This is a genomic window from Yersinia sp. 22-579 (assembly GCF_030433455.1).
GTDB lineage: Bacteria > Pseudomonadota > Gammaproteobacteria > Enterobacterales > Enterobacteriaceae > Yersinia > Yersinia enterocolitica.
This window is the reverse complement of record NZ_JAUJTZ010000001.1, coordinates 283,782-504,024: the sequence shown is the minus strand read 5'-3', so window position 1 is coordinate 504,024 and position 220,243 is coordinate 283,782. Positions and strand designations below refer to the sequence as shown.

The window sequence follows — 220,243 nt, the reverse complement described above, 5'->3', positions numbered from 1 at the left end:
AGGATCAGCCCCCTGCAGTTTATGAAAGTGCCTGGTTCATGAGGCACAGAACCGTCTAGGGAACTAGGGTCTATTCAGCATACCGGTTCTCTTAAATGCGTTAATACTGACTACAACCAAAGTTACGCTGTCGGTCAGTACCTATTTTGCTGTGCTCTTTGGCCAAGTAAATTATTCGGTCCATAACTGCACAATAATCAGTATTGAAACTTTGGTTATTGGTATTCAGATGGTAATAGCATTCGCTAGGGAAATGTACCAACGAGTAATGCTGCTGATAATTGACTTGTGTATGAAGGTTTAAAGTCCTTACCCATGCTTCCATTATCATCAATGATAAATTATGCACATAGCCATCTTCTTTACAGTAGTAACTGCCCGGATAAGCATAAGTATCTTTATTGAAGAGTAATACCAGATGGTAATGCTTCTTGCCATCCGGGTTAAACTCTCTGGCCCACATGTGTCGTATTCTGCAAGGGTGTACTCGTTTCCCTGCACAGACCTTTCTCTGTAAATCTGCTTCAACCTGTGCTTTCAGAGAAATGATAAAGCGGGTTATAAGCGTGGAGTCGGCATTATGGTTATTTATATTATCTGCTGGTAAGTGGAGGTCTATTCTCAAACACATTGTTCTGGGATATTCATTCACTGACTTGTTTAGGGTGTCTTGAATACGATTAATATGGTTGAAGTTTAAAGGACCATAGCTTTCGATATTGATACTCATTATTTATTGCCTCTTATTATTAACTATCGTTATATTAATATAATCTTACAAGTGGGTATTATATATAATACATTATAAATATTAGTGGGATACGTCATTTACTTTTATCAAATAGGTAGCATGATTACTGATTACATTTCCATGCGTTATCTGTAGGATAATAAAACCCCTTCTTTATAGTTATATTACCAATCCGACACAATAATACAGACTAAAACCACAAAATGCATATATAAGAAGAAAGTATATATATTATCCATATTGTTCTCATTAAATAGTAATTATCTACTCTCAAGTTAACATAATATAGGCAGCAAAATCATCAGATAGAAAATATCATTAAAGTTGGGTTATTAAGCACGTCATTAATAGTGAACGAAAATATAAAACAATAATAAATAACATTAACTACTGACTATCAATTTTTTTAATTAACCTATTCCGTACCTGTCCCATATTCTGTGTAAACGCCCGTTTATAAATACTCAGCCAACCGCTCCGGGTATTCAATCATAAAGTGGTTTAATGCCTGCAGCCAGTTCTGGACTGATATTTGAAGCAGGCCGAGGCAGGAACGTCCGTTTCTGAACTGTGCCGTGAACATGGCATGAGTAATGCTAGTTTCTCCAAGTGGGCTCCCGCTTTGAGCGAGAGGCGGACCTTGAGCCAAAAAGGCCTTTCGGTTTTAAAGCGAAGGGTGAGAGTTTTTATCGGGCTGACAGGCTCTAGCAGTGAAGCTGGTATGCAGAATGGTCCTTTCAACATGCAATTAGCCAACTATCTGAACGTTAATCGGCTGTCCTTCGCGTTTTTATCCAAAAGGAAGTGCTATGCCAAGTAAGCCAGTTACGTTCAGCGAAACCGTAGCACTCTGACGGTAAGTCATGTCGATTCCCTGCTCTTCGATCAAGACCTAGCTCTCAACGAGTTTATTCACAGGAGTTGGACGTGCATGTGCAATAAGTGCATCATAAAATAAAGTATTCTGCATAACCGCCATGCAATTTTTAGCTGCCAGCTCAAATATCTGAAAAGCGTGATCCTGACTCAAAATTACGCCTATTCAGAAACAGGATCAGGCCAGTCATCGAGAGCAGTGGTAAAGCATTCTGATCACAGGTGGCCCATTAATGTCTGAAGAAATTAAAAATACTGCGATCACTGCTGCAGGCTATGTCTATCAGAACAGGCAGGGGCTGAAACTGCTGTGTGACTGGCTAGATGCGCCGACACGCTATACCCGAGTGAAGTTTGAGTGCGACGACGAGGCTGTTGCTCCGACCGGGCTGGATGACATCGTCGCCGAGCGCCCTAACCATCTCGTTGACCTCCAGCAGGTGAAATATACTCCTAATCCTGCCGAGCACACCCTGAATTGGGCGTGGATGTTGGAGAGGACCGGGAAGACAGCACGATCGAGGTCGATGTTGCGTAAGTGGTTTGATGCTTTTGTTAAATTGGATTCTGCTCGCGTCGGAGAGCTATCGTTGAAGACCAATCGCCGACCAGATGCCGACATTGAGTCTTGCCTGACTGATGGAAAAATCGATTTATCCAAAGTTCCAGAGCCACGGCGATTAGAGGTTATCGCCGAACTCGGCGACGAAAAGAAATGCGAATTATTTTTCAAGCAGTTGCAGATTGTTCACAGCGATAAGAGTTTCGAATCACTTGAACACGAGATCGATGCGCGATTGCGCTTGCACGGCACACAAGAGGGAGTTGCGAACTTAAAAAACGTCGCCTTGAACTGGTCTATTCAGAAAAACTTTCCGCCGCCAGAAGGGTGGATTTCTCTGGAGCAAGTCCGCACTATTCTGCGGGCAATACCGCCGGCCCCCCTGCCGGAAGATTTTGTTGTGCCTCTCGGATATGAGGTGCCTGACGAGACGTTCCACAGTGAATTCGTACGTGACACGATTGCCGGGGCCGGGCAGACAATCGTGCTCACAGGGCCGCCTGGTCGTGGGAAGAGCACATACTTGAGCGCGATGTGCGAAGTACTTGCTGAATCAGGGGTTCCCACGGTACGGCACCACTACTTCCTCTCGACGACCGAGCGGGGACGAGACCGTGTGAACAGCTACGTGGTTGAGCAATCGATCGAGGCGCAAGTCAAACGGTTACATCCGGAAGTTGATGCGCCTGGTAATGACCTGCGGGGCCTCCTCGAAGCATGCGCAACCTACTACAAGACTAAGGACAAGCCGTTCGTACTGGTTCTGGACGGCCTGGACCATGTCTGGCGCATTAACAACGCTGACAAACGGCCGCTGGACGATGTGTTCTCCCAGATTATTCCCTGCCCGGATAACATGGTTCTGTTGGTAGGCACACAGCCGGTCGACGACACTCAACTGCCCAGGGACCTCTTGTCAGTTGCACCTAAGGCTAGTTGGCGAACATTGCCGGCGATGTCCGAGAACGCCATCCTGTCCTACCTTCACAAGGCGGTTGACGAAGGCAGGCTCTTGATCCGGTTCAACGATGAAGATCAGATAGAACACCAGCTACAGGAAGCTGCGACCGCACTTCGCAATAAGACCAACGGCCACCCGCTGCACGTCATCTATGCCACGGCTGAGCTTGAGCACGCAAGACGAGACCTGGATAGCTGGAATATTGAGCGGCTACAGGGTGACATGACCAAAGAGGCAAAGTTCTACTACGCATCGTTGTGGGAAGAGCTGCCACCAAGTCTCAAAGACACGCTGCGATTGGTATGTGCGTTTCCCTTCTTTTGGCCCAAAGCCGCTTTTCTGGAGATCTCCGCTAAGCAGGGCGCTGCGCCGCCAGATGTCGCCAGGGTGGAACATCTGCTGCACTCATCGGCTGCTGGTCTGAAGGTCTTCCATGAGAGTCTGGCGGTTTTTGTACGCTCGACCTCTGACTACGGCGAGCGTATCAAGAACCTGATGCCAGCGGTGGCGATCTGGCTGGAAACTGAGGCGCCACCTTCTCTTCGCGTTAACTGGCTCTGGACGGTCCAGGCAAGGTTGGGTAATCCTGAAAATCTCATTACTGGGCTAACTCGTGACTGGATCATGCTTCGTTTAGAGGAAGGCTATCCAGAATCGCTCTTTGACACGCTGCTATCCGAGGCACTGGTCGCAGCTCTGGAGACCAACGCATTTGCGGACGCATATCGGCTCGCACACCTGCAGTCCCGGATGGTTGGCGGCAGCGAATTTCAGATGCAGAGCGACGACATAGCCCGGCTTGTGTCATTTACCCTGACGCTGACAGCCAATGAGGGGGTTGTTCAAGAGGCTATAGCCTCGCGGCACGAGACAGATATTTTGGACGTGGCAGCTCTCGGCTTAGCCTTGCAAGCACGTGGACAAACTGTACTGGCCGAGACCTGCGGTGAGGAGACCCTGCGTCGTTTTAGAGGCCTTAGCCGCTTCTCCAATCGGTATTCAACCAACGCGGGGGCTGACGAGTTCCAGTTTCTGGTCGATGCGTTCACACGCCTTGGTGCCATTGGGGCGCCCCCAGAGGCTTTTACCCAGTTAGTTCGAGAAAGCAGCCAAATAGTATGGATGCCCAGAGCCCGAATGCTGGTTCAGGATGGTTATCTGGATGACTTGATGGAAGCGGCTGTTTCGCTTCTACCTGATTCGGACACGAGTGTTCTAAGTGATTTCTGCGTTCGCGCGGCCGCAACGGCCGGAGTAAGCATCGTCGACCACGATGACTTCAGCAAGCTGACGCGAACCCCCTTTGTTGCAGCGGTGGAAGCGGCCTGTAAGCGGACTTCGAAGCCACTAAATGAGCCTATTCCGGTCGAGTGGCTCAAAGGAAACTACTACGAGCATAAAGACAATCTAAACACGCTGGTACACCATTGGTTCTTCAGCGGTGTGCACCTGAGCCTGTGCATGAAAGCTGAGAATCAAATCGCCTTCGAGTTCGTACGAGCACCCAGTTACGAGGAAAGGGAGAACATCAGTCACTTCCTTGATGCTCTCTCAGAGATTGCAGCCCAGGTTGCAGAGCGTTGGTGGCAAGGGGAATTTGTGGATTTTCATGAGCTATTCAATCTCCTCAAACCGGTCAAGTTCCAACATTTCAGGCAGGATCACCATATGAGTTCAGCGGCAGAGGACTTCCGGGCAGGATTGCATCGTGTTGCCTGCGACATTCGGCTTGGAAGCTGCTTGCTCTTCAATAGTGACGATGTGGTTCTTACTGAGTCAACCTTGGCAGCGGCAGCCACATCTGAGTGGTTTGACAGTGCATCTTTCCGCACTCAGTACGCAACAGGATTGCTGACAAGGATGAGTGATGAGGCGGCTGCAGCTTTCGTCCATTCTCAACGCGTCATGCTGGATGCAGATATCCGCGAGGAGACCAGCGTGCATTTACAGACGCCTCTGCAGTTATGTGGCATCACTTTGGCCCATGGATTAAACGTCAACGCACAAGAGCTCTGCAAACAGGTCTGGGAGCTAACGACCGGCTATGGACATCGTAAAGATCCCACGTTGAGTAACACGGTCGATGCTATTGGCTACCTGGTGGATGCCTCACCAGATGACGCTCGACGGCTACTCAGTCTGCTTTCGCCCCAGATCCATCACGTGCTGGACTACACAGACGGAAAAGGCACTAGGCACCTGCTTGAAGTTGCAGACCACCTGCTGGCAAAACTCAGCCCGATGGCTTTGGTCGTAAAATACGAGGAACACACGCACGCAGGTGAATGGTCGCATGCGGAGAACAGTTTGCGGGTATATGTGCAACAGGGCGTCAGAGACGGCTGGCCGCTGGATGCACTCATGCGTACGGGAGTTCATCCCGACGTTCAGGACGAGTTAATACAGCTTGAACGCGATGGTCAGGATGGTGCCGCAGAACAGCTACGTGTTCTTAGGGAGCATGCCGGCTGGGACATTGGTGTGCTGCAGGGCACTGGTTCGCCCAGCAGCGATAACGACAGCAATCCGTATACTGGCGATATTACCAACTTTGCCCCGGAGCAACTCGATGAGCTGCTGGTAAGTTTGTCAACTAGCAACAACGACAAGAAGAGACTGCTTCGGGCCTGGTATGAGCACTGGGATCGCTCCGGGCAGGGGAAACGCTTACTCGCGGCTCTGGATGGTTTGCTGCAGTCAGACGAGGGGCGGCAAAAGGGCATCTTCGATCTGTCTGACCTTGCCTTTGATACCAAACGCAGGTTGAGCGGCTCGAAAGCTGCGTGGAAATATCTTGTCCAGGCGCAGATTCGAAATGGCGGGTGGATGAGTTTTGTGGAGAGAGAGGAAGATACATGTAAGAGGTTTGACATGGTAGTGAAGTACTTCCCGAGCCGTTGCGATGAGTTTGTTGATGCGACTACCTACAGCTGGTTCGGAGAGCCCGAGCTGCAGCGTGTAGCGCCGACCGAGCTGCTGGTCTATTTCTATGTGCAACAAAAGCGCGTAGCAGATGCCGTGAAGTTTGCCGAAATGATGGTCAACTGCGTGCGTGAAGATACCCGAACCCTGCCTCTGGAACGCCCACATTGGGCAACAGAACTTGATGCTTCGATGACAATGGGAAAATGATGGACGACCTAAGTATTCTAATCGCCAGACTCGGCTGGCCATCAACCGCTACAAGATGGTGGACCATGCAGGAACTTGCCGCCCGGTTGGGTGAATCAGCATCGAAAGCTACAACGGAGGCTGCGTTACTTAGGTTTCTGAGCTCGCGTAAGCTTGAGGCCGAAGTGGTGGAGGCACTTTGCGTCTTCTGGATAGCGGTGCAGATGCATCGTTACAAGGCGAGCCAGAAATTGGCGCAAAACATTCCTAGACCGTCCATCCTCTCTGATCTATTGCTGGAAAGCCTTGGTCTACAGACTGAGACCCCTATAACCGGTCTGGAAGAGGTGACTGAGAGCTTCGCTATTCCACAGGATTTTAACGGTGTTCAAGGAACAGATCTTCCACGGATTTTTCACACTACTATGGTTAACCTTGAGCGTGATAGCGGCTTCCCATTCGTCCGTCAGATGGCGTTCGAGTGGTCAGTAAACAGCAATGTCTATCCAGATGCTCCTTTTCAGGGGGACCACTGGCATTTTGTGAGGCCACTTGGCGACGGGTTCATCGGTCAGATCTCTTCCAGGGCTGCCATACGGATGATCTCCGCCTATCTCCGCACATTGTCGGTTGCTGAAGAGCTCTGGAGCATGCCTTTAGAATTGGCGGAAAAAATGACTCTGCTGGCATTGCCTGTACACCCAACGCTTGCGTTGCTCAGACCTCGACGTCCGTCTTGGTTTCCCTGCGTAACTGATTTCGATGGTGGCCACGAGGCAATAGGTGCAGCTGTACGCAGTCTAATTGGACAAGCCTCAATCGAAAGTCCCGGAGACGAGCTGATAGCCTTCACGTCGCCCATCGTAATTTCAACTGAGCGCTGTGTAGAAGTATCGGTCGTCCGCTGGGAGCAGATAACAGATGGCTGCATCGAGGATGATAACTTGGCCGAGCACCTAAAAGACTTTTGGAGTAGCGGACAAATGCTTCACGGTTATGCTCCGGAGCCACTGAGTACGACGACTGTCTTGATGTCGCCCACCCTTTACTCTGTCGTGGACAATAGGAGTAGAGCCTTACCTATGGCCATGCCGATCGGTATGGCCCGTTTGGGCTACCTGCAACATGATCTGTACCCGGGACGACTTTTATTGCCCACTATGCCTGGCCATGAACTGATCGAGATCGTTCCTCGTAACGGGCAATTGGAGGTGAAATCAGGTAATGAGGTTGTCGCCCACCTTTATTACTGGAATGCGGGTTGGGGACCAGTTCGCCCAATGCAGTTTGATGGAAACTGCGGTACAGCTCTTGTTTCTAAAGGTAAAGTCTATCGGGAACTACCAGATGTGGCAGTCCAAGATATGCGATCGTTTTACTTCTGGCGTGTACGAACACTTCACAGAAAGGGCTCTTTTGACAGTTTCGACGAGGCGATGGACTTTGGAGTCGTGTTTGTGTGATGAAATTAATTATAGCCATTTAATTCAATGGATTGATGACTATAGCAGTAAACTAACTCGGAATGATATGTGAGAAGTATTGGTGGCTCTCATCGCTGTTAAATGGAACCGCGCCTATATAATTTCCTATCATTTAATGGAGCGTTATGGATTTTCTAGCATCTGCTGTTGGCACAGAGCAGACAAAAAGCAAGGTCATAAGGTTCGCTATGAGCGAAGAACGGACATATACCTGAGTAGCGATTGCATGATATGTATATTATAGAAAACGCAAAATGATCAGATATGATAAGGATAATCTATGAAAGGCATTAATTTTCCTCCGTTTGTTGGGGATAAGTACTATGACAGCTGTTACGGAATACGCGTAATGGTGCTGGGAGAATCACATTACGGAGACGGCTCAGATTCAGCCTGCGATTTCACGCAACAAGTGGTTAAAAAACATGCTCTAAAAGCTGGTCAGGCATTCTTTAGCAAGCTGACTAATTTACTCAGGGGCCATATTGATTACCCTACAGAAGAAGAGCGGATAGAGATTTGGAAGCATGTTGCTTTTTACAACTACATACAGGAGTTTGTAGGCGAAGGAGCTCGAATAGCACCTACACCGGAAATGTGGAAAGCGGCATACGTTCCATTCCTTGAAGTTGTGAAGCAACTGGAGCCGAATGTTATTCTGGTACTTGGCAGCAGGCTTTGGGATGAAGTGCCTGAACTACCGCCCGCATACCCTGTTGAGTGGTGCGGCATTATACATCCCAGCAGTCGTATGGCATATGAACCATCAATCGCCGCCTTGGCTGAATCTATTAAGAAAGCTGGCGGTATTTATCCAAAAAAGGACTGAAGTGGGATACTTGACCTGTCGTTGTTTCGTATCATCTGCAGTTTTGCTTCTTTGATTAGCCGTAATGTGGCGGTCAGTTTGAAGGGATGTCGTTTTACCTCGTTTCCGCTGAGGTAGTCATATACAATCCGTGATTTAGCGACAAAGGATATTTCGTGAAAACCCTATTGAAAGTAGCCGTCATTTTTCTGATTAGTGCAGCATTATACGGGTGCGTTGCGCCAACGGATTGGATTGCCAAAGAAGAAACCTTCAACACTGAAATTACCTATTATCAGGTAAACAATGATGAGGGAAAAGTGAAATTGACGACGGCGCCATCATCACTAAATGAAAACCACCTCAGACGTCTGGACGGTAGCGAGCAAACCTTTTTTCAGTTGTATTATGGTGGGTATTTTTCTGTGTTCGCTATTCAGAATCCGGCTGAATTTGACACAAAAATAAATCTACTTAACGATTTCATCCATTGGTCCAGGAAAGCCAGTAGTGAGCGGCAGCCACAATTGAATATAGCTAAAATATTCACTGGCTCTGATGAAGGGCACTACTCCTTTATTGACGTTGATGGAGAACCTTATCTTCAGGCAGTCTGGGGAAATGGCAGCAACTCCTATTTCCCGACGCACAACTTCAATATTGCTCTGGACACTCGCAATGTAAAATTGTTACTCAAACAGGTCGAACTGGCCCGCAATTTCACGTTCAGATAGGAGAGAAAGGGTATCGCACAGCAGCGTTTTAGATGAATAGCTGTTGCGGGTACTCGATCCTGATTTTGGGATATTTTTCTCGCACCTGAGGAGGTCTGTCAGCTCTGCATCAAGTGCCGTTTCAACGGTAAGCTTCGTCAGTATGCGAGAAAATGCATTTAGTTCGGCTTCGGTTTTAAGGCCTTAGCCAATTCAGTTGCAAGAGATTTAAGTTTCTTTTGCTCATAACTTACCTATCACTGTTATTGAAAGAAACATATCAAAAACTGGTAATTACACATTTTTATTACAGCCTCGGCTTTGCATAAATTCAAAATTTTTAATGGTAACCATATTACATTCACTTCTCTTATTGAGAGAGAAAAAATAATATAATTAATACCGTGGGATATATTACCCCTCCCCCATCGGCCTCTGCCAGAGGAGGTGGGATATATATTACTCTTGTAAGTAAACATCATTTGAATTAATGCTTTGATACCACTTAATAGCTTTAGTGTAATCTTGCGGCACTCCTTTGCCGTAATAATAAAGGTTACCAATATTTTTTTTAGCATTGGCATTACCATTACTGGCCGCTTTTAGATACCATTCCATCGCTTTAGTATAGTCTTGTGGTACACCTTTTGCTTTTTCATACATCACGCCAACATTATTTTGAGCTTCACCGTGATTTTGCTTTGCAGCCTTTAAATACCACGCCATAGCTTTTGAATAATCTTTTTCAACTCCTTGTCCTGAAACATAACAAAAAGCCACATTATTTTGAGCTTGAGGATCATTTTGAATAGCTGCTTTCATATAAAATTCAAAGGCTTTATGATAATTCTGCGTAACACCTAATCCTTTAGCGTACATAATTCCCATTCTATTTTGCATTTCAGAAGTTATATCCTTGGGCTTGTCCGGCTGAATAGAATTAGATGTGCAAGCAGTTAATGCTAGAGTTAAAAAACAACAGATAAGATAAATTCTTTTCACTTTTCATCCTTGATAAATAATTACAATAACTCAATAAAATAATTTTTTCATAATCACTACACCCCTAATCAAATTCATCAATCACACTAGTTACTAAATTATATTCGTGATTATTCAATCTGAATTTAACTTGTTTCATATTTTCCCCATCAAATCGACTGCAGGAACAGACAAAACGATAGTTTTAGATATTTATGGTAAATTGTACCAATTTGGCAATGGATGTCTATCCTGTATTGTTATTTGTACTTTCTTATGGGTTAATCAACTTTTTAGCTCTCGCAATATCAAGCGTCTGTTTTGAACTCTTCGGTATAGCGTTTACTGCTCGTGGGCAACTTTCTTTTCAGCTATCTTAAATGACTCAGAAACTGAAATTTTCGTTCTGTGTTCGCGATGATTTTTGTACGGACTTGTTATCAGACGCTGCACTGAGTGGCAACATACCCTTCATCCATCCAGACGCTGTAGACGAAATATAGGTTCACCCATCAAAGCGATGAACCTGCTTGCTCATCAACATATTACGCTAACATTCTCCAGCTTCACCTGACTTTCAGGCTTATCATTTATCTGATGGGCAACCGGGACAAATACGTTTATATCTTTCGGCCAGGCTTCTTTGCTACTGCTATCTGGCTGATTTTTCTGTGTTTGAGTACATTCAACTAACAGATATTGCCCGCTAAACTCAGGGAAAGGTTATGAGCATCTCCCTCTCCTGTTACCTCGCAACGTAAGATTCCTGAAGAAGATACTTGTTTATTGGAATCAATATCGTCCCTGTGTGTCTGAAAATGTTGACCCATTACCAGCGGGAAATGCAAATCAGTCTGCAACTGGCCAAGCAGTCTCGCTTCACTAGTGATGGACATGGCGAACTTTAGCTGTAGCAGATTAGCCAGCGTTAAACGCTGAACCTTCCAGATACCATATTCTTCCAGTTTACGCACATAGCCATCCGGCTGAGCCTCTAATTGAACATTAACCTTACCAAGTGCGCTTATCCGTCACCGCGCTGGAGACGCTGAAACATATAAGTCCTCAATTTCGCGGCTGATATCGGTTTAGCTCATCCCCAGCGCGGACATCCGAATGATTTTCTGTTCAATCTCATCGAAGAGCGTGGTCTGGTGTTTTTTCACTAATTGCGGTTCGAAAGTGCTGTTGTGGTCGCGAGGTGTAGCGAGTTCAAAGCTGCCAGTCGGCGTTTGGATGGTTTTTTTGCCAGCGTCGTTCCTACGATTAACGTCAGTATCACTGGCCAGATGAGAGTCCAGCGTCGCCGCTAATGCAGCTTCAGTTAACTGTTTGATTAACGAAGTTAAGATGTCATCTTTACCGGTCAACGCTTGACCTGATTGCAAGGCTTTTAGAGCTTTTTCAAAATCGAAAGGTTGAGTCATGTGTCATTCCTTTTTTTAAATACTTTAGCAGAATGACATAGAATTTCTAATACTCCCTACTTAGTCGCGCGCCCACTATTCGCGGTTAGGATCATGTATCTATTACTTTTTTATTCAGTTTCTTCAATGCACTTCTCTGCTCTGGATATATTTTCTTCTTTTAACCTATCCCATTAATTTTCAGACCTATATCACTAAGTTGAAAGTATTCCTCTTAGATATTTCACATCATCATTCTGAAACTATTGATCTGCCACACCGATCGAAACACCCCAATTAATAGATATTAACAATCAATAAAAATAAATCGATCGTTAATATCGATAGGTTGTAACGATCGGTTTCAGCTTATTGATCTGTACTAACGATTATCCCATCTCCCGAAAAATGAATACGATTGCACAGAAGCATTCTCTGTCTATATCAAAAGAATACTCTGATTTTCATTACATTAGGCCATCGAGCCTATCGACAACATGTCCCTATTAACGGGGTTTAAGGAGACTCAATGACTAAAACTATACGCGCAGGGCTGCTACTGGCAGGGATGATGCTCTTTAGCGCAACAACACAGGCCGTCGTCGGGGAGCAGCAGTGGGGGAAATGGTACGGCAATATCGATGCCATGGAGTTTGCGTTGAACACGAACAATAAAGCAGGAGAAACCCTGACGCTGCGTTGCAGTGATAGTCAATTGGCAGTGACTTATGAAGATACGAAAGGACATTACCGTGTCAATAGCGAAGGCCTTAATGATGTCCAATTGCTAATAGGCAAGAAGGCATACAGCCTAAACAGTTCAGCCTTTTCCGCACTCAAATACAGCAGTGCAAAAGACAATATCACTTTCTCCTCGCGTCAGAGTGGGGAATCAGCCCCCTTCAGTGCTCAGGGCCTGAAAGAGGCTCTGCAGGACATCACCTGGCAGGATTGCACCAGCCATTAATTAATTGAAAGGATATCTCATGCGTAGATTCATTATGTTATCACTCAGCAGCGTAACGTTGCTTATTCCCGCCGTATCTTCAGCGCTGGATGTCTATGGAGAAATTCATCCTGAACGCTATACCTTTTTTCTCAATGATAAAGGCGGTGACAATTTAAAGCGTTTAAATAATAAGATGGTCAGCGCTATTGGCAAGGTTCGTCCTGGTAATATGCATGATGCCCTGAACATGAGTAATTTGCAGAAAGAAGGATATGACTCGGTCGGAATTGCATCTTTTGTCCCTGAGAGTATCCAGAAATCGACGGTACGTGACGACGATCAACCTGTAAAAGCTGTGACTTGCCTGATGTCCACTGTCACGGTCCCACACGCTAGCCGTCATATCACAATGGAAAGAACCTGGTGCAAGGATGAAGTGGGTGCCGAATACATTGGCTTCAACGGGTGGCCGTTGCGCAGTGCAATAGCCAAGTCTTGCCGTGTGGGTGACAATGATTGCCCTGTCTATCTGACTCTGCAGAACGACGATCCCACTGTGCGGGATGATTCTGTTAATTTCGTTCCAGTACATCCGCCAAAACCACAAGCTCTTCCCGAACCGGCACCAAAGGAAACTGATCCGGCAATTGTGAGCAAAGTCGTTGCCGACCTGAAAGCCAATGGCTGCGCAATCATCAACAAATATAAGCAATCTCCTCCTCAATGTGGCTCAGTGATTGAAGTGGTTACAGGGAAAGGTATGGATCGCGAGGGTATCAGATCTTATGAAATTGATTATGCGGAAGCAGGTACTGGCTGGCGAGTGCAATGGCCTGCCAAGCTGACCTATCGCGGTACGACTTTAATTCGTTTTAAAGGTGGCGATAGTTTTGATGCCGTGGACATTGAGGATCCCACTAATAATCAGCCTTCCATCACATCGACACAAAGTAGTGCCTGGAAAATGGCCCGCAATGAAAGCTCAATAATATTCACGACAGAAAATGAATCCGGTACACAACTTGAATTAGCCTGTGGTGAAAATGGTGATTTTGCAGTCCGATACGGAACAGAAGGTCACTGGACGTCTTCAGGTCCTATGTCACCGCTGAGTCTGAAGGTCGGAGCAGATGAATTTAGCCCGGACCAGATATTCTTTGAATCACTCAGCCACCTTCCACCCAGCAGTAAAATCGTTGTATTACAAATGGGTCATGAATACGGGAGTTTTTCCAGTCATGGCTTATCTGAACTGTTAAAGGGGATCTCCTGGAAACAATGCCTCAATCCGCAGAGCAGTATATAGAAAGGAACTCTTTATGCCGAAAGACACCTGCAAACCTGAAATGCCGGATGTTACCTGGCCTGTTGTGTTGGTCGTTACAGGGATCACTTTAATGCGCAGCGACTCTATAACAATCAAAAGTATGGGGGCAGCGCTCACGACGTTACACCTAATCCGGATTGTCAAAAAACTCGCCATATTGGCCTGAACACCCGACCTGCTGGCCTGGAGGATAATAGTCATATGCCTGAAAATACCAAAGGGAAATTCGGCAGGCTGAAAGATAAATTAAGCTTTGCCCGAAAGGCGTCTCCTGTCGATATACCAATTGAAACCGTTGAAGAGCCTGAACTGGGCAGCCCTGTTGAACCGTCGGTTTCTCGCTTATCAAAATATAAACCGTTGCTTGAAAATATCGTTATCAATGGGCTGTTGAATATTGCTGAAGATAAATTAAACGACGATATTTTTGTTGAATCTGTCTTCAGCAAAGCCTATGAGCTTTTACCTGCACCAGTAAGAATGGTGGTAAAGCGGGAATGGTGTTTGAGCTACCTGCAGTCGCGTAAGACACCGCTTCTGGTGAAACTGCAGCTTTATCGGGATGAAAGAAGCCGTGCTGAAGAGCCCGCAGCATTGCCTGATAAGGAACACATTGCCCAACCGGTTTTGCCCCCCGTGACACCGTAAACAATCTTGCCACTCAATCAGGGCCATCCTTCGGGGTGGCTTTTTTATGCCCACTTTTTGTTAAGGAATGAATCATGACCCGTTTAGCCTCCCGCTTTGGCCGGGTGAACTCTGTTCGCCGCGACCGCCCCCTGACCCATGATGAACTGGCCTACTATGTCCCCAGTGTATTTGGCGAAGACAAACATGCCTCCCGCAGTGCGCGGTATACCTATATTCCCACTATTACCTTGTTGGATAAATTGCGCGAAGAAGGATTTGTGCCGTTCTTTGCCTGCCAGACTCGAGTACGAGACCTGGGTAAACGTGAGCATACCAAGCATATGGTGCGGTTACGCCGAACAGGGCAAATCACGCAGAGAGAAGTGCAGGAGATTGTTCTGCTCAACAGCCATGATGGCTCCAGCAGCTATCAAATGCTGCCGGGTATGTTCCGTGAAATTTGTAGCAACGGACTGGTTTGTGGTCAGAGTTTTGGCGAAATTCGTGTACCGCATAAAGGGGATGTGGTGGAAAAGGTGATTGAAGGGGCCTATGAAGTGTTGGGGATATTTGACCAGATAGAAGAAAGTCGTGAAAGCATGCAGTCATTGACGCTATCAGCGGAGCACCAACATGCACTGGCCCATGCTGCATTGACCTACCGTTACGGTGAGGAGCACCATCCGGTCACGGAGTCGCAAATCCTGATGCCTCGTCGTTGGGAAGATAAGAAAGATGACCTCTGGACAACATTTCAGCGTGTGCAGGAGAATCTGACCAAAGGCGGGATATCAGGTAAGAGCACTGGAGGAAAACGTGCCAGAACCCGTGCTATCAGTGGTATCGATGGTGACATCAAACTCAATCGTGCACTGTGGGTCATGGCTGAACAGCTTAAGCAGGCTGTGCTCTGATGTTGTTTCACACCTCCAGTGACGATCGATTTCAACGATCGGTTTCGCGTTATTGATCTGCACAACCCATTATCTTTTCTCTTTACCCATCGATAAAATTGATAGGGTTACCTGTCAGCAAAATGTATTCAAAACAGCAGTCAGGGACAGGCGTTATGCCAATATTCAGGGAAAACCACCGCCCGTTATCCCGACGATAACGGGTTTTTAATCTAAGAGGTCCTGCCTCTCCCCGCGTCCTATCTTCACTCACGACTTTAAATATTGAATCAAATTCTTAACCCATTAAATAAACAGGTTCCCCGGTATTCCCGGAGGGCTGTTTTGCTATTTATCTTTATTAAAGAAGGACATTACTCATGAATATCCCAACGACAACTCAGATGGATACACTAACCGCCACGCCGGTTACCGACTCTCAGCGCATTCACTTCTGGCCAGACCATTTTGGTGGGATACCGCAATGGATTTTGATTGAACCACAGGTGTTTGGTTGGCTGGACCGATTGTGTGACGACTATCGCGGCGACTTCTGGGACTACTATACGCTCAGCGACGGCGGCGCATTTATGGTGCCAGGTACGGAGCAAGACTACGCATTGTTTAACGCACTCAATGGCAACGGAGCCACCGTCAGTCGTGAAGCAGCCGGAATCATCGCCTGCCTGATGGCTTACAGTCACCATGCCTGCCGTTCTGAAAATGAGCTTATGACCGAACACTTCTATCGGTTGCGTGCTTACGCGCTGCATCATCCAGAAAGTCATGCCATTTTTGCATTAATCGATTGATATAAGGTGATGTTCCATTCAACCAAACGATTTGGTAACCCTTAGCATCTTCCTGACTTAATCCCAAATTATCCACATTGAGAACATCCCCATGAAACCACACCCCACAACAGCGGGTGCATTGCCCGTGCCTGTTATTTATCAACAACTGCTCGCTTTTCTGCTGGAGCACCACTACGGCCTGAGCCTCAACGATACGCCCTATCACGATGAACAGGTGATTGCACAGCAGATAGAACAAGAGATTTCAGTCGGCGACACCATAAACACACTGGTTGAGAAATATGCCTTAGTGCGAATTGGTCGTAATGGGTTCAGCGCACTGGCGCAAGACCCGATGTTGAGCAAGGGCGATATCGTGCGGGCTCGCCAGGCTGCGGGTCAGTGGCGTGCGCATTTTCCGCCAACGTTGCTGTACCCAACCGAGTCCCTCAATCCTATTCCATAGAGACCGTTAACATGAATAACCACATGACTACTTCCCCAACATGGGGTCTGAAACGTGACATTACGCCACGTTTGGGAGCTAGGCTGGTACAGGAGGGAACACACCTGCACTTTCTGAGTGACAGAGCCAATATTCTCGGCACCTTTTCCCTTGAAGCCACTCAGGCTCTTGATGCAGCGTTTCCCGCACTGATAACCAAACTAGAATCTCAGCTGCTGTCCGGGGCGCTGGATCCACGCCGTCAGCAAGGCATTACGGTTCGGCATGGCGAATTTGTCTGTGACGCCGATACTCTGGGCAGTCACGGTTATGTCTATATCGCGGTGTATCAGGAACTGTCTTGAACGGCAGACACTGGCACCTGAAACATCCCTCTTCCTCGACGCCAACAACAATAGTTGGTGTTTTGCTTTTATGGAGTTCCTACGATGTCTACTTCACTCAGCACAGTTATCGATGAGCCACAGGTTCTAACCGGCCACACCGATGTGATTTGCTCCACCAGTATTGAACGTATCATCACCGTGCGTAACACCGCGCTAGTGCAGATTGAGATGCTAATCCAGCAGCTTGAGGATATTTCAGCCATCACCAACAGCATTGGCGGTGGAATTGCAAAGGATTGGGCCATGCGGCAAGACTTCCGTACTGGCTGCTGGTTCATGGAGAAATCAGAAACGGCGATGAAAGCCATTATCCGCAATCTTGATCGCGGTATATGGCGAGATTTGATGAAAAAATCGGGCATGCTCAGTTTGATGGATGCCCAAGCCCGTGACCAGTGGTACAGAAACCTTGAGGGAGATAATATTCCTGCCGTCAGCGAAGCCAACATACTCAGTACCTTTGAGCAACTCCACCAGCAGAAAGACGAGGTATTTGAACGCGGGGTCATCAATTTATTCAAAGGGTTATCTTGGCACTATAAAACCAATAGCCCATGCCGATTTGGTAAAAAGCTGATCATCAGCAATCTGGTCAGTTGCAACCAATGGGGCTTTACCCTGAACCACAGTTACCGGCGAGACCAGTTGGCGGATTTGGAACGAATGCTTTATCTGCTGGATAGTAAACCTATTCCTGACAACCGTGGCGATGTGACAACTCGGCTTTATGCGCATATCAGTGCCAATCCGCATATAGCGAAAGTTTATGAAGACGATTACTTTTCGATAAAATATTTCATGAAGGGCTCAGCGCATCTGACATTTAGGAAGCCTGAGTTGATTGATAAGATGAATGATATCGTGGCGAAACACTATCCACAGATGCTTTCGACAAAAATTTAGCAGCATCTAAATTCGATACTCTCAGAACCGATTGACCCGATTTCTATCGGGCCGAATTGTGGATACTTATCTTCATCGCAGACTGTATCTATCCTAATCTCAATCAATTTAGTCTAATCACAGCGAATGGGACATGGCATACCCGATGGCATACCAGAAAAAGTCACAAACAAAAAATCCCAACCTTTTCAAGGGATTGGGATTCTAAGATGGCGGAGGAGGAGAGATTCGAACTCTCGAACGGTTACCCGTCGACGGTTTTCAAGACCGTTGCCTTCAGCCACTCGGCCACCCCTCCGCAACGAGCCGAACTATAAACAGAGCTCTGCCGCTTGTAAAGCTTGTTTGTGTCTAATCGGGTAAAAAGCCACCATATGATTATTGAATGATGAATTAATCGTCATGGTGATGATTCACTGTACAACAAGCGAGCCTCCCGGCTCTCAATGACGTTTCTGTCACTTTGCCGAGCGAAAGCATAGACTTCTTTGGGATACAGGCAAATATTTGCTAAATTAGCAGCCGTTTCATTGATGGGATAACTGAGGTTATATGTTGGAGTTTGAAGGACGCACGATTGAGACCGATGCGCAGGGTTACCTGAAAGACAGCGCCGACTGGAGCGAAGCACTGGCCCCAATACTGGCTGAGCAAGAGGGCATCACACTCACCGAACCGCACTGGGAAGTGGTGCGCTTTGTGCGTGCGTTTTATCAGGAATTCAATACGTCACCGGCGATCCGTATGCTGGTCAAAGCCATGGCGCAGAAATACGGTGAAGAAAAAGGCAATAGCCGCTACCTCTATCGTCTCTTCCCCAAAGGGCCGGCAAAGCAAGCCACAAAAATTGCCGGATTGCCAAAGCCGGTGAAATGTATTTAATCCTGACGCAACCTGCTGATTGGCCAGCTAATAGCGAATTTTAAATGTCTCAAATGGAGTGGCTGGATAAGGCTCGGTCAGCAGGCGATCAACCCTCGCCCCGCGTGGCCCGCCCTGCTTAATCCACTCCATCAATTGCTCGACCGCTTGTTGCTCGCCATAAGCCACAACCTCTACACTGCCGTCATCACAATTTCTGGCATACCCTGTGACCCCTAGCGCCAGTGCCTGACGTTGTGTGCTATAGCGAAACCCCACACCTTGAACGACACCATAAACATAAGCAGCAGTGCATACTTTTGCCATATCAGTTCCTCATCTATTGTTACTTTTTCCCATGATGCGCGCTGGTGTTGGCAAAATTACTTTCCGCCGACTCTAACTCTTTGGATAAGAAGTAATTAAGGAATGTTCGTATAACAGCAATAATGGCCAGCTTGATCAATTCCTCCATACTTGGGTTAATAGTGGTAGCCAAGATATCAGCCGCTAATTGGAACTCTAGCGCCAAAGCCAGCCAGGTACCAAAACGCGTTCTCATTAAGTGGAGTATCGACTGATTCTTAAAATTTGTTATTGCAGTGGGCAGCGACTTTACCAGCCCGACAAAAACACAAATAACAGACAAGAACTCCAGGAAAAGCTGTAATGACTGAGAGAGATAAATGATGATTTCTTTTATGTTTTCCAACGAAATTTACCTCTATTTCTCGCCGTTCTTTTGTTTCAAATGGAACGAAAAACGCGACTGGAAATAGGATTTAAGGTGTTCTTCCATCGAATGAATTTTTTGGTCAATGGTGTTACACAGAAACTCATCGCTATTCATGGCGTCAACCCGCTGTAGCGCAATTAAATCAATTTCTTCTTTTTGCTTTTCGGTGAGTTCTAAGTGAGTTTGCTTATTAGTCATATATGCTATTCCTACGATGAAGAAAATTTGAACCAAGGAAGTAATTATAGCTCTATGAATATGTTAGTGAAAAATTTTCGACCTTTCTATTGAATCTGAGAGAGCGGTTGATAACAGGCTAAGTTGCCCAAGTAAGAGCAAGCTATCAAGGCAGTCGTGGTAGTGAGTGGCATGATATTGCTATATCATTGTGACCTTATTTTGATTGATAATGACTTGTCAATTTCAACTATTTGATCTTAAAAGAATATTATAATGCGCCCATCTCTTGTTCTTGCTAAAGGACGTGAAAAATCCTTACTTCGCCGCCATCCATGGATCTTCTCTGGGGCAGTGCTGCGCCTTGAAGGCAAACCCACTGCCGGTGAAACCATCGATATTCTTGATAGCCAGGGAAAATGGCTGGCTCGTGCGGCCTACTCACCTGAGTCACAAATTGTGGCCCGAGTCTGGACGTTCCAACAAGATGAAGTTATCGACAGCGAATTCTTTGTTCGCCGTCTACAGCAGGCGCAAAGTTGGCGCGATTGGTTGGCACAACGTGATGGCTTAAATGGCTACCGTCTTATTGCCGGTGAATCCGACGGCTTGCCGGGTATTACCATTGACCGTTTCCAAAACTTCCTGGTGTTGCAATTGCTCTCGGCAGGTGCTGAACATCAGCGTGCAGCGCTGGTCAGTGCATTACAACAGTGCTATCCAGAATGCTCAATTTATGATCGCTCTGATGTTTCAGTGCGTAAAAAAGAAGGTCTGGAACTGACCCAAGGCACTGTTTGGGGCGAGATGCCTCCGGCACTATTACCTATCACTGAGCACGGTATGAAATTGCTGGTAGATATTCAGCATGGTCATAAGACAGGTTTTTATTTAGACCAGCGAGATAGCCGCCTAGCGGCGCGTAATTATGCCGATGGCCGTCGCGTTCTGAACTGCTTCTCGTATACCGGAGCCTTTGCCGTGGCAGCGCTGATGGGGAATTGCCAACAAGTTATCAGTGTTGATACTTCACAATCCGTGTTGGATATCGCCAAACAAAATATTGAGCTAAATCAGCTAGATCTAAGTAAAGCCGAATTTATTCGTGATGATGTATTCCAATTGCTGCGCAACTATCGCGCGCAAGGAGAAAAGTTTGACATGATCATCATGGATCCACCGAAATTTGTGGAAAATAAAAACCAACTGGCTAGTGCTTGTCGCGGCTATAAAGATATCAATATGTTAGCGATACAGCTGTTACGCCCAGGCGGCATCTTATTAAGTTTCTCTTGTTCTGGTTTGATGCCTACAGATTTATTCCAGAAAATTTTAGCCGATGCTGCGTTAGATGCAGGTCATGATATACAATTTATAGAGCAGTTCCGTCAGGCAGCGGATCACCCGGTTATCGCGACATACCCTGAAGGTTTGTATCTGAAAGGATTTGCGTGTCGGATAATGTGACTTGAAATGCCCTGCGTTGTCCTCATATATAAAGCAGCGTAATAGTTTCCCAGGAGGTTATCATGATCGCGAGCAAATTCGGTATCGGGCAGCAGGTTCGCCACCGCCTCCACGGCTACTTAGGTGTAGTAATTGATATCGATCCTGAATACTCTCTTGAGCCACCAGCACCAGATGAGGTGGCAAACAATGATACGTTGCGTTCGTCACCTTGGTATCACGTGGTGATTGAAGATGATGAAGGGCAACCGGTACATACTTATCTGGCAGAGGCACAGCTGACTTATGAAGATATGGATGCCCATCCTGAGCAACCTTCATTAGATGAACTGGCAGCCTCTATCCGTCATCAGCTACAGGCTCCGCGTCTGCGCAACTAGACGTTAAAATTTCTTGATAAAACCCGGCACTGATTGCCGGGTTTTTTATAGGGGAAATTCAAGGCTATTGATGCCAAAAATATTACTCTTTCTCTAATCCCAATCGCGGAATTTCAATTTTAGGGCAGCGATCCATAACAACCTTTAACCCGGCATCTGCGGCTAATGTTGCAGCCAGCTCATTGATAACACCGATTTGCAGCCACAACACCTTGGCTCCGATAGCAATAGCTTCCTGCGCAACACCATATGCCGCGTCAGCATTGCGAAATACATCTACCATATCAATAGGATAAGGAATATCGGCTAATTCAGCATAAACCTGCTGACCCAATAACGTTTTTCCAGCCAGTTTAGGGCTGACGGGTGTGACCTGATATCCCTGCTCTAACAGATAATTCATCACGCCGTAGCTTGGCCGCGCGGGGTTATCGCTGGCCCCCACTAAAGCAATTGTCTTTACCTGTTGGAGAATGTCAGCAATGTCTTTATCGTGCATGTTTCAGTTCCTCTGATGCGCTAAAAGAATACTCCAATCCATTTGCATCCGGATGGATTTACCAATATTAGGTGACATCTCAGTGTATATCATTCAGAAAACTGCGGATAAATGCTCCCTAATTGATTTGGTTTAATAGTTATAGCAGTAATAGCTGTTAGATTGGCTCTTTTATCTTTAGAATTCATTAAGATAACGACGACATATTTATACCGAATGTTTCAGAAAGTAAATAAATATGGGCAACCGGAAAGACTTTGACACATAATCTAGCGTGTCTGACAATGTAAGTGGATATCACCCTCAGGAGTAGCACATGAAATTTGGTCTGGTGGTCGCAGGGATTTTGGCCGTTTGCTGTAGTACATCAGCTATAGCCACGACCTTAAAACTCGCTCCGGAAATTGACCTGTTGGTGGTCGATGGCAAAAATATGTCAGGTTCTTTACTCAAAGGGGCTGATAGCCTGGAGCTAAATAGCGGTCAGCATCAAATTCTATTCAAAGTTGCCAAACCTCTCCCAACGGATCCCAAAGTCTTGTATTCATCCCCACCATTAGTGGTGGTGTTCAACACCCGCAATGTCCGGTCAGTGGCGATAAAACTACCCGTAATCGAGACCGAGCGAGATGGTAACAAGTTTTCTAAAAACCCGTCATATCAGCTAATTGGCGATAATGGGCGGCCATTATCGGTACGCCACGATGTATTACATCAGGATAATCTTAATACTGCGACAACGCTTGAAACAGCTATGGCAACTTATAACGTCGGGCAATTCGGTGCTTCGGTTCCCTCTTTTGCTACTATCCCCCCCTCGCCAGTGAGCGCAGTTCCGGGCACCACGATTGCAGTTGCAGGAACCAACTCCCCACAAAAAACCACCAATTTGCAGGGTGAAAATGTGGCAGAACAGATGCTGCAATATTGGTTCTTGCAAGCCGACGCAGACACACAGCAACGCTTCTTATTATGGGCTAAAAAGCAGCCACTGAAGTAACCAAATAAGCTCAAGCTCGTTCTTAAACATCAGGTTATGCTTGTTTCCTCGCATTTCTTTGCGTTACTGCTATGAACTAAAACACCATTTCAGTAATCTGTCTGCAAACCGCTGGCACTCATACCCTAAATAATTTGAGTTGCAGGAAGGCAGCCAACGCCCATGCAGCTTGAACTATGACGGGTACATTGAAGGAAAAGTTGATGGAACTCACCACCCGCACCATTGCGGCACGCAAGCATATTGCCCTGGTTTCTCATGACCATTGCAAAAAATCTCTGCTCGAATGGGTCATGCAAAACAGAGACCTTTTGTCACAACACGAACTGTATGCGACTGGCACCACCGGAAACCTGGTACAGAAAGCAACAGGTATTGATGTTCACTGTTTACTCAGTGGCCCTATGGGTGGAGACCAAGAGGTGGGCGCGCTGATATCAGAGAAGAAAATTGATATCTTGATTTTCTTCTGGGACCCACTCAATGCCGTACCACATGACCCTGATGTCAAAGCCCTGCTACGTCTTGCCACAGTCTGGAATATTCCGGTTGCGACTAACCGCTCTACCGCCGACTTCTTAATTGACTCCGCCTTGTTTAGCGGCGAAGTGACTATTGCCATCCCGGATTATGAGCGTTACTTACAGCAACGCCTGAAATAATGATGAAACCCGGAGTGATAACATCTCCGGGTTTCATTTCTCACAAAAACGCCCCATATTGGCTAAGGTTTGCGTTGGATCGGCACCCCTAACTCACTAAGTTGATTAACAAAAACAGAAGGGTTAGCTGTATCTTGCAGCAACCAAACTTGATGTTTTGCTCGCGTCATGGCGACATAAAGTAAGCGCCGTTCTTCCGCATCAGGGAAATCCTCTGGGGGCGGTAGCAGAACATCTTCCAAAATTGACTCGCGCACCACAGCAGGGAAACCATCATTTCCCTCATGTAATCCAGCAATAATCACATAATCAGCCTGCTGCCCTTTACTGGCGTGGATCGTCATGAAATCAATGGTTAATTTCGGCCAGCGCGTGGTTGCTTTTTGCAAAATTTCGGGCCGTAAATGGTGATAACGAGCCAAAATAAGAATGCGCTCATCATCTTTGACAAAACCACTTAACTTATCCAACAGAGATTCAAGTTGTTCACTCGGCAAAATGACAACCGATTTTTTATTCCCCTGACTCAAGCTATTCAGCGGTTTCTTCAGTTGATAGGGATTCTGCTGAATAAACCGGTTAGCAATCTCACCAATCCTGTCATTAAATCGATAGGTAGTATCCAATGCACATTCTGCGCTTTCGCCAAAATTCTGGCTGAAAGCGGTGGTGAGAGAAAGTTCTGCTCCGCTGAAACGGTATATCGCCTGCCAGTCATCACCAACGGCAAACAGGCAGGTCTGCTTATTTTGTTTGCGTAAAGCACTCAGCAGCATGGCACGCTGTGGCGAAATATCCTGAAATTCATCAACCAGAATGTGTTTCCACGGGCTGACAAAACGCCCTTTTTCCAGCAAATTGACGGCTTGATGAATCAGCCCGGAGAAATCAACCGCGCCCTCTTCTTTTAGCGCTGTTTTCCATGCTTTCAATAACGGTGCCATTAGCCGTATACGTTTTTGGAAGAGAGCACGCACTTCTTCATCAGCCTGTTCAATCATTTCAGCCTGACTCCCCCCATGCATGCGCATCAAACCTAACCAGCGCTCAAGTCGCCCGGCTAGCCGGGCTGCGAGCCGCGAATCACGCCAAAATTCGCCATCATCAATATCCCATTCAAGTTCGTCGGTTAACCACTCGCGCCACCCTTTAGCTTGCGCCTTTTTCTCACTGCATTGCTGTTGCCAATGTTTGATAAGCAGTGAGCGCCTGGCCTGGCTGTCTGATTCCAGTTTGCTTATCACCGGAGTTTTACGGCTACCTTGCTGAATAATCTGCAACGCGAGCGCGTGGAAAGTTTTGGCTTGAATATCATCCACGCCAAGGCGTTGTTTGATGCGGCTGTCCATTTCATCCGCGGCCTGACGGCCAAAAGCGAGCAGTAAAATCTGCTCAGGCAGAGCTTCATTGCGCCGTAGTAGCCAACCCGCTCGAGCAACCAATACAGAAGTTTTGCCACTGCCAGCACCGGCCAACACTAATACCGAATCCTCACCGTTGACGACCGCCCTACTTTGCGACTCATTTAGCGGAGAACTTTCAACGCTCTGGAAGAAATCCTGATGCTCCTCTAGCATGCGATGAGTCCATTGCTGATTGCGGCGGTCAACACTTCGGTTACCCTGCTCCAGCCAGCGCAAGCAAAGCTCATAATCTGCGCGGCAAGAGTCAAAGTCGATTAAGCGCTGAACAGGCATCGGCAGTGAGGTAAAAGCCTCACGGATAGATGCTTGTAGCTGACTTAACTCGCTGCGTTTAAACCATTTATCCTGCTGCTCAATTCGCTTAATCAGTTCAACTTGTTTATGCAAAACGTCAACACACACCCGGCTCATCTCCTCACTCCATTGTTGCCAGATGCCCAGTAAATGATGATAGAAACGCTGAGTTTCTTGCCACTCGGTGCCATGTAAACGCACAACTTGCTGATTCGGAAGCTCAAATTCCATCTCGCCCCAAACAATACCGCGTTTACATTGAATGTTAACCAATTGGTTAAAAGGAATCAGGTATTGATGTTTATCACCGCATACTTCGATGCCCGCATTGAGCAAGCGTACCCGGTTATAGGGGTGCTGAGCCAAATGCTTGCCAAAAGATGTCGCTTTAAGTTCCATATCCGCGCGCCATAACTCGTATTAAGTGAATTGAAATAACATGATGGAGTGTAAATAAAATAATTGAGTTTAAACAACAGGTATCCGATAGTTAACAACGGAAACTAACCGGCGCCATACGTATAGAATAGATGGCACCTGTTATCACTCATCCGCATTGCGGTTTTTTTATTCAGCTAGGCAGATTAATCACTATGCGTACTGTACTGAATATTCTTAATTTTGTTTTAGGTGGTTTTTTCACCACATTGGGCTGGTTATTGGCAACTGTGGTCAGCGTCATCCTGATTTTCACCTTACCATTAACGCGCTCTTGCTGGGAGATAACCAAGTTATCATTTCTCCCTTATGGCAATGAGGCGATCCATGTCAATGAATTATACCCAGAAAAAAGTAATCCTCTGCTAACCGCGGGTGGTTCTTTGCTGAATATCGTTTGGTTTATTTTATTTGGTTGGTGGTTATGTTTATCACATATTGCAACCGGAATTGTGCAATGTATCACCATAATTGGGATTCCGGTCGGGATTGCCAATTTTAAGATTGCTGCCATCGCGTTATGGCCTGTGGGTCGCCGTGTCGTTTCTGTTGAAATGGCACAACAGGCAAGAATGGCCAATGCTCAACGCCAGTATCAGCAACGCTGAATTTTCTGTTTTTAGAGGTTTTTTGTGCTCACTTTCGTCACTGGTTTACGCCGTTATATCTACAATAGCAGCCTGCTTTATCATGTTCGTATATTTATCGCGCTGGTGGGTGTAACGGCGGTTCCGTGGTGGATTGATCAGCCAAAGCTGACAATCCCCTTAACACTGGGTGTCGTGGCAGCAGCATTAACTGATCTTGATGACCGCCTGGCTGGGCGGTTACGTAATCTATTCATTACGCTGATTTGTTTTTTTATCGCATCAGCCTCTATTGAGCTGTTATTTCCTTATCCTTGGTTTTTTGCCCTTGGCCTGACCTTTTCAACCTGTGGCTTTATTCTGTTGGGTGCCTTAGGCCAACGTTATGCCACCATCGCCTTTGGCGCATTATTAATTGCCATTTACACCATGTTGGGTACTTCCATGTACCATATTTGGTATCAGCAACCCCTGTTACTGATACTCGGTGCCGTTTGGTATAATGTTCTGACCCTATGTGGACATCTTATTTTCCCTATCCGACCGTTACAGGATAATCTGGCCCGTTGCTATCAACATCTGGCCCAATATCTTGAGGCAAAAGCTAATCTATTTGACCCTGATCTAGAATCTGATGTTAATCAACCACTTATAGATGTAGCAATGGCTAACGGTACATTAGTCTCGACATTGAACCAAGCCAAAACCTCACTTGTGACGCGGCTGAAAGGTGATCGCGGTCAGCGCGAAACCCGGCGCACCCTCCACTATTATTTTGTTGCGCAAGATATTCATGAACGCGCCAGTTCATCACATGTTCAATATCAAGTATTGCGGGAAAAATTTCGCTACAGCGACGTGTTATTCCGCTTTCAACGCCTGCTCAGCATGCAAGCCAGGGCCTGTATGAAGCTGTCGCAATCCATTCTGATGAGGCAAAAATATCAGCATGACCCCCGTTTCGAACGGGCGTTTACTTTTTTAGATGCTGCATTGGCCCGAGAGCTGGCACAGAATGAGAATGTAACGCAAGTTAAAGCACTGTCTCATTTGCTCAAAAACCTGCGCGCCATTGATGCCCAACTGGCTGGCATTGAATCAGAACAAGTATTAGCTGAAGGCCCACAACCTGAAAGTCGCTTATCCGACGATCGCCTCACCGGATGGAGTGATATCAAGCTGCGTATCAGCCGCCATCTGACCCCTCAATCCGCACTCTTCCGACATGCTGTGCGCATGTCCGTGGTGCTCTGCGTGGGCTATGCATTTATTCAACTTACTGGCATGCGTCATGGGTATTGGATCTTGCTGACCAGCCTTTTTGTCTGCCAGCCCAACTACAATGCGACGAGACGCCGCCTCGCGCTGCGCATTATTGGCACCTTGGCAGGTATCCTTATAGGGCTACCCATCCTTTATTTTGTGCCGTCTATTGAGGGTCAGTTAATCCTGATCGTCATTACTGGCGTACTCTTTTTTGCTTTCCGCAATGTTCAGTATGCTCATGCAACGATGTTCATTACTTTGTTGGTTTTGCTCTGTTTTAACTTACTCGGGGAAGGATTTGAGGTTGCCGCGCCGCGGGTGTTTGACACGCTACTTGGTTGCGCTATTGCCTGGGTCGCAGTGAGTTTTATCTGGCCTGACTGGAAATTCCGCCAACTTCCCGCCGTGGTTCACAGAACACTTAATGCAAATTGCCGTTATCTGGATGCTATTTTAGTGCAATATTATCAAGGCAAAGATAACAGCTTGCCCTACCGTGTTGCCCGGCGTGATGCACATAATTGCGATGCTGAATTGGCCTCTGTTATTTCAAATATGTCAGCGGAACCCAAGAACGACAAAGAGACTCAGGAAGCAGCATTTCGTTTACTTTGCCTCAACCACACTATGCTGAGTTATATTTCTGCATTAGGTGCTCACCGTGAAAAACTGACCAATACTGCCACGTTGAATTTACTCGATGATGCTATTTGTTATGTTGAAGGTGCTCTTGAACAAGAACAACCCGACAGTACAAAAATGACACAAGTATTAGCGGGCTTATTAACCCGGCTACAGAGCTGTAATCCTGAGCCGGAGAGCAAAGATCAACTGGTTTTACAACAAATTGGCTTATTGCTCGAATTATTACCTGAGCTTAGTGAACTTAATAAACGCATTGGTCAAGCTGACTAACGAAATCTCGGGCCAGTTTTCATCAATGGCCCTTCTCTATATTATTTCGTATTGCGCGACATCGGCCGGCTGAATGTGCATTTCAAACCATTCAATCAGCTCGCTACGCAACATTAACGGCAACACCGCACAGTGGTGACCACTTATCGCGCCAGCCAGAGCCAATAATACATTGACGCCTAATGTGCGCCGTAACGTGCGTAACTTCAGATAACAACGCTTAGCCCCCTCAAGCTTCAGCTCTGCCGCACTCTGAATACCGACTTTCCATAGTAGTCGTTCAAGGCTGGCACTGAGATTGGGTAAATCCTTCAAACGAACCGGGGGATTTTTTTTACTTAAAACTTCGGTTTTAGCCCCTTGATATGACTGTTTTGCAAAGTGGCGTAATGCAAGATCATCTTCCCACAATGCCGAGTCAACCCAATAATACCGCAGTGAAACAGGAAGACCGCGTTTAGCATAAACAAGATTAACCATCCCTCTGGTGCGGAATAAGTTTTCAACCAAATCATTCGCACGTAGATACAACTCCCCTTCCGAAACGACTGCAAACATAATGTTATTGGCTAACAAGCCATAACCACCAAATTGTGAGCGGACTGTGATTTGGCCCAAAAAATCAAAACGACACCGAGCCTGCATTATCTTGTTCTCTGATACTTTTTTCATCACTACTCCTTTAGTAAAAATCCGATCTAACGTCCCTTTTTAGTTGCAATAAGTGTAAGAGGAACAACTAATTAGAAAATACGCAATATGGATAACTGAGCCAAACACAAAATCAACTTTTGCGTATTTACATCGCAATAATGCGAAGCGTCTTGTAAAAATTTAGTTGATCTTCGAACAAACAGTGACTACTGTATATACATACAGGACACCACAGGCGAGGTTCATCATGCGTACTCAATCACTAAAACCTTATAATGCTAATTATCATTCTCTTATTACCCGTGACGCACAGGAAAGAGTTGATGCACCAACCGATAGTGGCCTTATCAGTGAACTTGTGTACAGTGAAAATCAGCCTGCGGTAGCACAATTACTGCTTCCCTTATTACAACAGCTCGGTAAACAGTCCCGGTGGCTCTTGTGGCTGACCCCAGAACAGAAATTGAGTCGTTTATGGTTACAGCAATCAGGTTTGCCAATGAGTAAAGTCGTTCAGGCGAGGCAGATCAATCCATTATCCACTGTTGATGCCATGGAAAAGGCGTTGTTGACGGGAAATTACAGTGTCGTTCTTGGATGGCTACCTGAATTGTCAGAAAATGACCGCATTAGATTGCGTATGGCAGCAAAGTTAGGAAATGCTTATGGGTTTGTTATGCGTCCTCTGAATGACACAAAACTCGATCAAGGACAGTGCGCAACGTTAAAAATTCATTCTTCTTTGTATCATTAAGTAAATTTAGGATTTATCCCATGAATTATTACAATATTTAGGGCTTACTCCTGCAAAATCAGCATAAAGCGAGTCAGAATGCGGCTTGCGGCGGAAAATAAGGTCTAGGAAATACTACATTTCACTGCTAAATCGTTAAAGATTATGCACTATTTCGCTTTTTTTTCAGCCGGTTTATCACATCACACTTGTAACTTTCTCGCCACGTTGTAGACTTTACATCGCCAAGGTTGCTCTAAAACGCCAAATTATACTGGCAGCGTGATTAACGGGAGCGTTAAAACCTTGACGAAGAATTTTAACCAAGGGCTTAGCTTTTAAAGCTCATTGCCTATTTGGATGATAACGAGGCGTAAAATGAAAAAGACAGCTATCGCATTAGCAGTGGCACTGGCTGGTTTCGCTACAGTAGCGCAAGCCGCACCGAAAGATAACACCTGGTACACCGGTGGTAAACTGGGCTGGTCTCAGTATCAAAATACTGGCACTGGCGGTATCTATGGCGACCAAGGCAATGACGGTCCAACTCATAAAGACCAATTAGGTGCTGGTGCGTTCTTGGGTTACCAAGCAAACCAATACCTGGGCTTTGAAATGGGATACGACTGGCTTGGCCGTATGCCTTACAAAGGCGACGTTCGTAACGGCGACTTTAAAGCACAAGGCGTTCAACTGGCTGCAAAACTGAGCTACCCAATTGCTCAGGATCTGGACCTGTACACCCGTTTAGGTGGTATGGTTTGGCGTGCAGACTCAAGCGCGTTTGACGCAGCTACTGGCGACCGTCAAAACAACCATGATACCGGTGTTTCTCCATTGGTAGCATTGGGTGCTGAATACGCATGGACCAAAAACTGGGCAACCCGTATGGAATACCAATGGGTTAGCAACATCGGTGATAAAGCTACCGTTGGTGCTCGTCCAGACAACGGCATGCTGAGCGTAGGTGTTTCTTACCGTTTCGGTCAGGAAGATGCAGTAGCTCCAATTGCTCCAGCTCCAGCGCCAGCTCCAGTTGTTGATACCAAGCGTTTCACACTGAAATCTGACGTGCTGTTTGCTTTCAACAAAGCAACGTTGAAACCAGAAGGCCAGCAAGCTCTGGACCAACTGTACGCACAACTGAGCTCTATCGATCCTAAAGACGGTTCTGTAGTGGTTCTGGGCTTCGCTGACCGTATCGGTCAACCAGCTCCTAACTTAGCTCTGTCTCAGCGTCGTGCTGACAGCGTGCGTGATTACCTGGTTTCTAAAGGTATCCCTGCTGACAAAATCACCGCTCGCGGTGAAGGCCAAGCTAACCCAGTTACAGGCAACACCTGTGACAACGTGAAACCACGTGCTGCTCTGATTGAGTGCCTGGCACCAGATCGTCGCGTAGAGATCGAAGTTAAAGGCTACAAAGAAGTTGTAACTCAGCCACAGGCTTAAGTTTACTGCTTCCGTAAAAAACCCCGCATTGCGGGGTTTTTTTTATCGTGAAATTAAGAAAATCGAATCAAATCACATTTTCTTAATTTCACTATTTCTGCCGTGTTGATATCGATTCATACCCGTGCAACTCAAACATCTTTACCCAGAATATCTTGTAAGTCCTGCTTCAACGACGACATCTGATTCTGATACTTCTCTTTACGTTCCGCATCTTCAATTAACTGAACAACTGTCTCTGACAGTGTATTACCTCGACGCCTTGCCAAGGCGGCTAAACGCTGCCACACCAGAAACTCCAGATCGATTGATTTCTTGCGAGTATGTTGATGTTCCGCATTAAAATGGCGCTTACGTCTGGCCCGTATAGTCTGCTTCATCCGGGTAGCCAGCTGCATATTCATATGCGTATCAATCCACTCCAACACCTTCACGGGTTCACTTTCCAACTTCATCAGTTGCTCGACAGCATCCTGAGCCGCACTGTTTTCTATATGACGAGTAATGGCTTCACCTTCACGGTGTTTTTTAACCAAATACGCCCATTTCCAACCGCTTTCCAGATTTTCCAGTTGCTGATATTTCATCGTGAGCTCTTTAGTGACCGCGTAACTTAAGTTAAGCATAACAGTTTTACGCAGAATTTCACCCTACTAAAAGTGCATGCTTAGTTTGTTTTTTGTACGGAATACTGTCGATATCTTACTCCTTGCCCCCAACTGCTACTCTACGTATATGAAGTCTGGTTTATTCTTGTATAATCGCTCTTTCCCTTTTTGACGATTGCATCTATCACTTTGACCAATAACAGACTTGAATGGCAGTCACTGCTGCCGAACACAACGCCATATGAAGCGTTATTTGCTACTGCCTCCCAGTTGGAGCCTGTTTCTTTCGCTGCGATTCAACCCCGGCTTGAAAATGGAATGACACTATTTTGTCATCCACAATCACTGCCGCGTTTTATGTTGATCAAAGCACAGGAAAGTACTGAGTATCTGGCACTGATCGCTCAAGCTATTAAAGAGCTTCAGCCTGAGGCCTCAGCCTTGTTTGGCGGAGACTACCTTGTGCATGGGCACCAGGTCAGCTGGCAACCTGCTCAACGCGGTGATGAGCCATTTGCGGCGATTTCGCGCTGCCTCTATCAGGAATGGGTAGAACCAGAACAGCTGTTTGGCTGTGTTAGATGGCATAAAGATCAAATAACTCTCCAGCCCGGCTTGGTTCATCAAGCTAATGGCGGTGTATTGATCCTGTCGGTACGATCATTACAGGCTCAGCCATTGATGTGGCTACGCCTGAAGCAAATGATAGTTCAGCAACGCTTCGACTGGTTGTCACCTGACGAAACTCGTCCTTTACCGGTGCATATTCCCTCAATGCCATTGGATCTGCGTTTGATTCTGATCGGCGATCGTCTTGGCTTGGGTGATTTCCATGATATGGAACCTGAGCTTGGCGAATTGGCTATTTACGGTGAATTCGAAGTTGAACTGCCGCTAGTCGATATTGATGGTATGACGTTGTGGTGCGGCTATATCAATACGCTGTTACAGCAAAAGCAGTTACCTTCGTTATCCGCCGATGCCTGGCCGGTGCTATTCCGTCAGGCGGTGCGTTACAGCGGCGACCAAGGGAGCCTGCCATTATGCCCGCAATGGCTCACTCGCCAGTTAGCTGAAGCTGCACTTTATGCCGAAGAAGACACGATTACCGCCAATGCGCTTGAAGTCGCACTGAATGCCCGCGACTGGCGTAATAGCTATCTTGCTGAACGGATGCAAGATGAAATTGAGTTAGGACAAATTCTGGTTGAGACCGAAGGCCAGGTTGTCGGCCAAATTAATGGCCTGTCCGTATTGGAATATCCGGGGCACCCTTATGCTTTCGGTGAACCCGCACGTATCAGCTGCGTTGTTCATTTAGGCGATGGCGAATTTGTTGACGTAGAGCGTAAAGCTGAATTAGGCGGTAATATTCATGCTAAAGGCATGATGATTATGCAAGCGTTCCTGATTTCAGAACTGGAACTTGATCAGCCACTGCCTTTCTCAGCCTCCATTGTTTTTGAGCAATCCTATGGAGAGGTTGATGGCGACAGTGCATCACTGGCAGAGCTTTGTGCACTAGTCAGTGCCCTATCGCAACAGCCTATCAATCAACAAATCGCCGTGACAGGTTCAGTTGACCAATTTGGCAACGTACAACCTATCGGTGGTGTAAATGAAAAGATTGAAGGCTTCTTCGAAGCTTGCCAACGTCGTGGGCTTACAGGCAGTCAGGGCGTTATTTTACCGGCCACGAATGTCCGTCATTTATGCTTGAATCAGGCGGTGATTGAGGCGGTACAGCAAGGTCAGTTCCATTTGTGGGCTGTAGATACAGTCGCTGAAGCATTACCTTTGCTTACGGGTATGGCTTATGCCGATGAGCAACAACCTAGCTTATTAGGTATAATTCAAGAGCGAATCTCACAAGTAAATCCGCAGGACAGACGCCGTTGGCCTTGGCCATTACGCTGGCTCAACTGGTTCAACCAGGGCTGATCGGACTTGCTCAGCGTACAGCTGTACGCTATTCTGCGCACTTCATCAAAATAAGGCTTACTGAGAACATGGTAGATAAACGCGAATCCTATACAAAAGAAGACCTTGAAGCATCAGGCCGTGGCGAACTGTTTGGCGCTGGCGGGCCACCATTGCCAGCAGGCAATATGTTAATGATGGACCGTGTCGTTAAAATGACAGAAGACGGCGGTACCTATGGCAAAGGTTATGTGGAAGCGGAACTGGATATTAATCCGGATCTATGGTTCTTCGGTTGCCACTTTATCGGCGACCCGGTAATGCCTGGCTGCCTGGGCCTTGATGCCATGTGGCAGTTAGTTGGTTTCTATCTTGGCTGGTTGGGTGGCGAAGGCAAAGGCCGCGCACTCGGCGTCGGTGAAGTTAAATTCACCGGGCAAGTTCTGCCAGATGCTAAGAAAGTGACATACCGTATTAATTTTAAACGCATTATTATGCGTAAATTGATTATGGGTGTAGCTGATGGTGAAGTGCTGGTAGATGGAAAAGTGATTTATACCGCCACCGACTTAAAAGTAGGCCTGTTTAAAGACACCAACGCCTTCTAATATTTAGACCCGTTTTCCCGTGCAGGGGCGGTTACCCCCTGCACATTAACTATGATGCTAATGAACTACGATGCCAATGGCTTTTTTTTTAACATTAGTTACTACAATAAATGTAGTGACTAAATGATATTTAGTTTTGGCACAGCTCGCTCTGCCCACAAAAATCATCCGAGGAGTGGTATGCAAAGAACTCGCCTGCAAGATATGCCCTGCCCGGTGGCCCGTTCTCTTGAACGGGTAGGAGAATGGTGGAGCATACTGATTATCCGTGATGCCTTTCAAGGGCTCACGCGGTTTGATGAATTTCAGCAAAGTTTGCAGCTTTCTCCCACCATCCTCACCCGCCGACTCAAATATTTAGTGGAAAGCGGTATCCTGGAGAAGCAGCTCTATCATGCTCGCCCCGTCCGCTATGAATACCTATTGACGGAGCGCGGCAATGATTTCTTCCCAGTAATTGCAGCCCTGTTTCACTGGGGTAATCAACATTTTGCGCCAGACGGCCCCGCAGTCATACTCACCGATCGCCGTACCGGTACTCCGGTCGATCCAATTTTGCTGAGCAATACCACTCAGCAACCTATTCGCGCAGAGGATGTCACCATCGCGGCAGGCTCGGTCAGGAGCGATATAATTAATAAACGGTTGGCATTGATGCATGAGAAAAATGTAGCCAATGTCAGGCATTCCCCCCATTCAATTGAGTCTTCAAAGGAAAAATAATGAACATGCGTCGTGTAGTAATTACAGGAATGGGTGTGGTTTCCCCATTAGGCTGCGGTATCGATATGGTGTGGCAACGCCTGCTAGCAGGACAATCGGGTATCCGTGTTCTGCCAGATGAAATTGTCGGTGATTTGCCAGCAAAAATTGGAGGACAAGTGCCAACACTCGCAGCAGATCCAGAAGCAGGCTTCGATCCAAATAAAGCTGTTGCGCCAAAAGATCAAAAGAAAATGGATCGCTTTATTGAATTTGCCATGGCCGCAGCAGATGAAGCCATTGCCCATGCTGGCTGGCAAGCCGATAATACCGAGAAACAAGAGCGCACTGCGACCATTATTGGCTCTGGTATTGGTGGTTTCCCATCGATTGCAAATGCGGTACGTACCACGGATAGCCGTGGGCCAAAACGGCTGTCACCTTTTACCGTCCCCTCATTTTTGGTGAATCTGGCCGCGGGTCACGTTTCCATTAAACATCATTTCAAAGGGCCGATTGGCGCGCCGGTGACGGCTTGTGCGGCCGGTGTTCAAGCTATCGGGGATGCAGTTCGTCTTATCCGCAATGATGAAGCTGATATTGCACTGTGTGGCGGCGCTGAAGCTGCAATCGATAAAGTCAGCCTGGCTGGCTTTGCGGCCGCGCGTGCATTATCAACCGTTTCTAATGATGCTCCTGAAAAAGCGTCTCGCCCCTTCGACAGTGCCCGTGATGGCTTTGTGATGGGTGAAGGTGCTGGTTTACTGGTGATTGAAGAACTGGAACATGCTTTGGCGCGTGGCGCAAAACCCTTAGCCGAGATTGTCGGCTACGGTACCAGTGCCGATGCATATCATATGACCTCCGGTGCCGAAGACGGTGATGGAGCATACCGTGCTATGAAGATTGCGCTACGCCAGGCCGGTATTACACCCGCACAGGTTCAGCATCTCAATGCTCATGCGACCTCAACGCCAGTAGGTGATCTCGGCGAAATTAATGCCATTAAACACTTGTTTGGCGAAGGTGATACCTTAGCAGTCACATCGACTAAGTCAGCGACTGGTCACTTGTTGGGGGCTGCTGGCGGATTAGAAACGATTTTCACCGTGCTGGCATTGCGAGATCAAATCGTACCTGCAACATTGAATCTGGAAAACCTGGACCCAGCCGCCACCGGGCTGAATGTAATAGCAGGTAAAGCACAGCCTCATGAAATGACTTATGCACTTTCAAATGGTTTTGGTTTTGGTGGGGTGAATGCGAGTATCTTACTAAAACGTTGGGTTGAATAAAGTAACCAATAACCTCCGCATAAAGCGGAGGTTATCCCTTAGTCTGACAGAGAGCCGCTTAAGCGGTCACAGCCCTGTCCTCCATGGCTTGTCGCCAACCTCCTAACCAATGCGATCTGGCGTCTAAAGCTTGATAGGGGCAAATTTCCCTTGAACGCCCTGAAATACCTGCTTGATAACCACGTGACAACGCTCTTTCCAAGCGATCTCTTTTCTGTCTCTTCATGCCTCGTTTCCCTCATCTTTCGGTCTGGTGGAAAGAAAACAGTGACTACTTTATGTTCAGTCACAGTTAAGTGATAGACCTTAGGAAACAGAAAAGCAATGCGCAAAATTCACGCCAATGTCATATTTGTGAGCTATGCCCGCTGAATTTGCTAAGTGATTGATTTGGGGTGAATGGCATTAACTAATTGATATATAATAAAAATCCTCTTTCACAATAAATTTATAATTATCGATGAAAGAGGATTAGACAGATTTGGAACAAAATATGACTTAAATCACCGTAACTGGGCAGCTATCGACTTGGCCTCTTGCTGCCAACCCTCAGCCAGAGTACGAATCAGTGCATCATAACCATCTTCGCCCTGTTTAAGCTCTAAATCGAACGGCTGTTTAATCAGTTGCCCCTGACGTTTGAGTATCCAAACACCACGGATGATGGCGCGCCCATCATAGCGGCCATGGAACCCGGTGACAGTGACATTCAGGACATCCTGATCGCTATCGAGTGGTTGTGAGGAGACCAGCCAGCCCGGTAGCGCATTGCTCAGATTAGTGACCAAGGTTTGCTGCAACTGTTGATCCAATGGGCTTGCCCAGAGGTTGTTGCTGGCAATCACGTATTGCACATCGTTGGTTTGATATACCACACCGGCCGCCGCCAGATAATCCGCTACGCCAACATGCTCAACCCACAGTTGCCTTGATGCAACACTACTCGTCGCGCCAGCAGGCGCACTGAGAGCTGGCAACTGATAGTACGTTTTGCTGGGTGTGCTGCTGCAAGCACTGAGTAATAGCGCTGCGATAACTGCCATCCATTTCATCATTTTTTGGCCTTCTTAGGCTGAGGATCCTGACTTCCTGCCGCTTCAAATACCAGCGCGTTGCTCTTTTCATTCAGCGTCCGCAACACCGGCTGTAATTCACGCAACACCTGATCTAACCGCTGCATATCACCCACCATTTTATTGTAGGCCGGTGAACCAGGTTGGAAACCTTTCATACTACGATTCAATTCATTCAAGGTTTTTTGCAGATCTTTCGGTAAATCCTGCATTGCCGGGCTGGCAGTGAGTGCCGTCAGTGATTCCAGCGTTTTCTGGGTTTCACGCATGGTTTTCTGACTTTCAACCAGTGTTTTGGTGACTTCTGTGACCATTGGATCCAGCGGCAGATTATTAATCTTATCCAGTGTTTGCATCACTTTTTGCTGAATCTGCGCTAAACCACCGCTGACGGTTGGCAGCAAAGGATAGCCCGCCACTTCCACTGGCCCTTTCCACGGTTTGGCATCTGGGTAAAAATCCAGATCGACAAACAGTGCGCCGGTCAACAAGTTGCCTGATTTCAGCGAGGCACGTAGACCGCGTTCTTTGGCCGTTTTCAGTATTTTTTCAAAATTAGCATCTGGGCCTAAGTCCTCGCGGAAGCGGCCAGGCTCAATACGAATTAGCACCGGAATTCGGAAGTCATTATCAACGCGCTGTCTCATTCCTTCAGCGAAGAAAGGCACATCCCCGACAGTCCCGATACGAATTCCGCGGAATTCAACCGGTGCTCCAGCTTGTAAGCCACGTACGGAGTCGGAGAAGAACAGCAAGAAATCTTCATGTTCGGTATACAGCGAATTTTGAATACTGCTGCGGTTATCAAACAGCTTGAACTCAGCTTTAGACTCGGTAATTTGCTTGCCCGGATCTAAGCCGTCTGGTACATCAAAGCTGACGCCGCCACTGAATAAAGTCGCCAGAGAGGCCATTTCGACGCGCATCCCTTGCGAGGAGAGATCTACCGCCACCCCACTGTCTTTCCAGAAACGCACATTACTGGTGACCAGACTGTCATAAGGCGCGCCAATGAATAGCTGATAACGCATCAGGCGTGATTTCGCATCAAAAGCACTGGTTTCCACTGAGCCTACACGATAGCCACGGAACAACACCGGATCGCCAGCATTCAGCTGCCCGGCTTGCTCGCTGTCAAGTATGATGCGCAGCCCTTTGGCATCCGGTGAGGCAAGGGGCGGGGAATCCAATAATGCGAACTCATTTAATGGCTTACCTTTACCACCAGGTTGCAGTTCAATGTAAGCCCCTGATAGCAAAGTTCCCAAGCCGGAAACACCTTCACGGCCAATCTGCGGCTTGACCACCCAGAAAACGGTATCGCTGTGTAGCAAGGTATTCATGCCGGAATTCAACCGCGCCTTCACAATAACATGGTTGAGATCTTCACTTAACGTGACCTGCTCAACGATGCCAACATCAACACTGCGGCTCTTTATTTTGGTTTTACCCGCTTCAATGCCTTCAGCGTTCAAAGTGGTCATAACCACCTGCGGCCCCTGATGGCTAAAGTGATAAAACAGTATCCATGCGCCAATCAGCGCAGTGACAATCGGGATGATCCACACCGGGGACCAGCGCTTGATTTTTTCAATTTCTGCCACACCCTGGCTGGGATTATTGTCCGTCACCTTGCGGCTCCTTTTGGGTTGTTTCACTTATCCGATCCCAGGTTAAACGCGGATCGAAGGTTAATGCAGCAAACATGGTCAGGATAACCACCATGGCAAATAGCAGGGCACCAATCGCCGGATAGATACTCATCAGTTGCCCAATACGTACCAATGACGACAGCACCGCGATAACAAAAACATCAATCATTGACCAGCGGCCAACAAACTCCACTATTTCATAAATAAAATGCATCCGTTCAGTATCGGTATTACCTTTGCCTTTTGCATCCCAACATAACCAACCTATCGCTAGCATTTTTAATGATGGCACCATAATACTGGCAATAAAAATCACCATTGCCACCGGATAAGAGCCTTCACTCCACAAGAAAATCACCCCAGCCATGATGGTGGAGTTCATCTGATTCCCCAAACTTTCAGTAATCATAATGGGCATCAGGTTGGCTGGGATATATAACATGATTGACGTGACTAATAGTGCCATTGTCCACTGGAGGCTATTGCGCCGACGGATATAGCCATGAGTATGGCAACGAGGGCATTCCACCAGGTCCTGTGGCAAAATGGCCGTACAGCACGCGCAAGAGCGCAGTCCCTGGCGCAAACCGGTTCGGCCTGCAATCAATGGATGAGGTAACGCGGGTGCGGGGGCAATATCCTGCCACATCCAATGGCGGTCGACACATTGAAAAGCACGCACCTGCAATAAACAGAATAAGCAATAAGGGACAAAACTGCTGCCAATGCCGATTTCGCCGTAAGCCATCAGCTTAACAAAACTAACCAGCACACCGGCGAGGAAAATCTCGACCATGCACCAGGTCTTGAATTGGAAAAGTGCTTTTGCTATCAGTGCCTTCCAGCGGTGCGGCATACGCACTCGCAGACAAAGTAAAATAATGGCTACCATGCAGAAAGCTGGAATCAGCTGAACCAAAACCATAAATAACGTTGCCATGCTGGCATAGTCATCTGCCACCATCACTTTGGGTATTTGGATCAGGGTAATTTCGCTGGTAATCCCTGCCACGCGCATATTGACGAAGGGGAACATATTAGCCAGCAACAGCATAAAGAGTGCGCTGATAGCATAACCAACCGGGCGCTTACGTGGTTCGTCCCACCGCGCGGTCAGTGTGGTTTTACAGCGCGGACATACCGCTTTGGTGCCATAAGGCAAGGAGGGTAAGGCCACTGACATATCGCACTGCCGGCACAGGATAACGTTCCCTGACTGCCCTGTGTGCTCGCCGTGCTCAGGCTGAATTACAGAACACAATATCGAATCCCTCACGGCTGCCCCCCTTTTATATAAAGGGGATTGAACACCGTTCTATCAAGTAACTTACTATAACAATAGACATAATATCATCATAAAGTAGGATATCGCGTCACCTGACAGAACAGTGCAAATACGTTTTAGCCGTTTTTCTGAGCTTCCAGCTCTTCCCAACGACTAAACGCCACTTCTAATGCTTGTTCAGCATCGGCTAATGCTTTCAAAACCTGTTGTGTTTCTTCGTGTGGACGGGAGAAGAAATCAGCATGGCTAACCTCAGCCTGTAACTTACTGATTTCATGTTCCAGTTTTTCTAATTGCTGTGGTAACTGATCCAACTCACGTTGCAAGTTATAGCTCAGCTTGCCAGGGCGTTTGGCCGCTGGAGCAGTGCTTTTAACCGGCGCAGCCGCTTTGGTTTCTTCAACTTTTGCTGCCACCTGACGAATAGGTTTCGCCTCGGCGCGCTGCTGATGAGCATCATAATAGCCGCCGACGAAGCTGCTAATTTGACCATTGCCTTCAAAGATCCAGCACTCTGTTACTGAGTTATCAACGAATTGACGGTCATGGCTAACCAACAATACGGTGCCCTGATAGCTATCAACCATTTCTTCCAACAGTTCCAGTGTTTCCACATCCAGATCGTTGGTCGGTTCATCGAGGATCAGCAAGTTACTTGGCTTAAGGAATAATTTAGCCAATAACAGACGGTTACGCTCACCACCAGATAACGCTTTTACCGGGGTCATAGCGCGTTTCGGGTGGAACAAGAAGTCTTGCAGGTAGCCCAGAACATGGCGTGAACGGCCATTGACCATCACTTCCTGCTTACCTTCAGCCAGGTTATCCATCACCGTGCGCTCTGGATCAAGTTCTGCACGATGCTGGTCAAAATAGGCCACTTCCAGTTTGGTGCCGCAATGGACTTTACCGCTATCGGCTTTAAGCTGACCGAGCATCAGTTTCAGCAAGGTGGTTTTACCGCAACCATTCGGCCCCACTAGCGCAATTTTGTCACCGCGCTGTACTTGAGCAGTGAAATCTTTCACCAAAACTTTGCCACCGACCTGATAATTAACATTTTCCAGGTCGAAGACAATTTTGCCTGAACGCACGGTTTCTTCCACTTGCATCTTGGCCGTACCCATCACTTCACGGCGCTGTGAACGCTCCATACGCAGTGCTTTCAGGGCGCGAACACGGCCCTCATTACGGGTGCGTCGTGCTTTGATACCTTGGCGGATCCACACTTCTTCTTGCGCCAGTTTGCGGTCAAATTCAGCGTTTTGCAGTTCTTCGACCCGCAGCGCTTCTTCTTTGCTGGCAAGATACAGTTCGTAATTACCTGGCCATGACACCAATTTACCGCGGTCCAGATCGACAATGCGTGTTGCCATCGCGCGAATAAAGGAACGGTCATGAGAAATAAAGACAATGCTGCCCTGGAATTCTTTCAGGAACCCTTCCAGCCAGTTAATGGTTTCAATATCTAAATGGTTGGTCGGTTCATCCAGTAACAGCACTTTTGGCGAGCTAACCAGTGCGCGACCTAATGCCGCTTTACGCAACCAGCCGCCCGACAGCGAGGAAAGCTCGGCATCTGCATTCAGACCCAACTGTTTCAGCACTTCCTGAATGCGGCTATCTAATTGCCATAAACCCTGGTGATCCAAAATCTCCTGCAATGCCGCCAGCCGATTGAGGTTTTTTTCGCTCGGATCAAGTTCAACCTGATGCAGCGTGGCATGGTAAGCCTTCAAATGCTCGGCTTGTTCCTGAACACCTTCTGCAACAAAGTCAAACACCGTACCGGCCACATTACGCGGTGGATCTTGTTGCAAACGCGCGACAATTAAATCCTGCTCATAAATGAGCCGACCATCATCCAAAGGCACTTCTTTGCTCAGAATTTTCAGCAAGGTGGATTTGCCCGCGCCATTGCGGCCCACCAGACAAACACGTTCGTTTGCCTCAATATGCAATTCAGTATTATCTAATAAAGGTGCATCGCTGAACGACAGCCAGGCACCGGACATGCTAATTAACGACATAGTTTCTACTTTTCCTCGTGGCTGTGAGTCACCAGCCAGCAGTTGTGGATTTGACGATTGCGGGCAAAGTCTTCAGATTGTGTTTGCGCGGTGATCTCTTTCGCTTCCAATCCCAACGCCTTTATCCCGTCCAAATCCATCTGGAAACCGCGCTTATTGTTTGAGAACATGATTGTTCCCTTACGGCGCAGTAACCGTCTAAGTTCTTTCATCAGCACTAAATGATCGCGCTGAACATCAAAGGTGGTCTCCATACGCTTGGAGTTGGAGAACGTCGGTGGATCAATGAAGATCACGTCGAATTGCTCATCGGTGTTACTCAGCCAGGAGAGGCAATCGGCCTGAATCAAGCGGTGCTGCTGGCCAGTTAAACCATTTGCCCGCAGGTTTTTCTCCGCCCATTCCAAATAGGTGCGCGACATATCGACTGTAGTGGTACTGCGTGCGCCCCCCAGCCCTGCATGAACACTGGCAGTACCGGTATAAGCGAACAGATTAAGGAAGTCTTTACCCTGGCTCATTTTGCCCAGCATCTGACGGGCAATACGGTGATCCAGGAACAAGCCGGTATCGAGATAATCGGTCAGGTTAACCCATAACTTGGCATTATATTCACTCACCAGCAGGAACTCGCCTTTCTGGGCCAATTTCTCGTATTGGTTTTTGCCTTTCTGCCGTTCGCGAGTTTTCAATACCAACTGGTTAGAAGGCAAATTCAACACCGCCAAAGTGGCATTAATCACATCAAACAGACGCTGACGCGCTTTTTGTGCATCAATGGTTTTCGGCGGCGCATATTCCTGCACTACCACCTTGCTACCATAACGGTCAACGGCCACGTTATAATCTGGCAAATCAGCATCATACAGGCGGTAACACTCAATGCCCTGTTGCTTAGCCCATTTATCCAGCTTTTTCACATTCTTACGCAGGCGGTTAGCATAATCCTCAGCAACCTGAACACCCGCCGCACCTTGTGGATTTACCGCTAATTGGTAGTTTTTCTGCACGCAATCCAACGGGCCATTTTTAGCTTTGAATTCGCGCTCTGCACGCAATTGCAGGCAGCTCAGCAGGTCCGGCGAGGCACTGAACAAGGATAGACGCCAACCACCAAATGACGTTTTCATAATGCGGCCGAGCATATTATGCAACGCAATCAATGCTGGCTCACTGTCCAACCGCTCACCATAAGGTGGGTTACTGATAACCGTACCTACTGGCCCTTCCGGTAATGGATTTACCAATTTGCTGACATCGTTGGCATTAAAGGTAATCAGTTCTGCTACCCCAGCGCGACGGGCATTGGCTCGAGCCATCTCAATCACACGCCGATCAATATCAGAACCAAAGAAGCGCGAGGTCGTCTCCTGCAAACCACGGCGCGCACGAACTTGCGCTTCGGTGGTTAATTCACGCCACAGCTCTTCGTTAAAAGCACTCCAGGCGGTAAAGCCCCAATGCTCACGATGCAGCCCCGGTGCGCGGTCAGATGCCATCATGGCAGCTTCAATCAGCAATGTACCTGAACCACACATCGGATCGACCATCGGCGTGCCCAACTGCCAGCCAGAACGTTGGATAATCGCCGCAGCCAAATTTTCTTTCAGCGGCGCCTGACCGGTAAGGTCACGATAGCCGCGCTGATGCAAACCTTCGCCACTGAGATCCAGCGCGACACTGGCCATCTCTCGTTGCAGGAAAACATTCACCCGGATATCCGGCTGCTGTTTAGCTACAGTTGGGCGCTGATCCAGCTTACGAGTAAAGCTATCGACGATGGCATCTTTAACTTTTAATGCCCCATACTGGCTATTGCGGATTTCGTCATTCACGCCGCTAAAATGCACGGCAAAGGTTTTATCCACACCAAAAATTGATGGCCAATCAATCGCCTGCACCCCAAGGTACAAATCTAAATCGCTGTAAACTTTAAAATCATTGAGCGGTAACAAAATGCGCGAAGCCAAACGGCTCCACAGCAGGCTTTGGTACATGAGTCGATCGTCGCCCTGAAAATGTACCCCGCCCTGCACTATTTTACAGTCGTGAGCGCCCAACGCTTCGAGTTCGCTTTTTAACAGTTCTTCCAGTCCACGCGCCGTGCTGGCAAACAGAGAGTTCATATCGCACTATCACCAAAAAGAAAATTGTTGCGCATTATAGCTAATCCCAGCAGCTTGTCATAAAGTTGCTCCCTCTTATTTAATACTCGCACGGAGGCAATGGTGATTACCCTCTCCCGACTTTATGTTCATCCGGTAAAATCCATGCGCGGCTTGCAGCTTTCTCATGCACAAGTCAGCAGCAGTGGATTGGCCTTTGACCGCGTATTTATGATTACCGAACCGGATGGCACTTTTATTACTGCGCGCCAATATCCGAAGATGGTGATGTTTACCCCCGCCTTAATGTCAGACGGTTTATATCTCACTGCCCCTGACGGCGAGAGTGCCAGTATCCGCTTTAATGATTTTTTAGCCAATGCCGAACCGACAGAAGTTTGGGGGAATCATTTTACCGCGCTCATTGCCCCTGCTGCTATCAACAACTGGCTCAGTGGTTATTTTCAAAGAGAAGTACAATTACGCTGGCTGGGGCCAGAATTAACTCGGCGGGTAAAACCCATGCCGGAAATCCCGCTGTCATTCGCTGATGGTTTCCCTTATCTGTTAATTAACGAAGCTTCATTTAAAGAGTTGCAACAACGCTGCCCCGGCAGTATTAAGCTAGAACAGTTTCGCCCTAATTTACTGGTGACCGGTGCCAGTGCATTTGCTGAAGACAGTTGGCAAGTTATCCGAGTGGGCGATATTACCTTTGATTTGGTTAAGCCATGTAGCCGCTGCGTATTAACCACGGTCAGTGTTGAGCGCGGTCGCAAGCATCCAACCGGCGAGCCATTACAAACACTACAGACATTCCGAACCGCCGAGAATGGCGATATCGATTTTGGTCAGAATATGGTGGCCAGGAACAGTGGTATTATTCGGGTTGGGGATGAAGTAGAAGTTCTGTCAACTAAGCCACCGCGCCCTTATGGCGCTGGAGCGGTAGTTGAAAGCCTTGCGGCACCAGAGGATAAATCCAAAGCCGTAGCCATTGAGTATAATGGTATTCGCTTTAACGGGAATAATCAGCAGGTATTATTGGAACAGTTGGAGCAACAAAATATCCGCATTCCTTACTCGTGCCGGGCAGGAATATGTGGCAGTTGCAGAATTACGTTAATCAATGGCGAGGTCGCACCGTTAAAACAAAGTGCTATTGGAAATGACGGAACGATTCTTTGTTGCAGTTGCATACCTAAAGGAGATATTACGCTTAGCGGCAAATAAGCTGCAACTGATTAACTAAACCGCCCGGTCAAGATTAAAGGCCGGTGCGGCATAAGGTTTCTCGATAACCAACGGTATTAAGCGGTCATTCATTATCTTTATCGCATCGCCCAATACTAACTGACGCCCGGCTAATACTACCTGGGATTGTGCTAATAAACACAAACTGGCAGTGTCACCAGACTCAACCACTAACAAACTAATATCTTCACCGTTCTCCAATACTTTTACTGTCGCCAGCTCTGCATTCTGTGGCAGCCACGTTTTAGATTGTTGTGCAAAATACCAGCTTTTGGGCATTAATGGTTTAAGAAAACGAAAAGCAACCAACGCATTTAATATCAATTCCGAACGTTGCTCATGCCCCATTTTAATTTGGCGGCATTGATCTTCAAACTCAAAATAAAGCGCGGCATCGTCGACACAAAATGCAGACTCATCAAATGCATCAGGGGTTAACATTTTAGACGGGAAGCGCGAGCGAAATATCATACCATTGGCTAAATCCAACATAAGTCGGTCATGTTCGGTATCAAAATACCAACGCCATTTATCGTCTGGTTTAATCCGCATATTTTACCCTTCCCGCCACGCTCACCAACATTATTGACTCAACAATTTGAGTTATCAACCATCTAATTGCACTTAATCGTATAAGGCTTTTGATGTATATTTAATCCATTGGGGTAAAATATAGACGAGCCGGAGGAATAAATAAACCCCCCGGCCAATAATGAAGATAAATAATTAGATATGAGTAACGATATTCTTAATCAAACCTGGCCCACGGAAGATAAATCCGGAATAAATTTGAATCAATGAAGCTCCCGCAGCCATTTTTTCTCGAGCAGCAGTGACTGAGTCAATTCCACCCACCCCAATAATAGGTAAGCGGCCTTGTAGCTCTTGCGATAAACGGCGAATCACTTCAGTACTACGTAATTGCAATGGACGGCCACTTAACCCACCGGCTTGTTCGCAATAATTTAATCCCTGAATGAGAGAACGATCTAAAGTGGTATTAGTGGCGATAACGCCATCTATATTATGGCGAACCAAACTGTCCGCTATTTGGATCAATTCTTCTTCAGTAAGATCCGGGGCGATCTTTACCGCCACCGGAACATACTTATGATGGCGCTGATGTAATTCAGTTTGTTTATTTTTAATTGCTGCTAATAAATCATCCAGCGCTTCACCATACTGTAAAGATCGTAATCCTGGGGTGTTGGGTGATGAAATATTAATCGCGATATATCCGGCGTAAGGATAAACTTTATCCATACAAATCAAGTAATCTTCTTTGCCTTGTTCTACCGGCGTATCTTTATTCTTGCCAATATTAATACCTAAAATACCGCCAAAATGTGATTTCTTGACGTTTTCAATTAAGTTATCAACCCCATGATTATTAAATCCCATACGATTGATCAAGCCTTCAGCCTCGACGATCCTAAACAATCTTGGTTTATCATTTCCTGACTGTGGCTTTGGTGTTACCGTTCCGACTTCAATAAAACCAAATCCCATCGCGCCAAGAGCATCAATACACTCGCCGTCTTTATCCAAACCCGCAGCCAAACCTAATGGATTCTTGAATGACAGGCCCATACAGCTTACAGGCTTGGTTGGCACTGATTGGCTAACCAAAAATTGAAGCGGTGTGCCGGTAAGACGTTTTAGCTGGCGAAAAGTGAATTCATGGGCACGTTCTGGATCAAGCTGAAATAGTGCTTTTTTAACGAGTGGATAATACATGTGATCTCCTGAGCGAGCGGTGACTAGCCGTTGATGCGGGAATGGTAAATTCATCTCTCAGGAAAGTAAACGTTTGCGACGTAAAGCCATGCAAAGACTGCAGGTATTTCAGGGGATAAAAAACAGAGAGCATCGCTGCCCTCTGTTTATCATGCAAACAACCTATCTATGCGGCCAATGCTTTGGTTATCTTTTCGTATAAATCACCAGATAAATTATCCAATGTTTTCAATTGTTCCAAAGCCTGGCGCATCAACGTTTGGCGACCTGAGTCATAGCGTTTCAAACGAATCAATGGTTCAATCAAACGAGCGGCAACCTGTGGGTTACGGGTATTCAAATCGCTAAGTATTTCTACCAGGAATTGATAACCGCTACCGTCAGTGGCGTGGAATGCGGCCGGATTACCGGAAGCAAAACTACCAATCAACGAACGGGTACGGTTGGGATTACTCAGACTAAATGCAGGATGCTTAAGTAAATCTCGCACCTGTGTCAAAACATCCGCCGCAGGGCTGGTTGCTTGCAGTGCAAACCATTTATCCATCACCAAACCATCATGACTCCAGCGCACATCAAACGCCGCCAGTAATTCATCACGGCAAGGCAACTGGGCAGCAACTGCGGCTGCTAATGCTGCCAGCGAGTCCGTCATGTTGTCAGCTTGATGATATTGAGAACAGACAAGCTTATTTGCAAACTCAGCATCACCAAACGCCAAATAACTCAGACAAGTATTTCGTAATGCCCGCTTAGCAATATCACTGTGTTCAATACGATATTCAGGAGTTATATTCGCCACATAGACGGCCAATAATTCGTCCGATAATTCATTTGCCAGACAGCGGGTAATAGCCTCATGCACCGCACTGATAGCTTGCGGATCAATTGTGGTAAACAGTTCCGCAATTTCATTTTCTGATGGCAATGTCAGGATCTGTGCCGCTAACGCGGGATCAAGATTTTCATCAAGCAATATGGCGCGGAAAGCATCAGCGACGTGATTAGGCAAAGTCAGCGGCTGTTTTTGTTGATATTTAGCAACATTGAGTTTGATATAGGTTGCCAGCAAACTTTGTGCCGCATCCCAACGGGAAAATTCATTGCGCGCATGTTGCATGAGGAACGTGAGTTGCTGATCGCTGTAGGTATAATCCAATTTGACCGGTGCAGAGAATTCCCGTAACAGGGACGGGATCGGAGTGTGCTCTACATTATCAAAGGTAAAGGTCTGTTCAGCCTCTGTCACATTCAGAACATGATGAACTGGTAAACCATTTCGCTGCAATGCAATCACATTGCCTTTACTGTCATATAGCTCAATATCCAATGGGATATGCAATGGCAATTTTTCTGGCTGATCAGCCGTTGGCAACGTTTTCTGACTAACGTGCAGATGATATTGCTGTTTTTCAGCATCATAATCATCACGTACCGTCAGTATTGGTGTACCGGATTGGCTATACCAGCGGCGGAATAAAGACAGATCGACATTAGATGCATCTTCCATTGCCTGCACAAAATCATCACAGGTCGCCGCACTGCCATCATGGCGTTCAAAATAGAGTTGCATGCCAGCCTGGAATTGCTGTTCACCCAGCAAAGTATGCATCATGCGGATAACTTCTGACCCTTTCTCATACACAGTTAAGGTATAGAAGTTGTTCATCTCGATGACTTTATCCGGGCGAATGGCATGAGCCATCGGGCTGGCATCTTCGGCAAACTGCGCTGCACGCATAACTCGTACGTTTTCAATACGATTGACTGAGCGCGAGCCTAAGTCAGAACTAAATTCCTGGTCGCGGAATACCGTTAAACCTTCTTTCAGGCTTAATTGGAACCAATCACGGCAGGTGACTCGGTTACCCGTCCAGTTATGAAAATATTCATGACCAATAACCGCTTCAATGTTCAGATAATCTTTATCTGTCGCCGTTTCTGCTTTTGCCAGAACATATTTTGAATTGAAAACATTCAACCCTTTATTTTCCATGGCCCCCATATTGAAGAAATCAACCGCCACAATCATATAAATGTCGAGGTCATACTCCAGACCAAAACGGGTTTCATCCCACTTCATGGAGTTCTTCAATGAGGTCATCGCCCAGTCGGCGCGATCCAGATTACCGCGGTCAACAAACAACTCCAGCGCAACTTCACGCCCCGAGCGGGTAATGAACTTATCACGCAACACATCAAAATCACCGGCGACCAAAGCAAACAGGTAACAAGGTTTTGGGAACGGGTCTTCCCATTTTACCCAATGGCGGCCATCATCCAGAACTCCCTGCCCCACATGGTTACCGTTGGAGAGTAAATAAGGATAAAGTGCTTTATCAGCGACAATGCGGGTGGTAAAACGCGCCAACACATCAGGGCGATCTAAATAATAGGTAATATGACGGAAACCTTCAGCTTCACATTGGGTACAGAGTGCCTCACCGGAAAGATATAACCCCTCAAGTGCGCTGTTAGTTGCAGGGTGAATATCATTGACGATTGTCAGAGTAAAATGAGCGGGTAATTGCTCAATAACCAGCGAATTATCCTGTAGCTGGTAATGCGGCCATGCTTGCCCGTCAACGCTGATACTCACGAGCGTTAAATCCTCACCATCTAAAACCAACGGTGTCACGTCTGCTGTTTGACGTTTTACCTGACTGATCGCCGTTACTGTGGTTTTTTGTGCATCAAGTGCAAAATCCAGATTGATATCGGTGATAGTGTAATCCGGCGATTTATAATCGTGACGGTATTTAACTTGTGGCTGTTGTGTCATGGAAACCCTTTTGACGTCATCAGTGAATATGATTATCAAGTCTGTATTTATGGTCGTTTTGGCTTAAAACTTTAGCTTCAAAACCTTATCTTCAAAGTACGGCTGCCAGCGACTTCGTCTTAGACTCAGAGAATCTTTTCAATGTATCACAATGCTCAAAAAAACCTAGGTGAGAGGCGGTGTTAATACGGCAAATAGTGCATTGAATGATCTTTTTTCGAGCCGCCTCGCATGCCCGCGACTTTATTACATTTAACTCAAAACCAAACGGAGAGTTGATGTTATCAAGAGAAGAAAGCTTGCCGGATGTTTCACGTTATTTCGAATATACCCGTGGCTATTGTCTATATTCTATTCAGATTAATAACCCTATATATTTTAATACAATTTTCTCCTTATTATCTAAATAGCTAAAAAACTGACCTTAATTGGATTGATCGTTTAGCAAAACAGCTTTTCTATCGCTGATGGCACGTTTAATCCTAGACCTGGGATTAGAATTTATGGTGTGATGAGGCTTCAATAACAGGATAATACCGGTATACTTCTGCGACTTTAGATTATGCCGACTGTGGAAAATGCTCCTACGAGGATGCTGTATAGCGCCATGACCCAAGACGCCTCACCGATTTTGACTTCATTGCTTGATACCGATGCATATAAACTTCATATGCAACAAGCAGTGTTTCATCGTTATCGCCATATTACCGTTGCCGCTGAGTTCCGCTGCCGTGGTGATGAGCTGCTGGGCGAGTATGCCGACGAAATCCGCCACCAGATAACATTGATGAGCCAATTGGCATTGACCGATGATGAGTATCAGTACCTCTCCGGTTTGCCCTTCTTTAAAAATGACTATCTCAATTGGCTACGGGCCTTTCGTTTTAATCCCGAGCAAGTCACTGTATCTGATAATGACGGTGAATTAGATATTCGTATTACTGGGTTATGGTGCGAAACAATTCTGTGGGAAGTGCCACTATTAGCGGTAATCAGTGAAATCGTCCATCGCCGCCGTTCTGCACATGTCACGGCTGATCTGGCTGTTTCACAGCTGCGTAGCAAGCTTCAGCAATTTAACGCGCTCAGTGCTGATATTGATATAACCCACTTCAAGTTAATGGATTTTGGTACGCGTCGCCGTTTCTCACGCGAAATACAACATGCCATTGTCAGTCACTTAAAAGATGAATTCCCCTACCTGGTGGGCACCAGTAATTATGATTTAGCACGGAAATTGTCTTTAGACCCCGTGGGAACCCAAGCTCATGAATGGTTCCAGGCGCATCAACAAATTAGCCCGGTGCTGGCCAATAGCCAACGCGTCGCGTTACAAGCCTGGTTAGATGAGTATCCAAACCAACTTGGTGTGGCGTTAACCGACTGCATTACTATGGATGCATTCCTGCGCGATTTTGATAAAACCTTCGCGGACCGCTATCAGGGATTGCGCCATGACTCGGGTGATCCGGTTGAATGGGGTGAAAAGGCTATCGCCCATTATGAAAAACTGGGCATTGACCCAATGAGCAAAACATTGGTGTTCTCAGATAATCTGGATCTGGAAAAAGCGCTGTCGCTGTACCGCCACTTCTACCAACGGGTTAAATTAGTATTTGGTATTGGTACGCGTTTAACCTGTGATATTCCAGGCGTTAAGCCGCTGAATATCGTGATTAAACTGGTTGAGTGTAATGACAAACCGGTGGCTAAACTGTCTGATAGCCCAGGTAAAACCATTTGTCATGATCCCGCTTTTGTTGATGAATTACGTGAAGCATTCGCTCTGCCGTTGGTTAAAAAGGCCAGCTAATATGCAATTGCCGGGCGGCAGGTGCTTGCCCGGTCCCTCTCTAACTTGAACTTTTTTCCTCGCTTTACTCTTCTATATTCCACTATTCAATCATTTCTCTGTTTGTGTCGTATATTTTTATAACAATGTTGCACTGAACTGATGATTTCTACTTGTGTCCTGCACCGCCGCAAGTAACATAGCAACATCCCCATTTCTTTGGGTTGTTAACTATTTCGATATCAAAATTATCCAAAACTATTAAAGAGAGAAATCTATGAGCGTAGTGCCTGTAGTCGACGTACTGCAAGGCCGTGCTGCGGTTGACAGTGAAGTCACCGTGCGCGGTTGGGTGCGTACCCGGAGAGATTCTAAAGCGGGTATCTCCTTCGTTGCCGTTTATGACGGTTCCTGCTTTGACCCGTTACAGGCCGTCGTAAATAATACTTTGCCTAATTATCAGGACGAAGTATTACATTTAACTACCGGCTGTTCAGTAGAAGTGACTGGCACCGTAGTGGCATCACCGGGTGAAGGGCAGAGTTTTGAAATTCAGGCAACCGCTATCAAAGTGGTCGGTTGGGTTGATGATCCCGATACTTATCCAATGGCGGCAAAACGTCACAGTATCGAATACTTGCGCGAAGTCGCACACTTGCGTCCGCGCACTAACCTGATTGGTGCAGTGGCTCGTGTTCGCCATACTTTGGCACAAGCTATTCACCGTTTCTTCGATGAGAACGGTTACTTTTGGGTTTCAACACCGCTAATCACGGCATCTGATACTGAAGGTGCGGGTGAGATGTTCCGTGTATCGACATTGGATCTGGAAAACCTGCCGCGTACTGATAGCGGCGCGGTCGATTTCAGTGAAGATTTCTTCGGCAAAGAAGCTTTTCTGACGGTATCCGGTCAGCTTAACGGCGAAACTTACGCCTGCGCGTTATCCAAAGTTTACACATTCGGCCCAACTTTCCGTGCTGAGAACTCTAACACCAGCCGCCATTTGGCCGAGTTCTGGATGGTAGAGCCAGAAGTGGCCTTTGCATCATTAGATGATGTCGCCGGTTTAGCTGAGAAAATGTTGAAATACGTCTTCCAGGCGGTGTTGAACGAACGTGCAGATGACATGAAATTCTTTGCCGAACGTGTGGATAAAGATGCGGTTGATCGCTTGCAGCGCTTTGTCACCTCGGACTTTGCTCAGGTTGACTACACTGATGCTATTGAGATCTTGCTGGCATCAGGCCAGAAGTTTGAGAATGATGTCTCCTGGGGCATAGATTTGTCTTCTGAGCATGAGCGCTATTTAGCTGAGCAACACTTTAAAGCGCCAGTAGTGGTTAAAAACTATCCAAAAGATATCAAAGCATTCTATATGCGTATGAATGAAGATGGTAAAACCGTGGCAGCAATGGATGTTCTCGCACCGGGTATTGGCGAAATCATCGGTGGTTCACAACGTGAAGAGCGTTTAGATGTGCTGGATGCACGTTTGGCAGAAATGGGCCTCAATAAAGAAGATTATTGGTGGTATCGTGATCTGCGTCGCTATGGCACGGTGCCACATTCAGGCTTTGGCCTTGGATTTGAGCGGTTGATCTCATATGTAACAGGGGTTCAAAACGTTCGGGATGTCATTCCGTTCCCACGCACACCGAGAAATGCCAGTTTCTAATTTCGTCATTTAGAAAAAAAGTGTGATTTTTTATAAATAAAAGCCAGCCTTGCTGGCTTTTATCATTTTTTAAAGTTCGATCTAAGTCACAAAGTTCCCTGATATTTACATTTTGTAACACATAGTTTCCCAATGAAACATATTCAGGTAATTGGTAGCATTTTCGGTCTGGATTATAACCCTCGTGAATGGAACACTGCGTTCAGACACAGACGACACCAAACTCTCAACAATAGTTCCAAAAAAATTATTGGCGGCAGTGGCAGGTGTCCGAATAACACCAATGAGGGTAATAATAATGATGAAGCGCAATATTCTTGCAGTAGTAATCCCAGCATTGTTAGTAGCTGGTGCAGCTAATGCAGCAGAAATCTACAACAAAGACGGCAACAAACTTGACCTGTACGGTAAAGTTGACGCGCGTCACCAGTTCTCTGACAACGCTGGCCAAGACGGCGACGAATCTTATGTTCGTTTCGGCTTCAAAGGTGAAACCCAAATTACTGACCAACTGACCGGTTACGGCCAGTGGGAATACAACGTTCAGGCTAACCACGCTGAATCCCAAGGCGACAAAGGCAACAAAACCCGTCTGGGCTTTGCTGGTCTGAAATTTGCTGAATTTGGTTCATTCGACTACGGCCGTAACTACGGCGTAATCTATGATGTCAACGCATGGACTGACATGCTGCCAGTGTTCGGTGGTGATTCAATCTCCAACTCTGACAACTACATGACTGGCCGTTCTACTGGCCTGGCTACTTACCGTAACACCAACTTCTTCGGTCTGGTTGATGGTCTGAACTTTGCTCTGCAATATCAAGGCAAAAACGAAAACGATCGCAGCGCTGTTGCAAACGGTGTTTACACTGGTGACAACCTGAAAGATCAGAACGGCGACGGTTTCGGTATCTCTTCTACTTATGATATCGGTTACGGCGTGAACTTCGGTGCTGGTTTCTCTTCTTCAAACCGTACCAACCAACAAAAAGTATTCAGCACTGCTGAAGGCGATAAAGCTCAGGCATGGAACGTTGGTGCTAAATACGACGCAAACAATGTATACCTGGCTGTAATGTATGCTGAAACTCAAAACATGACTCCATATGGCGATGCTTCTGATACTATCGCTAACAAGACTCGTGACATTGAAATCACTGCACAATACCAGTTCGACTTCGGTCTGCGTCCATCTTTAGGCTACGTTCAGTCTAAAGGGAAAGATCTTAACGCGAATGGCGATAACCAAGATCTGTTGAAATATGTTTCTGTAGGTTCTTACTACTACTTCAACAAAAACATGTCTACCTATGTTGATTACAAAATCAACTTACTGGACGAAAATGACTTCACTCGTAACAACGGTCTGAACACAGACGACGTTGTAGGTGTTGGCTTGGTTTACCAGTTCTAAGTTAAACTTAACCCGGCAGTTTATCTGCTGACTTAAGTTAAAAAAGACAGAGCCTCGGCTCTGTCTTTTTGTTTTTATCCTTGGCTAAAATAGGGATATTGCGCTGCCGAATACGCTATTTTGCCGATTTTTCACCCCGAATCCCCTCGCCTCACAACATTCATTTCTTTTTATCGCAAACGGTTGGCAAAGGCCGCAACTGGCGCTACCCTGATGGTTCTGTTTGCTTAACGCTAAGCCATGGAAGCCTCTGACATGTTTGAAAAAATCACTGCTGCACCTGCGGACCCTATTCTGGGCCTGACCGATATTTTCCGCGCGGATGACCGCCCTAATAAAATTAACCTGGGGATCGGTGTCTATAAAGACGAAACCGGGAAAACGCCGGTGCTGACCAGCGTCAAAAAAGCTGAGCAGTATTTGCTGGAAAATGAAGTCACCAAAAACTATCTGGGAATTGAAGGGCTGCCCGATTTCGCCCGTTGTACTCAGGAACTGCTGTTCGGTGCCAATAGTGCGATTATTACTGATAAACGTGCGCGCACCGCTCAAACCCCTGGTGGTACAGGTGGCCTGCGTATCGCGGCTGATTTTATCGCCCATCAGACCAGCGCCAAACGTGTCTGGGTCAGTAATCCAAGCTGGCCAAATCATAAAAACATCTTCGCCGCAGCTGGGTTGGAAGTGGTTGAATATGCCTATTATGATGCCGCTAACCATGCACTAGACTTCGATGGGCTATTAAATAGCCTGTCAGAAGCCCAAGCCGGTGATGTCGTGTTGTTCCACGGCTGCTGCCATAACCCAACTGGGATTGACCCAACAGAAGCTCAGTGGAGCCAATTAGCTGAACTGTCAGTGGCTAAAGGTTGGTTGCCACTGTTTGACTTCGCTTATCAAGGTTTTGCCAAAGGTTTGGAAGAAGATGCTCAAGGCCTGCGTATTTTTGCCGCACAGCATCAAGAACTGATTGTTTGCAGCTCTTACTCCAAAAACTTCGGTCTGTACAATGAACGTGTTGGCGCTTGTACCGTTGTTGCTGCAAGCAGTGAAGTAGCTGATATCGCCTTTAGCCAGGTTAAAGCAGTTATCCGTGCTAACTATTCCAACCCACCTGCCCATGGTGCGTCAGTGGTTGCGACCATACTGAGTGACAAAGCGCTGCGGGCAATTTGGGAGCAAGAACTGACTGATATGCGTCAGCGCATTCATCGTATGCGTCAGTTGTTTGTTAACACCTTGCAAGAAAAAGGTGCTAAGCAAGATTTCAGCTTTATCATTAACCAGAATGGCATGTTCTCGTTCAGCGGCCTGACCAAAGAGCAAGTGCTGCGTCTGCGCAATGAGTTCGCGGTTTATGCCGTAAATTCTGGCCGTGTTAACGTGGCCGGTATGACGCCAGATAATATGGCGCCATTGTGTGAAGCTATTGTTGCGGTGCTCTAATTAAGTCACTGTGATTAATCTGTAAAAAGGGTGCCCCAGGCACCCTTCAGATTGCTGACAAACCTCGACGACTCGATCTCAGGTGGTGAGGACAGGTAGAAGAGTAAAGCGTCCGCGCCAGGGATGGCGCGGCTCGAGCCATCAGGGACGATTTACGGCGTCTTTACGATCTGCCTGTTTTTACCACTGCGAGCACTTTGTCAATAAACTCAAAGGGTGCCCAGGCACCCTTTATTTTATCTATCAGGCCAAAATTTTAATGAAATAAATACCTGGCAAATTCGTTCATCGGCATAGGTCGCCCATACATATAACCTTGCAGGTAATCCACATTGTGGGCCTGTAAATAACGCATTTGAGTCTCGTTTTCGACACCCTCGGCAATAGTTTGCAGCCCCAACCGAGTGGCCAGGTCAATCACATTTCCCACGATGTGGCTCGACAAAGCATCTGAACCAATCATGCCAACAAAACTTTGGTCAATCTTGAGAAAATCAACTTTAAACTTCTGCAAATAAGTCAGACTCGAATGACCTGTGCCAAAGTCGTCAATAGCAATAAAAACGCCTAGCGCATGAAGCTCAGCAAATAATTTATCTGTAGTCGCATCGGCAACAATTAATTTCCGTTCAGTTAATTCCAGCGTGATATTTATTTTATTGCCACCGAAGGCCTGGATAAAATTACGACAATCATCTACCAGACTGAGATCACGGCAATGATTGGCACTGATATTAAAACCGAAGTGGAAGCCTTCAGGTAATTGATTTACGTAAGGTGAAAATTTGGCACTAACTTGTTGCATAATAGCACGAGTCATCGGCACGATAAGTTCACTGTCCTCTGCCATCGGAATAAATTGATTCGGTTGAATTAGCCCCTGCCCCGGATGTTGCCAACGCATTAAGACTTCACAACCAATCCAGCATTGTTCTTTGCCACTGACAATAGGTTGTAGGTAAGGAATAAATTCGTTATTTTCTAACGCGTGTTTTAATACCTGGGTAGGTGATGCCGCCCTTCCCGATAACCAGAAGACAAGTGCAGCTGACCCAACACTCATTAAGATAAAGAAAATTAAGCTGCCACGGGCATATTGCCAAGCGTAAGCCAAATATTGTTGATTAGACAGTGTGGTGCTTAATGCATAAGCATACTTTTCTGAAGATAAATATAGCGGCTCCCCTCCATTCGGCGGATTATCAGAATGTACAATTCCAGCCGCATCCATCCATTTATCGCCAACTCTCAGTTGTAACTCTATATCGCTACTCAATAAATTAAGAATGCTACGCAGATAATAGCCATCAACTGCAACCAGAATGCCGTAATTACCTCTCGCCTGGCGGTAAACCATCAAAGCGCGATCAGGTGTCACATCATTACCTTGCATTAATTCTAATTGCCCACCAACAAATACATCTAAATCGAAAGGGGTAGAAAGTGGGCCATATATTGAGGAACAATAAATGTTACTGCCTTTGGTTAAAGAGACAGAGCGAACATCAGGAATCAACACCACCTGATCGCGTAAATTCTGTACTACTTGCAAGCAAGGTTTTCCAAGCCCCGTTTCTACCTGGATAGCCGCATGCTGCAAATTATTAAATATCTGGTCGAAGCGCACCCTGGCCTGTAATAACTTAGCTTCGGCATTCTGATGCATATTGCTTTTTGTTTGCGTATAAATCACTACTGCGCCCAATAACAGAAACAGCAATAACACCATAGAAGAAAAAACTAGCCGGGACAGGAACTTATTCAGTCTGAAACGACGAAATGGCATAGTGGATTCCATTGAAAGACGCTCGTTAATACTACGAACTCAAACGGCAGAAAAATGACTGCCGAGTCAATATCAGTTATATCTTTCAGCCATGCTACGCCTTATGGATATCTCAGAGGTAATGCTTACTTGATGAACACCATAATTATCTTCATAGTTCGCATAAATAGCTGATTATGACTTCACAAAATGCTTTAACAGCTCATTAAATATAATATAAAAAAGGCACCGAATGGCGCCTTTCTTGTTATTCCATGCTGTCACTCTGCTAAGCGTTTATGACACTAAGCAGTTGCTGTTACCAAACAGCAGGTTCTTCGCGTATAAACGGATTAGTCTGCCGTTCATGCCCGAGCGTCGACATTGGGCCATGACCTGGAATAAATGTCATGTCATCCCCCAAAGGTAACAGTTTAGTTCGGATGGAATTAATCAGCTGCTGATGGTCACCACGCGGGAAATCACTGCGCCCAACCCCACCATTAAAAATAACATCCCCAACTAACGCCAAACGATCTTTTTGATCAATAAAGACGATATGCCCCGGCGTATGTCCTGGGCAATGTAAAACTGAGAGCTCGATTGCACCCACAGTAATTTTATCGCCCTCCTCCAGCCAACGCGTTGGCGTAAAGGCCTCACATTCGCTCAACCCGAACATTCTACTTTGAGCGGGTAGTCCTTCTAGCCAGAAGGTATCTTCTTTTTCTGGCCCATAAATCGGCACCTGAAAATGTGCAGCTAATTCAGCGGCAGCACCCACGTGATCCAGATGGCCGTGGGTCAATAAAATCTGGCTAATCTTAATATCGTGACGAGCAACTTCTGCAATGATCTTGGCAGCTTCACCACCTGGGTCAACAAGGGCGGCCTGCCCTGTTTCTTCACACCAGATAAGTGTGCAATTTTGGCTAAAGGCCGTCACTGGAATAATTTGATATTTCATAAAGCTCCAACCCCAGTGCCTTGGGTATAGATTCAAAGCACTGGCATAAAAATACGCGTTACCAGGATCGTGTTGGCCCAGTATCAATATGCACAAAGTTACTGCGAGGATAATATCCTACACCACCAGCGCGCATTTTTAATGCTGCTTTACGGATATTACTCAATTGAATGCCTTCAATATGGAAATCCATCGCCCGGCCTTGTGTGTGGAAGCTGTGTTTGGCTACACCACGACTCCGTTCACGTAGCTCATTATTAGTATCAAGCGAGCGGTAACCTGAAATCAGCTGCACCGGTTTAGTTGTACCAAGAAGGCCTTGCAGACGGTATAGCTGATCGAAGAGACGAGGATCGATGGTTTTTACTTTATTGGCCCGATAATCGCGGAGTAAATGATTCAAACGGGAAAGTTCATCTTTGTTATAGCTTCTACCGTCAAAAAACTCGGCTTTTATGGACTCACCTGTATTCAGGTTATTCAGGGTCAAGATACGTGGGCGAGGAGTAGAAAGGGTAGCAAATGCCTGCCCTGGGAGCAGCGACATCCCGAGTGCTACCCCGCCTAACGCTAGCCATTTACGGCGATAATTATCAATTTTATCCATGATCTCTGTTAATACCTGGCAAGAATGTCAAAAGTAAGCACTGCCCCTTATTACTTGAAGCCGCAACTGTATTGGCTGCAACCCAATTGCTTTGGGTATCTATGTGCCGTCCCGAACCATAACCGCCTACGGAAAACCAGTCAACCCGCATTCAGCACGCATTCACTGTGCGTTTAGTCCAGGTTTATAGGGTGCCCGCAGAGGAGCCCCATAAGACAACCCGATATTGAGACCATTAGTTATTGAGTTTTACTGCATTTATTGCAGCAAAAGTTCGGCTTGATGGGAGATTTGTGAACCTGATCTCACCGTCATATCATAATTGTAAATATCTGTTCTAAACTGCGGTTTACCGTCATCAGCCACCCACGCCGTCAGATAATAGAGTTGTACCGGCACGCGTTGGCGGATGTTGACATAAGTAGTATCGCCTTGTTTCAAGGTCGAGGATACCCGAGCATCATTCCAGCCTGCATCCTGCAACAGCATATTGGCTAAATCAGAGGCTTTATTCACCCGAACACAACCAGAGCTTAGCGCGCGGATATCTTTCTGGAACAAGCCATGGTTCGGCGTGTCATGCAGATAGATTGCATCTGAGCTTGGCATATTGAATTTGAACCGCCCCAAGGAGTTGCTGGCACCTGGTGCCTGGCGCAAGCGGTACGGGAAATTGTTCGGTGAAATCATGCTCCAGTCAATCATCGAAGGATCGACGACTTCGGCATCATTACTCCAACCGGACAAGACGGTATAGCCATGACGCTGGAAATAGCTGGAATCGTAACGTGCTTTCGGCACGATATCCTGACGCACCAGAGAAGTCGGCACGTTCCACGGCGGGTTTACCACTACATTATTCAGCGCACTACTCATTAATGGTGTTTTACGGCTTGGGCGACCCACAATCACACGGGATGAAAGCACCTGTGTGCCATTCTTATAATAATTCAGCGAATAGTTTGGAATGTTAACCATGATGCCGTTATCCACCCGCCCCGGCAAAATACGCAAACGCTGAATATTCAATGCTAACAATGTCGCCCTTGTCTGCGGAGAAACATTCAACCACTCGCGCGTCCGGGCTCCGATAACGCCATCATCACTCAGACCATGCCAGCGTTGAAAACGTTTGACTGCCTCCATTAGCTCTGGCGTATAGACATTGTCGGTCACTGTCGCCGTCACAGGCGCAGAAGATGGAGCAACCACGCCACTGGTCACAGGCGTATCTGCAACAGGTGCTGCTGATGGACTAACCACCAGGCTGTGGGCCTGGGCACGGCTTTTCTCTTCATCAACAGAGAGGTCATCATTCACCACCGCCACCGCCGGATTATCAACCGGAATGACTTCCGGAGTTTGTACCGGTGCTGACACAACCGGATGCAACATGCCGGTTCTGTCGAGAATCTCCCGTAAAGCAGGTATATCGTCGCTTAGCTGACCTGGGCGTAAACTCGATCCATTGGCCATTTGTGGCCACGGGCGGCGGTCGGCTAGCATCTCTTTCAGCGCCTGATGCATTTTTTCATATTGAGGATGCTGCGGTGCCAGGGACGCCAGATATGGAGCAGTAGTACCCTCATGCACCGCCTGCTGCCAACGATTTAAAATCGTTGCAGGTGGCATCGCCATCTTGTACGGCACATTGCTGTACAACCAGACACTGCCATTCGCGCCAACACCTGAGATAAAGTGTAAATAGCCCAGCATCGCGTCGGACAAAATAACGTCGCGCGCCAAACCGGTAATGGTCGGATCACTCAGCCATTTCACCCATTGCATAAATTGTGGTTGGATACCGGAGAGTGCTAATTCCGCTAATTGTTGCTGGAAATGCTGAACAGCGGCCCGGTCTTGCCACATTGGCTGCATATGGTTTGCAGCATAAAGCACAGCCAACTCAGAAGAATAGAACGGCGTAACATTTTTCGGTAATACCGCCAATAATTGGGAACGGCTTTGTGCCACCGACATGCTTTGCGATGCAGGTGAGCGCGCCGACGATGAATCTACAGGCATGATAGGTGCTGTGGCCGATGCGGTAAATGTAGGCATCAGGCTACAAATTAAAGCGCAATATAACGCGAATGCGCGTTGCGGATTTCTTTTCTCTACCGACATTCTATGCCCCCGGTATGCTTATCTAAGTACGTCATAGTTTGTCGTAACCCTTCTTCCTTGAAGTCGCAGCATGTTAGCGGCTCAGCACGATTCTTTCGTTAACTGCAACACCACTTTCGTTGGGTATTAATATTATTATACAAACAGAAATACCACTAAGTAGCCAATAATATAAATTTAACCATTTATGTACGCTAACAGATTTCCCTTGCTTATAAAATATAACCCTCAGATGTGGCAACAAATAAAAATGGCCGCTAGGCGGCCATTTACGAGAATTAATTATTATTACGTTCTTATTGAACAATAATTAACCATTAGGTCATTGCTCAACGGGTATCGATGGCAATGTTGGTATTTCATTTGCAAAACCGCGCAAGCCAACCACGTGTACATGTTCATGGTTTTGGAAGACTTTTCGTACCAGCTTATAGGTAGTCCCTTTTTCTGGGCTGATATTTTCTGGCGCAGCAATAATTAATTGCATTTCTAACCGCTCACACAATTCAAATAATGTCGCGATAGATTTTGCATCCAAGCGCGCTGCTTCATCGAGGAACAGTAAGCGGCACGGCGAAATATCTTTACCGCGTAAACGGCGCGATTCTTCTTCCCAACTCTGTACCACCATCACCAGAATAGACATACCGGTACCGATAGCCTCACCGGTAGACAGTGCGCCACTCTCGGCACGTAGCCAGCCATCAGCACCACGGTTAACTTCAACTTCCAGCTCTAAATAGTTACGGTAATCAAGTAACTCTTCGCCGATGGTTTGCGGTAAGCGCTGGCCCATATCCATTTGTGGGTTCAGGCGCTGATACAGTTTTGCCAGTGCTTCAGAGAAGGTCAGACGGTTACTGTTGAACAAGTCCTGATGTTGCTCTTGTTGTTCAGACAGCACATCCAGCAAGGTCGCATGAGCTTCGCGCACATTCACATTCAGCCGCACACTCTTAACCTGGCCGAATGATACCGCTTGCAAGCCCTGGTTCAGCATGCGAATCCGGTTCTGCTCGCGCTGAATGGTTTTACGAATGATATTCGACACACTTTTCGAGCTGATAGCCAGTTTCTGTTCGCGGGCGGTCAATTCTTCGGTCAAACGGCCCAGTTCAATCTCCATTTGCTCAATGGCTTCGACTGGGTCATCAGTGCGGATAATATCCTGACGGATACGCTCACGCAGATGCTGATACACCGCAATATAGAACTGGATTTTGCGCTCAGGCCGTTTGGGATCTTCAGACATACGCAGCACATCGCGCAAATGCTCATTATCCGCTACCGCCAGACGCAATGCCCCCAGCGCCTTATCCGACATAGAACGCAGCTCATCACCATCCATATAGGCCAGCTCTCGGCGATGTAAACGGCGCTCAACACCATTATCTTTCACCATGCGCATCACCGCACACCAACCCGCTTTCGCATTAACTACCTGCTCGCGAATCTGATGATAATCCCGCTCCAGTTTACGCAGTTTCTTCTGCAAACTGTCCATCTCGGCTTCACAGAAGGTCAGTTGTTTTTCCAACTGATTACGGCGCGAACGGTTAGTACTTAGTGCGGCATGCAGTTCATCACGACGGGTACGGGCGCGGGCTTCAGCATCGGCATCGGCCTGAACGCCAATATCCACCAGCTCCTGACTCAACTCTTTGAGCATGTCACGTTTGGCATCATATGAACTTTTCAATGACGCCAGCACTTGATTGTATTGGGTAAACTGCGCCTGATATTGACGTAATTGCTCACGGGCGCGAGTACGCTCCGCTTCTGCCTGTTCCAGGCGCTGACGCAGTTTATCATTGAGGTCAGAGTTTTCGGTCAACATCCCCGCAGAGTCGGTATAACCAAAGTGCGCACGGCGCTGCACCACTTCAACTAAAGCAAATGCTTGCTGCTTGGCCTGACGCTGACTGTTCTGTGCCTGCGTATAGTTCTCTTTTAACTGCTCGTGTTGCTGCGGATCGCTTTGCAGCACCGCCAACAGCGGTTCAAGTTTAGTCAGGGACGCGCCGTGTTTCTGAATATGGCGTGCCGCTTCTTGTGCTTCTGTCAGCTCTTCCGTAATTTCTTCAACACGGTCAGCCAGAGTATCGTCAAGCAGCAATGAAACTAGCGGGATCAAACGATTAAGGGCTGAAATGCCCTCTTTGGCTTGTTCGAATTGCTGACGTTGTTGCTGATTTCTTTCTTCATGCGCGTTCAGAGCGCGTTCGATTTCGCCACGGCGGGTATTCAGCAACCGAATCTCTGCTTCCGGATCTGAGTCGAATGCCACCCCCAGATGAGAACCAATAAACCGGCTGAATGCCTGATGCAACCGTTGCGTTTTTTGCACATCAAATGACAGCGTCGCATAGCGCTCTGCCAGGCTATCACGTTCTTGATACAGCGCTTCTAGCCGATTTTCACGAGCCGCACGGCCAAACAATGGCACTTCGGGATAGCGGGAGTAACGCCATTGGCGATCGGCAATTTTCACCACTACCGCTTTTTCAAGCTCTTCGACAGCAAAGACGCTGTCATCAAATGACTGCGGGTCCCCTTCGATGAGATACAAATCTTCCGGGCAATCTTCCAACCCTGCCAATTGGTCGCGCACCAATGACAAATCAGGCACCACAATACCGTGGCGAGACGGGCCATACAGCGCAGAGAAGTATGGCGCATCATCAAGAGTCACATCGTCGTAAATCTCGGATAACAGCACGCCACCAAAACGCTCGGCCAACGCAATCATCCGTGAATCTTCAGCACCACTTGGCTGGCTCAAGCGCTCAATTTGAGCATCAATAGCCCGTTTAGTTGCCGCCACTTCGTCACGCTCGACGGTGGTTTCGCGCTCGCGCTCCAGCAACTGCTGCATATATTCCGTCACTTGACGGCTGTCTTCCAGCGCTTCACCGCTCTGCTCACTCAGTTGGCTCAGGGCATCTTGTGCCGCCAGCCAAACCGGAGCCCGCGCCGTCAATTCCTGAATTTTGAGCTTAATTTGCTCGAGTTCCTGACGCATTTCCATGCGCCGCTCACCGGCATCACTGACATTGAGAGAAAGCTCTTCAACCGTTGATTCCAACTCACGTTGCAGCTCTTCCAGCTCTTCCGGTTGATAGGCTTGCCCCTGACGTTTACAGAACTCTTGCAACAAGCGCTCGGCATCTTGCTGGGCGCGTAAACGCTGCTCCAGCTCGGACAAACGCATACGCAATGGCTGAACGCGTTCGGCCAAATGTTGCTGCGACGGCCAATCACGCAATAATTCGCGGGCAGTTTGCCAGGCCTCGCTGCGGCTAACCTGACCGGCGATGCTCACCACTAACTGATAGGCTTGCTCAAATTGACTGTGTGCGGCGTCAGCGACACTCAGCTTTTGCTCAAGTTGCAATAGCGCCTCGGTGGCTTCCTGCTCTTTGGCCTGGAAAGTTTCCAGCCAATCTTCAGCGTTATCCGCCGTTAATTCAGGTAACTGGCACAGCGCACGGGCACGTTCCAATGCTTGTAATGCCTGTTGATACTGAATGGCACGGGTCTGCTGAACATCCAGCGCTTGCTGATAATCAGCCAACTGGCTTTTCAGTTCATCCACTTCCAACTCAGCGGCTTCGGCACGAGCTTCGTTATCAGCCTGCTGTTCGCTGGCCTCAGCGACAACTTCATTTTGCTCTTCCAACCGGTAAGTCAGCTCTTCCAAATCACTTTGGTAGCGCTCGATTTTTTCTTGCTGGCGCATCGCGGTTTGCACCAGGCTCAAGTGGTCGCTGGCGGCCTGATAATCAGTTTCGAGATCAGACTCAGCCCCACTTTGCTCAGCCAGCTCACGAGACATCTCGACATGGCGATACTGCTCGGTCACCAGTTGTTTGCGGCTGGCCAGCAACTCACGACGCAATACCAAAGCGCCGTCAAGATGAATGCGCCGCTCATTGGCATGGCGCATATAATCAGCGGCAACGTAGGAGGTCGCTTCGGAAATCAGATGCTTAAACAGGTCACGGTCGGACTGGGTAACACGTATAGCCTCAAGGGTCATACGGTTTTCGCGTAACGCCGCTTCCATATCCTGGAAAGCTTTACGTACCCCGCTGTTTTCTGGCAATAAATAATCACGCAGCGAGCGAGTAATCGCGCTGGAAATACCGCCGTACAATGAGGCTTCAATCAAACGATAGAATTTGCTGCGGTCAGCAGAAGAGCGCAGACGTTTGGGAATCACACCCAAATCAAACATCAATGAGTGGTAATCGGTGATGGAGTTAAATTGCTTAAACTGCACCCCTTCCATTGCTTCAACACTTTCTTTCAACTCTTGCAATGACAACACGCGCGCCTGGCGCTCACCGACAACTTCAGTGAGGATCTGTGTTGGTTGAATCGCCGTCGGAAGGCCTTGAATAGTGAACGGCTTGATATCAACTTTGCGGTCACGCCCTGCGACTTGTTGCAGGCGTACCCCGACAATCACCCGCTGATGGCGGGAGTTGACCACATCTAACGTGGAGTAACACACGCCAGCGCGCAATTTACCGTGCAAACCTTTATCACGAGAGCCGCTGGTAGCACCCGCTTCGGTGGTGTTACGAAAGTGCAGCAAGGTCAAGTCTGGGATCAATGCAGTGACGAAAGCCGCCATAGTGGTGGATTTACCCGCACCATTCCCTCCTGATAAGGTGGTGACCAGTTCATCAAGATCGAAGGTTCGGGCGAAGAAACCATTCCAGTTAACCAAGGTCAGTGAGCGAAATTTACCGCGTTCAATCATTCCTGTTCATCCTCTGCACTGTCCGTTGCATTTCTCATGGTGATGTCGCTGTCATCGCTTTCATCATGGAGTGACAGACTGTTCTCTACTGCCATAGCTTCGCCATCGCGGATCATACGCAACTGAGCTTCACGTGGGTCATCGCCACTGCGCACATCAGCACCGAAACGGAATACCGCCTCAGTGATACGGAACTTGCTGCTGTCATTGCCCATAAAGTAAATCATGCCCAAACGGCGCAGTCGGTTGAGCGAGGTGCGTACTTTTTCCTGCAACTTCTGCTTATCTAAATCCGAGCCGGTTGAGCGCTGGTTAACGAACTTCAGCAATTTGCTCTCATCGGCCAGGCTCAGCAGCTCTTCGTACAACTCGTGTTGGGCGAAAATACCTTCATGAGCCAGACGTTCCGGGCTGAGATACAGATAACAAAGAATTTTGCCCACCATCATATCCAGCTCAGATAACACTGAGCGCGGGATAAGAGTGGTAGAACGTGGCCGCAGATAGAAGAAACCTTCCGGTGCGCGAATTAACTCCACGTTATAGCGGGTATAGAACTCTTCCAGTTGCTCCTGAAAATCCATCAGGAAAGCATGATTATCCAGCTCATCAATCCCGATATGACGGCCAGCACGCAACTGGCTATCCAGTGCCGGAAACAATGAGTTGGCCAATGCCTGAGCCAGCTTAACCGGCATTACTACTTCAATATTTGTTGATGACATGTGCCTGCACCTTGGCTCCGTAATCATTGATTGCCAGCCATTCAGCTGGTAACCCTGAGAAATCGGCTTCGGCCACACCAAGGCGAACTGCCTGGTCGACCAGGATACGAGCCACGTCAAAATGACGAGCACGCGGATATTGCGCGAGATAATCGCGCATAACTTCCCCCAGATTGAGCGGCAGTTTTTGCTGTTGATACACCAGCAGTGCCTGTTCAATCATGGCGGCCAACTGCTCACGAATGGCATTAAATTCTTCAAATTCCAGATCCGGTGGCAGTTCCCCAGTGACCTCTTCACTACGCAGCGACAACTCTTCATCGCGCATATCCAGCAAGCGATCTGCATTGGCGTAGGTTAAGGCCCAAGGGCTATCAAAATAATTTTGCACTGACTGGCGCAAGCGCTGAGCGAATACCCGGTTTTTATCCATATCAATCGCAGTACGGATAAACTTATGCACATGACGGTCATAGCCAATCCACAGATCAATCGCCTGCTGGCCCCAACTGATAATACGGTCAAGTTTACTCTGTAAATCAAAGACTAACTTATCAACCAGATCCAAGCCCGCATTACCGATAGTCGCTTCTTGAATACGCAATAAATTCGCCTGAAGCTTATCACCTGCCGCTTCCAGCGTATCTTGCAACTCACGCAGTGTGCCGGAGGTTTCTGACAACAGCATTTCACAGCTGGCGATGGCGGCACGCCAATCTTGATTCAGCAGCGCCGCAATATCTTCTTTGACGCTATGCTGCTGCTCATCCATCAAGCGCTGTGTCATATCGATGCTGTCAAAGATTTCAGCAACTGAATATTTAAGTGGGGCAAAGACGTTACGATGCCAGTGGAATTCGTCACCGCCCTCTTCTGCTGCTTCTGCTGCCCGTTGCAGCTCTTGTGCCACAATCGATAACTGCATCGACAACCGCAGAGTGGAAAACTCACGTTGGCGGATATAGTAATCGGTGATACCAATGCCCAATGGGGTCAGGCGATAAATAGCATTGCCATCAGCCATTTCGCTGGTAAAGCGGTTAAGCAAACGCTGGCGCACCATATCATTGATGGCGTTATTAGCGCGCACTGCCACGGTTTCTGTGGTCTGTTCAAAACCTTTGCTGACGTGACGAAATGCATCAACCAACTCGCCTTCGCTCATTTCACCGTCCAGCCGCTCACCGTTTAAGGTAGCAATAGCCATAAGAAAGGCCAGACGCTCTGTTGGCAGAGTAATCGAAAAATCATTTTTCCGCGCCCAGGCGACCAGTTCGGGTACTGTCTGGGAAAATTCACTCATAATGGGTCCTTCAGATTCGGCTTAAACGCCATGACATGCACGTAGCGCCCCAAACTGATAAAGGGCTCCTGCCGGCAATAGCGCTGTTCCAACGCCAATAATTCAGCAAACTCATCAACTTGTTGCTGTTTATTTTTCATGTAATCGTGAAACACCCGCACTCCCGTCTTACCGCTAATGGATAAACCCATTTGCTCAAGCCAACCATATACCGTCGGGGGATCTAAAGGGTATTGCGGCGACAACGAGCGCTGCCGACGTCTTTTAACGCCCGGTATCGCCAATTGAAAGTTTCCTAATACCGCATTACGCATCACCAACCCATTGGCATTGAAAAACATCAACGATAGCGCGCCACCTGGGTTTAGCGCATCAAAAAGTACTTGCAGAACTTGTTGTTGCTCTGCAACCCATTCTAAAACCGCATGGAACAATATCAGATCAACGGGCTGTGCTAAATGTTGGGTGATGTCCTGAGCCGCACTTTGTACAAATTGCATGTTGTGGCTCACACCTTTTTCTTCAGCCGCAACTTTTGCACGCTGGATCATCTCGGCAGACAGGTCACATAATAGAACCTGATGGCCCAATGCCGCCAATTGGCAAGCCATATGCCCTTCACCACCACCTGCATCTAAAATCCGTAACGGGCGTTGCGGTAACTGCGCTAACAGCCCGGTGATATCCTGCCACACCACCGCCTGACGGATCATTCCCTTCGTCGTACCGTAGATATTGCGCGAGAACTTCTCGGCAATATCATCGAAATTGCGATCCTGCATGGACACTTGCTCCGCTATCACTATTGATTTGCCGCCCTTGCTTGATAGAAACTCGCAAATCAATGGCTACAGCAAAAAGAATGACTACCAACCTGCTATTTTGGCACAGCCTGACTTAGAATAAATCTTCTTGACCCGTAATCATCACCAAATGCCGTTTTTTCAGCCAAAAGGTCCCCATTTTTATGCTTTTTACCCTAAAAAAGTTTGTTGGCGGCTTATTAATGCCATTGCCCTTTCTGCTTATCGTTATGGGGCTGGCGTTAATCCTATTGTGGTTTACCCGCTGGCAAAAAAGCGGCAAAACGCTTTTTACACTAAGTTGGCTGGCATTATTGCTTATTAGCCTGCAACCGGTCGCCGATCGCCTATTATTGCCGCTGGAAAAACAATACGCCACCTATCAGGGAAATGACCAAGTAGATTACATTGTTGTCCTCGGTGGCGGCTACACGTTTAATCCGAATTGGGCGCCAAGTGCTAATTTATTCGCAAATAGTTTGCCGAGGGTAACGGAGGGGATCCGGCTATATCGTGCCCATCCCAACGCCAAAATGGTATTTACTGGTAGCGCCGGGCCGAACAGCCAAAGCAGTGCGAAAACGGCGGCACAGGTAGCGGAAAGTTTAGGGGTTCCAGCGGAAGATATTATTGCCTTGGAGCAGCCCAAAGATACGGTTGAAGAAGCGGCAGCAGTGGCAACCTTGGTGGGTGATAAACCTTTTTTGTTGGTGACGTCGGCCAGCCATTTACCTCGAGCAATTAAATTTTTCACCACCAAGGGGCTGCATCCTATTCCTGCCCCAGCCAATCAGTTAGCCATTACTACCCCATTACATAGCTGGGAGCGCACTATTCCGGCAGCCGCCTATTTAGGCCATTCCGAGCGCGCCTGGTATGAAACATTAGGGCTACTGTGGCAAAAGTTAACCGGCAACAAAAATGATGAATAAAGCTATTCTAACCAAGGTAAAAGTTGCTGAGCGGCATTATTAAATAAAGTGCGGTCCAGATTACCGGTATGAATAAAACGGGAAACCAGTTCCCAAAGAGTATAGAGCCAGCGGCGCGCCACAAAAGATTCAGAAACCGGCGCTTTGCTAAGGTAGCGATAAAATAGCTGGCTTGGCATCCCCTCTTCACTGAGGCGGAATAAATCATACTCACGCGGTGCCCATAGCATTGGGCCAGGATTGAGCATAGCCAACAGTTGGTCACTGCGGGGATCTTTGAGCATACTGCGCAAAGTCAAATTGCCGTGAACCAGTACCGAACTGTCGTCAAAACCGGCGAAAAGTCTATTTAGTGATGCCCGAGCACGATAAAGCACCGCCCGGTCTTCCAAAGTCATTAGCGGTGAATTCATATTAGACAGCGTGGCCCACAGCACTTCAACTCGTTGCTGATACCAACTAAACCAATCATTCTCTTGTGTGCTGTCAACATTGCCGACACAGCCATGGCTATCAATCCGGTGCCAGGCTAATACTCCTTCAACTATCTGATCCATCAGCGCATTCCAGCGCTCCCCTGTTCGAGTGGGCGCCTCTACCGAAACGCCACGTAAGCGTTCCATCAGCAGAATTTCTTTATAAGGGGATTGATGGGTCATGACTAAACCGTACACTGTCGGCAAGCGAATATCACCTTCACGTGAGAGCATTGAAAGTTTATAGGCCTCTTGCTGCGCAATCCCCTGACAGACATAACTCTTTGCCAACAATGGGATAGCCTGCCCCTGCTGATTATACATCGCATACAAGTGGGCATATGGCTGCTCGCTGATGCGTTCAAGGCGGGTAATAGACTCCCCGAGCACGACACTTAACTCAGCTTTCAGTTGTTCCATAAGGCGTTGTCCGATTATCTGACGAAATAGATAATTCATAATGAGATGATGGGCTGAATATTTCCAGAATGCAGATCAAATAACATCCACAATAAAAATCAAACCAGCAGGATCGGAATAGAATGGGATAAAAAGACAGGAATAATAACGCCAGACCCTATAAGCCTGGCGTAGAAATCTGAACAATAATTATTTATTGAGCATAATGGCTCTAACTCTATCCAAATCTTCTTGAGTATCAACGCCAACTGCGGGTACTGCTTTTGCCACAGCAACGTGAATTTTTTCACCGTACCACAACACTCGCAATTGCTCTAACAGCTCGATTTGCTCAAGTTGACTCGGTGCCCAATTAACATAACGGCGCACAAAACCGGCGCGATAAGCATAAATGCCAATATGGCGTAAGAAACAATCACCGATGGTTTCTTTAGACTGCGCAAAGCGCTCTCTTTCCCACGGAATAGCCGCGCGCGAGAAATACAGCGCATAGCCTTGTGCATCCATCACCACTTTCACGGCATTAGGGTTAAAGGCCTCTTCACTGCTTTCAATCGGCACAGCCAATGTTGCCATACCGGCACTGGAGGCTGCCAAATTCTCAGCAACCTGGCGAATGATCGCTGGTGGCACCAGTGGCTCATCCCCTTGCACATTGACGATAATTTGATCATCGGCAAAGCCATAACGCTCAATAACTTCCGCTAAGCGCTCGGTACCGGATTGATGATCGGCCCGGGTTAGGCACACTTCACCACCCGCCGCTTCAACTGCCGTCACCACTTCCGGATGGTCTGTTGCCACAATCACCCGGGAAGCCCCTGACTCCTTCGCTCGCTCCATCACATGTACCACCATCGGTTTACCAGCGATATCCGCCAATGGCTTGCCGGGTAGACGGGTTGAAGCATAACGGGCGGGAATTATAGCAATGAAACTCATGCGTGTTTCTCATCAATTGACAGTGGGCGAGCTTCATTTTCTAACAATACCGGAATGCCATCACGCACCGGGTAAGCCAGATTGTCAGCTTTGCATACCAATTCAAGGTTTTCTTTATTGAAGTACAACTTACCGTTGCAGACAGGACAAGCAACGATTTCGAGTAAACGGTGGTCCATACAACCTCCAAAATGGAGTTTAGCCAGCAGGAAAGTGGTCGAGGATACCATATCCGCCGATGCAGGTTAACTGTGTCGATACCATCACGCACATCAGGTATTGATAACAAAGAGTTATGTTAATCAATCTCAAGATAAGTAAATACAACCCACGGTCGGGATAATAAATGTTGGTTTTGTTATTGATATGTTGAATTGCGAGGAGTAATATTTTGTGACTGACATCACACAATTATGTACATCGAGTAAGAAATGAAAGTATTCCATAAAATCATTGCGCTGTTTGCTAACTTCAGCAACTAAACCGCAAAAACAAATAGAAGCACCTGCAAAAAGGCCCGGCGACAGAAAAAACTGTCGAACAGAGACCAAAAAACTAACGGCTACCCTTGGGTAGCCGTTTCTTTAGAAGCGATTATTTCACCGCTTACTTAGAAAGCAATCACATCTGCTGCTGACGGCCCGTGAATACTACGATAAGTAGAGAATTCAACGTCCTGCCCTTCACTCAGTGATTTGTTTTTGGTGTTGGCAATGGCTGTCTTACTGACATACACATCCAAACTACCGTCGTGTGGTGAAATGAAGCCGTAGCCTTCGGATTGATTGAACCATTTCACGCGACCCATTTTTAACGTCATAATAAATTTCCTTTTACTGGGCATCCTAACAACTCATTTTTATTTATTGTTTAGATGCAGTTGCCCATCCTAAAGTTTTCTGATTAAACCTCTATGAGCTTGATTATATGAAAAAACCCGCATAAACGCGGGCTTTAGAATTTTGCTATCCGGAGAGATGATTAACACATCAGCATCATCAATTTCCTGGATCATTCAAACATTATATTTCTGTATTACAGAGCAACAACGTTTGCAGCAGCCGGCCCGCGCGGGCTGTCTTGGATGGTGTACTCAACACGTTGGCCTTCAGCCAAAGTCTTGAAACCATCAGTTGCGATTGCGGAGAAGTGAACAAACACATCTTTGCCGCCATCATGCTGTTCAATAAAACCAAAACCTTTAGCTTCGTTGAACCACTTAACCTGACCAGTTTTCTTAGACATAATTCTTACCTTTACTATCAAATACAAATACTAATAAATCTGCCATAAGGCACTCGACGCCATTGGAATAGCGGGTCTGCAACAGGAACATTACTTATGGGAGTTACTTATCGGAGATACTAGGAGGTTCGTCTTTGAAGCGGCATCAAAAGATAACGTCTTGGGAGGAACTGCTTTGCTTTACTCTCGTACACTCTTACACATAAATAGGTCTGTAACACAGGCCAGCGGCTATTTACTCACAAAACAAATCACCATGCAACTTATTTTATCTGGGAACATGTTTTTATCTGGGAATAGGTAGCAAACAGTAGCATCAATGAGATGCCACGCATAAAAAACCAATATTATCCGCGAGATCCCCGCAATTTACCGATATCAACCTAAAATAAAAACTGAACATCTACGCCATTATTTGGCAATTTTGTGCCTTAGCTGGCCCAAAGGAGCAACCTGATTATGATCCATCAGCCATTTGTCCCACCTGACGAGATTCGCGCCAAATTCTCCAGTGCAATGTCGGATATGTATCAGGTTGAAGTTCCGTTATACGGGGCTTTATTGCAATTAGTCGCCGAAACGAATCGCCACACTATGGAGCAACAGCCAGAGCTGAGTCGCCATTTACGTCAAACCGGTGAAATTGAACGATTAAATCTGGAGCGGCATGGCGCAATCCGGGTGGGAACCGCCGCCGAACTGGCTACCTTGCGCCGTTTGTTTGCAGTTATGGGTATGTTTCCAGTTGGCTATTATGACCTGGCCCCTGCTGGGGTCCCGGTTCACTCTACGGCATTTCGTGCGGTGCATGAAGCTTCACTACAAGCCAGCCCATTCAGAATTTTTACTTCTTTACTGCGTTTGGAATTGATTGAACAACCGCAATTACGGCAACGGGCTGCGGATATTCTTGCTAAAAGAAACATTTTCACGCCACGTGCTATTGAATTGATTGTTAAGCATGAAACCGCCGGAGGGCTGACCAGCCAGGAGGCAGATGATTTTATTATTCAGTCACTAGAAACATTCCGCTGGCATAATCAGGCAACTGTCAGTGCAGAGGTTTATCAGCAACTACATGATCAACATCGATTAATTGCAGATGTCGTAGCTTTTAAGGGGCCGCACATTAACCACTTAACCCCAAGAACACTGAATATAGACGCCGTGCAAGTTGCCATGCCACAGCACAACATTACCCCTAAAGCAGTAATCGAAGGGCCACCTCCACGCCATTGCCCAATACTGCTGCGACAAACCAGTTTCAAAGCCATGGAGGAAAAAGTCGCTTTTATCTCGCCCGATGGCGAAATTATTCAGGGGCATCATACTGCCCGTTTTGGTGAAATAGAGCAGCGCGGTGCGGCACTGACGGCGAAAGGCCGCCATCTCTATGACCATTTGCTGCAAGCAGCACAAGATCAACTGCAAGTTCCGGCGAATGAGAAAAATGCGGCGCAATATATGGCTATTCTTAGCGAGCAGTTTAGCCAATTTCCGGATGATTACCCGACAATACGCGCTGAGAAACTGGCTTTCTTCCGCTATTTCCCAACAGAGAAAAGCCTTAAAGCCCCAGCAGACCTAATGCAAGGTTTAACCTTAGATGAGTTAATTGATGCCGGATTCATCCAATTCGAGCCTTTGGTTTATGAAGATTTTCTGCCAGTCAGTGCCGCCGGTATTTTCCAATCAAATTTAGGCGATAAAGAGAAAAGTCATTTTACGGGGCACTCTAGCAAGCAGAATTTCCAACACCACTTGGGGGCTGAAGTTATCGATGAACTGCAATTATATGAAGAAACTCAGCAACGTTCGCTCACTGCATGCGCAGCGGCTCTGAAGCTCGCATCCCTGAGTCTCTAACTGAGATTAAGCAGAACGGCGAGATAGTGCCTGGATCTTCAGCAGTAATTGTTCAGCTTGATCAGGAGGTAACTGCGCATCTACCGGCAAATACCACCAGTTGGGCTGAGCAAAAACCCGGCACTTCACGGCATCTTTTTCAGTCATCAGCAAAATTTGTGGCCCGGAAGTCAGCGAACTCAGTTGGGCTAATGAATAATCCTGATGGTCGGCGAAGGCATATTCCTTTTTGGGGGCAATACCAAGCAGATTCAATGTGGCGAAAAAACGTGGGGGATGACCGATACCGGCCATGGCAACAACATGCTGTAGTTGTTGTACAGGACAACGTTCCCCCGTCACCAAATTGACAGCTTCCCGTGCAACCAGTTGCATCGGTATCTCGCCAGTTGCAGCGATACCACCATTGGTTATCACTGCATCGACTGAGCGCAATCGCCCAGCTCGTTCGCGCATCGGGCCAGCCGGTAGCCACCAGCCATTACCAAAGCGGCGTACCCCGTCAATCACCACCAGCTCGAAATCTCGCTGTAACGCATAATGCTGTAAACCATCATCGGTGATAATGAAATCCAGATCATGAGATTTCAGTAATGCTTGGACTGCATCAGAACGCTTTGGCGAGACAGCAACTGGGGCTGTGGTGCGCTGATAAATCAAAACTGGCTCATCGCCAGCTTGAGACGTTGTGGTGCTGTTAGAGAGCAGTAATGGATACACATCTGATTTGCCACCGTAACCACGGGACACAACCCCAACGCGATAACCCCGCTGTTTAAGCTGTTCTACCAACCAAATAACTACCGGCGTTTTGCCATTGCCGCCCGCAGTTAGGTTACCCACAATGATAACCGGCACTGGGGCGCGCCATGCTGAGCGCAGCCCCAGAGTATAACTGATGCGGATAAGCCAAGTGATGGCACCATATAGCCAGGACAGCGGCAGCAGGAGCAAATACAGCCAAGACTTTCCCGACCAGATACGCTCAATCATTGGCCAAACTGCATACGGTTAAGCTGAGCATAAACGCCCTTTTTCGCTAGCAATTCAGCATGCATGCCACGTTCCACAATGCGCCCATCCTCAATCACCAAGATCTCATCGGCTTTTTCAATAGTCGACAAGCGGTGGGCGATGACCAGCGAAGTCCGGTTTTTCTGCAACTCATCCAATGCAGCTTGAATTGCTCGCTCAGATTCAGTATCCAGCGCCGAGGTAGCTTCATCCAAAATCAATATTGGGCAATCACGTAACAGCGCTCGTGCAATTGCAATGCGCTGGCGTTGACCACCGGAGAGCATGACACCATTTTCACCAATAACAGTGTCCAGGCCATTCTCCATTTTATTGATAAAGTCCATCGCATAGGCCATGCGGGCAGCTTCTTCAATTTCAGCACGGCTGTATTGCTCATCACGAGCATAGGCAATGTTATTAGCAACCGTATCATTGAATAGATGAACATTTTGCGACACCAATGCTACCTGGTTGCGTAATGCCCCTAATCGGTAATCACGTAAATCATGACCATCCAACAGTATACTGCCCTCGCTGACATCATAGAAACGGGTCATTAAATTGGCGATGGTTGACTTACCCGAGCCTGAGCGCCCCACCAATGCAACCGTTTTACCGGCTTCAATATGCATATTGATGTCATTCAGTGCTGGAGTATCTTTGCCCGGATAGTAGAACGTCACATGGCGGAATTCTATTTCGCCTTTAGCACGATCAACTTCCAGTTTACCCTCATCTTTTTCCTGCTCCATATCCAGAATGGTGAACAATGTCTGACAAGCGGCCATCCCACGTTGAAATTGAGCATTCACATTGGTCAATGACTTCAGCGGGCGCATCAGCGCAATCATAGCTGAGAACACCACGGTAATTGTACCGGCGGTCAGAGTTTCCATCACACTTGGGAAGCTTGCGGCATACAATACAAATGCCAGAGCAAAAGAGGCAATCAACTGAATGATCGGGTCTGAAATGGAAGACGCCGAAACCAGTTTCATCCCTTGCTGGCGCATACGGTTACTCACCGCTTCAAAGCGCTCGGTTTCAACTTTTTGGCCGCCGAAGATCAAGACTTCTTTATGCCCTTTCAGCATTTGCTCTGCACTGGTGGTGACTTCCCCCATAGTGCTTTGCATATTTTTGCTGATATTACGAAAACGCTTAGAAACCAATCGAATAGAAACCGACACGATCGGTGCAATGACGATTAAAATCAGCGACAACTGCCAGCTGTAATAAAACATCATAATAAACAAGCCGATAATAGAGGCCCCTTCCCGCACCACTGTAACCAGTGCGCCAGAAGAAGATGCAGCTACCTGCTCGGAATCATAAGTAATACGCGATAACAGCGTACCAGTTGATTGCTGGTCAAAAAAGGAAACCGGCATACCCATCATATGGCTGAATAAGCGGCGACGGATATGCATCACCACTTTGCCAGATACCCATGAGATGCAATAGCTGGAAACAAAACCGGTTACGCCACGAACCACCATCAAGCCAATAACAGCCAGAGGCATCCATTTTAATATTGAGCTGTTAGCCTTACCAAAACCATCGTCGAGCAAGGGTTTCAGTAATGACAGCATAAAGGTGTCACTGGCAGCATTAAGAATTAATGCTATCGCCGCAACAACAAGACCGGTCTTATAAGGAGAGATCAATGGCCAGAGGCGACGAAACGTCTGCCAAGTGGATAGATCTTTATCATTCATCATGCAAATACCAGCACCAGAAGAAATAGCGGCCCATTCTACTCATTATGGCCTCCAACGCCAAATTGCTGGTGATACCAGCGAGGCATTAATTGTTCCCTATAACCATTAATTTGCCAACCATCGCTGTAAAAATAAACACTTAGTTGCCCGGACACCGAAGTATCACGCCAGATAATGTTATTTTTTTGATAGCGTTGTGTCACTTTTCTCGCCGGGAGATGCCATTGGTTATAGCGTGCAACAGAAGCAAACGCCAATTCCGGCTTTACAGCCCGCAGAAAAGGGGGAGTTGAGGATGTATTGCTCCCATGATGAGGAACTTGTAGCAATGTTGAGGCTAATTTAGTTCGCGAATCTTTAATCAACGCTTTTTCACCTCGCATCTCAAGGTCACCAGTCAATAATAAACTGTGTTTTCCATCATCAATACGGATAACACACGAATCATCATTCTGAGCATTAATAATCTGCTCACGAGGCCATAAAACTTCAAAATTCAAACCTTGCCATTGCCATACCAAGCCTTGCTTACAAGGCAAAACATTTGGCGCGTATTTTAAGGGAAAAGGAGCACGAACCGTAGCCATGGGAAAAGCGGCCTGAATTTCAGCTACCCCTCCGGTATGATCCTGATGATCATGGCTGAGAATAATTTGCTCAATAGTAATACCCCGCCAGCGTAAATAGGGCAAAATCACTTTGGACGCCATGCTGCCGGTTCCCCAGCGATTACCGGTATCAAAGATAATTGCCTTCCCCTCTCGTTCAATTACCACTGCCAGGCCATGTCCGATATCCAGCATATCAACACGCCATTGATATTCATCACGACGCTGGGTGAATAATACTAAATTCACACAAAGCACCATGACCCCGATGGAATAGTTACGCCACCATGCAAAACGCCAGATAAGCATGGCCAGCCACCCACCGAATCCGATAGCAACTGATGCCGAGCCAGTATAAAACCAACCTGTTCTCATCGGATTCAGCGGCAAAAGCACCGCAGTTAACGATAAATCAGCCAACCACCAGAACACCCCCGCGACCGAGGGAAGTAGAGTAAAAACCAGTGCCAGCAAAACACAAGGAACAGTGATTAGGGAGACAAGAGGTACTGCCCACAGGTTTGCAGGTATCGAAAATAAACTAATGCCATGAAACAAAACTATTTGTAGTGGCATTAACAGCAACATCATACCTAATTGTAAATGCAGCCCGCGAATAACCAGCCCCTGCCAACCCGTTCTAAAACGCGGGGCAAGCGGGACCCAGTAAAACCAACATATCAAGCTAAATACCGCCAGACAGGAGAGCCAGAAACTGTCCGAAAGTATCGCGAGAGGATCACTAAGCAAAATTAGCGCTAATGCCCATAGCCATATTTGCCATGCACTACAGGAGACACAAAACAACCTAAGCAGCAGCCATAGTGTTAATGCCATCGTCGCTCTCACAGCCGGCGGATTCGCTCCCGCTAACCAAGCGTAAATGACAGCAACAAGCCAACTGGTGATGAGCGGAAACAGGGGCCCAATACGGCAGACAGGAAGTAAACACTGAACTCCTCGGGCCAACATGCCACCGAATAACGCCGCCATAGCAATGTGTAAACCTGAAATTGCCATCAAATGGGCCGTACCGGTATCACGCAACAGCATCCAATACTGGGGATCCAGTTGGCTTCTTTCACCAAAAGCCAATGCCAGCAAGATCTGCCGCTGTCTATAGGGTTCAAGTTGTTGTTCAACAATACGGATAGTTTGCTGGCGAGCATTACAGGACGCATCCAGTAATTCAGCCCGAATGATTCGCCCCTGCAATGGGCGGCGGTTTGTTATCGCCCAGCGCTGGCTATCAAAACCACCTTCATTGAGTAAACTATGCACCCCTCGCATTCGCAACCAAAGTTTCCATTGCTGCCCGGCGCAGTAATTTAGGCCCTTTTGCCATGCTACAGTGACCTTTATCGTAGGGAATACCCTCTTCCCATTGACCTGTTGGATATCTAATAAAACCCTATTACCCTCCACCCATGCCAAGTGTGAGGTATTTATTGTGGCGACGACTTGCTGTTCTCTGTGAGTGAGTTGATCAATCTGCATCAACAGGTTATCCCCCTGACAGCATCCCCATACAAAGCTCACCAGAGCCAATGTCAGCCACTGACAATAGACATTGCCGCTAACCCATAGCAGTGCCCCCAATATTAGCAATATGCTAATAATCCTAACGCCAGGCAGTTGAGGGAGCACAATAAGGGGCAAAAGTCCGGCAATAATAGCGAGTGCTGCATGATCAATTGATAAAGTGATAAACAACCGTCCGTTTTATGACTCTCGAATAGCCTCATTGCCATCCGTTCACCCTATGGGTAACAAACTGATTTTCGCAATGGAAGGGTTATAGAGCCAGTGTCAATGACAGGAGTTCCGAGCAGGCTCGCTAACAGTTTTAGCTTGTTACAGCATCAGCAGTAGAAATGCGGGATGTATCTAAAATAAGCGAGAATATGCAGGAGTGTTATTGAGGAGAGACTTGTTTTATGACGAACAAATTAGGAGGGATAAAGAATGAAACGCCAAAATAAAAACGGTGCCCTTAGAGGCACCGTTTCGTATCAGCTTTACATAATAACGCGATTAGTTGTAAACAACTTAACCGTAGATATTCGCGCGATCACGTAACTCTTTACCTGGCTTAAAGTGTGGAACGTACTTACCTTCCAACTCAACTTTAGCGCCGGTCTTTGGATTACGGCCAACACGCGGAGCACGGTAGTGAAGAGAAAAACTGCCAAATCCGCGGATCTCAATGCGCTCACCTTCAGCTAGTGTTCCAGCCATATGTTCAAGCATTTCTTTCACTGCATCCTCAACGACTTTAGTCGGTACATGAGATTGCTGGCCAGCAAGTCTTTCAATAAGTTCAGACTTGGTCATATTACCTCCAAGCTTTGCAGCTAAACTACCGTATAGGGGCGGACAAAACCGCCCCCGTTATTATTACTCGCCTTTTGCAGCTTTGAACGCTTCTGCCATTGCGCTAGAGAAGTTGCCTTCTTCTGGCTTGTTGTTAACTGTAGCAATAGCATCTTTCTCATCAGCTTCGTCTTTAGCACGAACAGACAGGCTGATTACGCGGTTTTTGCGGTCAACGCCAGTATATTTGGCTTCAACTTCATCACCGACGTTCAGAACCAGCGTCGCATCTTCAACGCGGTCGCGAGTTGCTTCGGAAGCACGCAGATAACCTTCTACGCCGCCTGCCAATTCAACTGTAGCACCTTTAGCGTCAACTGCAGTTACTTTACCAGTAACAATAGCACCTTTCTTGTTAACAGACAGGTAGTTATTGAACGGGTCTTCTGCAAGTTGTTTCACGCCCAGGGAGATACGCTCACGTTCTGCGTCAACTTGCAGAACCACAGCTGCGATTTCGTCGCCTTTCTTATATTCACGAACTGCTTCTTCGCCTGCAACGTTCCAGGAGATGTCAGACAGGTGAACCAGGCCGTCGATGCCGCCGTCCAGGCCGATGAAGATACCGAAGTCAGTGATAGACTTGATTTTACCTTCAACGCGGTCGTTTTTGTTGTGGGTTTCTGCAAACAGCTGCCATGGGTTAGATTTGCACTGTTTCAGGCCCAGAGAAATACGACGACGTTCTTCATCGATGTCCAGAACCATAACTTCCACTACGTCGCCAACGTTAACAACTTTAGACGGGTGAATGTTTTTGTTGGTCCAATCCATTTCTGAAACGTGTACCAGACCTTCAACGCCTTCTTCGATTTCTACGAAGCAGCCGTAATCAGTCAGGTTAGTTACACGACCAGTCAGCTTGGTGCTTTCTGGGTAACGTTTAGCGATAGCAACCCATGGATCTTCGCCCAGCTGTTTCAAGCCAAGGGATACACGAGTACGTTCGCGGTCGAATTTCAGAACTTTAACAGTGATTTCGTCGCCCACATTGACGATTTCGCTTGGGTGTTTAACACGTTTCCAAGCCATGTCAGTAATGTGCAGCAAGCCATCAACGCCACCCAGATCAACGAATGCACCGTAGTCAGTCAGGTTCTTAACGATACCCTTAACTTCCATGCCTTCTTGCAGGTTTTCCAGCAATTGATCACGCTCAGCGCTGTTCTCAGATTCGATAACTGCACGACGAGAAACAACGACGTTGTTGCGTTTCTGATCCAGCTTGATGACTTTGAACTCAAGCTCTTTGCCTTCCAGATGCAGAGTATCGCGAACTGGGCGCACATCAACCAGTGAACCAGGCAGGAACGCACGGATGCCGTTCAGTTCGACTGTAAAGCCGCCCTTCACTTTGCCGTTGATCACACCAGTAACGGTTGCAGCTTCTTCGTAAGCCTTTTCCAGCATCAGCCATGCTTCGTGACGCTTAGCTTTCTCACGGGACAGCAGAGTTTCACCGAAGCCGTCTTCAACAGCGTCCAGTGCAACGTCAACTTCGTCGCCGACTTGAATTTCCAGTTCACCTTGCGCGTTCTTGAACTGTTCTGCTGGAATTGCTGACTCAGATTTCAGACCGGCGTCAACCAGTACGATATCTTTATCGATAGAAACAACAACACCACGGACGATAGAGCCCGGACGTGTTTCAATTGTTTTCAGGGATTCTTCAAAGAGTTGAGCAAAAGATTCTGTCATGTTTATAATCTTCAGGATTCTTAAGTTTAACGTCCATCTAGCATCCCGCCGGATGGGGTTGTTTCACATGCCTCGCCACACATCCTTGCAGCAAGGTTAAAGTGCTCATCAAAAATAATTTTATTTAAAAAATAAATCGTTGAGAGCTCAGAACTGACCGCATTGTCGTTATTTTTTTAACGGCAACGCCAGAATTCGTTGGGCATACGCCAGCGCCTGTTCGATCACCTGCTCGATGGACATACTGGTTGAATCCAGTACCAACGCATCTGTAGCAGGGACTAAAGGTGCAATAGCCCGATTACGATCGCGATCATCTCGCTCCTGTATCTCGGACAAAAGACGTTCAAAGTTAACATTAAACCCCTTTTCCTGCAACTGTAGCATACGTCTGTGTGCTCGTTCTTGCGAACTTGCATCAAGAAATATTTTCACCGGCGCGTCTGGAAACACCACGGTTCCCATATCACGGCCATCAGCAATCAGGCCGGGCGGTTCACGGAAAGCCCGCTGGCGGCGCAATAGTGCTTCACGCACCCGAGGAAACGCTGCCGCCTGAGATGCCGTATTCCCCACAGTTTCGGTGCGGATCTCATTACTGACGTCCTCACCTTCTAAAATCACTTTTAACTGCCCATTCTGTGAGACAAAACGAACATCGAGATGTGCGGCAAGTGGAACTAATGCCTCTTCGGTGCTGATATCAACTTGATGATGCAGCGCTGCCAAAGCTAAAACACGGTAAATCGCACCAGAATCCAGCAAACGCCAGTCCAACGATTCAGCCAATGCTTTGCAAAGCGTACCTTTACCTGCACCACTTGGTCCATCAACGGTTATCACCGGGGCTGACGCCGTCATTTCTCTCTCCTTTCGGTAGGCAAAAACCTCTTGTCCACCCAGCAGGGCAAACACAGGAGCCATATTATACGCTGCATCGGAGTGAACTGTTACCCTGCGGTGTTTAGTTGCTGAAAATAAAACCATCGGCGGTAGCAGAAGTGTAGAAGAGATAAGAAAGATAGACAGGAAATATTTATTTTCTAGCCGATATAACCGATAAGAAATGGGTGTCGAGCGACACCCATCTTAAGCTGATAATTAGGCCATCTGGCTCAATCGGGCCAGTTGTTCAAAGTAGTCAGGAAATGTTTTCGCAGTACATTTCGGATCAAGAATAGTGACCGGCGTGTCAGATAAAGCCACCAGCGAGAAACACATCGCCATGCGGTGGTCATTATAAGTCCCTATTTCGGCTGCAATTAGCTGCGCAGGGGGCACCACCCGAATGTAGTCTTGCCCCTCTTCCACTTCCGCGCCCACTTTTCTCAACTCTGTCGCCATCGCGGATAAGCGGTCGGTTTCCTTCACTCGCCAGTTATAGATATTACGAATAACAGTCGGGCCGTCGGCAAACAGTGCGGTGGTAGCAATGGTCATCGCAGCATCAGGAATATGGTTCATATCCATATCGATACCCTGTAATTCACCACGGCTGCACTCGATATAATCATCACCCCAACTGATTTTAGCGCCCATTTTCTCTAGCACATCAGCAAACTTGGTATCACCTTGCACACTTTTTTTACCAATACCGGTTACGCGTACTGTTCCACCTTTGATAGCAGCAGCGGCGAGGAAATAAGAGGCAGAAGACGCATCACCTTCAACCAGATAGGTACCTGGCGAGTGGTAAGTCTGCCCGCCTTTAATATGAAAAATCTGATAATTTTCATGTATGACATCCACACCGAAGGCTTGCATCAGATGCAACGTAATGTCGATATAAGGCTTAGACACCAACTCCCCTTGGATCTGAATTTCAGTATCTTGTTCAGCTAAGGGAGCGGTCATCAAAAGTGCCGTGAGGAATTGACTGGAAACACTGCCGTCTACGGTGAGTTTACCGCCACGAAAGCCCCCGCGTATGCGTAACGGCGGGTAGTTTTCTTGCTCCAGATAATCAATCTGTGCTCCGCCCTGGCGCAATGCATCAACCAAATGACCAATTGGCCGTTCTTTCATGCGTGGTTCGCCGGTCAATACAATGTCATTTTTTCCCAGGCACAGTGCCGCAGCCAATGGGCGCATGGCCGTGCCTGCATTACCCAAAAACAATTCTAATGGCTGTTCAGCAACCAACTTGCCGCCCAATCCATCAACCTCACAGCGGGTACGATCAGCAGATAGGCGATATTTCACCCCCAATGCCTGTAGAGCATTGAGCATATGGCGAATGTCATCACTGTCTAACAAGTTATTCAGCTGAGTTGTCCCCTCGGCCAGCGCTGCCAGAAGAAGTGCACGGTTAGAAACACTTTTAGAACCGGGTAAATTAACGGTGCCATTAATCAGGGCAATGGGGTGTAAAGTCAGGGATTCCAGCATGGGAAAAGCACTCTCCAGTCTTTTATGAGCAACAGCCCCGCACAGGACGGGGCTGTTGTTATTCCAAATAAATACATTTAAATCATTATGATAAATAAAGCTGAACAGATAGATATCTACTCAGAGCAATCAACCGTGGCGACGCTCAAAGTCAGCCATAAAATCGGTTAATGCTTTTACGCCTTCAATTGGCATCGCGTTATAGATAGAGGCACGCATTCCCCCGGCAACACGGTGGCCTTTTAAGGCTTGCAGACCTTGGGCCTCTGCTTCACTCAAGAACAATTTGTCCAGTGAAGGATCAATCATTTGGAACGGTACATTCATCCAGGAACGATTCGCAGTCGCGACCTGATTGCGATAGAAATCAGTGCGATCGATAGCGCCATACAGTAATTCAGCTTTCGCCTGATTACGTTTCCCCATTTCGCCTAAACCGCCCTGTTCTTTCAGCCATTTAAATACCAGGCCGGACAGATACCAGGCGAAAGTCGGCGGCGTGTTGAACATAGAGTCGTTCTCTGCCAAAACCTTATAATCAAGGATAGATGGCAGCTCAGTGCGCGCTTTACCAAGCAAATCTTCGCGCACGATAACCACTGTCAGACCAGCTGGGCCTATATTCTTTTGGGCACCGGCATAAATGACACCATAGCGGCTGACATCAATCGGCCGAGAGAGGATGGATGAGGAGTAATCGGCAACCACAACTTTGTTACCAAAGTCAGGTTCTTCGTTGATAGCCAGCCCGTCAATGGTTTCATTCGGGCAATAATGCATATAGGCGGCATTATCACTCAATTTCCATTGTTTCATCGGAGCAATGCCTGTCACGCCGTTATCATGTGTCGTCACATCAATCACATTCGGCGTGCAATATTTCTGAGCTTCTTTGACCGCACTGTGCGCCCAATAGCCACCGTCAATGTAATCAGCGCTGCGGCTGTCACCCAGTAAATTCAGTGGCACTGCGGCAAACTGCGCACGTGCTCCGCCATGGCAAAATAACACTTTATAATTGGCCGGGATCTGCATCAGATCGCGCAGATCTTTTTCTGCCTCTTCAGCTACCTGCATAAATTCTTTACTGCGATGGCTGATCTCCATGACCGACGTACCCAGACCATGCCAGTTACGTAATTCCTGTTCCGCACGACGTAAAACTTCGACCGGCAGCATTGCAGGCCCTGCGCTAAAATTATAAACCTGTGTCATTTCCCCTCACCGCACTCAACTGAGATTGCCATCGTTATAAATCCTCACTCGGTTTTATCATTCGACTCCGCCTGCTGCAACGGTTATTCGCCAGCGAGGGAGAAACACTTGGCCGCTACAACAGCAGTCTGTGCGCTAAGCTGCCATTAATTTGAAGTTATTCACCAAAAATCGCGCAGCCATGACCTTGTTGCATGATAGATAACTCATTTTTCCCGTTGATGACGCAACGCCTCGACCCAGTGGTGGTGACCACAGCGTTGACAAGTCGCACTGGAATTATTGGATAACGTGATAATCAGGCTACATTGGCTACAGGCGTATTCACCCGGTTTTTCTATATTAACTAATGGCTTAACACAGCATTTAGGGAGTACAGGCAGACCAGGCTTAACTTTATCTTTGCTAAAGAAAAAGACACTGATAGCGCCATTGACCTCCAGAATAGCCAGCCGCACTTGGCCAAGATGCTCGACGTCTTGTTGGCGTAACTCCATAAAAAACTCATCGTGCGTAATATTTTCCTGCTGCATGGTTTCCCAAACAAATATCCCATCACTAATAATGATGAGCGGCTTCCCTTCCATCCACTGCTGGATTTTCTCACTGCGCGACATGAGAAAAGTGGATAAGCGATACAAAAACATAATACTGACAAATACCATGACCACCGGCAGCATCGGCACGTCTTCATAAAAAGTGACATCACCGGCGGCTGAGCCAAGAGTCAGAATGATAACCACTTCAAATAGCGACATCTGCCGCACACCACGGCGACCACTCAGTTTGAGAAATAAAAAGACCAATACAAAGGTGAATAAACACCGGATACCCACCTCAGCTAAAAATTCGATAGGGAATTTATCCAGTGCCATACGGTTGAAATCGAAAGTTTTCATTTATTGTTATCCTGCCATCTAAAAAGAGACAAAGCATTGCCGCACTCCCATTAAAGGTAGCTGGTTGATGGAGTTAGCATTTTTATTTCAGATTACCGGTAATAAATAGATACGGAGGCCGAAGCCTCCGTCAAAGATTGGATCTATCAATACGCGTGGAACAACTTTTGAATTTCTTGTGGTTTTTGCGTTTGGGTTAATGCCAATTGCAACAGCACCCGTGCTTTTTGTGGATTAAGTGAGCCAGAAGCAACAAAGCCATATTTGGTATCATCAACTTCAGCATCTTCAGTAGTAGAGCCTGTGGGGACGCGGGACGAACGCACTACTGCGACGCCATTGTGTGCCGCCGTTGCCAGCGTATCGAATACTGTTTTATACAGGTTACCGTTACCCACACCAGCGCTGACAATCCCTTTATAACCATCTTCAATCAATGCCTTAGCGGGTAAGTCAGAGGCATTGGCATAGTTATAAATAATACCCACTTTCGGTAGCTCATTTAGCTTGCTGATATCAAAGGCTGGCTGGCGTGGTGCAGGCTGATGAAGATAGTTCACTTTACCATCATAGATATAGCCCAGTGGGCCAGTATTAGGTGATTGGAAAGTTTGCACCGAAGTGGTGTTGGTTTTCATAACATCACGGCCGGTTAACACCGTATCATTCATCGCCACCAGCACGCCGCGTTTAGCGGAGTTAGGGTCACTGGCAACCACCACGGCGTTGTAGAGATTCAGCGGCCCGTCTGCCCCCAGAGCTGTGGCCGGGCGCATTGCCCCAACCATCACCACAGGCTTATCACAATTAACAGTTAAATCGAGGAAATAGGCGGTTTCCTCCAATGTATCAGTCCCATGAGTGATGACGAATCCGTCGGTTTTGGCACAATCAGCATTAATTTTTTTCGCTAATTTCAGCCAAACTTCATCATTCATATCCTGAGAACCGATATTGACCACTTGCTCACCCTGAATATTGGCGAGTTTTTTCATTTCTGGCACGGCGTTAACCAGAGCATCGACTCCTAGTTTGCCCGCAGTATAGTTAGATTTAGTGGCTGAATCACCGCCACCGGCGATAGTTCCCCCGGTCGCCAATAAGGTAATATTGGGCAGAGCAAAGGCCGAACCGCTGATCCCTGCTAAGATTCCGGCTAAGACAGTTAGCTTTATATATTTCATATTATGACTCCATTATTTATAAGCTAGTGAATTATCCGGAATATCCATACGAAAACTGTGACATTTACTGTGCTTTAGGAATACATGGAGCTATTAACTAAAAACCCGTATGATTGCGCGTTTTTAGTACCGCCAAAAAGTGAAGACCATGACCCAAACCTTTATTCCCGGCAAAGACGCCGCGCTGGAAGACTCTATCTCCCGCTTTCAGCAAAAACTGAGCGACCTCGGTTTTAATATTGAAGAAGCCTCCTGGCTGAACCCAGTTCCTCACGTTTGGTCGGTACATATCCGCGATCGTGACTGCCCGCTGTGCTTTACCAACGGTAAAGGTGCCAGCAAGAAAGCCGCACTGGCGTCGGCCTTGGGTGAATATTTCGAGCGTTTATCCACTAACTATTTCTTTGCCGACTTCTATCTGGGTAAAGCTATTGCTGAGGGTGATTTCGTTCACTACCCAAATGAGAAATGGTTCCCAATTCCTGAAGATGATTTATTGCCGGAAGGTATTCTGGATGAGCGCTTGCTGGCGTTTTACGATCCAGAAAACGAACTGGTCGCCAGTGACCTGGTGGATTTGCAGTCAGGGAATGCGGCGCGCGGTATTTGTTCTCTGCCATTCACCCGCCAGTCAGATTTAGAAACCGTCTATATTCCAATGAATATTATCGGCAATCTGTATGTTTCAAACGGCATGTCTGCAGGTAATACCGCCAATGAAGCTCGCGTACAGGCATTGTCTGAAGTGTTTGAACGTTCAGTGAAGAATCGCATTATCGCAGAATCTATCAGCTTGCCGGAAATCCCGGCCGAGGTGTTAAACCGCTATCCAGGCGTGGTGGAAGCTATCGCAAAACTGGAAGAGGAAGGTTTCCCGATCCTGTCATACGATGCCTCTTTAGGTGGCAAATACCCAGTAATTTGTGTGGTGTTGTTTAACCCGTCAAACGGAACATGTTTTGCTTCATTCGGCGCACATCCAGACTTCGGTGTGGCCCTTGAGCGTACCGTCACTGAGCTGTTGCAAGGCCGTAGCCTCAAAGACTTAGATGTATTCACCGCGCCAACCTTTGATGAAGAAGAAGTAGCCGAGCATACCAATCTGGAAACACACTTTATCGATTCAAGCGGTCTAATCAGCTGGGATATGTTTAAACAACAGGCTGATTATCCCTTCGTGGATTGGAGCTTTAAAGGTACGACAGAAGAAGAGTTTGCCACCTTAATGACTATCTTCAAGCAAGAAGACGCCGAAGTGTACATCGCCGATTATGAACACTTAGGAGTGTATGCTTGCCGAATTTTGGTGCCGGGGATGTCTGATATTTATCCAGCTGAAGATCTGCTGATGGCGAACAACACCATGGGTGTGCACCTGCGTGATACCTTGCTAGCGCTGCCAGGCAGTGATTGGCAACCAGAGCAGTATCTGGAACTCATTCAAACCCTGGATGATGAAGGGTTGGATGATTTCGCCCGCGTGCGCGAGCTGCTGGGTATTGCCTCTGGTAAAGATAACGGCTGGTACACACTGCGGGTGGGTGAGTTGAAATCTATGCTGGCGCTGGCTGGCGGTGATTTGGAGCAAGCACTGATTTGGGTGGAATGGACACAAGACTTCAACTCTTCGGTCTTTACCGCAAAACAGGCAAACTACTATCGTTGCCTACAAACTCTGTTGCTGTTGACCCAAGAGCCAGATCGCGACCCTGCTCAATATTACAATGCATTCGTGAAAATGTATGGTCAGGAAGCTGTAGAGGCTGCATCCGCAGCCATCGCCGGTGAAGAGCGCTTCAATGGCCTGTTCAGTGTGGATGAAGATCTCAAAGCCCTGCCAGCACACCAAGCGCTGCTGGGTGCTTACGCTAAATTGCAGACGGCGAAACGCCGTTATTGGGCAAAAAGCGAGTAAGCGGCATTTCGCCGCTTCAGACTGCTGATAAAACCCGATAACTCGATCTTGCAAGGTGAAAGCAGGTGCGTCCGCGCCAGGGAGGGCGCGGCTCGAGCCCCCAGGGAAGGCTTGTTTTAACAAAAGAAGTGTGGCGTCTTTACGATCTGCCTGCTTTCACCGTTACGAGCACTTTGTCATTAACCTCAAGCGGCATTTCGCCGCTTTTTATCGCATATTTTCCAGCTATTAATTTCTGCAATTATTCCTAACCAAAATAAATACCAATGACACCAGCTAGCAATTGTTTTTGTCATAAAAAAACGTTATTTTCTGACGCCGCTTAGGGTAAAAACAGCACCTTTAAGCAAACATTATTTACCAATCATGGAAAGCAGACAAATAGGTAAATAAATAGTTAATTTTTAATGACGACGGTGAATTAAAATAGCTACAAATGCTGCTTTTAGTTAACGTTCTCAACGGCTTTAAAACAGTGTAATCAAAATTTTTTGTAAATCTTAAAATATTTTTTTATTTTAAAAATCAAAAACTTAACCTCATTAAGCACACATTTAGTAGTGTTTTAAAGCGAACTAAACTCTCGCAATATGATCCACATCAATTTTCACGCTATACTGCTTTGCTAGTATCTCGTTGTGCTTTATTAACCCTTAAGAGAGAGTTAGTGTGAAAGCTGACAACCCCTTCGATGCATTATTACCTGCGGCAATGGCTAAAGTAGCCGAAGATGCCGGTGTCTATAAAGCCACCAAGCATCCGCTAAAAACTTTTTATTTAGCGATTACTGCTGGTGTGTTTATTTCAATTGCGTTTGTTTTTTATATTACAGCGACTACCGGTACTGCTGGCGTGCCTTTCGGTTTTGCCAAGTTGGTAGGTGGTATTTGTTTCTCCCTGGGGCTAATGTTAGTGGTGGTATGTGGTGGTGATCTTTTCACTTCTACTGTTCTGACTACGGTGGCCAAAGCCAGTGGCCGTATTACCTGGCGTCAACTGGGATGCAACTGGGTTAATGTCTATATTGGGAACCTGTGCGGTGCGCTATTCTTCGTGTGCCTTATTTGGTTCGCGGGCCAATATACTGTGGCAAATGGTCAATGGGGCTTGAATGTTTTACAAACAGCCGACCACAAATTGCACCATACTTTTGTTGAAGCAGTATGTTTGGGTATTTTGGCCAACTTAATGGTCTGCCTGGCGGTTTGGATGAGTTACTCCGGCCGTACCATAATGGACAAAATGTTTGCGATGATTTTACCGGTGGGCATGTTTGTTGCCAGCGGCTTTGAGCATAGCATCGCAAATATGTTTATGATTCCTATGGGTATTGTGATTAAAAACTTTGCTTCGCCTGAGTTCTGGCAATCCATAGGAGCAGCACCTGAGCAATTTGCTAACTTAACCGTAAGTAACTTTATTATTGATAACCTGATCCCAGTCACTATCGGCAACATCATTGGTGGCGGATTATTGGTAGGTTTGACTTACTGGGTAATTTATCTGCGCGGTGACCAGCAACACTAAGTGTGGCCGCACACGGTTTTCGAAGAAATTCACATTAAAAGGTAGATGCATTATGACCGAACTTAATGAAAAATTGGCCAAAGCATGGCAAGGTTTTACCCAAGGTGACTGGCAAAAAGAAGTCAATGTTCGTGACTTCATCCAGAAAAACTACACCCCTTATGAAGGCGATGAGTCCTTCCTTGCCGGCTCTACCGAAGCGACCGACAAGTTGTGGGCGCAAGTTATGGAAGGTATCAAACTGGAAAACCGCACTCATGCGCCAGTTGATTTCGATACCGACGTAGCAGCGACCATCATTTCACACGATGCTGGCTACATTAATAAAGATCTGGAAACCATCGTTGGTTTGCAGACTGAAAAACCATTGAAACGTGCCCTGATCCCATTCGGCGGCATCAAAATGGTAGAAGGCTCTTGCAAAGTTTACGGTCGCGAACTTGACCCGCAACTGAAAAAAGTCTTCACCGAATACCGTAAAACACATAACCAAGGTGTGTTTGACGTTTATACCAAAGACATCCTGAACTGCCGTAAATCTGGTGTACTGACTGGTTTGCCAGATGCTTATGGCCGTGGCCGTATCATCGGTGACTATCGTCGTGTAGCCGTTTACGGTATCGACTTCCTGATGAAAGACAAACTGGCTCAGTTCAACTCTTTGCAGGATGACCTGGAAAACGGTAAAGACCTGGAAATGACCATTCAGCTGCGCGAAGAAATTGCTGAACAGCATCGCGCTCTGGGTCAAATCAAAGAAATGGCAGCCAAATATGGTTGTGATATTTCTGGTCCAGCAACTAACGCTAAAGAAGCAGTACAGTGGACTTACTTCGGCTACCTGGCTGCGGTTAAATCTCAGAACGGCGCTGCAATGTCCTTCGGCCGTGTTTCTACCTTCCTCGACGTTTATATCGAACGTGATATGAAAGAAGGTAAACTGACTGAAATCGAAGCGCAGGAACTGATTGACCATTTGGTAATGAAACTGCGTATGGTTCGCTTCCTGCGTACCCCTGAGTATGATGAGCTGTTCTCTGGTGACCCAATCTGGGCAACTGAGTCTCTGGCTGGTATGGGCGTTGATGGCCGTACTCTGGTGACTAAAACCAGCTTCCGCTTCTTGAACACCCTGTACACCATGGGGCCGTCTCCAGAACCGAACATGACCATCCTGTGGTCTGAAAAGCTGCCACTGAACTTCAAAAAATATGCAGCTAAAGTGTCTATCGATACTTCATCTGTACAGTATGAAAATGATGACCTGATGCGTCCTGACTTCAACAACGATGACTACGCCATCGCATGTTGTGTTAGCCCGATGATTGTCGGTAAACAAATGCAGTTCTTCGGCGCGCGTGCCAACCTGGCGAAAACCATGTTGTATGCAATTAACGGCGGCGTCGATGAAAAAATGAAGATCCAGGTTGGCCCGAAAGAAGCGCCAATGATGGATGAAGTGCTGGACTATGACAAAGTCATGGAACGCATGGATCACTTTATGGATTGGCTGGCTAAACAATACGTTACTGCGCTGAATATCATCCATTACATGCATGACAAGTACAGCTACGAAGCTGCACTGATGGCCCTGCATGACCGTGATGTTTACCGTACTATGGCGTGTGGTATCGCAGGTCTGTCTGTTGCTGCTGACTCCCTGTCTGCTATCAAATATGCCAAAGTAAGCACCATTCGTGATGCTGATGGTCTGGCTATCGACTTCAATATCGAAGGCGAATATCCACAGTTTGGTAACAACGACTCACGCGTTGATGACATCGCTTGTGACCTGGTTGAGCGCTTCATGAAGAAAATTCAGAAGCTGCGTACTTACCGTGGTGCAGTCGCAACTCAGTCTGTGCTGACCATCACCTCTAACGTGGTTTATGGTAAGAAAACAGGTAACACCCCAGATGGCCGCCGCGCTGGCGCTCCATTCGGTCCAGGTGCTAACCCAATGCACGGTCGTGACCAGAAAGGTGCTGTTGCCTCTCTGACTTCTGTTGCTAAACTGCCGTTTGCTTACGCGAAAGATGGTATTTCTTACACCTTCTCTATCGTGCCAAACGCACTGGGTAAAGACGACGAAGTTCGTAAAGCTAACCTGGCAGGTCTGATGGATGGTTACTTCCATCACGAGGCGTCCATCGAAGGTGGTCAACACCTGAACGTGAACGTAATGAATCGCGAAATGCTGTTAGATGCGATGGAAAATCCGGAAAAATATCCGCAATTGACCATCCGTGTATCAGGCTACGCTGTTCGTTTCAACTCGCTGACTAAAGAACAGCAGCAGGATGTGATTACACGTACATTCACACAGTCAATATAAGTTCTAACTAAAATAGATTAGACTAAAAGGCTCCACCTTCGTGGGGCCTTTATTTATCCAGTATTGGAGTAACCTGCAATGTCCGTACTTGGCCGCATTCACTCATTTGAATCCTGTGGCACCGTTGACGGCCCTGGTATTCGATTTATCGTATTCTTCCAGGGTTGCCTCATGCGCTGCCTGTATTGCCATAACCGTGATACCTGGGACACCCATGGCGGTAAGGAAGTTACCGTTGAAGAATTGGTCAAAGAAGCCGTTACCTATCGCCATTTTATGAATGCTTCTGGTGGCGGTGTTACTGCCTCCGGTGGCGAAGCCATCTTACAGGCTGAGTTTGTCCGTGATTGGTTCCGCGCCTGTCACGAAGAAGGTATTCACACTTGTCTGGATACCAATGGTTTTGTGCGCCGTTATGATCCGGTGATTGATGAATTACTGGATGCCACCGATTTAGTGATGCTGGATTTAAAACAGATGGATGACAGCGTGCATCAGAATCTGGTCGGCGTATCCAATCACCGAACCTTGGAATTTGCTCGTTACCTGGCAAAACGCAATCAAAAAACCTGGATCCGTTATGTGGTTGTGCCAGGTTGGTCAGATGATGACAAATCCGCTCATATGCTGGGTGAATTCACTCAGAACATGACCAATATCGAGAAAATCGAATTGTTGCCTTACCATGAGCTCGGTAAGCACAAATGGATTGCCATGGGCGAAGAATACAAACTGGATGGGGTGAAGCCCCCTACCGCGGAGATTATGGACCGCGTGAAAGGTATTCTTGAAAGCTATGGTCACAAAGTGATCTACTAATAATCATCAGAACATTAGCTGACTTTCAATCAATACCGCCATGCAAGATCTCCTCGCTGGCGGTATTTTTTTGGCGGTTACACCGCAGCGAATGGTGTTTTTTGTTGATCGGGTTTGCGCAGCAACATCATTAAATACACCAAAGCCACACCCGCAATCATGATAAACAATAGATTGTCTGAATAGCGCTGCATCAATAATGAAGTCATGGTCGGGCCGGTCAGGCTACCGATGGTATAACTCATCAATAGCGCCTGATTCATTGCGACCAATTCATCGGCACTCGCCTTTTCACATGCCCACGCCATGGCGACAGGATAAAGGGTAAAACCGGCGCACCCCAAAATAAACAGTGCCGGCGCCAGCGCATAGTTACCCAGAATCGCTATACTACCGAGAATCACTACAAACACCTGAATCCGCAGCACCAGCAAACGACCATAGCGGTCGGCCATTTTGCCTATTGGCCACTGACCAATAATCCCTGAACTGACCAGCAATGCCATCCACCATCCAACACTGGCGTCACTCATTCCTTGATGCGATAAATACAACGGCAGCAGACCATAGAGCGAACCTAACAACACACCGGAGATAATGCAGCCATTAATCCCCAAACGCGCACTACGACGCTTCAGCATCGGCCAAACGGCGATATGGGGTACATCACTGCTATCTTGATGAGAAAAATGTGCAAATAACAGCGGTAACATCGCGGTAATGACCAAAGCACTGACCCACGGAATAACACTCAGTAGTTGAGTCGAAACCACGCCCAAGAGTAATTGCCCAGTGACCGTGCCCAGATAGTAAACCATCATATAGGCCGCCAGCAGTTGCCCTCGGTTGGTTACTGTACCACTGCGCAATAATGCGCTTTCGACAATAACCCAAATTAACGCGCAGGCCACACCAGCGAAAAAGCGCCACCCTAACCAGCTCCAAAAATCAACCGACAGCATTAACCCGCACGTCGCTAGCGCGAATAAAATACAGGAATAATGGTAGCTGCGATTAAAACCGAGTTGTTGGATAATCCGCCCGGCAATCAATGTCCCAACCAGATTCCCGCTAAAATACGATGAACTTACCATCCCAACTTGCCAGGTCGGCAATTGTTGATGAGAAAGCCATAAGGGAACCAATGTATTTAAAACCGCGATAGAAATCGTAAACAGCAAAAGCCCACAGAGCAAAAGCAGCACCGGGCGAGAATATGCGGACATAATAAGATTGAAGCCGTCGGAACAAGAAAAGTGAGCGCATCATGCCACTGGTGATAAAAAAGTCAATTACATCACGAGAGTCGATAGCACAATATGTTGTTGGATAAATCTCTGCGCGTTGAATTCTGTGTATTCGCCATAACCCAAAAAAGAAAAAGCGCCCGAGGGCGCTTTATAACTATTTGATAATCAAGCGAGGCATATTGACTCGTGACTAACCAATAAATTCCAAACCACCCATATAAGGGCGCAAAACTTCTGGTACCTGGATACGGCCATCAGCCTGCTGGTAATTTTCCAGCACTGCAACCAAAGTACGCCCAACCGCCAGACCAGAACCATTCAGGGTATGAACCAAACGGGTTTTTCTGTCAGTTTTGTTACGGCAACGTGCTTGCATACGGCGAGCCTGGAAATCCCACATGTTTGAACATGAAGAAATTTCTCGATAAGTATTCTGCGCTGGCAGCCACACTTCCAAGTCGTAAGTTTTGCTCGAACCAAAGCCCATATCACCAGTACACAGCAGCATTTTGCGATATGGCAATTCCAGCAATTGCAGCACTTTCTCTGCGTGGCCGGTCAGCTCTTCCAGTGCCGCCATAGAATCTTCTGGGCGGGTTATCTGCACCATCTCAACTTTGTCGAATTGATGCATACGGATCAAGCCACGGGTATCACGGCCATAGGAACCCGCTTCAGAACGGAAGCAAGGTGTATGTGCCGTCATTTTCAATGGCAGAGACTCTTCTTCCAGAATCTCATCACGCACCAGATTGGTCACCGGCACTTCTGCCGTTGGAATCAATGCATAGTTGCTGCTGTCAGATTCTTCTTCCAGTGGTTTGGTATGGAAAAGATCACCACCAAATTTAGGCAACTGGCCGGTACCGTACAGAGTCGCATGGTTAACTAAATAAGGAACATAAGTTTCCAGATAACCGTGTTTTTCAGTATGAAGATCCAGCATGAACTGTGCCAATGCGCGGTGCATACGAGCAATTTGCCCTTTCATCACCACAAAACGCGCACCAGTCAGTTTCACCGCAGCGGCAAAATCAAGCCCACCAGCCATTTCACCCAAAGAAACGTGATCTCTCACCTCAAAGTCATACTGCCGTGGTTCGCCCCAACGGCTGACTTCAAGATTATCGTTTTCATCTTTACCCACTGGAACCGAATCATCCGGCAGATTAGGAATCGACAATGCCAGATCGCGGATTTCGTTTTGCAACTTGTCCAGCTCTGCCTTGGCTGCATCCAGCTTTTCACCCAACTCGTTGACTTCAAGACGTAATGGTTCGATATCTTCGCCACGCGCCTTAGCCGCACCAATCAGTTTCGATCGGGAGTTACGTTCTGCTTGCAGACTTTCTGTTTCAACCTGTAAAACTTTGCGGCGCTCTTCTTGTTGGCGCAACATCTCAACATCAAGTTTAAAACCTCTGCGAGCCAGTTTTTCGGCAACTGCGTCTAGCTCATTGCGCAGCATATTGGGATCGAGCATGCTAGTCCTGTGCTTGTAGTTATGGTTACACCCTTGAACTGGAATTGCCGTGTTGTTAGCAACGCCATGATTTGGGGTATAAAGGGTTATTGAAAAGAATTTAACCGCGTAAGCAGCATAAACAGCCGCTTAGCAGTTCTATATAGCGCTAACCTTACCGCAACAGCAAGGCTAGCGGTAGCGTTTTATCGGGCTATTTTGATCCTGCTCAGCCAGCCATGCCAGCTTTTCACCAATTTTGCCTTCCAGACCTCGGGATGACGGTAAATAGTAGCGGGTCGAGGCCATTTCTGGTGGAAAATAGTTCTCACCGGCAGCATAAGCATGTTGTTCATCATGGGCATAACGGTATTCAGCCCCCAAACCCATTTCTTTCATGAGTTTAGTTGGTGCATTACGCAGATGTTCCGGCACATCAAAGTCTGGTTTATCACGCGCATCTTGCATTGCTGCTTTAAACGCCGAGTAAACCGCATTACTTTTCGGCGCACAGGCTAGATAAACAATAGCCTGAGCAATCGCTCGCTCACCTTCAGCTGGGCCAACACGGGTAAAACAATCCCACGCTGATATCGCCACTTGCATCGCGCGAGGATCGGCATTGCCAATATCTTCTGACGCAATAGCCAGTAAACGTCGGGCAACATAAAGTGGATCACCGCCCGCCGTAATAATTCGCGCATACCAATACAAGGCAGCATCTGGCGCAGAACCACGAATGGATTTATGGACTGCCGAGATGAGGTCATAATAGCGATCACCTTTATTATCAAAGCGCGCGCTACGCTCACCTGACACTTCTTTCAGCAAATCTGGGGTTAACACTCGAACCCCGTTGGCATCTATTTCTGCCATATCGGCCATCATTTCAAGGCTATTCAAAGCACGGCGCGCATCGCCCCCCACCAATTCAGACATCATGCGGCGGGTTTCATCTGGCAGTTTTATATTCTGCCCACCATAGCCCCGACTGCTATCTGACATTGCTTGATCGATAACTTTTTCAATGTCTGCGGCAGTGAGAGCTTTGAGCAAATAAACCCGAGCCCTAGAGAGCAAAGCCGAATTCAGCTCAAATGAAGGGTTTTCAGTGGTGGCACCAATAAATGTGATCGTGCCATCTTCAATATGGGGTAGGAATGCATCTTGCTGGCTTTTATTGAAGCGATGAACTTCATCAACAAATAAAATGGTTCGCCGCCCCGCGTCGCGGTTTTGGCGGGCACGTTCAATCGCTTCACGAATTTCTTTAATGCCGGAGGTCACCGCAGAAATACGTTCAACATCAGCTTGACCATAACGGCCAATAATTTCTGCCAACGTGGTTTTTCCGGTTCCCGGAGGCCCCCAAAGGATCATTGAGTGTAATTGCCCGGCAACGATTGCCCGCGGTAACGGTTTACCCGGAGCCAGCAAATGCTGCTGACCAATATATTGCTCCAACGTCAAAGGCCGCATACGCGCGGCCAATGGCTGAAACTCATTCTGGGAAAAATCGAGGGACATATTACTCACACAGACCTCACTGCCGCTGGTCGTCCAGCGTCACGCCTTTTGGTAGGGTAAACTTAAATTTGCTGGCATCTGCTGAGCTATTTTGCTGACCTTTCAGCGTATAAGCGCTGCGCTGCCCATCTTGCTCAACCGCAGTAAAGCTTTTAATGGTGCCCGTTGGCGTCACTGTGATAGCAAATTGCTTCAGATTACCGCTGGCACTTTTCGGTGTCAGTTCAAAATCATCACCTTTCTGCTTCACATTATATTGTTTCCAATCATCTGGATTATTACGGGTGATAAGCATAAATGGCGTATTGCCTGTGGCATTTTTCAGCCAGGTCGCCGTTGCCTGTTCAACAAATGGGTTATAGAACCACAATGTTTCACCATCAGAAATCAAAACGCTCTCGTCAGGGGAAGTCATGTGCCAATTAAATAAATTAGGCCGCTTCACCCATAACTCACCCTCGCCTTCTTGTACCGCAGTACCCTCTGAGCTGGTCACTTTTTGCGAGAAGTTAGCATGGAAACTGTTCACCTTGCTCAGGCGAGCTTGTAAGTCGGAACTGGCATCGGCCAGCGCGTGAGCCGAAATTAACCCCGATAACAGACAGCAAGCAACAAGCAGTTTTTTCATTATTCTAAATACCTTATAAAATTCTCTGATAAATATGGGGTTTATGCTTCTTTGCATAAGGGCCGCAAAGCGGCCCTGTCTATATTAATTGCCTCAGAGCAAAATATGACTACTCATGTGGCGGCGGGGCCAATACTTCACGATTACCGTTATGCCCCGGTGTACTGACAATCTGCTGAGCTTCCATTTGTTCAATGATACGTGCGGCGCGGTTATAGCCAATACGGAATTGGCGCTGCACACCGGAGATAGACGCACGGCGTTTCTCCAAAACAAAATTCACCGCCTGATCAAACAGTGGGTCCAACTCTTCGTCGCTATCCAGACCAAGGCTACCGCCTTCACCCTCATCGCTACCACTGAGAATGCTCTCAATATATTGAGGCCGGCCTCGCGCTTTCCAATCATTAACGACTGCATGCACTTCCTGATCTCGGACAAAAGCACCGTGAACACGTACCGGAATTGAGGAGTTAGGTGCCATATACAGCATGTCCCCCATACCCAGTAGTGATTCCGCTCCCCCCTGATCAAGGATAGTTCGTGAGTCAATCTTGCTGGAAACCGTAAATGCGATACGGGTTGGGATATTGGCTTTAATCAAGCCAGTAATCACATCCACAGATGGTCGCTGAGTTGCCAGAACCAAATGAATGCCGGCTGCTCGGGCTTTTTGCGCCAAACGAGCAATCAACTCTTCAACTTTCTTACCCACTGTCATCATCAGGTCAGCAAACTCATCCACCATGACGACGATATAAGGCAATTTCACCAGCATTGGTGGTGAGATATCCATACTGTCGGAGGGTTTCCAGAATGGATCTGGAATTGGCCGCCCCATAGCTTCAGCTTGTGCAACTCGCTCATTATACCCAGCGAGGTTACGTACACCTAAAGCCGACATCAGCTTATAACGCCGTTCCATTTCGCCAACACACCAGCGCAATGCATTCGCCGCATCCTTCATATCCGTAACCACTTCGGTTAACAGATGAGGAATGCCTTCATACACCGACAGTTCCAGCATTTTTGGGTCAATCATGATAAAGCGCACATCATCTGGCGTGGCTTTATACAAGATGCTGAGGATCATGGCGTTAACACCAACCGATTTACCGGAACCGGTTGTACCCGCCACCAGCAAGTGCGGCATTTTTGCAAGATCAGCCACTACCGGTTGCCCGGCAATATCTTTACCCAATACGATAGCTAACGGTGATGGGTTATCTCGGAATTTGGCGCAATCAAGCACTTCGCGCAAATAAACGGTCTGACGATGTTTATTGGGCAGTTCCAACCCGACATAAGGCTTGCCAGGAATGACCTCAACCACACGGACAGCAATGGCCGATAGCGAGCGAGCCAAGTCACGAGAAAGATTGGAGATACGTGAAGCTTTGACGCCCGGGGCTAAATCAAGTTCAAAGCGGGTAATCACTGGCCCTGGTGAAATACCGACCACTTCCGCTTTCACCCGATAATCCCCTAGCCGCGCTTCGACCAAGCGAGCTGTTTGCTCCAAAGCAAACATATCAACCGGCTCTTCTTCCGCTGGCGGCGAAGAAAGGAGATCCAACGTAGGCAATGGGGTTGTCGGTTTGACCAAAGGTTGGTCATTACGCATCAGGAACGGATGAATCAAACTGTCCATCGCAGGGGTTGGTTGCACCGGTGATACTGGCTGTGCTGCTGCCGTAGGTTGCACTGGTGTTGATTGACCTGAATATGCTTGATGAGTTTGATTTGCCGCTGATGGTTGATAGGCCGAAACCTGTTCAGTGTGCTCTGGTGCTGAAGAACTTTGCACGGGTGTAGGCTGTGCGGCTTCGTCAACATACGGAGACAGTGTGAACAGAGGCTCACGCGGGCTTTCATCAACCAGATCGGCAACAGGCGAGAACGTGAAAGCGCTGCGAGTATCTACAGGCTGCATCTCTTCAATAACAACATGTTCATATTGACTATTGTCACTGTTTTCACCCTGCATTGCGCCATAGCGATGTTGTTGCTGCGCGGCAAAAGCTTGTCGTAATGCCGCCTCTTGCAAGGCTTGCTCATCTTCCGGCTCTACCGCTGAGAAAGTATTCACTCCCGTATCGGCTGATTGCCCATAACGTTCGGATTGCTGATCAGCGAAGGCTTTACGCAAGATTGCCTGTTCTAATGCATCATCATCTTCAGATGTGGCACCTGCGGTAAACGGTGTTTCGGGCGTTTGAGGCGTTTGCACTTCTTGCTGACGTTGCTCCTGCTCCTGCTCCGCCATACGTTGAGACGGGAGTTTGATGCCGTAGGATGCCAGCTCGCGCCTAGTAGGGATGCGGACAGGATTAGGCCGTGGTAACTCCGGTCCTATACCTTGTTTAACCTGCGAACTGCTATCACTGGTAGCAGTAAATGCTGGCATAAACGTAGCTGCGGTTGCACTTGCTGCGACAATCCCAGCAGCAGAAACGGATCCAGGGTGACTGACTGACCCCATCGCGGCCAGGCTATCTGTATCTATGCCTAATACTGGATTCATATATGGTGTATTTTCCACCTGATCGCTATGGCGTTGTGCCGCAGAAAAATCAAATGGCGAATGGCTGGTTGGGGTTGCGGGTTTATCCCATGAACCCAGTTGAGGCTCAGGCCGTTCAACCGGTGGCGCAATCCGTGTTGGCGCAGGAGACGTCGCTTCTTGTGGGATCTCAAAAGAATAGAGCGGCGGCGTTGCGGCGACATTATCAACCATCGGCACTGCGCTGTGGTTGATTATGGGTTCAGACGGATTCCCAGCAGAAGTTAATCCGGGCTGTTCGCCATTATCTGTCGCACGCAATGTACTCAATAATGGATCATAATTATTTAATGACTCATCGCTTTCAGCCACAATTTCATCTGTCGGAATTGCCCCATCCAATATTGGGCTAACAGGCGTGTCAGTTACAGATGGTGCCGAGAACAAAACATCGTCGTCATCCGCATGAGCTGAATTGGCCACCAGCGCGCTAGCCGCAGCGACACCTGCTAGCGCTTTATTATTTACACCGACACCCTTATCTTGCTCGACGGTATTCGCTTCTTCAGTTTGGTAATCGTCATCTTCATTATCATAACGTTCTTCGCGACGTGAACGATTAGTCATAAATGTTAATGAACCTAAGACGACTCCACCAATCTTCTCCGCAATGACTAACCATGACCAACCAGTGAAAAGCGTTAGACCAACAGCCCAGATACAAAGCAACGTCAGGGTAGCACCAACGCCATTGAACCACGGCAACATGGCATTACTGAATAGACTACCGATTACCCCACCTGAGGCGAAGTAATACAGATCGTCAATATTTAAGGCAGCCAGCCCGCATGACGTTAAAATCAGCGCTAATGTGCCAATCAGCCGCAGCGAGAGGGCAAAGTAATCGATATGCTCACTGGCATCACGCTGGCGGAATGCGGCCCAACACAACATCACCATAATGGCGGGAATTGCATACGCCAATACACCAAAAGTGAAGAACAATGTATCAGCCATCCAGGCACCTACGCTCCCGCCAAGATTATGGATAGGCTCGTGCCATGAGGTTTGTGACCAACTCGGGTCTGAAGGATTGAAACTAAGCAGCGCGGCCATTAGGAAGGCTGCCAGAATGGTTACTACAATCAAAACAGCCTCAAGCAAACGACGCCCACTGCTGAGTTTTTTCAAAGTAACTTCTTTATCTTCTGTATATTCCTGGCTCAAGAAAGGCTCTCCAGGTTCCTGTTAACTAGTATGAATAACAACGCCGAGAACCTTCCCGGCGCTGAAACTGTATGAATAAACAGGAGTGTAACCAAATTACTCAGGTTTTGCACCTGCCTGTTTATCGCGTTTTAATCACCAGATGGCTAGTCTGCTTCACTTCTTCCATCACCACATAGGTCCGAGTGTCATTGACACCCGGTAGGCGAAGCAAGGTCTCACCGAGTAATTTACGGTAAGCAGACATATCGGGCACGCGGGTTTTCAATAAATAGTCAAAATCACCGGAAACCAAGTGACACTCTTGAATTTCATCGAGTTTTTGTACTGCGGTGTTAAATTGCTCAAACACATCCGGAGCACCACGATTCAGAGTAATCTCAACGAAAACCAGCAATGATGCATCCAAATATTGTGGATTAAGCAGTGCAGTATAGCCATTAATGAAGCCCTGACGCTCTAAGCGGCGAACCCGTTCCAGACATGGTGTTGGTGACAACCCTACTCGTTTTGAAAGCTCAACGTTGGAGATACGCCCATCCTTTTGTAATTCATTTAGGATGTTACGATCTATACGATCAAGCTCTTTCCCCGGACGTTTTTTATTATCTGTCATCTTATAGTCTCTCTTAATTTCCTTAAGTCTGCGACATACTCTCATCATCAATAAATTTAGAATATGTGGCAAACAACGACCCGCAGCCTGTTTTATGCAAATATATCAATACGTTGTTATCTCACACCCTGTCTGTCCAATCGCATGCGAGGCACTCGATGATTATTAGCGTTGAGGAAGAGATAGCGCATCACGAACAACAGCAGAAACATCCCCCCTACGGTTGTTCGAGAACATACTCCACATGCCATCCAGTATTAATCGAAAACATTCCAGGGCTTTCGATTGGTATCACTGATACCAAATCTGAAATTATGGCGCGCAGATAATTTCTTCTTCCTATGATGTTTTCGCAAATGCACAGCCGATTGTCAAAGTAAAAGAAGTTAAATCAGTAGAACGTGCCAGAATTAAAATCTTAGCCCCCTTCTATAACCTATTTTTTCACCGTTTTTTAGCGATGAAATGGCGCTAAAAGGCACCAGTACATTGCGGGTATTTTTTGAGCTACCGGCTTGCAAGCCACATTATTTATAGGGTCAAAGGTTTTTCAGACTATTTGGTCCATAACGTAAAAATGAATTTTGGTCTAATTGGCGTATTGCTCAATTTTATTTAACAGCTAACTGTCGATTCTTAATACACTTAGTTCATTAAATAGGCATTACCTATCAAACAAATCGCTAACAACATTTTTGTCTGCTTTTTTTAATGCTCGAATTTCCCTACAATCGTTAACATTGTCCGCCATTGTGGGAAAGAGGTATTCATGAGTACGGCTAAACATAGCAAATTGATTATTTTAGGTTCTGGCCCTGCGGGTTATACTGCGGCAGTTTATGCGGCACGCGCCAACCTGAATCCCGTATTGATTACCGGAATGGAAAAAGGCGGTCAATTGACCACCACCACCGATGTCGAAAACTGGCCCGGTGACCCGGAAGGTCTTACCGGCCCGGCGCTGATGGAACGGATGCATGCACATGCAGAAAAGTTCCAGACAGAAATCCTGTTCGACCATATCCATAAAGTCGATTTACAAAACCGCCCGTTCCGCCTGTTTGGCGATAGTGCTGAGTACACCTGCGATGCACTGATCATCGCGACAGGTGCATCTGCACGCTATCTTGGAATGGAATCAGAAGAGGCATTCAAAGGTAAAGGGGTTTCTGCCTGCGCCACTTGTGATGGCTTCTTCTATCGTAACCAAAAAGTTGCCGTCGTCGGCGGTGGCAATACCGCCGTTGAAGAAGCACTGTATCTGGCCAATATCGCCGCTGAAGTTCATCTAATTCACCGCCGTGATAGCTTCCGTTCAGAAAAAATCCTGATCGACCGTCTGATGGAAAAAGTGAAAAACGGCAATATCGTGCTGCACACTGACCGTACGTTAGACGAAGTACTGGGCGACGATATGGGCGTGACTGGCGTACGGCTGAAGTCGACTAAAAACAATGAAACCGAAGAGTTAGCGGTAGCTGGGGTATTCATTGCTATCGGTCATAGTCCTAACACCGCTATCTTTGGCGACCAGTTAGCACTGGAAAATGGTTACATTAAGGTGCAATCAGGTATCCAGGGCAATGCAACACAAACTTCAATTCCGGGTGTATTTGCTGCGGGGGATGTTATGGACCACATCTATCGTCAGGCAATTACCTCTGCGGGTACCGGCTGCATGGCAGCATTAGATGCAGAGCGCTATCTGGATGGGTTAGTTAACGATAAATAATCTCTGACATAACTGATTCAACCAATACCAACGGGCAGCTAACAAATATGTGAGCTGCCCGTTTTTAATTTCTATTGGTACTTTATTTTGCATATCGGCATGTCAATGAAAAACAGCAAATTATAGATATCGACTAATGCGGCAACTATCACAAGCATTATGGTTTCACCTCATGGCATGACGAGGTAATATTGCCCCTCGCTGGTTTGTCATCTCGAAAGATGATAACCATTTTTTTGAAATTTCCCCGTACCTTGCGCAGACAAATTGCCCGATGAATAAAACACGACAGTATGAGTTGATTCGTTGGCTGAAAAAACAAAGCGCCCCGGCGCAACGTTGGCTCCGCCTGTCCATGTTACTTGGCCTCCTCAGCGGGTTATTGATTATTGCTCAAGCATGGCTGTTGGCCACCTTGCTGCAATCTTTGATTATCGACAAAGTCCCCCGTACAGAATTAATCACTGATTTTGGTTTATTGGCTGGAACCTTCGCCATACGTGCCGTGATTAGTTGGTTACGTGAGCGAGTAGGGTTTGTTTGCGGCATGAAAGTGCGTCAACAAATCCGCAAAACAGTATTAGACCGATTAGAACAACTCGGCCCAGCCTGGGTAAAAGGCAAACCAGCCGGAAGTTGGGCAACGATTATTTTGGAACAAATTGAAGATATGCAGGATTACTATTCTCGCTATCTTCCACAAATGTATTTGGCCGTTCTTATTCCGGTGCTGATTCTCATTGCTGTCTTCCCGATCAACTGGGCGGCAGGTTTAATTCTATTCGTCACCGCACCGCTCATCCCTTTGTTTATGGCACTGGTGGGAATGGGGGCAGCTGATGCTAACCGGCGTAATTTTGTGGCGTTGGCCCGTCTGAGTGGTAACTTCCTCGACCGTTTACGCGGTTTGGACACCTTACGGCTATTTAATCGCGCCAAAGCGGAAACAGACCAAATTCGCGAATCCTCAGAAGATTTTCGCCGCCGCACTATGGAGGTGCTGCGAATGGCCTTCCTCTCCTCTGCCGTATTGGAGTTTTTCGCCGCAATCTCCATCGCAGTCGTTGCTGTTTACTTCGGTTTTTCCTATTTGGGGGAATTGAATTTCGGCAGTTACGGCCTTGGTGTAACACTGTTTGCAGGTTTTCTGGTTTTGATTTTGGCACCTGAATTCTTCCAGCCATTGCGGGATTTAGGCACGTTTTATCACGCCAAAGCACAAGCTGTTGGTGCTGCTGAATCACTGGTTACCTTTTTGAGTACTGACGGTGAAACTATTGGCCGGGGTGATAAAGTTCTTGATGGCACCGATTCTATCGCTCTCGAAGCTAATGAACTGGAAATATTATCTCCTACAGGCACCCGTTTGGCCGGGCCACTAACATTCTCCCTATCAGCGGGAAAACGAGTGGCGATCGTTGGCCTGAGTGGTGCTGGAAAAAGCTCATTGCTTAACTTGCTATTGGGCTTTTTACCCTATCGCGGCTCATTAAAAGTCAACAACATAGAATTGCGTGAACTGGATCCGCAAACCTGGCGTCACCAGCTAAGTTGGGTCGGGCAAAATCCGCATTTACCAGAGCAGACGCTGGTTGCCAATATTTTGTTGGGCCAACCTGATGCTAACAATGACCAACTACAACTGGCGATTGAACGCGCGTATATCAATGAGTTCCTCAATGACTTGCCGCAAGGGTTAGATACGGAGGTCGGTGACCATTCGGCGCGCCTTTCTGTTGGTCAAGCCCAGCGCATAGCTGTTGCCAGAGCATTGCTGAACCCATGCCGGCTCTTGTTATTAGACGAACCTACGGCCAGTTTGGATGCACATAGTGAGCAATTGGTCATGAAAGCGCTTGAAGAAGCCTCTCGTAAGCAGACGACACTGCTGGTCACTCATCAGTTGGAAGATACGTTGGGATATGATCAAATCTGGGTGATGGATAATGGTCTTTTAATTCAACAAGGTGATTACTCCAGCTTAAGTCAAGCTGACGGTTCATTTGCCAATCTGCTGTCCCACCGCAGTGAGGAGCTTTAATCATGCGAGTACTTCTCCCCTTTCTGGCGTTGTATCGTCGCCATTGGTTCCTAATTTGCCTCGGTATTGTGTTGGCAATCATCACCCTACTCGCCAGTATCGGATTGCTCACTTTATCCGGTTGGTTCTTAGCAGGAACCGCCATTGCTGGCCCCGCAGGATTGTATACTTTTAACTATCTGCTCCCTGCAGCAGGCGTGCGAGGTGCTGCAATTACCCGAACAGCGGGCCGCTATGCCGAACGCGTCGTCAGCCATGACGCGACATTTAGAGTGCTGGCACATCTGCGGGTATTTGCATTCCAGAAAATCTTGCCACTTTCCCCAGCAGGTATTGCTCGTTTTCGCCAAAGTGAGTTACTGAACCGCCTGGTCGCCGATGTCGATACACTTGATCATCTCTATCTGCGGGTTATATCCCCACTGGTTGCCGCCGTTGTTATCATCGCAGCCGTTACCTTTGGCCTGAGTTACATCGATGTCAATTTAGCTCTGGCACTCGGTGCCATTCTGCTCGGGTTGTTATTGTTAGTACCGTTGATTTTCTATCGTGCCGGTAAGCCTATTGGCCATGATTTAACTGACCTACGCGGTCTTTATCGTTCACAACTGACCTCGTGGTTACAAGGTCAAGCCGAACTGTTGGTTTTCGGCGCATTACATCGTTTTCGTACTTCATTGGAAGAAATTGAACAGCGGTGGATGATTCGCCAAAAGCAACAAGCATCCTTGGCAGGCTTAGCCCAAGCGTTAATGATTCTTGCTTCAGGTTTGACTGTGACATTAATTTTATGGTTAGCCGCTGCCGGAATAGGGGGTGACAGCCAGCCAGGTGCATTGTTGGCTCTGTTCGTTTTCACATCGTTGGCAGCATTTGAAGCTCTGTTGCCCGTTGCAGGAGCTTTCCAACACTTAGGGCAAGTTATTGCATCAGCGACTCGAGTTGGTCAGCTAATGGAACAAAAACCCGAAGTGACCTTCCCGGATAGTGGCCCCGCCGCAGCCCCACAGGTGGCGCTAGAAGTGACAGGGTTGAGTTTTACTTACCCACAGCAGCCCTTACCTGTTTTACAAAATATATCGCTGTCACTGGCTTCTGGTGAGCATATTGCGCTATTGGGCCGAACCGGCTGTGGCAAATCCACACTATTGCAGTTATTAACCCGAGCATGGGATGCCAATGAAGGAGTCATCACGCTAAACGGGAAACCTTTAGCCCGCTTTGATGAAACGACACTGCGCCAAATGATGACAGTGGTCAGCCAGCGAGTACATATTTTCAGCAGTACATTGCGAGAAAACCTATTACTGGCCTGCCCTACTGCAACAGATGAACAACTAAAAATTGTTTTGGCACAAGTTGGTTTGGCTAATTTGCTAGATAACGATGAAGGGCTGAATGCCTGGATGGGTGATGGTGGGCGGCCATTATCTGGGGGGGAGCAACGCCGTTTAGGTATTGCTCGTGCGCTACTGCATCCAGCACCACTACTGCTTCTCGACGAACCTACCGAAGGATTAGACGCAGAAACCGAGCAACAAATTCTGACGTTATTACGCCAACACTGCCAGCATAAGAGCCTGATTATTGTCACGCATCGCTTGTATGGGTTGGAATATATGGATCGAATCTGTGTTATGGATGGAGGAAAGATAGTTGAGCAAGGCAGCCACCAAAACTTGTTACAAAACAAGGGACGTTACTACCAGTTCCATCAGCGGCATTAATACGAAGATGATGTGTAAATAAAGCTCCTATACCCTAAATAATTCGAGTTGCAGGAAGGCGGCAACTGAGTAAATCCCCAAGAGCTTACATAAGTAAGTGACTGGGGTGAACGAAGGCAGCCAACGCACATGCAGCTTGAAGTATGACGGATATAAACATAGGCAGATAATCAGCAAACTTATAGCTAATATTAAGTAAAGCTGCTGAAACCAAAGCAGTATTATTGTAATTGATGATTATATCCAAAGTCATTAGAGCCACAGCCAAAAGGTGCGATGAATACATCATCAATAACGCTGTGGCTCCAAATACTATGGGGATGCCCAAATGGGCCTGTAAGTGTCACTAAGGGGATTTATGCGCATCACGCAGCTCTCTTCTCAATCTTTTGCGTTCCCCTCGCCTGAGCTGGCTCTGCGCGAACCAAACGGATTGCTGGCCCTTGGGGGAGATCTATCTCCTCCTCGTTTGTTGGCCGCCTATGAACGGGGGATTTTCCCCTGGTTCAGTCCTGGAGAAATGATTTTATGGTGGTCACCTGACCCTCGAGCCGTATTGTATCCAGAAGATTTACATATCAGTCGGAGCATGCGGCGCTTTTTGCGCAACTGCCCTTATCGATTTACGCTCAATCACGCTTTTGAAGATGTTGTTCGTGCCTGTGCCACTCTGCGTGATGAGGGAACCTGGATTGGCGATGATGTACAGCAAGCATATTGCCACTTACATACACTGGGTCATGCCCATTCCGTAGAGGTTTGGTTGGAAAATGAACTGGTTGGCGGTTTGTATGGTATTTCAGTGGGCTCACTCTTTTGTGGTGAATCCATGTTTAGCAGGGCTAATAATGCCTCAAAAAGCGCTTTAATGGTTTTTTGTCATCATTTTACCCGTCATGGTGGAGAACTGATTGACTGTCAGGTCCTCAACGCTCACACTGCGTCGCTGGGTGCGATTGAGATCCCACGCAACTTTTTTTTGCAACAGTTGAGTCAACTCCAGTTTAGTCCACTACCGGCTGAATGCTGGTTACCGCAATCGTTGAATTTTTCATCCGCGATGCAGTAAAGCTCAACCGTTGAAAAGAACCCCACATTAGGCTTTATCCCCTCTTGCCGGCAGACTAATTTTGCTGAAATGGTGCGATGACCGCCAACACTTCTTTACATAATGTGGGTTTTTCGGCATTATCTTGCCGGTTAAAAACTAAGGTAGTTACACCTAGAGGATTCGATGGCCAAAGAAGACAATATTGAAATGCAGGGCACCGTTCTTGATACGCTGCCGAACACCATGTTCCGTGTTGAATTGGAAAACGGGCACGTGGTAACCGCTCATATCTCCGGTAAAATGCGTAAAAACTATATCCGCATCCTGACGGGTGACAAAGTCACTGTAGAGCTGACCCCGTACGACCTGAGCAAAGGCCGCATTGTCTTCCGTAGCCGTTAATCGGCTAATCTGTCGCCAGTTTAAGACTGGCGAGCTCTGAGGATGTAGTCCCCCTCCGGCGCCCTTCCCGTTTATGGTTAGGGCGTTTTGCGTTTTCTTTTATTTGTCGATTTAGTGCATTTATTCACCACACAAATAAAAGTAAAATGTGCAAAGAAATAAAAAGGGCGATAGCTAAATTAGCTTATCGCCCTTTATTTCGTTCTCAATATGAAGCTATGACGGATGTTAACAACACACTGACTTAATGAACTGCACCTTCAGTTTTGCGTTTTTGCGCACTTTGGAACTCATAAGCCAACTGTTGCTTTTCTTTATCCAACCCAACAGTGACCGAGCCACCATCGACCAGAGAACCGAATAATAACTCGTTCGCTAGTGGTTTTTTCAGGTTTTCCTGAATCACCCGAGCCATTGGCCGCGCGCCCATCGCCTTGTCGTAACCTTTATCAGATAACCAATCACGTGCTTCTTCACTGACTTCCAGTGATACACCTTTAGCGTCTAATTGCGCCTGCAATTCAACGATAAATTTATCGACCACTTGCTGGATAACTGCAGGTGACAAGTGGTTAAACCAAATGATGTTATCCAACCGGTTACGGAATTCCGGAGTAAACACTTTTTTGATCTCTTCCAGCGCATCAGTGCTGTTGTCCTGCTGTTTAAAACCAATGGAAGTGCGCTGAGTCTCGCGTACGCCAGCATTGGTGGTCATCACCAGAATAACGTTACGAAAATCGGCTTTACGGCCATTGTTATCTGTCAGCGTCCCGTTATCCATCACCTGCAAGAGCAAGTTAAACACATCCGGATGCGCCTTCTCAATTTCATCCAACAACAGAACCGCATGAGGATGCTTGATAACCGCATCAGTCAACAGGCCACCTTGGTCGTAACCCACATAGCCCGGAGGCGCACCAATCAAGCGGCTAACCGTATGGCGCTCCATATATTCAGACATATCAAAGCGCAGCAGTTCGATATCCAGCGCTTTGGCCAATTGCACCGTCACTTCTGTCTTACCAACCCCAGTTGGGCCAGCAAACAGGAATGAACCGACAGGTTTATGCTCATGCCCCAAGCCCGCGCGGCTCATCTTGATGGCCTCAGACAACGCTTCAATGGCTTTATCCTGACCAAAGACCAGCATGTTCAGGCGATCGCTCAGATTTTTAAGCACATCGCGATCACTCGCTGACACTGTTTTCTCCGGAATACGAGCGATACGAGCAACCACAGACTCAATATCCGATACATTAACTGTTTTCTTGCGTTTGTTCACCGGCATCAGACGACTACGTGCACCAGCTTCATCAATCACATCAATGGCTTTATCTGGTAGATGACGGTCATTAATATATTTGACCGACAACTCCACAGCCGCACGGATCGCTTTTGCGGTATAACGCACATCATGATGAGCTTCGTATTTCGGTTTCAGGCCGTTGATAATCTGAACAGTTTCTTCCGGCGTCGGCTCAGTAATATCAATTTTTTGGAAACGACGAGCCAGCGCACGATCTTTTTCAAAAATATTGCTGAATTCCTGATACGTGGTGGAGCCAATGACTCGAATTTTACCACTGGAAAGTAGTGGTTTGATCAAGTTAGCGGCATCTACTTGCCCACCAGAGGCCGCGCCTGCACCGATAATAGTATGAATTTCATCGATAAACAGGATGCTATCTTTGTCATTTTCTAACTGCTTCAGTAGCGCCTTGAAGCGTTTTTCAAAATCACCACGATATTTAGTTCCGGCCAGAAGTGACCCGATATCCAAGGAATATAATGTGCATTCGGACATGACTTCAGGAACATCGCCCTGCACGATACGCCAAGCTAAACCTTCGGCGATAGCCGTTTTACCGACGCCAGATTCCCCCACTAACAGTGGGTTATTTTTACGCCGACGACACAATACCTGAATGGTGCGCTCCAACTCTTTATCGCGGCCGATAAGTGGATCAATGCCGCCAACGCGGGCCAGTTGATTCAGATTGGTGGTGAAGTTCTCCATACGGTCTTCCCCTCCTGCCTGTTCTTCATTCACCGGATTTTCTGCATTCGGTGCCTGACCCGGTTCGTCCTTACGGGCGCCGTGGGATATAAAGTTCACTACATCCAAACGGCTGACATCATGCTTACGCAGTAAGTAGGCCGCCTGAGACTCTTGTTCACTGAAGATAGCAACCAACACGTTGGCACCAGAAACTTCATTGCGCCCTGATGATTGCACGTGGAACACCGCACGTTGTAACACGCGTTGGAAACTGAGCGTCGGCTGAGTGTCACGTTCTTCTTCACTGACCGGTAAGGTCGGTGTGGTTTGTTCAATAAATGCTTCCAGTTCCTGGCGTAACGCCACCAAATCAACTGAACACGCCTCCAGCGCTTCCCGCGCAGCTGGATTGCTCAGCAATGCCAGCAACAGGTGCTCCACGGTCATAAACTCGTGTCTGTGCTCACGCGCTCTGGCGAAAGCCATATTGAGACTGAGTTCAAGTTCTTGATTGAGCATAGGCACCTCCCAATAATTGCCTTAATCAGGCTTTTTCCAGCGTACAAAGCAACGGATGCTCGTTCTCCCTGGCGTATTGATTTACATGTGCGACTTTTGTCTCTGCCACTTCGGCAGTAAAAACACCACAAATCGCCTTTCCTTGATAATGCACATTGAGCATCAGCTGTGTTGCACGTTCAATATCATAAGAAAAGAACTTTTGCAGAACGTCAATCACAAATTCCATCGGTGTGTAATCGTCGTTGTTAAGTATCACTTTATACATAGATGGCGGTTTGAGCGCCTCGATTTGTTTATCTTTGACTAAATGTTCAAAATTCAGCCAATCGTTGTTCTTACCCATTGCCTGCCCATCGTTTCACTGAACCATACAGGAGCAATACCTCACTCCGGTTATAAGACCATTTCATGCAGATATCTATTATTATTTTAACATCACTTATGCCATAACGCCGCTAGAGAAAGAAGTCAGCATTTTCACCTTAATAACAGTTAAATTGTATCCAAATAAAGACAATAGCGTTAGCTACATCAAACTTTGAAGAACTGCTCCGCTCTGACAAAAGCCGCCCCCTTGACGTTAAGGCCATTTCCACTAGAGTGTATTTTTGTGAGCTGTTGGAGTTTTAACCAATTTGCGCTCACTTTAACCAGTGATTACCTCATCTCGAACTAGAATAGCCTTGCGAGGAACGTAGAAGTATGGAGACGGGTACTGTTAAATGGTTCAACAATGCCAAAGGTTTTGGCTTTATTTGCCCTGAGGGCGGCGGCGAAGATATATTCGCTCACTATTCAACTATCCAGATGGATGGCTACCGAACGCTAAAAGCCGGTCAGATGGTTAACTTTGATGTCCATCAAGGGCCAAAAGGGAACCATGCCAGCCTGATTGTCCCACTCGAATTCGATGTGGTACTGCAAGAAGCCATACCGCAGGAACACGCTGCATTGGCCTAACACCGCACACTTATCCGCCATGTCTCTCGGGCATACCATCAGTTCAACACTCTGATGCTAAAAGTATTTCCAAAGCGGTTTGTTGCAGTGCAACATTTATAACGATTCAAAATGCCAGCCAATAATGGCTGGCATTTTTATTTCCGATACTTCTAATATGCGGCCAAATAAACCAAGATCAATCCTCTGGCCTATCTATTCACGAGCTAGTGCATCAATAGGGTTTAACCGTGCTGCGCTGCGCGCCGGTAGATAACCGAATACGACTCCAATGACGGTTGAACATAAAAACGCACTGAATAATGCCACTGGAGGGAAAGCAATTTGCCAGTTAGGTAAAAACATCTCTACTATCAAGCCAATAGCGAAAGACAGTGAAATACCGAGAGCGCCCCCTACCAGGCAGACCAGAATAGCTTCAATTAAGAATTGCTGCATAACATCACTGGACCGCGCGCCCACGGCCATACGAATACCAATTTCACGGGTACGCTCAGTTACTGATACCAACATAATATTCATCACGCCAATCCCACCAACGACTAGCGAGATAACTGCCACCAATGTCAGGAACAACTGCATGGTACGAGTCGTTTTCTCTGCGGTTTGCAGCAAACTATTCATGTTATAGGTGAATATGTCTTTCTTACCATGGCGCATAGTCAGCAACCTGACCAGCTGTTGTTCAGCTTCCTTACTGCTATAGCCCTCTTTAATCCGGATAGTAATCGAATCAAAGTAAGAACGCCCCATCAAACGACTAGCCATAGTGCTATAAGGCACCCACACCCGCAGCGCTTTACTGCTACCAAACATGGATTGTTTTTCTTCCACCACGCCCACAACAGTGGCAGGCATATTGCCAATCAATATTACTTGTCCCGCGACATCTTTGATGTGGGGGAACAGGCGGCGCTGTGTATTGCGGTCGATAACAACCACTTGAGATTGACGCTCAACCTGTTCGCGGGTGATAGCTGTACCTTGTTCAAGCTTCATGCCATATACCCGGAAATATTGATCGCTAACACCCGAGACACTAGCCGCTACATCAATATTGCCATAACGTAACCGCATACTGCCGGCGATAGTCGGGGATACAGCGCTGACGTATGACTGTGCTTTTAGTGCAGCCATATCATCATAAACTAGCGCCTGTCGGGTACTGGGGTCGTCGTCACCAAAGTCTTTACCAGGGTAAACATCGATAGTGTTAGTGCCGATAGCTCTGATATCCGCCAGCACCAACTGTTTAGCCGCGTCCCCAACCACTAATATGGAAACAACCGAAGCAATACCAATAATGATACCTAACATCGTCAGGGCGGTACGCATTTTATTGGCCGACATAGCACGCCAGGCCATTAATAATGCCTCACGAAAGCGCCCCGCTAATTGCTGCCAGGAAGGTGCGGGTGGCGTCAGGCTAATCGCATCAGAAGAGACAACGTCTTGCGTTATTTTCGAACCAGAGTCGGCCATGATACGGCCATCTTTAATTTCAATAACCCGCTCAGCCTGAGCCGCAACAGTGGGGTCATGAGTCACAATAATGACCGTATGCCCCTGTTGTTGAAGCTGTTTCAAAATAGCCATCACCTCAACGCTGGAATGACTATCCAGTGCGCCTGTCGGCTCATCAGCAAGAATAACCTGGCCACCATTCATCAAGGCACGGGCAATACTGACACGCTGTTGTTGCCCGCCAGATAGTTGGTTGGGCTGATAGCTCACTCGCTCCCCCAACCCCAGTCGGGTTAATAGCATGTTCGCTCGTTCACGGCGTTCATTTTTACCCAAACCAGCATAAACCGCAGGAACTTCGACATTATGGGCCGCACTAAGGTGAGGTAGCAGGTGATAGCGTTGGAAAATAAAACCGAAATGTTCGCGGCGCAATGCAGCCAATGCGTCGTTATCTAGTGCCGCAACATCTTGACCGGCCACCCGATAAACACCCGCGCTGGGCTTATCCAGGCAACCGAGAATATTCATCAATGTCGATTTACCTGAACCAGAGGCACCAATAATCGCCACCAACTCACCGGCATTAATGGTTAATGAGACATCCTGCAATACATCAACGGTTTCTTCGCCGGATTGATAGCTACGACGGATGCCTTTTAATTCAAGCAATGCCGCCATTACGCCTCCTCTGTGCCACCGCGGCTAACGATGACCTCTTCACCCACATTCAAGCCCGCAATAACCTGCGCATCGACGTTATTTCGGATACCAATAGTCACTTCGCGTTTTTCTTCCTTGCCGTCTTTAAGTACCGCGACTTGATAGCGATTGGTCCCTAACTCATCACCTAATGCCGATAATGGGATAACCATCGCCTGTGGGACATTTGCCAACTGAATTGATACCTGCGCGGTCATTTGCAGTCGCAATAACCGATCGGGGTTCGGCACTTCGAAACGCGCTGAGTAGAAAATCGCATCATTCACTTTTTCTGGTGTTGGCTGAATATCTTTTAATACGCCATCAAAGCGCTTTCCCGGGTCCCCCAATACAGTAAACGAAGCTTTCATGCCGGGTTTTAAATGAATCACATCTGCTTCTGAAACCTGCGCATTCACCAGCATAGTACTCATGTCTGCCAGTGTAAGAATGTTCGGTGCTTGCTGCGCAGCAATCACAGTTTGCCCTTGTAAAGTCGTGATTTGCACGACATCACCGTCCATCGGAGCCGATATTTTGGTGTAATCCAAGTTGATATTGGCAGTATCCAAACTGGCCTTGGTTTTATTAATTTGCGCATTAATGGTTTCAACTTGCGCTTTTTTCACTGCCAGTGCAGTGCTCGCCTGATCCAAATCCTGGCGTGACACAGCCTGTAATTTTGCCAAGTCTTGCTGGCGACGTAGGGTGACCGCAGCCAATTGAAGTTCAGCTTTCGCCTGCCCTAACTGTGCATTTAAGTCCTGTAATGTCGCTTCCACTTCTTTAATTTGGTTCTGCGCCTGTTGTGGGTCAATCATAGCCAGCAATTGCCCTTGCTTAACTTGATCGCCAATTTCCACATAGAGTTTCTCCAACTGGCCACTGACCTGAGCACCGACATCAACTTTGCGCACAGCATCAAGTTTACCGGTTGCCAATACATTTTGTTGCAGATCACGGTTGGCGACTTTTACCGTTTGAAATTGAACCGGTGTCGGCGCCATAAGGTGCCTGATAATGAAAAAACCGCTAATAATTAAAACGGCAATTGCGATAAGCCATCGGCGCTGACTGCTACTGAACTGCATCAAATCAATTACCTTCCTTAAAAATTATAAATGCTCCACCGTCTGAAAATAGCATCGGTAATGTTCATTTAACTAAACAACATATCAACACTCACCAGACTACCGCCGGAATCTAAGATGCATTGAGACTCCGTTTAGATCCCATTTGTTCCAATTAGCTCCGGAAATACATTGATATAACGGACTTAATCATGCACATCAACAACAACCCCGTATTAATCCCTAACAATATTAACCGTTGGGGGCTAATTACATTGCTGTTCAAAGGCCATCAGGCGCTGGGCGGTTCATGGCAAAAATCGCAGTTTCGGCTTAAATTTATCGCCCGAACCTTAATCAGCCCAAAATTGACCTTTAACTTACTGGGTGTACTGGTAAAGCAACCGTTTCTCAATAGCATGCTACGCGCTCAACCGGACTTACCTTGTAAATTACACCGCCCTTATTTGGCTAACACACTTAATAATCGGCAAAAACTGGAAGTCCTACAGGCTCATTTCCAGTTGGAAAACCAGTGTATTCCAGAATTATTACGCCGTAACTATTTGCACCATTCGCCTTATAAACTCACCGAGTTAACTGGCAAGAATGAGGAAAAGTATTCTATTTATTTAGGCGTTATTCCAAAACTCAATAAGGAGGGTGAAATTACGCTGATGCTTGCCAATGAGCAACAACAAACCCTGGCATTGCTCACATTTAGCCTCACTTATTACCAAAACCAAAAAACGCTGTTTATCGGTGGGTTACAAGGTGCAGATAACGAAACCCCACACAGCGAAATTCATGCTTGCACCAAGGCCTGTCATGGATTATTCCCGAAACGATTAGTATTGGAAGCCACCTGTTGCCTGGCTGAACTGATGGGAATAACACAGATAATAGCCGTCGGTAATGCCACCCATGTTTATCAGAACTGGCGCTATCGGGCGAAAAAGAGAGATAAGTTACATGCAGATTACGATAACTTCTGGATATCACTGGGCGGAGAACAATGCTCGGAAGGTCATTTCAATTTGCCCGCCAGAATCGCACGTAAGCCGATAGAAGACATTGCAAGTAAAAAACGCGCAGAATATCGCCGCCGTTATCAATTACTTGAGCAACTTGAAAATGGCCTGGCCGCGCACTTTTCGCCCGACCAGGGGTGCTCAGGCGGAGCAATGCCGCGTTAATCAGCCCGGCCGCGCGCTAGCCAAACTACGCGGGAGAACATTTTTTTCAACAAGGGAGGGATGAATTCAATGCCCCGTTCTCTGGCGTAGCTAGTCACTTCAATCGCTAAGTCTGGCTTTGAGGTACGATGAATGGCTTTTTCAATCACCCTGCGTGGCTGCATTTTGGCATTGCTAGGAATACCGGATATCCGGTGATATACCTCATCAAAACCCGAGCGATATAAAAAGTGCTCCATATCTGGAGCTGGCAAAATGGTCAAACGATCTCGCTCGTGATCTCGCTCATTGTCCGCCATATTACGTACTGTCGCGGCATACTTTTTCCCTGCGTCATCGCCATCAGTCAGAACATGCCACTGGATCCCCATTCTATTGGCAAATTTGAGTAACGGGCGTAGGCCACTTTGAGCAAACTCAATCACTTTTACGCCTTCCGCTTCAAAGTGATAGCCGCACTGACGAGCCAGTTCATTCAACAACCAAATTTCGGTTTCCCCCTCTACCAACAGCCAGCAACGGGCAAACAACGCTGAGGGGCGATTGAAACGAATATGAAAAGCGATACGACGGCTATCTTCAGAACTCATACCTCGAGGACCGATGCGGTAAGTGGCAACCCTGGAAGATTCACGCACTAATCGACAAATGCTTTCAACGGGTACTAATGAAATGAGTTCCCCAGAGTTTGTAGTTGTAATGCGCTGAAGCGGCAGTTGGCTCAGTAGGCCCCAGGCAACAGATAACATGATCGGGTGCAAACGAGTTTCCGGGTCTTCCACCAGCAGCAATGGGCGTGCATGGGGGTCAAGACTCAGTGATCCTTTCGCTTGCAATAGCGTTGAAAACATACCCAACAGTATCAATCGCATACTGCGGCTGTTAGGTTCGGCCACCATGCGGTTGATGCTATCGAGGGCGAGCCAGGCTTCACGTTCAGGTTGTGGCCGGTGACGGTGGTTACGCAGGTTAGCAGACTGTGACCCTTGCTCGGCGAAATAGTGTTCTAGCAGTTGACGCATCGCCTCTAAGCCCTGCCGCAGCTGGGTATTAGTCAGTTTTTGTGGATTCCGTACCAATTCGCGGCTTAACTGATCCAACTGCTGATTCAACGCCACTTTATCTGGCTGGTTACTGTTTTCAGTCGTGGTGCTACGCAGTCGGCGGATGAAACGCGCATCTCGCAGGCGCAATACCGGATGAATGCGAATCACCCCACGCGCCAGTTTTTCAATATCGTGCAATTCCAGTGGGCACCCTTCTAAATCGAGGAACGTGCGCCAGGTACATACAGTGCCATCATCAGCCTGCTCACCTTCAATTCGATAATAAATACGATGTAAACCATCGTCATTATTTATCCATAGCGGCGCCAACTGGCGATAACGAGGGGCGCGCCAATGACCAATATCTTTTTCGCAAAAGGTGAAAATAATTTGTAAGTGGCGCTCTTTAGCACTTTCATCACCTGCTGGGTAATAAAAATCCTGCGAGGTAAAATGATAAAGTTGAGGTTCGGGGGATAAAAGTAACGTGAGAGCATCTAATAGACTGGATTTACCCCAGGCATTCTCACCGATCAGCACCGTATTATCGTCAAGGTTCAATGAAATACGATTAATACCACGAAAACCGACAATATCTACGCGTTCAAGATACATGCTACGCCTCCGATGCGAATTTATTCATACTGATACTATCAGATTACAGAGTTAACCTATTACCTGATTATCTCAGGCAAAAAAACCTTATAGGTCAAGTCGCCTGGCAACTAGAGCTGCTTTACTCTTCCTTTGATTTTAGATAGTTTATTGCGCCACAGCCCATTATTCATCTGCATATGATACCCAAAGTCATTGACGTTACAGCACGGCAAGTCACGACAATGAGGAAGGGTATAGGACGGTATAACTCGTGTATTCAGGATTGCTGATCATTCTTTTGCCGTTAATTATTGGTTATCTCATCCCACTTAGCCGCAAAACATTAATTCAATTGATCAACCGCTTATTGAGCTGGATGGTCTACGTTATTTTATTCTTTATGGGTATCAGCCTGGCATTTCTCGAAAATCTCAGTGCGAACCTGCTGCTTATTTTCCAATACACCGGTGTCTTCTTCCTGTGTATTTTTTGTGCCAATTTACTGGCGTTATTTTTGCTCGAACGCAAAACGCCGTGGAAAAATACCCATCGCCAGGAAGCATTACCGTCTCGTCTGCATATGGCATTGGAATCATTAAAGTTATGCGGCGTAGTCATTGTCGGTTTCTTACTGGGATTGAGCCAATGGGAGTGGTTGCAGTTTGCCGCTAAAGGTAGCGAACTGGCACTGATTTTCCTACTTTTCTTAGTTGGGATTCAATTACGTAATAGCGGGATGACACTGCGCCAGATTGTATTGAACCGCCGTGGCACCATTGTGGCCTTTGTGGTGGCGATCAGCGCATTGGCGGGCGGAATGCTCGCCGCAGCATTGATGGGCTTACCTATTAAGACTGGGCTAGCGATGGCCTCTGGCTTTGGCTGGTATTCATTATCTGGCATTTTATTGACTGATTCATTCGGCCCCGTAATTGGGAGTGCGGCATTCTTCAATGACCTGGCGCGTGAATTAGTGGCCATTATGCTGATTCCAACACTGGTGCGCAGCAGCCGTTCCACCGCGCTAGGTTTGTGTGGCGCGACCTCCATGGACTTCACGCTGCCGGTATTACAACGCAGTGGCGGGTTAGAAATGGTGCCCGCCGCTATTGTGCACGGATTTTTACTGAGCTTGCTCGCACCAATCTTGATTGCTTTCTTCTCTTCATAATTCTTCATTCGCGCAGTGAGCCACCCGGTTCACTGCGTAATTTCACTCCAATAGTGAATGAATTCTCATTCGCAGCAAAAGTTGCGCCAAATCAAAACAAGTTAAAGTTGCATTAAAAAAGCCTTTTTAAACCTCTTGTGCACATCTATGCTTTTAAACACGCATTACAAATGCAACTTTAAAAGGAAAAATAATTATGTTCTGTGTGCAATGTGAACAAACTATCCGGACGCCTGTGGGTAATGGCTGCTCTTACGCGCAGGGAATGTGCGGAAAAACCGCCGAAACCTCTGATTTACAAGATTTATTAGTAGCCGTATTACAAGGGCTGTCCGCTTGGGCATTAACCGCCCGCGAGCTAGGCATTGTTGACCATGAGATTGACAGCTTTGCACCCAGAGCCTTTTTCTCCACACTGACCAACGTTAACTTTGACTCAGATCGCATCGTCGGTTATGCCAAAGAAGCCATTTTGTTACGCCAATCATTGGCTATTCGTTGCCGCCTGATTGACAGCACGATTACAGTCGATCACCCACTGGCCGAGCTACAACTACACTCCGACGACATCCCAACTCTGCAACAACAAGCCCAGCAATTTGCACTCAATAACGACAAAGCTGAGGTCGGTGATGATATTCATGGTCTGCGAATGTTGTGCCTGTATGGCCTAAAAGGGGCTGCTGCTTATATGGAACATGCCTATGTGCTGGGGCAGTTCGATGAGCAAATTTATGCACAATATCATGCCTATATGGCTTGGTTGGGCACTCAACCGCGTGATGTTGATACCTTACTGAATAACGCCATGGGCATTGGCAAAATGAACTTCAATGTCATGGCTATTTTGGATCGCGGCGAAACACAAGCTTACGGCGACCCGCAGCCAACATCAGTGAACGTGCGCCCGGTAGCTGGTAAAGCCATTTTGATTTCAGGTCATGATCTCAAAGACTTACAAATGCTGTTGGAGCAAACTCAGGGAACCGGAGTCAATATTTATACTCACGGCGAAATGTTGCCCGCCCACGGCTACCCTGAGTTAAAACGCTATTCACATTTGGTCGGTAACTATGGTAGTGGCTGGCAGAATCAGCAGACAGAATTTGCTAAATTCCCCGGCCCTATTTTGATGACATCCAACTGTATTATTGACCCAAATGTAGGAAATTACGGCGACCGTATTTGGACGCGCAGTATTGTTGGCTGGCCGGGTGTCAATCATCTGGCAGGTGAAGATTTTGCACCGGTTATTGAACAAGCACTGGGGATGGCAGGGTTCCCGTACAATGAGTTGGAACATTTAATTACTGTCGGTTTTGGTCGTCAAACCTTGCTAAATGCTGCGGATACCGTGATTGATCTGGTTGCCACTAAAAAACTGCGTCATGTCTTTTTGGTCGGTGGATGTGATGGTAGCCGCACAGAACGTAGCTATTTCACCGATTTTGCCCGCAGTGTGCCGCAAGATTGCATCATTATGACCTTGGCTTGCGGTAAATATCGCTTCAACAAACTCGATTTCGGCACTCTGGAAGGGTTACCGCGTCTGCTGGACGTTGGTCAATGCAATGATGCGTATTCTGCGATTATGCTGGCGGTTAAGTTGTCAGAAAAACTCGGTTGCACCGTCAATGACTTACCGCTCAGCCTGGTGTTGTCATGGTTCGAACAAAAAGCCATTGTTATTCTGCTGACCTTACTGTCCTTGGGTGTAAAAAATATCTATACCGGCCCGACCGCTCCGGGGTTCCTGACCGATAATTTGATGGCAATTCTGTATGAGAAATTTGGGATGCGGCCAATTACGACCGTAGAACAAGATATGAGTGCAATCTTAGGTCATTAAGTCACCGCCTTATGCCCGGCCAATGCGCTTTGCTGTCGCTGGCTGGGCATAAATCATATTTTGCCCCAAATGACCTGATTTGTTGTGAGGTTCCCATGACTGATTTTATCCCCACTGATTGCCCTACTGCTATCACGCCCAACCGTATGCAAGTTCACTCCATCGTGCAAGAAACCCCCGACGTCTGGAGCCTGCGGCTGATTAATCATGACTTTTACCCTTATTTGCCGGGGCAATATGCTTTGGTGAGTATTCGTAACAGTGATGAAACCCTACGCGCTTATACCCTCTCTTCCACACCCGGTTTAAGCCCATTTATCCAGCTTACCGTGCGTTGTTTAGCTGATGGTGAAGGCTCACAATGGCTGACTCAACAGGTCAAAGCAGGTGATTATCTGTGGCTGTCCGATGCTCAGGGGGAGTTTACCTGTGCTCATTTTGATGATGACCACTATTTAATGTGTGCCGCCGGTTGCGGTGTTACACCGGTGATGTCGATGTGCCGTTATTTACTCGCGCAACGGCCAAAAGCCGATATCCGGGTCATTTTTAATGTCCGCACTCCAGCAGATGTCATTTTTGCCGATGCCTGGCAAGCACTATTGCAGCAGTATCCCCAGCAGTTGCAGCTCACATTGATGGCCGAGTCAAATGCAACGGATGGATTTATTACCGGGCGAATTAATGCTCAAGTGATGCAACAGGTCGCACCGGATATCACTCATCGCCGCGTCATGACTTGCGGGCCTGCACCTTATATGGATTGGGTTGAGCAATATTGTCGTGAGCAAGCAGTCCCGAGTGACCATTTCCAGAAAGAGCAATTTCGAACATCCGATGAAGCTATCGACAGTGGCAATGAACTGACGATGACCATCAGTCACCCGCTACGCAGTGTGAAAGTCCCGGTTGGCACCTCGCTGTTATTTGCTTTGGAGCAACACAAAGTACCGGTGATGGCCGCTTGTCGCGCAGGTGTTTGTGGCTCTTGTAAAACCCGCATTCTGCACGGCGACTACACCACCACCAGCACCATGACACTGACACCGGAAGAAATCGCTCAGGGTTATGTTCTGGCATGCAGTTGCCAGTTGCAGGGGGATGTTCAACTGGCTTGATAGAATTATTCTTGCTCCATTAATGCGGTTAATACGGCAATAATCGTCAAACGCGCCATACTTTGGCCTCATATACCCTAAATAATTCGAGCTACAGGAAGGCGGCAATTGAGTCAATCCCCGGGAGCTTACATCAGTAAGTGACCGGGGTGCGCGAAAGCAGCCAACGCACCAGCAGCTTGGAGTATGACAGGTATAGGATAATGACTCGCCATTAATCCTTGAGGGAACAACTATGAAGCAAACCGTGGCAACACTGGTCGCAAAAACGTTGGAACAAGCTGGCGTTAAACGAATCTGGGGCGTAACCGGGGACTCACTCAATGGTCTGAGTGATAGCCTGCACCGCATGGGAACTATCGAGTGGTTGGGAACACGCCATGAAGAAGTTGCCGCTTTCGCTGCTGGCGCGGAGGCACAACTCACCGGACAACTCGCTGTCTGTGCGGGTTCTTGTGGCCCGGGTAACCTACATCTGATTAATGGCTTATTTGATTGCCATCGCAACCATGTTCCCGTGCTGGCAATCGCCGCTCATATCCCATCCAGTGAGATTGGCAGCGGATATTTCCAAGAAACTCACCCACAAGAACTGTTTCGCGAATGCAGCCACTACTGTGAATTGGTGTCAAATCCAGAGCAATTGCCTCGCGTGCTAGAAATTGCCATGCGCAAAGCCATCCTTAACCGTGGTGTTTCAGTGATTGTGCTACCGGGTGATATCGCACTACAACCGGCTCCGGAAGATGCCGCCGTAGTGTGGCAAACACCTAAACTGCCTTTAGTTCAGCCACAGATGAGTGAGTTGAATATCTTGGCCGAGACATTAAACCAAGCCAAAAACATCACACTAATGTGCGGCAGTGGCTGCGCGGATGCCCATGATGAAGTGGTGAAACTGGCTGAAATGCTACAAGCACCGGTAGTACATGCGCTGCGTGGTAAAGAACATATTGAGTGGGACAATCCCTACAGTGTAGGCATGACCGGGCTGATTGGTTTTGCCTCCGGCTATCATGCCATGATGAATGCCGATACGTTGGTATTACTGGGGACACAGTTCCCCTACCGCGCGTTTTATCCCACCCATGCAAATATCATTCAGATTGATATCAATCCCGGCAGCATCGGCGCTCACTGCCCGGTCAATATGGCGCTGGTCGGTGATATCAAAACCACGCTGAGTGCGCTGTTACCTCAACTAGAAGCCAAAAGTGATAATACATTTTTGACCAAGGCACTGGAGCACTATCGCACCACGCGCAAAGATCTGGATGGGCTGGCAACCGCCAATGATAACCAACCCATTCACCCGCAATATCTGGCGCAACAAATCAGCCGCCATGCCACAGATGATGCCGTTTTCACTTGTGATGTTGGCACACCCACTGTGTGGGCTGCCCGTTATCTGGAAATGAACGGAAAGCGCCGTTTACTGGGTTCGTTTAACCACGGATCTATGGCTAATGCCATGCCACAAGCCATTGGTGCGCAAGCCACCGACCCGAATCGACAAGTTGTGGCCTTATGTGGTGATGGCGGTTTCACTATGCTAATGGGGGATTTTCTCACCTTGGCACAGCTAAAATTGCCGGTGAAAATTGTGGTATTTAATAACAGTGTATTGGGCTTTGTCGCCATGGAGATGAAAGCCGGTGGCTATCTAACCGATGGCACTGATTTACATAATCCTGATTTTGCCGCTATCGCTAACGCGGCGGGCATTAAAGGTATTCGGGTAGAAAAAGCCTCTGAGTTAGATGCGGCACTGGAAAGCGCTTTTGCCCATCCGGGGCCAGTCTTGGTGGATGTGGTCACCGCCAAACAAGAACTGTCGATGCCGCCACAAATCAAGTTTGAGCAAGCCAAAGGATTCAGCTTGTACATGCTTAGAGCTATCATTAATGGCCGTGGTGATGAAGTGGTCGAACTGGCCAAAACCAACTGGTTACGGTGATAAAATACCGTTCATTTCATAAAAATTCTCTCCATTTTTCCTGCCACAGAGGCCGATTTTATACTGGCTTCTGTGGTAAACAATTGTTGTGATTTTCCCATCCAGTTAACAGTTTTCACATCCTATCCAGATAAAAATTAAGCAGGCGCATGAGGCTGCTTTATTTAAATCCTCATTCATAATGTACGGCGTAAATCTTAATTAAGTCGAATTCGTATTGGGGATAAATAAAATGGCAAAAAGCACCATGTCAGATTTCTCACCTTCGGCGGAGTTAATCTGCATACTCAGAGCAAAGTCTTACAGTGAGAAAAGAGAGGGATACAAAACAGATGATTATATCTCGCTATTAATTTCGCACTCTCTAACCTCTTTCTTTTCCATGACACAAAAATCTTTTTTGATGTCCGGCAATATTCTTTCTCCGCAGATCCCCGCAGGTAGCTATGAGTTTTTAATTAGCCGGATAAAATACATCGACGAGTTCTTCCAATTACGTGCCAGCGAGTTTGCCAATATTTTCATTCTGGGTGCAGGTTTTGATTCCAGAGCGATTCGATTCCAAAATCAACTACAGCAAAATCGAGTTTACGAACTCGACCACCCAGTATCTCAAAAGAACAAAATAGCTAAGCTACAAGAACTTAGCATCCCGATCCCGGAAAATTTACGCTATATCCCGATTGATTTTAATCAGCAGGATTTAACCACTACCTTACAAGAGATTCCGCAAAAAAAAGGAGAGAAAAGCCTATTTATATTGGAGGGGCTAATTATGTATCTTCCTCCCGACACGGTGAACCGTATTTTTTCAGCCATCGACACTTGTGCTCCTGATGGCAGTGAAATCATTTTCGATTATGTTTATTCCGACGTCATCGCCGGTGAAAGCACCTCATATGGTTCGGTCGAAGTTTTAGAAGGATTAAAAAACATTGGTGAGCACTGGATTTTTGGCATCGAAAAAGGACATCTGACGGCATTTCTTAATAAGTATCATCTGAAATTGTATTGTGATGCCGACGCCAGCACTTTAGAAAAGCGTTTTTTTACCAATAAACAAGGGACAGTTCTGGGCAAACTGAATAAAGCGCTAGCAATTGCTCATGGAATTAAATAAAAACCAGAATAAAATCAGCGAACAGACCTTACTTGCGAGATGAATAACCGATTTAAAGTAAATAATATTTTGTCGGGCTTCTTTGTTTTAATATTCTCGCTATGATGAAGCCACTCTTTCCCTGTTCGCGAGAAAATTATGCTGATCGATTTACGCAGTGACACCGTTACACAACCTGATGCCGCCATGCGCCAAGCCATGGCTAATGCCGAAGTCGGCGATGATGTGTATGGCGATGACCCGACGGTGAATGCTTTGGAAGCCCAAGCCGCCAGGTTATCAGGTAAAGAGGCCGCATTATTCCTGCCGACCGGTACACAAGCAAATTTGGTGGCACTGTTGACTCACTGTCAGCGTGGTGAAGAGTATATTGTCGGCCAAAAAGCGCATAACTATCTCTATGAAGCCGGTGGAGCCGCAGTGCTTGGCAGTATTCAACCACAGCCTATTGATGCAAATGATGACGGCACTTTGCCACTGGATAAAGTTTTGGCCGCTATCAAGCCTGATGATATTCATTTTGCCCAAACCCGGCTGTTAAGTTTGGAAAATACCCACAGCGGAAAAGTATTGCCACTGAGTTACTTGCAGCAGGCATGGGCATTGACTCGTGAACAGAAACTGGCGCTACATATTGATGGTGCTCGTATTTTTAATGCCGCCGTGGCATTGAATGTCCCGCTGAGCGAAATCACGCAATATTGCGATACCCTGACAATCTGCCTCTCCAAAGGGTTGGGCGCACCTGTTGGCTCATTACTGTGTGGCAGCGCTGAATACATTAAACGCGCGCGTCGTTGGCGCAAAATGACCGGCGGCGGCATGCGTCAGGCGGGTATTCTGGCAGCAGCAGGGCTGTATGCACTAGAGCATAATGTGGCGCGACTAAAAGATGATCATGACAATGCCCTCTGGCTGGAACAACAACTGCGTGCGCTAGGGGTAGAGATAGTGGCTCCGGGAGCGCAAACCAATGTGCTGTATAGTAAACAATCCGCTGAATTAGCCGCCAAGCTAGGCCCGTGGATGCGCGAACGTGGGGTATTAATCAGCGCTGGCCCAATCACCCGAATGATTACTCACATCAATATCAGCCGTAAGGATTTGGAAAAAGTCGTCGCGCTATGGCGTGAGTTTTTGAGCGAGCAGCGCTCATGACACCGCAGCGGATATTGGTGCTGGGCGCCAGTGGCTATATTGGTCAGCATCTGGTGCCGAGACTCAGCCAGCAAGGGCATAGGGTCACTGCGGCTGCCCGCCGTATCGAGTGGTTAAAAGAGCAACCCTGGCCGGGGGTCGATTGCCGTTTTGTCGATCTTTACCAGCCCTCAACCCTTATTACCGCGCTACAAGATATTGATGTCGTCTATTATCTGGTACATGGCATGGGTGACGGGCAGGATTTGATTGAGCAGGAACGCCTGGCCGCCACCAATATGAAAGCAGCGCTGCAACAAAGTCCGTCAGTAAAGCAGATCATTTATCTCAGTGCATTACAGCCGGATGATAACAGTTCCCCTCATCTGATTGCCCGCAAACTAACCGGCGATCTGCTTTGTCAAAGTGGTATTCCGGTGACGGAGCTGCGCGCCAGTATTATCGTCGGCCCGGGTTCTGCCGCTTTTGAAATTATGCGCGATATGGTTTATAACCTGCCAATTCTGACACCACCGCGCTGGGTGCGCTCAAAGTCATCACCGGTTGCGCTGGAAAACTTGTTAGTTTACTTAACGGAATTGCTCAATTATCCGGCCGCAGAAAACCGCATTTTTGATGTCGCCGGGCCGGAATACATTAGCTATCAAACCATGTTCGAGCGCTTTATTGCCATCAGTGGTAAACGGCGCTGGCTGGTCCCCATTCCGCTCCCTACCCGCTTTATCTCGGTTTATTTCATCAATATGGTGACGTCAGTGCCCACGTCCATTGCCAGCGCATTGATTGAAGGACTGAATCACGATCTACCTGCGGATGGTCAAGCTTTACAGGCACTTATCCCCCAACAACTGATCAGTTTTGACGATGCTGTCAAAGAGACATTACGCCGTGAAGACGAAGTGGTGGATTCACCCGACTGGGGTTATGACCCCGAGGCTCGCGCCCGCTGGCGACCGGGTTATGGCTTTTATCCTAAACAAGCCGGCTGCCAACTCTATACCTCAGCATCCAGCGAAGCACTGTGGCATGTGGTACAGCAAATTGGCGGCAAAGAAGGTTATTTCTATGGTAATCCATTATGGAAAACCCGTGCCTGGATGGATGATCTTGCTGGTGGCGGGGTCGTTTATGGCCGTCCAGATAGGGAAACGCTGGAATTAGGTGACTTGATTGATGGCTGGAAAGTTATCACGCTCAAACCGCTGCGTCAGTTGGCAATGATGTTTGGCATGAAAGCACCGGGTCTCGGGCGGTTAACCTTTACCATCAAGGACTTGGGTGGACGCCGCAGTTTTGATGTTCGGGCATGGTGGCATCCGGCGGGCTTTAATGGATTACTGTATTGGTTTGTGATGATGCCAGCTCATCTGTTTATTTTTCGCGGAATGGCAAAACGCATCACCACTTTAGCGGTGCAATATGACCGCGAACGCAACCACAAGAGCGACGAATAACGCTGCAAATTCAAGTATGCAGGGGATTCTGATTGCATAGCGCTGCATTTCACGAAAGAATGGCATCTTATTTGCTGGATGAATAAATAAAAGCTCTAGCATTCTGATTTTTGGTGGGAACCGAATTCGCTATGAAGGTATTGGTCACCGGTGCAACCTGTGGGTTAGGCCGAAATGCCGTTGAATATCTCCGTCGTCAGGGTATCAAAGTTATCGCCACCGGCAATAATCCGGCGATGGGTGCATTATTGACAAAAATGGGCGCTGAATTTATTCATGCGGATCTGACGAATCTGGTTTCCTCGCAGGCGAAAGCCATGCTGGCTGATGTCGATACGCTGTGGCATTGCTCCAGTTTTACCTCGCCGTGGGGCACGGAGCAGGCTTTCGAGCTGGCCAATGTCCGCGCCACACGCCGCCTGGGCGAATGGGCCGCTGCTTATGGTGTGGAAAATTTTATTCATATCTCCTCACCGGCCATTTATTTCGATTATCACCACCATCGTAATATTCAGGAAGACTTCCGCCCAGCACGTTTCGCCAATGAATTCGCGCGAAGCAAGGCAGCGGGAGAGGAAGTTATACAGCAATTAGCGCTGTCCAACCCGCAAACTCATTTCACTATTTTGCGTCCGCAAGGTCTCTTCGGCCCGCACGATACCGTGATGCTGCCGCGTCTGCTGCAAATGATTAAGTATTATGGCACGCTGCTGCTACCCCGTGGCGGTGATGCACTGGTGGACATGACCTACCAGGAAAATGCCGTACATGCGATGTGGTTAGCAACCCAAAGCCAGAATACACAGTCTGGTAGAGTTTATAATATTACTAATCAGCAACCCCGCCCGCTGCGCACCATCGTGCAACATCTACTGGAAGAGTTGGATATGCCCTGCCGTATTCGCTCAGTGCCCTACCCGATGTTGGATATCATGGCCCGAGCCATGGAAAAACTGGGGAATAAAGCCGAAAAGGAACCAGTATTGACCCATTATGGTGTAGCTAAACTTAATTTTGATCTGACGCTGGATATCCACCGTGCTGAATTAGAATTAGGGTATCGCCCGCAGGTGTCATTGGATGAAGGTATTATCCGCACGGCCCGTTGGTTAAAAGAGCACGGCAAGCTCAACACGCGTTAACTCCGCAGATTCTTTGGGTCTATACTACAATCACTTTCATAACAGATTCTTTCACTTAAGGTCATCATATGAAAAAGAAAAATATTGCCCTGATTCTTCCACTTGCCATTCTGCTTAGCGCTTGTAGTAATACCGTTGATCCAGCATACAAAGACATCAGCAGTCGCACGGCGCCTTGTATTGACGGTGGGCCGGACACGGTAGCGCAAAAATTCTATGACCTGCGGGTTCAGCAAATCGGCAATCAGAGTGGCTTGCCCGATGATAATCTGTCAGCTCAATTTCGCCCTTATCTGAGCCAGGCACTTTATGAGCAGATTCAAACCGCCAGAAAGCAAGCAGGCAATCGCACCTCTTCTGGGGTAAATAGCACACAAACCATTAATGGCGATATCTTCACCAGCTTACGTGAAGGTAGCACCAGCGCGGATGTTGCCAGTGCTTCAACCATTCCCAATACCGATGCGCGGAATATTCCATTACGCGTCAATTTGACGCACCAGTCGGCGGGTGGGCAGTCAGTAATGTGGCAAGACGAAGTGTTGATGATCCGCGAAGGAACCTGCTGGGTGGTCGATGATATCCGCTTTATGGGCGTCTCTGCCCCGGCCAGTAGCCTGCGCCAACTTTTGGGTGATCACTAACTCCGGCGATTTGAAAGATGACAGGTATGTACCGGTTTTGTTCCAGTAAACCGGTACTCCTTGATTTGCAAACACATTATTGTTTTGGTTGTTTTTTAACCTATCACTGCGGTTACTCTGTCAGATTTATTCATCGCATGACAAATTCCCTGCGATAGCATTCAAATCCAAATGTTATGCTGTTTTCTGCCCCTGATGTTGGTTATTAATAAATTTTAACGCACAAAGATTGCATAAGTATGCCGCGGAAGTTACCATTCACGGCATCATTGGCTATTCAGATTTGGCGCATGAGTATTCAACTTAACGGAATTAACTGTTACTACGGCGTACACCAGGCGCTGTTCGACATTACCTTAGACTGTCCTGCGGGCGAAACCTTAGTGTTACTGGGGCCAAGTGGTGCCGGTAAAAGCTCATTATTGCGTGTGCTTAACCTGCTGGAAATGCCACGTTCAGGAACCTTGCAGATAGCAGGTAATCACTTTGACTTTTCCCAGGCTCCAGGCGCAAAAGCTATTCGCGAATTACGCCAGAATGTGGGGATGGTCTTCCAACAATACAATCTTTGGCCACACCTCTCTGTGATACAGAATCTGATTGAAGCCCCTTGCCGCGTGCTGGGTCTGTCAAAAGATGAGGCTATGGCGCGGGCAGAAAAGTTACTGACCCGTCTGCGTTTGACTGATTTTGCCGATCGCTTTCCGTTGCACCTCTCAGGTGGCCAGCAACAGCGTGTGGCTATTGCCCGCGCATTGATGATGGAACCGCAGGTTTTGTTGTTTGACGAACCAACTGCGGCGCTTGATCCAGAAATCACAGCACAAATTGTTAGTATTATCCGTGAATTGGCAGGAACCGGTATCACTCAGGTGATTGTCACCCATGAGGTTGAAGTGGCCCGCAAAACGGCCAGCCGTGTGGTTTACATGGAAAACGGCCACGTAGTGGAACAAGGTGATTCCAGCCACTTTACACAACCAACAACTGAAGCTTTTGCCAGCTATCTGTCACATTGATATCTATTTGGGAATTTGCGATGAAAAAATTAATAATTGCTGCCGTCCTTGCCAGTATCAGTTTGTCCGCCTCTGCCGCTGAAACTATTCGTTTCGCTGCTGAAGCCACTTACCCGCCATTCGAATTTATTGATGCCAATAATAAGATGCAAGGCTTTGATATCGATCTGGCTAATGCACTGTGTAAAGAGATGCAAGCCGAGTGTACCTTTACCAATCAGGCCTTCGACAGCTTGATCCCGAGCTTAAAATTTAAGCGTTTTGACGCGGTTATCTCTGGGATGGACATCACCCCTGAGCGCCAAAAACAAGTGGCCTTCACCCAGCCTTACTATGAAAATTCTGCACTGTTTATTGCTGAAAAAGGCAAAGTGGCTGATTTAGCGGCTCTGAAAGGCAAGCGTGTAGGGATGCAAAATGGTTCTACTCATCAAAAATACCTGATGGAGAAACACCCTGAAATTACCGCCGTGCCTTATGACAGCTATCAGAATGCCATTCTTGACCTGAAAAATGGCCGTCTGGACGCGGTATTTGGTGATACTGCGGTAGTCAATGAGTGGTTGAAGCAAAATAACCAATTGGCGGCTGTGGGTGACAAAGTGACTGACGCTGACTATTTCGGTACCGGTTTAGGGATTGCCGTTCGTCAGAACAACACTGAGTTACAGGGTAAGTTAGATGCTGCACTGGCGAAAGTTAAAGCAGATGGCACCTATCAGACAATTTATAAAAAATGGTTCCAGCAGTAATTTAAGCACCCATGAATGAATTTCAACCTTTAGCAAGCGCCGCCGGTATGACCGTCGGCCTTGCCGTTTGTGCACTGGCCCTCGGTCTGGTTCTGGCGATGTTATTTGCCGTCTGTGAATCGTCACGATGGAAGGTCGTCAGCTACCTGACAACCGGCTGGGTCACCATTCTGCGCGGGCTACCAGAGATTCTGGTGGTTCTGTTTATCTATTTCGGTTCATCTCAGCTGTTGATGATGCTATCAGACGGCTTCACTTTGAATCTTTATCTGTTTGAGCTGCCGATTAAGCTCAATATTGATGATTTTGAAGTCAGCCCATTCCTGTGTGGTGTTATCGCACTGGCCCTGCTCTATTCCGCTTATGCGTCACAAACTTTACGCGGCGCATTGAAAGCGGTGCCTGTTGGTCAATGGGAATCGGGCCAAGCATTGGGCTTGAGTCAGGCAGCTATTTTCTTCCGCTTGATTATGCCGCAGATGTGGCGTCATGCCTTACCCGGCTTAGGCAACCAGTGGTTGGTACTGCTAAAAGACACCGCGTTAGTGTCACTCATCAGTGTTAATGACTTGATGCTGCAAACCAAAAGCATCGCCACCCGGACTCAGGAACCTTTCACCTGGTATGTTATTGCCGCAGCTATTTATTTGGTGGTGACCCTATTGAGTCAATATGTACTCAAGTGGATTGAACTCCGTACCACCCGTTTTGAACGGAGCCCATCCTGATGCTGGAATACTTACCCGAGATCCTAAAAGGGCTGCACACCAGCCTGACATTGACCATTGCCTCCTTGCTGGTCGCTTTAGTGTTGTCATTGCTGTTTACCATTGTGTTGACGCTGAAAACACCCATCGCCACGCCACTGGTCAAGATCTATATCACGCTGTTCACCGGTACCCCGCTGTTAGTCCAGATCTTTTTGATCTACTACGGCCCCGGCCAATTCCCAGCGATTCGTGAATACCCGTGGTTATGGAACCTGCTGTCGCAACCTTGGCTATGTGCCATGATTGCCCTGGCATTGAACAGCGCGGCCTATACTACTCAACTGTTCTATGGTGCGGTGCGCGCGATCCCTGCCGGCCAGTGGCAATCTTGCGAAGCTCTGGGGATGTCTAAGGCCCAGTCATTACGCATCTTGCTACCATTTGCATTTAAACGCGCACTCTCATCCTATTCCAACGAAGTGGTGCTGGTGTTCAAAAGTACTTCACTGGCTTACACCATTACATTGATGGAAGTAATGGGTTACAGCCAACTGATGTACGGCCGTACCTATGATGTGATGGTATTTGGTGCCGCAGGACTCGTTTATCTGGTTGTGAATGGGTTGCTGACACTGTTTATGCGGGTAGTGGAGCGCAGAGCATTGGCGTTTGAGCGGCGTAATTAAGGTTAGTTTTATCACTTGCGATTTAGTTAACAGGATTTAGTGATCCGGTTCGGTTGTTAGGGCTTCACAGCTCACCTAACCTCCGATGAACCAACCGGCAAAGGGGCCATAAGCGTGGCCCCTTATGCAATCCCGCGCTTGCGCGAAATATTACTGCTATTCGCAGTCTCCTCCGGCAGCCGTTGGCCTTATCGAGCCAGCGCGAGTCGCTTCCTGCTCCAGCGCGCTTTTCGCCGCCGTCCATGGCGGCTCACTCGGGCCATCGTCTTTGTCGGTAATATTCCTGATTGCGCTCAACGTCAAAAGCCAATTCAAAACCATACTTTTGGAGTTTTGATTTTCTCTTTTGACTTTAAAAGCACATTTGAGCCGCCGAGTGAAGAATGAAGGTAGAACGCGAGGCAGGGATGCCGAGCGAGGGCCGCTTGAGCATGGATGCGAATCGGCCCGGTCCGTCAGCGGAATGATGAGTGAGGGAATCCACGAAGTGGGCAAGCGATACGTGCGCAAGCGCAGGGGATCCAAGGGGGTTACGCGCTTGTAACCCCTTTGGCGGTTGAGGTACCCAATGGCAAGGTGATCACCGCACTCATGTCAACCGAACATGATCACAAAACGAATATCAACCGAAATCCAATCCAATCCAATCCAATCCAATCCAATCCAATTTAATTTAATTTAATTTAATTTAATGCCAGTCAAACCTTAAACCAAATACCCTCCCCTCCCTTTATCTCTTAAAAATAAAAACTAAATTTTTAATCACATTACTTGCATATAAATTCATAAAATGGCAATGTAATCCACATCATTCATCCAAATAAATTGCGATGAAGCATCATCAGTCATAATAAAATCAATAACTAATAACGCATTCAAATAAAAAAAATTCAGACAGGAGTTTAAGCATGAAAAAGTTACTATTGGCAACAATCTTAAGTGGTATGGTTTTTAGCGCCACCGCCACCGAAACCATCCGTTTCGCTGCTTCAGCAACCTACCCGCCTTTTGAATCTATCGGTGCCAATAACGAAATTGTTGGTTTTGATATGGATTTAGCAAAAGCATTATGTAAGCAGATGGAAGCCAACTGCACATTCACCAATCAGGCCTTTGATAGCTTGATCCCGGCGCTTAAATTCAAACGTTATGATGCTGTTATTTCCGGTATGGACATCACGCCTGAACGTAGCAAACAAGTCGCATTTAGCCAGCCTTACTATGCTAACTCGGCCATTGTTATTGCTCCGAAAGGTAAATTCAGTTCTTTCGCCGATCTGAAAGGCAAGAAGATCGGGATGGAAAATGGCACAACGCATCAGAAGTATTTACAGGATAAACACCCGGAAATTCAAACTGTGGCTTATGACAGTTATCAGAATGCCATTATCGATCTGAAGAATGGTCGTATTGATGGGGTGTTTGGTGACACCGCGGTAGTGAATGAGTGGCTGAAAACTAATCCGAATCTGGCAGCTGTTGGCGAGCATGTCACTGATCCACAATACTTCGGCACCGGTCTGGGTATTGCGGTGCGCCCGGATAACACCGCGTTGCTGGAAAAACTGAATAAAGCCATCGACGCGGTTAAAGCTGATGGCACCTATAAGGCCATCAATGATAAGTGGTTCCCACAGTAATACCTTTTGTACTTTCGCCCTACGACGTCAAGAACGTAGGGTTAGCAGTGTAAGGACTTCGTAGTGAGCGGTATGCGGAAACATATCAAACAACTGCACCCGCTCAATACGATAGTCCGCTAACAAACTGATATCTTTTGCCATTGTCTCGGCATTACAGCTTGAATAGAGAATGAATTGCGGTGCCATTTGGCTGAGGTATTCACACAATTTAGCACCAATGCCACGCCGTGGTGGGTTAACCAAGACCAATTGCGGCACTTGTGTTTCTGCGGTGGCGAATTGGGTTGAATCCAGAGCGGCAAAAGTGACATTTTTCAGTCCCAATTGATCTGCCGACTGGCGTGCGCAGGCGATAGCTTCGGCACTGATTTCAATTCCGGTCAACCGAGTTTCAATATCCGCACAATGCAGGCCAAATCCCCCCACCCCACAAAACAGATCCCACATGCTATCAATCTTCAGCTCACGCACCCATTGGCGTGCTGTGGCATAAAGTGATGCCGCAACCTGTGGATTTGTCTGGAAAAAACTTTGTGGGCGGATAAACAACGGCACCTGATTAAAGATTTCTGGTAGCGCCTGCTGTTCAGTTAATGGAATCTCCTGCTCCCCTTCCAAAATCGCCATATGTACTGGCTGAATATTCACCGAGATAACCGCCAGTTGGGGTAATTGTTGCTGTAACCAGGGTAAAGCCGCTTGTAGCTGCGCCAGCTTGGTTTGTGAGCGCAGTACAAAGCGCAACATTAGCTCGCCGCTATAAGTGCTTTCTGTCAATAACAGGAATTTCAGTTCACCGCGCTTGCGGGCAACGTTATAAGGCGTTAGCCCTGCACGGGCAATAAACGTTTTTAGTACCGCAAATACCGGCGCAAAGCTGGCTGGATAAAGTGGGCATTCGCATAAATCAACCGGGGTGCCATCACGGTGCAACATCCCTAATAATGGGCGCTCAACGCTACCACTGACCACCATTTTGGCTTTATTACGAAAAGCACTTTCCTGCCCGAAGACCGGCGACAGCCACTGAGTGACGCGGTGATCAGATAGCAGATTTTCTAAATGATTTTGTTTATCAGCAAGTTGCTGCGGATAAGATTTATCCAGCCACTGACAGGAACGGCAGCGGCCCGCCGTATATTGTGCGCATTGCATTAATAATTAACCGTTATAATCTGAGACACTAAGATACAGCCGAGGCTATTGATAGGGGCGGATTGTAGCACTGTGTAACACTAAACACTCATTTTGGCGACCGAAAATAGCGATGCCAGGGGAAAAACAACAAACCGAGAATAACCACATCGGGGATCTTTTGTAGCAGCAAACTATGCAAAATTTCAGCACCGGTATCGCCTTCGATTCGGAAAACATCGACATCCAGTACCAACCAATCCAGTGATGCCATTAGCAAATAGACAACAACCAACAATTGACAGGCCACATAGCACCAGCGCGCCCAGTTTTGTCGCAGGCATACCGCCACGCCACACACCATTTCCAGCAGCAAAATCAAAATACTGGCAATAAAAATCAGGCCGGAATCCCAGCTTTGCAAGCTTTCATAGATAAAACTGCCGGTTCCCCCCCAACCCAACGTCGCCACCAATAGGATTACGCCGACGAAGCGGGTCGCAATAATGGCGATTCCGGCAATTAAAACCGGGACAGGTGTGGTGGCAGCAGATGAAAACGCTGCGGGTGAAAATAACAGTCTCATATTGCCCAGCCTGTCTCCTTGTTCGGTTTTTGCAACCTGATGTTATCCCAGACAATAACGCCGCTCGGAAGCGGCGTTATAAGTTAATGAAAGACTATCAGTTTTAAGGCTAGTCAGCTATTTATTATCAATCAAGCATTTATTATCAATCAACCACGGGCAGCTTTGCGTAATTCACGCAACCGCTGTTTTTCCGAACGGGACATAAACCACCACGCAATTAAGCCAATGATCCCGACCACCAGCAAAATAAGCGTCGCCAGTGCATTGATCTCTGGATTGACCCCCATACGCACACTGGAGAACACCAGCATCGGCAACGTTGTCGCGCCCGGCCCGGCCACAAAGCTGGCTATCACCAAATCGTCCAGCGATAAAGTAAAGGCCAGCAACCAGCCAGAAATTAATGCTGGGGCAATCATTGGCACGGTAATCACGAAGAAGACTTTCAATGGGGTCGCTCCTAAATCCATCGCGGCTTCTTCGATTGATCGGTCTAATTCGCGCAAGCGGGAACTGATAACCACTGTGACATAGGCGGTACAGAAGGTCACATGTGCCAGCCAGATGGTGAACATACCGCGCTCTGCTGGCCAGCCAATAGCATGCCCCATAGCAACAAACAGCAACAGTAACGACAAACCAGTAATGACGTCGGGCATCACCAGCGGTGCGGTCAACATAAAAGCAAAACCGGTCGAGCCACGAAAACGGCCAAACCGTACCATGACTACCGCGGCTATCGTCCCCAACACCACCGCCATGGTGGCCGAGGCGGCGGCAATAGTGAGACTCAGGCCAACTGCGGATATCATCGCCGAATCATTGAACAGCTCAATATACCAGCGGATAGACCACCCTGCCCATACCGTCACCAGTTTAGAGCTGTTAAACGAATAGATAACCAGCATCAACATTGGTGCATACAAGAAGGTATAGCCGACAATCAAAATAACCCGACGCCAGACCGAACGCACTTCCGGTAAGTTATTCATACCGCGCCTCCTGGCTCTTTATTCTGGTGTTTGTGGAACCAGATAATCGGCACTATCAGTAGCACTAACATCACCGTTGCAACGGCGGAGGCTACTGGCCAGTCACGGTTATTGAAGAATTCTTGCCATAAAATACGGCCAATCATGATGCTATCCGGCCCCCCGAGCAGCTCAGGAATAACAAATTCGCCTACCGCCGGAATAAATACCAACATAGAACCGGCCACGATCCCCCCTTTGGTCAAAGGCACAATCACACTGACAAAGGTTTTAAATGGCTTCGCCCCCAGATCCAGTGCCGCTTCCACCAATGAATAATCTAGTCGGGTCAGTGCGGTATAGATAGGCAGCACCATGAAAGGCAGATAGGAATAGACCACGCCGATATAGACCGCCAGATTGGTGTGCAGAATAATCAACGGTTGATCGATAATTCCGGCCCAGATCAGGAAGTTATTCAGAATGCCATTATTTTTCAGAATGCCCATCCAGGCATAAACCCGAATCAGGAATGAGGTCCATGACGGCAGGATCACCAACAGCAATAAGATATTGCGCGTGGATGACTTGCTGTGAGCTATCGCCCATGCCAATGGATAACCGATAATCAGGCAACACAAGGTCGATACCGCAGCCACTTGCAGAGATTGCAGGTAAGCATCGATATACAGTGGATCATCAAGCAGTTGCAGATAGTTGCCAAGATTGAGCGAGATATCCAGCTTGCTGTCCAGCCAGGTCACCAAGTCGGTATAAGGCGGAACTGCCCGCGCCATCTCTGCCAGACTGATTTTGAAGACAATCAGAAACGGCAACATAAACAGCAGGAATAACCATAAATAAGGGATGCCGATAACCAATTTGCGGCCATGCGACATTTGGAAACGTTGAATCAGCGCTTTAACCGGCCCCACCGCGCGGGTCGGTGGTTCTGCTGCTCCATGAGTGGATTCTGGTATCACAATATTTTGCTCCCCTAATGATCAGCTACAGGCCGATCAGTTACCCAACACGACACAGCTGTCAGCATCCCAACAGAGTTGTACTTCATCACCCCAGGTTGGCATCCCTTTGCGGTAACGATGGCCGTTCTGTAACTGTGCAGTGAGCATCTGTCCACTGTGTAATTTCACGTGATAAATGGACAAGTCGCCTAGATAAGCAATGTGTACCACTTCACCAACAGCAAAGTTGCAACCATCCTCCGGCACCTGTTCACACAGCATCACTTTTTCTGGCCGCAGCGCGACAAAGACGGGAACACCATCCACCACAGACGCGTCTGAATCCACCTTCAATGGATGGCGCAATCCGGGGCTGTCAATCACCAGCGCATCATCTAAACGCTCTTTTAATACGCCTTCAAACACATTCACCGAGCCGATAAACTCAGCACTGAATCTGCTGTTCGGATGCTCGTAAATCTCTTCCGGCTCACCAATTTGCACGAACTTACCACGGTTCATAATGGCGATGCGCCCAGCCATGGTCATGGCCTCTTCCTGGTCGTGGGTAACCATTACGCAAGTTGCTCCGACTCGCTCCAGAATATCCACCACTTCGAGTTGCATGCGGTCGCGTAGTTTTTTATCCAACGCACCCATCGGCTCATCCAGCAATAGCAGTTTTGGCCGTTTGGCCAGGCTGCGAGCCAAAGCGACCCGTTGGCGTTGGCCGCCGGACAGCTGATGTGGCTTACGTTTGGCAAACTCTTGCATATGTACCAGAGTTAGCATCTCTGCCACCCGGCTTTTAATTTCATTAGCAGGCAATTTGTCTTGTTTCAAACCAAACGCGATATTTTGCTCAACAGTCATATGTGGGAACAATGCATATGACTGGAACATCATATTAATTGGGCGCTGATAAGGCGGTACATGCGACAAATCCTGCCCATCGAGGACAATTTGCCCCTGTGTCGGCTGTTCAAAGCCAGCCAGCATTCGCAACAAGGTGGATTTTCCACACCCTGAAGCCCCTAACAGCGCAAAAATCTCACCTTTGTAGATGGTTAAATTGACATCATCTACCGCGGCCTGACCATCAAATGATTTGGTTAAATTGCGAATCTCCAGCAAGGGTGTAAACACCTTCTGGGATTTTGGCTGTGGGCGGGGAATTACATCATTCACTCAGCGTGCTCTCCGTAAAAGCAGAACAGGCCGCATTCGAGGTGCGGCGCAATAAAAAACAGGAACAGGAAGATAACCCCCTGTTCCTACCATGATCTATTTTACTTATCCATCAATCTGTTATCAGTGACAGGCTCACCACCAGCCGCTGATTACCATCAATGGTTTATTTACCGCTTTTCACTTTGGTCCAAGCCCGGGTGATCACACGATCAATTTTCGGATCTTGTACTTTTAATGTGAACATCTTGGCTCGCACATCTGCCGGCGGATAAATACCTGGATTATCACGGACTTCTGCGTTCACCAGCGGGGTCGCAGCTTTGTTGGCATTGGCGTAGAATACGTGGTTGCTGATATTGGCAATCACATCAGGGCGCATCAGGTAATTCAGGAACTGATAGGCTTCATCCTGATTTTTAGCATCCGCAGGCATGGCAAACACGTCAAAGAAGGCTAATGCGCCCTCTTTCGGAATGCTATAAGCCACATTCACACCATTTTTGGCTTCTTTGGCACGATTAGAAGCCTGCATGATGTCGCCAGCCCAACCCACAGCCACACAGATGTCACCGTTTGCCAGATCATTAATGTATTGCGATGAGTGGAAATAACGGATATTTGGTCGCAGTTTCAATAACAACTCGGTGGCAGGGCCTGTGTAATCAGTGGCCTGAATACTGTTAGGATCTTTACCTAAATAATTAAGAACGGTGGCAAAAATCTCACTTGGCGCATCCAGGAAGGAAACACCGCAGCTTTTCAACTTCTCAAGATTTTCCGGTTTCAGCACCAGATCCCAGCTGTTTACTGGAGCATCTTTCCCGAGTGCCGCTTTCACTTTCTCGACGTTATAGCCAATACCGGTCGTCGCCCACAGATACGGAATGGCATATTTGTTATCGGGATCGTGCTTGCCAACCAGCGTCAGCAATTCAGGATCAAGATTTTTGTCATTCGGTAATTTACTTTTATCCAGCGGCTTAAATACGCCCGCAGACAATTGGCGCTCCAGGAAACTGGCTGACGGCACCACCAAATCAAACCCGGTGCTCCCCGCCATCAATTTACCTTCCAACACCTCGTTGGAGTCAAACACATCATAGACAACTTTAATGCCGGTTTCTTTTTGGAAATTAGCCAGCGTATCTGGCGCGATATAATCAGACCAGTTGTAAATGTGCAGTGTTTTTTCTTCAGCAGATGCTGAGACGGACGCGGCCATTAACAGGCCGGCAGCAACACCCGATAACCACTTTTTACGTTGGGTGAACATCCGTTAACTCCTCCAGAATAGGGGGTAAATTCGTGCGATAAATTTGTATCCAGTGGGATACAACATGGTTGTCCTGCGAGTGCTATTGCCACAAACACCAGATGCATGACTATGCACGGTGAGTGATTATTAACCTAACAAGGATAATCACTGATTTTGCGGAGGAATATTATGCCCTTTGCAGAAACAGCAGCATAACCGCAGTTCGGAATCCACGCCAGACTCTAGGGTAAAAAACGCCTTTTATCGATTTTTTATGCACATTCTATCTATGTAATGCGTCACTAATGGCATAAACGGCGACAAATATCTGGCAAAGGAGGGTAAAAAGCAGAATATCTTATGGTTTAGCGGGGGAATCTTATGGCTTACCGAGAGAATAAATAGTGTGCCACTGGTTATCAGCAGCACCCTGATTTTGATGTACGGGAGTCAATTAATGAATTTAGTGTATAACAGGGTAAGCGGTGGCGGTTTGTGGCAACTCATCATCGTCGTCGCTGTTACCAATAAATAATAAATCATTGGCGCGTGCTTCCAGAATAATCATCGAAATCTGCTCTTCGCACTGCTGCATAAAGTAGCCAAACTGGGCGAATGTGACCCCGACCTCAACCGTCAGGGACTGACAGACAATCAATTTTGGCAGATTATCATCCTGAATATCGATAAACGCTTTAACTGTCAGCGAGCTGGCATTGATTTGACTGAGATCCGCGACCAACGGGATCAATGCTGTTGGGCGCACCTCGGCCAGCGCTGAAAATAGGATAACGTTATCCACCAAATCAATTTTGGCATCAAACACACCCTCAAAATTTTGCATATGCGGCAGATGCAGTGCCTGGCAGGAATCGCACTCAAAAAATGAGATACCGAGTTGATCCAGCCAACGCCGTAATAAGGCTAAATCCGGGACGATGAGTGAATCCATAACTACCTACCTCACGATTCTCATAATACGAAAAGTGCCATAGCTTACGGAATATTGGCCGACAGCGCTACTTCAATCCCGACTAATTTAATGCCGCAGGAAAGGCTCAGTCATGACCTTACTTAGATTTGTTCTCCTTTTCGGCACGCGCTTTATCTAAGTCTTTCTTAGATTGGGGTCTGGAAATTCTATCTGCACTCCCTAAGAGCGGGCCAAAACCACTGGCGACGCGCCAAACAATGCAGGCCGCAGCTGGGATCATCAAACCAATACCAACAAAAATCATAATAATCGCAACTGTCGGTGTACCTATTGCTCCTGGTAATGACAAATAGTCATTTATACTAAGATAGGCAACAACCAGTAATATCATCCCCAATGCTTCCAAAATAATCACAATACGGGGCATATCTCCTAACGAGCGCATCTTTACCTCCGATAGGCTCTGTACCCTTCACACTTAATGTCACCAGGCAGTTAAACCCTTGCCTGCAACTCCGCGTTCATTGGCTATATATCAGCTTTTACTTAGTGTATTGAATCCCCAAGATTTGTAACAGTACCCATAAGCAAATAGGTAGGATTAATCGGACTAACAGGTAAATCCTGCTTTTTTTTCACCGCATCAGAAGGCATAGTAGTCAGCAGTCGAATGAGTAATACGCTATAAGTCATTTAGCAACTGAATACATCAGTAACTGTTGGCGAAGTGATTATCTCAAATTAATCAAGGAGTTTTACATGTTTGCTGTGATTTTTGGGCGTCCTGGATGTCCTTACTGTGTACGTGCCAAAGAATTGGCGGAAAAACTGGAAACTGAGCGTGACGATTTTAAATTCCGTTACATCGATATTCACGCAGAAGGTATCACCAAAGCTGATCTGGAAAAAACGGTCGGCAAACCAGTAGAAACCGTGCCACAAATCTTTATCGATGAGAAACACATCGGTGGCTGCACTGATTTCGAAGCCTATGCTAAAGAAAATCTGAGCCTGTTCCAATAATCGGCTGATAAACCTCTCTTATTGGCTAACGGTTAACAACAGTGCGCCAACCTTGATGAGTTTTATCCGAAAAAGGGTGCTTAGCGCCCTTTTTTCTTGCCTGTCATTTAGACTCACCCAGCAAAAACCAGGCGTCAAAGCGATATAACTCCGCCAAACACCAGCAGATAACCCCGCACTTTATCAGTAAACAAGCATATCCCCCTGGCTAAGGCAAACTTCCTGCTTACTACTGGCTGTCTCGCAACAGACCGATTAGAATAAGCACCGCTATCGCTTACATTTATATTTCAGCTAGCGATGTTTTTTTGAATTAAAAGGTTTTGAATTTAAAGATATGTGTCGCTCTGGCTTTACATTAAGGGTGTATGCATCGTGGATCATCCTGACTAAATAGAAAGTCATACTCGTGAATATAAACGTCGCAAACTTGTTAAACGGCAACTACATCTTGCTGTTATTCGTGGTGTTAGCGCTGGGGTTATGCCTGGGCAAACTGCGATTGGGGCCTATTCAATTAGGTAACGCTATTGGTGTGTTGGTGGTATCTCTGTTGCTTGGGCAACAGCATTTTACGATTAATACCGAAGCCCTGAATCTGGGCTTTATGTTGTTTATTTTTTGTGTCGGCGTCGAAGCTGGCCCAAACTTTTTCTCTATTTTCTTTCGTGACGGCAAAAACTACCTGATGCTGGCGTTGGTCATGGTGGGCAGCGCAATGGTTCTGGCGCTGGGGCTGGGTAAACTCTTTGGCTGGGATATTGGCCTGACCGCCGGGATGCTGGCCGGTTCCATGACATCCACTCCGGTTTTGGTGGGCGCTGGCGATACTCTACGCCATACCATCGCGAATAATCCGGCGTTGCAACATGCCCAAGATAACCTGAGCTTAGGTTACGCCCTGACCTACCTTATCGGGCTGGTTAGCCTGATTTTAGGGGCGCGATATTTACCCAAGCTTCAGCACCAAGACTTACCGACCAGCGCGCAGCAAATTGCTCGTGAGCGCGGCCTCGATACCGACAGTCAGCGCAAAGTCTATCTGCCCGTTATCCGTGCCTATCGCGTTGGCCCGGAATTGGTGGCTTGGGCTGATGGCAAAAATCTACGTGAATTAGGAATTTATCGTCAAACCGGCTGCTACATTGAGCGTATTCGTCGAAATGGTATTTTGGCGAACCCAGATGGTGATGCGGTACTACAAGTCGGTGACGAGATCTCATTGGTCGGTTATCCGGATGCTCATTCCCGTCTTGACCCCAGTTTCCGTAATGGCAAAGAAGTGTTCGACCGCGACTTGCTGGATATGCGCATTGTTACCGAAGAGATTGTGGTCAAAAACAGCAATGCCGTCGGTAAGCGCCTGAGCCATTTAAAACTGACCGACCACGGTTGCTTCCTAAACCGCGTGATCCGCAGCCAGATAGAAATGCCGATTGATGACAATGTGGTACTGAATAAAGGCGACGTATTGCAAGTCAGCGGTGATGCACGACGCGTTAAAAGTGTGGCAGAGAAGATTGGTTTTATCTCTATCCACAGTCAGGTCACTGACCTGCTGGCGTTCTGTGCCTTCTTTATTTTAGGGTTGATGATCGGCCTGATCACCTTCCAATTCAGTAACTTTAGTTTTGGTATTGGTAATGCCGCTGGCCTACTAATGGCTGGGATCATGCTGGGCTTTTTACGTGCCAACCACCCGACTTTCGGCTATATCCCGCAAGGGGCGCTAAATATGGTGAAAGAGTTCGGTTTGATGGTCTTTATGGCAGGGGTCGGCTTGAGCGCCGGTGGCGGTATTAATAGCAGCCTGGGGGCCGTCGGTGGGCAAATGCTGATTTCCGGCTTAATCGTGAGTTTAGTGCCCGTGGTTATCTGCTTTATCTTTGGCGCTTATGTATTGCGCATGAACCGTGCTCTACTTTTCGGCGCGATCATGGGAGCGCGTACCTGTGCTCCGGCCATGGATATCATCAGTGATACTGCTCGCAGTAATATCCCTGCGCTTGGTTACGCAGGTACTTATGCCATTGCGAACGTATTACTGACCTTGGCTGGCTCGCTAATCGTTATTGTCTGGCCGGGAATATTAGGTTAGTGCGTAAAAAAGGAGACTCAAGGCAAAGCTAAACATTTTTTTAAGCTTTTTTCATTTGCCCAGAACTTTCTTACTGGACTGGGGTCTGATTTAATGCCACTGCTTTTCTTTGATGTCCCCATATTGAGGAGCCCGATAGTCCCGCCTTCTTAGGTTCAAGACTAGTCGGGTTTTTTCTTGCCTGAAATTCAAGCCCTTACCTATCAATAACTTACAACCTCTTCGCATAACCATTGGCGATGAAATGGCGATGCTATCATTATGGATAAAGGCTCAATTAATAGAATAGAACACCATCCCTCCAGCTAAATCACCACCGCTCGTTATTAAATTGCCCAAATCGTTCACCGTGGGCGTAACAAAAACCGTCAATATCTGGAAAAAGGGTGATATGCCGGATATCAAAAGTTCCAGCTAAAAGCTCCAATGCCATTTTTTTTAAGCTAGGGGATATAGCTATAGCTAAGAATGCATGTGGGTCACTCTCAAAAGCCAAACTTCCCATTTTATGTTCACAAACAGAGCTATATAAGAAATGTGCGCTTTGAGCAGCTATTCTCTTTGTCACTACAGGAGGTTGCCATGTTTGGGGATGACTATCATCGTTGTATTGCCCCTGTAGGAATATTTCGTTATAGGGACGATTTTCAGGTTTAGTCTCTACACCGCCTAATCCATCCGAATGTAAACCAAACAGAAGCCCTGTTTTATTCGGTTCTGATCTACAGGCAAACCATAAAGCTACTAAAATGTTTCTTGAGCAATCAATCAATCTTGTAGCAGCGCCATGATGTTGAAGTTTTGCTAGCAATTCGAAGTCTGAAAGTCTTCGTCCATTTTCATAGCCATAGCCTTGATGCCTAGCCTGACGCAGAAGCCAGTTCTCATACATCCTCATACCGTGCTCTGTTACTGAACTTGAATCTAAATTCAAACGCCTATATGCAGAACTGTGAATTGGCCATTCGAAGTTACCCTGCCCTCTCCACATATATACATTATTACGCCGAGCATTATGGGTCTGTACTAATTCCAGTATCTGACTAAAATTTTTAGGTGACGCCATTGAACCAAATACTTCTGATTCTTTAACTTTCATTTCCGATCCTATTTTTATTTGAGTGTAAAAAATCACTTCAAGCTTAGTTAAATATATTGCCTCACTATTTTCAGTTTGCGAATTTTAATTATCACTCTTACAACCTGCACTAGCTCTAGCCTGACTGCATTTTTCATAAAACATATAAAACCACGTAAAGAGATATAACCAACTACGCAATTCACACAATCCCCTTTAAATTCAATGCACTAACATTTTTCCGCGATCCACCCCGAGATCCAAAAACTGAAAAACACTGAAATTCTTTTCAATCTTTTCAGTTGGCAAAATGCTGCAAAGCCCCAGCCACGGCGCAGGCTGGCGAGGTGTTTTGTAGGGATTTAAAACTGAAAAAACTTTATAACGCAAAGTGTGCAGGCGGGTGCGGTGTAGTGCCGTTTCCGTCATGATTACGTTTCTTTCGTGGCATGTTCTGCTACGTGTGCGGGATGTGGCTGGCGTGATCCATTTCGGGTGTTGCGGTGTGATGGTGGGTTTATTGCGTGGCGTGTTGGGCTGCTGGCGGTGCTTTTGGATAGGCGTAAAAAAGCCCGCGCGCGGCGGGCTGATTGGGCGAGATCGATTAGCCGATCACAGGGGAGTATTTACTGCGTAATCCGTCAGACTTGGCCCCGGTGGCGGTGATGCTCCCGGCGTTCAATGGGCCACCGGTATTATCATGGGTATGTGCTGCGGTCAGTGCTGCCAGCTCTTTTACCACATCCAATGTATCCAGCATGAGGGCCATGACGTTAATCTGCTGGCTACCAATCCACACCACCGGCGCTATCACATCCTGCCGGGCGGCGGCGATGCTGCTGCGGATATTACCAATCTTCTCTATCAAATCCTGCCCCACATCAGTGGTTAAGGTTTTGCCCACTTTGGCCATGTAATTGGCTTGGGTGGCCAGACTGTAATCCCCCTCGCTAATCTGCTGGATAGCACCGGCCAGTAAGGTGGCCGTCCCCAGTACCGTGATTTTATCGGTGGCCTGAACGGTGGTTTCGCGGGCCACCAGTGTGCGGGTTTCATCATCGGCGGTAATCACCCGGCTCATGGATTCCTCACGAATCACCTGATCGGTTTTGCGCTCCCAGTCCCCTGCCACCGTCACCCGCTGCGATACCCCATCACGCTGTTGCTGTAGCTGTTCACCCGGCTGCACGGTGGGCAGATTGTTACCTTGTGATAGCGTCTGACGCACAAACGGCTTATCTGGCCTGCCGCCGGTAAAGCCCACTTCCACCAAAGTACCTGCCGGAGGGAACTGGAACATGCCCGACTCGGCACCGGCCATCGGCAAAGGTAGCGGCACCGCAGGGTAAACCGGCGTATCTGCCGCCGCCTTGCCATCATCATCCAGCAATTGCAGATTTACGGCATAGCGGGGCCGGAACGGGTCGGCCATATCACCGCTGGTTACCGCTTCGCTCGGCCCCTCAACACGGGCCATTTTCGGCAGATGCAACCCGGCTGATAGCTCCGGGTAAGCATTATCAATCTGGCGCTGGATGGGGGTTTTCTGCAACGGCTTGCCGGTGGTTTTATTGCGCGGTGTCCATGTCAGTACCAAATCATCATTATTCAGCCGAACGGTGGTTAAGCGCTGGCCATTCAATTCCACACCGGGGCGCACCGATTGGATCATAGGCACGGTCATGGTATTGCCTGCCGCTGCTGCGGTACTGAACTCTGACGGAATATCTATCGGTTTACCGGCAAACAATGAATGTTGCCAACTGCCCATATAGACCGCGCCGTCTGGCAACTGATACCAGACATAATCCGCGATACCAAAGGCGTGGCCGATATTGGCCAACAACTGATAACCGCTGCCGCTATGGGTAAAATGCGGTATGGGCTTGTCGTTATAATCAGCACTGGCGGCAAGCTGGAACGTTAACCCGCTGTTGTCAGTCAGCCAGTCGGCCAACTGGCGCAGGGTCGGGTGTTGCATCGATACCGGCCACATCCGTTCAAAAACACCGGTTAACTCCCGCACAAATAGCCGCTGTGCGCCGTTCTCTGCCGGTTGCGAACGTTCCACATAACCGGTAAACCAGCGCAATACCAACTCAGGGTAACCGGCATCCAACCGTACCAGTTTGCCGGTGTAATCGGTGCTGGTTGCAGCGGTAATAAAACCGCGCCCGCAGGCGTTAAGCTCCAGCACCAAATTGGTATCAACCAGCGGCACCGCATCGCCGGACAGCATCAACCTGCGGATCGGTTTCATGAGGTTGGCCCCAGTGCATCATTGACCGGTTTCAACACCTTGCGCTCAAACCAGCTTAATTTCTCTGCATCCTCGCCCGCTTCACTGCCACCGGTACCACCTGTGGTCTGCTTCTTGGCGGCAGTTTTGCCCCCGGCGCGGGCCTCGCGTTTTTCTGACACACTCAAAAACTCTTTGAGGGTAAAGGTCACCAGCCACGCCATTTTCCCATCCTGTTTCGGGGCATCAATCGCGCCGGTAAAGGTGGCCAGCCGGAAATTAATCGCCTGCGCCACCTGATTGGCCACCCGGTATTTTTTCAGTGCGCCGCCTGCGTCTTTGGTTTCAGCCAGTGCAAAAATGCGGGTTAATACCTCCGGGGTGCTGAATGGTACCAAACCGGATACGCGCAACTCTTTGGCCTTGATGCCCTGCTCTGCCGTGGCGGTGCTGGATGTCTGGCCGGATTGGTCTTTTTCCTGAAATTGCATGGTGGGGGTCACGGTCAGCCCCTTTAACGGGATGGCTTCACCGTCCAGTGCCAGCATGACTATCTGTGTCATTAATCATCGCCTCCAGCGTGGTTAAATCCTCTCCGGCAAACAAGGTGGCCAGAGTAAAAACAGCATCCTGCTGCGGTACATTCTTTTTCATTTCGCTAGCAAGGGTGGCCGCGCTGCCGCTGGCGGTAAATACCCACGCCTGTGCACTTCCTGCCAGTAAGCCATTTAACGCACTTTCCACACTGGCCAGTGCCACCGCCTTAGCGCTGGCAAAACCGGACAATGCCGACGCCAGCCCCGCCAGATTAGCCCCCGCCCCGGCGGCATCTTTGGCCTGTGCAATACGTTGGGCATTGATGGCCATACGGCTGGTTGCGGTAGATAACGACTGCGGCAGCGGTAAACCGTTTCCGGTACTGCCCGGTAACTGCATTTTAGTGGTGGCCAGTGTGGCCGCAGTGCTGGCCATGCGGGCCACTTGCGAGAACACCGGCAATGGCAGTACCGCAGAAAATTGTGTGAGCGCCTGCATAAAAGCGGGATGGTCAGCGGCACACACCATAAACACCACCACCGACTGCTGGCCACCGCTGCCCGCCAGTTTGCCCGCCAGATGATCCACCGCGTTCTGCGGACTCAGATAACTGCCCGATTCCTCACTACGGCCCACACCATAAACCCATGGATGCACCGGCAACATAGCGCAATTGACTGCGGCCATATTGCCGGGAATGGATAAGGTTGCTTTACGCCACATCAGGCAGCTCCGGCCACGGCTGAGTAATATCAAGGCGCATTAAGGCAATGCGATACTGTTTCAATGCTGCCAGGCGGTTAAGTTCCTGCGCTGTGCCGGTACCACTGGCGGCGATATCTTCCAATGTATCCAACTCAACCGAGATAGCGCTCATCAGTTGTTTGCGCCGCTCATCTGCGGCGGCGGCAATTTCTGCATCCGTTGGGATACGAGGCACGACCTCGCCGTTTAAATACTCATAAGCGCCATATTCCAGCACAAAGTTTTCCGGCAGTGATTCCACTTCCACAATAGACAGTCCGGTGGGGGCGATGGCATAAACATGCTCTGATACCGTACAAACCACCCCTTGCGCGTTATAGCCGACTTTTATTGTGTCCTCGCTAAAGGTTTTTTGCAGTTCGTACCAGTCGCGCCCCTCTTCATCAACATGAAAAATAACGGTTCCTGATAATTCAGGGTCATATATTTGGGCTGATATCGTGAGATTTTTATAGTGCTGTAGTATTTTCATTAGCCAATATCCCCGCCCATTTGTGCCCATCCGCCAGTAGGTCGCTGCATAAATAATCCTCGATAATAAACAACTTGTGTTTGCCCATTACCATTTACGGTGACGCCCGTCAGAAATGTTCCTGCGGGCGACATCATATTGTATAGAGATGAACCCATTGCCACTTGCGCGCCTCGCCCCAACGCTGCAACACCATAGACGTTTATATGATTAGCAATATAAGCGGAAAGCGGGCCACCCCATGCAGTGCCATGGACATTACCATCTACCGCTAATGCTGCGTGGCCCTCGGCGCGGCCCTCACCAGCGATAAGGTCACCTTTTGACAGTAATCGGCCAGCACGTATATCACTGCCAGCGGTTAATGCGCCGGGTAACTGAACATGGGGGTTTTTGCTGCTGATGGCTTCCACTATCCGGCTATCATCACCCGCCGCCACCGTCCCGGCAGTGGTGCCGACCTCTAATGAGGCAGCACCTTTTACCCCGATGTTTTGCCGGAATAGCGCCACGTTAGGAATATCCGCGCCGTTGCGCTCTTTGGCTAACCGGGCATTGGCATTATCCATCGCTATTTTGGCCGCTTTTGATGTTGCGGCCAGCATTTCGCTGTCGCTATCAACTGCGCTGCTTAACTGGGTAAAGCCTTTGTCATTGAGCGTCGCATCCGGGTGATTGCGCGATTTCTCATGCTCTTTGAGGGCGGCGTTAATATCGGCAATGGCTTTATCAAACGGATTGGCTTCGCGTTTATCTTCTTCCCCGCTGGCGGTGATTAAGGCCAGTGAGGCAATGTAATGGGTAAAGCCGTTGGCATCGGTGTAGTCGCCAAAATCCCCGGCGCTATGCTTCACGCCAAGCTGAATAATCGGCGCAAATTCACTTAACACGCTGCCCTGATAACTGACATCGGCATAAACCACATTACCGGCGGCGGCTTCCAGTAACACATCATCAGCCAGCAAAGCACGAATACCGCCGACATAGGCCAGTCCTGCTTTCACCCGGTATTTATCGCCGTCTTTGCTCACTGAAAAACCGTCAGCGAAAAAGGCGGCGTGACCGTAATAATCCAGATTGGCCAGACGGCTCACCTCATCAATGCCTCGCAGCCGGGCGCTAAAATCAATCTGCCACGTTTGCGCCGATACGGTGATTTGGCTGGCCTCTGCGGCCCCGGCAAACTCCATCAAAAAGGTGCGGGTGATGTTATTACCCTGCACCCCATTGGCAGTGGCAATTTTCTGCTGTGCCGGGGTATGCACAATCATGCACAGGGTATTACTGGCAGCATCCACCAAGCCAATCCAGTTAAAAGTAAAATCGCCCACACGGGTATCCAGCACCACCGAATAGGCCACCGCTGAATCATTAATCAGGCCGTACTGCGCCACCACATCCCGATGCACAATCTGGCCATCAGCCGGGATCCCCTCATCGGGGTTAATGTCGGCGGTATGATCAAGCCCCGGAACATGGGCAAAAATGATGGTATCCGGGCGAGCCGGTAAGTTATTTAACACCTGTCCCGCTTGCCAGTGTTCAAATGCGCGGGTAATGACCGTTGCCATAGCAAATATCCTTATTTCAATTTTGCCGCATAGACTTCATGCGAATGCTGTAATTGGGTGGGCATCACCGCTGCCGTGCCTTTGATGGTACCGGGCGCGATGATTAATTTTGCAAGGTGGTAGCCATATTCATTGCTGAACTCCCCGCCGTGCATCGTCACCGTTCTGGCGTTAACCACTTGGAAAATGTAACGGCGACAGGTGCGGCCATACTGGCGAATCAGTGCCATCATTAAGGTATTATTTTCCGCTATCTGGTTATCATTCACCCGGATAACAATAACGTCCCAGTCATAACCCGGCTGGCGCTCCAGTTGGGTTATCACCCCGATATCCAAGCGCTTAAAGATGGCGATAAATCCCGCCACTGAACCGGCATCAGCGGCGTTAATAAAGGCGTATTGCACCCGTTTGCGGTACAGGCTCAACGGCTCACCATTAAAGCGACTGATATCGCGCTGATAGGCCAACACGTTAAGCAGTGGCACGGCACAGGTGGCAGCATCCAACTGATTAAGCGGCCAGTTCAGCCAGCTATGCACCCACTGCCACCATGCGCGGCACACCCGCAGTAACTTGTTTGATTCGCCTTTATCCATCCATGACGGCAGGCGCAGGCTTGTTAATCGGCTAATGAAATCAGGCATTTTCAATCACCACCGTTAAGCTGTTCAGGCGCGGCACACTCAGATCACTGACAATATCGCTCAGTGAAAAACTCAGTGACTCAATCAGCGGAAACGTCTTGTGCAGCTCCCGCCCCAGATTGGAAAATGAGAAGCGGGAATAGGGCCACGTTTTCAGCACCTTGTAATTGCTGTTCTGACGAAAGGCGCTGCGGATCAGGTTTTCACAGCCGCTTTCCAGCTTGGCCAACTCATCAGCGGTTAAATTTTGTTTATTGCTGACATACAGCGTCACCACTAAATCATGCTGGCTTTCCGGCAGTGGCATACACTGCATATCATCGCCATGGCCATGGTGGCCCTGATTGGTGATATGGTCGTTGACCGCATCAATAAACGGCTGGGAAATCTCGCCACTGTCCAACAATAAATAAGCGTTGGCAGTACCCGGCCCGCGCGGGGCATCGTGCAAAAAATAAATCCGGTCAATGGATAGCCCGACTACCCCGGCTATCATGCTGCGGTACACCGCATCAGTGTGATAGTTGCCCACTAAGTTAAATTGGTTGCGACATCGGTCGCGAAAATCATCATCTGACTCTTTATCAGCACCCGGCACGGTTAACCAATCGCCCTCGCTTTGTGCCCGTTCTATGCCCGGCACCGCCTGCGGCAAGATACGGTAGTAACCGGGGGCCAGATTAAACGCCCCGCCCACCTCAGCCGCATTTACCGCGACCAACCCACTGGCGCTACCGGCAGCAATGGCGGTTTCACTGCTTACCACCACGCTGTAAATTTTGCCGTTAATGCGTTCGGTCTGAATAATCGTCCCGGCCGGGATAACCACATCTTGTTGAATATCAGCTTTATAGAAGCGGATCATGCCCTGCGCAGCGGTGGCCGGTTTACGGCTGGCATTGACGCCCCAGCCAAACACATCCAAAAAAGTGCCGCTGGCAGTGGCCAGATACATATTGGCCAGCACGGTATTGATTAACACTTCGTTGAGCCACAACACCGGACGAGTGACAATGGTTTTTATCAGCCGCCAGAACGGCGACATATCGGAGGTATTGGTGATTAACCCTTCCTCTTCTACCAGCTCGTCAAACTTTTGCCGAATGTCTGTTTCCGTGGTCGGCATCCCGCTATCTTGTAATACCTGCGCATAATCTATTTCAGGTTTATTACTCATAATCCGCACTTACCGTAATCGGGCCGAAATCGTAGGTATCAGCCGTTACCCATAGCCGTGTGGCCGTTTCTTCATTCACCACCACCGTGCCGGGAATAATGCGTTCATCATCTTCAATTAAAATAACCAACTGGGTGATCACATCGGCGCGTAATGTCGGACTGCGTTCCGCAATTAGTCGGGTGGTGAGGCCACTTTCAATAATGGCGTGAATACAGTCTTGGCCAATGCTAATGCGGTTATTACACAGCGTTGGCTCATTACCGGTATTTAATACAAAGTCACCGTCTTTTATCAGCAGGTCGATATACATTAATTCCGTCATTAATTTAATTCCTGCCACTCCATTAAATCACTCGGCGTCATGCCACCCTGCATATTAATATGGACATTCTCAATGCGTTTGCTGTTATCACTCACGGATTTAGAGTTATTACTGATTTCTTTATTAATCCCGCCTTTATCAATGTTGCGCATATGGCCACCGGTTAATAAGCCATTAGCGGAATTGATTGGGCTACTTTGCGGGGCAGCAATACTTTGTGCCTCAATGCTGACACCGGGAATAATATTCAGCTTATCGATAATCCAATTATAGGTTTCAGCAAAGGTACTTTTCAGCCAGTCCCATAAGCCACTAAACACATTACCGATACTGTCAGCCATGGCACTGAACCCAGCCAGCGGTGATAAACCGGTGATAGCCGATACCAGCCACTGCCAGCCGGATACAATCTTTTGCCATACGCCGCTAAATACGTCCCCGACAGCGGTGACCACCTCGGATAGCCACTGGAAAGCCGCGGTATCAGCAATAGCCGCTTTAATCTCATCCCAATACTTAATCAGGTAGTAGATACCCACCGCCAGTGCCGCGATAGCCACAATCACCAATAACACCGGCCATGTCAGGAAACTAAAGGAGATCCCCGCTGAAATGGCCGCGATACGTAGCGCCAGCAAGACACCGCGCATAATGCGCATGGTAGCGTTAGCGGTAATAATCGCTTTGTTATACAGCCAGATGGCCGCAGTGTGGATTTGGGTTACCGCACACAATGCACCCCACAGCAGTTTTAATCCCATCCAGATAAACATGCTGATCCCCATCACCATATTGGCAATGGCACCGGCGGCGGCAAAACTCAACAGCGCCAGCATGGCATAGCCGATCAACCGGGCGATATTGGGGAATAACTGCATCCAGCGGGCGAATTTCTCCCCGATAGCCGACACCCGGTTCATAATGGGATACAGCACCGGTAACAGGGTTAAGCCCAAAATCACCCGCATCCCTGTCCAGATGGCCATCAGCCGCTCCCATGGGTCGGCCATTTTCTTGGCCATCTCACCGGCCCGTTTCATGCCGTCATTACTGCCCAACTCACCGATATTGCGTTTCAGCAAATCGACATTACCGTATAGCTGTTTAATAACATTGGCCCCATCCCCAAAGGCTTTATCCAGCTCGGTCTGCGCCTTTAAATTGCCCTCGATGGTTTTCCCGTAACGCCCTTGCAATTTCTCCAGCATTTGCGGCATGGTCAGCATCTGGTCAGAAGCATCCACAAAACTGAGTCCCAGCGTTTTAGCCCCGGCAGCGGCCCCTTTCATGTAGGTTTCATAACTGCCGCTGGCCTCAGTTCCCAAGGTTTTTTGCAACTGGCCCAACACGGCAAATTGCTCATCCATGCCGACGCCATAGTTAGCGCCAACCCCTTTGGAACCCTCCATCAAGTCGGCCATGGTCTGCATATTGACGCCAAATGCCTGCGCCATATACGCGGTTTTACCGGCCACCTCTTCGGCAAATTTCACTTTGCCTATGCGGTCTGCGTAGCTGTCAAACTGGTTATACATTTGCCCCATGTAGGCGGCGGCTTCGCTGCCGGTGGTTTTCATGCCTGCGGCCAGCACATTGGTGGCCAGGGTAAAACGAGGCAAATCACGGTCAGACAGCGTACCAATGGCACTGCGCACATCGGCACTGGAGCGCACCACATCCACCGCGCTGCGCCCATACTGCATACTGAATTTTAGGGCATCGGTGCTCATCTTTTGCAAGGCGCTATCACTCACCCCCTTGGCGCTGGCTTCATTAAGCGCCCCGGCAAAATCCGCCGCAGGCCCCAGTGCGCCCTTAATGCCCTGCACCACACCAAACAGGGCCGCACCGCCCACCGCAATTTTACCGAAAGCCGCTTGTGAGTGATCCGCGAACCCTTTAACGGTGGACTGCACCTGCTTTAACGGGCGCGTGATTTTATCAATCATGCTTAAAGTAAAATCGAGGTGTTTCATTAGTCGCCTTTAAATGCCAAGCCAATTCCATTGGCAATAGAAATACGGGTGTTATCCCAATAACGGTTATCCAACCAAACGGCACGGGCTAAATTTTCTATATCGTCATTTTCATGCGGCAGATAATGGCGGCGTAGAATAAGAAATTGTTCAATTGAATTACTTTCAATGGCCCGTAACCGTTGGGTTAGTTTTTTACTTCAATTTCCAATTTCGGCGCATAGACTTGGTTCACTTGGTCAACCAATTGCAAAGCCGCACCCGGTGTTTTTAAAATTTCGTCTAATGCTTCTTTGGTTTCTTTACTGATAATACGGCGCAGATATTTAAATGCCGGGGCAATTTTATTATCCATTGCCATATCATTAATTAAACCGTTATAAGCGGTAGTGTTTGGTTCAAAAATAAGTTCAACGCTACCCACTGCTAATACAATTTTATGTTTGTCGGCCATGTTATTTATTTCCTTGTCTCAGATATATTTCATTAATGAGTTGGTTGTGTCGCGCCGCGCATAAGGTATAAATACTGCGATAGGCGCGTAAGGCATTATCAAAATCATTACCGGTCGTACCGGTTAATCGGGGTAATAGGGTGCTGCATTTAGTCAGCTGATTTTCCTGATAAGGCACGTTCGGCGGCATCACTACTTTCGTTGAACAACCGGACATATTCATCAGTAGCACACACATTAGTAAACACCGGCTTAATAATTTCCGTATGAATAACCGGCTGGTACTTATCACTCTGCTGGCGCAACGCTTCCAGCTTATCTTCCAGTTGCCGGGCTGAATCACTGGCTATGCCCTCCGAAATTGTCCGGCCCTGTTCTGCCGCTGTGTTGGCGGCACGGGTAATACTCAGTTCCAGACGGTCATGCTGTAAATCATTGAGATACCACCCAGCCACAAATGCCGCCACTATCAGCGCCAGTATCTTGGCCATCAGCGCACCCCGTTATGCTCAAGGCTAAAGTGATTACCATCGGGATTAGATTTGAAGCGCCCGCCCCATGTCCCGCCCAACGACTCCCAATACTCGCCCAACGGCAAAAACGCCTCGCTTTTGGTCTGATACACCCCGTTAATAAACAGATTAAAATCCACTGCCAGCCGCGAAGTATGCAGACTGTTACTGATACCGGTTCCCGCTTTGGCATTCAGTTTGGCCTGCTCCGTGGTGCGGTAGGCTTCACCCAAGGTCAGACGGTAGCCCCGTTCCCCGGCCCAGCTAATTAACTGCGCAATCAGTTGGGTAAATAACTGCTGTTTTTCACTTAACGTCATGGTTTCTTTCCCTTTAATAAACTGCTACCCCGGCGGCGTAACCACAGTTCAACCGCCTGATGCCCGGCAATACCTGCCGCAGCCCCTAACCCGGTTACCGCCAGCGGAGAAATCCCCGGCACCCAAACCAATACTGCCGCCGCTGCCACCGAGGTGGCTGATCCCAATATCACCCGCCCCACAAACAGCCGGACAGTGATTGGCTCATCACTGGCCAATACCTTTCCCAGTGCAATCAGCCCACCTAAAATGGCCAGTCCGAGAAAAGTTTTTTCATGTTCCTGCATCCTTGCCCCCTAGCCGATCAGATTGCGCGTGGCTTCCGCTTCCAGATAGGGAATGCCGTTGATACGCACAAAATCCGGGCTGGTAATGAAATACTTAATTTTATGGGTCAGCACCGCCCCGCCTTTCGGGTCAACATCCAGCGCGGAATCAAATTTCAATTTCACGCCAAACGCCTCCACTTTCAGCTCTTCTTCCCCGGCTTTGGCATAGAACAAGATGTCAAATGCCGGGATACCGCGCCATGAACCGGCGCGTGAGGCTTTGGCGGTCAACTGTTGCAGCACTTTGGTACTGACTTCAATGTCCCCCTCGGCACCGACATCGCCTTTTACATCCCCATCCGGCACACCATTAGTCTGTGCCGGGCCGCTGTTATCGGTAATGGTCAGCCCGATTTTTTCCACATGGATCAAATCACCGTCCATATTGATATCCACCGACTGGCCAGAAATACGGGTACTCATTGGCTATCCTCCAGTGTGGTATCCAGCATCAGACTCACCGTGATACCTTTCGGGCATTCATACGGGCGCACCACAATATAAATCTCCACTTTGGTGGCGGTGCGCCACGTAATCACCACATCGCCCTCTTGTGGTGGCTTCACTTCACCGGGAAAGGTGATCCCGTTGATTTGTGTACTTTTGGCCATCTCGCGCAGTACCTTGGAAAAATAGGTTTTGTGCGCGGCAATGCTGCCGGGGCTACTGTTAAGTGAACGGTCTGCAATCTTGGCAATCGCCTGTAAGCGAATACGGCGGGCCGCTTTATCAACAATGCGTAGACTTTCAATTGCCTGATAATCCCCGCCCTCTACATCCAATGTGCGGCCATCTGCCCAGTACATGCCGTCATAGTCCGGGTACCACATTGGAACGCTGTAGCGCAGGGTTTCCAGCGCCTGCAAGGTGGCCAAATCCAGCGCCACACCTTTGCCATCCACTGGCTGCGTATCACTGCCCATTTCCAGTAGCGGGCCAGTGGCGACACGGGCCGGACTGTCTGCGATGGTCACGGTGCGGTTACATAAACGCCCGGCCAACACCCCCGGCTCATTGCCCCACAACCGTGGCACCAGTTGCACCGCCGACGCCGCAACACCCTGTTGTAATGCTGCCAGACGGGCCAAATACTCCGGCCAGCCCTCTTCGGCTTGCGGGCCATCAACGGCCAGTACGAACCACACCCAGCGGCCAAACTTGGCCAGCAATTCAGCCCGCAAGCTGGCGGCGTCGCTGATGGTGGCTTTATCGGCGGGTAACACCACCACTACGCCCTCAACACTGGCCACCAATTGGGCAGCTTTGACAGCATCCACCCATGCCTGCGGGTTAAGTTCTTCATTTTTGGCCGGTTGCGCCAGTACATGCACAAAGCCGTTCCAGTTCTGACCTGCATTGAGCATCGCGGCTTTGGTGCAGTTTTTTACCGCGCTGGCGTCCGGCCCCAGCAACACATCAAAATCAGTCTGCGTGTTCACCGCCAGCGTTTTCCCGGTGTTAACCTTACCGCTACCGATATACAGCACGGCCCGTTCAATCTCTTTGGTTTCACCCTGTAGCTGGTTTTTTTGGTCAATATTGACTTGTGGCCAACTCATCGTTACCCCTTCATATCCTGTGCTTTGACGTCCCAGCCAAACCCGATGGCCTGTAACTGACGCGCTAAGGCTTTATTAAAATCGTCGTCGCTCATGCCCAAGAACTCACGCGCCGGGACGTCCACTGTCCACGCTGATTTAGCCGCCTTGCCACTCAGTTTTTTAATCAGCAAACCCGCTTGGGCGAAACGCATTTTTCCTACAATTTCTTTGTAAGGCGGCTTGCGCCAGCGCTTACCCTGTTTGACCCGGTAACCCAAGGCCCGTAGCTTTTTGGCCTGTTTGACAGTGGCGGGCCGCTCCGGGGGGATTGATTTAGCCACGGCGTTGCGGTTAATGGTGACGTGCATCCCATTTTGTTGGCCGTACCCCACCACGCCCGCCGGTACTGGTTTTTCGCCGTTGCGGTAGCCACCGCCCTGTAAATAGAGCCTGACCGCGCTTATCTCCGGCATTTCACGGATATGCAGCAATTTCGGCATGTTGCGCAGCATCTTGCCGCGCTGGTTGGTCTGCCGTCCCTGCCACGGGGTGCCATCCGGTGATTGCTGGTTACGCACATTGCGCTTGGCCGCAACAATCACCCCGTACTTGGCCAACCGCCATAACAGCCGCTGGCGTTTTTGGGGCGGTAACTCCAGCCGTTTAAGTGCCTGTTGCAGCTCGGTTAACTGTTTTTTACTCAGTTCACCGTTGATAATCATCCGTGTTCACCAATCGGCGCACCCTGCGCATCCGCGCCAAATATCGCGCCATCCGTGGCCAGCCATAACTGCGGATCGGTCAGCCGCCATTTAGCCCCCTGAAAGGGGATATCCCCGGCCTCATCTTGTTTAATACTCAGTGATTCAGTGATGGCCATCGACACCACCACCATGGCGGTTTTATCGTCGATCACATCGATATCAATACTCGGTAATTCCGGCTCCGGGCCGTAATCGGGGCCATTCTCAATCATCCACACCAGCAACAAAGCACACAGGTTGCGCGGGTCATAGTCGCGATATGGAAAGCGCCCCCAACTCAGCACCGCATCAAACTGCATCAACGCCAGTTGATACTGATCCAGCCCTAAATCCCGCTGCGCCGGAATAAAGCGCAGTTCGTCCATGTCGCTGTTAAATTCCAGCTTGCGCAGCCGTTGCGGTAAGTTGCCCTGCACAAAGGCGGTTAATGACTGTAATTTGCTCATACTTGCCTCACGGTGACGCGCTTCAACCCTTTCATACGGCGGATAACAATGGATGACTCCGCCAGCAATCCCTTGCGTGTCTCGTCACTCTCCTGCCCTGGGTGTGACTCCCTGCGGCCAATCGTGGCAAACTCCCCTAACAGATCGGCTTTAGCACGGGCATAAACCGCTTTTTTGTACTGCGCACATAACAGGTTTTCAGTGTCGATACTGACGCCCGGCACCTCTGCGGCATGGCTATAACCATTCGCATGATGCTTCGCTTCAACGCTGGCTAAATCGCTGTTCACCTCTCCCGCTGCGGTAATCAATGCCTGTGCAACAGTTCCCGCATCAACATCAGCCGGGATAGTGCGCTGAACCTGAAATTCTTTAAGGCTCAAGTCTGGCCAGAACCCCACGTTTTTTAAGGTGGCATCCTGATAATCAATCGGTTTTCCGCTAAACATATGTTCTCCCGAAAAGCGGGCTGACCGGCTTCCACGGCACATAACACTAATGTGTATTGCCTCCGCCGCGCCCGCTCGGCTTACGGTAGTCTTTTATTCTTTTAGCAATGCCCGAATACGGGCGGCGATATTACGGCGCAAGGTGGTGACACCAATCTGCCGGTGAAACCCTACCGCCTGCGCCAGTAAGGCATCCGCTTGTTGTAATAACTCCACATCATCCAGCGCGGTAGCCCGTGGCTGACCATCGTTATCACGCAGTAGCAACAACCCAGCGAACTTGTACCACTTGGCATTAATCTCTTCATGCAGCCGCCACTTCTCGCGGATATTTTTGAATGTGCGAGAGAAATACGGCTCGACACTTTCCCCGCTGGCGGCGGCAATTTCGGCCCACTTCATCACGGTATCAGCGATAAATGCCGGTAACTTACTGCGGAAATTGCCCGGCATTTTCTGCCCCTGCTCGATGGCGATATCAGCCCAGTCCAGAGCCTGATCAAACTCATCCACATCAAACAACCAGATAATGCAGTACACCAAAATCGGGTTTTGATGTACCTCGCCACTGTCCAGATACGCCTGTGCAGTTGGAAGCCAGCGCGGTAATAGTTCGCTGCGCTTCATGGCTACCCGGTCACTGGTGACATCAAGGCTACGTACCCGACCAACATCATGTTCCAATGCCCGTAATTTGACGTGCAGACTGTGGCCAGCGTCCAACACCTGACACTCACTTAACTGCTTTTCAGCCTTAATACGGGCGGAATGACGCTGCGCGGGTGATAGCATGGCTTATACCTCTGGCCCGTCTTTGGCTTCTTCAACCTTGCCAATGGTGACGGCGGTTTCATCAAAGGCCGCATACAGCTCTGGCGTTTCCACCGCGTAGCCCTCCATGCGTAAGTAGCTATTTTCAAACTGCTTACGGTCATCAGAAAACTCAGCTTTGCGGTAACGTGTCCCTCGCTGGGTATAAACATGAAGATTGCTCAACATGGTGACCGTCATACGCTTGCCGGGGAAGAACGGCGGCACCATGGCCTGACGTCCGGCAATAGATTGCGATAGCATTTGCGCGGCAATTTTTTCAGTCGGGCGGTCTGCGGCCTGATAGAGGCGGTATTGCTCCGCAGCCACTAAATCAGCCCCAACCAACACCACCAGTCGCGGGTCATTACGGAATTCCTGCGGGATTTTGGCGTTAATCAGATCAGAGGCCATGGCATCCAATGATTTAAAATCACCACCGCTACCCAGTGTGATGGCATCAGTAACAATCTGATTTTTGTCATAGGTTCGTACCAGCTCATGCCAGCCAATATTGACATCTTCACCGTTCGGGTTATCCGTCGGCTTGGTGGTTTTCGCCGCCGATTTACCGTTAAAACCAATGCGTAGCACGTCCAGACTGAATGACTTATTGGTAAACGCCTGCATACGCTGGAAAAACTCTTCTTCACTCCCGGCATTGGCCCACACAGATAACATTTGGTATGTCAGTGACGCACCGGAATCTGTTTCGTACAGCTCATAGTTGTTACCATCAACACCCACTTTGCGACGAAAACGGCCCTCATCCACACGGCCCGTAAACAGCCCCGGATTACCTACGTTAACCACCTGCCCTTTAATCTGGTCAACATCTTCAACCACAATGAAATTAAGAAATTCATTGCTTTCCAACATAGCATCACGCAATTTTGTTTCTTTTGGGTCAGTCAATGAGAAATAACGTGATGTCTCTTTCACATCATTTGCCAATGCCAGCCCATCGAGGTAATTATTTAAATAACCTCGCGCTTTATTATTAAGTAGCATTTATTGCACTCTCTTTAATCAGAAATACGAAAACCCATTAAGCCAGTGCTTAATTAAAGAAACTCAAACGGCTTACGTGAATCGCTCGGTTTTTTACTGGGTAATTTAGTGAACTTTTTATCTAAGCTGCCCAACTTCTGAATAAACTGCGGCAAATTATCACGCAATTGTGCAAATTCTTTGGTGTCCACGACTTCTTTAATCGTTTCAACATCAGAATCCGTTTCTTCCTGACTGGTTTTTAATTCAGCAAGCTGGGTTTCCAATTCGCTGATTTTATCCTGCGCGGCTTTTAACTGTTCAGCCAGTACCGTGGCGGCATCATCAGTAATATCATTATCAGTTTCTGTAGTCGTGTCATTCTCATCAACTAAACCAAACTTGTGATACCATTTCTTTTTACCTTTCACACTGTTCCCCTTTACTGTCTTTTTAATATCATCAAAAACAATTGGCCGATATTGGCTATAACGTTTATTACGCAATCGCTTGTTAAACTTCATTTGGTCGGTATATACGCTGGCGGGTTCATCCGTTACCCCCATGCCCTCAAGATAGCTTTTGCCCGTCCCTCTAAAGTTGCCATCTTCGGTAAACTCAGCGGATGTAAAAAGTAATTTACCCTCGCCGTTAGCCGCAATGAGTGACAAAGCAGGACAAAGCCGGGCAAACATTTTTAATACACCGTCCTCATCTGTTTCCGCCTTTAATTCTAATACTTGCCCCACCGGGCCATAAGTACGCGAATGCTCCGGCCATAATTGTGCGGTATACATTCGAGGGTTATATAGCTCTACGGCGTCTAATATCCATTGCCTTTCAATATCACGTCCGTCTAATGTTTTCCCCTCGGCACAAACACACAACCATGTCGTTGTTAAATGTGAAACTGACATTCAACTGTTCTCCCTGATTTGTGATATTCAGTATGGCTAATTAAAACTGGCTTCGCATTCGCTTTAATTCTTATGAATTCGGATATAGCTACTTACCCGAATAAATAAGAACTGCCTGTGACGTTTGTTTAAATATATCTCGGCATAATAAAGGCTATGGCTAAATATTCAGATGAACTTATTGGTGTTGCACGGGCGCTTTATTTAAAAAGGTCAACACCTAAAGAAATCGCCAGTGATTTAAATCTGCCGAATGTGCGGATTGTTTACTATTGGGCGCAAAAATGGAATTGGGCTGATTTACTCAGCCATGAAAGCACGGAGGAAGCCATTGAACGCCGCTATCAATTATTAGTCGGGCGCGATAATAAGAGTGATATTGAATTAAAAGAGCTGGATATTCTGATTACCCATGCGGTGAAACTGCGGGCGCAGAGTAATAAGCATAAAGAAAAACTCGCCGCCGCCAAAGGGAGCAAACCGGCGCAGAATGATGGCGGTGATTTTGATGATGAGCGCCCGACGAAAAAACGCCAGTACCGCAAAAATGATATTTCCGGGCTGTCAAAAGAGGATTTTGACGTTTGGTCAGAAGAACACCTGTTTGGCTATCAAAAGCACCTGCGGCTAAATATTGGCGAGCAGGTACGAAATATCCTGAAAAGCCGCCAGATTGGCGCGACATGGTATTTTGCTTTTGAGGCCTTTGAAAATGCGGTGTTGACCGGTGACCCGCAAATATTCCTGTCTGCCTCCCGCGCTCAGGCAGAGGTTTTCCGCTCGTATATCGTCAATATTGCCCAGCAGTATTTTGATATTACACTAACCGGTAACCCTATCCGGTTGAGTAACGGCGCAGAACTGCGTTTCCTGTCTACCAACAAAAACACCGCCCAATCATACAGCGGCCATCTGTATTGCGATGAATATTTTTGGGTACCGAACTTTGCCAAATTAAATGAAACGGCCAGCGCCATGGCTACTCATGATAAGTGGCGCACCACCTACTTTTCGACGCCCAGCGCCAAAACTCATCAGGCTTATCCATTCTGGACAGGCGATGAATGGAAGCGCGGCAGTAAGAAACGCGCCAAAGTTATCTTCCCATCATTTGATGAAATGCGTGATGGTGGTCGCCGCTGCCCGGATGGCCAATGGCGTTATGTCATTACCATGGAAGATGCCATTCGCAATGGCTTTAATCTGGCCAGCCTTGAAAAGCTGCGTAACCGTTATAACGTTGATGCATTCAACATGCTGTACATGTGCGTGTTTGTGGACAGCAAAGATGCGGTGTTCTCTTTTGATGACTTGCAGCAAGCCGGGGTGGATGCTGCCACTTGGCAGGATCACGACGAAAAAGCCGCCCGGCCCTTTGGTAATCGTGAGGTATGGGGCGGTTTTGACCCGGCCCGCTCCGGTGACCTGTCTACTTTTGTGATTATCGCGCCACCACTTTATGAGGGCGAAAAATTCCGGGTACTACGGGTGATCCACTGGCAGGGGATGAATTTCCGCTATCAGGCTAACCAGATTAAAAAACTGTTCCAGCAATATCACATTACCTATATCGGTGTGGATGTGACCGGCATCGGCCAGGGTGTATTTGAAAACATCCAACACTTTGCCATCCGGCAGGCGGTGGCCATCCGCTATGGCGTAGAAACCAAAAACCGGCTGGTGATGAAAGCCGCCGATGTGGTGGAAAGCAAACGTATCGAATGGGACAAAGACCGCACCGAAATTCCCGCCAGCTTTATGGCCATCCGTCACACCACTACCGCCAGCGGCAATGCCATGACATTTGTTGCAGACCGCAGCGCGGAAACCGGCCATGCGGAGGCATTCTTTGCCATTGCTCACGCCCTCGACAATGAGCCACTTAACTACGAAAACAAATTAACATCCCGCTGGAGGCTAAAGAAAGCAGCATGAAACGCCCAAATAAACGCGCTATGAAGCGCCAAGATAACCACGGCAAAAACCGCAAGATGAGCATTATCAGCTTCGGCAAACCAGAGCCAATACTCACCACTGGCACCGATTACCGCGATATCTGGTATGACAATGACTATGACCATTACACCCTGCCGATTGACCGGCTGGCGCTGGCACAGTTGGTTAACCTCAATGGCCAACATGGCGGCGTCATTTATGCCCGTAAAAATATGGTGGCATCCGATTACCAGAGCGGTGGCCTGACCCATGAAGAGATTGAAGCCGCTATTTTTGATTATTTTACCTTTGGTGATGTCGGCATTCTGAAAATCCGTAATGGCTGGGGCAACGTGATTGGTCTGGCCCCCTTACCGGCGCTGTACACCCGCATCCGCAAAAGCGGTGAATTTGTGGTATTGCAGGAGGGTGAACCTCTTGTTTACCCGGAAAATGACGTGATTTTTCTCAAACAATACGACCCACAACAACAGATTTATGGCCTGCCGGATTATATCGGTGGTATTCACTCCGCATTGCTAAACAGTGAAGCGGTGATTTTCCGCCGCCGCTATTACCACAATGGGGCGCACACTGGCGGCATTTTGTATACCAGTGACCCGTCAATGACCGATGAAGTGGAGGAAGAAATTGAACGTCAGTTAGCTGACAGCAAAGGGATTGGTAATTTCAGCACCATCTTGGTCAACATCCCGAACGGTGACCCGGAGGCGGTGAAATTCATTCAAATGGGAGATATCAGCGCCAAAGATGAATTTGCCAATGTGAAAAATATCAGTGCGCAGGACATTCTCAATGCTCACCGCTTCCCGGCAGGGTTAGCCGGGCAGATACCGGAAAATGCTGCGGGTTTAGGTGACCCGGAAAAAGCGCGGAACACGTATCGAAAAGACGAGATTTTACCGGTACAACGCCGCTTTAGTGCTGCCATCAGTGCCGATCCAGAGATCCCGACACATCTACAGCTAAATTTTGATGCACAAACAGCAAACTCGGGTGCGTTATGAGCAGAAACACGTTAAAATTCCAGAAGTTCGCCACTTTTGGAGCCAGAAACATGCGAGTGATGAAAGTCTTATGCCCTGAATGCGGTGGCGCGGCCATTATCCGGAAAACCAACCGTAAACACCGGCAGATTTCAGATTTATATTGCGCCTGTAATGATGTGGAATGCGGTCATACTTTTGTGATGAATGTGACCTTTTCACATACCATTAGCCCCAGCGCTAAAACCGGGGATAAACTGATTAAAACCGTTGTCGATTCCATGAATCCACAGCAGCGGCAAATGATGCTTAACCTATTGCAAGGTAGCGCATCAGCCGCCTGACTACTGGCCTCCAATCTGGGGGCCTTTTTGTTGCTGCTTATCCAGTTCAATGGTCAATGCGGTAGTCATTTCGGCAATCCAGACTAATGCCAAATCCCTGTCCTCTTCATTGCACTGGTTATTCGTGACCAACCTTGCAACCAAATCAATGCGCTGCAAAGCTAAAGATTCAAAAAATAAATCCGTCACGACTTCCTCCATTCATCATGTTTATACTGTATTTATATACAGTATAATAAAATTAAGAAAATTGGAAACAGCTAACTGCCTGTTTCATCAGAATTTCATGAGCGAAATCAATTCCAGCCCGGCCAGCGCTGGTGTTCTGGCCGTGGGGCCACCTCTTCTAACCGACCATTATTTAACCTTACTGAGCGATCACCGTAAAATTGCAAGCTGCTGCCCCGTTCCAGTATCGCGATTTCTTCCTCATCACCCAAAAAACCTCTAAGACATAATTCTTCTGTTAATCGTTGCCGGGTATCCGGCGTACAGTTATTGACAGAACTCCTAGCGGCGGCGTTGCCGCCAGAAAAAGCCAAACCCCCGGCCTGCGCTGCGCTTTCGGCCAACTTCGGTACAATCTGCCACTTAACCAGACGGGTGCAAACAGCAGAGTCCTCTCCCAGTAACGGCGAATAGATACCCAAAACCCGTTTAACGTCTTCGGCGTAGATGTTGCCCATTTCGGTGATTTCATATGACAGGCGCACGGTCAAACAATCCCGGCTCACCATCGGCCCGCCCTGAAACTCGGTGTAGGCGTACCAGTTGCCCACATCCGCAGCAAAGCGCACATTATCCATATCCTGATCCGGTAGTATTTGTCCGTCTCCGGGCAAGCGGCGTAACTCGCGCCAGACAGTGACCGGCGCACCACCGATTTGCTGAAACTGCCGGATACGCCAACGGCTGGCCCATGCGGTGACTGCTTTCGCCATGTCTCGTGCATTACCGCCCGTCTCGCCGTCTTCTTCTTCGTCGAGCGCGTAACCGTCGATATTCTTTGAGATATATTTCGCGATATAGCCGGTTGCACTGCCCTTGGCCGGATCAATGGGTTCAGCATGGAAACGGGCTTTCAATGCTTCGGGGCTTTGCAATGTCTCGGAATCTTCCAGCCGGGCGTAATAGCAAAGAATGTCGCGCACCTGATCAACGTGTTGTGGCAGCATAAACAGCAACACATGCCAGTGTGGGGTGCCATCGTGATGCGGTTCTACCACCCTAAAACCAAAGACATTAATCCCGGCGCGGGCAATAGCCGCACGGGCTTTAGCCCATACGCTGCATAAGTATTTTTGTGTCTGCCGTGGGCTGGCCCCATTCCAGTTAGTAACAAAGCCGCCACCATGATAGACCGCATGATATTTAGACGGCGCGGTGATAGTGTAAAACTCCCCCACACAGCCCATTTCAGTGGCTAAATCTTCAAAACCTCGCATTCTGACCATCAGTTCACATCTCCGTATTGCGGGATTGGCGTTGCTGCCATTCACCATGTCTTCTAACGAAACCCGTTCACCGTCCTGATTTTCCAGCTCAAACGCTTTGAAAAACTCCCGGTTACGCCGCTTCTGCTCTACCCATTCGGCCATAGCTGAGCGGCTAACATAGGCTGACGCTGACTTCTGTACTTGCCCCACCGCAATGGCCATATGTTCCCGGCGCACATCGCGCAGGCGTTTTAACCGCACACGCCACCAATCCGGTGACATCATGCGCAGCAGGCCAGATTCAATTTTTCGTGGGTTGATTGTCTTGCGGCTGGAATTGAATTCGCGCCAATACGGCGGTTCAGTTCCCACTTGCTTGCTGAGTTTTACAAGGCAGATATAAGCACGTTGGGTACGCTTCCAAAGTTCTTTTGGGTCGCTGCTCTGCCCGATGAAATTGCGTTCGATATAGTCGGTAAAACTTTCAGACATAAAATCAGCCACCCGGTGGGACAGGTTGCGTAACTCATCCCGACCAAACGATGGCAGGCGTTCTAAATCATCGGCAAAAGGCCACGGCAAAAAACCGGGCGCTTTGATAACTGGCTGATACTGGCGATTAACCATCTGTAGACGTGGCAATACATTCTCGCCCACCGTAGTGCGTAAGAATGTATTGGCATGGCGACGGCCTTTTGATTGGTACAGGTTGGAGTATCGATCACCAAAATAACGAGCCAGAAATTGGGGCATCCCGCCTAAATACTGGCTGCGCCATTGATGGTCGGTAGGGTTCTGAACAAAGAGTTCATCTTCGGTGATACTGATATCTTGCGGGCGGCGCGGCCCCTCTGGCTCCCGGCTGAACTCACCATTAAAAGGTAAAGACAGGGATAAAATATCCCCGTCCATAAAGTCATTTACCGGGCGCTGAATGGTGGCGGTCATTCGCTCCAGACCCGCCCACGACTCATGTTTTCCGCAACCTGCCGCAGTAACTCGACAATCTCAGTTGAAGACATTCCCTGATTAGCAATGTCAGTGGCTAACCGGTCAAAATGGCCAGATAACTTAACAAGGGTATCTATTCGGGCCTCTTTTCTGGCTATCAGCAAAGCATGTTCGCGGGAGTCAGCCGCGGCCCGATTACTCATTTCCTGCCCTACTGTTTTGTGCATATGCATGGTGTTTGCTCCGAATTTAAGTAATAAAAATCCCCGGCCACTGATGGGAGGCCGTTGGTATTTATGGTTTTGGGTTAATTAATGCAGTTGTTTGGTAGTGCTGGCTGACGCACAAGAGTGGTTGATTTGCGTCAAGCCGTGGATCTCAATGGTTCTATTCCACCAGTTATTAATCATGCAGGTTAAAGAACCTAACCCCAGCCAACCGGACATATGATAAATGGCGCGAATAGAGGCCAGCGCTTCGACCTGATCACTATTTGATTCAGCCTCACGGTATGCCCGGCACCAAAATGCAGCATGAGCAGAAAACCATTGGTGCGGGTTAGTCAGATGAATGGTGTCATTAAACATAATTGGCTGTAATTCGACGTTGTTACCCGCCAAACGACATTTGCCCAAGAAGAATTGCGCGTAATTATGGGCCACGCCCCAATGGCTAAAATCGACTAACAGGCCGTTTCTATCTACCGCTATTGCTTTCATCGTGTTTCCTTAATTATCGGTGTAATGCATATTGGCCATCGATTGGGCTGCAATCATTTCTGGTCCGTAGTTTTTTACCGGTACCGGTTGATGCTGCGGCTTCCGATTACGCTTATCCTCTTTCACAAAATCCAACGTCCCGACTGGCCCGAATGTGTCTACCAACGCCCGTAATCGCTGAATCCCTCGCTGCAACTGGTGTAATTCTTCACGGGAAAAATCATCCCACATGTACCAACAGTGCTCTGATTTCATCCCTGCGGAGTGGAGTAAAATCCCCCGGTGCTGTGCTGGGAGTTTTTCCCATATCACTCTGGCCCGGCTGTGACTGCCCGTCACTTTGTTGCGAATAATAGCCAACCACTTACTGTTATTGGCTGACATGGTTACCCCCTTAATCCCATCAAACGGAACCACCACCGGTGGCGTTTGGTTTTAAAGATTGGCTTACGTGATTCCCCTAGAAACACCACTCGGCTGGTACAAGGTTGCCAGCGCTGACCATTTGGTAATTCAATCCAGCCATGGCCAAAATGGTTTAATTGTTGGCTGGGTGATTGTTGTTTCAGGTAGTTAGCGAAAACTTTCATAAGTTCCTCAGTTCAGGCCCGGAACCAGCCCGCTGGCGCTGATAAAATCAACCGCTGCGGCCAGAACTGGCGTGGATTGGAAACGCGCTTCAACCGATACAACAATCAGCGACAGGTCACGTATGGCCTGATTCGCACGGTCAAGAATGGCGTTTCTACGGGATTGAGTCATAGGCCCAGCTGTTACGGTTTCACCGGCAATAGCACCGATTGCCGCCGTAGCGCTCAGGGTATGAATAGGTAAATTAGCGGGATTGGCTTCATTAACCGGTACCGCTGGTAAACATTGCAGTTGAGACAGCAAGCCATCTAACAGCGTTGGATCTTCGGTAATGTCAGTGAGCGTCAACAGTTCGATACAGCTCAACTGGTGCGGCTGGTCAGGGTTAAGTTTGTTACGCAGCATTTGCGGCTTCATACCGATTTGCTCGGCAACCGCCGTTAAATTGTTATTCCGGGCGAAAGCACGGCATGACATATCAAAGCGCGGGTGTTTAGAAAGCTGGAAATCAAACATGGTCGATACCCTCCCAATAACGCAATATCGAACTAGGCGATTGCAATATCACAATTCGAGAGAGCATCTACGGTGAGTGCGGCCATGTTGATCATGACTTTTTCGCGCTTCATATCTTTACGCAGGCGGTGACGCACCAGACGACCATCAGCAAGCATTGCTCTAATGGTGTCTGAATCTAAGCCCGTTAATTCACTATATTTCTCTACTGTGACATGGGGGGTCAGAAGAGTGATTGAAATGTTAGGTCTCATAGTGCAACATCTCCGATTGGCTTGTGGTGAGCCGTAATAAGTAGTTTTTAACAGTTGTGATTCCCAAAACGAACTCACGAATGCACTTTAAGTTCGCTTTAGGAATCTGTCAATGGATTTTGTTCGTTGAGGCGTACTTTATGGATTTCAAAAGCGGAGGGCGTAAAGCAATTGACCGTCTGATTGAGGCCTATGGCTTCACTACACGGCAGGCTTTATGTGATCATTTAGGGGTTTCAAAAAGTACCCTCGCGACCCGATATATGCGGGATATATTCCCTGCGGAATGGATTATTCAAGGTGCACTTGAAACCGGTGTTTCCCTATCATGGTTAACAACCGGTGAAGGTGTGATGTTTGAAAACGCCAAACTGAACGATGTTGTACAAATTCCGCGCAAAAAATTATTGGATGGAAAACTCTACGACTCGAATTTTTATATGTTCGATAAGGCATTCTTGCCTGACGGATTAAAAGACCCGGTTGTTATCCTTGATGGTGATGTCACCTATATTGCTGATCGCCAGTTCGATGAAGTTCAGGATGGTAAATGGGTTGTTGATATAGAGGGAACAATCAGCGTTAGAGATATTATTCGTATTCCCGGTGGCAAAGTGCGAGTTGAGGGCGGGAAGTTTGCATTTGATTGTAATTTAGTCGATATCATCGTAGTAGGAATTATAAAAACAATTAAATTTAATTTATAATTAAACTCTGGATAACTGACCATGATTGTAGGCTTAATAATAAGGAATTTTAAGACTTTCAAAAATCAGCATTACATCCCGATATCTCTTGATGGGAGGCTAAGCTGGTTCATTGGAGAGAATGGTGTTGGTAAGAGTACAATACTCTGTGCTCTAGACGCTTTGCTTAACAACAGTGACATCAATAAATTAGATGTAAATAATGAAGTCAGAAGTCAAGGATATGATACTAGAGAACCGTTTATTGTTCCTATATTCTTAATCGACAAAGAAAAAATAAAAGGTACTTCTAGCGTTTCTAAAACACTAGAAATAATCAGCAATATTACATGGCAGATAGAATCCGAGGATTTCAAACTACTTCAAAGACCTATTGCAGAGAAATTTGTCGCACATCGAGGTAAATTATCTAAATATTATAACGACAAAACTCATTACTTAATTCCTTTAGGATTTACAAAAGAAAGACCAAGTGACATGCCTATTCCTTATATGTCATTCTTTGGTTCTATTGATGATTATGAAGAACAGTTAGAATCATCATTCGAACCAACAAATACCTCTTGGCAAAAAAAATACAATCATAAAGATACGTTATCTAAAACATTGCAATCAATAAAAGAATTATATAATTACATATATCTCCCAGCAGAGATAACTGTTGATAGTTATTCAAAACTAGAGGGTGAACTCTTACAATCACTATTAGGTGAGGACATTCAGCAAAAAATAAGTAAAGTAATTAAAAAAAGTGATATAACCGAAATCAATCGATATTTAAATACTTTCATTGAAGATGTGTCAAAGATTTTAGATGGAAATTATCAATTTAAAAAACCATCACAAAGACAAAGTCAGTTTACGCAACGTCATATGATAATAAAAATTATAGAGTCATATTTCAGCGATAAAGTTTTACACTTCCGAGATGGAAACAAAAAAGAAGTTCCAGCATATAATCTAAGCTCTGGTGAAAAAAGGCGGGCATTATTAGATTTAGCAACTGCATTTTTAAAAGCTAATCCTAAAAAAGCCCAGTTACAGACCATTTTTGCAATTGATGAGCCAGAACTATCATTACATGCTACTGCATGTTTTAAGCAATTTGAAAAAATAAGACATATAAGTGAATTAGGAGTTCAAACCTTAGTTACAACGCACTGGTATGGTTTTTTACCTGTTGTAGGTGATGGAACAGCAGTGTACATATCGCCAAATCAAACACATATATCACCATTGAATTTAAAGTATTTTCGAGAAGAGTCGATAAGATTAGTCACTGAATCAAATGGTTCATATTTAGATACTTTAGAGGTTAAAAGTAATTATGATTTAGTTCAGTCGATCATTTCATCGATCACGTCAGGGAACAGTTATAATTGGTTAATATGTGAAGGACGGACCGATAAAAAATACCTTCAGGCTCATTTAAAAAATGAAAATATAAGTAATTTAATTGTTCTGCCTGTAAGTGGCTGTATAGTATTAAAAAAAATATTCAATTATCTTCTTTTGGCACTAGAAGATAGAAAGAAAACAATTTCTGGTAAAGTCTACTGCCTTATGGATACAGACATTCAATATGATAAGTTTGATGCTAATGACTCCATCCCAAAAATAACATTAAGGCGAATACTTTATGATGGTGATGCAAATAAAATACATTTAGTAAAAGCGTCTGATAGTAAAGTTAGCCCCGCAACAGAAATTGAGGATACTCTTGATGCATTGTTATTCGCACGTACACTCATTAAATTAAAAAATGAAAATGAAATAGATTTTGATTTTATTAAAAAAGGAATGGAATATTATCCCGGCCCATCATTTAATGCATTCGAAATCACCCCAACTCAAAAGAAAAAAATAGCTGATTTCTTTTCAAGGCCAGGGATGAAAGATGTCTTTTGTGACACATATATCTCGTTGTTAGAAAACGCCAATGATGATCCTGATATAAGTACACCCGAATGGCTAAAAGAAATAATACAATTCTTTAAAAAGTGAAAAATTTCTATTGTTTAACTATAAACAAACAAACATTGACCACTGTCTATCCATACAGTTAAATACCCCCTTTATCTTCCAAGGGGGTTCTCAATGTCAGTACGCAAACAACCAACAGGCCAATGGTTATGTGAGTGCTACCCGGCAGGCCGTACAGGTCGCCGGGTAAGAAAAATGTTTGCGACTAAAGGTGAAGCCTTAGCCTTTGAACGTTACACCATGGATCAGGTGAGCAATAAGCCTTGGTTAGGAGATGCACCAGACCGACGTACATTAAGCGAGGTTGCCGAACTTTGGTACAACCTGCATGGTCGTTCTCTGGAAGCCGGTGAAAAGGTTTATAAGAAACTGAAATTGATAGTTGCTGCGCTAGGTAATCCCCCCGCTCACAGTTTGAGTGGCAAAGATTTTGCTCACTATCGTTCTAAGCGTTTGTCTGGCGAAATTTACTTTTCTGAGAAATGGAAGAAAGGTGCAAAACCGGTTACCGTGAATCTAGAACAAAGTTTTTTGAGCGGTATGTTTAGCGAGTTGGCCAGATTAGGTGAATGGAACCTACCGAACCCATTAGACAATCTGCGCAAGTATGCCGTGGCAGAAAAAGAGATGGCGTGGCTCACTCATGAGCAGATTAAAACACTATTGGCCGCATGTAGTTTTGGCCGGGCAGATTTGCCTATGGTAGTTAAAGTTTGCCTCAGTACCGGGGCGCGATGGAATGAAGCGGAAAAACTCACCCGCTCACAAGTCAGCCCGCACAAAATTACCTTTGTCAGAACCAAAGGCAAAAAGAACCGCAGTGTGCCAATCAGCAAAGAACTTCATGACGAGTTAATCGCGTTAGAGGGAGACCGACTTTTTAGTGAATGCTATTTTCGCTTTATGGCCGCAATCAACACCACAGATATTAAGCTACCCGCTGGCCAGCTCACACATGTTTTGCGCCATACGTTTGCCGCTCACTTTATGATGTCCGGGGGTAACATTCTGGTATTGCAACGTATCCTTGGTCACAGTGATATTCAAATGACAATGCGTTATGCTCACTTTGCGCCAGAACACTTAGAAACCGCAGTGCAGTTCAACCCGCTAACCACCATGAAAGCTGGCGACAAAGTGGCGGCGGAGGTTACCCTTCCCTAGTATTTACTACCCCTCAATAACTAATCAACTCATTGTATTTATTGTATATTGTTGTTTTATATAGAGTAATGAGACTATCGGGTTTTTTCTTGCCTGAAATTCGAACGCCCCATCCCTCCCCCTTAAGGCTTTCTTAAGACAAAATTATTACAGTAGGAACATCACTACTTCTGCTCCAGGCTATTTCGTGAAGATCAACAAACCTGCCTCTCAATCAAGCCTCATGACATCGACATTAAATAATACCTCAACGGCACTGACAATTAGGACAAACTCCCTTTACTCGTTGCCGTTATCCTTTTATTTTTGGCAGGTTTTTGCATTGGTGATCAGTGGATTGCTGTTTCTTTGGTTATCCCGTGATGAACAGTTGGATTGGCTTATCAGTAATTATTGGTTTGATCCCGCCTCGCAACATTTTCCATGGGAAAATAATTACTGGCTGGATTTACTGAATCATCGCTTATTGAAAATAACCATTATCAGCGCTGCCGTCGTCACATTGCTATGGGGTCTTTATCGCCGTAATAAGCGCGTAGTGACCACTATGTTGCTGTTCGGTATCGGCCCGCTGGTGATAGGTGTGCTAAAAGCGACCAGTGCCCACTCCTGCCCTTGGGATCTGGTGGAGTATGGCGGTAAATCCCTGAGCTATGTGCTGATGGGAACAGCCCCGGTCGGCGCAGGCCTTGGTCACTGCTTTCCTGGCGGCCATGCCTCTAGTGGGTTTGCAGTAATGGCATTGTTTTTCTTGTTTTACCCCGAGCGGCCACGCTGGGCTTTATTGTGTTGGTTTGCGGGGGTGAGTCTTGGCATGTTGATGGGTTTTGGACAAATCATGCGCGGGGCACATTTTCTTACCCATAACCTGTGGGCGGGTTGGTGGGTTTGGCTCAGCCAATTGGCTGTGTATTGGATGATCAGCGGTTTTTACAACCGTGATAAGGGTAAAGAATGATTGAACAAATGAATTACTTTTTCTTTTCCATGATAAATGCCACTCCAGCATCATCGCCATGGATGATTTCTTTTGCGACTTTTATCGCACGCGATTTGATCATGATTATCCCCATATTATTAGTGGGTATGTGGTTGTGGGGGCCACAAAGCGATATGGACTCACAGCGTGCCTTAGTGGCCAAAGCCGCTATCGCACTTGCTTTCTCAATGCTCTCAGCCTCCTGCATTGGGATGCTTATCCCCCACGACCGGCCTTTTGTCGTCGGTTTTGGTTATAACTTTATGAATCACGCACCCGATAGCTCTTTCCCGAGTGATCACGGCACCGCTATTTTCACTTTTGCTCTGGCCTTTGTTTTTTGGCACAAACTGTGGTCCGCTATCAGCCTGATGGTCGTAGCTATCGCAATTGCATGGTCACGAATTTACCTGGGTGTGCACTGGCCATTAGATATGGTGGGTGGATTTTTGCTAGGAATTGTCGGCTGCCTGTTTGCACAATTGGTGTGGAACTTGTTCGGCGACGCTATTTCAAATGGGTTAAAACGCCTCTATCAGGTTGGGTTTGCCTTACCTATCAGCAGAGGCTGGGTCAGAAACTAGCACCCTCTACGTGACTCATCTCACATTGCCGGCAGATTAAAATGCCGGCCAAATTCTCCGTAGAATCCTTTCACAATTTTAAAATGTACTAAAAATCAAATAATTACGCTAATACATGGTGTTTCATGCGGTTATTTAATCACCATTAATGTAATTAAAATAACAAAATAAAATCTAAAACAGCTAAAAATGTGAGAATTAGCTTTGTTTTTTCCTACCAATGTTATTATTATAACAACAGAGCTAACTTATAGATGAACTAAAGGATAAAAATCATGACGATCAATTACGCTAATTATATTGACCATACCCTACTGGCAATGGATGCCACCGAAGAGCAAATTATTAAGCTGTGCGAAGAAGCCAAGCAGCATCATTTTTATGCGGTATGTGTTAACTCTGGGTATGTTCCAGTTGCTGCACAGCAGTTAGCAGGCACCTCGGTTAAAGTGTGTTCAGTCATCGGTTTCCCGCTGGGGGCTGGCTTGACCGAAGCAAAAGCCTTTGAAGCCCAAGCTGCTATCAAAGCTGGCGCACAAGAGATTGATATGGTTATCAATGTTGGCTGGTTGAAAAGTGGCAAAATCGCAGAAGTTAAAGCGGACATCAAGGCCGTGCGCGATAATTGCGCCGCCACACCGTTGAAGGTAATATTAGAAACCTGCCTGCTTAGCGATGCACAGATTGTACAAGTTTGTGAAATGTGCCGTGAGCTTGACGTCGCTTTTGTTAAAACCTCAACAGGTTTCAGCACTGGTGGCGCTAAAGAAGATCATGTCAAATTGATGCGTGCCACAGTTGGCCAGGAGATGGGGGTCAAAGCCTCCGGCGCGGTTCGTGACAGAGCGACAGCAGAAACAATGATTAAGGCTGGCGCGACACGAATTGGCACCAGTTCTGGTGTTGCTATCGTTTCAGGCCAGCAAGCATCGGCATCAAGTTACTAACTTATTAAATATCCAATAGATTTCAAGCTGCTAAATGGCGAGTAGCTCGCGCCCGCAGCTTGAAAGGTGATGGGTATAAGCCCGGTTATTACCGGGCTGAGGTTAATGACAAAGTCCTCGTAGCGGTGAAAACAGGCAGATCGTAAAGACGCCGTAAAATCGTCCCTGATGGCTCGAGCCGCGCCATCCCTGGCGCGGACGCTTTACTCTTCTATCTGTCCTCACTTTGCAAGATCGAGTTGTCGAGGTTTATCAGCAGTCTGAGCCCGGTTATTGCCGGGCTTACTTATTCCATGTACTGTTTGTACTCTTTGTTTTACGCTTTTCATTTTACAGTTCATGGTGTTAAAAATAACTCGTCAGGGATAGCTTATGGAAACTCGCCGTGCAGAACGTATCAATAAACTTACTCAGGCCCTTAAGCGCTCCGACAAAATTCATCTAAAAGACGCAGCCAATCTATTGCGTGTTTCTGAAATGACGATTCGGCGAGATCTGAGTGCCGAACCTACTTCTGTCATTTTGCTTGGCGGTTATGTAGTGATGGACCCCAAAAGCAACAATGCCAATAACTATTTTGTGTCCGACCAACAAGCCAAGCAGGTGGAAGAAAAGCGCCTAATTGGCCAGTTAGCGGCGCGTCTTATTGTGGAAAATGACACCGTTTTTTTTGACTGCGGCACCACAATTCCTTCAATAATCGATGAGATAGATGAGGAACTGTCATTTACTGCCATCTGCTACTCCCTCAATACCTTCCTGTCTTTACAAGACAAACCCAATTGCAAAGTTATCTTGTGCGGGGGTGAATTCAAGCCCAATAACTATATTTTTACCCCTATCAGCCAACATAATGAGCTGGACAATGCTTGCCCAAATAAAGCTTTTATCTCTGCGGCGGGCGTTTCTATTGAGTATGGAGCCACCTGTTTCAACTTTGATGAGATCTTGTTGAAACACCGCGCTATAGCCAAATCCCAGCATAAAATCCTGGTGGCTGACCACAGTAAATTTGGCAAAATCAAGCCCGCCAGTATTGGCGCGCTAACACTTTTTGATGCCATCGTGACCAACCGTCAGCCCGATAGCGAATTCAGCCAGTTCTTTTTACAGCACAATATCAAAACCTACTGTTAGATTCTTTTCCCCCTTATATACTCTAAATAATTCGAGTCGCAGGAAGGCGGCAAGAGAGAGAACCCCGATGAGCTTACTCTCGTAAGTGATTCGGGTAATTGAACGTAGCCAACGCACATGCAGCTTGAAGTATAACGAGTATAGATACGGATAACGGGCAAGATGCGCGCTAGATTCCCCCTCTCATTGATGTTATCCATAATGGCTGACACCCTTGATTACATAGTAAAAATCTTAGTTCACAAAATACTCAGTAGATAATTCCTTTATCTATATCAGATAAAAAATGGATTATATTTAAGCAAAATAATCTGACGGCAAATAACCATATTTAATTTGTGGCTTAATGGTGCTTTTATCCCTGCTAAATTTAAAACACGATTCCATTGTCGAATTAATATCCACTTATATTTAGGTTTAAGGTAAATTAATTTAACATTTAGTGTTCTTTTAATGCATTCAATTAAAGGAATGGTGTTAGTTTATTGTCTGACAATTACTAATCGCTCATTTTCATATGACAAATAAAGCATAGAGTACCAATAATCACTCGCTGACTTATTCCCATCCATCAACACTGTTATTGTTGTTTTCTTATTTCACTGTTTATATCACCGCCATTTCCAGATGCTATTGCTTATTCGCATAAAAAATAACAATTACCATTAATATCAATAAGTTAAACCAATTCACTTTCTTTGAATTAATGATATTCGTCAACAAACCGGTTAAAAAACCGATTTTTACTAGATTCGCAAGCTGGGTTAAAATATATTGCCCACCAAGGTATTAAGGGATAAAAAATAAATCGTTTATTTATTGTTCAGTAAGAAAGAGGTGTTTTTCATTGTGCTTATTGATGGATTATAAACATTCATATAACAATAGTTTGTAAATCCGCAACAAGTCATGAATGTCGAGTTTATTGAGCATTTGCGAGCATGATCACGGTAGTTTTCACTACAAATCGCTATCTTGCCGCCAGCAAAAACTACTGTTCTTTATTGAACAACAAAAATATCCGATAAAGCGAATTCACCCTCTTAAAATCGGTTAAATTTTGCACTTTAACGTTTAGGTATAAATCACAACCACGACACCAAAGTAATAACCAGGGTACCAACTTTAAACAAATCGTTTCGACTGAATTTTTCGCCTGATAACGTCGCTAAATAAGGCATTACAGGTACTTAACTTTCGGCTCTTAATTTTAAATTAACGTGTTCACATTGGAGATTTTTCATGGACACTACTCAAACAGGCACTATTGCCTCCTCGGGAAAAACTTCATCAAGTACATGGCGTAAAAGTGACACCATGTGGATGTTGGGTCTGTACGGTACCGCAATCGGCGCAGGTGTATTGTTCCTGCCAATCAATGCGGGTATCGGTGGCCTTCTACCTCTGATCGTTATGGCTATTATTGCTTTTCCTATGACCTTCTATGCGCACCGTGGCCTGTGCCGTTTTGTGCTGTCAGGTAAAAATCCGGGAGAAGATATCACTGAAGTGGTTGAAGAGCATTTTGGTCAAGGCGCGGGTAAACTGATTACCCTGCTTTACTTCTTCGCTATCTACCCAATTTTGTTGGTCTACAGTGTCGCGATTACCAACACCGTTGATAGCTTTATTACTCATCAGATGCATCTGCCATCCCCACCACGTGCCATTCTGTCGCTGATCCTTATCATCGGCCTGATGACTATCGTGCGTTTTGGTGAGCATGCCATTGTGAAAGCAATGAGTATTCTGGTATTCCCATTTGTTGCAGTCCTAATGCTGCTGGCTGTTTACCTGATCCCTAACTGGTCAAGTGCTATCTTCGAACACGTTTCCATGGATGGCAATGGTACTGGTAGTGGTCTGTGGATGACTCTGTGGCTGGTCATTCCGGTGATGGTGTTCTCATTCAACCACTCCCCAATCATCTCTGCCTTTGCAGTAGCAAAACGCGAAGAATATGGTGTTGATGCTGAGAAAAAATGCTCGCGCATTTTAGCTTTCGCACACATCATGATGGTTGTTACCGTGATGTTCTTCGTATTCAGTTGCGTCCTGAGCCTGTCCCCTGCGGATCTGGCAGAAGCGAAAAGCCAGAATATCTCCATTCTGTCTTACCTGGCTAACCACTTTAATACCCCAATGATTGCCTACATGGCACCGGTTATTGCCTTTATCGCTATCACTAAATCTTTCCTGGGCCACTATCTGGGCGCACGTGAAGGCTTCAATGGCATGATGATCAAATCTCTGCGCAGCAAAGGCAAAGAGATCAATCATGACAAATTGAACCGCATTACTGCCCTGTTCATGCTGGTCACTACCTGGATCGTAGCAACCATGAACCCAAGCATTCTGGGCATGATTGAAACGCTGGGTGGCCCAATCATCGCGATGCTATTGTTCCTGATGCCAATGTACGCCATCCATAAAGTTCCGGCGATGCGTAAATACAGCGGTAAAGTAAGCAACGTATTCGTGGTCATCATGGGTCTTATTGCTATCTCAGCAATCTTGTTCAGCCTGTTCGGTAAATGATTCTGACGCTGGCTAACCTCCACGGCCAGCTCATTAGCATCCACTGAAAATCGTTTCAAAAGCCGGTGCGTCCGCGCCGGCTCTTTTTCCCACGGCATATAAGCATTTTAATAATTAACGCCTTTACATGAAGGAGGCGAATAATATGGTCAGCGTTTTTGACATTTTCAAGATTGGTATTGGTCCTTCCAGCTCTCACACCGTCGGCCCGATGAAGGCTGGCAAGCTGTTTACCGATGATTTAATCGCACTGGGGCATCTTTCTGCCATCACCCGAGTCACCGTTGATGTTTACGGTTCTTTGTCTCTAACCGGCAAAGGCCACCATACCGATATCGCCATCATTATGGGTCTGGCGGGGAATCTGCCTGATACTGTTGATATTGATGCTATCCCAGGTTTTATCCGTGACGTAGCCGCACGGGAACGTTTGTTGCTGGCAAATGGTAGCCATGAAGTCGATTTCCTGGCAAATGGTGGAATGAATTTCCATGAAACCAACTTGCCGCTGCATGAAAATGGCATGACCATCAGCGCACATGCGGGCGATGACTGCATTTTCAGCAAAACTTATTATTCCATTGGCGGTGGGTTTATTGTTGATGAAGCTCATTTTGGTCAGCAAGATAGCAACGCAGTTACTGTGCCCTACCCGTTCAACTCTGCGCGTGACTTACAAAAGCACTGTAAAGATACCGGTTTATCTTTATCGGGCTTAGTGATGCAAAATGAGCTGGCTTTGCACAGTAAAGCCGAGATAAGCGCGCACTTTGGGGCTATTTGGGATGTGATGCGTGCCGGTATTGAGCGCGGTATTAATACTGAAGGCCTATTGCCCGGCCCGATGAAAGTCCCGCGCCGCGCTGCCGCATTACGCCGTATGCTGGTGACTACCGATAAGCATAATGCTGATCCGATGATGGTTGTCGACTGGATCAATATGTATGCCTTGGCCGTCAATGAAGAAAATGCTGCGGGTGGTCGAGTGGTCACAGCACCCACCAACGGGGCTTGCGGTATCATCCCTGCGGTACTGGCTTACTATGACAAATTCATTCGCCCAGTGAATGAGAACTCATATAGTCGCTATTTCCTCGTGGCAGGTGTTATTGGTGCTCTATATAAAATGAACGCATCTATTTCCGGCGCTGAAGTGGGTTGCCAGGGGGAAGTGGGTGTAGCTTGTTCAATGGCCGCAGCCGGTCTGGCGGAGTTGATGGGCGGCAGCCCTGCTCAAGTCTGTATCGCGGCTGAGATCGCCATGGAGCATAACTTGGGGCTGACTTGTGACCCAGTGGCGGGCCAGGTTCAGGTGCCATGCATTGAGCGTAACGCCATTTCTGCGGTGCAAGCGGTTAACTCAGCGCGTATGGCATTGCGCCGCACCAGCGAGCCTAGTGTCTGTCTGGATAAAGTCATCGAAACGATGTACGAAACCGGCAAAGATATGAACTCAAAATATCGTGAAACCTCCCGTGGTGGTTTGGCAATCAAGGTTGTTGCCTGTAACTGATTTTCCTCAGTAATCAGATGATAAAAGGGCTACGGTGAAGTAGCCCTTAATAACCGCTACATCAGCTAAATAACTGGCTGATTTTCATCATTAAAAAGTCCCAGATGCGGCTGAAGAACCCGCCCTCTTTGACCTCGTTTAATACCACTAATGGGCGCTGATCAATGGTTTGCCCATTCAGTTGAAAATCAATAGTCCCGACTACCTGATGCTTCGCCAGCGGGGCGCGCAACTCGGTCTCATTCAGCTTATAACTGGCTTTCAAATTCTTCATTTGCCCTTTCGGGATGGTGATAGCAGCATCCTCCGCCACACCCAGTTCAGCTTGTCCAGTGTCACCAAACCATACTTTCTGCGTCACAAAAGGCTTTGTGGCCTTAATCGGCACCACCGTTTCATAGAAGCGGAATCCCCAGGTCAATAGCTTCTCACTTTCACTGAAACGGACTCTGTCACTGGGTGCGCCGAGCACAACAGAGATCAAACGCATCGGCCCGTCGGTAGCGGAAGCCACCAGATTATGCCCAGCGCCAGCGGTAAAGCCGGTTTTCATACCATCTACGTTGAGATTAGTACTCCATAACAATCGGTTACGGTTAATCTGGCGGATTTTATTAAAGGTAAATTCTTTCTCTTTATGCAATGCATATTCATCAGGAACATCGCGGATCAACGCCTGCCCCAATACTGCCATATCATGTGCGGTACTGTACTGACCAGGGGCATCAAGGCCATGCACCGTCATGAAATTGGTGTTATTGAGGCCGAGAGCTTTGGCGTAATTATTCATCAAGCCAACAAAACTGTCCTGACTACCCGCAATATAATCCGCCAACGCGATGCTGGCATCATTACCAGACTGGATCACGATGCCTTTATTCAAGTCGGACAATTTCACTTGATCGCCCGGTTTCAAAAACATCAATGAGGAGCCGCGCAGTGCCGGGTTACCGGTGGCCCAGGCATCTTTGCCGACCGTCACTAAATCGTCCGGATGCACTTTACCGGCTTTAATTGCCTGTCCAATCACATAACTGGACATAATTTTGGTCAAGCTGGCCGGGTCAAGGCGTTGGTCACTGTTCCCTTCTGCCAGCACTTTTCCACTGTGGTAATCCATCAATACATAGGCTTTGGCGTCTATCGCAGGAGCCGCAGGAGAGTCAGCCGCGTGGGCATAAGGCAGTGCCAAGAGCAATAAACCAGCACTGAAAGTCAGCTTTTTGAGCTTGAACGGGGGAATAAATTTCATCATGAGGTCGCCAGAGTATCCTTGCAAATAATCGGAAATAAGTGGTATTCCCAGAAAAAACCACTGTCCAATTAGCGAAAAAGTAACGTTTTTTCACTGGTACTGAAATATTAGCTTAGCCACAAATTAGTACCGCTCTAAATTTATCCCATTGCCGCGCCAATTGGGCATAGTTTTACGTTTTGTTTTGTAAAGAGGCTATTTTCACACAGTATTGATGGCTATACGGCTAACCATCTGCCTATCTGAACGGCCTTACATCTAAGCACCTAAGCGTCTAAAAAACCATAACTATATTACCAAAAGGAATATGAACGGGTTATTTGTTATTTTTAGTGCCTAAGCCGCTAGCGCTATTATCCAGCCGTAGATGGTTAACCGAACTCATTCGGTTAACTCAATTTTTACTGGAGTCAATAATGGCTATCCCACGCTCGGTGCTTGATCTTATCGGCCACACCCCCCTATTGGAACTGACCCGCTTTGATACCGGCCCGTGCCAATTATTTGTAAAATTGGAAAACCAGAACCCTGGGGGTTCGATTAAAGACCGTGTTGCACTCTCCATGATTGAACAGGCAGAAAGTGACGGTCTGCTGCAACCTGGCGGCACTATTATTGAAGCCACCGCAGGGAATACCGGCCTTGGCCTGGCGCTGGTTGCCGCACTAAAGGGCTATAAGCTGATACTGGTGGTACCAGATAAAATGAGCCAGGAGAAGATTTTCCATCTGCGCGCATTAGGCGCGCAAGTGCTGCTAACCCGCTCTGATGTGGGTAAAGGCCATCCGGCTTATTATCAGGACTATGCTCTGCGGTTGGCGCAGGAGACTCCGGGTTCTTTCTATATTGATCAGTTCAATAACCCGGCTAACCCCGCAGCTCACCGTACCTCAACCGGCCCGGAACTGTGGCAGCAGATGGGCGAACAAATCGATGCCATCGTAGTGGGCGTGGGTTCCAGCGGCACTCTGAGCGGCCTGAGCCACTATTTCTCCGAAGTTTCACCGACAACTGAATTTGTGCTGGCTGATCCAGCGGGTTCCATTTTGGCGGATTTCGTTGATAGCGACCGCATTGGTGATGCCGGCAGTTGGCTGGTCGAAGGGATTGGCGAGGACTTTATCCCGCCGCTGAGTAACTTCTCTCAGGTGAAAAAATCCTATCGTATTGATGATGCAGAAGCTTTCAGCACCGCACGCACCCTGTTACGCGAAGAAGGTGTATTGGCTGGCTCCTCAACCGGCACCTTACTGGCCGCAGCATTACGCTATTGCCGTGAGCAAACCACGGCTAAGCGAGTGGTGACCTTTGTCTGCGACAGCGGTAATAAATATCTGTCCAAAATGTTCAATGACTACTGGCTATTGGAGCAGGGGCTACTGAGCAAACCTCAACTGGGTGATTTACGTGATTACATCACTTATAGCCATGAGGATGGCGCGACTATTTCTGTCTCGCCAGAAGATACCTTAGCCGTCGCTCATGCCCGCATGCGCTTGTACGACATCTCCCAATTGCCGGTATTAGACGGCGAAAAAGTGGTTGGATTAATCGACGAATGGGACTTGCTGAACGCGGTGCAAACCGATGCTTCTCATTTCAAACACCCTGTCAGCAACGCGATGACTCGTCAGGTCAAGACTTTACAGAAAGAGGCCGATTACCGCTCTTTACTGACGACCTTTAATGATGGCCATGTAGCGGTGGTGCTGGATGGAGAGCGATTCCTCGGCCTGATTACTCGTACCGATGTTTTGAATACCTGGCGTCAAAAGCTGGCTTAATCTTCTCTTATTAAGGATTTTTATCATGGCAAAGTTCGATACCCTAACCGTCCATGCCGGTTATACCCCAGACAGCACCGGTGCAGTGATGCCCGCAATTTATGCGACATCCACTTTCGCACAACCGGCCCCCGGCGAACACACCGGGTATGAATATTCCCGCAGTGGTAACCCGACACGCACCGCGCTGGAAAAAGCGATTGCAGAATTGGAAGGCGGCATTCGTGGTTATGCTTTTGCTTCTGGCTTAGCTGCCTGTTCGACCGTTCTGGAACTGCTGGATCAAGGTAGTCATATCATTGCTGTGGATGATTTATACGGTGGCACCTACCGTTTGCTGGAGAAAGTGCGCAGCCGCACTGCCGGTTTGCGCGTCACTTATGTCTCCCCTGCGGATACCGCAGCCTTGGAACAGGCCATTTTACCTGACACCAAAATGATCTGGGTGGAGACGCCAACTAACCCATTGTTAAAATTGGCGGATCTGACGGCGATTGCTGCTATTGCCAAGAAGCATCAATTGATCAGTGTGGCAGACAACACCTTTGCCTCTCCTTATATTCAGCGCCCGCTGGATTTAGGATTTGATATTGTGGTGCATTCAGCCACCAAATACCTGAATGGTCACTCAGATGTCGTCGCGGGTGTCGCGGCGGTAGGCAATAACCCTGAATTAGCCGAACAATTAGGCTTTTTACACAATGCAGTCGGCGGGATTTTAGACCCGTTCAGTAGCTTCCTGACATTGCGCGGTTTACGAACTTTGGCTTTACGTATGGCGCGACATAATGATAGCGCCCAGCGCATTGCCGAATGGCTTGAACAGCAGCCGCAAGTGGAAAATGTGTATTACCCGGGGCTAAAAAGCCACCCGCAACACGCACTGGCAGCCAAACAGATGGCCGGTTTTGGCGGCATGATTTCAGTGCGATTGAAAGGCGATGATGAGTTCGCCCGCGCCGTTATTAAGCGCTCGCATTTGTTTACGCTGGCCGAAAGCCTCGGTGGGGTTGAAAGCTTAATCAGCCAGCCCTACAGCATGACTCATGCCTCAATCCCACTGGAAACGCGCTTAAAACATGGAATTACTCCACAACTATTGCGTTTATCCGTTGGGATTGAAGACACCGAAGACTTGATTGCAGACTTAGACCAAGCGCTGAACGGCTAAGCTTTAATCAGACGAGAAAGGTAGGAATAGAGGCCATTCCTACCTAACTATGCAGAATACAGGCTAAACCGCCCGTTGCCACACATGACCACGCTCTTCAAATACTAATTTTTCCATAGATTTCTGCACTTGCGAATCCACCAGTATGCGCAACAAATGCCCCACATCACTGGTTTCATCAATCGATTCCGCATAAAGCGCTCGCAAAGCAACATCTGCGGTTCGCGGTAAACTGGTTTGCCCCTTTTCCCAACGAGCGACCGTCTGTATATCCACGCCGAGCAATGTCGCGAGCACTTTTTGCGACATATTCATTTCAACACGGATAAATCTAATTTCATCAGCAACTAATGGTTTGCAGCGATTAACTAATATTTTGCCAATGAGGCGATGCAACCCATCAACATCATCAATACTAGTAAACTGCTCACCATTAATAACGTCATAGTGATAACCATTTGCCAACCACACTGTGGTTAACCCGCTTTCCGTGTAGTGATACATGACCTTATCTCCCTTACTTAATCATCACTGTGATAACGTACACAGTAGGATCGTCTTCATGTCGTTTCAATACAGCAACAATTTCAAGCAGATCACCGGCAGCAATACCTTGTAGGTTGAACTTCCAATCACCAGCCGCAGTTTGGTGAGGTACTTCAGTAAATCGACTGTGTTTGCTGGTAAAAATAGACAAAATTTGCCGCAGTGTTACGCACCGCTCTGACATCCTTTGTTTAGCATGTGTGCTCATACGAATACGACCGGTATGATTCATCGCCAAATCATTCACTATTTTACGCGCTGAAATAGAGCTAAGCGGAAACTCTTTGATAGACATTCCCTGATAGCGCGAAGGTGTATTAGATTCCATTCAATTACCCCTCAATTTTGTATCTATCATATTGATAGGTACAAAAGAGAACGTCAAGAACAGACAGAGAAGAAAAGAAAAGAAAAGAAAAGAAAAGAAAGTAATTAAGCGAAGAATATACCCAAAGTAGTTGGAGTTGCCGGTAGGCTGCAAGTGAACAACAAATCGGTAGGGAACCGATTTGAACAGCATTAATGCTAGCCCGTAGGGTGAGCTTCAAGGATGAGGCTCATTAATCCCAATGAGCTTACTTGTGTAAGTGATTTGGGTCAGTGAATGTAGCTAACAACCCTGCGGCTTCAAATACGCAGGGTATAATTCAGCGCCGATGAGCTAATGACCTAACCCACCGATCACCCAAACTTTGTACACCCTGAACCAAAATCACCAATATGACTAATGTGGCGACCATCACTTCATTATTAAACCGCTGATAACCATAACGAATAGCTAAATCGCCCAAACCACCGCCGCCAATAACACCGGCCATGGAAGAGAACCCCACCAGCATCACCACGGTTAAGGTAACCCCAGCTAACAAAGCCGGTAAGGCTTCCGGTAATAGCACTTTTTGGACCACATGCCGCGCGGATCCGCCCATTGATAAAATGGCCTCAATTCGCCCCTTATCAACTTCATCCAGCGCTGCTTCGACGACTCGGGCAAAAAACGGAATCGCTCCAAGTGTGATTGGCACAATAGCGGCAGTGCTACCCAATGTGGTGCCGATAATCCAACGGGTGATGGGAATAAGCGCAATAAGTAATACTACAAAAGGCATTGAGCGCCCCAGATTCACAATTGCGCCGACCAATGTATTCACGCGGGGAGCAGGTAGCACCCCATTCGGGCGTGAAACAAATAATAAGACACCCAATGGCAGGCCAATCAATATCGTGAAAAAGGTGGCGATCACCACCATATAGAGAGTTTCACCGGTCGCATTGGCGACCAATTCCAGCAGTTCCTGCCAACTCATGCCACTGTTCATATCAGTTCTGCCCTCACACCGCGCTCATTGAGAAATTGTAACACTTCAGCTAAATTCAACCCGCCGTCTGGGTGGCTGAAATCAACTTGTAAACGCCCGACCCGTTGACCACCAATTGATTCGACGCCGCCCCCGAGCAGAGTGACCCCAACCGCATGACGTTGTGCCAATTCACTGAGTACCGGCGAGGCCGAGACGGTATCAAAGAAAGTCAGCTCCGCCACCGGCGCGCCGGATAGTGATGCCGGGCCACGTGCAGGTAGCAATGAGCGCCCCAGACGAGAGTGAGGTGAAGAGAGCAAATCTGCTATCGCGCCGGTTTCGACCACCCGCCCACGTTCCAGTAACGCAGCAGTATCACAGATGGATTTCACGACATCCAACTCATGGGTAATCAGCACAATGGTTAACCCCAGTTGGCGATTAATATCACTGAGCAGCGCCAATATCGAAGCGGTAGTTTCAGGATCCAACGCACTGGTGGCTTCATCAGATAACAAATAGGACGGCTTAGCCGCCAGCGCTCTGGCAATGCCGACTCGCTGCTTTTGCCCCCCAGATAGCTGCGAGGGAAAAGCATGGGCTTTATCACCCAATCCGACTAAATCCAATAAATCTGCCACGCGAGTTTGGCGTTGTGCTTTCGGCATACCAATAATTTCCAATCCAACAGCAATGTTGTCCCATACGTTACGTGAATGGAGTAAGTGGAAATTCTGGAAGATCATGCCGATATTCTGCCGTTGCAGGCGTAATTCGCGATCAGAAAGTGTGGTTAACTCGCGGCCATCTACTTGAATACGGCCCGAAGTGGGCCGTTCCAGTAAATTCAAGCAGCGGATTAGGGTACTTTTACCCGCCCCGCTGCGGCCAATAATACCGAACACCGAGCCGGTCGGGATCTCCAGTGAGACCTCCTCCAGGGCCGCCATCGGCAGCCCCCCTTGCGTGTAGGTTTTACTCAGGCGTTCGATGCTAATCATGATTTGATGCCTGCCACCGGGATAACAGAACCGGCATATTTTTCAGTGATAAACTTCGCCACTTCCGGTGACTGCAAGTCTTTCGCCAACTGTTTGATACGCGGGTCATTTTCCAGCGCAGGTGTGGTTACCAGAATATTGGCATAAGGGTTGCCGGCAGCCTTCTCCAGCCCTAATGCATCTTTGGCTGGGTTTAAACCCGCTTCCAGTGCATAGTTACCATTGATCACTGCCAAATCAACATCATCCAGAGAGCGAGGGATCTGCGGTGATTCAATTTCAAGAATTTTCAGATGTTTTGGATTGCTGGCAATATCCTTAGGTGTTGCCTGGTTTTTAGCCGGATCGGTAAAACCCGGTTTTAAGGTGATCAATCCCTGATCTTGTAATAAATAGAGCGCACGGCTGAGGTTAGTGACGTTATTCGGTACGGCAACAGTGCCCTTATCTGGCACATCTGCAAAGGTTTTATGTTTGTGAGAATAGACACCCAAGGGTTCAATATGCACCGTGGCTGCAACGGCAAACTTCTGCCCCAGCGCTTGCTCTTGAGAATGCAGGTATGGAACATGCTGGAAGTAGTTAGCGTCCACATCGCCATGCGCTAACAGCTCATTCGAGTTAACGCCATTTGGGATTTCAATGACTTTTAGGTTCAACGACGGGTCTAGCTTTTGCACGAATTGCAGAATTTCTGCATGAGGAACCGGATCGGCCGCTACCCGTAAGGCTTCGGCAGCCTGGGCCGATAAAGTAAAAGTAGAGGTCAGAGCAGTCAATATTGCGGCGCGAACCAAGCCAGAAATGCGTGTTTTAGTCATGATAATCATCCCAAAAATAAGTTTTTATAATTTAATATCAATAAGTTGTGCTGGCAGTAGCCGATATTACTGATGGTGCAACCACTTCTGGATAGAATTTCGCGGCAACATCTGGGTGAGAGCGCAAACGCCCTTTGAGATAATTAAGCCCCACATCACGGAACAGTGGATTATCGGGGTCGCTCGCCGGGCCACGGGCCTCAGCGGCCAGTTCCGCGGTTAATGGATACAACGGAACCACTGCATCCAGACGGGCACCGAGGAAAAAGGCAATGGATAAGCGGTCAGTCCCTGCCGGTGGGGTTTCGACCCGATGTACCGTGGCACGCAGATAACCATTACTGGCCAACTCCAGCAATTCACCGATATTGACCACAAAGGTATCCGGCCGTGGCACGGCATCAATCCAATGCCCCTCTTCCACTTCAACCTGCAAACCGCGTTGCTGGTCTTGCAATAAGAAGCTGAGGAAACCTGAGTCTTTATGTGCGCCGACGCCCTGCCCGCTTTGCGTGGTTTCTCTCCCCGGATAGCGAATCAGTTTGATATGTTCGTTGGGCTTATCGCCATACAACTCATCAAAGGCGTTTTCATCCAGATCCAATGACAAAGCAAAGGCGCGCAGTAAACGCAAAGCCATACCCGTCATTTCGCGCTGCCATTGCAATAAGGCCGGTTTTAATTCGGGTAGTACTTCAGGCCACTGGTTTGGGCCTTGCAACCGCGCCCAACTCGGGGTGCCGGGTGTTTGAGGTAATGGTGTACGCTCAGCACCGATATCAAACTGTTCACGCCAATCTGGCTGACCACGAGTGAGTTCTGAGGCCGCGCGGTTGTAGCCACGAAAATGCGGTGAGCGCACCATGGCAACCGCCAGTTTCTCTTCATCAGGCAGAGCAAAGAATTCACGTGATAAGGTTTGGATTTGCTGTAATAACGCGGGATCGATGCCATGTCCGGTCAGATAAAAGAATCCAATATCTCGCGCGGCATGGCGTAAAGCGTCTAAGAATGTCTGACGTTCAGTTTCACTGCCATTGAGCAATGAAAGATCCAATAAAGGTAATGTATCTGTATTAACTCGCGATTGGCTGCTTAAGTGTTGGTGACTCATTTTTCACTCCAGGATGTTCAGTGGGCTGCTTTTTTTGCTCAGAACCAATGAAAACTGGACAACCATACAAACGAATAATCAGCATATTTAGCTCCTGAGCTGTGGGGTGAAAGTAGGCAGACGACAACACTCTCTATTTAGCTTGAGCGGCAAACCAATCTGGTTTTTAACCATAAGACGCAGTTTTAAGAGCGTTCTCGACTAGATACTTAACAATCTATATCTAAACGATATAAATAATTAACACCGAAACTCAGCGGCACACCAATATCAATCCGTTCTATGTTATTTCTTTCATTATTTTGTCTTATTTGGCCGCTACGCTGATTTGCTTTCCTATTGGGGTAGAAAGTATTAGGTTAGCTATTGATAGCCGTTATTTAGGTGGGTAATGACCAATGTCCAGTACTGTTAAGTTTCACTTCAATCGATTTGCCTACCTGGAGGTGGCTTAATGGATTTGGCCTTGTTTGATCTCGATGAAACGCTGATAAGTGATGACAGTTCTGGCCTGTGGCTACGCTGGCTGGTTGATCAAGGGCTTGCCCCTCAGGAACTGGCTGAGCAAGAGCAGTATTTAATGAAGCAGTATTATCAGGGGAGCCTGTCGATGTCTTGTTATATGGAGTCGACCTTGTCACCCTTGGTGGGCAAACATACGGCTGAAGTGGGTGGTTGGGTTGAGCGTTTTATTGAGCGCGACATTTTACCCCGCGTGTATCCGCAAGCCAGAAAACTCATGAACTGGCACCGTAATCGTGGTGATTATATCGTCATTATTTCAGCCACCGGCGAGCATTTAGTTACGCCGATTGCACAACAACTCTCGGCCAATGCGGCATTATCTATCGGTGTAGAGGTAGAAAATAGCCGCTATACCGGCAAGACTTATGGCACGCTGACTTACCGCGAAGGGAAAGTTGAGCGGCTAAAACAGTGGCTCACCGAGTCGCCCCAGTTAGATTTCCAGCGCAGCTATGGTTACAGTGATTCCATCAATGACAAGCCATTATTGGAGTATGTTGATCGTGCTGCAGTGATCAATCCGGGTACTGAATTGGTGGACTTGGCGATCCTACATCACTGGGATATCCATCATTGGCAACGGCGTTAAACAAGATGGGAGTTTGATATGCTGACGGTTTGGGGTCGGAATAATTCGACCAATGTCAAAAAAGTGCTGTGGTGTCTGGAAGAGTTGGGTGTCAGTTATGAGCGCATCGATGTTGGTGGGCAATATGGCAAATTGAACGATCCATTATATCGCTCACTCAACCCCAATGGTTTGATCCCTTGCCTGCAAGACGGTGATTTTATTCTGTGGGAATCTAACACTATTGTGCGCTATCTCGCGGCACAATATGGCGATAATGCACTTTATCTGCCTGAGGCAAAGCCGCGGGCGGCAGCTGAAAAATGGATGGATTGGGCGACATCCAGTGTAGTGGAACCGTTTAAAGCAGTGTTTATCGGGTTGGTACGTACTGCTCCGGAATTACAAGATAAAGCCAAAATTGCTCACGGTATTGATCAACTGAATGCATTAATGGCGATTGCAGATGAAGCTCTCAGCAAACAAACTTATCTTTCTGGCGATAAATTCGGTATCGGCGATATTCCATTAGGCTGCCTGGCTTATGCCTGGTTCAATCTATCCATTGAGCGCCCAGAATTACCGCACTTACAGCGATGGTACCAAAGCCTGACTCATAGAACCGCCTTCCAGAAAGTGATTGATATTGGTTTAAGCTAATTAAACAGGGGGTGAGAAAAATAGCTCCCCCTGCGGCTTCAAGTACGAATCCTATCTCCGAAGTCATTGGAGTCGCAGGTAGGCGGCCAGCGAACGCATCCCGATGAGCTTACTCAAGTAAGTGATTCGGGTAAGTGAACGCCCGCTAACACCCCTGCGGCTTCAAGTACGAAGGAGATTAGAAATCGTAGCTGGCACCCACCATATAACGGCGACCATCCAGAACTTTATCGTTAACTTCGATATCCACTCGCTTATCCAGCAGGTTATAGACTCCCCCCATCAGACGGAACTCTTTCGTTAACTGATAGTTAGCGCCTAAATCCACAAACGTATAAGACGGTGTGGTGGTGCCCATACTGGTACGATTAAGATACTCGGAGGTTTTACCGCGGTAGTTAGCACGAATCCAGGTTGCCAAATCTTCAGTGGCTTGCCAGTTCAATGTGCCGTTCAACATGTGTTTTGGCATCTGATTCAATGGTTGGCCGGAGAACTGACCACTTTTTTGCTCAGATTGAGTAAACGTATAGTTAGAGGTCAGTGACCAATCTTTGCTGATATCCCAACCAAAAGTCGCTTCCACACCGCGTGTCATGGCTTTATCTACGTTGGTACGGTCACTGATAAACTTATAGCTGTTGCCATTGATCATGCACTGGCCGGATGCGTTACCGGTAGTATCAGTACAGCGGCGAACTTCGGTAATTTTATCTTTAAAATCGGTATTAAATAGCGTCACGCCCGCATTCATACCTTCCTGGTTATCCCAGAGAACACCAATTTCCTCACTAATACTTCTTTCCGGTTTCAAGCTGGAATTACCGACAATAATTGCCGGATCACCTTTCCCGCCGGTGATTTGGCCCCAATTATCTGTTGCCTGACGTAAATCAGGTGAGCGATAGCCACCGGACACGCCACCTTTTAATGTCCATTGCTCGGACAAATGCCAAACACCGTACATTCGTGGTGTCCAGTGAGTACCATAGTTTTCATCCTGATCCATACGGATGCCGCCGGTCAGCGCGAAATCATTGGTCATTTGCCATTCATCTTCAGCAAACAATGCCCAACTCCAGCGCGTCAACTTGGTGAGGTCTTTAGCTGAAGCTAACTGATTACCCTCATCATATAACTCTTCATAGCGATATTGGCCGCCAAGAATTAACGTGTGGCTATCAAACAGGAAAGAAGTTTGGCTATTAAAGATATTATCGACACTTTTCATTTCACGCGATGGATTGCGGGTTTCATCACGCTGAACATAGCTGGTGGAATTGCCGAAATCATAATAACCGTGATGGGTAATCGCATAATTATTGCGGTCATATTGCACATCACTGCTTTTACCGTTTAACGCCACTGAACGCCCTGCGGTGGTATTTCTATCTTGCACATAATGGCCAATATCAAAATCAAATTCGTTTTTATCATCCGGTGTAAGTGTAAATGTCGCCGCGCCGTTTCTGAGGCGCTGCTCATTATAACCATCGATAATTTTATCTTCGCTACGATGAGAAAGCAGACCGCTGACTTTTAATCCCAATAAGCCCTCAATTAATGGGCCAGAGGCATAGGCGTTGGTTTGATAAATATCGCCAGAGTTGGAGTCTTCCTGCAAAGTCGCATCAGCACGCACGGTGCCGTGCCACTCTTTGCCCACTTTACGGGTAATAACGTTAATTACCCCGCCCATCGCATCCGAACCATATAAAGATGACATTGGGCCACGCACCACTTCAATGCGCTCGATGGCCGCCAATGGGGGTAACCAACCCTGTTCGATTCCTGAACCGTCGCTATTTGGCCGCGTACCACGGGTATCAACCCGCTTGCCATCGACCAGAATCAAGGTGTATTTCGCCGACATACCACGAATACTAATATCACTGTGACTTCCGCCGCCGGTAACAACCACACCCGGCACATCTTTCAGCGCATCGGTAATATCGGTATAGGCTTTATTCTCGATTTGTTCGCGGGTCACCACAGAAATAGACGCCGCCGAATCTTGAATTCGTTGTTGGAAGCCAGATGCCGTTACCACCATAGTATCTGTAGCAGTGGTTTCAGCAGCAGATGCCTGAGATGAAATAATTGTCGCTATTACCAATGCCGCAGCATTAGATTTCCTAAAGGCCTTAGCCATTACACGTTCTCCATGAGGTATTAATTTACTCAGAGCCTTTCCATCAGGTTCTTTTGCCTGTAGCGATACCGCCTGACGGGCAGGTGATAAATATTATTTTTATAAAAATTGGCAATAGCTCACCAAAGCAGAAATAGCGCTTCCAACGATTTCTGCTTAATACATAATTATTGTTTTATAAAACCTGTTACTGCATAAACATACCCAAAGTGTACGCAGGGTATTAAATTGTTGGTTCCGTGACTAATCCATCGATTAACACTTGTGGTGTCCCTTGTGAACAGCGCTCAATACGCCCTTTCACACCATAGACCTTGGCCAAACTTTGCGGCGTAATCACCTCTTCCGGCAAACCATCGGCAATTAAGGTGCCGTTTTGTAACATCAAAACATGGTCGCCATGACGCAAGGCTATATTGATGTCATGCACCACCACCACAGTAATAATATTGCGTTTGCGGGTTTCCTTACGCACCAAATCCATCACATGGAACTGATAATTAAGATCCAACGCACTGAGCGGCTCATCCAGTAATAACAGTGAGGGCTGGCGAATAAGTGACTGCGCCAAACCCACTAACTGCTTCTGACCGCCGGAGAGTTGATCCAGATAACTGAGTGCCAGATGGGCTATCCCCAGTTGTTCCAGTAAAGCCATAACCTCAGCTTCACTACTGGCATTACTGCGCCCGCCGGAAGCACGCTGTGCCACAATAATCGATTCCAACACATGGAGATGCACCCCAGCCGGTAATGATTGCGGCAAATACACCACTTTCTCGGCTCGCTGTGCAAACGGCATCTGCATCAGATCATTATTATCAAGCCATAACTGCCCTTGGGCGCGGTTCAAACCAGCCATTGAGCGTAACAATGTTGACTTCCCGCTGCCATTCGGCCCGAGCAATACGGTGATTTTGCCTCGTGGCAGTAATGGCACGGTCAAATTCTGAATGACCGGGCGTTTCGGGTAACCCGCATTGAAATGTTCAATACGTAAGCCAGAAGTCATACATTCCCCCTATGGCGCAAAATAATGCTGAGGAAAAAGGGTACACCCACCAGCGAAGTGACGATCCCGACGGGAATGATGACACCAGGAATCAGGTTTTTCGACGCAATCGATGCCATGGACAGCACCAGCGCACCAATCAGGGCGCTGGCTGGCAGATAGAAACGGTGGTCTTCACCAAAAATCATGCGCGCAATATGGGGGGCCACTAGCCCGATAAAGCCAATCGGGCCGACAAAAGCCACCGCCAGCGCCGATAACATACTGATACGCAGCAATGTCCCCAACCGCAAGCGGCGAACATCAATACCAAAACTGATGGCCCGGTCTTCACCTAAACGCAATGCCGTCAGCTTCCACGAGCTCATCATCGACAACGGCAGCATCAGGGCAAACACCGCCAGCATAATGCCCAGTTTGGCCCATGAAGCCCGTGCCAGGCTGCCCATCGTCCAGAACACTAAGCCTTGCAGCGTATCTTCGCTGGCAATGAACTGCATCATGGATACCAGCGCATTAAAGGTAAACACCAGCGCGATACCAAATAGCACCACACCGGAGGTCGCCACCCGCGTCCAGCGTGTAATACCGTCGAGCATTAATGCGGCAAACAGCGCAAAAATAAAGGCATTAACGGAAATAAACCACTGATCGGGCACCCCTGGAATACCAATTCCTGAGACAATCGCCAGTGCCGCACCAAAGGCCGCAGCAGAAGAGACGCCAAGGGTAAAGGGGCTGGCCAAAGGGTTGTTGAGGATGGTTTGCATCTCCGCACCCGCCAGTCCAAGTGACAAACCAATCACCACCGCCATCAAGGCGTAGGGTAAACGGATATCCCAAACGATAACCCGCGTTCCTGCATCTGCACTGGCCGGATCAATTAACGTCTGCCACAAGGATGACAAAGTCAGGCCTGATGGCCCCATCGTGAAATCCAGTAGCAAACAGCCGAAGATGGCCAGCACCAGCACGCCCATGATGAGCAGGCGATGACGCACAATGTTCTTATAACGCCCCATAACATCGGCATCAATCTGGTGAGAGGTTTCTGTCATGGATTCAGTGGATAGACTCATTTATTTCGGTTACCGACTTTCAATATGCCGCTAACAATAAAACAAACGATAATACTTATCAATAAGATTGCTATAACTGATTTGATATGAATATCTGTAAATGATTATTTTATAATGTTATTTAATGAGTATGGTGTGTTTTATCCATGACGTTAGCGAGGGAATGAAGCGAAGTTAGCGAAATTATTTGCTTAACTTCGTTCAAATGATCACCATTTTTGGCAACAAAAAAGGGCGATAATATTATCGCCCTTCCATCATTGCGTCATTTTGTTAGTCAGCAATCAGTGCTGTTTTTTTAGCGTCCTGATCATCATGACTTTCATCACGCCATTTCGGGAATTCCATATCTTTGTATTTGATCACCTTGGTACCACGGCTCAGTTTATAGCCGAACCAAATCACCAGGAATAATGGAATACCGATATAAGTGGCGGTCACGCCATACCAATCAATGCGATCTTGCAGGAATGCCTGATAGTTTTGACCCAAAGTAATGATCAAACACAGGACAAAGGCAAAGATTGGCCCCAGCGGGAAGAAACCTGACTGATACGGTAAATCGTTCAAATCGCGGCCCTGCATCATATAACCACGACGGAAACGATAATGACTGATAGCAATACCCAACCAGGCGATAAAGCCTGTCATACCTGAAGTATTCAGTAACCACAGATAGACAGTTTGATTACCAAACATCGAACTTAAGAAGCACAAGCCCGCGACTACAGTGGTGGCATACAGCGCATTACGGGGTACACCACCGCGAGAAAGTTTGGCAAAAATACGCGGAGCCTTACCTTCTGAAGCCAAGGTAAATAGCATACGGGTAGAGGCGTACATGCCTGAGTTACCGGCTGACAATACCGCGGTCAGAATAACCGCATTCATCACCGCTGCCGCAGATAGCAGACCTGCATTCTGGAACACTAAGGTGAACGGGCTGACGCTAATATCTTTAACATCATTACGTAACAGACTTGGGTCGGTATACGGAATGATCAGGCTGATAATCAGGATAGCAAAGATATAGAACAGCAGAATACGCCAGAATACCTTGCGCACCGCACGAGGGATGTTTTTGCCTGGGTCTTTTGATTCACCAGCAGCAATACCAATCAGCTCAGTTCCCTGGAAGGAGAAACCGACAATCATCGCCACACCAATCATCGCCGAGAACCCTCCGGCAAACGGTGCATCACCGATTGTCCAGTTGTGCCACCCTGCACTCTCGCCGCCTTTCATGATGCCGCTAATCATCATCACACCAATAATGATGAAGATAATAACCGTGGTCACTTTAATCAGTGAGAACCAGTATTCCGCTTCACCAAAACCTTTCACTGATATGTAGTTGAGTAAAAACATCAGGGCGAGGAACAGCGCACTCCAGATCCAGCCCGGCGCATCCGGGAACCAGTAATTCATCACCAATTGTGCCGCGACCAGGTCAACAGCGATAGTCACCGCCCAGTTGTACCAATAGTTCCAGCCAAGGGCGAAGCCGAAGCCTTCCTCAACATATTTTGAGCCGTAAGTCGAAAATGAACCAGATACCGGCATAAATGCCGCCAATTCACCGAGACTGGTCATCAAGAAGTAAACCATCAAGCCAATCAATGCATAGGAGAGCAATGCTCCACCTGGGCCGGCCTGAGAAACTGTCGCGCCTGAGGCGACAAACAAACCGGTACCGATGGAGCCACCGATAGCAATCATGGCTAAATGCCGTGATTTAAGCTCACGGCGTAAACGCTGTGCACCCTGTTGCACTGGGATTTTAGTATTTTGCTGAGTCATTCTTACCCTAATTCACCCTTAAAAAATAAGGCGGGATTGTAACAAATCCCACCGTCTCGGATAGTAACAATGCGCTGATATAAGATACCTTCATGATCACAGCTCAATTATTAGCAAAAGCTCAATTGTCAGAATAAATCCCTGGCAGTGGAGCATTCATGCCGCGATCCCTGTTCCCTTTGGTGTAAAACACTTAAAATCTTATGCTTTATGACGTCAATACGCTTTGGCGGAAACCACCGATTCAGGGCTCTTCCTGGCAATAACTGAGAAAGCGCTGCAAAGCGTTCGAGATATGCTTTTGCCGGTGATGAATCAGGTATAACGTCCTGATAAGTGGAGACAAAGGAATGTTAAGTTCAATCAGTTCACCGTTGGCAAGTTGGTCGGCAATCACCCGGCGCGACAAACAACTGATCCCCATGCCGTAGCGCACTGCCCGCTTGATGGCCTCAGAGTTCCCAAGCTCCATCACCAGTTTAAAGTGTGGCAATTTTGCCAGTAATAAGTGGTCGAGCACTTCACGCGTGCCTGAACCCCGCTCGCGTAAGATCCACGCGGCATCGGCAAGCTCTTCTAACGTCAGCATTTTATGACATAACGGGTTATCCGGCGCGGCAAACACCACCAGCTCGTCACGCAACCAGGCTTGTGTCATCAGCTCTGGCATATGGCACGGCCCTTCAATCAGGCCAAGGTCACCGCGAAAATCAGCAACAGCTTCAATCACATCCTGACTGTTACCAATATTCAGCTCCAGTGGGGTACCGGGGAAATCGCGCCGGTATTTGGCAATCATGCCCGGCAACATATAATTGCCAATGGTGCTACTGGCAGCAATGCGCAGCGCACCTAAGTCTTGCTGGAAAAGCTGTTCAATTTCAAATGCTTGTTCTAGAAGTGCGAGTGCTTTTGGGTAAAGCAATCGCCCATGTTCATTGGTGACTAAACGCTTACCGACCCTATCAAAAAGCTGTACTCCTAATTGCCCTTCCAAATCCGCCAATGCTGCGCTGACTGCCGATTGTGAAAGCGCGAGCACAACCGAAGCTTGGGTCGTAGAGCCGCTTTTTAGCACCTCAGTAAAGACTTCAAGTTGACGTAAGGTTATGTGCATAACGGTCTCTGTAGTAAAGAATGGAGGACGCTATCATCATTCTGTTCGTCAGTTGTTGGATGAGAAGAGCTAACGTTTACCCAAAGTAATTGGAGTTGCGACCGGCGAGTCCGATGTGCTGGCTCAGGTCAGTGCCCCGTATGAACAGCCCACGCAGCAACTTCAAGTAAGAAGGGTATATTAGTCACTAACGCAATTGCTGACGAAAGGATTATATAGCCTCAATTACCGTATAAGACTAACACCTTTGAGTAAAATCTGGAGGTTATCCGGGATGAATTTCAGCAGTAAAAATGCTATTTATTCTCATTTCCCCGCAGGAAAAGATGATAAATAATTGTTGCGCCCCCGCCTATAACCACATTAAAAATCAACCAGATAACCAACAGATAGCTGAATGTCTGGGATAATGGGATACCGCGCTCACTTTTAAACGGATTAAAATGTGGCAGAGGGGCAATATGAAAAGGATTCAAGTTATACAACTTGAAAAAGTAAGCGACTAAATAAGGTGGAATCAATAAATATATAAGTGGGGCAATGATCAAGATAGCCCACAGTGCTTTTTCTGGTTTTACTTGTTTCATATTAAAACGCTAAATCCCCGATAACTATTGAAACTCACCACATTGTAGCCCGTTTCCCCACGACACTCTGCCTAACAAATGTCGCTCAAGCTCCGTTTACTTACATACCACTTATATCGATAGATTATAAATATATAATCAATTTATCTATTATGCCTAAACCCGGTAAACTGTGCTCAATCTTTACAGGACAGAGGAAAAAACATGGCGACTTCACATACAACTGAACTCTCCCGTCCACAGCTGTTTACTCTGACCCGCTATATTCCGGGCTTGGTGTTGACCGGTGTGATTACTGGGTTAGCGCTCAAAGTGGGTGATATGCCGTGGTTTATCGATATGGGGCTGGGAGCACTGACCCTGGCTATTTTATTCGGCATCGTCGTCGGCAACACGGTGTACCCTTGGGCACAACCGGTCTGCTCGGACGGGGTGGTGCTGGCCAAACAGCACTTACTGCGGCTGGGGATTATTTTGTACGGTTTCCGCCTGACCTTCCAGCAAGTGGCTGATGTCGGGGCGACCGGGATGATTATTGACCTGTTAACTCTCAGTTCAACCTTTATATTGGCCTGCTGGCTGGGTAAGCGCGTATTTGGTCTGGATCAGCAAACCGTCATGTTAATTGGTGCCGGTAGCAGTATCTGTGGGGCAGCAGCTATTATGGCGACCGAACCGGTGCTGAAAGCCGATGCCAGCAAAGTGGCAGTGGCCGTCGCCACAGTGGTGATTTTCGGGACACTGGCGATTTTTGTTTATCCTTGGCTATTTCAGTTGAATCTGCATTACCAATGGCTGCCGTTTAATCAGGAAACCTTTGGTATCTTTGCCGGTTCGACTATTCATGAAGTGGCACAAGTCGTCGCAGCGGGTCATGCCATTGGCCCGGATGCTGAAAATGCCGCCGTCATTACCAAAATGATCCGCGTCATGATGCTCGCGCCCTTCTTACTGTTACTGTCAGCTTATCTGGGTCGCAGCAGCCTGAAGGCCAGTGGGCAAAAACGTGAAAAAAGTGCCATCACTATTCCGTGGTTTGCGGTGATATTTATCCTGATGGCCGGTTTTAACTCACTGAATTTGCTGCCCGCAGCTTGGGTTAGCCATTTGATTACACTGGACACCATTTTGCTGGCGATGGCGATGGCAGCTCTGGGGTTAACCACCCATGTGGGTTCTATCCGCCAGGCTGGGGTCAAACCGCTGTTATTGGCTTTGATGCTATTTGCCTGGTTGCTGATTGGCGGTACGGGTATCAACTTATTGGTGCAGCATATTGCGGCGTAAAGCCAGTATCCCGCTATTTGATTACTATTTAAGGGCTGCCTCGGTGGCCCTTTTCTTTTCCCGCAGTTTATCCCATTCAATCGCGCCGCTATCGATGCCATAATGGCTGGGTTATCAAAGGAGAATGGAATGAAATTTGTCGGTGCACATGTCAGCGCAGCAGGTGGAGTCGATCAGGCTGTGATTCGGGCGCACGAACTTGAGGCCACTGCCTTTGCTCTGTTTACCAAGAATCAACGTCAATGGCGCGCCGCCCCACTGGCGGAAGATGTGATTGAAAAGTTTAAGCAAGCTTGTGAGCAATACGGTTATACCTCGGCCCAAATTCTGCCTCATGACAGCTATCTGATTAACCTCGGTCATCCGGTCACCGAGGCGCTTGAGAAGTCTCGTGAAGCCTTTATTGATGAAATGATGCGCTGCCAGCAACTGGGGCTATCATTATTGAATTTCCACCCCGGCAGTCATTTACTGCAAATTGATGAAGATAAGTGTCTGGCGCGTATCGCAGAATCCATCAATATCGCGTTGGATGCAACTGAGGGCGTGACCGCCGTGATTGAAAACACTGCGGGTCAGGGCAGTAATCTCGGTTTCAAATTTGAACATCTGGCCGCCATCATTGATGGGGTGGAAGATAAGAGCCGCGTGGGCGTTTGTATCGACACCTGCCATGCTTTCGCCGCCGGTTATGATTTGCGAACTGAAGCTGATTGCCAACACACATTCGGTGCGCTGGGGGATATTGTCGGTTTCGAATATCTGCGCGGTATGCATCTTAATGATGCGAAAAGCGAATTTAACAGCCGTGTTGACCGCCACCACAGCTTGGGTGAAGGGAACATCGGCAAAACCGTATTCAGCTATATTATGCGCGATCCGCGTTTCGATAATATTCCGCTGATTCTGGAAACAGTGAACCCGGATATCTGGGCCGAAGAGATAGCCTGGTTGAAATCGCAGGCGGAAATTTAAGCAAATCAGAAAGCAAAAAAATGCCCGCCAGTTCATCTGACGGGCATTTTGCTATGATTTATCCCGCTTAATGACACACGCCACTGAGCATATATAGCCCAGAGTCATCTTTTTTCGCGCTCGCAAGCTGGTAATCTACCCGGCACTGTTGGCTGGCATCCCTACCCCACTGAACCAACAACTGCCCGGTTTCCGGCAAGCCAGTCAGATAAGCTTTCCCGCCCTCATCCACAATCGCCGCATTAGCGGGCTGATTGACCAAACTGGCCATCGCGCCAAACGGAATGCTTTCGCCATTCTTGCGGGTGATGGTCATCAGCGCCCGCGCCCCGATTTGTGGGCTGAAGCTGGCGCGTACTATCGCCCCTTCGGTCGGCAGCACCTTGGCATCGGTTTTTGTCACCTCAGCATCCGGTGGTAAATCAGTGGTTTCCAGCAAAATATCATGCTCTTCATAAGGGAAAATGCTCGGCACGATGCTGTAGCCGCGAAAATCCGTTTTCAACCGCCTATCTTCACTGGTGGAGACTCCGCTCACCCCCGGCACTTCAACCAGTGCGGCGGTGCCATTGATTTGCGGCCCCAATGTCAACCCGTGCCGGTGGATAACTGCCCCGCCGGACACATTGGCACTGATCTGGCGCATCGTCGGGTTATAGTAATAATTCCCGCCAATATCGCCATAAGAACCGTGCCAATCCAGGCCCAGTGAACCGCTGTTTTCACCGGAGTGAAATTGAGCATAACGTTCTGTCTGGCGCACATTCCAGCTCAGCCGATTATCGAAAGCATGGCCATACAAGCTCAGTTCGTGATCTTTGCTGTTATCAGATGACGTCATACGGTAAGCCGCATAGGTGTTGTGTTCATGGCCCAGCGGCATACTGACCGACAAACTCAACAGGCGATCCTGATTACCGCGATACTGATTTTGTATCCAATCCAATGACCAATTAAGATCGCCGGTATTGAAGCTATACTGGATGCCCCACGAACTGCTCGCTGGCGCATCGCGGTAATTCTGTCGTGACCAATTGAGGTTTAGATAGCCAAACTGACCTAAGGATTGCCCGACGACCACACTGGTTTGGTTGCGCAGTGGGTTTGAGTGCCAATCCCTGCAGCTGTCACCATGACGCCGATAACTTTGCAATACATCGGATAATGTACTGAAATCAGCGGTGCTGTATTGGCTATTGACCACTGAAAATGAAGTATCCGATGCTTGCAAGGTCTTGTTATAGCGCACTTCCCACGCCTGCCCTTTCACCGGCTGCTGCTGGCGATATTCGCTGCTGGCCTGGGTAATACTGGATGACAACGCACCATAATCCCCCAGCATCCCCCCCATCCCCGCCGTGGTGGCCTGATAGTGCGGCGACCATTGCCCGCCGACAAAGGCGGCCAGATTCCATGGCAACCCATAAGCCACTGTAGCCTGTGCGATGGGCGTGGTTTCCACATCCACATTAGCTGGGCGATAGCGCCCCGCCATCAGGTTGTAGCGCAAACGCCCCTTGCGCAGCGCGATAGCTGGCACGGTATAAGGCACGGTAAACTGCTGCGTTGCGCCGTTACTTTCCAACACCGTCACATGCAAATCACCCTCTGAGTGACTGGGCAGCATGTCAGTTAACTCAAACGGCCCCGGTGACACCACAGTGCTGTAGATCAGATAGCCATTTTGCCGCACTTCCACTCGCGCCTGAGAGCGGGCGATGCCGCGCACTACTGGCATAAAATCGCGCTGATTACTCGGCAGCATATTGGCATCATCGCCCAGCATCACACCAGTGAATGGCACGCTGTCAAAAAAATCACCGGGAGTATAGCTTTCCCCCAAAGTGACCCGGCTTTTTAAGCGGTACAACCCGCGCGTGGCGTAGATATAGCTGCTTTGCCACTTACCGCCAGTATCACCGGATTGGCTCCAACTGGTGGCATTACGAATGCGCCATGCACCAATATTAAAACCGGGATACAGCTGAATATAGTGCGAGTGTTGCTGCTCACCATTTTGGCGATAAGTTGTTTCACTGCTATTGGCCATATAATTCAGCAAAAAAGCAGTAATACCATCATCCCAGCGCTCGATTGGGATTTCATCCTTGGGCCGCAATGCCACTTGTGGAATATTCAGCACCAACCGCATAGTATAAAATTCAAACTCTTCACTGGCCTGTGGAATAGCCGCCAAATTAACGCACTGGTCAGCTTGTTCACCCTGCTCGGTATTTTTTGCTGGCGGCAATAATTCCGGGTAATTATCCACATCTACGCCATAGCGGGATAATTGCTCTTTAGTTAAACAAGCTTGTAGCGAATATTCTCCAGTTGGTGACTTTACTGCATGGAATGTCACATTAGTGGAATCCACCTTTTCATCACCTAAGAATATATCCACCAGATAAGTGCCTGGTAATTGCCCTCCTTGTTCAAATAAAGAAAGATCCGTTTTAGTATTAGCATTAATATTATTACCTACTAATAATGTAGGGTCAAAGGAATAATGACCGGCCCACACCGGAAATACCAAACACATCGCCAGAAATGCAATAAGTTTAACTACCGAATTTCTTAAAAAGAAAAACATCACCTCACCCCATAAAAATACAGGGGAAATATCAGACAACAGCAATAACTTTAAATATTCTCTTTAAACATTGGCTTTAAATACCTGGCTCTCGCCGCCCAAATCATTAATGATTTTCCAATTAACTTCTACGGGAGATCCGGCCATATCCATCGGCAGTGCATAACTCCTTTCACCAAAAGGTGCCACATAGGTATTCTCACCAGCAGAAGATAAATTGATATCTTTACCTCCCAAATTAATTGATTTAAAACTGATATAAAATGGTGTCGGGTTATTAACCTGCAACTGTTTCCTATTACGCTGCCAAGTTAATTCACCTGCAACATCTTCCGGTTTTTGTTTAAGTTGTTCTGGTCTGATCAATAGTTTCATGCAGGTGCTGATAGACAACCTGACATCCAGATTAACATCTTGCGTTTCCTTATTTTTATCATGGTGACTATTATCCCACATATCACCCTCTTTGGGTGGCACACCAGTGAGACATAGCCATTGCAAACTTTCACGATCCTGCGGGAAGTTGCCCCCGGTGCGAATTACACGTACTCGCCCTTGCATACCCGCATCCAGGCGAAATAATGGTGGGGTCACCACAAAAGGTGCGGGCGAACGTTTATCCTCCCCCTTTACTTGCGTTTGTACCAATATCGGATAATCTTGCGGATTCATCATAGACAATGAAATCCCTTTCACTGAAGATAATGGGTAGATAGCGCGTGTTTCATCCACTTTTACTGAAAATTTATGTTGAATGGTATGCAGGTTAGGCTCCTTAGCATAAACATAAGGTAAAAACGTTAATGATGAAAAAATTAGAATAATAACCTTGTTAATATTGATTTTCATTTATAACTCATCAAGTATATTCTCATGAAGCAATAACATAAGGAATATGACGATAATAAACCGCCATATTCCCTGCTAAACTAATTATAGATATTCTTCAACGCGACCTGTGAAATGATATGTTCCTGCGGGAACCACCTGACCTTTAGCTAAATAAAGGTGATCCTCTAACACAGTATTTCCAGCGTTATTTATATACCAGTTATTATCTGGCCCCACCCAACTCCATGATGAACTATGTAACTCCACACGATTACCCTTGTCATCATACATATATCCACCTTTAGATGAGCCAGTTGGAATTAGTCGCCAGCCACTATGCTCTGCTGAGTCTGATACTTTCAAATAAAATGCTGCCACATCTTTTCCCTGACGGCCTGAAGTGATTTCATCAGGACTGGCGGTAAATTCAACTTTAAACTCCCCACCTTGTTTAACTTCTTTCGATGCAGAAACATCTTGGTGTTGTACGACAGAACCTGCATGTGCCATATTCGCCACTCCACCAAAGGTCAGCATTAATACAGCAATTGCCAGTGGTTTTTTAACGAATTCTTTCATATTCATTTTATAGAACAACCTCATAGTAAGATGATGAATAACGATAAACGATAATGAATATCGGTAACAGGGTAACGGCACCTAATCTATAATACAGACGGTGTCATCACCGACGGGGCATATACTGGCAAAGTTTTTTTGATAATTTAAATTATTAATGGTTTATTAATCGTTAATAAAAACTGGGAAACAAAAAAGCAGGCTATCCCATTGAGATAACCTGCTTTTTGACTTGATTAGCCATAATTAATTAAACGAATGTTTTTATTGTAATGCTGTTATTCACTCACACTGAGATAAGAAGCATGAGTATGTTTACCTTGCAAACCCAATAATAGCGAAGACAAATGTATAGTTTCGCCGTTTATTTCAATAAACCCGCGGTCACCGTTAAAGAAACTGACAATATTCTTTTTCTGATTGTCAACTTCATAAATACAAACCGATAACACTGAACCTAATGACTTGAGTGATCCCTTAGGCTGGCCATTCGGGGCTGATTGATATGAGTGTAGCGGGAAGAAAATATATCCCCCACCCGGTTTCCGTAAGCTAATACCGGACATCTCTTCTGACAGGACCAGCCGTGAATCCTTATCAATAATATAGTGCAAAATGTCAAATTTTAGCCCACTGACCTTAATATCAATATGCTCAGTGTTACTACCATATTTCATCTCTGAGTAATAACATAAGTGTTTGTAACTGTAGATTAATAATAAAGTAATAATGGAGAAAATAGATATAATAACCACAGATTTGATTTTCATTGCCGCTTACACTCCACTTGGTCGCAAACAATAACTGAACCAAAGTTGTCTTTAAATATCACCCCATTCTTGACCTTGGGTAATGCTGCAGCGCTATTATCCAGCGCTGGTGGCACATTGGTAATAATCGTGCTGCGAGTCGTGCTATCAGTAAAAGAGATAACATCCTCTTCACCGCTGATAAAAAGCGCCATTATTAGCACGATAGCACCAGCCATAAAGTAGCCAGTGTAGTTGTAGCCAGTATAGTTGTGGGAGATCTTTTTCCCGCCATGCGCTTTAACCGGTAGCGACTGTTGATTCTGCTCTGCACTATTCTCTACTGGGGTTTCTTGACGTATCTCTGCTTTATTGATTTGTTGCTCATACACCGCACTATTAATTGACAATTCAAGGCTATCTTGCTGAAAACTGTAACCGACACTTTTATGGGTTTTAATCACCTCATTTTGGGTCGCCTTGCGTAATACATCGCGAATATGCTTGATAGCCACCGGTAATGAAACCGGGGATACCACCCGATCAGGCCAGCAGGTACTGATTAATTCATCGCGGGGAATCACTTCACCGCCGCGTAAATAGAGATGTTCCAGCAGCAGCACTTCATTTTTTGATAAAGCATGTGCTTCATTATTAATGACAAGCACATTTTTTAATTTATCTAAAACAATAGGGCTACTCACCTCCCCCTCCTTTTCACTTTTAATCTTGCAGTTACTGAATGGCTAACCAGATGATTATTGGCGGATCGCGATTTTACGCAGAGAACTTAAACAAAACCTAAACAAAGTTTAATTTTTCGTCATCATTATTATCCATTAATAATGCAGTGTGTAGCTAACCCTACTTTATTAACCCATTGTAATAATGATAGAAAGCATAAAAAATGCCAGTCAGCGTTAACTGACTGGCACTGATTAATTATTGTGGCTAATAATACTTATGCCACTTTTGCCACAATTGCATCAGGACGTTTCAACATCGCGTACAGGCCACCGGCCAGGACAGTACCGGCAATAATCGCCACCAGATATAACAGCACTGGATGGATGGCCCCTGGGATCAACAGCACGAACAAGCCGCCGTGTGGCGCCATCAGTTGCGCGCCGAAGGCCATCGACAGAGCACCGGTCAATGCACCGCCCGCGATACAGCACGGCAAGACACGCATTGGGTCACGAGCAGCAAACGGAATGGCCCCTTCAGAGATAAAGCACAAGCCCAGAACCAGCGCGGCTTTGCCCCCTTCCTGCTCACCTTTGTCAAACTTATGCCGCGCCAGCAGTGTTGCCAGCCCCATCGCCAGCGGTGGCACCATCCCCGCCGCCATAATGGCTGCCATCGGTGCATAAACTGAAGAACTCAACAGCGCCACCCCAAAGGCGTAAGCCGCTTTGTTCACTGGCCCACCCATGTCAGTACACATCATCGCACCGAGAATAGCCCCCAACAGTACCGCATTAGCCGTACCCATGGATTGCAGCCAGTTAGTCAGGCCAGTCATGATTTTAGCAACCGGTGTACCGACCACATAAATCATCACCAAACCAACAATCAAGCTAGCGACTAGCGGGATGATCAATATCGGTTTGAGCGCTTCCATACTCTGTGGCAAGCGCAGTTTGGTACTGATAGCTTTAGCAACATAACCGGCGAGGAAACCGGCAATGATACCGCCAAGGAAGCCCGCACCAGTACTCACCGCCAACATACCGCCAATCAGACCCGGCGTCAGGCCCGGGCGGTCAGCGATGGAGAAGGCGATAAAACCGGCCAATACCGGTACCATCAGGGCGAAGGCAGAACCACCACCAATTTGCATCAAGGCCGCAGCCAGTGTGCCTTTCACTTCAAAGGCTTTAATACCGAATACAAACGAGAGCGCGATACACAGGCCGCCAGCAACCACCATTGGCAACATGTAAGAGACACCGGTCAGCAGATGGCGATACGGGCCGCCGGTTTCTGCTTTCTTCACCCCAGTGCTGCTGCCAGTTTTTGGCTGATAAACTTCCGCTTCCACCAGTGCTTTATCCAGCTCCTGCGCGGTCTTTTTCAGCGCTAAGCCAGTCGTGGTGCGGTACATAGGTTTGCCGGCAAACTTATCTAAATCCACTTCAATGTCAGCCGCCACAATCACCAAGTCGGCCGCAGCCACTTCTTCCGGTGTAATAGCATTGCCTGCACCGACAGAACCGCGCGTTTCAACTTTTACCCACCAGCCACGTTTTTTCGCTTCACTTTCAATGGCTTCAGCAGCCATAAAGGTATGAGCTACACCGGTTGGACAGGCAGTAATCGCCACAATACGTTTCGGGCCGGTCGTTGATGCGGCGACTGGCGTGGCAGCAACCGCAGCCTGATAAGGTTTGGCCTGAGTGATAGCCTGAGCCAGAAAGCCTTCAGGATCACGTACCGCTTTTTCCACATCACCGAGATACACGTTTTTACCGTTCAGCGCACTGTCAGCTGGCACTGATTGCCCAGCCACAATCACCAGTTCTGCATCTGCCGCCTTCTCAACCCAGCTCAGTCCTGCTTTTGCCGCCGCAGCACCCAACATCAGTGACGCAAGGTGGCCTCTGGCCTGCCCGAGCGAACTGTCTATTATTAGTAGCGTTTTCATTTCGCCTCCGGAGATCAATTAAAGGGTTTCAGGTCCACTTTCGCCATCATGGCTGCCAGTTGTGGGCGATCCGTAATACCCACATTGCTCTGGCTGACAGCCAAAGCAGCGACTGCGGTTGCCAGACGCAAGGTATGCTCGCTGGACTCACGCATTAACAATCCATAAATCAGGCCACCCACCATTGAGTCACCGGCACCAACGGTGCTGACCACGTCACAGGCAGGCGGTTTTGCCAACCAGGCACCAGAGGCATTAACCCACAACGCACCTTCGGCCCCGAGAGAAATCACCACGTGGGCAATCCCCTGGTCGCGCAGTGCGTGTGCGGCTTCCACCACATCACCCAGTTCAGGTAACGGACGACCAGCCCAAATTTCCAGTTCACGACGATTGGGTTTCACCAACCAAGGTGAGGCTTTCAGACCCGCAACCAAGGCTTCGCGGCTGCTGTCGAAAATTATGCACGGGCACTGGGAGCGCAGGCGCTTCATCCAGTCGGTAAAGTCATCGGGATTCACCCCCGCTGGCAAGCTACCGCTGACCGCTACCATGTCGAACTGCCCCAACCAACTCAATGAGTCGTTTACAAAACGATCCCAATCCGGTTTGGTGACTTCAAAACCGGAGAAGTTAAAGTCAGTGACTTCACCATCTTTTTCGGTCAGTTTAACGTTAATGCGGGTACGTCCCGGCACTACCTGAAAACGGTTGGCGATACCCAATTCGCTAAATAACAGCTGGAAGCCATCTTGGTTATCTTTGCCGAGGAAACCGCCGACAGTGACATCAATACCCAAGTCTTTCAGCACCTTGGCAACATTAATACCTTTACCCGCCGCATGCAGACCGGCAGTTTTTACCAGATTAACTTCACCGCGTTCGATTTCCGGGCAAAAGCCCACCAGATCATAAGCTGGGTTCAATGTGATGGTGGCGACTCTTCTGCTCATGCTGCCCCCTCGCCCAGACCGGCGGCGATAGCTTCACCAATGGCATCCAGTGCAGCTTGTGCATCTTCACCGCTGGCGGTAAAGCGCAGACGATTCCCTTTTTTAACCCCTAGAGCCACAACTTTCATTAGACTACGTCCATTAGCGGGTTTACCGGTACCGTCCAGATTGGTTACGGTGATTTCACTGGTAAACTGTTTGATTGTATTGACTAAAATCGTCCCTGGGCGCGCATGTAACCCATGTTCGTTGCGAACAACAAACTCAGCGCTTAATACTTCATTTTGTTCAATATATTCACTGGTCAGCAAAGCCAACAGTGCGGCAGCATCAGCGTTCAGCAATAGGTCAGCTTTCTTCGCCAATAGCAAGTCGCTGAGATAGTTCAGCACCGAGAATGGCTGATCATCGACCACTGACAGTGTCAGCAACAGGGCAACTTTCTCCCCATTATGTTCAAAAGCGATTGCCGGGCGGCTGACCGTCGCAGCACTGACCAAATTACCTGCGGTGCTGTCACTCAGCCAGATCCCCTGTCCCAGATTCAGCGGTTCACGAGTAATAACATCACTAACAAAGTGCGCATCAACAGCCCTGATTTGCTGTAAACGACCCGCATTCAGTGCTTGCAGCGTGATCAAGTTGTCAGCCGCGACATCGAGGGCAATGAGTGAAGTGTCAAAATGGAATTCAGCGGTTTTTTTCTCACCCATCAGCAAGCTGCGTAATTCTTCAGCTGAGGTTGTTTTTGCCAACTGCGCGGCAACCGCATCGTCACTTAATACATGCGTCAGTTGGCGCAATAATGCCAGATGTTCATCGGAGCGTGCTGCAATGCCGATAACAATATAGGCGGTTTGATCTTCGCCCCAGGCAATACCCTGCGGGAATTGGAAAACCTGAACGCCAGTGTTCAGCACCAGGTCGCGGGTATCAGTGGTACCATGTGGAATAGCAATACCATTACCCAAATAGGTCGAGGTTTGCTGCTCGCGGGCTAGCATCCCATCAAGATAGCCAGCAGCAACATTGCCAGCTTGAGTGAGAGCAGCCGCCACCTGGGTGATGGCCTCGTTTTTGCTGCCTGCTTGTGCAGCCAGATGGATATCTTGCGTCGATAACTGGAACATTATGTCTCCTCTCTTGCTGAAATTGAATCGTTTCAGCTTCAATGAGAAAAAGGAGCGTTACCCTTTATCATCTGGTGACGAGATAACGCTGAAACGTTTCAAGGAGTGTGTTTCCGACTAAGAATATATGCAAGTTTTCTGCTTTTATTCTTAGTGGATTTTTGACACTCCGCACATTTTCGTCTTTAACGAGTTTCTGTTAGCAGCAAAATAGCCCCATTTGCTGACAGTTGCTGATACTCATATCAAAGGAGCTAAACGATGTCTGTTGTTGTCGGTGTTGGCGTTATTATTGTTAATCAACAAGGTGAGGTACTGTTCGGCAAACGCAGCAGTCAGCATGCGCCTTACTGGTCCATTCCCGGTGGCCACATGGAGGCTGGCGAGTCTTTTGAACAAGCGGCACAGCGAGAGATATTTGAAGAAACAGGTTTAAATATCAATGAGATGAAAGTTATTGGTTTATGCAATAACCTAGCGACCTGGCGTGAAGAAGGTAAACATACAGTTTCGGTTTGTTTGCTGGCACAACACCCCGGCGGGCGACCTGAGCTGAAAGAACCGGATAAATGTCAGCAATGGCTGTGGTGTGATCCGCGCGAATTACCCGAACCTCATTTTGAAGCCAGCCGTCATGCTATCGATTTATGGTTGAATCAGCAGTTTTACTTCCCCTACGACTAAAAAATAGCGCTATATAAACCAATATATAACCAGCGAAATCAGCTGGTTATATGTGCAATCCCACAAAAATTTATCCATTCATCACATTTATATTCAGCAATTTGAACTAATATTGCTAAATAACCCTATAGAGTTAGTCATCAACAGAAAACCGCCCTACAATAGACCCACTTATTTTATGGGAAAGACTTATCGCCGGTAGATAAGGCTCTGTTGGCAGATTATCTGGCATTTTATCCAGTCGTGCATTTGATTCGTCTGTTTTAACAATAATTATTATATATCTTATGTGGGTGCAATTATGAGCAAAAAACAAACTGGCTTCGTGAAAAAACGCCGGTGGGGATGGTTATGGATTCTGCTGATCGGCATGATTATCGGTGCCGCGCTCCTCGCAGGAACTGCCACTGTCTTCCATAAAACCAGTGATACCGCGTTCTGCGTCTCCTGCCATACCATGCAGCAGCCACTGGCTGAATATCAAGGTAGCGTCCACTTCCAAAACACCAAAGGTATCCGCGCTGAATGTGCTGACTGCCACGTACCTCATGAGCCGCTGGATTATCTGTGGACCAAAATCCGCGCAGTGAAAGATATCTACGGTGAAATGGTTGGCACCATCAATACACCAGAGAAATATGAAGCCCATAAACTCGCTATGGCCCAATCGGTGTGGAAAACGCTGAAAGAAAACGACTCAGCCACCTGCCGCTCGTGCCACAGCTTTGATGCAATGGATATCACCGGGCAAAGTGCTGAAGCTCGGATTCAGCACCCTGTCGCCATCAAAAAGGGTGAAACCTGTATTGATTGCCATAAAGGTGTGGCCCATATCCTGCCCGACATGAGTGAAGTGACTCAGGCCGGTGCGGCCGAATTGGCCACCGCAGCAGCACAAACACCAGCAACCGCCACCACCCTGTATACCATCGCCACTGAGCCGTTCTTTATGAACGCAGGTGACAGCCATAACGCCGGTAACCTGATGCCATCGACTGAAGTTGAAGTGGTGAAACAGCAAGGTGACCAGGTGTTGGTGGATGTGAAAGGCTGGCAGCAAGATGGCGTGGCAGAAGTGTTCTATGCCGCTCAAGGGAAACGCATTTTGAGTGTGTTACTGGGCGAAGATGCGCAAAAAGCGCTGAAAACATTAAATACCCAAACTGACCCGGAAACTAATTTGGTCTGGCATCAGGTCGCGCTTCAGGTGTGGTTACCGAAGAAACAACTGGTTGATGATCAACAGAAAATCTGGCGCTATGCCGCTGATATGATGTCGGCTAACTGCACTGGCTGCCACGGTTTAACCGCGCTCGACCGCTTCAATGCGAACCAATGGATTGGGGTAATCAAAGGCATGGCACCACGTACCTCCCTGACTCAGGAACAGTTACGCGTGATGACACAATATGTACAAAAGCATGCCAGTGATATGCCGGCCAAGCTGTAAATAAGAGGCGAAAATGACTAAATACGAACAACAACCCTTGCAAATGAGCCGCCGTCGCTTCTTATTGGGCACCAGTGCGCTGGCCGCATTGCCTCTGATAGGTGGCCTGTGGCCAAAATCAGCGTTAGCGCAAGCTATCAGCCAGGCATTACCGCAGTTTCTGGCACTACGTCAGGCACAGAAAGGTATTCTGACCGGCGCGCATTGGGGAGCCTTTGAGGCTATCGTTGAAAATGGGCGTATGGTCGGCGTGCAGCCGGTCAAAGATGATCCGTGGCCAAATGACCTGATCACTATGGCTCCTTATCAAGTGCATGCTGAGAACCGTATCAAATATCCGATGGTGCGCAAAAGTTGGTTGGAAGGTGGCCCCGGCAGCCATACCGAACTACGTGGCCGCGATGAATGGGTGCGCGTCAGTTGGGACAAAGCCACAGAACTGGTGTGTAACGAAATAGTACGGGTACAGAAAGACCACGGCCCACAAGCGCTGTATGCCGGTTCTTATGGCTGGAAAAGTGTCGGTATGCTGCACAACAGCCGCACTTTGCTGCAACGCTTAATGAACCTGAGTGGTGGGTTCCTCGGTTATGCCGGTGACTATTCAACCGGTGCAGCACAGGTGATCATGACTCATGTCATGGGGTCAATGGAGGTTTACGAACAACAAACTGCCTGGCCTAACGTAGTAGATAATAGCGAGCTGGTGATCCTATGGGGGTGTAACCCAATGATCACGCTGAAAAACAGTTGGAACGTTCCGGATCACGTTGGCCAAACGGGCTTTGAAGCGCTGAAGAAGAAAGGCACCAAAGTCATTAGCATTGACCCGGTTCATAATGACAGCGCCAAATTCACTAATGCCCAATGGATTGCCCCGCGCCCTTATACCGACAGCGCAATGCTCATTGGGATTGCTCATACCTTGCTGACGGAAAAGCTGCACAATCCAGACTTTATCAAAACCTATACCATTGGCTTCGATAAATTCCAGGCCTATCTGCTCGGGGAAACCGACGGCCAGCCGAAGAGTGCAGAATGGGCGGCAGATATCAGTGGTGTTGATGCTGACGTGATACGCCAATTGGCACGCGATATGGCGAAGCAGCGCACCATGATCATGGGCGGTTGGGGGATTCAGCGCCAACACCACGGTGAGCAACAACACTGGCTGCTGGTGACGGTTGCCTCGATGCTTGGCCAAATTGGTTTGCCGGGTGGCGGCTTTGGTTTCAGCTACCACTACTCTTCCGGTGGTAGCCCAACGGCGAAAGGCGGTATTTTACCGGGGATTTCTGCCGGGAATGCGCCGAAGAACTCGCCATCACCGATTCCGGTGGCGCGCATTGCCGAGTGTCTGGCAAATCCGGGCAAAACCATTGATTTCAATGGCACCAAAGTGACCTATCCCGATGTCAAAATGGTCTATGTGGCTGGCGGAAATACCTTCCATCAGCATCAGGATACCAATAATTTGGTGAAAGCCTGGCAACACCCTGAAACCATCGTGGTTAACGAACCCTACTGGACTGCCACCGCTAAACATGCCGATATCGTGTTACCGGCCACCACCAGTTATGAACGCAATGATTTGGAAATGGGCGGCGACTATTCACAGCTTTATGTGTTCCCGATGCATCAGTGCGTCCCGCCACAACATGAAGCCCGCAGTGATTTTGATATTTTCGCTGCTATGGCCACTCGGCTGGGGGTCATTGATGCCTTTACCGAGGGTAAAGATGAAACTCAGTGGCTGAAATCAATGTATGACGATATGAAGTCACAAGCCCGTACAGCACGTGTCGCCCTACCGCCTTTCGATATGTTCTGGGAGTCAAATAACTATATTCGCTTCCCCATTCCCGAGGCCAACAAGCAGTGGGTGCGTTTTGCCGATTATCGTGAGAATCCATTGCTCAACCCACTTGGTACGCCATCGGGTAAAATTGAAATATATTCCGATACCATCGCCAAAATGGAGTATGCCGATTGTCAGGGGATCCCAACCTGGATGCCACCGCATGAATGGTATCGCGGAGCCGAAGCAAAAAAATATCCGCTGTCGCTGAACACTGCGCACCCAATCAACCGCCTGCATTCGCAATTGGATAACACACCACTGCGCGAAAAGTACGCGGTAGCAGATCGCGAAGCCATTCTGATCAGCCCACAAGATGCCAGCGCACGTCAGATTGTGAACGGCGATTTAGTGCGGGCATTTAATGATCGCGGGCAGATTTTGGTCGGTGCCGTGGTAACGGAAGATGTGCGGCCAGGCGTGGTACGGATAAGCGAAGGGGCATGGTTTGATCCCGCCGAGCCGTCTGTTCCGGGTTCAATTTGTAAGAACGGTAATATTAATTGCCTG

General features: G+C 47.6%; 196 protein-coding genes, 1 tRNA gene and 2 pseudogenes (1 of these 199 running past the window's edge). 83 read left to right on the top strand and 116 right to left on the bottom strand.

The window, feature by feature from the left end; translation table 11 throughout:
* Window positions 1-100: 100 nt before the first annotated feature.
* Window positions 101-730 carry an inovirus Gp2 family protein gene (locus QSV56_RS02315; protein ID WP_145581966.1) on the bottom strand — a complete coding sequence of 210 codons (630 nt, stop codon included), beginning with the start codon at window positions 728-730 and terminating at the stop codon, window positions 101-103.
* Between the two features lie 553 nt (window positions 731-1,283).
* Here QSV56_RS02315 and QSV56_RS02310 point away from each other — a divergent pair.
* From QSV56_RS02310 to QSV56_RS02290, 5 genes are all read left to right on the top strand, one after another.
* Window positions 1,284-1,571: a transposase gene (locus tag QSV56_RS02310; protein ID WP_268217173.1), complete on the top strand. Its 288-nt coding sequence runs from the start codon at window positions 1,284-1,286 to the stop codon at window positions 1,569-1,571.
* Between the two features lie 289 nt (window positions 1,572-1,860).
* A complete protein-coding gene (locus QSV56_RS02305) occupies window positions 1,861-6,282 on the top strand; it encodes an ATP-binding protein (RefSeq protein WP_301210536.1) in 4,422 nt (1,473 codons plus the stop codon).
* Window positions 6,283-6,347: 65 nt separating this feature from the next.
* The gene (locus QSV56_RS02300; protein ID WP_229705469.1) at window positions 6,348-7,724 is read left to right on the top strand and encodes a multidrug DMT transporter permease; all 1,377 of its coding nucleotides are present in this window, start codon (window positions 6,348-6,350) and stop codon (window positions 7,722-7,724) included.
* 301 nt (window positions 7,725-8,025) lie between these two features.
* On the top strand, window positions 8,026-8,574 hold the full coding sequence (locus tag QSV56_RS02295) for a hypothetical protein (RefSeq protein ID WP_050078137.1): 549 nt from the start codon (window positions 8,026-8,028) through the stop codon (window positions 8,572-8,574).
* A 155-nt stretch (window positions 8,575-8,729) separates the two neighbouring features.
* Window positions 8,730-9,287: a hypothetical protein gene (locus tag QSV56_RS02290; RefSeq protein ID WP_050078138.1), complete on the top strand. Its 558-nt coding sequence runs from the start codon at window positions 8,730-8,732 to the stop codon at window positions 9,285-9,287.
* Between the two features lie 12 nt (window positions 9,288-9,299).
* On the opposite strand, the pseudogene QSV56_RS02285 reads toward QSV56_RS02290, so the two are convergent.
* The 4 genes and pseudogenes from QSV56_RS02285 to QSV56_RS02270 all read right to left on the bottom strand — a co-directional run.
* A pseudogene (locus tag QSV56_RS02285) lies at window positions 9,300-9,478 on the bottom strand (IS256 family transposase); the annotation flags it as partial.
* Between the two features lie 247 nt (window positions 9,479-9,725).
* Window positions 9,726-10,268 carry a tetratricopeptide repeat protein gene (locus tag QSV56_RS02280; RefSeq protein ID WP_151419893.1) on the bottom strand — a complete coding sequence of 181 codons (543 nt, stop codon included), beginning with the start codon at window positions 10,266-10,268 and terminating at the stop codon, window positions 9,726-9,728.
* Window positions 10,269-10,936: 668 nt separating this feature from the next.
* On the bottom strand, window positions 10,937-11,221 hold the full coding sequence (locus QSV56_RS02275) for a hypothetical protein (protein ID WP_050078140.1): 285 nt from the start codon (window positions 11,219-11,221) through the stop codon (window positions 10,937-10,939).
* A gap of 117 nt (window positions 11,222-11,338) precedes the next feature.
* A pseudogene (locus QSV56_RS02270) lies at window positions 11,339-11,674 on the bottom strand (transposase); the annotation flags it as partial.
* 508 nt (window positions 11,675-12,182) lie between these two features.
* Here QSV56_RS02270 and QSV56_RS02265 point away from each other — a divergent pair.
* The 9 genes from QSV56_RS02265 to QSV56_RS02225 all read left to right on the top strand — a co-directional run bounded on the left by QSV56_RS02265 (window position 12,183) and on the right by QSV56_RS02225 (window position 18,001).
* Window positions 12,183-12,620: a hypothetical protein gene (locus QSV56_RS02265; protein ID WP_050078141.1), complete on the top strand. Its 438-nt coding sequence runs from the start codon at window positions 12,183-12,185 to the stop codon at window positions 12,618-12,620.
* Window positions 12,621-12,639: 19 nt separating this feature from the next.
* Window positions 12,640-13,908 (top strand): hypothetical protein, encoded by a 1,269-nt coding sequence (locus QSV56_RS02260; RefSeq protein WP_050917067.1) that lies wholly within the window; start codon window positions 12,640-12,642, stop codon window positions 13,906-13,908.
* Between the two features lie 13 nt (window positions 13,909-13,921).
* Entirely contained in the window at window positions 13,922-14,095 is a 174-nt protein-coding gene (locus tag QSV56_RS02255; RefSeq protein WP_019081230.1) for a hypothetical protein, read from the top strand.
* A gap of 35 nt (window positions 14,096-14,130) precedes the next feature.
* Window positions 14,131-14,577, top strand: coding sequence for a hypothetical protein (locus QSV56_RS02250; protein ID WP_050917066.1), 447 nt, complete (start codon window positions 14,131-14,133; stop codon window positions 14,575-14,577).
* 74 nt (window positions 14,578-14,651) lie between these two features.
* Complete coding sequence (locus tag QSV56_RS02245) at window positions 14,652-15,473, top strand: DUF932 domain-containing protein (protein ID WP_050079019.1); 822 nt, start codon at window positions 14,652-14,654, stop codon at window positions 15,471-15,473.
* Window positions 15,474-15,832: 359 nt separating this feature from the next.
* On the top strand, window positions 15,833-16,264 hold the full coding sequence (locus tag QSV56_RS02240; RefSeq protein WP_050917065.1) for an antirestriction protein: 432 nt from the start codon (window positions 15,833-15,835) through the stop codon (window positions 16,262-16,264).
* Window positions 16,265-16,355: 91 nt separating this feature from the next.
* Complete coding sequence (locus tag QSV56_RS02235) at window positions 16,356-16,712, top strand: TA system toxin CbtA family protein (RefSeq protein WP_301210524.1); 357 nt, start codon at window positions 16,356-16,358, stop codon at window positions 16,710-16,712.
* An 11-nt stretch (window positions 16,713-16,723) separates the two neighbouring features.
* Window positions 16,724-17,056: a type IV toxin-antitoxin system YeeU family antitoxin gene (locus QSV56_RS02230; RefSeq protein WP_050161063.1), complete on the top strand. Its 333-nt coding sequence runs from the start codon at window positions 16,724-16,726 to the stop codon at window positions 17,054-17,056.
* An 84-nt stretch (window positions 17,057-17,140) separates the two neighbouring features.
* Window positions 17,141-18,001 carry a DUF4942 domain-containing protein gene (locus tag QSV56_RS02225; protein ID WP_050161064.1) on the top strand — a complete coding sequence of 287 codons (861 nt, stop codon included), beginning with the start codon at window positions 17,141-17,143 and terminating at the stop codon, window positions 17,999-18,001.
* Between the two features lie 210 nt (window positions 18,002-18,211).
* Here QSV56_RS02225 and QSV56_RS02220 read toward each other — a convergent pair.
* Window positions 18,212-18,299: transfer RNA gene (locus tag QSV56_RS02220), tRNA-Ser, on the bottom strand.
* Between the two features lie 254 nt (window positions 18,300-18,553).
* Between QSV56_RS02220 and tusE the strand changes: the two genes are divergently transcribed.
* Window positions 18,554-18,883 carry a sulfurtransferase TusE gene (gene tusE, locus QSV56_RS02215; RefSeq protein WP_019079836.1) on the top strand — a complete coding sequence of 110 codons (330 nt, stop codon included), beginning with the start codon at window positions 18,554-18,556 and terminating at the stop codon, window positions 18,881-18,883.
* 27 nt (window positions 18,884-18,910) lie between these two features.
* Here the strand turns inward: tusE and yccX are convergent, their stop codons facing one another.
* From yccX to QSV56_RS02200, 3 genes are read right to left on the bottom strand one after another with little or no spacing between them, the layout of a single operon-like run.
* Complete coding sequence (gene yccX / locus QSV56_RS02210) at window positions 18,911-19,189, bottom strand: acylphosphatase (protein ID WP_019079837.1); 279 nt, start codon at window positions 19,187-19,189, stop codon at window positions 18,911-18,913.
* A gap of 19 nt (window positions 19,190-19,208) precedes the next feature.
* The gene (locus tag QSV56_RS02205) at window positions 19,209-19,574 is read right to left on the bottom strand and encodes a DUF1622 domain-containing protein (RefSeq protein WP_046694868.1); all 366 of its coding nucleotides are present in this window, start codon (window positions 19,572-19,574) and stop codon (window positions 19,209-19,211) included.
* A 12-nt stretch (window positions 19,575-19,586) separates the two neighbouring features.
* Complete coding sequence (locus QSV56_RS02200) at window positions 19,587-19,796, bottom strand: hypothetical protein (protein ID WP_019079839.1); 210 nt, start codon at window positions 19,794-19,796, stop codon at window positions 19,587-19,589.
* A 255-nt stretch (window positions 19,797-20,051) separates the two neighbouring features.
* Between QSV56_RS02200 and rlmI the strand changes: the two genes are divergently transcribed.
* The gene (gene rlmI, locus QSV56_RS02195; protein WP_301210517.1) at window positions 20,052-21,242 is read left to right on the top strand and encodes a 23S rRNA (cytosine(1962)-C(5))-methyltransferase RlmI; all 1,191 of its coding nucleotides are present in this window, start codon (window positions 20,052-20,054) and stop codon (window positions 21,240-21,242) included.
* 62 nt (window positions 21,243-21,304) lie between these two features.
* On the top strand, window positions 21,305-21,622 hold the full coding sequence (gene hspQ / locus QSV56_RS02190) for a heat shock protein HspQ (RefSeq protein ID WP_050321595.1): 318 nt from the start codon (window positions 21,305-21,307) through the stop codon (window positions 21,620-21,622).
* Between the two features lie 82 nt (window positions 21,623-21,704).
* Here hspQ and QSV56_RS02185 read toward each other — a convergent pair whose 3' ends face one another.
* A complete protein-coding gene (locus tag QSV56_RS02185) occupies window positions 21,705-22,121 on the bottom strand; it encodes a CoA-binding protein (RefSeq protein ID WP_019079841.1) in 417 nt (138 codons plus the stop codon).
* 316 nt (window positions 22,122-22,437) lie between these two features.
* Between QSV56_RS02185 and QSV56_RS02180 the strand changes: the two genes are divergently transcribed.
* Together QSV56_RS02180 and QSV56_RS02175 are read left to right on the top strand one after the other, a co-directional pair.
* On the top strand, window positions 22,438-23,121 hold the full coding sequence (locus tag QSV56_RS02180; protein ID WP_019079842.1) for a DUF2057 family protein: 684 nt from the start codon (window positions 22,438-22,440) through the stop codon (window positions 23,119-23,121).
* 203 nt (window positions 23,122-23,324) lie between these two features.
* On the top strand, window positions 23,325-23,783 hold the full coding sequence (locus QSV56_RS02175) for a methylglyoxal synthase (RefSeq protein ID WP_019079843.1): 459 nt from the start codon (window positions 23,325-23,327) through the stop codon (window positions 23,781-23,783).
* Window positions 23,784-23,845: 62 nt separating this feature from the next.
* Here QSV56_RS02175 and helD read toward each other — a convergent pair whose 3' ends face one another.
* Window positions 23,846-25,900, bottom strand: coding sequence for a DNA helicase IV (gene helD / locus QSV56_RS02170; RefSeq protein ID WP_050162175.1), 2,055 nt, complete (start codon window positions 25,898-25,900; stop codon window positions 23,846-23,848).
* 194 nt (window positions 25,901-26,094) lie between these two features.
* On the opposite strand from helD, the gene QSV56_RS02165 reads away from it, so the two are divergent.
* Both QSV56_RS02165 and yccS read left to right on the top strand, forming a co-directional pair.
* Window positions 26,095-26,547, top strand: coding sequence for a YccF domain-containing protein (locus QSV56_RS02165; protein WP_005170867.1), 453 nt, complete (start codon window positions 26,095-26,097; stop codon window positions 26,545-26,547).
* A 24-nt stretch (window positions 26,548-26,571) separates the two neighbouring features.
* Window positions 26,572-28,707, top strand: a complete 2,136-nt coding sequence (gene yccS / locus QSV56_RS02160; RefSeq protein ID WP_050321592.1) for a YccS family putative transporter — start codon at window positions 26,572-26,574, stop codon at window positions 28,705-28,707.
* Window positions 28,708-28,743: 36 nt separating this feature from the next.
* Here yccS and QSV56_RS02155 read toward each other — a convergent pair whose 3' ends face one another.
* The gene (locus tag QSV56_RS02155) at window positions 28,744-29,379 is read right to left on the bottom strand and encodes a TfoX/Sxy family DNA transformation protein (RefSeq protein WP_050157401.1); all 636 of its coding nucleotides are present in this window, start codon (window positions 29,377-29,379) and stop codon (window positions 28,744-28,746) included.
* Between the two features lie 229 nt (window positions 29,380-29,608).
* Between QSV56_RS02155 and sulA the strand changes: the two genes are divergently transcribed.
* Complete coding sequence (gene sulA, locus QSV56_RS02150; protein ID WP_019083435.1) at window positions 29,609-30,115, top strand: SOS-induced cell division inhibitor SulA; 507 nt, start codon at window positions 29,609-29,611, stop codon at window positions 30,113-30,115.
* A 357-nt stretch (window positions 30,116-30,472) separates the two neighbouring features.
* On the top strand, window positions 30,473-31,546 hold the full coding sequence (ompA, locus tag QSV56_RS02145) for a porin OmpA (protein ID WP_019079848.1): 1,074 nt from the start codon (window positions 30,473-30,475) through the stop codon (window positions 31,544-31,546).
* A gap of 131 nt (window positions 31,547-31,677) precedes the next feature.
* Here ompA and matP read toward each other — a convergent pair whose 3' ends face one another.
* Window positions 31,678-32,133, bottom strand: coding sequence for a macrodomain Ter protein MatP (gene matP, locus QSV56_RS02140; RefSeq protein WP_005170880.1), 456 nt, complete (start codon window positions 32,131-32,133; stop codon window positions 31,678-31,680).
* Window positions 32,134-32,343: 210 nt separating this feature from the next.
* On the opposite strand from matP, the gene QSV56_RS02135 reads away from it, so the two are divergent.
* The 4 genes from QSV56_RS02135 to fabF all read left to right on the top strand — a co-directional run bounded on the left by QSV56_RS02135 (window position 32,344) and on the right by fabF (window position 36,679).
* The gene (locus QSV56_RS02135; protein WP_032900735.1) at window positions 32,344-34,095 is read left to right on the top strand and encodes a Lon protease family protein; all 1,752 of its coding nucleotides are present in this window, start codon (window positions 32,344-32,346) and stop codon (window positions 34,093-34,095) included.
* A gap of 68 nt (window positions 34,096-34,163) precedes the next feature.
* A complete protein-coding gene (gene fabA, locus QSV56_RS02130) occupies window positions 34,164-34,682 on the top strand; it encodes a bifunctional 3-hydroxydecanoyl-ACP dehydratase/trans-2-decenoyl-ACP isomerase (RefSeq protein ID WP_005160035.1) in 519 nt (172 codons plus the stop codon).
* 180 nt (window positions 34,683-34,862) lie between these two features.
* Window positions 34,863-35,405, top strand: a complete 543-nt coding sequence (locus QSV56_RS02125) for a helix-turn-helix domain-containing protein (protein WP_301210504.1) — start codon at window positions 34,863-34,865, stop codon at window positions 35,403-35,405.
* The gene (gene fabF, locus QSV56_RS02120) at window positions 35,405-36,679 is read left to right on the top strand and encodes a beta-ketoacyl-ACP synthase II (RefSeq protein ID WP_301210502.1); all 1,275 of its coding nucleotides are present in this window, start codon (window positions 35,405-35,407) and stop codon (window positions 36,677-36,679) included. Before QSV56_RS02125 ends, fabF begins: the two co-directional genes overlap by 1 nt.
* A gap of 58 nt (window positions 36,680-36,737) precedes the next feature.
* On the opposite strand, the gene rmf is transcribed toward fabF, so the two are convergent.
* The 6 genes from rmf to rlmKL form a co-directional block, all read right to left on the bottom strand.
* A complete protein-coding gene (gene rmf / locus QSV56_RS02115; protein ID WP_005170911.1) occupies window positions 36,738-36,905 on the bottom strand; it encodes a ribosome modulation factor in 168 nt (55 codons plus the stop codon).
* Between the two features lie 277 nt (window positions 36,906-37,182).
* A complete protein-coding gene (gene pqiC / locus QSV56_RS02110; protein WP_005170914.1) occupies window positions 37,183-37,734 on the bottom strand; it encodes a membrane integrity-associated transporter subunit PqiC in 552 nt (183 codons plus the stop codon).
* On the bottom strand, window positions 37,731-39,383 hold the full coding sequence (gene pqiB, locus QSV56_RS02105; protein ID WP_046694865.1) for an intermembrane transport protein PqiB: 1,653 nt from the start codon (window positions 39,381-39,383) through the stop codon (window positions 37,731-37,733). Before pqiB ends, pqiC begins: the two co-directional genes overlap by 4 nt.
* Window positions 39,370-40,665 (bottom strand): membrane integrity-associated transporter subunit PqiA, encoded by a 1,296-nt coding sequence (pqiA, locus tag QSV56_RS02100; RefSeq protein WP_026017889.1) that lies wholly within the window; start codon window positions 40,663-40,665, stop codon window positions 39,370-39,372. The genes pqiB and pqiA overlap by 14 nt, the downstream gene beginning before the upstream one ends.
* 140 nt (window positions 40,666-40,805) lie before the next feature.
* A complete protein-coding gene (locus tag QSV56_RS02095) occupies window positions 40,806-42,719 on the bottom strand; it encodes an ABC transporter ATP-binding protein (RefSeq protein ID WP_019083438.1) in 1,914 nt (637 codons plus the stop codon).
* Window positions 42,720-42,724: 5 nt separating this feature from the next.
* The gene (rlmKL, locus tag QSV56_RS02090; protein ID WP_050162168.1) at window positions 42,725-44,845 is read right to left on the bottom strand and encodes a bifunctional 23S rRNA (guanine(2069)-N(7))-methyltransferase RlmK/23S rRNA (guanine(2445)-N(2))-methyltransferase RlmL; all 2,121 of its coding nucleotides are present in this window, start codon (window positions 44,843-44,845) and stop codon (window positions 42,725-42,727) included.
* A gap of 99 nt (window positions 44,846-44,944) precedes the next feature.
* Here rlmKL and QSV56_RS02085 point away from each other — a divergent pair, with 99 nt between their 5' ends.
* Window positions 44,945-46,057, top strand: coding sequence for a YcbX family protein (locus tag QSV56_RS02085; protein WP_011816047.1), 1,113 nt, complete (start codon window positions 44,945-44,947; stop codon window positions 46,055-46,057).
* Between the two features lie 15 nt (window positions 46,058-46,072).
* Here QSV56_RS02085 and QSV56_RS02080 read toward each other — a convergent pair whose 3' ends face one another.
* From QSV56_RS02080 to pepN, 3 genes are all read right to left on the bottom strand, one after another.
* Window positions 46,073-46,630: a cell division protein ZapC gene (locus QSV56_RS02080; protein ID WP_019079857.1), complete on the bottom strand. Its 558-nt coding sequence runs from the start codon at window positions 46,628-46,630 to the stop codon at window positions 46,073-46,075.
* A gap of 174 nt (window positions 46,631-46,804) precedes the next feature.
* Window positions 46,805-47,815 carry a quinone-dependent dihydroorotate dehydrogenase gene (gene pyrD / locus QSV56_RS02075; protein ID WP_005159993.1) on the bottom strand — a complete coding sequence of 337 codons (1,011 nt, stop codon included), beginning with the start codon at window positions 47,813-47,815 and terminating at the stop codon, window positions 46,805-46,807.
* A gap of 166 nt (window positions 47,816-47,981) precedes the next feature.
* Window positions 47,982-50,597 carry an aminopeptidase N gene (gene pepN / locus QSV56_RS02070; RefSeq protein ID WP_050130000.1) on the bottom strand — a complete coding sequence of 872 codons (2,616 nt, stop codon included), beginning with the start codon at window positions 50,595-50,597 and terminating at the stop codon, window positions 47,982-47,984.
* A gap of 607 nt (window positions 50,598-51,204) precedes the next feature.
* Here pepN and pncB point away from each other — a divergent pair.
* From pncB to QSV56_RS02050, 4 genes are all read left to right on the top strand, one after another.
* Entirely contained in the window at window positions 51,205-52,410 is a 1,206-nt protein-coding gene (pncB, locus tag QSV56_RS02065) for a nicotinate phosphoribosyltransferase (protein ID WP_005170939.1), read from the top strand.
* 256 nt (window positions 52,411-52,666) lie between these two features.
* Complete coding sequence (gene asnS, locus QSV56_RS02060; RefSeq protein WP_019079860.1) at window positions 52,667-54,067, top strand: asparagine--tRNA ligase; 1,401 nt, start codon at window positions 52,667-52,669, stop codon at window positions 54,065-54,067.
* 301 nt (window positions 54,068-54,368) lie between these two features.
* Window positions 54,369-55,481: a porin OmpF gene (gene ompF / locus QSV56_RS02055; protein WP_161803523.1), complete on the top strand. Its 1,113-nt coding sequence runs from the start codon at window positions 54,369-54,371 to the stop codon at window positions 55,479-55,481.
* Window positions 55,482-55,736: 255 nt separating this feature from the next.
* Entirely contained in the window at window positions 55,737-56,927 is a 1,191-nt protein-coding gene (locus QSV56_RS02050) for an amino acid aminotransferase (protein WP_050335209.1), read from the top strand.
* A gap of 256 nt (window positions 56,928-57,183) precedes the next feature.
* On the opposite strand, the gene QSV56_RS02045 is transcribed toward QSV56_RS02050, so the two are convergent.
* The 8 genes from QSV56_RS02045 to cmoM all read right to left on the bottom strand — a co-directional run bounded on the left by QSV56_RS02045 (window position 57,184) and on the right by cmoM (window position 69,971).
* Window positions 57,184-58,713, bottom strand: coding sequence for a cyclic diguanylate phosphodiesterase (locus tag QSV56_RS02045; RefSeq protein ID WP_301210489.1), 1,530 nt, complete (start codon window positions 58,711-58,713; stop codon window positions 57,184-57,186).
* A 298-nt stretch (window positions 58,714-59,011) separates the two neighbouring features.
* A complete protein-coding gene (locus tag QSV56_RS02040; protein ID WP_026017891.1) occupies window positions 59,012-59,659 on the bottom strand; it encodes an MBL fold metallo-hydrolase in 648 nt (215 codons plus the stop codon).
* 58 nt (window positions 59,660-59,717) lie between these two features.
* Window positions 59,718-60,266 carry a YcbK family protein gene (locus tag QSV56_RS02035; RefSeq protein ID WP_019079865.1) on the bottom strand — a complete coding sequence of 183 codons (549 nt, stop codon included), beginning with the start codon at window positions 60,264-60,266 and terminating at the stop codon, window positions 59,718-59,720.
* A gap of 258 nt (window positions 60,267-60,524) precedes the next feature.
* Complete coding sequence (ldtD, locus tag QSV56_RS02030; protein ID WP_301210485.1) at window positions 60,525-62,393, bottom strand: L,D-transpeptidase; 1,869 nt, start codon at window positions 62,391-62,393, stop codon at window positions 60,525-60,527.
* A gap of 322 nt (window positions 62,394-62,715) precedes the next feature.
* The gene (gene mukB, locus QSV56_RS02025; protein ID WP_301210483.1) at window positions 62,716-67,161 is read right to left on the bottom strand and encodes a chromosome partition protein MukB; all 4,446 of its coding nucleotides are present in this window, start codon (window positions 67,159-67,161) and stop codon (window positions 62,716-62,718) included.
* A complete protein-coding gene (gene mukE, locus QSV56_RS02020) occupies window positions 67,158-67,886 on the bottom strand; it encodes a chromosome partition protein MukE (RefSeq protein WP_019079868.1) in 729 nt (242 codons plus the stop codon). The genes mukB and mukE overlap by 4 nt, the downstream gene beginning before the upstream one ends.
* Window positions 67,867-69,189, bottom strand: coding sequence for a chromosome partition protein MukF (gene mukF / locus QSV56_RS02015; RefSeq protein WP_013650084.1), 1,323 nt, complete (start codon window positions 69,187-69,189; stop codon window positions 67,867-67,869). Before mukF ends, mukE begins: the two co-directional genes overlap by 20 nt.
* Window positions 69,186-69,971 (bottom strand): tRNA uridine 5-oxyacetic acid(34) methyltransferase CmoM, encoded by a 786-nt coding sequence (gene cmoM / locus QSV56_RS02010; protein ID WP_046050710.1) that lies wholly within the window; start codon window positions 69,969-69,971, stop codon window positions 69,186-69,188. The genes mukF and cmoM overlap by 4 nt, the downstream gene beginning before the upstream one ends.
* 185 nt (window positions 69,972-70,156) lie before the next feature.
* On the opposite strand from cmoM, the gene elyC reads away from it, so the two are divergent.
* Entirely contained in the window at window positions 70,157-70,924 is a 768-nt protein-coding gene (gene elyC / locus QSV56_RS02005; RefSeq protein ID WP_019083446.1) for an envelope biogenesis factor ElyC, read from the top strand.
* A gap of 2 nt (window positions 70,925-70,926) precedes the next feature.
* Here the strand turns inward: elyC and QSV56_RS02000 are convergent, their stop codons facing one another.
* The 5 genes from QSV56_RS02000 to QSV56_RS01980 all read right to left on the bottom strand — a co-directional run bounded on the left by QSV56_RS02000 (window position 70,927) and on the right by QSV56_RS01980 (window position 74,007).
* Entirely contained in the window at window positions 70,927-71,820 is an 894-nt protein-coding gene (locus QSV56_RS02000; protein ID WP_019079871.1) for a YcbJ family phosphotransferase, read from the bottom strand.
* A gap of 189 nt (window positions 71,821-72,009) precedes the next feature.
* Window positions 72,010-72,762, bottom strand: a complete 753-nt coding sequence (kdsB, locus tag QSV56_RS01995; protein WP_019083448.1) for a 3-deoxy-manno-octulosonate cytidylyltransferase — start codon at window positions 72,760-72,762, stop codon at window positions 72,010-72,012.
* Window positions 72,759-72,941 (bottom strand): Trm112 family protein, encoded by a 183-nt coding sequence (locus tag QSV56_RS01990; RefSeq protein ID WP_004700032.1) that lies wholly within the window; start codon window positions 72,939-72,941, stop codon window positions 72,759-72,761. The genes kdsB and QSV56_RS01990 overlap by 4 nt, the downstream gene beginning before the upstream one ends.
* A gap of 431 nt (window positions 72,942-73,372) precedes the next feature.
* On the bottom strand, window positions 73,373-73,582 hold the full coding sequence (locus QSV56_RS01985) for a cold-shock protein (RefSeq protein ID WP_005159937.1): 210 nt from the start codon (window positions 73,580-73,582) through the stop codon (window positions 73,373-73,375).
* A gap of 215 nt (window positions 73,583-73,797) precedes the next feature.
* Window positions 73,798-74,007, bottom strand: a complete 210-nt coding sequence (locus tag QSV56_RS01980; RefSeq protein ID WP_005159934.1) for a cold shock domain-containing protein — start codon at window positions 74,005-74,007, stop codon at window positions 73,798-73,800.
* Window positions 74,008-74,466: 459 nt separating this feature from the next.
* Between QSV56_RS01980 and QSV56_RS01975 the strand changes: the two genes are divergently transcribed.
* The gene (locus QSV56_RS01975) at window positions 74,467-75,873 is read left to right on the top strand and encodes a VOC family protein (protein ID WP_046694857.1); all 1,407 of its coding nucleotides are present in this window, start codon (window positions 74,467-74,469) and stop codon (window positions 75,871-75,873) included.
* Between the two features lie 6 nt (window positions 75,874-75,879).
* Here QSV56_RS01975 and lpxK read toward each other — a convergent pair whose 3' ends face one another.
* From lpxK to ansB, 10 genes are all read right to left on the bottom strand, one after another.
* Window positions 75,880-76,866: a tetraacyldisaccharide 4'-kinase gene (gene lpxK / locus QSV56_RS01970; protein WP_046694856.1), complete on the bottom strand. Its 987-nt coding sequence runs from the start codon at window positions 76,864-76,866 to the stop codon at window positions 75,880-75,882.
* The gene (gene msbA / locus QSV56_RS01965; protein WP_019079875.1) at window positions 76,863-78,611 is read right to left on the bottom strand and encodes a lipid A ABC transporter ATP-binding protein/permease MsbA; all 1,749 of its coding nucleotides are present in this window, start codon (window positions 78,609-78,611) and stop codon (window positions 76,863-76,865) included. The genes lpxK and msbA overlap by 4 nt, the downstream gene beginning before the upstream one ends.
* A 35-nt stretch (window positions 78,612-78,646) precedes the next feature.
* Entirely contained in the window at window positions 78,647-80,932 is a 2,286-nt protein-coding gene (locus tag QSV56_RS01960) for a ComEC family protein (protein ID WP_301210473.1), read from the bottom strand.
* Window positions 80,933-81,268: 336 nt separating this feature from the next.
* The gene (ihfB, locus tag QSV56_RS01955) at window positions 81,269-81,553 is read right to left on the bottom strand and encodes an integration host factor subunit beta (protein ID WP_005159907.1); all 285 of its coding nucleotides are present in this window, start codon (window positions 81,551-81,553) and stop codon (window positions 81,269-81,271) included.
* A 63-nt stretch (window positions 81,554-81,616) separates the two neighbouring features.
* Window positions 81,617-83,290 (bottom strand): 30S ribosomal protein S1, encoded by a 1,674-nt coding sequence (rpsA, locus tag QSV56_RS01950; protein ID WP_004391091.1) that lies wholly within the window; start codon window positions 83,288-83,290, stop codon window positions 81,617-81,619.
* A gap of 168 nt (window positions 83,291-83,458) precedes the next feature.
* Window positions 83,459-84,151, bottom strand: coding sequence for a (d)CMP kinase (gene cmk / locus QSV56_RS01945; RefSeq protein WP_005159905.1), 693 nt, complete (start codon window positions 84,149-84,151; stop codon window positions 83,459-83,461).
* 240 nt (window positions 84,152-84,391) lie between these two features.
* Complete coding sequence (aroA, locus tag QSV56_RS01940; protein WP_050157375.1) at window positions 84,392-85,678, bottom strand: 3-phosphoshikimate 1-carboxyvinyltransferase; 1,287 nt, start codon at window positions 85,676-85,678, stop codon at window positions 84,392-84,394.
* Between the two features lie 129 nt (window positions 85,679-85,807).
* On the bottom strand, window positions 85,808-86,893 hold the full coding sequence (serC, locus tag QSV56_RS01935; RefSeq protein WP_019083453.1) for a 3-phosphoserine/phosphohydroxythreonine transaminase: 1,086 nt from the start codon (window positions 86,891-86,893) through the stop codon (window positions 85,808-85,810).
* A 206-nt stretch (window positions 86,894-87,099) separates the two neighbouring features.
* Window positions 87,100-87,792 carry a DUF421 domain-containing protein gene (locus QSV56_RS01930; protein ID WP_301210468.1) on the bottom strand — a complete coding sequence of 231 codons (693 nt, stop codon included), beginning with the start codon at window positions 87,790-87,792 and terminating at the stop codon, window positions 87,100-87,102.
* A gap of 146 nt (window positions 87,793-87,938) precedes the next feature.
* Window positions 87,939-88,976 carry an L-asparaginase 2 gene (gene ansB / locus QSV56_RS01925; protein WP_046050705.1) on the bottom strand — a complete coding sequence of 346 codons (1,038 nt, stop codon included), beginning with the start codon at window positions 88,974-88,976 and terminating at the stop codon, window positions 87,939-87,941.
* 148 nt (window positions 88,977-89,124) lie between these two features.
* On the opposite strand from ansB, the gene ycaO reads away from it, so the two are divergent.
* The 4 genes from ycaO (at window position 89,125) to pflA (ending at window position 95,572) form a co-directional block, all read left to right on the top strand.
* Window positions 89,125-90,891, top strand: a complete 1,767-nt coding sequence (gene ycaO, locus QSV56_RS01920) for a 30S ribosomal protein S12 methylthiotransferase accessory factor YcaO (RefSeq protein ID WP_050129975.1) — start codon at window positions 89,125-89,127, stop codon at window positions 90,889-90,891.
* A gap of 669 nt (window positions 90,892-91,560) precedes the next feature.
* The gene (gene focA / locus QSV56_RS01915) at window positions 91,561-92,418 is read left to right on the top strand and encodes a formate transporter FocA (protein WP_005166519.1); all 858 of its coding nucleotides are present in this window, start codon (window positions 91,561-91,563) and stop codon (window positions 92,416-92,418) included.
* Window positions 92,419-92,470: 52 nt separating this feature from the next.
* A complete protein-coding gene (pflB, locus tag QSV56_RS01910; RefSeq protein WP_005166521.1) occupies window positions 92,471-94,753 on the top strand; it encodes a formate C-acetyltransferase in 2,283 nt (760 codons plus the stop codon).
* 78 nt (window positions 94,754-94,831) lie between these two features.
* On the top strand, window positions 94,832-95,572 hold the full coding sequence (gene pflA / locus QSV56_RS01905; RefSeq protein WP_005171041.1) for a pyruvate formate lyase 1-activating protein: 741 nt from the start codon (window positions 94,832-94,834) through the stop codon (window positions 95,570-95,572).
* Between the two features lie 77 nt (window positions 95,573-95,649).
* Here the strand turns inward: pflA and QSV56_RS01900 are convergent, their stop codons facing one another.
* The 6 genes from QSV56_RS01900 to lrp form a co-directional block, all read right to left on the bottom strand.
* The gene (locus QSV56_RS01900; protein ID WP_019083455.1) at window positions 95,650-96,798 is read right to left on the bottom strand and encodes an MFS transporter; all 1,149 of its coding nucleotides are present in this window, start codon (window positions 96,796-96,798) and stop codon (window positions 95,650-95,652) included.
* Window positions 96,799-97,012: 214 nt separating this feature from the next.
* The gene (gene serS / locus QSV56_RS01895; RefSeq protein WP_005162747.1) at window positions 97,013-98,305 is read right to left on the bottom strand and encodes a serine--tRNA ligase; all 1,293 of its coding nucleotides are present in this window, start codon (window positions 98,303-98,305) and stop codon (window positions 97,013-97,015) included.
* A gap of 171 nt (window positions 98,306-98,476) precedes the next feature.
* Window positions 98,477-99,820, bottom strand: a complete 1,344-nt coding sequence (locus QSV56_RS01890) for a replication-associated recombination protein A (RefSeq protein ID WP_032900749.1) — start codon at window positions 99,818-99,820, stop codon at window positions 98,477-98,479.
* A gap of 7 nt (window positions 99,821-99,827) precedes the next feature.
* The gene (gene lolA, locus QSV56_RS01885) at window positions 99,828-100,439 is read right to left on the bottom strand and encodes an outer membrane lipoprotein chaperone LolA (RefSeq protein WP_019079882.1); all 612 of its coding nucleotides are present in this window, start codon (window positions 100,437-100,439) and stop codon (window positions 99,828-99,830) included.
* A 109-nt stretch (window positions 100,440-100,548) separates the two neighbouring features.
* On the bottom strand, window positions 100,549-104,169 hold the full coding sequence (locus tag QSV56_RS01880; RefSeq protein WP_050129974.1) for a DNA translocase FtsK 4TM domain-containing protein: 3,621 nt from the start codon (window positions 104,167-104,169) through the stop codon (window positions 100,549-100,551).
* Window positions 104,170-104,290: 121 nt separating this feature from the next.
* Complete coding sequence (gene lrp, locus QSV56_RS01875; RefSeq protein ID WP_005162770.1) at window positions 104,291-104,785, bottom strand: leucine-responsive transcriptional regulator Lrp; 495 nt, start codon at window positions 104,783-104,785, stop codon at window positions 104,291-104,293.
* A 769-nt stretch (window positions 104,786-105,554) separates the two neighbouring features.
* Between lrp and trxB the strand changes: the two genes are divergently transcribed.
* The 5 genes from trxB (at window position 105,555) to infA (ending at window position 111,738) form a co-directional block, all read left to right on the top strand.
* A complete protein-coding gene (trxB, locus tag QSV56_RS01870; RefSeq protein ID WP_046050702.1) occupies window positions 105,555-106,517 on the top strand; it encodes a thioredoxin-disulfide reductase in 963 nt (320 codons plus the stop codon).
* A gap of 274 nt (window positions 106,518-106,791) precedes the next feature.
* The gene (gene cydD, locus QSV56_RS01865) at window positions 106,792-108,558 is read left to right on the top strand and encodes a cysteine/glutathione ABC transporter permease/ATP-binding protein CydD (RefSeq protein ID WP_046694849.1); all 1,767 of its coding nucleotides are present in this window, start codon (window positions 106,792-106,794) and stop codon (window positions 108,556-108,558) included.
* A gap of 2 nt (window positions 108,559-108,560) precedes the next feature.
* Window positions 108,561-110,285, top strand: coding sequence for a cysteine/glutathione ABC transporter ATP-binding protein/permease CydC (cydC, locus tag QSV56_RS01860; protein WP_046050701.1), 1,725 nt, complete (start codon window positions 108,561-108,563; stop codon window positions 110,283-110,285).
* A gap of 358 nt (window positions 110,286-110,643) precedes the next feature.
* Window positions 110,644-111,354, top strand: coding sequence for a leucyl/phenylalanyl-tRNA--protein transferase (gene aat, locus QSV56_RS01855; RefSeq protein ID WP_019079887.1), 711 nt, complete (start codon window positions 110,644-110,646; stop codon window positions 111,352-111,354).
* Between the two features lie 165 nt (window positions 111,355-111,519).
* Entirely contained in the window at window positions 111,520-111,738 is a 219-nt protein-coding gene (gene infA / locus QSV56_RS01850; RefSeq protein ID WP_002211347.1) for a translation initiation factor IF-1, read from the top strand.
* Window positions 111,739-111,982: 244 nt separating this feature from the next.
* On the opposite strand, the gene clpA is transcribed toward infA, so the two are convergent.
* Together clpA and clpS are read right to left on the bottom strand one after the other, a co-directional pair.
* The gene (gene clpA, locus QSV56_RS01845; RefSeq protein ID WP_005162786.1) at window positions 111,983-114,259 is read right to left on the bottom strand and encodes an ATP-dependent Clp protease ATP-binding subunit ClpA; all 2,277 of its coding nucleotides are present in this window, start codon (window positions 114,257-114,259) and stop codon (window positions 111,983-111,985) included.
* 25 nt (window positions 114,260-114,284) lie between these two features.
* Window positions 114,285-114,605, bottom strand: a complete 321-nt coding sequence (gene clpS / locus QSV56_RS01840) for an ATP-dependent Clp protease adapter ClpS (protein ID WP_004389612.1) — start codon at window positions 114,603-114,605, stop codon at window positions 114,285-114,287.
* A gap of 359 nt (window positions 114,606-114,964) precedes the next feature.
* On the opposite strand from clpS, the gene cspD reads away from it, so the two are divergent.
* Window positions 114,965-115,222, top strand: coding sequence for a cold shock-like protein CspD (cspD, locus tag QSV56_RS01835; protein WP_019079888.1), 258 nt, complete (start codon window positions 114,965-114,967; stop codon window positions 115,220-115,222).
* A gap of 195 nt (window positions 115,223-115,417) precedes the next feature.
* Here the strand turns inward: cspD and macB are convergent, their stop codons facing one another.
* Both macB and macA read right to left on the bottom strand, forming a co-directional pair.
* Window positions 115,418-117,367 carry a macrolide ABC transporter ATP-binding protein/permease MacB gene (macB, locus tag QSV56_RS01830; RefSeq protein WP_301210452.1) on the bottom strand — a complete coding sequence of 650 codons (1,950 nt, stop codon included), beginning with the start codon at window positions 117,365-117,367 and terminating at the stop codon, window positions 115,418-115,420.
* Window positions 117,367-118,479, bottom strand: a complete 1,113-nt coding sequence (gene macA / locus QSV56_RS01825; protein ID WP_019079890.1) for a macrolide transporter subunit MacA — start codon at window positions 118,477-118,479, stop codon at window positions 117,367-117,369. Before macA ends, macB begins: the two co-directional genes overlap by 1 nt.
* A gap of 191 nt (window positions 118,480-118,670) precedes the next feature.
* On the opposite strand from macA, the gene QSV56_RS01820 reads away from it, so the two are divergent.
* The gene (locus QSV56_RS01820) at window positions 118,671-119,654 is read left to right on the top strand and encodes a VirK/YbjX family protein (RefSeq protein ID WP_019079891.1); all 984 of its coding nucleotides are present in this window, start codon (window positions 118,671-118,673) and stop codon (window positions 119,652-119,654) included.
* Here QSV56_RS01820 and QSV56_RS01815 read toward each other — a convergent pair.
* Window positions 119,651-121,315, bottom strand: a complete 1,665-nt coding sequence (locus tag QSV56_RS01815; protein ID WP_046050700.1) for an ATP-dependent endonuclease — start codon at window positions 121,313-121,315, stop codon at window positions 119,651-119,653. The two genes, QSV56_RS01820 and QSV56_RS01815, sit on opposite strands and share 4 nt — an antisense overlap.
* Before the next feature lie 253 nt (window positions 121,316-121,568).
* On the opposite strand from QSV56_RS01815, the gene QSV56_RS01810 reads away from it, so the two are divergent.
* The 15 genes from QSV56_RS01810 (at window position 121,569) to QSV56_RS01740 (ending at window position 137,717) form a co-directional block, all read left to right on the top strand.
* Complete coding sequence (locus tag QSV56_RS01810) at window positions 121,569-122,468, top strand: lysine exporter LysO family protein (RefSeq protein ID WP_019083462.1); 900 nt, start codon at window positions 121,569-121,571, stop codon at window positions 122,466-122,468.
* Between the two features lie 196 nt (window positions 122,469-122,664).
* Window positions 122,665-124,317, top strand: a complete 1,653-nt coding sequence (hcp, locus tag QSV56_RS01805; RefSeq protein ID WP_263696217.1) for a hydroxylamine reductase — start codon at window positions 122,665-122,667, stop codon at window positions 124,315-124,317.
* A 95-nt stretch (window positions 124,318-124,412) separates the two neighbouring features.
* On the top strand, window positions 124,413-125,435 hold the full coding sequence (hcr, locus tag QSV56_RS01800) for an NADH oxidoreductase (RefSeq protein WP_046051999.1): 1,023 nt from the start codon (window positions 124,413-124,415) through the stop codon (window positions 125,433-125,435).
* A 235-nt stretch (window positions 125,436-125,670) separates the two neighbouring features.
* On the top strand, window positions 125,671-127,392 hold the full coding sequence (poxB, locus tag QSV56_RS01795) for a ubiquinone-dependent pyruvate dehydrogenase (RefSeq protein WP_050321578.1): 1,722 nt from the start codon (window positions 125,671-125,673) through the stop codon (window positions 127,390-127,392).
* Between the two features lie 232 nt (window positions 127,393-127,624).
* On the top strand, window positions 127,625-128,512 hold the full coding sequence (locus QSV56_RS01790) for an SAM-dependent methyltransferase (protein WP_301210440.1): 888 nt from the start codon (window positions 127,625-127,627) through the stop codon (window positions 128,510-128,512).
* Between the two features lie 138 nt (window positions 128,513-128,650).
* Window positions 128,651-129,670 (top strand): low-specificity L-threonine aldolase, encoded by a 1,020-nt coding sequence (gene ltaE / locus QSV56_RS01785; RefSeq protein WP_301210438.1) that lies wholly within the window; start codon window positions 128,651-128,653, stop codon window positions 129,668-129,670.
* Window positions 129,667-131,124: a DUF2867 domain-containing protein gene (locus QSV56_RS01780; protein WP_050917055.1), complete on the top strand. Its 1,458-nt coding sequence runs from the start codon at window positions 129,667-129,669 to the stop codon at window positions 131,122-131,124. The genes ltaE and QSV56_RS01780 overlap by 4 nt, the downstream gene beginning before the upstream one ends.
* A gap of 131 nt (window positions 131,125-131,255) precedes the next feature.
* Window positions 131,256-132,266, top strand: coding sequence for an NAD(P)-dependent oxidoreductase (locus QSV56_RS01775; protein WP_301210435.1), 1,011 nt, complete (start codon window positions 131,256-131,258; stop codon window positions 132,264-132,266).
* A gap of 68 nt (window positions 132,267-132,334) precedes the next feature.
* Window positions 132,335-132,910 (top strand): lipoprotein, encoded by a 576-nt coding sequence (locus QSV56_RS01770; protein ID WP_019079901.1) that lies wholly within the window; start codon window positions 132,335-132,337, stop codon window positions 132,908-132,910.
* A gap of 290 nt (window positions 132,911-133,200) precedes the next feature.
* On the top strand, window positions 133,201-133,929 hold the full coding sequence (artP, locus tag QSV56_RS01765) for an arginine ABC transporter ATP-binding protein ArtP (RefSeq protein WP_050122475.1): 729 nt from the start codon (window positions 133,201-133,203) through the stop codon (window positions 133,927-133,929).
* A gap of 20 nt (window positions 133,930-133,949) precedes the next feature.
* Window positions 133,950-134,681 (top strand): arginine ABC transporter substrate-binding protein, encoded by a 732-nt coding sequence (artJ, locus tag QSV56_RS01760; RefSeq protein ID WP_019079903.1) that lies wholly within the window; start codon window positions 133,950-133,952, stop codon window positions 134,679-134,681.
* An 11-nt stretch (window positions 134,682-134,692) separates the two neighbouring features.
* Window positions 134,693-135,409 (top strand): arginine ABC transporter permease ArtQ, encoded by a 717-nt coding sequence (gene artQ / locus QSV56_RS01755; RefSeq protein ID WP_011816018.1) that lies wholly within the window; start codon window positions 134,693-134,695, stop codon window positions 135,407-135,409.
* Window positions 135,409-136,077: an arginine ABC transporter permease ArtM gene (artM, locus tag QSV56_RS01750; protein ID WP_005162844.1), complete on the top strand. Its 669-nt coding sequence runs from the start codon at window positions 135,409-135,411 to the stop codon at window positions 136,075-136,077. Before artQ ends, artM begins: the two co-directional genes overlap by 1 nt.
* Before the next feature lie 114 nt (window positions 136,078-136,191).
* The gene (locus QSV56_RS01745; RefSeq protein ID WP_216597095.1) at window positions 136,192-136,464 is read left to right on the top strand and encodes a hypothetical protein; all 273 of its coding nucleotides are present in this window, start codon (window positions 136,192-136,194) and stop codon (window positions 136,462-136,464) included.
* Window positions 136,465-136,985: 521 nt separating this feature from the next.
* The gene (locus QSV56_RS01740) at window positions 136,986-137,717 is read left to right on the top strand and encodes an arginine ABC transporter substrate-binding protein (RefSeq protein ID WP_046050692.1); all 732 of its coding nucleotides are present in this window, start codon (window positions 136,986-136,988) and stop codon (window positions 137,715-137,717) included.
* A 27-nt stretch (window positions 137,718-137,744) separates the two neighbouring features.
* Here QSV56_RS01740 and rlmC read toward each other — a convergent pair whose 3' ends face one another.
* From rlmC to QSV56_RS01700, 8 genes are all read right to left on the bottom strand, one after another.
* Window positions 137,745-138,875: a 23S rRNA (uracil(747)-C(5))-methyltransferase RlmC gene (rlmC, locus tag QSV56_RS01735; protein WP_046050691.1), complete on the bottom strand. Its 1,131-nt coding sequence runs from the start codon at window positions 138,873-138,875 to the stop codon at window positions 137,745-137,747.
* An 88-nt stretch (window positions 138,876-138,963) separates the two neighbouring features.
* Complete coding sequence (locus tag QSV56_RS01730; protein WP_019083469.1) at window positions 138,964-139,440, bottom strand: YbjO family protein; 477 nt, start codon at window positions 139,438-139,440, stop codon at window positions 138,964-138,966.
* 149 nt (window positions 139,441-139,589) lie between these two features.
* A complete protein-coding gene (gene potI, locus QSV56_RS01725) occupies window positions 139,590-140,435 on the bottom strand; it encodes a putrescine ABC transporter permease PotI (protein WP_019079909.1) in 846 nt (281 codons plus the stop codon).
* A complete protein-coding gene (potH, locus tag QSV56_RS01720) occupies window positions 140,432-141,397 on the bottom strand; it encodes a putrescine ABC transporter permease PotH (protein WP_005162867.1) in 966 nt (321 codons plus the stop codon). Before potH ends, potI begins: the two co-directional genes overlap by 4 nt.
* 36 nt (window positions 141,398-141,433) lie before the next feature.
* Window positions 141,434-142,567 carry a putrescine ABC transporter ATP-binding subunit PotG gene (potG, locus tag QSV56_RS01715; RefSeq protein ID WP_005162870.1) on the bottom strand — a complete coding sequence of 378 codons (1,134 nt, stop codon included), beginning with the start codon at window positions 142,565-142,567 and terminating at the stop codon, window positions 141,434-141,436.
* A 166-nt stretch (window positions 142,568-142,733) separates the two neighbouring features.
* The gene (gene potF / locus QSV56_RS01710; protein WP_004389587.1) at window positions 142,734-143,843 is read right to left on the bottom strand and encodes a spermidine/putrescine ABC transporter substrate-binding protein PotF; all 1,110 of its coding nucleotides are present in this window, start codon (window positions 143,841-143,843) and stop codon (window positions 142,734-142,736) included.
* A 445-nt stretch (window positions 143,844-144,288) separates the two neighbouring features.
* Window positions 144,289-144,777: a YbjN domain-containing protein gene (locus QSV56_RS01705; RefSeq protein ID WP_019079911.1), complete on the bottom strand. Its 489-nt coding sequence runs from the start codon at window positions 144,775-144,777 to the stop codon at window positions 144,289-144,291.
* A gap of 118 nt (window positions 144,778-144,895) precedes the next feature.
* Window positions 144,896-145,204 carry a YbjC family protein gene (locus tag QSV56_RS01700; RefSeq protein ID WP_046050687.1) on the bottom strand — a complete coding sequence of 103 codons (309 nt, stop codon included), beginning with the start codon at window positions 145,202-145,204 and terminating at the stop codon, window positions 144,896-144,898.
* Between the two features lie 314 nt (window positions 145,205-145,518).
* Between QSV56_RS01700 and QSV56_RS01695 the strand changes: the two genes are divergently transcribed.
* Both QSV56_RS01695 and QSV56_RS01690 read left to right on the top strand, forming a co-directional pair.
* On the top strand, window positions 145,519-145,782 hold the full coding sequence (locus tag QSV56_RS01695; RefSeq protein ID WP_004873700.1) for a GrxA family glutaredoxin: 264 nt from the start codon (window positions 145,519-145,521) through the stop codon (window positions 145,780-145,782).
* 409 nt (window positions 145,783-146,191) lie between these two features.
* Window positions 146,192-147,880 (top strand): aspartate:alanine antiporter, encoded by a 1,689-nt coding sequence (locus QSV56_RS01690; protein ID WP_005171180.1) that lies wholly within the window; start codon window positions 146,192-146,194, stop codon window positions 147,878-147,880.
* A 310-nt stretch (window positions 147,881-148,190) separates the two neighbouring features.
* Here the strand turns inward: QSV56_RS01690 and QSV56_RS01685 are convergent, their stop codons facing one another.
* From QSV56_RS01685 to QSV56_RS01575, 23 genes are all read right to left on the bottom strand, one after another.
* Window positions 148,191-148,979, bottom strand: coding sequence for an FRG domain-containing protein (locus tag QSV56_RS01685; RefSeq protein ID WP_301210423.1), 789 nt, complete (start codon window positions 148,977-148,979; stop codon window positions 148,191-148,193).
* A gap of 201 nt (window positions 148,980-149,180) precedes the next feature.
* A complete protein-coding gene (locus QSV56_RS01680; protein WP_301210421.1) occupies window positions 149,181-149,387 on the bottom strand; it encodes a hypothetical protein in 207 nt (68 codons plus the stop codon).
* Between the two features lie 175 nt (window positions 149,388-149,562).
* Entirely contained in the window at window positions 149,563-151,218 is a 1,656-nt protein-coding gene (locus QSV56_RS01675; protein ID WP_301210419.1) for a hypothetical protein, read from the bottom strand.
* The gene (locus QSV56_RS01670) at window positions 151,215-151,760 is read right to left on the bottom strand and encodes a hypothetical protein (protein ID WP_301210417.1); all 546 of its coding nucleotides are present in this window, start codon (window positions 151,758-151,760) and stop codon (window positions 151,215-151,217) included. Before QSV56_RS01670 ends, QSV56_RS01675 begins: the two co-directional genes overlap by 4 nt.
* A complete protein-coding gene (locus tag QSV56_RS01665; RefSeq protein WP_301210415.1) occupies window positions 151,726-152,457 on the bottom strand; it encodes a hypothetical protein in 732 nt (243 codons plus the stop codon). The genes QSV56_RS01670 and QSV56_RS01665 overlap by 35 nt, the downstream gene beginning before the upstream one ends.
* Complete coding sequence (locus QSV56_RS01660) at window positions 152,447-152,971, bottom strand: tail fiber assembly protein (RefSeq protein ID WP_301210413.1); 525 nt, start codon at window positions 152,969-152,971, stop codon at window positions 152,447-152,449. Before QSV56_RS01660 ends, QSV56_RS01665 begins: the two co-directional genes overlap by 11 nt.
* Window positions 152,971-154,542, bottom strand: coding sequence for a phage tail protein (locus QSV56_RS01655; RefSeq protein WP_301210411.1), 1,572 nt, complete (start codon window positions 154,540-154,542; stop codon window positions 152,971-152,973). The genes QSV56_RS01660 and QSV56_RS01655 overlap by 1 nt, the downstream gene beginning before the upstream one ends.
* An 11-nt stretch (window positions 154,543-154,553) precedes the next feature.
* Window positions 154,554-155,189, bottom strand: a complete 636-nt coding sequence (locus QSV56_RS01650; protein ID WP_301210409.1) for a hypothetical protein — start codon at window positions 155,187-155,189, stop codon at window positions 154,554-154,556.
* Window positions 155,182-156,366: a baseplate J/gp47 family protein gene (locus tag QSV56_RS01645; RefSeq protein ID WP_301210407.1), complete on the bottom strand. Its 1,185-nt coding sequence runs from the start codon at window positions 156,364-156,366 to the stop codon at window positions 155,182-155,184. The genes QSV56_RS01650 and QSV56_RS01645 overlap by 8 nt, the downstream gene beginning before the upstream one ends.
* Window positions 156,359-156,691, bottom strand: coding sequence for a DUF2590 family protein (locus tag QSV56_RS01640; RefSeq protein WP_049678004.1), 333 nt, complete (start codon window positions 156,689-156,691; stop codon window positions 156,359-156,361). Before QSV56_RS01640 ends, QSV56_RS01645 begins: the two co-directional genes overlap by 8 nt.
* Entirely contained in the window at window positions 156,691-158,667 is a 1,977-nt protein-coding gene (locus QSV56_RS01635) for a phage tail tape measure protein (protein ID WP_301210404.1), read from the bottom strand. Before QSV56_RS01635 ends, QSV56_RS01640 begins: the two co-directional genes overlap by 1 nt.
* A 187-nt stretch (window positions 158,668-158,854) precedes the next feature.
* Window positions 158,855-159,121, bottom strand: a complete 267-nt coding sequence (locus tag QSV56_RS01630) for a putative phage tail assembly chaperone (RefSeq protein ID WP_046050154.1) — start codon at window positions 159,119-159,121, stop codon at window positions 158,855-158,857.
* 149 nt (window positions 159,122-159,270) lie between these two features.
* Complete coding sequence (locus tag QSV56_RS01625) at window positions 159,271-159,612, bottom strand: hypothetical protein (RefSeq protein ID WP_050919972.1); 342 nt, start codon at window positions 159,610-159,612, stop codon at window positions 159,271-159,273.
* On the bottom strand, window positions 159,612-159,953 hold the full coding sequence (locus tag QSV56_RS01620) for a M15 family metallopeptidase (protein WP_049678007.1): 342 nt from the start codon (window positions 159,951-159,953) through the stop codon (window positions 159,612-159,614). The genes QSV56_RS01625 and QSV56_RS01620 overlap by 1 nt, the downstream gene beginning before the upstream one ends.
* Window positions 159,950-160,240: a holin gene (locus QSV56_RS01615; RefSeq protein ID WP_012303689.1), complete on the bottom strand. Its 291-nt coding sequence runs from the start codon at window positions 160,238-160,240 to the stop codon at window positions 159,950-159,952. Before QSV56_RS01615 ends, QSV56_RS01620 begins: the two co-directional genes overlap by 4 nt.
* Window positions 160,241-160,249: 9 nt before the next feature.
* Complete coding sequence (locus QSV56_RS01610; RefSeq protein WP_049678008.1) at window positions 160,250-160,705, bottom strand: phage protein; 456 nt, start codon at window positions 160,703-160,705, stop codon at window positions 160,250-160,252.
* A complete protein-coding gene (locus QSV56_RS01605; protein WP_050162125.1) occupies window positions 160,702-161,841 on the bottom strand; it encodes a DUF2586 domain-containing protein in 1,140 nt (379 codons plus the stop codon). The genes QSV56_RS01610 and QSV56_RS01605 overlap by 4 nt, the downstream gene beginning before the upstream one ends.
* A 2-nt stretch (window positions 161,842-161,843) precedes the next feature.
* A complete protein-coding gene (locus QSV56_RS01600; RefSeq protein ID WP_050162122.1) occupies window positions 161,844-162,545 on the bottom strand; it encodes a phage virion morphogenesis protein in 702 nt (233 codons plus the stop codon).
* A complete protein-coding gene (locus QSV56_RS01595) occupies window positions 162,542-163,033 on the bottom strand; it encodes a phage tail protein (RefSeq protein ID WP_050919967.1) in 492 nt (163 codons plus the stop codon). Before QSV56_RS01595 ends, QSV56_RS01600 begins: the two co-directional genes overlap by 4 nt.
* On the bottom strand, window positions 163,030-163,482 hold the full coding sequence (locus QSV56_RS01590) for a head completion/stabilization protein (RefSeq protein ID WP_050162116.1): 453 nt from the start codon (window positions 163,480-163,482) through the stop codon (window positions 163,030-163,032). The genes QSV56_RS01595 and QSV56_RS01590 overlap by 4 nt, the downstream gene beginning before the upstream one ends.
* Before the next feature lie 93 nt (window positions 163,483-163,575).
* On the bottom strand, window positions 163,576-164,274 hold the full coding sequence (gene gpM, locus QSV56_RS01585) for a phage terminase small subunit (protein WP_050162114.1): 699 nt from the start codon (window positions 164,272-164,274) through the stop codon (window positions 163,576-163,578).
* Window positions 164,275-164,277: 3 nt separating this feature from the next.
* The gene (locus QSV56_RS01580; protein WP_049678014.1) at window positions 164,278-165,303 is read right to left on the bottom strand and encodes a phage major capsid protein, P2 family; all 1,026 of its coding nucleotides are present in this window, start codon (window positions 165,301-165,303) and stop codon (window positions 164,278-164,280) included.
* Window positions 165,304-165,356: 53 nt separating this feature from the next.
* Window positions 165,357-166,199 (bottom strand): GPO family capsid scaffolding protein, encoded by an 843-nt coding sequence (locus QSV56_RS01575; RefSeq protein ID WP_050162111.1) that lies wholly within the window; start codon window positions 166,197-166,199, stop codon window positions 165,357-165,359.
* 156 nt (window positions 166,200-166,355) lie between these two features.
* On the opposite strand from QSV56_RS01575, the gene QSV56_RS01570 reads away from it, so the two are divergent.
* The 3 genes from QSV56_RS01570 to QSV56_RS01560 are packed head-to-tail and all read left to right on the top strand — an operon-like array spanning window position 166,356 to window position 169,485.
* Window positions 166,356-168,134 carry a terminase family protein gene (locus tag QSV56_RS01570; RefSeq protein WP_050163850.1) on the top strand — a complete coding sequence of 593 codons (1,779 nt, stop codon included), beginning with the start codon at window positions 166,356-166,358 and terminating at the stop codon, window positions 168,132-168,134.
* On the top strand, window positions 168,131-169,162 hold the full coding sequence (locus QSV56_RS01565; RefSeq protein WP_005171247.1) for a phage portal protein: 1,032 nt from the start codon (window positions 168,131-168,133) through the stop codon (window positions 169,160-169,162). Before QSV56_RS01570 ends, QSV56_RS01565 begins: the two co-directional genes overlap by 4 nt.
* Before the next feature lie 50 nt (window positions 169,163-169,212).
* Entirely contained in the window at window positions 169,213-169,485 is a 273-nt protein-coding gene (locus QSV56_RS01560) for an ogr/Delta-like zinc finger family protein (protein ID WP_004389556.1), read from the top strand.
* Here the strand turns inward: QSV56_RS01560 and QSV56_RS01555 are convergent, their stop codons facing one another.
* The 8 genes from QSV56_RS01555 to QSV56_RS01520 form a co-directional block, all read right to left on the bottom strand.
* A complete protein-coding gene (locus QSV56_RS01555; RefSeq protein WP_049678017.1) occupies window positions 169,486-169,674 on the bottom strand; it encodes a hypothetical protein in 189 nt (62 codons plus the stop codon).
* A 107-nt stretch (window positions 169,675-169,781) separates the two neighbouring features.
* The gene (locus QSV56_RS01550) at window positions 169,782-171,869 is read right to left on the bottom strand and encodes a replication endonuclease (protein ID WP_301210387.1); all 2,088 of its coding nucleotides are present in this window, start codon (window positions 171,867-171,869) and stop codon (window positions 169,782-169,784) included.
* Window positions 171,866-172,105, bottom strand: coding sequence for a DUF2732 family protein (locus QSV56_RS01545; protein WP_050292014.1), 240 nt, complete (start codon window positions 172,103-172,105; stop codon window positions 171,866-171,868). Before QSV56_RS01545 ends, QSV56_RS01550 begins: the two co-directional genes overlap by 4 nt.
* A gap of 78 nt (window positions 172,106-172,183) precedes the next feature.
* Entirely contained in the window at window positions 172,184-172,591 is a 408-nt protein-coding gene (locus tag QSV56_RS01540; RefSeq protein WP_219646122.1) for a hypothetical protein, read from the bottom strand.
* Between the two features lie 9 nt (window positions 172,592-172,600).
* Window positions 172,601-172,975 carry a hypothetical protein gene (locus tag QSV56_RS01535; protein WP_301210382.1) on the bottom strand — a complete coding sequence of 125 codons (375 nt, stop codon included), beginning with the start codon at window positions 172,973-172,975 and terminating at the stop codon, window positions 172,601-172,603.
* 2 nt (window positions 172,976-172,977) lie between these two features.
* Entirely contained in the window at window positions 172,978-173,181 is a 204-nt protein-coding gene (locus QSV56_RS01530) for a phage filamentation protein Fil family protein (RefSeq protein ID WP_301210380.1), read from the bottom strand.
* A 7-nt stretch (window positions 173,182-173,188) separates the two neighbouring features.
* Entirely contained in the window at window positions 173,189-173,698 is a 510-nt protein-coding gene (locus QSV56_RS01525) for a phage regulatory CII family protein (RefSeq protein ID WP_005171274.1), read from the bottom strand.
* A 32-nt stretch (window positions 173,699-173,730) separates the two neighbouring features.
* Complete coding sequence (locus QSV56_RS01520) at window positions 173,731-173,952, bottom strand: hypothetical protein (protein WP_005171278.1); 222 nt, start codon at window positions 173,950-173,952, stop codon at window positions 173,731-173,733.
* A gap of 140 nt (window positions 173,953-174,092) precedes the next feature.
* On the opposite strand from QSV56_RS01520, the gene QSV56_RS01515 reads away from it, so the two are divergent.
* From QSV56_RS01515 to QSV56_RS01475, 9 genes are all read left to right on the top strand, one after another.
* Complete coding sequence (locus tag QSV56_RS01515; RefSeq protein WP_267248594.1) at window positions 174,093-174,659, top strand: phage repressor protein CI; 567 nt, start codon at window positions 174,093-174,095, stop codon at window positions 174,657-174,659.
* 21 nt (window positions 174,660-174,680) lie between these two features.
* Window positions 174,681-176,663 (top strand): AAA family ATPase, encoded by a 1,983-nt coding sequence (locus tag QSV56_RS01510; protein ID WP_267248595.1) that lies wholly within the window; start codon window positions 174,681-174,683, stop codon window positions 176,661-176,663.
* Between the two features lie 93 nt (window positions 176,664-176,756).
* Window positions 176,757-177,806 (top strand): tyrosine-type recombinase/integrase, encoded by a 1,050-nt coding sequence (locus QSV56_RS01505; protein ID WP_267248596.1) that lies wholly within the window; start codon window positions 176,757-176,759, stop codon window positions 177,804-177,806.
* A 286-nt stretch (window positions 177,807-178,092) separates the two neighbouring features.
* On the top strand, window positions 178,093-178,764 hold the full coding sequence (locus tag QSV56_RS01500; RefSeq protein WP_046694841.1) for a phosphatase PAP2 family protein: 672 nt from the start codon (window positions 178,093-178,095) through the stop codon (window positions 178,762-178,764).
* Entirely contained in the window at window positions 178,764-179,369 is a 606-nt protein-coding gene (gene ybjG, locus QSV56_RS01495) for an undecaprenyl-diphosphate phosphatase (protein ID WP_172665986.1), read from the top strand. The genes QSV56_RS01500 and ybjG overlap by 1 nt, the downstream gene beginning before the upstream one ends.
* 275 nt (window positions 179,370-179,644) lie before the next feature.
* Window positions 179,645-180,316, top strand: coding sequence for a deoxyribose-phosphate aldolase (deoC, locus tag QSV56_RS01490; protein WP_046050685.1), 672 nt, complete (start codon window positions 179,645-179,647; stop codon window positions 180,314-180,316).
* Window positions 180,317-180,688: 372 nt separating this feature from the next.
* The gene (deoR, locus tag QSV56_RS01485; protein ID WP_019079916.1) at window positions 180,689-181,453 is read left to right on the top strand and encodes a DNA-binding transcriptional repressor DeoR; all 765 of its coding nucleotides are present in this window, start codon (window positions 180,689-180,691) and stop codon (window positions 181,451-181,453) included.
* Window positions 181,454-182,695: 1,242 nt separating this feature from the next.
* Entirely contained in the window at window positions 182,696-183,991 is a 1,296-nt protein-coding gene (locus QSV56_RS01480) for an HAAAP family serine/threonine permease (protein WP_005171308.1), read from the top strand.
* Between the two features lie 145 nt (window positions 183,992-184,136).
* Window positions 184,137-185,504, top strand: a complete 1,368-nt coding sequence (locus QSV56_RS01475) for an L-serine ammonia-lyase (RefSeq protein WP_050157357.1) — start codon at window positions 184,137-184,139, stop codon at window positions 185,502-185,504.
* A 61-nt stretch (window positions 185,505-185,565) separates the two neighbouring features.
* Here QSV56_RS01475 and QSV56_RS01470 read toward each other — a convergent pair whose 3' ends face one another.
* Complete coding sequence (locus tag QSV56_RS01470) at window positions 185,566-186,759, bottom strand: serine hydrolase (RefSeq protein WP_019079918.1); 1,194 nt, start codon at window positions 186,757-186,759, stop codon at window positions 185,566-185,568.
* A gap of 416 nt (window positions 186,760-187,175) precedes the next feature.
* Between QSV56_RS01470 and QSV56_RS01465 the strand changes: the two genes are divergently transcribed.
* Window positions 187,176-188,543, top strand: coding sequence for a cystathionine beta-synthase (locus tag QSV56_RS01465; RefSeq protein ID WP_050298341.1), 1,368 nt, complete (start codon window positions 187,176-187,178; stop codon window positions 188,541-188,543).
* Window positions 188,544-188,568: 25 nt separating this feature from the next.
* Window positions 188,569-189,714 carry a PLP-dependent aspartate aminotransferase family protein gene (locus QSV56_RS01460; RefSeq protein ID WP_013650116.1) on the top strand — a complete coding sequence of 382 codons (1,146 nt, stop codon included), beginning with the start codon at window positions 188,569-188,571 and terminating at the stop codon, window positions 189,712-189,714.
* 63 nt (window positions 189,715-189,777) lie between these two features.
* Here the strand turns inward: QSV56_RS01460 and QSV56_RS01455 are convergent, their stop codons facing one another.
* From QSV56_RS01455 to QSV56_RS01430, 6 genes are all read right to left on the bottom strand, one after another.
* Window positions 189,778-190,218, bottom strand: a complete 441-nt coding sequence (locus QSV56_RS01455; RefSeq protein WP_019079921.1) for a DNA-binding transcriptional regulator — start codon at window positions 190,216-190,218, stop codon at window positions 189,778-189,780.
* A 13-nt stretch (window positions 190,219-190,231) separates the two neighbouring features.
* Window positions 190,232-190,588 carry a DUF4258 domain-containing protein gene (locus tag QSV56_RS01450; RefSeq protein WP_019079922.1) on the bottom strand — a complete coding sequence of 119 codons (357 nt, stop codon included), beginning with the start codon at window positions 190,586-190,588 and terminating at the stop codon, window positions 190,232-190,234.
* A 319-nt stretch (window positions 190,589-190,907) separates the two neighbouring features.
* On the bottom strand, window positions 190,908-191,579 hold the full coding sequence (locus QSV56_RS01445) for a methionine ABC transporter permease (protein WP_050298342.1): 672 nt from the start codon (window positions 191,577-191,579) through the stop codon (window positions 190,908-190,910).
* Window positions 191,576-192,562 (bottom strand): methionine ABC transporter ATP-binding protein, encoded by a 987-nt coding sequence (locus QSV56_RS01440; protein WP_019079924.1) that lies wholly within the window; start codon window positions 192,560-192,562, stop codon window positions 191,576-191,578. Before QSV56_RS01440 ends, QSV56_RS01445 begins: the two co-directional genes overlap by 4 nt.
* Complete coding sequence (locus tag QSV56_RS01435; protein ID WP_046050680.1) at window positions 192,559-193,383, bottom strand: MetQ/NlpA family ABC transporter substrate-binding protein; 825 nt, start codon at window positions 193,381-193,383, stop codon at window positions 192,559-192,561. Before QSV56_RS01435 ends, QSV56_RS01440 begins: the two co-directional genes overlap by 4 nt.
* Window positions 193,384-193,420: 37 nt before the next feature.
* Window positions 193,421-194,497, bottom strand: coding sequence for an isopenicillin N synthase family oxygenase (locus QSV56_RS01430; RefSeq protein WP_046050679.1), 1,077 nt, complete (start codon window positions 194,495-194,497; stop codon window positions 193,421-193,423).
* Window positions 194,498-194,951: 454 nt separating this feature from the next.
* Between QSV56_RS01430 and QSV56_RS01425 the strand changes: the two genes are divergently transcribed.
* Window positions 194,952-195,611 (top strand): HAD family phosphatase, encoded by a 660-nt coding sequence (locus QSV56_RS01425; protein WP_011816005.1) that lies wholly within the window; start codon window positions 194,952-194,954, stop codon window positions 195,609-195,611.
* A gap of 18 nt (window positions 195,612-195,629) precedes the next feature.
* Window positions 195,630-196,250 (top strand): glutathione S-transferase, encoded by a 621-nt coding sequence (locus tag QSV56_RS01420; protein WP_019079927.1) that lies wholly within the window; start codon window positions 195,630-195,632, stop codon window positions 196,248-196,250.
* A gap of 178 nt (window positions 196,251-196,428) precedes the next feature.
* On the opposite strand, the gene yuiR is transcribed toward QSV56_RS01420, so the two are convergent.
* From yuiR to QSV56_RS01390, 6 genes are all read right to left on the bottom strand, one after another.
* Complete coding sequence (gene yuiR, locus QSV56_RS01415) at window positions 196,429-198,402, bottom strand: colicin FY TonB-dependent receptor YuiR (protein WP_050129957.1); 1,974 nt, start codon at window positions 198,400-198,402, stop codon at window positions 196,429-196,431.
* Between the two features lie 223 nt (window positions 198,403-198,625).
* A complete protein-coding gene (locus tag QSV56_RS01410) occupies window positions 198,626-199,414 on the bottom strand; it encodes an ABC transporter ATP-binding protein (protein WP_019079929.1) in 789 nt (262 codons plus the stop codon).
* Window positions 199,411-200,493: an iron ABC transporter permease gene (locus tag QSV56_RS01405; protein WP_005171333.1), complete on the bottom strand. Its 1,083-nt coding sequence runs from the start codon at window positions 200,491-200,493 to the stop codon at window positions 199,411-199,413. The genes QSV56_RS01410 and QSV56_RS01405 overlap by 4 nt, the downstream gene beginning before the upstream one ends.
* Window positions 200,494-200,766: 273 nt before the next feature.
* Window positions 200,767-202,293, bottom strand: coding sequence for an amino acid permease (locus QSV56_RS01400; protein WP_050917410.1), 1,527 nt, complete (start codon window positions 202,291-202,293; stop codon window positions 200,767-200,769).
* Between the two features lie 244 nt (window positions 202,294-202,537).
* Window positions 202,538-203,410 carry a DNA-binding transcriptional regulator YeiE gene (gene yieE / locus QSV56_RS01395; protein ID WP_050163847.1) on the bottom strand — a complete coding sequence of 291 codons (873 nt, stop codon included), beginning with the start codon at window positions 203,408-203,410 and terminating at the stop codon, window positions 202,538-202,540.
* Window positions 203,411-203,706: 296 nt separating this feature from the next.
* Window positions 203,707-203,997 (bottom strand): hypothetical protein, encoded by a 291-nt coding sequence (locus tag QSV56_RS01390; RefSeq protein ID WP_019079932.1) that lies wholly within the window; start codon window positions 203,995-203,997, stop codon window positions 203,707-203,709.
* Between the two features lie 204 nt (window positions 203,998-204,201).
* Between QSV56_RS01390 and QSV56_RS01385 the strand changes: the two genes are divergently transcribed.
* Both QSV56_RS01385 and nfo read left to right on the top strand, forming a co-directional pair.
* Window positions 204,202-205,284 carry a YeiH family putative sulfate export transporter gene (locus tag QSV56_RS01385; protein WP_050157349.1) on the top strand — a complete coding sequence of 361 codons (1,083 nt, stop codon included), beginning with the start codon at window positions 204,202-204,204 and terminating at the stop codon, window positions 205,282-205,284.
* A gap of 129 nt (window positions 205,285-205,413) precedes the next feature.
* Window positions 205,414-206,259 (top strand): deoxyribonuclease IV, encoded by an 846-nt coding sequence (nfo, locus tag QSV56_RS01380; RefSeq protein ID WP_046050674.1) that lies wholly within the window; start codon window positions 205,414-205,416, stop codon window positions 206,257-206,259.
* 67 nt (window positions 206,260-206,326) lie between these two features.
* Here nfo and myfC read toward each other — a convergent pair whose 3' ends face one another.
* From myfC to fruB, 8 genes are all read right to left on the bottom strand, one after another.
* Window positions 206,327-208,801 carry a fimbrial polyadhesin usher MyfC gene (gene myfC, locus QSV56_RS01375; RefSeq protein WP_301210558.1) on the bottom strand — a complete coding sequence of 825 codons (2,475 nt, stop codon included), beginning with the start codon at window positions 208,799-208,801 and terminating at the stop codon, window positions 206,327-206,329.
* A gap of 114 nt (window positions 208,802-208,915) precedes the next feature.
* Window positions 208,916-209,701, bottom strand: a complete 786-nt coding sequence (locus QSV56_RS01370) for a fimbria/pilus periplasmic chaperone (RefSeq protein WP_050122455.1) — start codon at window positions 209,699-209,701, stop codon at window positions 208,916-208,918.
* A gap of 84 nt (window positions 209,702-209,785) precedes the next feature.
* Window positions 209,786-210,268 carry a MyfA/PsaA family fimbrial adhesin gene (locus QSV56_RS01365; protein ID WP_050122458.1) on the bottom strand — a complete coding sequence of 161 codons (483 nt, stop codon included), beginning with the start codon at window positions 210,266-210,268 and terminating at the stop codon, window positions 209,786-209,788.
* A gap of 272 nt (window positions 210,269-210,540) precedes the next feature.
* Window positions 210,541-211,032, bottom strand: a complete 492-nt coding sequence (myfF, locus tag QSV56_RS01360; protein ID WP_050122460.1) for a fimbrial polyadhesin regulatory protein MyfF — start codon at window positions 211,030-211,032, stop codon at window positions 210,541-210,543.
* Complete coding sequence (locus QSV56_RS01355; protein ID WP_301210347.1) at window positions 211,029-211,715, bottom strand: winged helix-turn-helix domain-containing protein; 687 nt, start codon at window positions 211,713-211,715, stop codon at window positions 211,029-211,031. The genes myfF and QSV56_RS01355 overlap by 4 nt, the downstream gene beginning before the upstream one ends.
* Before the next feature lie 257 nt (window positions 211,716-211,972).
* A complete protein-coding gene (gene fruA, locus QSV56_RS01350; RefSeq protein ID WP_046694829.1) occupies window positions 211,973-213,658 on the bottom strand; it encodes a PTS fructose transporter subunit IIBC in 1,686 nt (561 codons plus the stop codon).
* Window positions 213,659-213,672: 14 nt separating this feature from the next.
* On the bottom strand, window positions 213,673-214,611 hold the full coding sequence (gene fruK, locus QSV56_RS01345; protein WP_013650126.1) for a 1-phosphofructokinase: 939 nt from the start codon (window positions 214,609-214,611) through the stop codon (window positions 213,673-213,675).
* Window positions 214,608-215,741, bottom strand: coding sequence for a fused PTS fructose transporter subunit IIA/HPr protein (fruB, locus tag QSV56_RS01340; RefSeq protein ID WP_301210343.1), 1,134 nt, complete (start codon window positions 215,739-215,741; stop codon window positions 214,608-214,610). Before fruB ends, fruK begins: the two co-directional genes overlap by 4 nt.
* A gap of 261 nt (window positions 215,742-216,002) precedes the next feature.
* Between fruB and QSV56_RS01335 the strand changes: the two genes are divergently transcribed.
* From QSV56_RS01335 to torA, 3 genes are all read left to right on the top strand, one after another.
* Window positions 216,003-216,425 (top strand): NUDIX hydrolase, encoded by a 423-nt coding sequence (locus tag QSV56_RS01335; RefSeq protein ID WP_019083489.1) that lies wholly within the window; start codon window positions 216,003-216,005, stop codon window positions 216,423-216,425.
* A 301-nt stretch (window positions 216,426-216,726) separates the two neighbouring features.
* The gene (locus QSV56_RS01330) at window positions 216,727-217,875 is read left to right on the top strand and encodes a NapC/NirT family cytochrome c (RefSeq protein WP_301210341.1); all 1,149 of its coding nucleotides are present in this window, start codon (window positions 216,727-216,729) and stop codon (window positions 217,873-217,875) included.
* A gap of 13 nt (window positions 217,876-217,888) precedes the next feature.
* Window positions 217,889-220,243 carry the 5' portion of a trimethylamine-N-oxide reductase TorA gene (torA, locus tag QSV56_RS01325; protein WP_019079943.1) on the top strand. The gene runs 126 nt beyond the window's last position, so 2,355 of the gene's 2,481 nt are visible here — the first part of the coding sequence; the start codon lies at window positions 217,889-217,891; the stop codon falls past the right edge of the window.

Excerpts from the sequence above, each read along its gene's own strand:
- infA (WP_002211347.1), top strand. The coding sequence starts at position 111,520 with ATGGCCAAAGAAGACAATATTGAAATGCAGGGCACCGTTCTTGATACG.
- QSV56_RS01580 (WP_049678014.1), bottom strand. The coding sequence starts at position 165,303 with ATGCTACTTAATAATAAAGCGCGAGGTTATTTAAATAATTACCTCGAT.
- ltaE (WP_301210438.1), top strand. The coding sequence starts at position 128,651 with ATGCTGATCGATTTACGCAGTGACACCGTTACACAACCTGATGCCGCC.
- matP (WP_005170880.1), bottom strand. The coding sequence starts at position 32,133 with ATGAAATATCAGCAACTGGAAAATCTGGAAAGCGGTTGGAAATGGGCG.
- QSV56_RS01465 (WP_050298341.1), top strand. The coding sequence starts at position 187,176 with ATGGCTATCCCACGCTCGGTGCTTGATCTTATCGGCCACACCCCCCTA.
- QSV56_RS02240 (WP_050917065.1), top strand. The coding sequence starts at position 15,833 with ATGAATATCCCAACGACAACTCAGATGGATACACTAACCGCCACGCCG.
- QSV56_RS02265 (WP_050078141.1), top strand. The coding sequence starts at position 12,183 with ATGACTAAAACTATACGCGCAGGGCTGCTACTGGCAGGGATGATGCTC.
- QSV56_RS02250 (WP_050917066.1), top strand. The coding sequence starts at position 14,131 with ATGCCTGAAAATACCAAAGGGAAATTCGGCAGGCTGAAAGATAAATTA.
- QSV56_RS01655 (WP_301210411.1), bottom strand. The coding sequence starts at position 154,542 with ATGGCAACGGTCATTACCCGCGCATTTGAACACTGGCAAGCGGGACAG.
- lolA (WP_019079882.1), bottom strand. The coding sequence starts at position 100,439 with ATGAAAAAACTGCTTGTTGCTTGCTGTCTGTTATCGGGGTTAATTTCG.
- QSV56_RS02235 (WP_301210524.1), top strand. The coding sequence starts at position 16,356 with ATGAAACCACACCCCACAACAGCGGGTGCATTGCCCGTGCCTGTTATT.
- pflB (WP_005166521.1), top strand. The coding sequence starts at position 92,471 with ATGACCGAACTTAATGAAAAATTGGCCAAAGCATGGCAAGGTTTTACC.
- pyrD (WP_005159993.1), bottom strand. The coding sequence starts at position 47,815 with ATGTATTATCCACTCGTTAAAAAAGCACTATTTCAGCTTGATCCAGAA.
- QSV56_RS01650 (WP_301210409.1), bottom strand. The coding sequence starts at position 155,189 with ATGCCTGATTTCATTAGCCGATTAACAAGCCTGCGCCTGCCGTCATGG.
- QSV56_RS01330 (WP_301210341.1), top strand. The coding sequence starts at position 216,727 with ATGAGCAAAAAACAAACTGGCTTCGTGAAAAAACGCCGGTGGGGATGG.
- ansB (WP_046050705.1), bottom strand. The coding sequence starts at position 88,976 with ATGAAATATATAAAGCTAACTGTCTTAGCCGGAATCTTAGCAGGGATC.
- QSV56_RS02305 (WP_301210536.1), top strand. The coding sequence starts at position 1,861 with ATGTCTGAAGAAATTAAAAATACTGCGATCACTGCTGCAGGCTATGTC.
- QSV56_RS01520 (WP_005171278.1), bottom strand. The coding sequence starts at position 173,952 with ATGAGACCTAACATTTCAATCACTCTTCTGACCCCCCATGTCACAGTA.
- QSV56_RS02035 (WP_019079865.1), bottom strand. The coding sequence starts at position 60,266 with ATGGATAAAATTGATAATTATCGCCGTAAATGGCTAGCGTTAGGCGGG.
- QSV56_RS01505 (WP_267248596.1), top strand. The coding sequence starts at position 176,757 with ATGTCAGTACGCAAACAACCAACAGGCCAATGGTTATGTGAGTGCTAC.
- yuiR (WP_050129957.1), bottom strand. The coding sequence starts at position 198,402 with ATGGCTAAGGCCTTTAGGAAATCTAATGCTGCGGCATTGGTAATAGCG.
- fruK (WP_013650126.1), bottom strand. The coding sequence starts at position 214,611 with ATGAGCAGAAGAGTCGCCACCATCACATTGAACCCAGCTTATGATCTG.
- QSV56_RS01675 (WP_301210419.1), bottom strand. The coding sequence starts at position 151,218 with ATGAAACCGATCCGCAGGTTGATGCTGTCCGGCGATGCGGTGCCGCTG.
- QSV56_RS01575 (WP_050162111.1), bottom strand. The coding sequence starts at position 166,199 with ATGTCAGTTTCACATTTAACAACGACATGGTTGTGTGTTTGTGCCGAG.
- myfC (WP_301210558.1), bottom strand. The coding sequence starts at position 208,801 with ATGTGTTTGGTATTTCCGGTGTGGGCCGGTCATTATTCCTTTGACCCT.
- QSV56_RS02045 (WP_301210489.1), bottom strand. The coding sequence starts at position 58,713 with ATGCCATTTCGTCGTTTCAGACTGAATAAGTTCCTGTCCCGGCTAGTT.
- QSV56_RS01640 (WP_049678004.1), bottom strand. The coding sequence starts at position 156,691 with ATGACGGAATTAATGTATATCGACCTGCTGATAAAAGACGGTGACTTT.
- clpS (WP_004389612.1), bottom strand. The coding sequence starts at position 114,605 with ATGGGTAAGAACAACGATTGGCTGAATTTTGAACATTTAGTCAAAGAT.
- cydC (WP_046050701.1), top strand. The coding sequence starts at position 108,561 with ATGCGAGTACTTCTCCCCTTTCTGGCGTTGTATCGTCGCCATTGGTTC.
- rlmC (WP_046050691.1), bottom strand. The coding sequence starts at position 138,875 with ATGCAATGCGCACAATATACGGCGGGCCGCTGCCGTTCCTGTCAGTGG.
- QSV56_RS01815 (WP_046050700.1), bottom strand. The coding sequence starts at position 121,315 with ATGTATCTTGAACGCGTAGATATTGTCGGTTTTCGTGGTATTAATCGT.
- QSV56_RS01930 (WP_301210468.1), bottom strand. The coding sequence starts at position 87,792 with ATGAAAACTTTCGATTTCAACCGTATGGCACTGGATAAATTCCCTATC.
- QSV56_RS01990 (WP_004700032.1), bottom strand. The coding sequence starts at position 72,941 with ATGGACCACCGTTTACTCGAAATCGTTGCTTGTCCTGTCTGCAACGGT.
- hcr (WP_046051999.1), top strand. The coding sequence starts at position 124,413 with ATGACTGATTTTATCCCCACTGATTGCCCTACTGCTATCACGCCCAAC.
- serS (WP_005162747.1), bottom strand. The coding sequence starts at position 98,305 with ATGCTCGATCCCAATATGCTGCGCAATGAGCTAGACGCAGTTGCCGAA.
- QSV56_RS01390 (WP_019079932.1), bottom strand. The coding sequence starts at position 203,997 with ATGAAACAAGTAAAACCAGAAAAAGCACTGTGGGCTATCTTGATCATT.
- QSV56_RS01775 (WP_301210435.1), top strand. The coding sequence starts at position 131,256 with ATGAAGGTATTGGTCACCGGTGCAACCTGTGGGTTAGGCCGAAATGCC.
- QSV56_RS01475 (WP_050157357.1), top strand. The coding sequence starts at position 184,137 with ATGGTCAGCGTTTTTGACATTTTCAAGATTGGTATTGGTCCTTCCAGC.
- QSV56_RS01625 (WP_050919972.1), bottom strand. The coding sequence starts at position 159,612 with ATGGCCAAGATACTGGCGCTGATAGTGGCGGCATTTGTGGCTGGGTGG.
- QSV56_RS01540 (WP_219646122.1), bottom strand. The coding sequence starts at position 172,591 with ATGAAAGCAATAGCGGTAGATAGAAACGGCCTGTTAGTCGATTTTAGC.
- cmk (WP_005159905.1), bottom strand. The coding sequence starts at position 84,151 with ATGACGGCGTCAGCCCCGGTGATAACCGTTGATGGACCAAGTGGTGCA.
- QSV56_RS01695 (WP_004873700.1), top strand. The coding sequence starts at position 145,519 with ATGTTTGCTGTGATTTTTGGGCGTCCTGGATGTCCTTACTGTGTACGT.
- pncB (WP_005170939.1), top strand. The coding sequence starts at position 51,205 with ATGACCCAAGACGCCTCACCGATTTTGACTTCATTGCTTGATACCGAT.
- deoR (WP_019079916.1), top strand. The coding sequence starts at position 180,689 with ATGGAAACTCGCCGTGCAGAACGTATCAATAAACTTACTCAGGCCCTT.
- QSV56_RS01570 (WP_050163850.1), top strand. The coding sequence starts at position 166,356 with ATGGCTAAATATTCAGATGAACTTATTGGTGTTGCACGGGCGCTTTAT.
- QSV56_RS01900 (WP_019083455.1), bottom strand. The coding sequence starts at position 96,798 with ATGTCCGCATATTCTCGCCCGGTGCTGCTTTTGCTCTGTGGGCTTTTG.
- QSV56_RS01450 (WP_019079922.1), bottom strand. The coding sequence starts at position 190,588 with ATGGAATCTAATACACCTTCGCGCTATCAGGGAATGTCTATCAAAGAG.
- QSV56_RS01605 (WP_050162125.1), bottom strand. The coding sequence starts at position 161,841 with ATGAGTTGGCCACAAGTCAATATTGACCAAAAAAACCAGCTACAGGGT.
- cspD (WP_019079888.1), top strand. The coding sequence starts at position 114,965 with ATGGAGACGGGTACTGTTAAATGGTTCAACAATGCCAAAGGTTTTGGC.
- QSV56_RS01780 (WP_050917055.1), top strand. The coding sequence starts at position 129,667 with ATGACACCGCAGCGGATATTGGTGCTGGGCGCCAGTGGCTATATTGGT.
- mukE (WP_019079868.1), bottom strand. The coding sequence starts at position 67,886 with ATGTCATCAACAAATATTGAAGTAGTAATGCCGGTTAAGCTGGCTCAG.
- QSV56_RS02175 (WP_019079843.1), top strand. The coding sequence starts at position 23,325 with ATGGAACTCACCACCCGCACCATTGCGGCACGCAAGCATATTGCCCTG.
- QSV56_RS01645 (WP_301210407.1), bottom strand. The coding sequence starts at position 156,366 with ATGAGTAATAAACCTGAAATAGATTATGCGCAGGTATTACAAGATAGC.
- deoC (WP_046050685.1), top strand. The coding sequence starts at position 179,645 with ATGACGATCAATTACGCTAATTATATTGACCATACCCTACTGGCAATG.
- potI (WP_019079909.1), bottom strand. The coding sequence starts at position 140,435 with ATGAATAACTTACCGGAAGTGCGTTCGGTCTGGCGTCGGGTTATTTTG.
- hcp (WP_263696217.1), top strand. The coding sequence starts at position 122,665 with ATGTTCTGTGTGCAATGTGAACAAACTATCCGGACGCCTGTGGGTAAT.
- QSV56_RS02260 (WP_050917067.1), top strand. The coding sequence starts at position 12,640 with ATGCGTAGATTCATTATGTTATCACTCAGCAGCGTAACGTTGCTTATT.
- QSV56_RS02225 (WP_050161064.1), top strand. The coding sequence starts at position 17,141 with ATGTCTACTTCACTCAGCACAGTTATCGATGAGCCACAGGTTCTAACC.
- QSV56_RS01445 (WP_050298342.1), bottom strand. The coding sequence starts at position 191,579 with ATGAACAGTGGCATGAGTTGGCAGGAACTGCTGGAATTGGTCGCCAAT.
- QSV56_RS01470 (WP_019079918.1), bottom strand. The coding sequence starts at position 186,759 with ATGATGAAATTTATTCCCCCGTTCAAGCTCAAAAAGCTGACTTTCAGT.
- QSV56_RS01480 (WP_005171308.1), top strand. The coding sequence starts at position 182,696 with ATGGACACTACTCAAACAGGCACTATTGCCTCCTCGGGAAAAACTTCA.
- QSV56_RS02040 (WP_026017891.1), bottom strand. The coding sequence starts at position 59,659 with ATGAAATATCAAATTATTCCAGTGACGGCCTTTAGCCAAAATTGCACA.
- ompA (WP_019079848.1), top strand. The coding sequence starts at position 30,473 with ATGAAAAAGACAGCTATCGCATTAGCAGTGGCACTGGCTGGTTTCGCT.
- QSV56_RS02185 (WP_019079841.1), bottom strand. The coding sequence starts at position 22,121 with ATGCACGATAAAGACATTGCTGACATTCTCCAACAGGTAAAGACAATT.
- potF (WP_004389587.1), bottom strand. The coding sequence starts at position 143,843 with ATGTTCACCCAACGTAAAAAGTGGTTATCGGGTGTTGCTGCCGGCCTG.
- rmf (WP_005170911.1), bottom strand. The coding sequence starts at position 36,905 with ATGAAGAGACAGAAAAGAGATCGCTTGGAAAGAGCGTTGTCACGTGGT.
- QSV56_RS02080 (WP_019079857.1), bottom strand. The coding sequence starts at position 46,630 with ATGCGGATTAAACCAGACGATAAATGGCGTTGGTATTTTGATACCGAA.
- ldtD (WP_301210485.1), bottom strand. The coding sequence starts at position 62,393 with ATGTCGGTAGAGAAAAGAAATCCGCAACGCGCATTCGCGTTATATTGC.
- QSV56_RS02300 (WP_229705469.1), top strand. The coding sequence starts at position 6,348 with ATGCAGGAACTTGCCGCCCGGTTGGGTGAATCAGCATCGAAAGCTACA.
- QSV56_RS01975 (WP_046694857.1), top strand. The coding sequence starts at position 74,467 with ATGATCCATCAGCCATTTGTCCCACCTGACGAGATTCGCGCCAAATTC.
- pqiC (WP_005170914.1), bottom strand. The coding sequence starts at position 37,734 with ATGATGAAATGGATGGCAGTTATCGCAGCGCTATTACTCAGTGCTTGC.
- myfF (WP_050122460.1), bottom strand. The coding sequence starts at position 211,032 with ATGAAAATCAAATCTGTGGTTATTATATCTATTTTCTCCATTATTACT.
- asnS (WP_019079860.1), top strand. The coding sequence starts at position 52,667 with ATGAGCGTAGTGCCTGTAGTCGACGTACTGCAAGGCCGTGCTGCGGTT.
- QSV56_RS02165 (WP_005170867.1), top strand. The coding sequence starts at position 26,095 with ATGCGTACTGTACTGAATATTCTTAATTTTGTTTTAGGTGGTTTTTTC.
- QSV56_RS01700 (WP_046050687.1), bottom strand. The coding sequence starts at position 145,204 with ATGCGCTCGTTAGGAGATATGCCCCGTATTGTGATTATTTTGGAAGCA.
- QSV56_RS01530 (WP_301210380.1), bottom strand. The coding sequence starts at position 173,181 with ATGAAAGTTTTCGCTAACTACCTGAAACAACAATCACCCAGCCAACAA.
- QSV56_RS01705 (WP_019079911.1), bottom strand. The coding sequence starts at position 144,777 with ATGGATTCACTCATCGTCCCGGATTTAGCCTTATTACGGCGTTGGCTG.
- QSV56_RS02155 (WP_050157401.1), bottom strand. The coding sequence starts at position 29,379 with ATGAAAAAAGTATCAGAGAACAAGATAATGCAGGCTCGGTGTCGTTTT.
- pepN (WP_050130000.1), bottom strand. The coding sequence starts at position 50,597 with ATGACACAACAGCCACAAGTTAAATACCGTCACGATTATAAATCGCCG.
- elyC (WP_019083446.1), top strand. The coding sequence starts at position 70,157 with ATGCTTTTTACCCTAAAAAAGTTTGTTGGCGGCTTATTAATGCCATTG.
- fabF (WP_301210502.1), top strand. The coding sequence starts at position 35,405 with ATGAACATGCGTCGTGTAGTAATTACAGGAATGGGTGTGGTTTCCCCA.
- QSV56_RS01550 (WP_301210387.1), bottom strand. The coding sequence starts at position 171,869 with ATGACCGCCACCATTCAGCGCCCGGTAAATGACTTTATGGACGGGGAT.
- trxB (WP_046050702.1), top strand. The coding sequence starts at position 105,555 with ATGAGTACGGCTAAACATAGCAAATTGATTATTTTAGGTTCTGGCCCT.
- QSV56_RS01430 (WP_046050679.1), bottom strand. The coding sequence starts at position 194,497 with ATGAGTCACCAACACTTAAGCAGCCAATCGCGAGTTAATACAGATACA.
- QSV56_RS01510 (WP_267248595.1), top strand. The coding sequence starts at position 174,681 with ATGATTGTAGGCTTAATAATAAGGAATTTTAAGACTTTCAAAAATCAG.
- macA (WP_019079890.1), bottom strand. The coding sequence starts at position 118,479 with ATGCAGTTCAGTAGCAGTCAGCGCCGATGGCTTATCGCAATTGCCGTT.
- yccX (WP_019079837.1), bottom strand. The coding sequence starts at position 19,189 with ATGGCAAAAGTATGCACTGCTGCTTATGTTTATGGTGTCGTTCAAGGT.
- QSV56_RS01400 (WP_050917410.1), bottom strand. The coding sequence starts at position 202,293 with ATGACTCAGCAAAATACTAAAATCCCAGTGCAACAGGGTGCACAGCGT.
- aat (WP_019079887.1), top strand. The coding sequence starts at position 110,644 with ATGCGCATCACGCAGCTCTCTTCTCAATCTTTTGCGTTCCCCTCGCCT.
- QSV56_RS01820 (WP_019079891.1), top strand. The coding sequence starts at position 118,671 with ATGCACATCAACAACAACCCCGTATTAATCCCTAACAATATTAACCGT.
- QSV56_RS01770 (WP_019079901.1), top strand. The coding sequence starts at position 132,335 with ATGAAAAAGAAAAATATTGCCCTGATTCTTCCACTTGCCATTCTGCTT.
- QSV56_RS01370 (WP_050122455.1), bottom strand. The coding sequence starts at position 209,701 with ATGAAAATCAATATTAACAAGGTTATTATTCTAATTTTTTCATCATTA.
- helD (WP_050162175.1), bottom strand. The coding sequence starts at position 25,900 with ATGGAACTTAAAGCGACATCTTTTGGCAAGCATTTGGCTCAGCACCCC.
- macB (WP_301210452.1), bottom strand. The coding sequence starts at position 117,367 with ATGGCGGCATTGCTTGAATTAAAAGGCATCCGTCGTAGCTATCAATCC.
- QSV56_RS01410 (WP_019079929.1), bottom strand. The coding sequence starts at position 199,414 with ATGACTTCTGGCTTACGTATTGAACATTTCAATGCGGGTTACCCGAAA.
- QSV56_RS01635 (WP_301210404.1), bottom strand. The coding sequence starts at position 158,667 with ATGAAACACCTCGATTTTACTTTAAGCATGATTGATAAAATCACGCGC.
- QSV56_RS02180 (WP_019079842.1), top strand. The coding sequence starts at position 22,438 with ATGAAATTTGGTCTGGTGGTCGCAGGGATTTTGGCCGTTTGCTGTAGT.
- QSV56_RS01525 (WP_005171274.1), bottom strand. The coding sequence starts at position 173,698 with ATGTTTGATTTCCAGCTTTCTAAACACCCGCGCTTTGATATGTCATGC.
- QSV56_RS01620 (WP_049678007.1), bottom strand. The coding sequence starts at position 159,953 with ATGACGTTAAGTGAAAAACAGCAGTTATTTACCCAACTGATTGCGCAG.
- nfo (WP_046050674.1), top strand. The coding sequence starts at position 205,414 with ATGAAATTTGTCGGTGCACATGTCAGCGCAGCAGGTGGAGTCGATCAG.
- QSV56_RS01670 (WP_301210417.1), bottom strand. The coding sequence starts at position 151,760 with ATGACACAGATAGTCATGCTGGCACTGGACGGTGAAGCCATCCCGTTA.
- tusE (WP_019079836.1), top strand. The coding sequence starts at position 18,554 with ATGTTGGAGTTTGAAGGACGCACGATTGAGACCGATGCGCAGGGTTAC.
- rlmI (WP_301210517.1), top strand. The coding sequence starts at position 20,052 with ATGCGCCCATCTCTTGTTCTTGCTAAAGGACGTGAAAAATCCTTACTT.
- lrp (WP_005162770.1), bottom strand. The coding sequence starts at position 104,785 with ATGACAGATAATAAAAAACGTCCGGGGAAAGAGCTTGATCGTATAGAT.
- QSV56_RS02315 (WP_145581966.1), bottom strand. The coding sequence starts at position 730 with ATGAGTATCAATATCGAAAGCTATGGTCCTTTAAACTTCAACCATATT.
- pflA (WP_005171041.1), top strand. The coding sequence starts at position 94,832 with ATGTCCGTACTTGGCCGCATTCACTCATTTGAATCCTGTGGCACCGTT.
- lpxK (WP_046694856.1), bottom strand. The coding sequence starts at position 76,866 with ATGATTGAGCGTATCTGGTCGGGAAAGTCTTGGCTGTATTTGCTCCTG.
- artQ (WP_011816018.1), top strand. The coding sequence starts at position 134,693 with ATGAATGAATTTCAACCTTTAGCAAGCGCCGCCGGTATGACCGTCGGC.
- QSV56_RS01980 (WP_005159934.1), bottom strand. The coding sequence starts at position 74,007 with ATGTCTAAGAAAACTGGTCAGGTTAAGTGGTTCAACGAAGCTAAAGGT.
- QSV56_RS02125 (WP_301210504.1), top strand. The coding sequence starts at position 34,863 with ATGCAAAGAACTCGCCTGCAAGATATGCCCTGCCCGGTGGCCCGTTCT.
- clpA (WP_005162786.1), bottom strand. The coding sequence starts at position 114,259 with ATGCTCAATCAAGAACTTGAACTCAGTCTCAATATGGCTTTCGCCAGA.
- QSV56_RS01420 (WP_019079927.1), top strand. The coding sequence starts at position 195,630 with ATGCTGACGGTTTGGGGTCGGAATAATTCGACCAATGTCAAAAAAGTG.
- QSV56_RS01515 (WP_267248594.1), top strand. The coding sequence starts at position 174,093 with ATGGATTTCAAAAGCGGAGGGCGTAAAGCAATTGACCGTCTGATTGAG.
- QSV56_RS01790 (WP_301210440.1), top strand. The coding sequence starts at position 127,625 with ATGGCAAAAAGCACCATGTCAGATTTCTCACCTTCGGCGGAGTTAATC.
- aroA (WP_050157375.1), bottom strand. The coding sequence starts at position 85,678 with ATGCTGGAATCCCTGACTTTACACCCCATTGCCCTGATTAATGGCACC.
- msbA (WP_019079875.1), bottom strand. The coding sequence starts at position 78,611 with ATGATGAATGATAAAGATCTATCCACTTGGCAGACGTTTCGTCGCCTC.
- rpsA (WP_004391091.1), bottom strand. The coding sequence starts at position 83,290 with ATGACAGAATCTTTTGCTCAACTCTTTGAAGAATCCCTGAAAACAATT.
- rlmKL (WP_050162168.1), bottom strand. The coding sequence starts at position 44,845 with ATGAACTCTCTGTTTGCCAGCACGGCGCGTGGACTGGAAGAACTGTTA.
- QSV56_RS01435 (WP_046050680.1), bottom strand. The coding sequence starts at position 193,383 with ATGACTAAAACACGCATTTCTGGCTTGGTTCGCGCCGCAATATTGACT.
- artM (WP_005162844.1), top strand. The coding sequence starts at position 135,409 with ATGCTGGAATACTTACCCGAGATCCTAAAAGGGCTGCACACCAGCCTG.
- QSV56_RS02230 (WP_050161063.1), top strand. The coding sequence starts at position 16,724 with ATGAATAACCACATGACTACTTCCCCAACATGGGGTCTGAAACGTGAC.
- QSV56_RS01365 (WP_050122458.1), bottom strand. The coding sequence starts at position 210,268 with ATGAATATGAAAGAATTCGTTAAAAAACCACTGGCAATTGCTGTATTA.
- cydD (WP_046694849.1), top strand. The coding sequence starts at position 106,792 with ATGAATAAAACACGACAGTATGAGTTGATTCGTTGGCTGAAAAAACAA.
- QSV56_RS01335 (WP_019083489.1), top strand. The coding sequence starts at position 216,003 with ATGTCTGTTGTTGTCGGTGTTGGCGTTATTATTGTTAATCAACAAGGT.
- QSV56_RS01440 (WP_019079924.1), bottom strand. The coding sequence starts at position 192,562 with ATGATTAGCATCGAACGCCTGAGTAAAACCTACACGCAAGGGGGGCTG.
- QSV56_RS01565 (WP_005171247.1), top strand. The coding sequence starts at position 168,131 with ATGAAACGCCCAAATAAACGCGCTATGAAGCGCCAAGATAACCACGGC.
- QSV56_RS01665 (WP_301210415.1), bottom strand. The coding sequence starts at position 152,457 with ATGTGGCGTAAAGCAACCTTATCCATTCCCGGCAATATGGCCGCAGTC.
- cmoM (WP_046050710.1), bottom strand. The coding sequence starts at position 69,971 with ATGCAGGATCGCAATTTCGATGATATTGCCGAGAAGTTCTCGCGCAAT.
- hspQ (WP_050321595.1), top strand. The coding sequence starts at position 21,305 with ATGATCGCGAGCAAATTCGGTATCGGGCAGCAGGTTCGCCACCGCCTC.
- fruA (WP_046694829.1), bottom strand. The coding sequence starts at position 213,658 with ATGAAAACGCTACTAATAATAGACAGTTCGCTCGGGCAGGCCAGAGGC.
- mukF (WP_013650084.1), bottom strand. The coding sequence starts at position 69,189 with ATGAGTGAATTTTCCCAGACAGTACCCGAACTGGTCGCCTGGGCGCGG.
- QSV56_RS02095 (WP_019083438.1), bottom strand. The coding sequence starts at position 42,719 with ATGTCGTTAATTAGCATGTCCGGTGCCTGGCTGTCGTTCAGCGATGCA.
- fabA (WP_005160035.1), top strand. The coding sequence starts at position 34,164 with ATGGTAGATAAACGCGAATCCTATACAAAAGAAGACCTTGAAGCATCA.
- QSV56_RS01600 (WP_050162122.1), bottom strand. The coding sequence starts at position 162,545 with ATGATTATCAACGGTGAACTGAGTAAAAAACAGTTAACCGAGCTGCAA.
- QSV56_RS01425 (WP_011816005.1), top strand. The coding sequence starts at position 194,952 with ATGGATTTGGCCTTGTTTGATCTCGATGAAACGCTGATAAGTGATGAC.
- QSV56_RS01985 (WP_005159937.1), bottom strand. The coding sequence starts at position 73,582 with ATGACGTTAAAAATGGGTCGCGTGAAATGGTTCAATCAATCCGAAGGC.
- ihfB (WP_005159907.1), bottom strand. The coding sequence starts at position 81,553 with ATGACCAAGTCTGAACTTATTGAAAGACTTGCTGGCCAGCAATCTCAT.
- QSV56_RS01630 (WP_046050154.1), bottom strand. The coding sequence starts at position 159,121 with ATGGCCGACAAACATAAAATTGTATTAGCAGTGGGTAGCGTTGAACTT.
- gpM (WP_050162114.1), bottom strand. The coding sequence starts at position 164,274 with ATGCTATCACCCGCGCAGCGTCATTCCGCCCGTATTAAGGCTGAAAAG.
- QSV56_RS02200 (WP_019079839.1), bottom strand. The coding sequence starts at position 19,796 with ATGACTAATAAGCAAACTCACTTAGAACTCACCGAAAAGCAAAAAGAA.
- QSV56_RS01660 (WP_301210413.1), bottom strand. The coding sequence starts at position 152,971 with ATGAAAATACTACAGCACTATAAAAATCTCACGATATCAGCCCAAATA.
- QSV56_RS01610 (WP_049678008.1), bottom strand. The coding sequence starts at position 160,705 with ATGAGTACCCGTATTTCTGGCCAGTCGGTGGATATCAATATGGACGGT.
- artP (WP_050122475.1), top strand. The coding sequence starts at position 133,201 with ATGAGTATTCAACTTAACGGAATTAACTGTTACTACGGCGTACACCAG.
- QSV56_RS01615 (WP_012303689.1), bottom strand. The coding sequence starts at position 160,240 with ATGCAGGAACATGAAAAAACTTTTCTCGGACTGGCCATTTTAGGTGGG.
- QSV56_RS02245 (WP_050079019.1), top strand. The coding sequence starts at position 14,652 with ATGACCCGTTTAGCCTCCCGCTTTGGCCGGGTGAACTCTGTTCGCCGC.
- ycaO (WP_050129975.1), top strand. The coding sequence starts at position 89,125 with ATGACCCAAACCTTTATTCCCGGCAAAGACGCCGCGCTGGAAGACTCT.
- ompF (WP_161803523.1), top strand. The coding sequence starts at position 54,369 with ATGAAGCGCAATATTCTTGCAGTAGTAATCCCAGCATTGTTAGTAGCT.
- QSV56_RS01385 (WP_050157349.1), top strand. The coding sequence starts at position 204,202 with ATGGCGACTTCACATACAACTGAACTCTCCCGTCCACAGCTGTTTACT.
- poxB (WP_050321578.1), top strand. The coding sequence starts at position 125,671 with ATGAAGCAAACCGTGGCAACACTGGTCGCAAAAACGTTGGAACAAGCT.
- QSV56_RS02085 (WP_011816047.1), top strand. The coding sequence starts at position 44,945 with ATGGTGATTACCCTCTCCCGACTTTATGTTCATCCGGTAAAATCCATG.
- QSV56_RS01545 (WP_050292014.1), bottom strand. The coding sequence starts at position 172,105 with ATGCATATGCACAAAACAGTAGGGCAGGAAATGAGTAATCGGGCCGCG.
- QSV56_RS01535 (WP_301210382.1), bottom strand. The coding sequence starts at position 172,975 with ATGTCAGCCAATAACAGTAAGTGGTTGGCTATTATTCGCAACAAAGTG.
- mukB (WP_301210483.1), bottom strand. The coding sequence starts at position 67,161 with ATGATTGAACGCGGTAAATTTCGCTCACTGACCTTGGTTAACTGGAAT.
- QSV56_RS01685 (WP_301210423.1), bottom strand. The coding sequence starts at position 148,979 with ATGAAAGTTAAAGAATCAGAAGTATTTGGTTCAATGGCGTCACCTAAA.
- fruB (WP_301210343.1), bottom strand. The coding sequence starts at position 215,741 with ATGTTCCAGTTATCGACGCAAGATATCCATCTGGCTGCACAAGCAGGC.
- QSV56_RS02255 (WP_019081230.1), top strand. The coding sequence starts at position 13,922 with ATGCCGAAAGACACCTGCAAACCTGAAATGCCGGATGTTACCTGGCCT.
- QSV56_RS01740 (WP_046050692.1), top strand. The coding sequence starts at position 136,986 with ATGAAAAAGTTACTATTGGCAACAATCTTAAGTGGTATGGTTTTTAGC.
- QSV56_RS02050 (WP_050335209.1), top strand. The coding sequence starts at position 55,737 with ATGTTTGAAAAAATCACTGCTGCACCTGCGGACCCTATTCTGGGCCTG.
- QSV56_RS01730 (WP_019083469.1), bottom strand. The coding sequence starts at position 139,440 with ATGAGACTGTTATTTTCACCCGCAGCGTTTTCATCTGCTGCCACCACA.
- QSV56_RS01680 (WP_301210421.1), bottom strand. The coding sequence starts at position 149,387 with ATGACGGAAACGGCACTACACCGCACCCGCCTGCACACTTTGCGTTAT.
- artJ (WP_019079903.1), top strand. The coding sequence starts at position 133,950 with ATGAAAAAATTAATAATTGCTGCCGTCCTTGCCAGTATCAGTTTGTCC.
- QSV56_RS01455 (WP_019079921.1), bottom strand. The coding sequence starts at position 190,218 with ATGTATCACTACACGGAAAGCGGGTTAACCACAGTGTGGTTGGCAAAT.
- sulA (WP_019083435.1), top strand. The coding sequence starts at position 29,609 with ATGCGTACTCAATCACTAAAACCTTATAATGCTAATTATCATTCTCTT.
- QSV56_RS01405 (WP_005171333.1), bottom strand. The coding sequence starts at position 200,493 with ATGAGTCTATCCACTGAATCCATGACAGAAACCTCTCACCAGATTGAT.
- yieE (WP_050163847.1), bottom strand. The coding sequence starts at position 203,410 with ATGCACATAACCTTACGTCAACTTGAAGTCTTTACTGAGGTGCTAAAA.
- QSV56_RS02295 (WP_050078137.1), top strand. The coding sequence starts at position 8,026 with ATGAAAGGCATTAATTTTCCTCCGTTTGTTGGGGATAAGTACTATGAC.
- kdsB (WP_019083448.1), bottom strand. The coding sequence starts at position 72,762 with ATGAGTTTCATTGCTATAATTCCCGCCCGTTATGCTTCAACCCGTCTA.
- QSV56_RS01590 (WP_050162116.1), bottom strand. The coding sequence starts at position 163,482 with ATGTTTAGCGGAAAACCGATTGATTATCAGGATGCCACCTTAAAAAAC.
- serC (WP_019083453.1), bottom strand. The coding sequence starts at position 86,893 with ATGACACAGGTTTATAATTTTAGCGCAGGGCCTGCAATGCTGCCGGTC.
- QSV56_RS01460 (WP_013650116.1), top strand. The coding sequence starts at position 188,569 with ATGGCAAAGTTCGATACCCTAACCGTCCATGCCGGTTATACCCCAGAC.
- QSV56_RS01560 (WP_004389556.1), top strand. The coding sequence starts at position 169,213 with ATGCGAGTGATGAAAGTCTTATGCCCTGAATGCGGTGGCGCGGCCATT.
- QSV56_RS02000 (WP_019079871.1), bottom strand. The coding sequence starts at position 71,820 with ATGGAACAACTGAAAGCTGAGTTAAGTGTCGTGCTCGGGGAGTCTATT.
- QSV56_RS01595 (WP_050919967.1), bottom strand. The coding sequence starts at position 163,033 with ATGAGCAAATTACAGTCATTAACCGCCTTTGTGCAGGGCAACTTACCG.